Raw genomic sequence first — 230,686 nt, 5'->3', positions numbered from 1 at the left:
TTTAATCCCTCTCTATTAAAGGAGGAGATTCCTCGTGGCTTCGCCACTTCGGAATGACTAATAAAAACAAAAGAACATTCTTTTTCAAGGGGAGTTAGAGGGGGAAATTGTAAGTCTCCCTCTAATTAAATGAGGAGATACCTCGCTTCGCTCGGTATGACTTAAAATCTGATGGAAAAAGACCCCCAATCTCAACTAATGAAACACCAAAATTCGCTCGACATGACTAAGTGTCCGTCATTGAATGTTGGAGGGATTTTTTGCTTTTTAAAAAGTAGTAAGAGGACTTTTATATTTTTCAGGTGTAAGTAAAATATTTTGATGGAAATAATCCCTTCATATGGGTTTTACCAGTATTTAAAATTACTGAGTAATGCTCCCAAAAGGGTTGTCCTTATGAGCCCGAAAGACAACTTAGATGTTCTCTATAAAAAGCACATTGATGAAGCAAAACTTTATTTGCCATATATTGGTGATAGTATGGAAGTTCTTGACTTAGGAAGTGGAGCAGGATTTCCTGGAATTCCACTTGCTATAATGAAGCCGCAAAGTCAATTCTATCTTCTTGATAAAAGAAAAACTCATACGGATTTTTTGAGAAATGTTATCACCATACTTAACCTTACAAACGTAAAAGTAATTAACCTTGATGCAGAACTTCTTAAAAGAAAAAATCTTACTTTTGAGGTGGTTGTTGCAAGGGCAGTTAATAGGATTGATGTAATTCTTTCGTGGATCAAAGACAACCTTAAATCAAACGGCACTGTTGTACTTGGGAAGAAAAAGGATATAGAGAACGAATTAAAAACAATAAAGTCGCCTTTTCATTTAAAAGAACTTATAGAAACTTCTTTTGGTTATCTTGTCGTAATAAAAAAGCTATAGATATGTTTCAATAAACTCCTTTACATAATTATTAATAAGGTCTTTGTCGTAGTCCATTGTTGCAACGTGGTATGAGTTTTCAAGATAGATAACTTTTACATCCTTAGAGGAAACATTGTTAAGCGTATAATCTACATTTTCAAGTGGCACAACGTGGTCCTCTCTTGACTTCAAAATAAGTAGTGGTTGTGTTATTTTTTTAAGGTCTTTTTGCACAATATTTAGAAGTTTTACCATTTCATATGCTCCACGTGTTGGTGTCCTGTCGTATGCAGGTTCTTTAACGGTTGGATCTTTTATATCTGAGCTAATTGCAGGCATTGACTTTACAAAGATACTTAAAATTGGGAGAAGCTTTACCTTTGGGTCATTTAGAACAACAATATGGTTAATAAGGGCACCTCCCTTTATTTCAGGGTGACGCTCAAGCATGTAAAGAGTTAGCGCACCACCCATTGAAAGTCCAGCAACAAAAATGTTCTTAGTTCTTTCTTGAAGTTTTTTGTAGGCAATTTCAACATCGTTAAGCCAATCACTGTATTTTACTTTGTTGAGGTCTTCCCATTTGGTTGCATGTCCGCTTAAACGTGGTGCCTCAACGTGGTAACCCTGCACTGCAAGAAACTTAGCAAGATAAATTATGCTTCCAACAGTCCCCGTGAATCCCTGCAAAACGAGCACGCCAATATCTTTATTTCCAATACTACTAAAAGGCTTTCCTTCCTCCCAAATTTCACTCATGTTTCCTCCAAGGAATTAAGATAAATAAACCTCCTACGATTAGGAGAATTGGTATAATGTATCTTCGAACGTTTAACCAAAAGATATCTTCAATTGCAAGTGCTTTTGGAAGAAACATTAGGAGTGCGATTGCAACAAATATAATACCTGTCCAAATTGATCGCATTGAGTTTCTTATAATGCTTCCATAGATAAGGTAGGCAAGTCCTATTGAAAGAGCAATAAGGAAAATTACATTGAATGTGGTAAAGGGTAGAAGATAAAATTCCAGGGCAAGTAGAGCTAACCCAAAGAAAAGAATTACAAGATAGGAGATGGTCTCATTTTTGTGGGTATGACCTCTAAGTGCAAGGAAAGCGATACTAAGGAGGGTAAAGAATAGTGCAACAAATAGTCCAAAGGAATCGTGAATTGTTGCAAATTCTTTCAAAAGAAGTGTTAAACCCAGAGAAATCACAAGGATTCCAGAGAAAGCCTTACTTTCGGTAAGTCCCATAATTTACCTCCTAAATCCTTTCTGTGTAGAAATGTATTGAAAGGACTTGAGGACCAGTATGGGTTCCTATAACTGGTCCAAGTTGTGTAAGTGAAACGGATTTATTAAATTCTCTTTCAAGAAAATCTTTGTATTGTTCAGCCTCTTCAAGATTTTCTCCGTATGCAACAGTAATGTATTTAAGTCCAAATTTTGTAACTTTCTCTTTTGTAAGTTCGATCATTCTTTCTTTCCCTCTTTCAAGAGTTCGAGGTTGTTCGAGGACATTTACTATACCTTCATCAAAGAATAGGATTGGCTTAATTTTTACAACTGTTCCAAGAAGTGCTTTTGCTTTTCCGATTCTTCCAAGACGAGCAAGCCAAAACAAATCTGGGACAAGAAAATATATATTCATGTGCTTGTATAGAGTGGGGATAATATTCAAGACATCGCTTAAGGGCATATTATCTTCGAAGAGCATCTTAGCAATTTCAAGAATTTGATATCCCAGTCCCATCGATGTAAACTTTGAATCAAAGATATGGATTTTGTCGCTTTGAAGTGCTTCCTTTGCTGCATTTGCAGAGTTTATAGTGCCCGATAATCCTGCTGAAATATGAATAGAAATTATTTCGTATCCATCTTTAAGAAGGTCCCGATAGACACTCTCAAAATCTTCAGGTGCAGGTTGTGTTGTTTCTGGAAGGATGTTTGTCTCATGCAATTTTCTATAGAACTCATCGTGAGACATGTCCACGCCTTCACGGTAAACTTCATCACCAAATCTTACATAAAGAGGGACAACTTTTATATCATACTTTTCTAAGTATGCCTTTGGCATGTAACAGGTTGAGTCAGTTACAATTTTTACTTTTTGCATTATTTCACCTCCTTATTTTTGCAAACTACTCCTATTCCCAAAAACTCAGGACCAAGGTGAGCACCTAAAACAGGCCCGATTCTATATTTTGTTACCTTTTGGCCAAAAGTATCTTCAACTCTTTGTCTAAATTCCTCTCCTTCTTCCACATTTTCCCCATATATTGTATCAATATATTCAAATTCTCTGAACTTATTTTTTAATCCTTTTATAATATTAATAAGTTCTTCTGTTGAGCCTTTTCTTGTTCTTCCAAATTTGTAAAAGTCAATACGACCCTCATTCAGATGAACGATAAAGTATAGTTTTAAAGCAGTGGATATTTTGCTTTGAAAATGGCTTATGCGTCCGCCTCTTTCAAGGTATTGAATATCCATAGGTAGGAAAAACCCAAAGATTCTTGAATAAGACTTTTCTATTTCTTCTGCAATTTGTTCTCTTGTGTAGCCTTTGTTTGCAAGGTCATATGCAAGAAGTACCTTTCTTAAAAGGTTTGCAGAAGATGATTTTGAATCAATTACAGTAATTTTATCAGTTTGAAGGAGTGTTTTTGCTGCATTTGCAGAATTCACAGTTCCAGAAAGTCCCGTCGAGATATGTATCGAAACAATTTCGTGTCCTTCTTCGAGTAATGGCTTATAAACGTCTACAAAATCCTGCGGAGAAGGTTGAGAAGTCTCAAATTTTTCGCCGCTTTTAAGTCTCTTATAAAATTCATCGTCTGTAATCTCAAATCTCTCTTTCCACTGCCCCTTTTCGTTTTTTACATAAAGTGGAACAATTTTTATGTCGTATTTACTCAATTCATCTTCATTAAAATACGCAGTCGTATCTGTTACTATTTTTATCATCCAATCCCTCCTACAATATAATATGCAAACAATGTCGAAATCACAGCAATAAATACTCCGGTAATAAATTGCATTAAAGTATGGTCTTTAAGTGTAATTTTTAAATATGCTGCAGGCAAAAGAAAAAGATAAAGTAAACCTCCTTTTGGTCCAAAGATTAGAGTTAAAGTTGTTGAAGGTCCTGCAATTGATGATGCATGTCCAGAAGCTTTATATCCTTTAAGGTTTATAGCGCTGAGTACTATTCCTGTAATATTATAGGCAAGTGCAATGAAAATGGCTGTTCGTGTTGCTTTAATGAGCAAAATAACAATTAATCCTAAAAAGAAACTTACTGTGTTAATTATGAAAGAAACGTGTCTTTCTTTCTTAAAATCCCAGGGGTATTTAATGAATGTGAAAAATGAAAAACTCGGAATTACGGAAAAGAAAAGAAGCAATATAAAATACTCTAAAATACTAATGAGATTTGAAAGCCTTATAAGTGTTATCGTAAATAGCGCAATCGGTTGCTCAGAAATAAGAAATGTTAAAATCCTTTTCAATTTATTATTATCCATCTTTATTTACCTTTGGGAGAATTATTCCCTGTTGATTTTGATATTTTCCATGCCTATCTTCATATGAAACTTCGCATGGTTCATCGCCTTCAAAGAAAAGTACCTGCGCAATACCTTCATTTGCGTAAACCTTTACAGGAAGTGGTGTAGCATTAGAAATTTCGATTGTTACAAAGCCGCACCATCCTGATTCAAGTGGAGTAATGTTAACGATGATTCCGCTTCGAGCGTATGTGCTTTTCCCAAGAACAATGCAATGAACATTTCTTGGGATTCTAAAATATTCAACACTTCTTCCAAGTACATATGAATTTGGGGGTATAATAACAAAATCACCAGTGTAGTCCTGCAAAAGGTCTTTATCGAACTTTTTTGGATCAACAATTGCAACTTCTTTTCCGATTGCACCCGTAAAAACCTTGAATTCATTTGCAATACGCATATCATAGCCATATGAAGAAAGGCCGTAAGAAATTACACCATTGGAGACAAGATGGTCCACGAATGGTTCAATCATTTTTTCTTTTAAAGCCTTTTCTTTAATCCACTTGTCGCTTTTTAATCCCATGTTTTCTCCTTTATGTTTGCCATATTATAGTAAAAGTAATTTTTTATTCAAAATTTCCAAAAAACTGGACAATTTAAAACTTGTTTTTCTTTTATATTTTTGTATAAAATTTAACATGCTTGAATTATATTAAATTTATAAGTGCTATTAATGCATGAGTGATACACAAGGTTAAGAGACTTAATTAACATTATCGAAGATTACCGTCTTGATCGTGAAGATGTTAAATTTGAAGCTTCTGGTAAACCCTTGAGGAATTTGTACCGATTTTGTATACTTGATTAGATGTTAGAGTGCAAAGTCGATGGTTTTTATTTTAGAAAGGAAATACCATAGGGTTATATGAAATTTATTAATATAGCAGAAGAACAGTTAAGTAATGGCATAGAAAAAGCGTTTAAAAACCATGAGGATTTTTTTAAAGAGTACTTTTCTACACTTGAAGACAAAAAACAATTCCACGAAAATATAGAAGTCATTCTTAGAGACACTAATATAGATTTAACAAAGATTAATATAGGTTTATTAACAAAAAGGCTGTCATCACTTATGCGTTTACTTAAAAGATCAGTGAAAAAAATAGTAATTCCTGATGTTATTTTCTTTGTAGGATTAAATAATTTTGACGGCCACGGTCTTATTTTAAATGGAAAGCCATACATATTTTTAAATATGACAAGGATGAATGAGATGTTAGAGAATAAGTCATTTATTATTGACTTACATTTGCTTCACGAGACTTTCCATGCTATTCATTATTACCATTCACCGTCTTTTTATTTAAGAAACTATAAATCTACAGAGCATCATTATCTGAAAAGGATGCTTGCAGAAGGAGTTGCGACATATCTTTCGAAAGATTTCAAAAAAGCCAGTTTTGATAGCGCTTTATGGCTTGGACTTATTGATAGAGAACACTTTACGGAATGGGTTAAAAATTGCACAGTAATGAAGCGCAGCATGTGGGAATTAATAAAAAATGCAATAGCAAGTAATAATTTTGATGTGTCATTAATTAATACTTTGTTTGCTGTACCTGGTGCAAGACAAGAGGATTTAGTAAAAGGTCGTTTTGGATACTACTATGGAACTGAAATAGTTAGGAAAGTTGCTGAAAAGGAAGGATTGAGAATTCTATTTTTGGAGTACGAGGAATTCAGAAACTATGTAGAACCATACTTTAAAGAATAGCATGACAGAAATAAGATGTAATATATTAAAACCTTTAAGAATTACCAAAGATTAAAAATAAAGGAGAAATAGTCAAAAACTTGCTTAAATTAAAAGAAGTACGATTTTTTGTTCGTTCTTCTTATTTTTACAGAATTGATTAAAATTATAATTTGGAAAATTTAAGGAATTCTTTTACAATATAAAGGTGAATTTTTTGTATAAGTGGGTAATTTGTGCCCACTTTTTATTTTAAAAAATTATGGAACGAATAGAAAGTATTGTAAGAAAAAATGCAGAAAGGTTTAACATGATGGTGATAGAGTTATCTATCACCGCTGATACAATTGAAGCAATAGTATACAGGCGGACAAAAGGTATTACCGTTGGTGATCTTGAAGAACTTACAAGGGAGATACAGCGTGATTTGAAGGCAATTGGTGTTGAAGGTGTTTACGACATTAACCTTTCAACCCCAGGACTTGATAGGGTTTTGAAGGATAGAGCCGAACTTGATATTTTTGAAGGAAGAGAAGTGCGTTTTACTTATGAGGATGAGAAAGGACAGACTGTAACCAAAGAAGGCATTCTGAGAGGTAATGCAGGAGATGAGGTAAATTTTGAAGTTGATGGTGTAATGCTTTCAGTTCCCTTTTCAAAAATTGTAAGGGTTGCATTGTTTGAAAGAATGTTTGAAAAAAGAAAAGGGGGTAAAAAGTGATAGACATTGAAACCTTAAGAAACATTGAAAAAGAAGAAGGCATTCCCAAGGAAGAGATTATTGAGATAATAATTGAATCTATAAAGGAAGCCTATAAAAAGCATTTTGGTGAAGAGAATTCTATAGTTAAGGTGAATCTTGCAAAGGGTGAGATAAGACTCTACGCAGAGAAGATTATTGTTGAACGTGTAATGAATCCCATAACGGAAATTTCTCCAAAGGAAGCGCTTAACTTTACCGATAATCCAAAAATTGGCGAGAAGGTGCTTATAGAGATTCCCATAAGAACGCTTTCATCATCTGCAGTTATGGCTGCAAGGCAAGTTTTCATGCAAAGAATTGCAGAAAGAAAGAAGGAACATCTTGTAAATCTCTTTGCAAATAAGCAAGGAACCATTGTAAAAGGTAGAGTTACAAGAATAAAGGGAAGAGGCTCAATTGGTATAAGCCTTGAAGAGGGAATGCAAACAGTTGAAGGAATTCTTCCTTTCGAAGAGCAGATCCCCAATGAGCATCTTATAAGAGGAAAAGAGTATGACGTTTATGTTAAAGAAGTGAGAATCGGTGACAGAAATCCTTTAATAATCCTTTCGAGAGCAGAGCCAAATTTTCTTGCAAAACTTCTTGAAAGAGAAGTACCTGAGGTTGCACAAAAGATTGTTGAGATAAAGGGAATAGTACGTGCACCCGGTGATAGGGCAAAAGTTGCAGTTTTGAGTAAGGACTTACATGTTGACCCCGTCGGTGCATGTATTGGGCCAAAGGGCACGAGGATAAATGCTGTTTCCAAAGCGATTAACTTTGAGAAAATTGATATTATAAGATATAGTCCAAATCCAGAAGTGTTTATTGCAAACTCTCTAAGTCCTGCTGAAGTTAAGAGAGTAGAAATCATTCCAAACACAAAAGAAGCAAATGTTTATGTTGAGAAGAAGGAAGCCCCCATTGCGATGGGGAAGGATGGGATAAATGTTGCTCTGGCTTCAAAATTAACTGGATACAACATTCATCTTGTCGAGTTGGAAGAAGGTGAAGTAAATGAAGAAAGAAAGTAAGCAAGGAAAAAGGGTTTATGAACTCGCAAAAGAATTGGGATTAAAATCCCAAAATCTCATGGATATCATGCAGGAATTAGGAATTCCTGCAAAAAGCACCCTTTCTGTAGTTGATGCTGAATCGGCGTCTTTGATTTCTGACTATGTAAATGAATTGAAGCACAAGGCAAAGGAACAGAAGGAGGAACTCGAGAGCATTCCGGATAATATAACTCTTGTTGAATTTTGTGCTCACTTTGGTGTGCCAATTGAGGAAGTTAGAGAAAAAATAATGAAGTTTGGGCTTCCATATAAACCGTCTTACAGATATTCAAGGCAGGAAGTCCATTACCTTGCACAGGAATTAGGGCTTAAAGTTCCACCATTTCTTGATGAAGAATTTAAAAAACGTTTTGTAAAGCGTGCACCAGTTGTAACAGTTATGGGTCATGTTGACCATGGAAAGACAACACTTCTTGACACCATTCGTAAAACAAATGTTGCAGCAAGAGAAAAGGGACAGATCACTCAAGCGATTGGTGCTTCAACTGTAAGGATCCATGGAGAAGACATTATTTTCATTGATACACCTGGGCACGAAGCATTCACCGAGATGAGGCTTAGGGGTTCGCTTGTAACGGATATAGTTATTTTGGTTGTTGCGGCAGACGAAGGAGTGAAAGAACAAACAATCGAATCTCTAAACCACGCAAAGGCTGCAAGAGTGCCAATCATAGTTGCAGTTAATAAAGTAGATAAACCAGGCGCAGATCCAGAAATGGTTAAGCACCAACTTGCAGATAGAGGACTTTTACCAGAAGAGTGGGGTGGACAAACTGTTTATGTGCTTGTATCAGCAAAAACTGGGCAAGGCATTCAGGATCTTCTTGAAATAATAAGACTTCAAGCAGATTTACTTGATCTAAAAACTAATCCAAATACAATCGCATCTGGAACAGTTATTGAATCGAAGATTGATAAAAACGTTGGACCACTTGCAACAGTTATTGTTCAAACTGGAACCTTGAAAGTTGGCACATATTTAAGAGCAGGAAATACGGTTGGAAAAATTAGATTTTTGAAAGATACCTTTGGTAAAAATGTGAGTTTAAGCCCAGCTGTTTCTGCGGTTGAGATTGCAGGATTGGAAGAAATCCCTGAAGCAGGAGAGATATTCTATGAACTTTCTGGTATTGAGGAGATGCGTGAAGAGAAAGAAAAAATAGAAGAGGCAAAAAAGAAAGCAAAAGAGGAAGGGCGTGTCCCAAAAACTCTTGAAGATCTTTTGAAGGAAATGGAAGAGCGTGAAGAAAAAAGGCTTTATGTTATCCTCAAGGCAGACACTCAAGGTTCACTTGAAGCAGTTAAAAGAGCAATAAGTGAGATTAAGTCGCCTATTCCTATTGAGATTGTGCATGAAGGCGTGGGAGGTATTGTAAAAAGCGATGTTCTTCTTGCATCTGCCTCTAAGGGATTTATTCTTGGCTTTAATGTAAGGCCAGTTCAAGAAGCCGTAAATGAAGCAAAATCAAGAGGAATCGAGATAAGAACTTACGATATAATATTTGAACTTATTGATGAGATTGAAAGACTTTTGAAAGGTGCACAGACCAAAGAAACAAAGGAAGTTGTCATTGGAAGAGTTACTGTTAAGCAAACATTTAAGGTGCCAAATGTTGGAACTGTTGCAGGGTGTCTTGTTGCCGATGGTAAAATTTACAGAGGCGCAAAGGTTAAGGTTATTAGAAATAATGCCGTTATTTACACAACGGAGGTTTCATCACTAAAGAGATTCAAAGAAGATGTAAGAGAGGTTGTTAAGGGATATGAATGTGGCGTTGGATTAAAAAACTTCAATGACATAAAAGTTGGAGATGAGTTTGAAGTAGTTGAGGTGCAAGAAGTTTAGTAAATGCCACTGTTTATTTGTCCAACACCAATCGGAAATCTCAAAGATATAACGCTAAGAGTGCTCGAAACACTTAAAAGCGTTGACTATATAGTTGCAGAAGATACAAGAGTTACAAAAAATCTACTTAATAAATACGAAATAAAAACACCTTTAAAGAGTTTTCATTCTTACTCAAACAGGCATGTTTTGGATAGTATTATTGAAGATCTTAAAAAAGGTCTTTCAATTGCGCTTGTTTCCGATGCAGGTACTCCATGTATTTCAGACCCAGGCTATGAACTTGTTAAAAGATGTGTTGAAGAAGGTATTCATTTTGAGGTTTTACCAGGACCGAATGCAGTGCTTCCTGCACTGATTCTATCTGGTTTTCCACCTGATAGATTTTTTTTCTATGGATTTTTGAAGAGAACCGGAGGCAAAATAAAAAAGACATTTGAATACTTTAAAGATTTTGAATATCCTGTTATTTTTTACGAATCTCCTTATAGACTTTTAAAAGTGCTTTCAATAATGAATGAAGTTTTTGATGCAAACCGTCATGTTGCAGTTGTAAGAGAAATCTCAAAAATACATGAAAGTGTAGTAAGGGGAACCGTCCAAGAAGTTTTAGATTACTTTACAAAGAATCCTCCAAAAGGCGAGATTGTAATCGTCCTTGGTGGGAATGAAATGAAAATATAAAAAGGGGGAATATTTCCCCCTTTTAAAAATTTATCAATCCTAATATACTATGGTTTCCAATTTATTGCACCGTATGCATTCACAAGTCCATATCCGTAATACTTATCCCAGCCCTTTGTGCCAAGGTCTTTTGCAGTTGATTGAAGCGCTGTTCTTACCTGCACGTTTGTAAACTCAGGATGTAAAGACAGAACTAATGCTGCAACAGCCGCAACATGCGGGGTTGCCATAGAAGTTCCCTGGAAGAAGTAGTATCCAAAGTTTGTTGGGCTTCCTGAAAATGTCTGTTGTAAAATTCCATCTCCATAGCCGTCCTTGTTTTGATCAACTGAAGTATCTCCGCCTGGTGCAACGATATCAAGTGCACTTCCGTAGTTTGAATATTTTGCTCTTCTTCCATCGAAACGAGTTGCACCAACGGCAATACACTCTGTGTAGGCTGCTGGGTAACTCACTAAAGGTCTTCCATCATTTCCTGCAGCACAAACGATAACAACGCCTTTGTTATAAGCATATTTAATTGCATTATATAGAGTTGTTGAGCCTTGGCTTCCTCCTAAGCTCATATTAATGACTCTTGCACCGTGATCTGCAGCCCAAATAATTCCATTTGCAATCGCATCATAGGTGCCGGAGCCAGAACTATCAAGTACCTTTATAGGAAGAATTGTTGCTTCGTATGCAATACCTGCACAACCAATACTGTTATTTGTGGATTGTGCAATTGTACCACACACATGAGTTCCATGTCCGTTATCGTCATTTGCGTGGGTGTCATTATTAACGAAGTCGTAGGCATTTGCTGTATCAAATTTAGTATTTGCAAGGTCTGGTGCAAGGGCATATTGGGTGCCTGTAACAGGATCGGTGTAATTTTCATATGCAACGCCTGTGTCAATTATTGCAACTTTTACACCTGCTCCTCTTGTGATATTCCATGCAGAAACTGCTTGGACTCCAAAATTAGATGCATAACCATTTGAGAGCATTCCGTAATCGTAGAGATCCCACTGATATGGAGAAAAATATGGGTCGTTTGGGAGTGAAAATGCATGAGCGACATAGTTTGGTTCAACATACGCGATATCGGGATCGCTAAGCAAAAGTCCCTTTACGGCATCAAGAGTTTTTGATTGAGGAAGTGTGAACACTGCAAAATTCTTAAGCCCAACCTTTTTCACCTTTATTGAATTTGCATTTTCAAGAGCCTTTGCCTTAAGAGTAACATTAACACCGTCCCTGAATCCAACGATAAATTCGTTAGGAACCTCATAAGATCCATGAGGATTGGTAGTGCTTCCTACAAAAAGTGGTTCTGCGCTCTTTACACCTGCAAAGACAGAAAGCAAGAGTGCAACTAAAACTACACTTACTAATACTTTCTTCATACTCTCCTCCTCTAAAGTATTTTCCGTTATTATATAAAGATTTTTCTTTAAGTCAAGAATCCAAATTACCTCGTCAAAATATACGGAATCGAATAATTGCCTCAGATAAAAATCTTAATATTCCGTAACCTGTGATCCTTTAGACTATATTATTTAAACTAAATTATCCCAAAATTTGCAACAAGTGATAAAGTTGGGAATTATTTTCTAATACCGTAATTATTTCTTTTTAGGTAAATGGCTATGTCTGTGATGTATATCAGGCACATGTGGGTGTTCGTGTTCTATTGGCTCGTGAATATGGAAGTGGGAGTGATAACCACTTTTTGGCACCTCTTGTGGCATATGAGGATGGTTATGATGATCATCTGTATGAGAATGCCTGTGCTCATGAGCAATGTATTCATGAAAATGTTTATGGCTATGTTCTTCCCTGAATAACAAAATGGTTCCAACGATCATTACAGGTAGAGAGATAATAAACATAATGTTCGGAACACTTTTAAACAGTATTAAAGATAATGTTGCTCCAATAAAAGGTGCAGTCCCAAAAAAGGCACTTGCCCTAGCACTGCCCAAATTTCTCAAAGCAACTACAAACAGTACAAGACTGAAGCCGTAACTAAAACAACCAAGTAACATTGCGAATAAAATTATTTTTAAGCTCGGGATAGGGTTTTTCAACAAGAATGCCAGAAATAAAGAAAAGAGCCCTGCAGAAAATCCTTTAATAACAACAATAGAAAAAGGATTTTTTAATGAGATATTTCTTGTAAAATTATTATCAAGGCCCCAAAAAAAACAGGCACAAAGAATTTCTATTGCTCCAATAGAGAATCCCCATTGGTTGGTAAAATCCCACGACAGAAAAATACTTGCCAAAGTAATCAATACTAAAGCTACCCAAACTCTTTTGCCTATATGCTCGCTAAAAAATAATGCTGCAACCAATGCTGTAGCTACTCCTTCAAAGTTCAGCAGTAAAGATGCAGTAGAGGCGGGGGTTATTCGTAAACCCGACATTAGTAAAATAGGAGCTATAATGCCTCCAGAGAATATCGCGCCAATAAGCCAAGGCGTGTCTTTTTTCTCCAGAGATGCCTCGGCTTTACTCTGTCTTCTTATAAGATGGTCTATTTGTTGAAAAACCAGTAAACCTATACTGCTACCTATATATAAGAAGGCAGCAAGTGGAATTGGGGCTATCTGCCCCAAAAGAATTTTTGAAAGAGGAGTACTTACTCCAAATAATATGGCAGATAGTATTGCTACCATTTGATATCGCATAAATTTGTCCATAAACATTAATTCTCCTACATATATAATATAAGCTTTTTGTTCAAACGTCAAAAATCCGAATTACCTCGTCAAAGATATATGCGAAATTAAATCATTACCTCATATACAAATCTATTCAAAAATGAAAATGGAATAAAATGATGGAAAAGTTAGAAGAAGTTCTTAAGAAAATGGAAGGAGACTTTATGTGTAAATTCAGCAAGAAACAAAGGCAGTAATAGGAGTAGAGGTATAGCGATATACAATAACCAAACAAAGAAAGAGAAAAATAAGATGTTAGATGAATTTGTGAAACTCACAGGATATTCAAGATGTTGTGCATCATATCTGCTACGAACATATGGAAAGAAAGTTGTTGTTGATTTTGGAGATAATCTAAAAGGAGGATTTCTCTATTCCCTTTATGCGACTTGCATACATACTGGATGGATAGAAACAAAAGCAATAACCTGTTAAAAAGAGCACAGGTTACAAAAGATTAAAAAACAAAGCACAGATATAGACATTCTATTACATTTACAAGGGCAAGACCTTATAGAAAGAAGGATAATTGCTTTAGGGAAAGAATGAAACTAATTGAAAAACAAACATTTGGAGCAAGGTATTAAAGAAGTGCGACAAACTTAAACATCAAACAGAAGAATAATTAAATCAAATGGTGTGTCTGAAGAAGTAAAAGAGCAACTTAGAAAAACATAAGAGGAATTGAATCCTCTTTTAGTTGAAAGGCAAATTGATAGAATCACTCAAGGGCTTTGAAAGGCATATGATAAAGAGATGAAAAAAGTGAAGAAAACAAAACAAGGAGCTAAAAACATCACTCAAAGACTTTCCTTTGACTCCGAATAAGTTAGTATACAATTTAGATAAGATAACTAGATAACATTTCGTAAAATCTGCTGAACGAATTACAGATTACAAAGGATTAAGAAAATTATATGAGGCAACGCGGAATTTTTAATTCAATATAGATTGGTTAAAATAGAAGTTTCTTATAAAATATCCTTGAAGGTTGAAAATGGGATTTAAAAAGTGGTTTATTTCGTTTGCACTACAAGGTGCGTCAATTTCTCTTTTTAACATAGTTATAAGTTTGTATGTTGTGCTTGCTCTACATGGCAACGTGCAGAATGCATCAATTGCGGTTGCATTGTTTTCGTTTGGAAACCTTTTGGGGTCAATTTCTGCAAGCATCGTATTGGATAGAGTTAAACGAGTGTCAATTTTAATTTACACAAGTTTCTTTGTTGCATCTTTCATAATGGTACTTATGGTGTTTGTTAAATCTATCTATATTTATTATCTTCTTTCAGTCCTTCTTGGAAACGTTATCTCTTTTACCGGTCCTGCGATGACTTTGCACCTTTCTAAAATTGAAGACGAAGGCTTTGTAAGAAGACAGATTAACAATTTAAATCTTTTTAATAGCATTGGTTCAACCTTAGGAATGCTTTTTGGGAGTTTTATACTTACTCTCATTAAAAATTTAAATGATATTTTCAAACTCAAGATGATATTTTTTATTTCTTCCATCCTTTTACTTACTAGTTCTGTTTTGACAATAGAGCGGGGAACACTGAAAGTTAGTGTTTCTCCACATCTTCGTGCTACAAAAATTCTTTTCCTTAAAGTTGTAAATTTTGCAAACGAATTTTTTAAAGTTGTTGACATAAGAAATCTCCCTAAGAATATGCGCCTTATAACAGCCTCTGTTTTTATGGCGTTTTTTGGTGCAAATCTTGTGTTTTCGGTATTTACGGTTTTTTTAAAGGAAGCGTTTAGAGTTTCTTCGCAATTTATATTCTTGCTTTATTCTGCAAATAGTTTTGCTGGAAATATTGCGTTTTTTCTTACAGGGAGATTGCTCATGACAAAATATGATCGGCTATTTATACGAGTTGTTTTATTTTTAAGAGGTATTCTTTTTATTTTGATTGGAGTTTTTGTTGTGTTTAAATTAGACTTTATGAGAGCATTTATATATGCAAGTTTTGTCTTCTTTGGTTTTACCTGGCCTTTCTTTTATATTCCCCTTACACTTGAAATTACAAATCTTGCACCTCACAAAGAACGTGGCAAGGCGTTAGGTATCTTTAACATGTCTATTAATTTTGCTGTAATACTTGCTTCGTTTGTTGCTGGTTTTATTGCACTTCACCTTGGATACTTTGCAACATTTATTATAGGAGGCACTCTCCTTATTTTGGGAGAGCGCCTCTTCACAAAAACTTTCTCTTAACTTAGAAAGGCATTAAGCACATTCCCTTTATTAACCTTTACACCTAATTCTTCAAATGTTTCTGCAATTTTTGAAACAGCAACAATCAATTCGTCTTTTGTAACGCTTCCCATATGTCCTATTCTAAACCCTTTTCCGTAAAGTTCTGCAAGCGTATTTGCAACAATAACACCTTTTTCTTTCAGTTTGCCTCTGAATGTTTTATCTTCAACTCCATCAGGGTAAAGGAATACGGACAGTGTTGGGGCAGGTCTTTTTGCAACGAGGGTTAATCCTATTTCGCTCATTGCATTTCTTACCCTTCTTGCAAGGTCTTCATGCTTTTTGAAATAGTTTTCAAGTCCAATATCAAAGATACCTTTGAGTGATTGATGGAGCGCAAAGAAGAGGTTTACCGATGGAGTTGCAAAGTATTTTGTTCCATCTTCCATAACTACCATCCACTTGAGGATATCTCCATAGTAAGTTCTTGGCTTTATTGACTTTCTTTTTTCAATCGCCCTTTCTGAGAATGCAAGAAGTGTCAATCCCGGTGGTGTTGCAAGTGCCTTTTGAGAGCCTGTTAGAATTACATCAATTTTCCAGTTATCAAACTCTTCTTTTACCCCTCCTGTTGCACACACGCCATCAACAACAAAAAGAGTTTCAGGACTTACTTCTTGAATTATTTTTGAGATGCTTTCAACGTCTGCAAGTACCCCTGTTGATGTATCAACATGTGTCAGAGTAACTGCAGTATAGTGTTTTTCTTTGAGTGTTTTTCTAAATAGCTCTAAATCTACATGTTCGCCTGGGTTTGGCTTTATTTTATTTACTTCTATTCCAAGGTGTTTTGCAAGTTCTTCAAAGCGATCGCCAAAATATCCATGAGACAATACAAGAAGATTATCATTATCTTTAAGGATGTTCGTTAATGCTATTTCCATGCCCAAAGTTCCGGATCCTGTTATTACAAAAGGGAAACCGTTTTTTACACCAAAGAGTTCTTTTACGTAAACCAAAATCTCTTTAAGCAAATTTGCAAATTCAACACTTGTATGCGAGATTACAGGTTGTGATAGTGCATAGAGTACATCGTCGCTTACAGGTGTTGGTCCTGGAATTAAAAGTAATTCTTTCATCATGACTTTCGCCTCCCTTTTATTTTCTATCAAAGAATGGATTTTTACCTGAAATACTTAAAGGTATGCCATAGGCAATAATTACATCATCACCGAGGATTTTTAAATTGATACAAGCTCTACCGATGGAATACATAACTCTATTATCAACGCAAAGATCTTTTGCAATTGACACTGCACTTCCGATTGCAATCCCTAAGTCTATTGCTGTGCTTTCTTTTAACACTGTTTCTTCGGATTCGCCATCTTCAAAGCCATGGGCCCTCTCTTTTGGTTTAGAGCCAATGATGACAACGACTTTTCCTTCAATATTCCTTGCATCCCTTATGAAGTATTGAAGATTTCGTTCCGTTCCAAATCTTATCATTTCTTCCCTAATCTTATTGAGTTCTTCACCGTACACTATTGCTGTTACAATTGAGTCAAGGCCGTTTGCTTTTGGTGCCGTGCGTGCCGCAACGCACATCTTTGTTGCAATGTCTAATACGACTTCGAATTCTTTTTCTGGATTTATCTTTAGCATTCTTATACCCCCTTTATGAATCCACCGTCGATTGGTAAAACAACGCCTGTAATGTATGAAGCCTTGTCGGAGGCAAGGAATGCAACGGTTGATGCAAATTCCTCAACAGTTCCGATGCGTTTCATCGGGATACTTGCAACCATTGCCGTTTGTGCTTCTTCAAAGGTTATTCCTTCTTTTTCAACTCGTGCTTTAAGAAGATTTTCTACTCTTTCTGTCATTGTATATCCAGGTGCAACCACATTTGCTGTAATTCTATACGGAGCAAGAGCGTTTGAAACAGATTTTATAAAAGCAACGACACCTGTTCTTGAAACATTCGAGAGGATAAGATTGTCAAGAGGTTGTTTGACTGAGATAGAAGTTGATGCAATAATTCTTCCCCAATTTTGTTTTATCATAAGATCTTTTACGCCATACACTGCATAGATTGTACTCATAAGATTGAGTTGAACTGCTTTAAGGTAATCTTCTGGTTTTACATCAAAAAATCCACCTGATGGTGGCCCACCTGCATTTGCGAAGAGAATGTGAATTGTACCGAATGCTTTTGTGGTCTCATCGATTGCTTTTATTACATCTTCTTCTTTTGTTGCGTCTCCTACACAAATGAGAGGTTCAACACCAGTCTTTTCTTTAATTTCTTCCTGTGCTTTTTTGAGATTTTCCAAGGATCGTGACATTATTGATACAAGAGCACCTTCTTCTGCAAGCTTCATGGCTACGCCTTTTCCAAGCCCTTTACTTCCTGCCATGACAAATGCAACTTTCCCTTTGAGACCTAAATCCATATAATCGACCTCCTTGAATGATATTTACAGAAATATTATATATCAAAATTGGGATTTATCTATGAATCTGTAATAAAAATGGTGCCGGGGGTGGGAGTCGAACCCACACGGAGCTCTGAACCCCTGCGGATTTTGAGTCCGCCGCGTCTGCCAGTTCCGCCACTCCGGCACTTAATGAATTATACATTTATTACAGGATTTTTTCAACTATTCAAGAAAGCCCTTGATTTCGTAAGAGCCATTTCCGAGGATTTCCTCAACTTTTGAGATAAAAGCCTTTGTTGGAATAACCGAAAATTTTGGTGAAGGATGAATTCTAACAATCATTCCATCGGTTCTCACATGCAGGATAATCGGTAAATCCCCTTTAAAATTAGTTGCAAGTTCTCTTAATTTTGCAAGTTTCTCTAATATTAATTTTGGGTCTTCATCGTCCATTGAAATTTTTATGTGGAGTGCATTGTTTGTTTCGTTTTTCTTGATGTCCTTTTCTGTAAAAAACCTCACAACATCCATTGCAAAAAATGTAATCGAATCTTCCTCTTGCCTTATTTCTCCCTCAACAACTGCAACGCCATCTCTATCGAGATATTCGGTGAATTTTTCGAGATTTTGAGGCATAACAAGACACCCAACTTTATTTGCACCATCTTCAAGGTCGAACCTTAATATGAAATTACCATTTTTTGTTTTAGATTTCTTTGCGTTGTTTATAACACCAGCAATTTTTACCTTATTTATTGTGGTTTCTTCGATTTGTAAAATGTCATCCTGCTCTTCGTTTTCAATTTCGTTTTCTTTTTTGAATTTTGAAATAACTTGAGATACAGTTTCAAAACCTTCGTCTTCAAGGATTCCAAGATATGCATTTATCGGGTTATCTGAAAGATAAAACCCAAAAGCCTCTTTTTCATATTTCAGGATATCTGCTCTTGTTGCATGAATTTTTGGTTTTGTTGATTGTGGCAATCCCCCGAACAGAGAAACGGTTGGCTCTGAAACAGTTTCTCCTTCAAGGAGTGCCTTCCTATCTTCACCCAAAGAATCAAAACAACCCGCTTTGATAAGGCTTTCCACGACTTTTTTATTTACTTTAAAGGATGTTGTCCTTCTTTCGAAATCTTTAAATGAAGAGAAAGGACCATTTGATATTCGCTCTTTTATGATTTCGTTAATCGAAGCCTCGCCAACATTCTTTATACCAAGAAAACCAAATCTGATACCATCATTTTCTACTTTAAAAAGCGCATCTGACTTATTTATATCAGGAAGATGTATATGTATACCTTTGCTTATTGCCTCGAGTAGAGTCTCTCTTGTTTTGTCTTCGTTCCCAATGTATGAATTGAGTATAGCGGTGAAATATTCCTTTGGATAGTGAGCCTTTAAATAGGCGGTTCTATAGGCAAGAGTTGCATAACTTACTGCATGCGATTTGTTAAAGCCATATCCAGCAAAAAATTCGATGAGGTCAAAGATTTTCTCCGCAACGTTTTTTTCAACACCATTTGCAACTGCTCTTTGTACAAAAACATCTCTTTGAGCCTTCATTATTTCTGGAATTTTTTTACCGATTGCCTTTCTCAAGGTGTCAGCTTCTGCCATGGTATATCCTGCAAGGGTATTTGCAATTTGCATGACCTGTTCCTGGTAAACGATAATTCCATAGGTATTTTTTAGAATTGGTTCAAGTTTTGGATGTGGGTATGTTACCTTTGTTTTTCCGGATTTTCTGTTAATGTACTCTTCAATTCCGCCTGCCTTTATTGTGCCAGGTCTGTAAAGCGCAACAACTGCAGTTAAATCTTCAATGCTATCAGGTTGAACACCCTTCAAAACTCTTCTCATGCCTGCACTTTCTAATTGGAAAACTCCAACTGAATCTCCGCGTTTAAGCATATTAAAAGTTTCATTATCGTCCTCAGGGATTTTATTTATGTCAATATCAATTCCTCTGGATTTGAGCATATCAATTGTGTCCTGAATTATTGTGAGATTCTTAATTCCAAGGAAGTCCATCTTAAGAAGGCCGATGTGCTCAACTACGTCCTTATCATATTGAGTTATAATGGAGTTATCCTTATCAACTTGAAGTGGTAGATATTCAGTTAATGGGGCATCACCAATGACTACTCCTGCTGCATGTGTGCCAAAGTTTCTTACAACACCTTCAAGTTTCAGTGCAACATCAAAGAGCTCTCTATAGCGGGGGTCTTCGTAGAGTTTTCTTAAATCTGGGAGTGAATCAAGTGCCTCTTTAAGTTTAAGTCCAGGAGGTATGAGTTTAGAGATTTTATCAGTTTCTTGATATGTGAATTTTAGTGCTCGACCAACATCACGGATCACTTGGCGTGCTTCCATTTTACCGAATGTCGCAATCTGAGCAACATGAGATTCTCCGTATTTCTTTCTTACATATTCTATAACTGCATCTCTTCCGCGATCGCCAAAGTCAACATCAATATCAGGCATGCTTATTCTTTCTGGATTTAGGAATCGCTCAAAGAAGAGGTTGTATTTGATCGGGTCAATTTCTGTTATCCCTAATGCATATGAAACAACTGATCCAGCGGCAGAACCACGTCCTGGACCCACAGGAATATCGTTAGACCTTGCATAGTTTATGAAGTCCTGCACAATGAGGAAGTAATCGGTAAATCCCATTTTTTCAATTACATCAAGTTCGTAACGTGCACGTTCCATAACTTCGTCTGCTTTGTCTCCGTATTTTTCCCGGATGCCTTTGAATGTCAGCTCTTCGAGGTACTCTTTATTTTTTGATGGATCCCAATTTTCGTCTTTCTTATAGACAGGCAGGTGATACGATGAGAAATCGAATTCGACATTGCACATTTCTTTAATAAGTTCTGTATTATAAACTGCATCTTCAAGACCATTAAATGCTTTAAGCATTTCAGATTCACTCTTTATGTAGAACTCGTCATTTGGAAAACGCATTCTTTCAGGGTCATCAACTGGCCTTAAAGTTTGAACGCAGAGAAGTATATCGTGTGCGTGTGCATCCTCTTTTCGTAAGTAATGTGCATCATTTGTTGCTACAAGTTTTACGCCTTCAGTATCACGAAGAGTTTTTGCTACTTCTATAACTGCCTTTTCCTCGTCAAGCCCATGGTTTTGGACTTCAATAAAGAAATTTTCTTTACCAAATATATCAAGATATTTATAGAGGGCTTTTCTAACTTCCTTTATATCTCCTTTTAGAGCCTTTGAAGAAATTTCTCCCTGAAGGCATGCAGTCATTGCGATAATATCTTCATTATATTTTTTGAGAATTTCAAAATCAATCCTTGGTTTATAATAAAAACCTCTTACATAACTTTCAGTAACAATTTTTGTAAGATTTTTGTATCCTTTGAGGCTTTTTGCAAGGAGTATGAGGTGATAACGCTCTTCATCTTTTTCCTTCTTTTCAACTCCGTTTGGAGCAATATAAACTTCAACACCTATAATTGGCTTTATACCTGCCTTTTTCATTTCCTCATAAAACTCTATAACTCCGTACATATTTCCGTGATCAGTAATGGAAACTGCATCCATTCCAAGTTCTTTAACTCGGGAGGAAAGCTCTGAAATCTTGTTCATGCCATCAAGAAGGCTATATTCAGTGTGAAGATGTAGGTGTGTAAATCCCATAATTATTCAACCTCCACTTCTATCCTTAAATTCGTGTTTATTTGCTCTTGCACAATGTTTAAAACGATGCTTGTTATTTTCGAATTATCAACCTTGAAAGACAATGATTCTGTAATTTCTCTCCCTTCAAAGGCTCCTGTCTTTGAGAGTAAAAATTCGTTGTCTTTAGCTTCCTTTAATTCCATTGATTTTAAAACATTTTTTAAATTTAAAAACTCTTCAATTACAGACTTTGCATAGGAAAGAATTGCTTTTTCCTCTTCAGTTGGTGTGCGTCCTTCAATTTCAAAGGTGCCATTTTTAAAGGAGTAAGTTAAATTACCATCAATTATAGCAAGCGTATCGCTCGATTTTTCAATCTTAAACTCTTTACTTATAGGGTTTTTATTAGCAATACCATTTATCTTTACTATAATCTTTTTGTTTGAAGTGCCTTGAAGCGGAAATTCAAGAGTATCAAGAAATTGTGAAAATGCACCTTTATCTACTGTAAGATTGATTACTATATGGTTTTCTCCATATTTAAACTCTACTTCTTTTGAAAATGGAACGAAAAATTTACTTTCAACAATTATGGTGTGTGTTCCTATCTCAACTGGAGATACGGTGAAAACTTCGTGTCCATTTGTAATTATGCTTGTTGGTTTGTAGTACTTATCGTCAATTTTTATTGAATTAACTTTTGCATTCGCTTCAAGCACAAGGTAAGCACTTGGCTTTAGGAAAAAATTAGTATTATCCTTATTTACCGAAATTGATTTTTCCTCGTAATTATTTGCGGAAACTTTATAAGTATTTGGAGGTAGTTTAATTTCTCCCTGGGCAATTTTTCCATTAATAATAACAGGGTTTATAGGCTTGCCTGTAATTTCATCAAAGAAATTTACCTTGTAAGAAGCACTGCAACCAACAAAATAAATCAAAGAGAATATCGTTAAAAATAAAATTATCTTTTTCATAGCGTTTAATTTTACACCAAAGGGGAAATCTTTCAAAATTTTTATCGGGACTTCGTTACTCCTATTTTTGGACAGAGAGGCTCAATGGGGCATTTTGAACAAAGCGGGCTTATAGGCTTACAGATATTTTGACCGAAGGTTACAAGGATTGGGTTAATGGTCTTCCAATATTTCTTTGGAAGGATTTTTCGCAATTCCATTTCTGTTTGCTCAGGGTTTTTAGTTTTTACCCAGCCAAGTCTGTTTGAAATGCGGTGGACGTGGGTATCAACGCAAATGCCGTAGTCATCAAATGCCTCAGTTATAACAAGATTTGCAGTTTTTCTTCCAACCCCTTTCAGTTTTAAAAGTTCTTCAAGGTCATTTGGGACACGACCATCGTATTTTTCAATAAGCGTTTTTGCAACTTCCTTAATTTGCTTTGCTTTTCTTTTGTAGAAGCCTACAGGATAGATGAGTTTTTCTATATCTTTTTCACTTAATTTAATAAGATCCTCAGGTGTTTTTACTACCTCAAATAACCTGTTTGCAGCTTCTTCTGTTGTCTCATCTTTAGTGCGCAAACTGAGAATTGTTCCTATGAGAATTTTAAAAGGGTCAAAGTCTCTATCTTTAATGCGAGTAACAACAGGAACACCTAAATTTTGCACAAATTTTTCGAGTTTTGGAAGTATTTTATCAAAATTGTAATTTTTCATATTAGTTATTTTGCTTTAAAAGTTCTTCCCTTCGTTTTCTATATTCAATTATTGGTAAGTCTCCTTGGACAAGGTTTTCATCCATTTGAAGTGCGCTTTTCTTTGGAATTTGCGTTTCGACGACCCTTCTATCCTGGTGAAGCACAATTCTATCGAATGGAATAGAAAGAGTTGCGATGAGTTTGTCAATAAATTTAATACCTGTAATTTTCACATACTGTCTTACATAAACAAGCGAATGCTCTTCATCAACTGGAACAAATGCCGCAACTATAAAGAATTTATCACTTATATGGTTTTGCCAAAAGTTTGGGAAGATAAATTCAAGATAAACTTTGCTTTTCTGTCCTTTCAATTCTTCTGGTTTTTTGGGTGGAGTTCCATCATCTTTTCTATTAAACACATAAAAACGCATTTTTTCTGAATCAAACCATTCAACAACAGGTCCATCTGCAACTGTTCTTCCGCCAATGCCAATCGTATTATGGTGCACGAAGGGAAGGTGTATCGGGTCAAGTTGATTTTCTATGCACCTTGAATAGTGTGTATTCCAAGGTTCATTTAGTTCATCGTATGTGAAACTGCCGTCAATCCAATCAAAAAACGGTATTTCGCCTGGTGCTTTACTTTCGTCACCATAAAACAAAAATATGAAGCCATTTTTTTCTTTCACTTTGTAACTCTTTACTTTGAAATTGTCAGGTACTTTTGAGGCTTTTCCGTTTGCAGGTATGAGGACAACTCTTCCACTTGAATCGTATTCAAATCCGTGAAATGGACACTGAATATGGTTATTTACAATTTTTCCCTTTGAAAGACTTGCGCCTCTGTGAGCACACTTATCAGCGATACATGCAATGCCATCTTTTGTTCTCCACATGACGAGTTTTTCACCAAATCTTTTAAGTCCAATGGGCTTGTCCTTCAGTTCTTTAGAAGATAACACGATGTACCACTGATTTTTAATCATAATCGCCTCCTTAGTATTATTGTATAGATAATCCCCAAAAATCCTATTAAGTAAAGAGTAATTTTATGGCCCATTACAAATAAAACAATTCTATAAGAAAAACGCAAATATCGAAATTTCATGGGAATTGTCTTATAATGTAATTGAGATGGACTACGATAAAATTTTAGAAAAATTGAAGAATACTGAGAATTTGCCTACCTATGATTTGCTTTTTGCTCTTGAGAAGTCAATCTTGAAAGAAGATGTCGAGATTCTCATTCATGAACTTGCAGTTTTTTCTGGACTTTCTCTAAGATTTATATATAGTTACGAAAATCCATTAATTTATGAGGACTTGCCTTATTTTGCATTCAATTTAAAGAAGTACCTCAATTTTGAATTAAATTTTTTTGATATTGGCACAATCGAAGATGTTGAACCTCCTTTTATTTTAATTCCACAAAATTGCCTTGCAATTGAGCGTATGAATGGTACTTTATTATGTGAGCATGTATTTGATAGATATGAATTTCCTCTTCACGAATTACAAAGCGAAAATAGAATTGCAAAACTCAACCCTTTTAGGATAGAGAGATTTATTTTGTACGAGCGATCTAAATTTAAAGATATCGTTTATGAAATTCATAAGAACTACTACGAAAGACCACAGAAACTTACCAACTACTACCTTGGAAAAAACGCATTCCAAATGTTTATTTCAGACCTTGAAGATGAGTCAAAGAGTTTCGTTTTGGAAAACAATCACATTTTAACAAGGACAATCCCCGACCAATTGACTGCTCTTTATGGACTTAAGGTGTATTTGCTAGGTGTTTATCACTTCCTTAAAAAAGACGAACAGAAAGTTTTATTTGAAGGAATTGATGCACTTAGCGATGCAATAATGTTTTTTAGAGAATTTGAGCGAGTTTCAAAAGATGCACTACTCCGAAATTCTTTTTTGTCTGAGACAAGGCGAAGATGCATAAATAGTTTTAAGAGATTTGTTGCAAGTTATGATCATTTTGTGTATATTTTAGAAAAATTTATTTAGGAGGCAGATATGAGTGATTATGAAATTTCAAGAAATGCAATACTTATGAAGATTGATAGGATTGCAAAAAACTTTGATATACCGCTGGATGCTTTAAAATTTTGTGGTGATTACATTGCAAAAATTGACCATAGGTTACTAAAATCAATTGATAGAGGTGATGGTAAACTTGTCCTTATAACGGGAATGACTCCAACTCCTCATGGTGAAGGGAAGACTACAACAACCATAGGTTTGACAGATGCAGTAAATCTTTTGGGATACAAGGCAATAGGCGTAATAAGGCAGCCATCATTGGGACCAATTTTTGGTGTTAAGGGCGGTGCAACAGGCGGAGGACGCGCACAAGTTGTGCCAATGGAAGAAATTAACTTTCTTTTTACAGGTGATTTTCCTGCAGTAGAATATGCAAATAATCTTTTATCTGCAATGATTGATAATTCCATCTACCAAGGTAATCCTCTTAATCTTGACCCGAGAAGAATACGATTTAAAAGGGTTATGGATATGAACGACAGAGCCTTAAGACATATCCTAATTGGACTTGGGGGTATTGACGGTGGAATACCCCGTGAAGAAGGTTTTAATATAACGGTTGCATCAGAGGTTATGGCGATTTTAGGCATTTCAAAGGATTTAAATGACCTTAAAGAACGCCTTTCAAATATCTATGTTGGCCTTACTTACGATAGGACACCGGTGTATGCAAAAGACCTCAAGGCAGAAGGTGCAATGGCCGTGATCTTGCGAAACGCAATCAACCCGAATTTGGTGCAAACACTTGAAAATAATCCTGTTTTTATCCATACAGGACCTTTTGCAAATATTGCGCATGGAAGTCCATCTATAATTTCAATCAAACTCGCGCTTCAATTTGCCGATTATGTTTTTGCTGAGGGAGGTTTTGCAACAGACCTTGGTGGCGAAAAGTTCGTAGATATTGTTTCAAGGCTTGGCAACTTTAAGATTTCTGCTTCTGTTATTGTTGCATCTATAAGAGCCATGAAGTATCACGGAGGACAAAAGGATGAGAACATTGAGGATATTGAAGCACTTAAAAAAGGTTTCGCAAATCTTCAAAAGCACATTGAAAATATGAGAACCTTTGGAATTCCTGTAATTGTTGCGTTGAATAAATTTTCAACTGATACAGAAAAAGAAATAGAAGCAGTTTCAAAACTTCTTGAAAGTGTCAATGTTCCTTTTGCACTCTCAGAAGTATATGAGAATGGTGGTATTGGAGGCGAAAACCTTGCTAAGGTAGTTGTAGAAAATGCTTTAGAAACAAACCCTAAATTCCTCTATGACTTGGATGAGCCTATCAAGGATAAGATCAGAAAAATTGCAACGAGTATGTATGGTGCAGGAGACGTTGTCTATACAGATGAAGCAGAGGCAAATCTCAAAGAGATTTCAAAACTTGGGATGGATAATGCCTTTGTGTGCATGGCAAAAACACAAGCATCCCTATCTGATAATCCAAAACTAATTGGCCGCCCAGAAAATTTTGTTGTTACAGTCAAAGAAGTCCACGCCCTTAGAGGTGCAAACTTCATTGTTCCTATACTTGGAAAAATTAATACGATGCCGGGACTTCCAAAGGAGCCTCTTGCAACAAAACTTGATATAGATGAAAACGGATTTATAAAAGGATTGTAATGTATATAGAAAGCATTGAAATCTATGGTTTCAAAACTTTTGTAAACAATACGAAATTTATCCTCTCCAAAGGGATAACATGTATTGTAGGTCCTAATGGCTCAGGAAAGAGTAATATCGTTGACGCAATTAGATTCCTTTTTGGGGAAAATAGGCTATCACTTTTAAGGGCGGGCGAATCCTCTGACCTCATCTTTGCAGGTTCCACAAGTAAGGAGCCTATGAATGTTGCCTCTGTAAAAATTGTTATTAATAATGAAGATAAAATCCTTCCAATAAAAACACCGAGAGTTATTATTGAAAGGCGTATTATAAGGGGAAAGGAAACAAAATATATCGTTAATGGAAATGACTCAAGCCTTCAAAGCGTGCAAGAAATTTTCAAATCTTCAAATATTTTTGGGCTTACGCATGCAATAGTTGGGCAAGGTCGAATTGAAGAAATTCTCATTGCAAAACCAGAGGAAAAGAAAAACATCATTGATAGAGTTGCAGGCATTACAGATCTGAGAAAACGGAAAGAGGAAGCAAAAAAGAAACTTGAAGAAACTGAAGAAAACTTAGCAAAGGCATCAGTTGCACTTTCCTCTGTAAAAAGTGAATATGATAGAGTCCTAAGAGAAGCAAAAAAGGTCCATATTTATTATGCTCTTACATCTGAATTAAAATCTTTCGAAGAAAAGTTCTATGGTCTTAAACTTGCAAAATTAAGAAACGAACTATCTACTTTAAAAATTGGGTTAGCAGAAAAGAAAAAAGAAGAAAGTGATATTCAAAAGAATATGCTTGAAGTAAAGGGTAAGTACGAAGAGTTAAGCAAAAAACTTGAAGAAACACAAACTCTTTTTGAGATTCAAAATCAAAAAAGAGAAGAACTCACCATAAAAAAGAACAAGTTATCAAACAATATCGATTCAATTAAAAATCTCATTGAAATAAAAGAAAAAGAACTTACAGAACTAAATTTGAGAAAAGAGCGTCTTGAAAAGACAAAGTCGTATATTTTATTTGATATCGAAAAGAATAAGCAAAATATAGAGAAACTTAAACAGGAACAACTTAATATTGAAAATGAGGAAAATGTCTTAAAAGCGCAATTTACTATGAAAAAAAACGAAAGAGATGCACTCGAAGAGGAATACAACAAATTTAACAGAGTCCTTGAGCAAAGGGAATCAGAACGAGTCCAAATAGAAAGAAAAATTAGCGCATTTGAAAAAGAATTAGAGTTCCTCAAAAGAAAATCTGATGAACTTGAGCATAAAATTATTCCATTAAGAGATTTAAAGCCCATCGATTTAAGTTTGATTGATTCAGAACTCGAAAAAGTAAATATTTCTATTGATGAAAAGAAGAAGATAATTGAAGATAAGGAAAAGGAGATTGCAGTCCTTGAGTTTAGGATTAAAACACTGAAAAATATTCTCGATAGCGCAACAATTCCATCATTTAAGGATGGAACACTTGGGAAACTCCTTAACATTAATAAAAATCTCTTTGGTTTGAAGGATTATTTTGAAGGTGTGGTGGTAAGGTCTGTTAATGAAATTAAAAAGGGAAATGCAAAAAAGTATTTCTTGGATTTGCCACTTGCAAACAATAATGAGGACAATCATGGTCTTGAGCCTATTAGTGAAGTGATTGGTGTAAATAGCAAATTCCTTACGGGGATCTTTTATACAGAAACACTTGATGAAGCAATTGAGAAATTTAAAGAACTTCAAGGAAAAACTTTTATAAGGAAAATTGTAACGGGCGATGGATATGTTGTTCTTTCACCTTTTGAGGTTGAAAGAAGTTCTGGTATAAATGTCGAAGAGGAACACCAGTATAATGCAATGCTTTTGGAATTACAGACTCTTAAAGCGCTTGTTCAAGATGAGAGAGTTGCCTTGAATGTTCTTGAAAACAGAAGAAGGAATTTATTAAACGAACAAACAAACGCAAAAGATATCGAAAGAAAAATCCTTGAAAGAGAAAGACTTGAAGATGAACTTGAAAAAAATAAATCGGAAATTGAAAGGCTAAAGAACTTATTAACGGAATTGAAGAATGAGCGTGGAGAAAAATTGAAACTTAATGCATCTTTTGATTTTTCGAAACTTACAAACATAAGAGACCAAACCGATAAATTGAAAGATGAAATATCAAAGATTTTGATGAGAAAAAGAGAAATTGAACTAAAAATTCAAAACATTGAAAAAGAAAACTCTGAACTACAAAGAAGAATCGAAAGCATTGAAAGGGATCTTATAGAATTGGAAGAGAAGAAAGAAAACATTTTAAAGGAAATTGATGAGAATGAACATACTCTTAATAGCCAAATTGCGCTTTTAAACGAAACAGAGTTAGAACTTAAAGCTATTTCAAGTGAAATCGAAAAAGTGAAAAGTGAGTTGAATGCACTGAAAGGTCAAGAAGGAAATTTGAGGATAATGCTTGAAAAGTTAAATGACGAGAAGGAATCAGTCCGTGGAGCAATAGAAAGGATTGAATTAAGTATTGCAAAAATTGAAGTAAACATTTCAAACTTATTGAGTGAATTGGAAGAAAAGGGCTTGAAAGAAGTGCTTGTTTCCGAAGGGCTTTTAGAAGAAAATTTAAAAAAAGAAATTGAAAGGCTTAAAAGTGAAATTGGAAGCCTCCAACCACTTGATTTTACTTCAATTGATAAAGAAGGCGAATTAAAAGCAAATTACGAAGAAAAGAAAATTGTCTTTGATGATATAGTAAGTGCAAAGAAGGAACTCGAAAAATACATAGAAGACCTTGAGCGTACGATAAAGACAAAATTTGAAAGTACTTTTGATTCTTTAAACAAACATTTTGAACGCATTTTCCTTGAAATTTTTGGAGATGGAGAAGCAAAGATAGAGAAAATCATTGATGAGTTTTCAGAAGTAAAAGGAGTTGAAATAAGTGTTAGACTTCCATTTAAGAAGAAACAACCTTTGAGCGTCTTATCTGGTGGAGAAAAATCACTTGTTGCACTTGCATTTCTTTTTGCGATATTTGAAGTAAATCCATCGCCATTCTATGTTCTTGATGAAGTGGATGCTGCCCTTGATGATGAAAATGTGTATAAGTTTGGGAAACTTCTTGAAAATATGTCGAAAAAGTCTCAACTCATAGTTATCACTCATAATAAACAAACGATGGAAAAAGCAAATGTCCTTTACGGTATAACAATGGAAGAAGCAGGTGTTTCAAAGGTAGTTTCCCTTAAATTTGCATAAGTAGTATAATTTTTTTGAAGGAGATGAAAAATGGAAAGTTACGACGAATTGATGAATTCACTTTTGTCTTTAAAAGAAGAGTTAAAGAATGCGAAGTCTTCTTACGAAAAACTGCGCATCTATATGAATTTGGGACTGATATATTTGCTTCTTTCTGATATGGGAGATGAACGTGAAAACATAATTAGTGCCTTACTTAATTTTGACGAAGCTGAAAAAATTGTAAAAACTGTTGAGAATAAAGAAGATCTTGCAGAGATTGAATCGAACAAAGGATTCGTTTTTTATAAACTTGCTCACATTGAAGACCCTCTGTACAATCTTGAAACTGCAGCAAAGCATTACCTTAATGCTGTTAATCTCTTAAAAGAAACGAATCATAAATCAAAACTTGTAAGGGTTTATTACAACCTTGCAAATACATACCTTATGGGAAAGGAAATTGATTCCATAAAAGAGGCTTTAAAATACTTTGAAGAAGCGCTGAAGTTGAAAGACGATGCAGAAGACAGCAAAATTATAGGACTCATTTATCACGGCATTGGTGTATCGAATTTTCTTTTAGGTAAGTTTGAGGGCAATCCCGAAAAAAAGGTGGAACATCTTGAGAAGGCAATTGATGCCTTTAAGGAAAGTTTGAATTACTTTGAAAGTGACGATGTGCTTGATATTGCATCAAGCCGTTCTAATCTTGCATCGTCTCTTCTTGAACTTGCGCTTTTAAAAGAGGATAAGGTGCTTTTTGAAGAAGCCTTGGAACATTATAGGTTTGTGCTTGATGTATATAAAGATAAAAATCCAGAAGATTATGCAACGACACTTTTTAATATTGGGACCCTTTATCTTAATGAGTCAAGACTCAAAGATCTTGATGAAAAAACAAAGATTGAACTTCTCGAAAACGCATTAAATTATTTTGAAGAGGCACTTAACTATTTCCCAAAAGATACAAATATCGAGAGCTTTATAAGGATAAATTATGAGATTGCAGTATGTCTCCGAGAGCTTTTCTTCCTTACGGACGACAGAAGTCTTATTGAGGGCGTTAAAGAGCATGTAGAGGAAATTATCGATGATATTAACGAAACAAAAAATCCTTACACTTACCTTACCTCTCAATTCTTCCTTGGGGAAGCGTATTTCTATCTTGGAGATAAAGATAAAGCACTTGCGCATTATGAACAGTCGCTTCGCGTTTCAGAAAACTTTGATAAAGAGTTAGCACAAAATATAGCAAGTGTCGTAGAAAAAATCAAAAGTCTATGATTGAAACTGTTATACAGGTTTTAAAAAATGCAAAAAGTATTTCAGTTTTGACAGGCGCAGGTATATCAGTTAATGCAGGCATTCCTGACTTTAGAGGAGAGACAGGTATTTATACAAGAGGACTTTACAGCGAAAATGTATTTGATATAGATTACTTTTTTGAGAATCCCAAACCTTTTTATGATTTTGTGAGAGTTATGTATCCGGTTTTTGAAAAAGCAAAGCCAACACTTGCTCATAAATTCCTTGCAGATCTTGACCATAACCATTCTGTTTGTATTGTAACTCAAAATATTGATCTTTTACACGAGAAAGCGGGATCTAAAAATGTAATCCATTTGCACGGTAGTGTAGAACGCTCTCATTGTCTAAAATGCGGGAAAGAATATTCTTTTGAGCGATTAAAGGAATTGGTTATTAAAAGTGCCGTTCCTTATTGTGAATCATGTGGAGGATTAATCAAGCCGGACATTGTGTTCTTTTCCGAGCCTGTAATTGATTTTGACAAGGCAATTGAATGTGTATCTGCTTCAGATATTTTCTTTGCACTTGGCACGTCATTGGAAGTATATCCTGCAAACAGTCTTGTCCAATTTGCAAGGGGTAATAAAATTCTTATAAACAAGAAAGAAACTGAGATGGATTATCTTTTTGATATTGTAGTTCACGAAGACCTCGACAATTTCTTTAAAGAATTGCAAAGTAAAGGAGGGATTGTATGAGCAAAATTCTTTATTTGGGGCATGCAACAGTTGTGATCATCAATGATTTTGGAAACATTGTTATTGACCCGTTTTTTACAGGTAATCCCCTGAATCCAATGAAAGTTGAAGAATGCAAGGCAAAATACATTCTTATTACGCATGGACACTCAGATCATCTTGGTAATGCTGCGCAAATTGCAAAAAATAACGACGCAACTGTTGTTGCAGTTTACGAAATTGCACATTATCTTGAAAGTTTTGGTGTAAAAAATCTTGTTCAAATGAATATTGGTGGAACAGTCTCTTTTGATAAATTTTCTGTAAAGATGGTACCGGCAGTTCACAGTTCTTCGATTGCTGTTAACGGATCCCTTATATATGGTGGAGTGCCTGCAGGGTTTGTCATAAAACTTGAAGATCTAACGATTTATCATGCAGGTGATACGGCACTATTCTCAGATATGAGTATTATAGGTTCGCAATTTTCAATTGATGTTGCGTTCTTACCCGTTGGTGGTTATTTTACGATGGATATAAACGATGCACTTATGGCAGTGAAGATGATACACCCGAAATATGTTGTTCCGATGCACTATAATACATGGGATATAATTTCTGTTGACATTGAAAAATTCAAAGAAATGGTAGATAAGGAAACGCGTTCAACTTGCCTTATTTTAAAACCGGGAGAGGCATTTTAATGGAACAAAATGCAAGAAATTTGTATCTAAATAATGGAGGTGAGAGAAATGAAAAAGATATTGGTAGTTTTTTTGGTGATGTTTATGCTTTTCACGAGTATGTTTGAAGGAAAGAGTGCTAATCTTCCTCTTGTAGGGAAAGTTGTAACTGATAGAAATGAATACGCTCTTAATGAAACGGTAAGATTTCTTTACACTATTACAAACACATCTGATTCTCCTATTACTTTGAAGTTCAACACTTCTCAAATTTATGATTTTGTTGTTATGAAGGGAAATACAATCATCTTTAAGTGGGGCATTGATAGAATGTTTGCTCAGGTAATTACCGAGGTTACAGTGCCAGCACACGGAACAAGGGCATTCTCAGTTTCTTGGGATATGGTTGACACAAAAGGGAATAAAGTTGGTGTGGGGACTTATACTGTAAAATTTTACCTTGTGAATAATTACGGGGTTGAAGCAACAACGAATTTTACAATCGGAACTCCAAGTTTTACGCCAGTATTCCCTGATGTAAATGATTACTATGTTTCTAAATATCTAAAGATTCTTGTTGATAAGGGTATTGTAAAGGGATATCCTGATAACACATTCAGAAGTGACAGCAACCTTACAAGAGCAGAAGCAACAGTTCTTATTTTAAGGACACTTGAAATTACACCTAAGAACTATCCAACTTCGTCATTTTCAGATGTAAGTATTACATATTGGGCTCATAATTACATAGAGGAGGGCGTAAAAAGAGGAATTGTTAAAGGAATTTCCTCTGACCAATTTGCTCCAACACGAGTTATTTCAAGAGGAGAATTTGTTACACTTCTTATGAGAGCACTTTCTTTAACAAAACCTGATGCAGTATCGCCATTTTCCGATGTTTCCTATACATATTTTGGCTATAAAGAAATTGGAACTGCCTTTGATTTGAATATAATACAAGGGACAGTCTCCAATATGCAACTTATGTTTTATCCGAATGATCCAATAAAAAGAAAGGATGCAGTGCTTATTCTTGCAAGGGCAGTGGATGTGAAAAAATAGGTTTGTAAGGAGGCTTGGAGTGTTTATTGCAAATGAGAAAGAAATAAAAGATGGTTTGACAACCGATGTTTATTTTACTCGCACAGAAGAAATTTTAAAAAAAAGGGGCATTAATAACAATGTTGTTGCTGATTTTACTGTTCAGGGGCTTAAGTATCCTTGGGGTGTGTTTGTAGGACTTCCCGAGGTAATAGAGGTTCTTGAAGGGAAAAATGTTAATTTGTATGCACTTCCTGAGGGAAGTGTTTTCACTGCAAGAGATGTAAGAGGTTATCCTGTTCCTGTAATGGTAATTGAGGGGCCTTACCTTGAGTTTGCCCGTTTTGAGACGCCAATCCTTGGGTTTATTTGTGAAGCATCAGGCATTGCAACGAAGGCCGCAAGGCTTCGAAAGATTGCAAAAAACAAATCTCTTCTTTCTTTTGGTATAAGGAGAATGCATCCTGCAATTGCACCAATGATTGACAGATCTGCATATATAGGCGGTTGTGATGCTGTTTCAAGTTTAATTGGCGCAAAGACAATTGGAAAACCTCCGACAGGAACAATACCGCATGCACTAATTATAAATATGGGTGGCATTGTTGAGGCTGTAAAGGCATTTGATGAGATAATTGACCCTTCAGTTCCAAGACTTGCACTCGTTGATACATTCCAAGATGAAAAATTTGAATCTCTACTTGCGGCACAGGCAATAGGAAAACACCTCTATGGTGTGAGGCTTGATACACCAGGATCAAGGCGTGGAAATATTGTTGATATTGCAAGGGAGGTCCGCTGGGAACTTGACCTTCGTGGATTTAACCATGTAAAGATTCTTGTCTCTGGTGGACTTGACGAGGAAACAGTTCAAAAACTAACCGAATCCCATGTGGTTGATGGTTTCGGTGTTGGAACGTCTATCTCGAATGCCGACACAATAGATTTTGCAATGGATATTGTTGAGGTGAATGGCACACCAATTGCAAAGAGAGGTAAATACTCTGGAAGGAAAAAGGTTTATAAGAGATTTGAGAATGGTAAAGTCATTTACGAGGTGAAAAAAGAAGGTGAAATAGGAAACGGAGAAGAAGCGCTTGTTCCTGTAATCCTTAACGGTAAAGTTGTCTACGATAATAAAACACCCGAGGAAATTAGGAATTTTGTATTAGAGCAACTTGCTCAAATTGAAGAGTTGTAGATGGAATTAGAGCCACTTGCAATAAGAGTAAGACCCAAAACACTTGATGAGTTTGTTGGGCAGGAGCACCTTGTAGGAGAGGGTGCTCCTCTTTTTAATATGTATAAAAGTGGAAAACTCTCTTCTTTTATAATCTGGGGGCCTCCAGGCTCTGGGAAGACAACTATTGCACAGATTTTAACGCAAGGAAGAAAAACCATAACGATTTCAGCAACAACAGAGCATATAAAAGACGTAAAAAAACTCATGCAGGAATTAACAAAAGAAAATCTATTCTCAAAGGAAACGCCGATTGTGATTGTTGATGAGATTCAGCATTTTAATCGTAAGGAACAAGATGCATTTCTTACATTTATTGAACAGGGAAAAATTATACTTATTGCACTCACAACTGAAAATCCATCTTTCTATGTAAACAATGCTCTTCTTTCAAGGCTTTCCGTATTTGTGTTTAACAAACTCACTCTTGAAGAAATTAAAAAGATCATTCTTAATGCAATTAAAAAAGACGAAATTCTAAAAGAGTTGAAGTTTGAAGATGGTGTTGTTGACTTTATTGCAGAAATTTCCGATGGAGATGCACGCATTGCGCTAAACAACCTTGAAAATATTTCAAAGAATGCAAAAGATGGTGTTGTCACCCTTGACATTGCAAAAAAGTTTTCTAATGTAACGCTTTCTTATGGCAAGGAGGCACATTACGACCTTATATCTGCATTTATTAAAAGTATGCGAGGAAGCGATCCAGATGCTGCACTCTATTACATGTATCGTATGATTGAAGCAGGAGAAGACCCCCTCTATATTGCAAGGAGGATGATTCGATTTGCTTCTGAAGATATTGGCTTAAAAGACCCAATGGCACTTGTTGTTGCAGTCTCTGCGTTTCAGGGATTTAATGTAGTTGGACCACCTGAGGGCTATTTGATTTTGGCGGAAGCATGCGTATATCTCTCGAAAGCACCAAAGGATAATAGCCTCTACCTTGCAGAAGGTGAAGTAAAAGAAACAATCAAAAAAACTGGATCTCTTGAGGTTCCATTGAAACTCCGGAATCCTGTAACAAAACTCATGGAAAACCTTGGATATGGCAAAGACTATAAATATCCACACGATTACCCAGGGAGTATCGTTAAAGGTGAAAACTATTTACCCAAGGAACTCAAGGGAAAGAAATTTTTGAAGGGTAGTTAGTTTTTTTATTGCAATTTTTTTGAATCGTATTATAATTTTTTAACCGCAAAGAATTGCGGAATTTTTTACGGAGGTATTTTAGAAGTGGAAAAACAAACAGGAAGAGTTAAGTGGTTTAACTCACAGAAGGGTTTTGGGTTTATTGTCCCAGACAATGGTGGTAAGGATCTTTTTGTGCATTTCTCAGCAATTCAAACGAGTGGTTACAAGACGTTAAAGGAAGGTCAAAAGGTAGAATTTGAGATTGAACAAACAGATAAAGGTGACAAAGCAGTAAACGTTAAAGTTATTGGCTAAGAAAACAATCTAAACACTTTTAAAGCCCCGCATCAAGCGGGGCTAATATTTTTTGATAAATTTTGTAAAATTACTTTAATCAATATAATTTAAATCGTGAAAACGCTTATAATTGCAGAAAAGCCAACTGTTGCAAGGGATATCGCAAAAGCGCTTGGAAAATTCAAAGATGAAAAAGAATATTTGGAAAACGAGGAATACGTAATTTCGTGGTCGTTGGGTCATATTTGCGAACTCTTTGAGCCAGAAGACTACAATAAAAAATTGAGTTTCTGGACTTTACAAGATCTTCCAATTATCCCTGAGGAATTCAAATTTAAGCCAAAAGAGGATACAAAAAGTCGCTTCAACGTCCTTAAAAAACTCATCTTAAGAAAAGATATTGATACCATTGTAAATGCATGCGATGCCGGAAGAGAAGGTGAACTCATCTTTAGAGAAATTTTGCTTTTAGTAAATCCAAAAGGGAAAAGTCTCAAAAGATTGTGGCTCTCCTCAATGACAAAAGAGGAAATTGTAAGAGAGTTTAAAAACCTGAGAGATGCAAGTGAATTTGATAATCTTGGAAAGGCATCTTTTGCAAGAGAAGAGGCAGACTGGCTTGTGGGGATAAATGCAACAAGAGCATTTACAAGAAGATGGGGAGATTTGCTATCTTTGGGAAGGGTACAAACCCCAACGCTAAATATACTTGTATCACGAGAGAAAGAAATAAAAAGTTTTGTAAGCGAGAAATACTTTGAGTTAGAAGGAGAATTTGGCAAGAAAACTTTTGTTTATAGTGGCACTTTCATAAAAGATAACGAGACTAAATTTAAGAAAAGAGAACTTCTTGAAAATATTGCAAATAGTATTAAAGGGAAAAACGGAATTGTTGAAAGCGTTGAAGAAAACATTGTAAAAACTCCTCCACCACTTCTATATGATCTAACAGAACTTCAAAGAGATGCAAATAAGACATTTGGATTTTCTGCGCAGAGAACCCTTGATATTGCACAGAGCCTTTACGAAAAGAGAAAACTCATCACCTACCCAAGAACAGATTCACGGTATTTACCAAGCTCATTAAAGTCTTATATCCCACAAATAATAAAGTCAATCAAGTTTGAACCATATTCTTACTTTGCAAAAGAGATTCAGCAAATGGGAATAAATTTTACAGGGAGAATCATAAACGATAAAGGTGTAACTGACCACTATGCAATTATTCCTACGGGAGATTTCTCCAATTTGAAAGATCTTACAAAAGATGAAGAGAAGATTTTTGACCTCATCATGCGAAGATTTCTTTCTGTGTTCTATCCTTATTCTGAAACTAAAAAAATAAATCTTATAACAAAGGTTGAGGAAAACCGGTTTGTCTCGTCGATTAGTTTCCTTATCGAGCCTGGATTTCAAAAGGTATATGGCAAAGAAAAAGAAGATGCAATATCATTCAAAAGAGGTGATTTGGTTCTCGTAAAAGATCTAAGAATTCTTGAGAAGGAGACGCAGCCACCTTCAAGATTTACGGATGCAACCCTTTTATCTGCTATGGAAAATGCAGGGCGTCTAGTCGAAGAAGACGAATTAAAGGAAGCGTTAAAAGAAAAAGGCATTGGCACACCTGCAACAAGAGCACAAATCATTGAAAGATTGGTTGAAGTTGGCTATGTTGAAAGAATGGGAAAGTCGCTTGTTCCAACCGAAAAAGGCATGAGACTTATTGAACTTGTTTCGCAGGTTAAAGTTGAGGAACTCCTTTCTCCTGCTCTAACTGGAGAATGGGAGTACAAGTTGTTAAAGATAGAGAAAGGTAAATATGATGTAGATAAGTTTATTGAAGGAATAAAAGAACTAACGATTAATATTGTAAATAAAGTAAAGACATATAGTGGCGATTATCATATTAAAACAGGTTCTCCTGATCCAGTTGGTATCTGTCCGAAATGCGGTGGATCTGTTTACGAAACGGTAAAAGGCTTTACTTGTGAAAATGTTGAAAAGGGAACATGTGATTTTGTGATCTGGAAAAAACTAAAAAACAAAACGATTACAAGAGATATGGCAGAAGAACTTCTAAAAGGGAACCGTGTTAAATTAAAAAGAGTGCTATCAAAGGGTAAAAAATATTTTGATGCCGAAATTCAACTTGTCGATAATAAGGTTTCCTTCATATTTGAAAAACCAAAAGAAGAAAATATTACAAATGAAGAACCTCTTGGTCTTTGTCCGAAGTGTGGCGGATCCGTTTATGAAAAAGAGACGGTATATGCATGTGAAAATTATCCAGATAAATGCACTTTTAGGATTAAGAAGTTTATGGGCGGAAGAGAAATTACAAGAGACGAATTAAAAAAACTTCTACAAGACCATAAAACAGACCTTATAACAGATTTTGTTTCATCACAAGGAAGGAATTTTAAAGCGTACCTTGTTTTAGAAAATGGAAGCGTAAAATTTGAATTTGATAATAAAAATGCAAAAAATCGTTCTTATAGGCGGAAGCAAAAGTAATGTCGGTAAGACGACACTATCAAGGATAATTCTCAAATTATTTCCCAAAATTTTTATTGCGCTAAAAATTACAAACAATCTATTACACGGGTTTGGAATTACTGAAGAAACTTATAAGACTGCGCCGTTTGGCAAAGATACATACTTTCTTTTTGAGAATGCAAAGAAGGTATTTTGGGCAAAAGGTGATTTTGATTATCTTAATGAACACTTAAGAGATTTTGTTAAAAGTATAGAAGGTCCGTTACTTGTAGAGGGCAACATTTTTTACACAATCACAAAACCAGACTTGTTTATTTTTGTCGAAAAGGAAAATGAACCTATAAAGGAAGATGCAAAAAAACTTCTCTTAGTTTCAGATTTTATAATTGTTAATGGAGATTTCCAATTTAAGGTTGAAGGAAATAGCGTTTTTGTGAATTTACAAAGGAATTTGGAGTCAATCGAAGAAGAATTTAAAGAATTCTTAAAAAATCTCATTTTGCCACTTCTATCTTAACAATCTTGACAAAATCTCAATTTGTGTTATTATTTTAAACCATGGATAACCTAAGTTTTTTAGTTTTTTTAATTGTAGCAGGAGTTTTTCAAATATTAATGGGAGCAAACGACGGAGGCGTGTTGCTTGGATCTATTATTTCTTCAAATGTAATACATCCCCTCTTTGGAGTTATTTTGCTATTTTTATCTTTAACTGTTGCGCCTCTTGTCTTTGGAACAGAAGTTGTTAAAACTTTAGGTACTAAAATTGTCCCAATTCAATATATTACCTTACCTATGTTGTATGGGGCAATCATTGGCACGATGATTTGGGTGATTATTGCGCAGAGGATTAAATACCCTGTAAGTATTTCTTACACCTTTGTTGGAGCACTCGTTGGAAGTGCAATTGCAAGAAAAGTCCACACGCAAATTAATACAGTTGAAATTTTAAAAGTTTTTGGTGGACTTATTGCATCTATCTTTATAGGTTTAATAGTTTCTTACTTATTAACCAAGATTTTTAACCTTATTTTGCGGTTGTTAACCCCAAAGGCTTCTCCGTTTTTTAAGATTTTTCAGGTAATTTCATCAATTTTTCTTGTTATGGGTTATGGTGCAAACGATGCAGAGAAAACTTTGAGTTTGGTATATACAGCAAGCATGATCTCAGGGGTTAACTTTGCTGTCAATCCTAAAAATATTTTTGTTATTTCGCTTCTCTCGTTTCTGTTTATTGTTGGGACACTTTTCTTTGGTGCAAATTCACTTTTAACAGCAGGATTTCGTCTTATGAAAAGTAATCCAAAAGAGACATTTCTTGCACAAACAATAACATCTGCAACGGTTTTAACGTTTGCACAATTTGGTTTGCCCGTAAGTTCAACAGAAACTTTAAATATGTCAGTTGTAGGTATTGGGGTTGCAGAAAAACCATATGCGGTAAAGTTTAACGTTGTTAGAAATCTTGTCCTTACTTGGCTTGTAACAGTACCAATGTCAATTCTTATTTCTTATGGAGTATCGACAATTTTTATTACAATATTAAAATAATGTGAGGTGATAAAAATGAAAGTTTGGGATTCAATGTTTAAAAGGCCTGATGTGTTCCAGAACCTGCTAAAGGAGCAGGCAAAAAAGACTGTAGAGGGTGTTAATACTTTAAATGAATTTATGGGAATTAGTGAAGATGTTGTCAATAAAGATGTGCTAAGACATAATCTTAAGATGCAAATAAAAAGAATAGAATCCGAAGGCGACAATATAAGAAGAGATCTATTAAATGAGCTCAACAAGAGCCTTATTACTCCTATCGACAGGCAGGATATCTATACACTTTCAAATACAATAGACAATATCCTTGACTACGCTTACAACACAATTGAAGAAATGATAATATATCAACTGTATCCAAACTTCTACTTGAAGAAAATGATTGAAAAAATTTCTCGTGGTGTGAATCACATAAGCTATGCGGTGGATAACATGTTTACTGATAAAAATCTTGCAAATAGCAATGTTGTTTCTGCAAAGGTTGTGGAGAATGAAATTGAAGAAACCTATCATGAAGCACTTGCCGAACTATTCTCAAACGATAATTTCCACTACATCTTTAAAATGAGAGAAGTTTATAGGCACATAAGCAATTCAGCAGACAGGATTTCAGAGGCTGCGGATCTCATTGCTAATATCCTTATAAAAGAGGTCTAAACTCTTGACAAAAAGATGAATTTTGATATAAATAGTTATGCGGAGTGGGCGGTTAGTTCAGAGGTAGAACGCTTCGTTGACACCGAAGAGGTCAGTGGTTCGATTCCACTATCGCCCACCATTTTTTATTTAAGGAGGCGGGCGTGAAAATACAGATATCAAATGAAATTTATCAATTTGAAGATGGACTTACAATAAAAGAAATTCTTAAGAGACTTAATTTTGATCTTTCAAAAATTGTGGCAGCAAAAGTTCAAGGTGTTCAAAAGGATCTGTTAACAAAAGTAAATGGCGATGTTGAAATTGAGCCAATATTCATCGATACAGAAGAGGGAGAAGAAATTTTACGACACAGCACATCTCACATTCTTGCACAGGCAGTAATGCATCTATTTCCAAATGCAAAGTATACTATTGGACCTGCAATTGAAAAGGGTTTTTACTATGATTTTGATCTTGAAAATCCACTAACAGAAGAGGGCCTAACAAAAATTGAAGAAGAGATGAGGAGGATCGTTAATGAACATTTACCTTTTGAGCGTATTGACCTTCCAAAGGATAATGCAATCGAACTTTTCAAAGAATTGAATCAACCATATAAGATTGAAATTATAGAAGAAGTTGAAGGAGACACTGTTTCAATATATAAACAGGGTGATTTTACAGATCTCTGTAGGGGTCCGCATATTCCAGACACTTCCTATGCAAAATACTTTAAATTGTTAAGTGTTGCAGGGGCATATTGGCGAGGCGATGAAAAGAATAAAATGCTTCAGCGTGTATATGGCACTGCCTTTGCAACAGAAGAGCGCTTGAAAGAATATTTAAATTTCCTTGAGGAAGCAAAAAAGCGAGATCACAGAAAACTTGGAAAGGAGCTTGACCTCTTTAGTATTCAAGAAGAAATTGGGCCAGGATTAATACTGTGGCACCCGAAAGGTGCAATGATTCGAAAAATCATTGAGGATTTTTGGCGTGATGAACATATAAAGCGTGGATATTACTTTGTTTATACCCCTCATATTGCTCGGGTTGAGTTGTGGAAGACCTCAGGGCATTGGGATTTTTACAGAGAAAATATGTTTTCCCCAATGGAAGTAGATAAAGGATCATACATGGTAAAGCCAATGAACTGTCCATTCCATATTGCAATTTATAAATCAAGAACTCGAAGTTATAGGGATTTGCCTTTGAGGCTTGCAGAACTTGGCACAGTTTATAGGTATGAAAGAGCAGGAGTCCTTCATGGTCTTTTGAGGGTAAGAGGATTTACTCAAGATGATGCACACCTCTTTGTGCAACCAGAAAAGCTAGAAGAGGAAATCATAGGTGTTGTTGAGTTTGCAAAATATATGATTGAGACGTTTGGATTCAAAAACTACAACGTTTATCTTTCTACACGTCCTGAGAAATATGTAGGAAGTCTTGAAAATTGGGAATTGGCAACCAATGCACTTAAAGTTGCTCTTGATGAGCTTAAGATCCCTTATAAAATCGATCCAGGAGAAGGGGTTTTCTATGGACCAAAGATCGATATAAAACTTGTTGATGCAATTGGACGTGAGTGGCAAGGGCCAACGATTCAGGTTGATTTTAACCTCCCAGAAAGATTTGACGTTACATATATTGGTGAAGATGGAAAAGAGCACAGACCTATTATGATTCATAGAGTTGTGCTTGGCTCAATGGAGCGATTCTTTGGCACACTCATCGAGCAATATGCAGGTGCTTTCCCTACATGGATTGCGCCAGTGCAAGTTCGCATTGTTCCAATAGCAGATAGACATCTTGAATATGCTAAGAGTGTTAAAGAAAAACTCTTCTTGAACGGTTTGCGTGTAGAGGTTGATGAAAGATCAGAGAAAATGAATGCAAAAATTAGAGATGCTGAAACCGAAAAAATCCCTTATATTCTCATAATAGGAGATAAAGAGGTCTCATCAAATAGTGTTTCCGTAAGAAAAAGACGTGTAGGCGACCTTGGTGCTATGGATGTTGATGCTTTCAAGGAACGCATTTTAAATGAGGTTAGAAACAGAGTTATAGACTAACTAAAATGTGGGCTTGATTTATTTTGAAGATTTTGTATAATTACATTTGGACAATTGAAGAGAAAGGGCAAAGCCCTACCTTAAGCGGCCGAGAGCTTGCGAAAAGGTTTTATGGTTTTTATGAGTAATTTGTTTTATTGTTTACGGTAGCCTCTCGGCTACCTATATTTATTTTATGGAGGTGAGGTATTAACAGTAAAGACGTAATTGCAAACGAAAACATCCGCCTGAAGGAAGTGCGCCTTATTGATGAAAATGGCGCTCAGGTTGGAATCATGAGTTCAAGGGATGCCTTGAACATTGCAAGAGAAAAGGGACTTGATCTGGTGTTAATAGCACCTAATGCAAATCCGCCAGTGTGTAGGATTGTAGATTTAGGCAAGTATCTCTACGAGCAGACGAAGAAAGAAAAAGAGGCAAAAAAGAAACAAACAAAAATTGAAGTTAAGCAGATGCGCTACAGGTTGAAGATTGACACGAATGACCTTGCAATAAAAAACAAGAAAGTAAGAGAGTTTATTGAGGATGGTAATAGAGTAAATATTGAAATATGGTTCAGGGGAAGAGAGATGGCTTTTACTGACCAAGGATTTGAACTTGCAAACAAAATAATTGATGCACTTTCCGATGTTGCAATTGTTGCAAGCCCCCCCAAAATGGCTGGCAAAAACTTGGTCTTTTCTCTTGAACCGAATAAAGAAGTTTTAAAGAAATTAAGGGAAAGGAGAGAAGCACATGAAAAACAAAATCAGGTCAAGCAGATCAGCAATGAAGAGGTTTAGAGTTACAGGATCAGGTAAACTTGTTGCTTATGGTGCAAACCACAGCCACCATCTTGAAAAGAAATCTTCAAGAAGAAAGAAAAGATTAAACAGTTTGCATGTAATCTCCAAAACTGATGTAAAGAACATTTTAGGTGTTGCACCTTATTTGAAGTAACAAAAATTTTTGAAAGGAAGTGATATCATGAGAGTTAAGGCAGGCATTGTAACAAGAAGAAAACATAAAAAGATTTTGAAGTTAGCAGAAGGTTATAGGGGTGCTGCTTCGCGTAGATTTAAGGTTGCAAATGAAGCAGTAATGCATGCGCTCAAGTATTCATACATTCACAGAAGAGAAAAGAAGAGAGAATTTAGGAAACTCTGGATTGCAAGAATTAACGCACTTGCAAGAGAATATGGGTTAACTTACAGCAGATTTATTAACGGACTGAAGCTTGCAAATGTTGAAATTGACAGAAAAATACTTGCAGATCTTGCAGTAAATGATGTAAAGGCTTTTGAAGAACTTGTTAATAAGGCAAAAGAAGCACTCGAAAAAAACGGAGTAAAGGCATAAGGCTAAAAGTGAAATCTAATTTTAAAGGGGAGCATGTGTGCTCCCCAATTTTCTTTTTTTCGCTTACGAAGTCTGTGAGAAAATTCTTCGACTTTGTAGCGGTTTTACAACTAAGAACGTTACTACTGTGTCAAGCAGCCCTTTTAAAAGATTAAACGGAATATTTATTGTATAGATGTAATTGAGTATTTGCTCCTTTGTCCATGACGGCAAAAATTTAGGTATTGCCCAAAGGTTTGCAGGAATCATCATGAGAGTGAACGTTATCGTCCCAAGGATTAGCCCTAAAAGGAGTGTTAGATTATTTTTCTTTTTAAGGCTTACAATTCCTACAACAAGTGCAAAGGTTCCTGTTGCAATAAAATTTAAGAGCACTCCAATTGGACCACCTTGTCCTGCCCCACTTACAAAGAATAATAAATCTTTTATAAATGCAATGGCAATACCTGTAATAGGGCCAAAGAAGTAAGCGCCGACAAGTAACGGAATGTCTCCTAAATCTGTTTTAAGGAAACTTGCCTGAGGAAGCAAAGGAAACTCAGTAAAACGCATTAAAACAAAACTAAGGGCTGCAAGAATACCAGTAAAGATAATACTTCTTAAATTTTTCCAGGACATTTCAAACCTCCTTCCATCCAGACTTTACTGTCGGCTTGGGATTTTCACCCAATCAACAACCTTTTGGGTTGCTCGTGGGCTTAAGGGGAATACCCTATCACCACCGATCAGGAATTGTTACCTATTTTAGGTAACTCACCTTGCCCTGGAGGCTCTTTATTTTAACATATTTTGTAAAAATCTCAAAATTCATTATATTGTTTTGGTATGGATTTGTTAAAAGTCGTTGCTTTAAACTATCTTAGGTTTAATAAGCCGAAACAAGCAAAAATTTACTTGAAAGAGTTTACTGAAAATAATTCCTTTGAATTCGAGATCGAGAAACAATATGTTGAGTTTGCAGAAAAAGAAATCAAAAAGGCAGAAAAACTAAATGTAAAAATTATTCCTTTCTACGATGAAAAATATCCCGAAGCCTTGTCAGTTTTAAAGGATAAACCTCTCCTATTGTATGTAAAGGGGGACTTTATTAGTTTTCCCAATGAAGCAATTGCAGTTGTTGGCTCAAGGAAATGCTCAAATTACGGGAAAAGTGTTGCTTATAAAATTGCATATGACCTTGGAGGTGCAGGAGTTACAGTAGTTAGTGGGCTTGCATATGGCATCGATAGTGCAGCACATAATGGAGCACTTGATGCAAACGGAAGAACGATTGCAGTCTTGGGAAGCGGTGTTGATATAATATATCCAAAGGACCACATAAATTTAGCAAAAAAAATTGAAAATAATGGCTTTCTTGTTTCTGAGTTTCCTTTTGGAGCAACGCCTTTAAAGTACAATTTTCCGTTTAGAAATAGAATAATAAGTGCTTTAAGTCTTGGCGTGGTTGTGGTTGAGGCAGAGTTAAAAAGTGGCTCTTTAATTACTGCAACACATGCAATAGAACAAGGAAAAGAGGTTTTTGCAGTGCCAGGAAATATTACAAACCCAACAAGTGCAGGGTCAAATGCCCTTATAAGAGATGGAGCAATTCCTTTGCTTGATGTGAATGATATTTTTGAGAATATAAAAGAGTTGAGCCATTTAAAATCAAATAAAGATATTAAACAATTTTCAGAAATTGAGCAATTTATCCTTAATGCACTTGAAGATGGGGATACTTTTGATACTTTGAAAGAGAAAATTTCCATTGGGAATAAATTGGTATTGGATTCTGAACTCTTAGTTGTGCTAACCAGTCTTGAAGTAAAACGATATATAAAGAAGTCCGCTGGGAGGTATTACAAGATATGAAAGTTGTTGTAATTGGTGGTGGTCTTGCAGGAAGCGAAGCAGCACTACAAATTGCAGAGCATAGTATAGATGTAATTCTATATGAAATGAGGCCTGGAAAACTGACCGAAGCACACCGAACTGGAAATTTTGCAGAACTTGTATGCAGTAATTCCTTGGGATCGATTGAACTAACTGATGCAAGAGGACTCTTAAAAGAGGAAGGTTTAAAGTTGGGGTCAATCTTACTTCAGATTGCTTACAAAAACAGAGTGCCTGCTGGAAAAGCGCTTGCTGTTGATAGAGTAAAGTTTTCAGAGGAAATTACAAATATTATTTTAAATCATCCAAAGATTCATGTTGAGCGAGCGGAAGTTACCAAAATAGATTTTGAAAACGATATTGTAGTTATTGCCTCAGGTCCTTTAACAAGTGATGCACTATTAAACGAATTACAAAAACTTTTTGGAGAGAACCTTTTCTTTTACGATGCAATTTCTCCTGTTGTAACAAGAGAATCACTTGACCTAACGAAGATGTTTTTTGGCGGACGTTATAACCAATCCCCTGACTACTTGAATATCCCGCTTACATATGAAGAGTATACAAGATTTCATAAAGAACTTATTGAAGCAAAGACTCATACACCTCACGATTTCGATAAAGTGTTTTTTGAATCCTGTCTTCCTATTGAAGAAATTGCCCGGCGTGGCTTTGATGCGTTGCGATTTGGTCCACTTACGCCGAAAGGTTTTTCCGACAATTACTTTGCAGTTGTACAGTTAAGGAGAGAAGATGTTCACGGAAATCTTTTTGAACTTGTTGGCTTTCAAACATCTTTAACATATCCAGAGCAAAAAAGAGTGTTTGGTCTTCTTCCCGGCCTTGAAAATGCTGAATTTGTAAGATATGGAAGTATTCATAAAAACGCCTATTTCAAAGCAAATAGGATACTTCTAAAAACTCTTCAAACAAGAAAATATCCAAATATTTTCCTTGCAGGGCAAATTACAGGATCCGAAGGGTATAGCGAAGCAATTTTAACTGGACTTGTTGCAGGTTTGAATGTAGTAAGGTTGTTTAATGGCAAGGAACTTCTTGAAATTGGAGAAGAAACAATGATAGGAAGTCTTATTCGCTTTCTTGTGGAAAATGACCTTAATAATCCACAACCAATGCGAGCTAATTTCGGACTTATCCCTAAAAAGTACTTTGAAATTCCTAAAAGTAAAAGAAAAGAGATTTTCATCAATGATTCTCTAAACGCAATAGAAAAATTGCGGAGAAGCTTATGAAAAATTATAAATCTCTCGAAGAGTTGTATAAGTTGCTTTCTCCATGTAATCTTTGCCCGCTTAGGTGTGAGGTGGATAGGTTAAAAGGTGAAATAGGTATATGCAATTCTAATGCTATTATTAAAATTTCTTCTGCCGTTTTATACAAAGGAGAAGAGCCACCTTTGTCTGGACCTTTTGGGTCTGGCACAATTTTTTTCAGCAATTGTAATCTTAAATGCGTTTATTGTCAAAATTACAATTTTAGTCAGTTAGGTGCAGGGAAATTTGTTTCAGTGAAAGAACTTTCAAATATAATGCTTTGGCTTGAGAAAAAGGGTGCTTCTAACATTAACTTTGTAACGGCAACACACTATGCACCACAAGCGATGGCTTCACTTACACTTGCAAGAGAAAGAGGCTTAAAAATACCAGCCGTTTGGAATACCATAGGCTACGAAACTGTTGAACTTGTAAAACTTCTCAATAACTTTATCGATATATACCTTCCGGACCTTCGATACATAAATGATGAAGATGCTTTGAAATATTCAAATGCACCTAATTACTTCGAGATTACAATGGAAGCGTTGAGAGAAATGGTAAAAAATAAAAGTATAAAATTTGGGAACGACGGTCTTCTTAAAGAGGGTGTTGTTGTGAGGTATCTTGTATTTCCGGGAAGGTTAAATGATCTTCGTAGAGCACTCAAAGTTCTCAAGCGTGAATTTGGTGATTCTATTTTCATTTCTGTGATGACTCAGTATGTCCCAGTATATCGAGCACATGAATTTAAGGAACTTTCAAGAAAACTTACAAAAGAAGAAATAAATGAGGTAAAGAAAATCGTAAAAGAAGAGGGCATAAAAAACGGTTGGGTGCAATACGATTAATACTTGACAAACACCCTATTATGTGTATAATATGTGCTCTAAATAATTGAGAAAAGGGAGTGATACTATGAGAATAGGATTTTATGGTGGTGTAAGAGAAATTGGCGGAAATATAATTCTTATGGAGTCAAACGGTGTTGGTATTGTTTTTGATTTTGGAAGAAGGTTTCCTACATCGCAAGTCTTCTTTAACGATACAATTAAAGGGCGTCCTGAAAAAGGTTTTGAAGACTATGTAGATTTAGGCGAACTTCCGCCTTTTATAGGTTTTTACAAAAGCGAATTGCCCGAAGAAAAAAGTCTTCCAATAGAAATTGGCGGATTATTTTTCTCACACGCACATCTTGACCACATTGGGCAAATTTGTTATTTGAGCGATTCCTTAAAGAAATTTATGACCAAGGGAAGTTTTGCAACACTTAGTTATTTTGTTGAAAAGGGCATCGTTGAGTGTATGCCTTCAAATATTGAAATTATTGACGGAAAAACTATTCAAATTGGCGATTTTAAAATAATGCCCTACTTTATAGACCATGATATTCCTGGTGCGGTTGCCTATTTTGTTGAGACACCCAAGGGATTAGTAATTTATACGGGGGATATCTACTTTAAAGGTGTTAAAAGCGAACTTTCTTATAGATTTGTTGAATATGCAAAATCTCTTAAACCTTACATCCTCATCACTGAAGGAACCCGTATAGGCTGGAATGGAATTGTTAGCAACACTGAGGTTGAACTTAAGGAGCAGATTAAGGAAGTTGCAAATGTATTTAAAGGACTTATTATAGGAAATGTTTATGAAATCCACCTTGCAAGAATTGAAACCTTCTATAACGCAGCAGTTGAGCTTGATAAAAAATTTATTATTCATGAAGATTATGCAAATACGCTTCTTAAATATGGTGAATTTGATCGAGGCGCACTTCAAATATTAAATGCGCCTAACACTTTTATCTATGCACCATTCGGAAGTAAACTTAACTTACCAAAGGAAAAGTTTATTACAAAAGAGGAATTTCTTGCAAATCAGAATAAAGAAATTTTATTATTAAATTTTAACCACATTACCGAACTTCTTGATATTAAGCCAGTTGTAGGTTCTGCCTATATTATGTCAGGTGGAGAGCCACTTTCATCCGTTGATCCTGCAAATACAAAAATATTAGAAAATTGGCTTTCAAAATTTAATCTTCCTTTATTTAGGATCCACTCACCAGGGCATGCTTCAGAGACAGAAATCCTTTGGATGGCAAAAGAAATAAATCCGGAGATACTTCTTCCTATTCATACACAGATACCAGAGCGGTTTAATGTGGTGCACAAGAATGTTCAAATCCTTGAAAAAGGTGTATTGACTGAGTTTTAGTAAGTAGTATAATTTAATACAATGGGTAAAACCCAAATTTTGAAAGGAGGTAGAGTATGAAGAAACTGATTGCAGTACTTGCAATCTTAGTTATGGTCTTTACCTTTGTAAAGGTAGTTCCATCAGTTCAGGCACAGAATGTGAAGACCATTGTAGTTTATGTAGGAAAAACCACTGGCACAATCGATGGAAAATCTACGACTCTTGATCAGGCACCTGTTATCGTAAATGGAAGAACTCTTGTTCCAATTAGATTTATCTCAGAGGCATTTGGCGCAACAGTTGATTGGAATGGATCCACTCGTGAAGCAACAATTAAACTTCTTGGAAACACAATTGTCCTCAAGATTGATTCATCAACTGCAACTGTCAATGGTTATACAGTCTATCTTGATTCACCTGCAACAATCATTAAACAAACAGGAAGAACTGTTGTCCCTCTAAGATTTGTATCTGATTCACTTGGTGCAGATATTACGTGGAATGCAACTGAAAAATCTGTTACCGTTAAATTCTCTGAAGATTGGATAAAGAATCCAACTGAAATTACCTTCTGGCATGCAATGCAAGCAGCACTTGGGAAGGCACTTACAAAACTCATTGATGAATTTAATGCAACTCACCCAAGATATAAGATTGTTCAAACCGCTGTTGCAAACTACTCTTCTCTGCAACAAAAGACAACAGCAGCAGTTGCATCAGGTCAACCACCGGTTTTAACTCAGGCTTATGAAAACTGGGTTGCAAACTATATGCTTGGTAACCTTCTCACACCGATGGAGAAATTTGTAAAAGATCCTTCAATGGGGCTTTCACAAGCAGATATTAATGACTTCTTCCCAATCATGTGGAAAGATGGCTATATGCCAGATGGTAAGATGTGGATGCTGCCTTTCAATAAGAGTGTCGAGGTAATGTACTACAATGTAGATATGCTTAAAGAAGCAGGTTTTGATCACCCTCCAAAAACATGGGATGAGTTTGCAACTATGGTTAAGGCTCTTACAAAAACAGATGGCTCTCAGTGGGGTGCATCCTTAGGTGCTGACGTTGACCTTTGGTATTCAATGGTGTATGCATGGGGTGGAAGAGTTTTAACAGATGATTATAGAAACGTATTATTTGATAAGGATACAAATGTCTTGAAGGCAGTTGAATTCATGAACGATCTTTATAAGAATGGTTATATTCACTTTACAACAGGATATAACTACCAAACAGACTTTGGTAATAAGAAATGCGCATTTGTATTTGCTTCAGTTGCATCGTATACATATATAGATCAAGCGGTTGCGGGTAAATTCAAGTGGTCGCAAGCACCAATTCCAGCAGGACCAAAAGGTCAATACACTTCAATGTATGGTACGAACGTAGTTATTTTTGGTCAAAAATATAGTGCAGATGTCCAGCGTGGGGCTTGGGAGTTTGTAAAATGGTTTGATGCACCCTATCAAACAGCAAGATGGTCAATTGATACAGGATACCTCCCTGTTAGAAAATCTGCACTTGATCTTCCAGTGTTTAAACAATTCCTATCAGAGCATCCAGAAAGAAAAGCAGGACTTGATTCACTTAATTTTGCTATTGTTCAGCCACCAACAAAAGAGTGGAACCAGGCACGTTCCGACATTGGTGCAGAACTTCAAAAGATATATCTCCAAAAGATTTCTCCTGCAGATGGAATTAAAGAACTTGGCCAGAAGTTAAGATCATATATTAGATAGTAAGGAAAAAAATAACTAATTATATATCCCCGAAGGGCTCCCTTCGGGGATTTTTTATTTCAATATCGCGAAATTTTTAAGTATACTTTAATTTCTCCTAAAGGAAACATAAAGGTTATTTTTATAAAGGTTTTGGAAAGCACTTTAGGTAAACTAATTTAACTTTGAAAAATAACGAAGGATTCTTACCAAATGAAATATTCAAAATTGAAGTTTTGTATTTTTGATCGAATTTCATTTTGTTAGAAAATCTTATGGTGTTTTAGGTTAAATTGGAAATAAGATGTTTTTCGTTTTTAAGTATCATTTGTAAGTATTTAGGTTGTGCATTTAATAAAAAAGCGTGTGCTTTAGCACACGCTTTAAAAGTTAAGACCTACTGTAAAATTATCCTTTGATTGCTCCTCTTGAAATTCCCTCGATGAATTGCGTTTGGAATATGAGAAATAGAATCAAAACTGGTGTTGTAGCCATTGTTGCCGCTGCTGCAAGCAATTGCCAGTTTGTACTTTCTGCTCCAATAAACGAGTAAAGTGCAACTTCAAGTGGCATGAATCTTGGATCTGTATTTACGATTAAAGGCCACAAAAATGCGTTCCATGCACCAAGGAATACAAAAAGTGCAAGAGCAAAAAGAGTTGGCTTAATAATTGGTAGCGCAATATTAAAATAAAATCTTCCGATAGAGCATCCATCAATTTGTGCTGCCTCCCATAACTCGTTTGGTATTTGCTTAAATGCCTGTCTTGTTAGGAATGTTCCAAATACGCTTGCGCCAAATGGTATTATTAGCGCCTGATATGAGTTGAGCCAATTAAGTCTATAAAGTGTCAAATAGTTCGGGATAAGCATAAGTTCTCCCGGGATCATCATAATGCCAAGGATTAACATGAAGATCTGATTCTTAAGAGGAAATTTGAGCCTTGCAAATGCGAAACCTGCAAGAGATGAGTTGAAGAGGGAAAGTAAAGTTGTAGTGGTTGCAACAAAAATGGTATTAAGAATATAACGGGTCCAAGGAACGCCTTGGGGATTTGATTTCCACATGTCTATGTAGTTTTTCCACTGAAAATCCGGCCAAAGTTTTGGAGGATATCTAAAAAGGTTCTCAGGTTTGCTTAGAGATGTTACAATCATCCAATAAAATGGGAACACCATAACAATTGTTACAAATGCAAGAATTAGGTATGAAAAAAAATACGACTTCTTGAAATTTATTTTCATTATTCTTCACCCTCCGTTCCCTCTGAATAGAAAACTCTTCTTCCTGTTACTCTAAATTGGATAAGAGTGATACTAAATATGATGCCAAAGAGAACTACAGCAATGGAACTTGCAAAACCTGACTTCCAGTATTGGAATGCCTCACGGTAGAGCATATAGCCTATAGTTGTCGTTGAATTGTACGGCCCTCCTTGAGTTAAAACAAGGACTGGCGTAAACATTCTGAATGCTCCTATTAAGGAGATTATGAAGATATAGAAGGTTGTCGGTGAAAGTAAAGGCCACGTTACATGCCAAAATACTCCCCATGCATTTGCACCATCAATTTGTGCTGCTTCCTGTAATTCCTTTGAAACAGCAGTAAGGCCTGCCATAAATAAAATCGTTGAATATCCCAGGTCATGCCAAACCGTGTAAATGACAATTGCAAAAAGTGCCGAAGGAAAGCCAATTAACCATGGCGAAGGTGGAAGATTGAGTAATTTTAAAATTGAGTTTAGGATTCCATAGTCTGGGTGAAAAATCCATTCCCAAACAATTGAAGTTGCAACAAGTGGTGTAACATATGCAACAAAAATTCCAAGCCTAAAGAAACTCCTAAATTTTATGGGCTTCATCAAAAGTGTTGCAAGGAAAAGAGATAATGCCATAGTAATTGGAACTTGTAGTGCAACATACTCTACTGTAACCAATGCTGCGTGCCAAAAATCCTGGGAATAAGGAGGTTTAATTAAAAGGTTTAAATAGTTTTGCAAACCAATGAATGTTTTTCCTCCTATCATCGACCAATCAAAAAGAGAAAGATAAAATACATAGAATGTTGGAAAAATTGCAAAAACTCCCAAGATGATTAGGGCAGGCGTAATAAATCCATAACTAGTAATGTATTCAAGGATTTTTTTCCTCCTTTTAAGACCAGCAAGTACTTGTGCTTCTTCCATTTCCATACTCCTTTCTCAAATTATTTTACCAAATTTTCCTGAGAAGTCAATTTATGGAACTATTGCATGAGATAAGTCCCAATTCCAAATAAGTTCAAGTTCATTAATAGTATCTTTATTGTAAGTGAAAAGCGCTGTTTCTCTTTCATTTTCAAGTGAAGGCTGAGTGAAGTTATTAGAGCCGATATAGGCATATGTATCATCAATGATGAATGTCTTTGCATGGATATACGGATTTGGCAAAGCGAGGACAGAGTCCCCAAGTTCTTTTTTAGCATCTGCTGCATAGGATGTTGGCATAAGAATTTTTACATCAACACCTTTTGCTTTTTGCTCTTTGAGGATATTTATTATTGATTGGTCAGAAATACTTTGTTCCCAAATTTTAATACTACTTTTTGCACTTTTTAATGCATTTTCAATTTTTTCTCTTGAATCAATGGGGCTTACAATAACATTTGGATTTGTGTTTGTAAAGTTAGTTCTATTCCAGTCAGCATTGAAAAGGTTTTTTAAGGTTTCCACATCTTCCCTATTATATGTTACAAGACCAAATTCTCTATTCTTAGCAAAACTTGAATAAGTAAAATTCCCGGTGAGGACAATTGCTTCGGTATCATCAATTACAACATATTTTGCATGTGTTAAGAAGAATTCAGGTCTTGCCCATCTTACTTCTATTCCATATTTTTTGAGCATTTCTCTTATATCGAAATTTTGGGTTTCCGATTGATATGGTGCTTCTTCGAGAATGACCCTAACCTCTACTCCTTGTTTTGCAAGATTTATTATAGGAGGAATAAAATCAAAGTCTGTAAAGCCATAGATATTAATGAAAAGCTCATTTTTTGCTTTCATCAATTCATTCAGAATTGCTTGCTTTCCGCCAAATGTTTCTGAAATAAGAATTTCATTTGTATTTTCTGATTTAACAGTCTTAAAAGTTCCAAGAAATACAACAGATAAAATTATTAAGGAGATGAACAAAAGTTTTAGTTTCTTCATGTTAGCCTCCTAAAGTTATTCTTACTTGTCTTGTTATGTTATCCCATTCAACCTTTGCCCCGAATGTTTCTGAAATAAATCTTATAGGCACAAACGTCCTTCCACTTGTAATTTCTGGAACCACTTTAGGGTCAATATCTATTGGGGTTTGTTTTCCGTTTACAATTGCATATGAGCTTCCAATTTTTAAAATAATTGTTTTATTTTGATATTTGATTGTAACCTCTTTAGTTGTATTGTTCCACTCAACAGTTGCGCCAAATGCTTCTGAGATAAATCTTATTGGGACAAGAGTTCTTCCGTTTTTGATGTAAGGTGCCGCATCAATTGTTTTTTTATCACTATTTATAATGATTTCGTTTTTTCCAACTGTAAGGATTATTTCAACAGGAGTAGTTTCAAATGAATATCTGAATAAGCCACCTGATGAGGTTAGAACAAAAAGGCTTCCACTTTTGCCGTAATAAAAGTCAGGCGATAAAAATACATTTATAACATATCTATTAGTTAGGCTAAAACCAATATTTTCATAACTTAAACCTCTATTTTTAGTTATGTATATATTGCCGTATGTGGTACCAGATGATCCCCATGCACCTACAACCATAAATCCGTCGCTTGCATAGTTTGGAGATATTTGAACGCCATCTGCCCATGTTGTTCCAAGATCGTAAATTTGCATAAAAGTGTTTCCTCTATCGTTTGATATAAATTCACCTGCTGCAGTCCCGACAAGAACAAGCCCGTCACTTAAAAATGTTTTTGAAATATCAAGCCCCGTAATACTCATTCCCCAGAATTTATTGTTTGCAATTTCTTTAAACGTTTTACCTGAGTCTTCTGACCTATAGAGGTTTCCACCATTCGTTGCAATAAAAATATAATTGCCTATCCCTTTGACAAAGTTTATATTTAAGTCATATGGATAAAGATCCTTTATTTTTTCTAAATTTGAAAGATTGAGATCCGATTTATAGAGGCCATCATCCTCTGTCCCTATGAATAATGTTTTGTTATATTCATAAATAACAGAAACTGAGTGATCTTTTAAAATGTCGAGTTGTTTGAAAGTTTTTCCTGCGTCGGTTGAAGCAAATATTCCCTCCCCAAGTGTTCCAATAAGAATTGTCCCATTTGAAATCTCTTTTACCTCAAGAATTTCGTGTGTATCAAGATTGCCAATGCTTTCGAATGATTTACCTCCATCTCTTGAAACGTATAACCCATTATTTGCAGTCCCAAGATAGACGGTTTTGTTTGTTGAATAATTAGGTGAGAAGCTCAAAGTTGTCGTATTTATATTAGTTATTCCTGTATTTGAAAGTGAAAAAGTTTTGCTTGCCTTGTCAAATTTAATGATACCATATTCATATGAAGCGATAAAAATAGCATCAGCACAAACATCAAAGGAGATATTGGTTGAAGGTACTGGAATTTCGTAAGTTGTATAACTTCCATTAACTTTGACAAACATTTTTTTAGTTCGTGAAAGTGCGTAAAGATTGTTCAAGTCATCTATCTTTATACCAATAATTTTGTTCCCATTTAATTCCTGATTGAATGTTTTCAGATCATTTGAAAGATAAATCCCACTTCCGAGTGTTGAAAATGCATAAGCGTTATTTTTAATGGATATTGATGTTATTGGCGAGTTTACAGTATAAAGAAGAGTTTTATTTGTTCCGTCAATTTTGTAAAACTTTCCAAATTCTGTTCCGATAAAATAGTTGTCGTTGTATGTTGCAATTGCGGTGACATATTCTGATGTAAATTTTGCAACTGTTTTCCATGAAGATCCATTATTTACCATAATCAAGTTTGTGTTTAAAACTTTTCCATCGCTTCGTTTTTCGAAACTCACTGAAACGGCCATAAGGGTATTCGTTATTGGGTCGCTTGTTAATTGAGTAATGTAGGTTGCTTCAATGCCCATTTGGTAGGGTTTGAAAGATTTTCCAAAATCGCTTGTCATATAAATGCCGTTTTTTGTTCCTATATAGACCGTGTTGTCCTTTGAAAAATCTTTTGAAAGTGCAAAATCATTTATACCTTCAAACGTTAAGTTATATCCAACGGAAAGGTTTATAGAGTTAAAAGTTTTTGCACCATCTTTCGAGACATAAAATCCTTCAGGACCACCTGCAAAGATTATTCCATCATTTGAAAAGTTTGTTGAAACGACAACTTTGTCAATTTCGCCACCGTAAAGACCAATAGGTTTAGTGAATATAGGTTCCTTAGCGTTAGTGTAAGATGCACCTGTTAGGAGAAAGATAAGAGTTAATAAAATAATAATTATTTTTTTCATCCTACCTCCTTAATGTTATTTTGGGTATATATTTTACGACAAAAATTAAGAAAAAAGAAATTTATTATTGATTTAAAATTGATTTAATCTTTGCAAGAATTATGTCCATTGCAATTTCGTTTTTGCCGCCACGAGGAATAATAATATCTGCAAACTGTTTAGTTGGTTCTACAAATTGGATATGCATTGGTCTTACTGTTTCAAGATACTGGTTTATAACTGATTTTAAGGTTCTTCCTCTTTCAAGAACATCTCTTTCAATTCTTCTTATAATTCTTACATCAGGGTCGGTATCGACAAAGATCTTGATTGAAAAGAAATCTCTTATTTCGTCATAATAAAAAAGAAGAATACCTTCAACGATAATAATTGGCTTGGGATAGATATCCTCAAATTCCCCCGTTCTTGCGTATTTTTCAAAAGAGTAAATAGGCACTTTTATTGGGATTCCATGCTTTAAATCTTCAAGATGCTTTTTTAAAAGTTCAATGTCAAAAATTGATGGATGGTCATAATTAAGTTTCTTTCTTTCTTCGATTGTTAACTCTGGAAAGTCCTTGTAATATGAATCCATCGAAATGATTGCAGTTTTATCTTTTCCCAAAGATTTTTGGATTATCTTTGCAACAGTTGTTTTGCCTGAGCCTGTGCCACCTGCAATACCAATAAATGTCGGTTTCATTATGCCTTTTGGACTACAAGTTTTGTGATTGCCTTTAAAGTTTCTACTACATTTATGCCTTCTTGCGCAATTGCTTCAAAATATTGGTATTTGTTATCTTTGTTTAAATCCTGTTGCAGTTCTTCTATTGAAAGGATATTTGGTAAATCCCTTTTATTGTATTGAAGGATAATTGGCATCGTTTCAACATTTTCCCCAAATTCTATGAGGTTTTCAATCATATCTTGAAAACTATCAATGTTTTCTTGTCGCTTTTCAATTTGAGAATCAGCAACAAAAACAATCCCATCAGTTGCTCTTAAAACCGATTTTCTCGTAAGTTTATAGATGTATTGTCCAGGCACAGTATAAAGGCTTAGTCTTATTGTGAAACCCTTGATGCTTCCAAGTTCAAGGGGTAAAAAATCAAAGAAAAGCGTTCTTTCTGTTTCGGTTGCGATACTTGTAAAATCGCCTTTTACTTTGTCCGGCAGGGTTGTATAAATGTGCCTGAGATTTGTTGTTTTTCCACTCATTGCAGGTCCATAATATACTATCTTAAAAGAGATTTCTCTCTTTGCAAAATTGATTGTACTCATCTTTTCTCCTTAGAATAGGTCTTCAATATCCTTTTCTACGTCCTCGTTTATAACCTTTTGAGTTTGGTTCTCTGCTCTTTTTTCTGCACCTTCGATTATTGGCTTTATTTCATTACCTGTTTTCTTTGCCCAAAATCTTATTGCGCCAATCGGTAATTTATTGTCGAAAATCATAGCAAGGAGTGCGTTTTGAGTAATAAGGGATATGTGAATGTTTGTTTCCTGTCCTTGGTGGAATGTAATTGTAAATTCCTTCTCACCCAAAAGCCTTGCAAGTTCATTTGTTGCAGAGAATACTCCTGCTGCAAGTGCAGATATGTTTTGTGCAACATCAGAAGTTATATCTCCACTTTTTGCAAGGAGTTCGCCGCTTTTGTTAAGAAGAACGATGTCCCTTGCTTCAGATTCGACAAGATACTCACCAAATAATTCTTCTATTTTTTTGAGTTCTTCTTCATTTAAAACAATTTGTACTTTTGAAAGTCTTCCTTCCATTTTATCCTGGTTTCAAAAACTATCCGAAATTGGATAGCTTTTGGTAGGCTTATTTTTAATCCGCCAATTCAAGTTAGCCATATAGCCTACAGGCGGAATTTGGCTAACCATAGTCCCTGCACCAAGCACAGGGACTAACCTATTTGGTAACCTTGCCCAATCCGTTAAGAGTGTTTTTAACGGAGAGAAGTCCCTAATAAATGACCTCCCAAAGATAGGGATACCAAAGGCTACCTTAATAACTTTCCTAAGTTTTAAAGAGTGTTTTAACTCTTCCCTAATCTTTTCCTTTCTTAGATCTATAAGTTCTTGGAGCTTTAGAGTGCTTGAGAATTTTCTAATTATTCCATAAATCTTGTTTAAGTTTTGCACGTTTAACAACTCTCTATTCCTCATATTTAATATCCTTAATTAAAACAGTTTTATTAACTGTTTTTAGCCTCCCAAAGTAACAATTTCTTTCCTTAATAATCCTTTTAATACCTCTAAGAACTTAACATAACTCATGGACATCTCTTCCATTATAATAGAAATTGGTGTGCCATCCAAGATATATTTAAGTAATTTTATTTCATCTTTAGATAATTCAACGCCATTTTTATCATTTTTCGTGTTTGGAAGCATTTTTGTAGTTTTTGTAATCTTTTTTATGATTTCAAAGTTTTCTTCTCTAAGATTTATACCGGTCGCTATAATATCAAATAAATCTTTCTTAATTGTCCTTGGCGGAAGAACGATATTTGTGATAAATGAGAATACTCCGTTAATTTCAAGAAATACATCAAGAATTGCCTCCTCTCCAATCGAAAATGGTCCATTTGCATGCACAATTTCTCCGTTTGAAAAGTAAATACCATACATCCCCATAACCCCATCAACTTCAAGTTTGCCAGATTTTTTGCTTGTTGAGATACTCTGTATTACTTCTTCCAATTTAAAATCGTTTAAATTTCCCTGTAAAGCCATCTCCTTTTCTCCTTTACATATAGTATGAAAATTTTTTAAAAATGCAAATCAAGTTATAATAAAGGGTAAAAAATTTTTAAGGAGGCAAACGTGGAACTTAAGTATTCAACAAAAAATGCATGGGAAGTATTAAAACATGATGAGGTAATTAATTTTTCTGAGTCTTACAAGGACTTCATAAGTAACGCAAAAACTGAAAGAGAAGCAGTAAAGTATTTGAAGAATGTTGCAGAGCAAAACGGTTTTGTTGACCTGTTTAAAGGAGATACGCACTCGGGAAAGTATTATGCAATAAATGATAACAAAAACATTTTTCTATTGAAAGACGGAATCCTCGGAGTGGAAAATGGTTTGAATTTTGTATTTGCGCATATTGATTCCCCAAGAATTGATATTAAACAAAACCCACTTTACGAGGGAGCGGATGTTGTAATGTTTAAAACACACTACTATGGTGGTATTAAAAAGTATCAGTGGGTGACAATTCCTCTTGCACTTCATGGCGTTATAATACTAAAAGATGGCACCAAATTGGAAGTTAGCATAGGAGAGAGCGAAACTGACCCAGTTTTTGTTATTTCGGATTTACTGCCACATCTTGCAAAGAAGCAGATGGAACAAAATGCAAGAGAAGTTATTCAGGGAGAAGCACTTGATCCAATTGTAGGAAGTATCCCTGACAAAGAGTCTGACAAGGAGAAATTCAAGACCGCAATACTTAAACTCTTGAACGAAAAATATGGAATAGTTGAAGAGGATTTTATAAGTTCTGAATTAACGCTTGTGCCTGCAGGTAAAGCCCGTGATGTGGGTTTTGATAGAGGTGCAATTGCATCTTACGGGCATGATGATAGAATTTGTGGCTTTACAGGGGCAATGGCGCTTATAGATGCAACAAATCCAAAAAGAACTATTGGTGTAATGCTATTTGATAAGGAAGAAATTGGAAGCGATGGTATTACTGGTGCTCAATCAGATTTTCTTGACTATGCAATTGAAAAGTATCTTGCCTTAAAAGGTATAAAGAATGTCTCTGTAAGGGAAGTTTTACATAAATCATACGGACTATCTGCTGATGTAAATGCAGCGATTGATCCTCTTTATAGGGATGTTTTTGATGATCAAAATTCTCCAATATTTGGACATGGAGTTGTTGTCACCAAATTTACAGGTTCTGGTGGAAAATATTCTGCATCTGACGCTTCTGCTGAATTGGTATTCAAGGTAAGGAAACTTTTTAATGAAAATGGGGTACCTTGGCAAATTGGCGAACTTGGTAAAGTGGATGTAGGTGGTGGGGGAACTGTTGCTAAATTTATGGCAAATAGAGGCATTCAGGTGCTTGATGTTGGGCCTGCACTTCTCTCGATGCATGCACCATTTGAACTTGCATCAAAAGTAGATTTGTATTCTTCCTACCTTGGATATAAAGCATTTTTAGAGAAATTTGAATAAGACTTTGAATTTGAGGGGGCAAAAGCTCCCTCTATTTTTATAATCCTCTTTTTTTCTTTAATTCTAAGAGATTTTCAAGTTTATCTTGAGGAATTGGCTTTGCTCCACCAAGAAGGTTTGCAACAGTTAGCATCTTGCACAGATTTTCGAGTTCTTCCATTCTCCCGACTTTATCAGTTGACCTTGAACCAACCCGCATAAATCCTAAGAATTAATTTTTAAAAACCTTCATTTTGCTACTACAAACTTCTGTTTGATCTTTTTGTTCTGATTAGATTCTTAACTCTTCAAAGGGAGTAATGTTTTTTGGAGGTTTAATATGAAGTATTTTAAGAATCTTGTTACCAAGCTCATCCCACTTTGTTTTAAGATAGAATGAATGTCCTTCTGCACTAAATTCTGTAAGATTCATTAAGTTGAGTGCTTCTTTGATTCTTTCAGGTGATGCTTTGATATTATTCTCTTTAAGTGTTAGTTCAAGCGTTCTTTCAAGAAGGAAAGAGAGGAAACAAACAACAAAGTGGCCTTTGATTCTTTTTTCGGTCCAGTGGAAGATTGGCCTAACCTCCAACGTACTCTTCATTATCCTGAATGATTCTTCTATCTTCCATAGAGCATGGTGTGCATCAAGAATGTCATTTACATTCATATCAGTCTTGCTTACCTCTATTGCATAGTATCCATCAAACATCTCATCCCTTGACATTGCATTTTTATCCAATTCCCAGTTCAGCTTGTTTGTCTCCTTGAGGTATTTTCTTCCTCCACGCTTCAAGCTTCCACTGATAGCAGAAGGGTTATCAAGAAATTTTACTCCTTTATCAATCAACCTCTGCCTATCCTCTCTATCCTTTTGAGCTCTCAAGGGAGAATAAGTTACAAGGAGCTTCTCTTTGAGGTCATACAGTTTGTTATCTGTATCTCTTACAGTATTTACATAATCAAGCAGCTTGTATCTGAAGGTTTCTTCATCTTGGCTTGAATCGGCTGAATTGAGGTTAAGGGTATCTTTCCCTTTTATTGTGACGTACCCCTCTTCATTCAGGATACTTTCCTGCACATCCTTCTTCATGCTCTTTATGCGTGATGAAACAATGTAATCATACCCTTTATCTTTGATTTTCTTTAAGTTGAGCTTTGAATTTAGCCCTCTGTCTGCAACGATGATTACCCTGCGTATGCCAAACCTTCCACTGAGTTTATCAAGGGACGACTCAAGTGTCTTACCTTCAAAGGTATTGCCAGGAAAGAGTTCATATCCTATTGGCCGACCAACCATATCAATGAGCAGTCCTAAGACAACCTGCACTTCATTAACCCTATTTTCTTTGCTGAATCCAAAGTCTCTTAATGTATCCTTCTTTACGCTTTCAAACCTGAATGTTGTTGCATCATAGAAGACAACATCAACATTCATATTGAATAGGCTCTTCTGTTTGTTAAAAAGGTAATCTTCAATTGTTTCTTTATGCTCTGATAGTATGTCAAGGGAACGATAGAGGTGGTTTAATCCTACAGAAGGAAGATTAGCATAGTGCAGTTGATTGTTGTATGTTCCAAGCTTACTCTTTGGATTCATAAGGTGTTCTGCTGCCATTAAGAAGATAGAAGTGTTTAAGTCAAACTGGATATTTGTTTTCTCTCTCATATCATTAAGCAGTTTATTTAATCCATAGTTATCCCAGAGTTTCTTGTAGACAGCATAGCCAGTATTAACGACATTTCCACCTTTTACCGTATTCAGGTCAATCATATCCTTAAACTTTGATAGTTCTGCAAGGCGAAGGCCTAATCTTCCAAACATTGGGTTGTTCTCAATCATATCTAATCTACCAAGGTTAAGGATCACCTTGTGCTTTATGATACTTTTTTCTTTGTCTCTGTATGCCGAGACTATGGAGACATACTTATGCTTTCCAGACTTAGTAACTTTTACAAACATATCCTATTGTATCATAAATATTAAAAAATGCAAGCAAAAACAAGAAATAAATGATAAAATATTGCTACTACAATTTTAAAAAACAAAAAATTACAGCTACATAAATACTACATTCTTTAGATAAAAATACTCAAAAATGAAGAGTAAGTGATAAAGTCAGGAGATTTTCAAGTTTATCTTGAGGAATTGGCTTTGCTCCACCAAGAAGGTTTGCAACAGTTAGCATCTTGCACAGATTTTCGAGTTCTTCCATTCTTCTAAATGCTCTTTCCAGTGTGTCCCCAACGGTAAGTGCACCGTGGTTTGCAAGAAGGAGAGCGTTATGGTCTTGTATTGCCTTACCAATATTTTCTGCAAGTTCTTTTGAGGAAGTTATCTCATAAGGAATTACAGGCACATCTCCCAATATTAGAGTAGATTCTTCGTGGACATTGTTTGGAATTGAAGAGTTTGCAATAGCAAAACCTGTTGCATATGGTGGGTGGGCATGTATTATTGCGTTTACGTCAGGACGAACTTTATAAATTTTTATGTGAAAAAGAATTTCCGAAGAAGGTTTCCCTTCACCTTCAACGACGTTTCCACTGAAATCAATTACAAGAATATCTGAGTAGTCTAATTCGTCTTTGGGAACACCTGAAGGAGTTATGTATATAAATTCCTCTTCTCTTACTGAAAAATTTCCACCGTAACTTCCGTTAAGTTGATGCTCATACAGTCTTCTTCCAATCGCTGCTATATCTTCTTTTATTTGTCTCTTCATTTTAACCACCTTTCGCCAAATTATTATACCAAAATACCTGTTTTTTGTGTAAAATAGAAAGTTAGGAGGTAAAAATGGTTATAACGGTAGATATTGGAAACACAAATATTGTGTTTGGATTCTTTGAAAAGGGAATGCTTCTAAATACTTTAAGAATTGTAACAGATAGCGGAAGGACATCTGATGAATATAGGTTGTTACTTCTGCAATTTATTAGAGAAGAGAAACTTCACGGAAACGTTGAGGATGTTGTAATCTCTTCTGTTGTCCCATCTCTTACACCTGTCTTTAGAGCAGTTGCACGAAAAATGGCTGGGAGAGATGCAATTCTTATTAACTCTGAGTTACCGATTGGAATAAAATTTGATGTTGACGAACCAAGGTTTGTAGGTGCAGATAGAATTTGCGACATTTTTGAGGCACATAAATTATTTCCGAATGAAAATGCCGTAACAGTTGATTTCGGAACGGCAACAACATTCTCTGTAATTACAAAAGATGGAAGATTCGTTGGAGGTCCTATAACAATTGGCGTGCTTCCTGCTTCAACAGAACTTTTTAGAAAAACTGCACAACTACCAAGAATTGAACTTGTGAAACCAAAAAGTGCGATAGGAAGAAATACCGTTGAAGAAATGCAGTCAGGTGTTATAAATGGTTTTGGTGGCCTTGTTGATAGACTTATAGAACTCATTGAAGAAGAACTTGGAGAAAAAGTACGTGTCATTGGCACTGGTGGTATATCCCATATTATGGAAGGTGTTTCAAAGAGAATAGAAATATTTGACAAACTTCTTACAATAAAAGGGCTTTATAGCATTTACGAATATGTTAAAGGAAAATGACACCTTGAATAGGCTTAATCCCGAAATTCCTATATTTCTTGCACCTCTTGCAGGATACACTGACTCCCCTTTTAGGAGGGTTGTTCGATCTTTTGGTGCGGGAATTGTTTTTACTGAAATGGTTTCTGTGATGGGAATAAAATTCAAGGATAAAAATACACTTGGGCTTCTTAAGTTTTATCCCGAAGAGCACCCGATTTTCGTGCAACTTTTTGGCTCGGATATCGATGCGTTTGCACATGCTTCAAAATTCGTGACTAATCTTAAATTTGATGGAATTGACATAAACGCAGGTTGCCCAGTCCCAAAAATTGTGAAAGATGGATCTGGATCATATCTTTTGAAAGATCTTACGAGACTTGCAAAGATTGTTCATGCTGTTAAAAGTTCTTCGGACTTACCTGTATCTCTTAAAGTAAGGAAAGGTTTTAATAAAGGCGAAAATGTGCTATCTGGAGTTTTAAAAATTGCAGAGAATGAGGGCGTGTCATTTTTAACGATCCATGCAATAACGACGGAAGAAGGTTTTAAAAAGGAAAGCGAAGATTGGGATGCGATTGCTGAAATTGTGGCAAAGGCAAAAATTCCTATTGTAGCAAATGGAGGTGTTGAAGAGGAGGAAGACGTAAAGGCGCTTTTTGAGAAGACAAATGCACCTTATGTTATGATTGGACGTGCAACAATAGGGCGTCCGTGGTTTTTGAAATCTTCCTATAAATTTTTAAAAGAAAACATCAAATTAGATATTCCAAATAAAGAAAAAATAGATATAATAGTAAGACATATAGAAAGTGCCGTTGAATTTTATGGAGAGGAAAAAGGAATAGTTGAGATGAGAAAACACTTTATTAAGTATGCAAGAGGAATAAGAAGAGCAGCAGAGTTTAGAAGATATGCAAATAGTATAAAAACTAAGGAAGAAGCAATAGCTCTTGTCAGGGCTTTTTTTGATGAAACGGAGGTTAAAGATGGAAGAACAAGTTGAAGGGAAAATCCAAATTTCTCGTAAAGGTTATGAGGAACTTAAAAAAGAATTAGAAGAAAGAAAAACAGTCATTCGTCAGGAGATTTCTGAAAGAATCAAGCAGGCGATAACTTTTGGAGATCTTTCTGAAAATTCTGAATATGATGCGGCAAAGCAGGAACAGGCCTTTAACGAAAGTAGAATTGCAGAATTGGAAGCAATCCTTTCAAAGGCAGAGATAATAGATGAAGATGCAGTTGATACAGATAAGGTAAATATCGGTTGTAAAGTCGAATTGAAGAACCTTTCAACGGGAAAAGTTGTAAGTTATTACATCGTAGGTCCAGCTGAATCCGACCCTGACGATGGAAAAATTTCATCAACTTCTCCTGTTGGACGAGGTCTTATTGGGCACAAAGTAAACGAGATAGTTGAAATACAAATTCCAAAAGGAACAGTTAGATACAAGATTTTAAAGATAGTAAAGGGTGATTAGGATGGAACTTCCAAACCTAAACGAAGTAGAGAGAAAGAGGGCAGAATTAGTCCAAATTTTAAAGGCTTCAGGCGTAGATCCGTATGGGCGAAGATTTATAACGTCTTTTAATAATAAATATCTTAAAGATCATTTTGATGAACTTATAGACAAAGTTATTGAAGCACGTGGCAGAATAATGGCTATAAGAGGTCATGGAAAAGCAAGTTTTGTAGTTCTGAGAGATTTTTCATCTGATATTCAACTATACTTCAGGCTCGATAACCTTGGGGAAGAAAAGTATAATTTCTTTAAGAAAGCAATAGACATAGGCGACTTTATTGGAGTTAAAGGAAAACTTTTTAAAACTCATACGGGCGAAATAACAATTGAGGTAACAGATTTCGAACTTCTTACAAAGGCAATAAAAGTACTTCCAGAGAAATATCATGGTCTTAAGGACACCGAACTTAGATATAGAAGGCGATACCTTGATTTAATTGCAAATAGAGACGTCCTTGAAACATTCGTCAAAAGAAGCAAAATTATCCAAAAGATAAGGGAAGTTTTCGATAAGAGCGGTTTTATTGAAGTTGAAACACCCATGTTGCAGCCAATTGCTGGTGGTGCATCGGCAAGGCCATTCAAGACTTACTACAACGCACTTGACCAAGAGATGTATTTGAGAATTGCACCAGAACTTTATTTAAAGCGTTTGATTGTTGGAGGATTTGAGAAAGTTTATGAAATAAATAGGAACTTTAGAAACGAAGGTATTTCAACAAAGCACAATCCTGAATTTACCATGCTCGAAGCCTATTGGGCTTATGCAGATTACACAGACGTGATGAATTTTGTAGAAAATCTTCTTTACGAAGTTGCACTTTCTGTAAATGGGACACCAAAGGTGACATTTTTAGGGCATGAAATTGACTTTACTCCACCCTTCAGAAGGATAAAGTTTGAAGAGGCACTTAATGAATATGCAGGAGTGACTCTTGAAGAGTTAAGAGATTTAAGTAATGCACAGAGTATTTTAAATAGGCTCGATATCAAGATGGACAAGCCACTTACTGTTGGGAACCTCATCAACGAAGTCTTTGATAAGAAGGTTGAAGAACATCTCATACAGCCAACTTTTGTTTATGAATTCCCAATCGAAATATCTCCACTTGCAAAAAGAACTTCATACGATCCTCATATGGTTGACAGATTTGAGCTCTTTATAGGCGGTCTTGAACTTGCAAATGCATTCTCTGAGTTAAACGATCCACAGGACCAATATGAGCGATTCTATGAGCAGATGGAAGCAAAGAAAAAGGGTGATGTTGAAGCGCAGGAAATGGATATGGACTATATCGAGGCAATGGAGTATGGTTTGCCACCAACTGGTGGGCTTGGAATAGGGATCGATAGGCTTGTAATGATTTTAACAGGCAAAGATTCAATAAGAGAAGTAATTCTTTTCCCACAACTTAAGAAAAAAGAGGTTAATGAAAAAGAAGAAGAGTAGTGGATATGTTTGCACTGTTTGTGGGTATAAATCGCCAGTTAAATTAGGTAAATGTCCTCAGTGTGGAAGTTGGAATTCGTTTGTTGAGGAAGAAGAATCCGAAAAAGAGGACGTAAATATAGTAACACTTGAAACTGGTAAGAGCGAGAAATTTGAGCGTATAAAAACAGGTATTAACGAATTTGACAGAGTCCTTGGTGGTGGTATCGTCAGGGGCTCTATAATTTTAATAGGTGGAGAACCAGGTATAGGAAAATCAACTCTTATCCTTGAAGTGCTTGATAGGGTTGCAAAATTTGGACGTGTGCTTTATGTCTCTGGTGAAGAATCAAAAGAACAGATAATGATGCGTGCAGAAAGGCTAAATATCCACAACAAGAACATAGAACTTCTCACAGAGCAAGACATAGACCTAATAAGAGATTTAACATTGTCAAGAAAACCAATATTACTTGTTATTGATTCCATTCAAACGGTGTTTTCTAAAGATGTTGAAGGTGCACAAGGAAACATAAACCAAGTAAAAGAGTGCACTAGAATCCTCATTGAAATTGCAAAAAAACACGGAGTTTCCGTTATTCTCATTGGACATGTAACGAAAGAAGGAACAATTGCAGGACCAAAAACTATTGAACACATGGTTGACGGCGTTTTTTATATCGACGGAACGAGAAATGATATCTTAAGGCTTTTTAGGGGAGTTAAAAATCGTTTTGGCACAACAAATGAGGTTGGATTTTTTGAAATGGGGGAACAAGGGCTTATCGAAGTTAAAAATCCGTCGCTTGAGTTTCTTTCAGGTGGGGTTTTGAAGGAAGGGTCTGTTATAACATCGGCATTAGAGGGAAGCCTTCCCATATTCTTTGAGGTGCAATCTCTTGTTACGCCTACGATATTCCCAATCCCAAGGCGAGTTGCAAGCGGCATTGACTATAATAGACTTTTGCTTTTGATTGCAATTATTGAGAAAAGATTACGAATAAAATTGGGTGGTTTTGATATTTATGTGAATGTTGTAGGTGGATTTAAACCAGATGATAGAACAAACGATCTTGCATTTGCATTATCAATAGTTTCTTCCTATTACGAGAAGCCATTGATTAACAAATCAGTTGTTTTGGGTGAATTGGGACTTTCGGGAGAAGTTCGCCCAACTGTTGGTATTGAGAGAATGGTAAAACAAGGGAAAAGCCTCGGCTTTGAAAACTTTGTTATCCCAAAGTTTTTTGAAGGGAAATTAAAAATTAATGACATAAATTTATTTTTTGTTTCTACAGTTGAAGAAGCAAAGGAGATAGTTTTCTAATGGATGTTTCTGCTATCATTGTTGCAGCAGGTAAGTCTACACGCGCAAATGGTGTTGACAAGAATTTTGTAAAGATTAACGGGAAATTTGTTGTAGAATTCTCAATCGGGGTTTTTTTAAAAGTTGACGAAATAAAAGAGATAATTCTTGTTCTTAATGATGACAACTTTGAAAAAGGAAAAAACCTTGCAAATAAATATAAAAATCTTTCACTTATTAAAGGCGGAGAAACTCGTGCAGTTTCTGTTAAAAATGGGGTTGAGATTGCAAAAGGCGAGAGAGTGCTTGTGCATGACGGTGCAAGACCTTTTATAAATAGAGAACTTGTTGTAAGAATTTTAGAAAATCTCAAAAATTTTGATTGTGTAATACCTGCAGTTCCCGTAAGGCACACAATAAAAGAAGTAGAAAATGGTTTTGTCAAAAAAACTTTTGACAGGACAAAACTCTTTGAAGTACAAACACCCGAGGGTTTCAGAAAAGATCTCCTTATTCAATTATACAAAAATTCTATATTAGATGACTCGATATTCGACGAATCCATTCTTTTTGAAAGGGCAAATATTCCTGTGAAAGTCGTGGATGGGCTTTACGAAAATTTTAAAATAACGACCCCACTTGATATATTTTTAGCAGAAATATTTTCACGGACATGGAAACAAGAATAGGTATTGGCTACGATTCCCACAGATTTGTAGAAGGCAAGACTCTCTATCTTGGAGGAGTTGAGATTCCGTTTGATAAAGGCCTGTATGGACATTCCGATGGTGATGCTCTAATTCATGCAATTATTGATGCAATCTTAGGTGCATTGAGTTGGGGTGATATTGGCAAGTGGTTTCCTGACAACGACCCGAACCTAAAGAATATAAGAAGCACAGTCCTTCTATCCAGAGTAAAAGAGAAACTTGATCAGAATCATGTAAGTATTATTAACATCGATAGCGTAGTGATTCTTGAAGAGCCGAGAATTGCTCCTTTTACTGATTCAATGCGTGAGGTAATCGCAAAAATTCTTGGAATTGAAAAAGATAGGATAAGTATAAAAGGAAAAACAAACGAAGGCATGGGGTTTGTTGGTAGAAAAGAGGGCGTTCAGACACTTGCAATTGTAGTTTTAGAAATTTAATAGATAATTTATAATACAGTAGAATAGAAAATAAAGGAGGGAAAAATGAAAAACAAAGTTGATATTGTAAGAAGTATCTATCTTTTTTACGTTAGCCTTACAGGTGTAATCTTTCTTATTGTCGGTCTCATAAAGACTACGAATGCTTTAACTTCGATTTATTACCCAGGAACGGAAATATGGTATAATAAGTATTTTTATTTTAAAGATTTATATGAGGGCATCGTAATGACTTTTTTGGGTCTTATAATTTTCCTTTTTCACTGGTATTTTATTGTTAAAGAAAAACGGCTTGGGAAAATTTCGGATATACAATATGAATCCTCAATGAATTTTTTTGAGGCGATTTTCTTTTATCTTCTTTGCTATGTTGGTATAACGATTTTTATTATTTCTTCTATAAACCTTGTGAGTGGTTTTTACAATATAAATTATCCGCCACCAGTTATAGACGAAAGCGGTAAGATAATAAAGGAATCCACTCCATATGTTACGAAAGACATTGGTAAAATTATTAGAAGTATAATTTCAATGATAATAGGCTTTATAACTTTTCTTATTGGCTTTATAAGAGTGCAACTTTCAATGAAAAAGATTGAGAAGCAAGAAATTAATACTTGAAAAGTAATAATTTAGTGGTATAATTAATAAGAAGGAGGTCGAAAATGAGTGTTAGAAAAATTAAAGATGGCGTCTATGCAGTAGGCGTAAATCACTGGGATAGAAAATTATTTGATGAAATTATTCCACTTCCAAACGGCACAAGTTATAATTCATACTTAATAATAGGTTCACAGTATACGGCACTTATTGATACTGTTGATCCTGCACTTCAAGATGGTCTTATAAACAATTTAAAGGAATTTAAGGATTTGAAAGTTGATTATATAATTTCTCAACATGCAGAACAAGATCATTCGGGTAGTATCCCAAAAATTCTTGAGATGTATCCAGATGCAAAAGTTGTTACAAATGAAAAGTGTAAAGAACTTTTGATTGAGCATCTTGGAATTCCTGATGAAAAATTTATTGTAATAAAAGACTACGACAAGCTTTCCTTGGGTAATAAAACCCTCACTTTTATTTTTACTCCTTGGGTTCACTGGCCAGAAACGATGAGTACATATCTTCAAGAAGATAAAATACTTTTTACATGTGATTTCTTTGGATCCCATTATGCAACTTCTGAATTGTACGCAAAGAATAGCGAAATTGTTCTCGAAGGGGCAAAAAGATACTACGCTGAGATAATGATGCCATTTAGGAATTTTATAAAGAGTAATATAAACAAAATTGAAAAATTTGACTTTGAAATTATTGCTCCAAGTCATGGTCCTATGTGGAATGACCCTAAGTTTATAATAAATGCTTACCTTGACTGGATTTCTCCTGTCGTTAAAAATGAAGTTGTGGTTCTTTACACATCGATGCATGGGAGCACAAAAGTAATTGTAGATGAACTCTATAATAGATTGGTTGAAAATGGAATAAAAGTTACACCATTTAACCTTGTCTCTGCGGATCTTGGGGAAATTGCAATTTCTCTTGTTGATGCTGCAACGATTATTTTTGCCTTTCCAACAGTTTTAACAGGGCCGCATCCACTTGGGGCAAGCATTACTTATTTTGTGAATGCCATTAAACCGAAAACAAAATTTGCATCTTTCATTACCTCTTATGGCTGGGGTGGAATGACTATTAAATGGGTAAAAGAACACATAGGAAACCTAAAGGTAGAAATGCTTGGTGAACTTGAATTTAAGGGCCTTCCAAAAAAGGAAGATATCGAAAAAGTTAATGAAATTGTAATGCGTATTGTAGAGGCACATAAGTCTATTGGAATTTTATGAAATTTATGGTATAATTAAGTGATTTAAAATAATTATAAATAAGGAGGTAGGAAATGGCACTAAAAGATTTAATTCAAACGGCAGATTTTACAAAAGAGAAGCACACCCCAGTTATTGAAGTTCTTGAAAAAGGAGATAAGACAAAGATTAGGGTTTCTGTTGGTAAAGAAATTCCGCATCCTAATACAACTGAACATCACATTGAGTGGATCGAGGTTTACTTTAAACCAGCAGATGGAAAATTCCCGTATTTGCTTGCGAGATTTACATTTGACTCTCACGGTGCATCTACAAATGGTCCAAACACATCACAGGTTTATACTGAGCCAGATGTAACATTTGTTGCAAAGATTGGCACTGATGGAGAACTTTTTGCACTTTCTTATTGTAATATTCATGGGCTTTGGGAAAGTGAAGTAGTAAAAATTTAAGGGAGGTATTTAATGACTCAGAAATTCCAAATTTATAAGTGCGAAATTTGTGGAAACATTGTTGAAGTCGTTCACGAAGGGCAGGGAACTCTTGTTTGCTGTGGACAACCAATGACGCTTATTGGAGAAAAAATTAGCGAGTCTGAAGCAGGACAAGAAAAACATATTCCAGTTCTCGAAAAAATGGAACATGGCACTCTCATTAAAGTCGGATCTGTTCCTCACCCAATGGAAGAGGAGCACTATATTGAGTGGATTGAAGCATTTAATAAGGATGGGAAAGTTGTCAAAGTTCCATTAAAGCCAGGAGATAAGGCAGAAGCCCATATTGGTTGGTCAATTGAAAATATTGTTGAGGTAAGGGCATACTGCAACAAGCATGGTCTTTGGGCAAAAAGGATTTAAAGGGGGCTAAAATGATTAGCACAAGACTTCAAGATGCAATAAATGAGCAAATTAATAAAGAGTTTTTCTCAGCGTATCTGTATCTTTCAATGGGTCAGTACTTTGAGAGTAAATTTTTGAGAGGCATTGCGCACTGGTTTTATGTGCAATACAAAGAAGAACTCAAACATGCAGAGAAGTTCATTAGTTTCTTAAACGAGAAGGGCGGGAGAGTAATTCTCAATGGTATTCCTGCACCAAAAGTTGAATGGAACGGCGCACTTGATGCGTTTAATGAAGCATATAACCACGAAAAATTCATCACTTCTTCAATTGAAGACATAATGAAGATTGCAGTTGAGGAGAATGACTTTTCCACACAAAATCTTCTCAATTGGTTCTTAGACGAGCAGGTTGAGGAAGAAGCGCAAACGCTTGAAATTGTAAAGAAATTGGAACTTGTAGGAGAACACGGGCAAGCACTCTACATGCTTGATAGAGAACTTGCTCAAAGACAGGGTTAGTTATAAACATTTTTTGTCTTTTGCCCCCTAATTTATTAGGGGGCTTTTAATTTTGTGCTAAAATACAAAAGAGGTGAAAATATGGAAATTTTTACTGTGCGCACTTCAAAAAGAGAAGAAATGATTGAAATAACTTCCAGGGTTCAAGAAATCGTAAGAAATTCAAAAGTCCAAAGTGGTATATGTGTTGTTTATATTCCTCATACGACTGCCTCGATTACAATTAACGAGAATGCTGACCCAAGTGTAAAGAAAGATATCATTAATTACCTATCTAAACTCATTCCAGAAAATGCTAATTATTCTCATCTTGAAGGAAATGCAGATGCACATATAAAGGCATCTATTATGGGTCAATCGAGAGCTATCATTATTAGAGACGGAAGACTTGTCTTAGGAACATGGCAGGGAATTTTCTTTGTTGAATTTGATGGACCTCGAACACGGGAAGTATTTGTGGAAATTGTCCCTAAGATTCCTCAAGGTGCTTAAGGAGTTTTAGCATTGCTTCAACCGAAGCATTGAAAAGTTTTTCTCCCAATTCATAAGAGCCTTCTTGACTGTCGTTAATAATTCCTGTTTCAGTTATGTATTTTTGTGCTAAATCGTTTGTAACATAATATTTGGGGATTTCTCTTTTTTCTTCTGTTAGAAATGCTGTTTTCACAAGGGACTTATCAATATACATGATCATTGAAACTTCTCCTCTTCCTGCATGCCCTGCGTTATTGTACAACTCTTTCAGCTCTTCCATAAGCCACCAGGATGTAACCAAAAATTTAGAGTTTGTAAGTGTGTTTGCAAGTTCATCAAAAGCACATCTCAAAGGTGCAATGTTTCCACCGTGTCCATTTACAAAAAAGAAATTCCTAAAGCCATGTTTATGAAGCGATGTTATGTAGTCCTTTAGGTAATTTATAAGTGTTGTTGGGCTTATTGAAATCGTCCCATGAAAACTATATGTTATAGAATGGCAATTGCCTACATTGATCGTTGGTCCTACAATTCTTAAACTTACTTCACCCAACTTTCTTGCAAGTGCCTCTGCTGTAAGTGTATCGGTTCCTAAGGGAAGTGCGTTAGAATGTTCTTCTGTTGCACCGATTGGAATAATAATAGTTTGATTTGTTTTAAGATACTCTTTTACTTCATGCATTGTCATCTTCATGAGCTCCATCGCTATCCCCCGATTCAAATGCTTGCATTAATTCTTTTGCTTCCTTCAAATCGACTCTCATAACAAATACATTAAACTGTCCTGTTGCTCCAAGAAGCGGATTTGCTCCAATATTATCAATTACAATTCCGCCTTGTCTCATAGGTCCTGGGCGCTTCATCATCGTTTTTATGCCATTTATTTCCAATAAATTCGATAGCACTTCTGCTTCAAATTGATTTTCGCATGTTTTAAGCAAAACCCACTCAAAATTCTTTTCAACTGGGTCAAAATAATATCCGCAGTTTACACAAATTTTTGCATCATCTTCATTTTCAAAGCCGCACTTTGGGCATTTTTTCATTTGTATCCTCCTACTTTCACATTATAGTATGCATTTTAAAATATGGAAATTTCTGATAAAATTTGTTAGTTTCTTTTTCGGAGGTACACGTGGTAAGAGTTCGTTATGCACCCTCTCCAACAGGAGAGATACACATAGGTAATGCAAGAACTGCATTATTCAATTATCTATTTGCTCGTCACAATAAAGGGACATTCATTTTAAGGCTTGATGATACAGATGAAAAACGTTCAACCAAAGAAGCCATTGATAGCATGATAAGGGACATAACATGGCTTGGCCTTGATTGGGATGAAGGATACCTAAAAGGGGGAGATTTTGGTCCCTATAGGCAAAAAGAACGCCTTGATATATACAACCACTACATCGATATCCTCCTTCAAAATGGTTTTGCTTATGAACTCTACTACACAGACGAAGAAGTAGATTCAATCCGTGAAGAGTACGAAAAAACACTTAAAACCTTCTCCTATAGAAAATTAAAAGAAAATGAAACAGAAGAAAGAAGAAAATCCTTCAAAGAAAAAGGACTCACCCCTGCCATAGTCTTCAAGGTAGAAGAAAACAAAGAAATTGTAGTCCATGACCTTGTAAGAGGAGATGTTGTCTTTAACTCAAACGAATTCAAAGACTTTGTAATAAGAAGATCCAATGGCCTTCCCGTATATAACTATGCAACAGTAATTGATGATGCCCTCATGAAAATAACCCATGTGATACGAGCAGAAGAACACCTCTCAAATACTCCAAAACAGATTCTCATCTTTGAAGCACTCAACTTCTCTCTTCCTACATTTGCACATATATCCCTTATCCTTGCACCAGATAGAACAAAACTCTCCAAAAGACATGGTGCAACATCCTTAGGACAGTTTAGGGAGATGGGTATTCTTCCTGAAGCAATGTTTAACTTCCTTGCTCTCCTTGGTTGGTCTCCCAAAGACAATAGAGAATTCTTTACAAAAGAAGAACTCATTGAACTCTTTGACCTATCAAATGTCAATAAAGCACCTGCTATCTTTGACTTTGAAAAACTAAAATGGATGAATCATAAGTATATACTCGATAAAGATTTAAAAAGTCTTTGTAGCGAAACACTTCCTTATTTGAAAGATGCGTATAATGTTTTAGATTGCTCCGAGAGAACTCTTTTGATTCTTGATGCAGTCCGTGGAAACATGAATTTTACAAAAGATGTTGTTCCTCTTTCAAAGCCATTTTTTGAAAGGACTCTTAATTCAATTTCAGAAACTGATTTAAAAGCACTTCAAGACCCTCACGCCTTGAAGGCTCTCAAGTACGTGTTAAATAACCTTGATAGTGTAGAATTCACTCAAGATGATATTGAAAAGTTTCTCAATAGCCTCAAGGATGTGCTTCAGATTTCTGGAAAAAAGATATACCATCCATTGAGAATTTCTCTTTTCTACTCTCGAAATGGGCCAGAATTATGGAAGATTTTCCTTATCCTTGGAAAGGATGAAATAAAAGAGAGATTAAAAGAAGCAATTAGTTTAATAAGTAAGTCAATTCAAGAAGAGTAAGCACTGCTATGGCACCTGCAAATTGAGAACGAAATACACCACTTTTTAGAGTAATGCTTGGGATTTCATTTTGATTGAATATTTCAATTTCTTTTTCGCTAAATCCACCTTCAGGACCAACAAAAAGTGTTATTGGTTTTGATAGATTGGCAATTTTTACAGTATCTTTTAAGGATAAATTTGAACCAAAATGAAGCACAAATGCGTTTTCTTTAAACATTGAAATTGCCTTATTGAGATTTTCAAAGTATTGCAGTTCCGGTATGAAACAAATTTCGCTTTGCTCGGAGGTATTCAAGATGATTTCTTTGAGTCTTTTCAGTTGTGCTTCTTTAAGCGAATTTGTGCTTCTCTCAGTTTTTACAAGTATAATTTGTAAAACTTTTGTAGTTACAAGAAACCTTATTGCATCTTCAAGTTCGCTTTTATCAATTATGCTTTGGACAATTTGTAATTGCACTTTTGGTGAAGTTTTTTTAGATTTTTCAATAATTCTAAAGGTAAGAAAATCTTTTTCTATTTCTGTGCATTCGGCCTTATAAATGAAATCTTCGTCAAAAAATTTAATGACTTCTCCTCTTTTTATACGAAGCACATTTCGAAGGTGGTGGAGAAGGTCGTTCTCTACAAAGATTAAATCCCTTTTGATTTTACTTTCTCTTAAATAGTAAATGGCCATTTTTTCTTTTTAAAACTCCCAATGTATATTATAATATCTCGGTATGGAAAGAAAACAAATTGTGGAACTTGTGAAAAGTAAACTTGACCAAAATCTCTACAAGCATTCACTTGCAGTTGAAGCGGTAATGAAAGAAATTGCAAAGCGCTTTAATGAGGATGAAGAGAAATTTGGCATTGCAGGGCTTGTGCATGATATAGATCTTGATACAACAAAGGATAAACCACACCTCCATAGTATTGTTGGAAGCGAATATCTAAAATCGCTTGGTTTTAGCGAAGAAATTGTTCTTGCAGTTAAAAAGCACAACCCCTTACACAAATTAGAGCGTGAAACTTTACTGGAGAAGACTCTTTATGCAGCAGATCCCTTAACGGGACTTATCACAGCCTGTGCTCTTGTTAAAGGAAGAAAACTTTCAAATGTGGACAAAGAATTCGTTTTAAAGAGATTTAAGGAAAAGCGCTTTGCAGAAGGTGCGAATAGAGAACAAATTGCAAGTTGTAAGGATTTTGGAATGTCTTTAGAAGATTTCGTTGATCTTGGCCTAACGGCAATGAAAAGAATAAGCGATGAACTTGGGTTATGAGATTTATAGATAGAATTAGAAAATTAGACTTGGATGAGAGGATTCGTATTTTAGAATCATATCTCAAGAAGCATCCCGAAGATGGAATTGGGGCTTACAGGTATTTGAGTCATCTTTATGTTTTGAAAGGTGATTTAAGTTCCGCCGGAAAGACACTCAAATACGGTATCGAAAAAAATCCAAATAATTTATGGCTTCAACTTGAATTGGGTGACTTTTACTTTTTCACCCTTGAGGATGTTGAAAGAGCAGAAGAAATATATAGAAATATATTCACAAAATTTTCTAAGCCTGAAAGAAGCACCCTTTCTCCATATCGATATGTTTTAAAAAGACTTACAACAATTACCTACAACAAAGGTAAGCTTGACGAAGCAAGAAGATTTTATGAACTATTCTATGCAATTGAACCATCTGACTTTTATGCAACGGATTTTGTAAGATTCGGAGAATTACTTTTTAAGGAAGGGAAAATTGATGAAGCAAGGAAAGTGATTGAAACAGGGATAAAAACACATCCAAAGAAAAAAGAACTAAAAGAGTTTGCAAATAAATACTTGGGCGGTAACTATGTTTTTGAAAATAATACACTTGAAACTTTTATTGAGAAAATTCCTGTAAGAACTCCTCTTGTGAAGGAAGACGATGATCTTATTGAAATAATAAAAAAATATGCATTACCATACCTTAAAGTTGGTGATATAGTTACAATATCTTCATGTGTTGCAGCCATAGCAGAAGGGCGATTATTCCCCGTTGATTCGATTAAGGTAAGCAAACTTGCAAGGTTTGTCTCCCACTTTGTGAATCAAGAAAGTATACCTTTTGGTGGCGCCGCTCCTCTTGCAAATCCATATGCAATGCAAGTTGCAATTGAGGAAGTTGGTCCTATTAGAATAATTTTAGGATTCTTGGCAGGTGCGATAGGAAAAGTTTTTGGGCTTGATGGAGTTTTTTACAGAGTTGCAGGAGAACAATCAGCCCTGATCGACGATCCACCTGGTGCAATTCCTCCTTATGACTATTACATTATCCCTGGTCCTATTGATTCTAATGGACTTGTAAGGAAAATTAAGAAGGAAATTAACTCTGAAGTTGCAATAGTTGATGCAAACGAACTTGGAAGAGCATGGGTTGTAGGCGCAACGGAAGGGATTAATAAAAAGGAATTAGAAAAAGTTTTAAGTGATAACCCTGCAGGGAATGAAGACGAAGGAACCCCAATAGTTATCGTAAGATTTTCGAAATAAAATTACCCCGGCTTTGCCCGGGGTAAGTAAATATATATATGAATGAGTATATTTATGGTTTTTTACTATTTTTTGAGTTTTCGTTAGGTTTGTTTGTCTTTGAGTTTTCTGAATTATCTTTAGATTCGGGTCTTGTTTGAATTATTATTTGTGTTGCCTTATAGTTTGTTCCGTCAAATCTTATGTGAATTTGAACCTTTTGTCCCTCTTCTAATGCGCTTATATCGACCCTGCCTTTTCCGTTTTGTTCTATCTTGGTTGAATCATCTATGTAAACGGGATTTGCGAAGTCTTCCAAAGTAATCATATTGTTTGAAATATTTACAATCTTTGTATTTATTTCGTATTCTTTTTGAGAATTTTGTTGTTGATTTTTCTCTTCATTTTGCGTAGTTTGAGATTCGTTCTGTTCCTGATTTTGTTCCTGGCTCTGTTCTTGAGTGTTTTTATTTTGAGAGGCTTCTTTTTCAGTTCCTTTTGTATCCTTGTAGAGAATTATATCTCGTGCAAAAAGTGTATCTCCATCTTTCACTGCATGCACCAAAACGGTATCACCTACTTTAAGGTCAGTTAACGCTATTACCTTTCCAAGATATTTTGCACTTGTGTTTTCGTTAAGAGTTATCGCTGTGTTATCTATAGTGAGAGTATTTTCACTTACTTCTTTGATAGTTCCTTTTACAACTATAATAAGGTCGTTCTCATTTCGTTCGGTCTCAGTTTCTTTTTCCTTATTTTGAGGGGAAGTTGTGCTACCCTGATTCTTATTTTGATTTTTGTTTGTGTTCTGTTCTATTTCATTTTGCGAAACACTTAAATTATTTGTAGTATTTGTCGCTTTACTTACACCCGAAGACGCACTTTCACCCGTTAGGTCTTTTTCGCTTAAAGTGGTATTTAGGGTATCAAGAATTTTACCCCAACCAAAACCTTCTTTTCGTAACTCAATAACTTTATCAATATCGATATTTTTATCCTTTGAAAGTGCAGAAATTACAACGGCATCTGCAAATGGAAGATTTGCTTCGGTAATCTTCTCAGAAACGCTTGAATCGATTTCAATTATTCCTTCGAAACTCTTTGCTTGCGTTTCTATTTTGATACTTTTAATAAGTTGCGGAAGTGTTCCAGATTTTCCGAAAACAGGTACAACAAAAGATAGAAGGAATGTAAAGGCAATTGCAATCGCTAATCCCAGAAAAACATTATGCCTTATATGTTCCATCCTTTTTGCGTTTTTAATCTTATTCATAACTTTGCCTTTTAGTTCAGAATCGGGTATATTGTCTTCTAAGTAATTTGAAACAATTTTTTCAAACTTTTCCATTCTCTATCACCTCCCTTAATTTGTTTCTTGCTCTATGCAATCTTACTCTTATATTTTCCTCTGATTCATTTAATAGAAATGCAATCTCTTTTGTAGTCATGTTATCGATGTAAAAAAGAGTAACTATGCTTCTATCCTTTGCATCAAGTTGTTTCAACGCATCTTCAACTATTTCCTTTATATCATCTGAATTATTCTTTGATTCTTTTTCAATGAATTTCAAAGGTTGCTTTTTACCGTTTTTTAATGCATAGTTTATTGTAATGCGCTTAATGTAACCTAAAACTGTGTCTCCATTATCAAGCATCTTTCGTTTTTCGTAAATTTTAAGATACGTATTTTGTACAATATCTTCTGCATCCTCTTTTGAGAGGGTTATTGCATAAGCAATTTTATAAACATACTTATAAGTTAAATTGTAAAGCATTTCAAAAGCCTCTAAATCACCCTGTTTTACTTTTGGAACAATTTCCTTTAACTTATCTTCCACATCCATAATATGCTCCACCTTCTAAAAATGTTACACCTAAATGTACAAGTTCACAAACATTATGAACACTTACCTTTGTTAAAATTTTCTATAAACTTAGCAAAGGAGGTAGGTACCGTAAAGGGAAGGATAGGTACCCAGACTGTCTTATTTGCCCTCTATCCTTTAAGTTTAGTTAAAAAGTTAAAGTATGTCAATGATGTAAAGCTTACAAAAAAGGCAAAGATAAAACTTATCTGGATAGAGTACTATAAAAAGGTAAACAATATTTCTAAAACTTGTAGACATTTTGGTATATCAAGGACTACATTTTACAAATGGCTAAAAAGATATGAAAAATACGGCTTGCAAGTTTTGTTGGACAGACCTAAAACTCCTTTGAGAAAAAGAGCTCCTACTGTAAGGAAACAATATGAATTAGATGTAATAAGAATAAGAAACGAAAATCCTACTTAAAGCAAAGAGAAAATAGCGAGATATCTTGAAAAGGAAAAGGATATAAAGGTATCCCCTCTACAGTATATAGGGTATTGAAAGCCTTTGGCCTTATAGAGAGAACAAAAAGTCTTAAACAAAAGAGAAAACAAAGTCAAAGCAGAAAAAGAACAAAGACAGGTCTAAAAGATAGAGCCCCGGAAGAAGTAGTTCAGATAGACCTAAAGCAGTGGGTGTTACTTATTACCAATTCACAGCTATAGACAAACACAGCGGACTTGTCTTTGCAAAGGTCTATGAGAATAAAACATCAAGAAATACAAAACTTTTTATTAAAGAGGATATCAAATACTTTGGGTTTAGTGTTGCTAAAGTCCAGACAGATAATGGTACTGAATTCATGGGAGAGTTTGATAAGTATTTGAATGAACTTGGCATAGGGTATTACTATAACTATCTAAGAAAACCAAAAACAAATGATAATGTAGAAAGAGTCATAAGAACCATAGGAGAAGAATTATGGTTTATAGAAGGAATAAATTATACTATAGACCATCTTAACAACAGTACAATTTTGTAAGGCCTCATTGTGCTTTAGACTACAGAACTTCTGGAGAGGTAGCTTATGGGGATAGAAGAGTTAACAACTCTGGAGGAGTGTTATAAAAGCTTGTATAATTTTTTAGGTGTAAATGTTCACGATGTACTGAACTCATACAATAAATAAAAGCCCTCCTTTATGGAGGGCATAACTACTTAATTTCTGGATTAGTATTCAGGATATTGAGGTGCTGGCGCTTGTTTCTCCTCTTTCGGAATAGTTGTTACAATTGCCTCAGTAGAAAGCAACAGTCCTGCAATGCTTGCTGCGTTCTGAAGCGCTGTTCTTACTACCTTAAATGGATCAATAACACCAGCCTTAAACATATCCTCAAATTTACCTGTTTCCGCGTTGAAACCAACGTTATCTTTTGTTTCCATTACTTTGTTAAGAGCGATAATTCCGTTGTATCCTGCATTTTCTGCAATAAGTTTGAGGGGCTCTTGAAGTGCCTTCTTGACAATCATAATGCCAGTCTTTTCATCGCCTTCTGCTTCTAATTTATCAAGAACAGGAATTGCCTTAACAAATGCAACTCCACCACCTGCAACAATACCTTCTGCAAGCGCTGCTTTTGTTGCTGCAACTGCGTCTTCAACTCTGTGTTTCATTTCTTTCATTGCAGTCTCAGTTGCACCGCCAACTTTGATGATTGCAACTCCACCTGAGAGTTTTGCAAGACGCTCCTGAAGTTTTTCCTTATCGTAACTTGAAGTTGTTCTCTGAATTTCTTCTTTAATTTGTTTAATTCTTGCTTGGATTTTTTCTTTGTCTCCCTTACCGCCAATGATTGTTGTATTATCTTTATCAACCTTTACTGAATCTGCTCTTCCGAGCATATCAAGGGTGACACTTTCAAATTTGATACCGAGGTCTTCAGAGATAACCTGTCCGCCTGTAAGAATTGCAATATCTTCAAGCATTGCTTTTCTTCTATCGCCAAAGCCAGGTGCCTTAACTGCTACACATGAGAATGTTCCTTTGATCTTATTAAGAACCAATGTTGCAAGTGCTTCACCTGTTACATCATCTGCGATGAGAAGGAATGGCCTTCCTGTTTGGACAATTCTTTCAAGAAGAGGCAAGAATTCTTGAATAGATGAAACCTTTTTATCAGTAATTACGATGAATGGATCTTTAAGTTCTGCCTCCATTCTTTCAGTGTCGGTTACAAAGTAAGGTGAGATATATCCTCTATCAAACTGCATTCCTTCGACAGTCTTTACTTCCAAACCGATACCTTGGGATTCTTCAACGGTAATAACACCCTCTCTTCCAACTTTATCAACTGCATCTGCGATTGCTTCTCCGACCTCTTTAATCTTTGAAGAGACGGTTCCAACTTGTGCAATTTCTTCTTTTGTGGTTATATCTTTTTTGAACTTCTTCATTTCTTCGATTACTGCTTCAACTGCTCTATCGATGCCTTTCTTTAGAAGTAATGGATCTGCGCCAGCGGTAACATTCTTAATCCCTTCATCAACGAGAACCTGTGCTAAGACTGTTGCTGTTGTGGTGCCATCACCTGCTGCATCCTCTGTTTTGGATGCAACTTCTTTTACTAACTGAGCGCCAATATTTTCATTTGGATCTGGTAAATCAATTTCCTTTGCAATTGAAACACCGTCGTCAGAAAGAATAGGTGATCCAAATTTCCTTTCAAGTGCAACGTGTCTTCCTTTTGGACCTAATGTTACTTTAACAGTGTTTGCTAATTTATCAACGCCTGCCTGTATTGCTTTTCTTGCATCCATTCCAAAAATTATTTGCTTTGCGTCCATAGTTTCACCTCCTTATTTAAGGATTGCAAGTACTTCTTTTTCTGAAAGGATGAGATACTTCTCATCGTCAAGTTTAATCTCAGTGCCTGCATACTTTGAGAAAATAACAGTGTCACCAACTTTTACTTCAAGGGGGACTTTGGTTCCGTTGTCAAGGATTCTTCCTGAACCTACTGCAACAACTTTACCTTTTTGAGGTTTTTCCTTTGCTGTGTCAGGCAACACAATGCCTGTTTTTGTTTTTTCTTCTTCCTCTTCGATTTTTACTACAATGTGGTCGTGAATGGGTATAATTTCTGCCATACAACCAACCTCCCTTCTTGTTTTATTGTGAATTTTTAGCAAATTTGTATTAAGTTTGCTAATTTATTATATAGGGTTTAGAATTTATGTCAAGAGGGAGAATTAATCTTTTTTGTGTTGAAAAATTTTTAAAAATGGCTATTTATTGCTCTTTTGTTTCTTAAAATATGCGTCTTCCTCTTCTAATTCTTTCAGCCAATCTTTTACTTTCCACTCCTTTACTGTTTCAGTTAGTGTTGCAAAAATTACATCTTCGATATTAATGACTTCTTTTACTTTTTGCATGATTTTTACAATCTCTTCATTTGTAAAATTGCCTAACAAAAGAAATTTTTTTGCCATTTAAGTCTCCTATTATAAGTTCAGCATATTATATCAGAACTTTTAAAAAATACGTTTTTTTGATATATTTATTTACGTGAGAGAGGTAAATTTTTCGCTTAAAAGTGTTGAGGACACACTAATTTTTGGGAGAAAACTTGGTGAGATACTTTTAAAAGAAACAGAGAATTGTGTTATTGGGCTTGTTGGTCCTCTTGGTGCAGGGAAGACAACCCTTGTAAAAGGTATTTCAGAAGGTCTCTCTGCTAATGATTACGTTGAAAGTCCAACGTTTGTGTTTTTAAATATTTATAAAGGTAAACTCCCTCTATACCACTACGATTTGTACAGAGTAAACAGCCCTAAAGATTTTGATGATCTTGGGATTTTTGAGTTGGTTTTAAAAAAGGGTATACATGTTATTGAGTGGGGGGACAAAATCGAAGGGTTGCTTGACTTTGATATTGAGATATATTTTACAATTGTAAGTGAATTTGAGCGTTTAGTATCAATTAAAACCTTTAATTTGGAGAGTGTTTTAGATGAATTATCTATTTCTTAATCAGGCGTTTTACCCCACGATAAGTTTGCTTGGGAGTAATGAAAAAGTTGTATATTCAGTTATTCAGTATCCAAGTGATGAAAATCCGAATACTCTCTTACACATTACAAAGAATATGTTTGATATTTTGAAATTTGATAAGCACAATTTAAACTACATTCTTGTTGTTAACGGTCCAGGAAGTTTTACGGGAACCCGTATTGGTGTTGTTGATGCAAAAATTCTTGCGTTTGCACTTAGCATACCTCTTATCCCAGTTAACTCACTGGAACTCCTTGCAAGACATGTTGAAAATGGAAAAGTAAAGGCAGTGCTCTCCGCCGGAAGAAATGAATTTTTTGTTTCGGAATTTGAAAAGGGCATTAGAAAGACGGAAGATGAGTTAAAAACGCTTTCCGAACTGAAGAACTTTGATGATCTTATTATCTCTTTTGAGGATTTGTCGAGTTTGAATTTGAAGAATTTCAGGAAGGTTTTTGTAAGTCCCGAGGTTATCCAAAAAGTTTCCCTTGAGAAGATTTCAAAAAAAGAAACTATTTCTGATCCTCTGTCTCTTAAGCCAATATACTTGCGGGCTGAAGATAAACTCTTCAAGAAGATGCGATGATAAGTGAAATTGAAATAGTAAAAGCAAAAATAAATGACGTAAAAAAAATAATTGAAATCGAGGAGCTATCTTATAATGACCCTTGGCCACGTGAAATTTTTATGGTTGATTATCTTTTTAATGCATCGTCAGATTACTTTGTTGCAAAACTTCACGGAAAAGTTATTGGATTTATTGGCGTTTGGTATGAAGGTAAGAAGCTTCACATTATTAATGTTGCAGTGCATCCAAACGAGCGTGGAAAAGGAATTGGCACATCGCTACTTTTGTTTGCCATATCTCTTGCAAAAGAACTTGGTTATGAAGTTGTTTACCTTGAAGCAAGAAAGTCTAATATTTCTGCACAAAAACTTTATAAGAAGTTGGGTTTTATCGAGGTGGAGGAGCTCAAAGGATATTACCAAGATGGCGAAGATGGTATAAGGATGGAACTAAAAATCACTAAGGAGGAAGGAAATTAATGATAACGCTTGGTATTGAAACATCTTGTGATGATACCGCTGTTTCAGTCATTGAAAACGATGGGAAAATTTTAAGTAACGTTTTAACTTCACAAGAGGTGTTTCACAGGGATTTTGGTGGTATAGTTCCTGAGATTGCGTCAAGAAAACATGCAGAACTTATAGGATACACGATTGTTGAAGCACTCAAACTTGCTAACATTTCTTTACGCGATATAGATTTGATCTCTGTTACAAAAGGTCCTGGTCTTGTTGGATCCCTTCTTGTTGGGCTTGAAGCAGCGAAGTCATTGAGTTTTGCACTTGATAAACCATTAATTGGAGTAAATCACTTGGAAGGGCATATATATTCACTTTTTCTTGAAGGTGCACCACTCTACAAGCAAAAGGATATCTTTCCATTGTTAATTCTTATAGTTTCAGGCGGGCACACTGAACTTATTTTGATGGAAAATTTTTTGATATACAAAGTTTTGGGACGAACTCGCGATGATGCAGCAGGTGAAGCAATTGACAAATTTGCAAGGTTTTTGGGATATGGTTATCCAGGTGGACCAATAGTTGAAAAATTGGGGCTTGAAGGCGATCCAAATAAGTATGAATTTCCAAATTTAACTTTTAAGGGAAGTCCATATGAATTTAGTTTTAGTGGCCTTAAAACGGCAGGTGTTTATTTTATTCAAAATCACCCTGATGTTGTGCAAAATGATTTATCAAACCTTGCGGCAAGTTTCGAAAACGCTCTTGTAAGGATTCTTGTTGAACGCACGGTTCGTGCCGCAACAGATTTTAATGTAAAAGGGATTGGGGTTGTAGGTGGTGTTTCTGCAAATAAAAGGCTTAGAGAAACTTTTGCAAATGTTTCGCCTATTAATGTGTATTTTCCGCAAAAAGCACTTTCCACGGATAACGCAGCAATGATTGCTCTTACTGGGTATTTACACTACACAATAAAGGGAGAAACTTCAGACCTTACCCTTGATGCAATATCGAGATTAGAACTATGAAAATGAAAGCAATGTTTATTGAAAAAATTGGAAGATTAGAGGAAACATCTCTTGTTTTAAGAGAGGTTGAAGTCCCTACACCTAAGGATAATGAAGTCTTGTTAAAAGTTTCTTATTGTGGTGTGTGCCATACTGAGATTGACGAAATTGAAGGGCGAAGGATGCCTAAAATTCCTGTTATCCCAGGGCACGAAGTTGTAGGTTATGTTGTTGAAAAAGGGAAAAATGTTACAAATCTTGAAATTGGCGATAGAGTTGGTGTTGCCTGGATAAAGCATGCCTGCGGTAAGTGTGAATATTGTAAGAGTGGCAGGGAAAATCTTTGTAACGAATTTGTTGCAACTGGAGCAGATGAAGACGGTGGCTATGCAGAGTATATGGTTGTTGAAAGTAGTTTTGCTTATAAATTGAAAGAAAACTTGCAAGACGAAACAACTGCCCCAATTTTATGTGCAGGTGCAGTTGGCTTTAGGGCGTATAAACTTGCAGAAATTAAAGATGGAGAAACAGTTGCACTTTTTGGTTTTGGCGCATCAAATCATATCGTTTATAGATATATTAGGTATCTTAATCCGTCTTCAAAAATTATAGTTTTTGTGCGAAAACTTGGTGATAACGCAACAAAGTTAGCAGAGGAGTTAAAAGCAGATTATATTTTCGAAACCTTTAGTGATATTCCCATAAGATACGATAAAGCAATTGATACAACACCTTCGGGAAGTGTGATTCCTTATGCCCTGAAATACCTTAATAAAGGGGGCCTTGTTGTTGTAAATGCAATAAGAAAAGAGACCCCAATTGATGCGTTTGACTTTACCCTTATTTGGGGAGAAAGGTCCGTTAAGAGTGTTGCAAATGTTACAAGAGAAGATGTAGAAAATGCTCTAAAACTTGCTTCAGTTATTCCTATTGTTCCAAAGGTTACAGTTTTTCCCTTAGAGAAAGCACAGGAAGCGCTTCTCTCGGTTAAGCACGGAAAAATTCAAGGTGCGGCGGTATTGAAAATTTCTTAAATATCTACTTCGTAAACCTCAGGGTTTTCAATGTCTAAAAAAAGTGATAGTTTCTCTTTGAAAGAGTCTTTATCGTATGTAGTATAGAAAACTGTTTTTTGGCTATCCTTGTTTTCGCCAATTTCCTTTAAATATTCTACTGTTCTTATTGCAATGTATTCTGCGGGATCAATTACTTCAACTTTTTCACCTACAACATTTTTAACAACCTTATAGAGAAACGGGAAATGAGTGCACCCCAACACAAGTGTATCGATGCCATTACTTAACGGCTCTTCCAATTTTTCTCTTGCAAGTGCGCAGGCATAATCGTTAAAACTTACGCCGTCTTCAACGAGGTTTACAAGTTCCTGAGAGCCAACCTCAAATACTTCAATAGAACTATCAAGTTTTTTAATTTCGTTTTTATATGCGTGTTTTCTTGCGGTAAGTGGTGTTGAAATAACACCAACCTTTTTAATCTTTGTAGTTTTTACGGCATATTCTGCACCTGATTGAATCATACCAATTACTTCAATAGGTTTTGCTAAAACTCTTAAATCGTCCATTGCAATTGACGAAACTGTATTGCATGCAACAATTATGAGTTTGACGCCTTGTGAAATGAGAAATTTAGTTATGTTCTTTGCAAAAGTTTTAACCTCTTCTTCTGTCTTTGTGCCATATGGAAAATGCTTTAAGTCACCAACGTATATGATATTCTCGTTGGGAAGAACTTTTCTTATACTTCTTACTACACTTAACCCGCCAACTCCTGAGTCAAAAATACCGATTGGTTTTGGATTAGCCATTGAGATACCTCACAATGCCGTCGAAGAGTGCTTTTGCAACCTTATCAAGGAAGTTTGAATCTTTTAGAAGTGCTTCTTCTTTTGGATTTGAAATAAACCCAATTTCTGTAAGAATTGCAGGCATTGTTGTCACTCCTCTCAATACATATAGATAATCCTTTTTTATTCCTCTATCATAAGTGCCTAAAGTCTTTACAAGTGATGATTGTATTGTATCTGCAAGACGTTTTGAAGAGTCATACCAGTAGTATGTTTCTGTGCCAGAAGCGTCACTATTTATACTTGAATTTAGGTGTATTGAAATAAATAGATCTCCACCAGATGAGTTTGCAATATCTACTCTTCCTTTTAGTGTTGGATTGTTTGGATTATCTACAGTGTTATGAGTTATTATGACTTTGGCACCTGCATCCTCCAATAATTTTTTAAGGCGTAGTGCAATATCAAGCACTATGTAAGCTTCTTTTGTTCCAGAGAAACCAATTGCACCTACATCAAGGTATTGACCAGAATAGCTTCCATGTCCTGGATCAATAACTATAATTCTGTTTGAAAGTAAATTTGAATTTCCGGTTTTTATTTGAGCCAAGGTTAGCGTATTGTCTTTTGCACTATACGAAATATTTCCAAGTTCAATAATAATTTGAGGAGCAGTTGTTGTTTCTCTTTTTGTACTTTTGTAAGGTATATTTAGCGGATTTTCTGCAAAAATCACAAGAAAATCTTTGTTATTTTCATTAATCTTTTTCGCTTTGAATGGAAAACTGAAGGTAAGTATTGTTGACGAGCCATCCTTCTTAAAATCAAGAAGAAGCGGATCTATATATATTTCGTTGCTTGTTTGTATAATTGAAACATTAAAATACTTTGCCAAATTCTCTAAAGAGATAAAGTTTTCACCTTTAGAATTAATTATGTCCTCATTGTTTATTTTAATGGTTTTGCCAAAGAAGTTTAAAGCATAGTTATCCATATTTAGGTTGAAAAAGTTCAAGAAGTCATCGAGGCTTATATATGTAATATTATTAGTCTTCTCAATATTTATGAATGTTACGCTCCCTCCTATTTCCACAATTTCTTGATTAACCTTAGGAAGTTTGAAATGAATTAAATGTTGATTATCCTTTACCTCAAATTGGTATGGAATTTCCGAAAGTAAATAAATCGTAACAACTGTATTGTTGTTGTCAGCGTGAAGAGTATATCTTGTAAAAGGATAGATGTTGAGGTCTGCTTGTTTTGGTGTATCAAGTAAATTGGTGTTATTGTATGTAAGAACCAATCTTATTGGATCGCTCAATGTATTAATATTTGGCTTTGGCAAGTTTTTACCGCCAATTTGGATGTCAATGCCGTCTTCTGTTATTTTCCACAAGGCGCTTTCAAGAATACCCTTTTCTTTTTTAGCAAATGTAATTGTATCGCTTCTAACCCAATAATTTGTTCCATCTAAATTTACCTCAAACCACATCTCTTTATCTTTATTTAGACAAACACCAACTATGTTAAATGTGGTATTTGTAGGTACTACTTTGAGGACATTGTATGATGTAGAAGGACCTTCCCTTAGATTTGTAGAGTCGTTTGTCTTTGCATCACTTCCTATTGTCGAAATATCCAGAGCAATTTTATTTGCATCAAACTTGAAATAGTCGCTTATAACAAATCCTATTTTGTCGTTGTATCTGCACTGGAGCCACAATTCCCCGTTGTGGTTTTTTGCAAAACCTATTATTGTAATTTGGTCACCTTTATTTATAAGAGTAATTTTTCCGTAATCAGTTGATGGCCCTTCTCTTAAATTCACAAAATCCGTTGAAGTTGCAGGAATTGTAAGATTATCTTTTGGTTGTGTATTATTTTGTGTTCCACTATTATTTTGATTTGAGTTATTATTGGAAGAGTTATTGTCCTGATTGTTAGGTTTTGTTTCCTCCACCTTCACGGTGAACCAACTTGCAACAAAATAAAAGTTATTTCCATCTTTATACTTATACCAAATCTGAGAGTCGCTTCTTGTTATTAAACGTGTGACGCTTATTTTCGTTCCGTAATTAAGCCTTTTAACAAGGTTAAATTCTGTGCCAGGGCCAGCTCTTACGTTTAGGTAATCTGTATTAACCTTTGCTGTAAAGGTTTTATCTTCTCCAGTAACTAAAATTCCCGTTTTGTTGCAAAGATAATTTGCAACAAATCCAATTTTTCCAGAATTGAAATCGTAAATCTTATACCACAAGCCACCATTTTTGTCCTTTCCTGTTCCTAAATTAAGGACATAAGTACCTTTGTTTAACTTAAAAAGGACAGGATTGTATGTGCCAGGAGCACTTCTTACATTTGTACCATCAGCATTAATTGACAAAAACTCTTGCCTTGTTTCCGAGTAAACTGCTTGTGCTACAAAAACCACTACAAGCGAATAAATTATAAGCATCGAAATTATAATTATTTTTTTCATTAGTACTTCCTCATTTCCCTTTTTGCAATTTTCTCTTCTAATTTCTTTTTGTTTCCGTGAAGCACCTTTTTTCTAACAAGCGCAATCGTTAATTTTATTCTGTTATTCGCTGTATGAACATCAATTGGAAGTATTGTAAGACCTCTTTCTTTTACTCTTGTGCTCCATCTTATGATTTCATTTTTATGCATGAGTAGTTTTCTTTTCCTTTTTTCGCTTATATTTGTATGAATCGATGGCGGAATTTGAACAAACATTTTGTATATATAGAATTCGCCGTTTGATTCCTTTACATATGCTCCATCAAGGCTAACTTTTCCTTCCCTTATGGACTTTACTTCAAATCCTTTTAATTCAATACCTACCTCAAGTTTGTCGAGTATCTCGAAGTCTCTTAAAACCTTTTTGTTTACCGATATTACTTTTTCTTCCATTTTTCTCTTAACTCCCAAAGCACTTTCTTTAAATCACATGGTAATTCTGAAACAAGTCTCAACTCCTTATCAATTATAGGATGTTTAAACGAAATTTCATAAGAATGCAGAAATTGTCTTTCAAGATTTATATTTTTATCCCTTTTACCATATATGGTATCACCAACAAGAGGATGTCCGATATGTGCCATATGAACTCTAATTTGGTGAGTTCGTCCTGTTTCAAGTTCTACTTGAAGAAGTGTATATGGACCAATCGATTCAAGCACTTTAAAATGGGTTATTGCCTCTTTTCCCATGACTGACACACGCATTCTTGTTGTTCCCTGCTCTCTTTTTAGAGGCAAGTTAATTATGCCAACTTTTTCTTTAAAATTGCCCTTCACAAGGCAAATATATTTTCTCTTAATTTCGTGCCTTTTTAACATTTCACTTAATGCTCTGTGTGCCGTATCATTTTTTGCAACAACCATAAGGCCAGATGTATCTCTATCAAGCCTGTGTACTATGCCTGGTCTAATGATTCCACCAATTTGCGAAAGATCCTCAATATGGTATAGAAGCCTGTTTACAAGCGTGTTAGTTGTTTTACTGCCAACCGGATGCACAGTTAATCCTGCTTCTTTATCAATTATTAAAAGGTATTCATCTTCGTAAACTATTTTTATTGGTTTATCTTCTTTTTCAACCTGAAGTACTTCTGCCTCCTTTTCCTTAACTTCAACAATATCGTTTACTTTTACCTTGTGTGATGGCTTTTCAACTATACTACCATTTACAAGCACATAACCTTCCTTTATCAATTTCTGTATATAGCTCCTACTGAGATTAGGAAGTTTATCTTCAATAACTTTGTCAAGCCTGTCAGTTCTTTCAACAACAAATTTATTTTCCATGTTTTAAATACGATATTATAAATATTGCTATACCAATATCAATTGAAGCATCAGCAATATTAAAAACTGGCCAATGTTTTAAAAACAAAAAATCAGTTACCTGCCTAAAAATAATTCTGTCAATAAGGTTTCCTAAAATTCCCCCCATAATTAGCCCAAACGCAACTTCCTTATAAGGAAGATTTATTTTTCTTTCGATATATATTATGAGGAAGGTGACGAAAAAACTTGAAACAATTAGAATTGATGTTGCGTTTTGAAACATTCCAAAGAGTGATCCCGAATTTGTAATGTGAGTGAGAGAAAAAATCCCTTTAATTAGTGGAATTTCTTTTCCTGTGGGGATTGTTTTTCTCACAATAATTTTAGAGAGTTGGTCAATAATTAGCACGGAAAGTGCGATAATATAAAAATACCTATCATTTTTCATACCTCAATTTTACACAAATTGTTCTCTTTTTGAAATATTAATTTTGTTTTTACTATCGCTATATAGTATAATATACCTTGTATAACAGAGGAGGTAAGATATGACGATAAAAGAAGGAAATAGCACAATTGCAATAAGAATGTACGATGGAGAGGACTTTATGGAGTCTCTGAAAACTGCCTGTAAGAACTATAAGATTGAAAGCGCAGTTTTTTCAGGCATCGGTATGTTTAGAAGTGTTGAGATAGGGTACTGGAATGGTCATGAGTATGTTAAAAGAGTTTTTGATGGCCTTTCAGAAATCGTATCCCTGCAAGGTAATATAAGTGTAACCGAGAAAGAAGGAGACATTGTAATACACGTGCATACTGCAATTGCACTGCATGATTACTCGGTAGTAGGTGGGCATCTTGTAAATGCTGTTATGTATAACGGAGAAATTTTCATTGAGAGGCTCCACAATATATCCCTTCTTCGAAAAGACGAATCTACAGGACTAAAAGGTCTAAATCCTGCATAAGGAGATTTAAATATGGAACTTGCAAAGGAATATAACCACAAGGACGTAGAAGACAAAATATATAAGATGTGGGAGGAGGGCAATTATTTCGACTCGGAAATTCGACCCGAAAAGGAGAATTTTGTTATTGTTATGCCTCCACCAAATGTAACTGGAAAACTTCACATAGGGCATGCACTAAACTTTACCCTCCAGGATATCTTTGTAAGATTCAATAGAATGTTTGGAAAAGAGACATTATGGCTCCCTGGTATTGACCATGCAGGTATTGCAACACAGTCTGTCGTTGAAAGGGAATTACTCTCAAAAGGGATAAAGAAGGACGATCTTGGAAGAGAAAAGTTCCTCGAAGAAGTTTGGAAGTGGAAGGAAAAATATGGTAATACCATTATTGAGCAATCAAAAAAGCTTGGCGTTTCAGCAGACTGGAGAAGACTCCGATTTACCCTTGATGAAAAGTATGTAAACTCAGTGTTAGAGGCATTTATTAGATATTACAATGAGGGATTGCTCTACCGAGGTGAAAGAATAATAAACTGGTGTCCCCGATGTCATACTGCACTTTCGGACATAGAGGTTGAATACGAGGAAGAAAAGGGCAAGCTTTATTACATTAAATATCCTCTCGAAGGAAGCGAAGAATTTATTACTGTCGCAACAACGCGTCCCGAAACGATGCTTGGAGATACGGCAGTTGCAGTGCATCCCAGAGACGAAAGATACAAAAATCTTATTGGAAAATATGTAATTCTTCCTCTTGTTGGAAGAAGAATTCCAATAATTGCAGATGATGCAGTTGATCCTCAGTTTGGAACAGGTGCAGTAAAAGTAACACCATCGCACTCTCCAGATGATTTTGAGATTGCAAAAAGACATAATCTTGAATTTTTGGATGTTATTAACGATGTTGCACGAATGATAAATGTGCCTGAACAATACCTTGGGCTTACAACAGCTGAGGCAAGAGACCGTGTTGTGGAAGATTTAAAAAATCAAGGATACCTTGTTAAAGTTGAGGATTATATTCATTCGGTAGGGCACTGTCAAAGGTGCCACACTGTGGTTGAACCTCTTATTTCAAAGCAGTGGTTTCTGTCCATGAAATCACTTGCAGAAGAAGCAAAAGAGGCGGTGAAAGTAGGCAAAGTTAAAATTACACCAGAAAAATGGGTAAAGGTCTATTATGATTGGTTGAATAATATTAGAGATTGGTGTGTTTCAAGACAACTTTGGTGGGGACATAGGATTCCTGCATATTATTGTGAAGATTGTGGCGAAATTATTGTCTCAAAAGAGCCTGTCGTAAAATGTCCCAAGTGCGGAAGCACTCATATAAAACAAGATGATGATGTCCTCGACACATGGTTTTCATCAGCACTATGGCCATTTGCAACACTCGGTTGGCCAGAGGACACTGCCGAGTTAAACTACTACTATCCAACAACACTTCTTATAACAGGTTACGATATACTTTTCTTCTGGGTTGCAAGAATGATTTGGAGCGGTATGCATTTCATGAAAAAGGAGCCGTTCTATACAGTAATGCTTCATGGACTTGTAAGAGATGAAAAAGGCAGAAAGATGAGCAAGTCCCTTAAGAATATCGTTGATCCTTTGGATCTTATTGAAGAGTATGGGGCAGATGCATTACGCTTTACTCTTGCTTCCCTTACCACAGTTGGAGGGCAGGATATAAATCTTTCAAAGGAGAAACTTAAAGCATCAAGAAATTTTGTTAATAAAATCTGGAATGCTTCTCGTTTTGTGCTTATGAACCTTGAAGGATTTAACCCAGAGGAGATTGATGAAACAAACTTAGAGTTGGAACTTGAAGATAAATGGTTTTTAAGCAGGCTTAACAAACACTTGAAGATGGAGATTGAGTATCTTAAAAATTACGATCTTGGTGAAGCAGCAAGGAAGATCTACGAATTTGTTTGGGGAGAATTTTGCGATTGGTATATAGAACTTTCAAAGGTAAGGTTATATGGCGATGATGATAAAAAGAAAAAGACCGCGCAATACCTCTTGTGGAAATCTCTTGTATCGATTCTTAAGATGCTACATCCATACATGCCTTTTGCAACAGAAGAAATATATTCTCATATCCCATTTGTCGAAAAGCCTTTAATTAAGTCAGATTTTCCCAATGTAAATGAGGCGTTTATAAACGATAAAATAGAAAAAGATGCTGAATTTGTTTTCGGAATTATAAGGGGTATAAGAAGCCTTAAAGCAGAATTGGGGATACCTGTCGGAACTCCACTTAATGCTTATTTTAATTCAATTGACGAAAATGAAGTTAGTCTTGTAAAAGAAGAAAACGATAAAATTTTAAAACTTGCCCATTTAACAAGCCTTGAGTATGTGGAAAAGAAACCGGAAAGAGTTTTAAAAACAGTCGTTCAAGGTTCTACGGTCTATATGGAACTTCCCTTCGATGTTGATTTGCAAAAAGAAAAAGAGCGTTTCCTTAAGAAGTTAAAAGAAATCGATGCAGAACTTAAATCTATAAACTCGAGACTTATGAACCCTGTATTTCTCGAAAAAGCAACTGCTGAAGTCATAAATAAGGACAGAGAAAGACAAAAAGAATTGGAGAAGACAAAGGCTGCACTTTTAAGCCATATCGAAGATCTTGAGGGTTAGTGAAACTTTCAGAGTGTCTGGACGACATTTTTACATTAGGTGGAAGAATAAATCAGCCCGACAAATATGGGCTAACAAATATTAAAAGGGTGCTTTCCATTCTTCAAAACCCAGAAAGGAAAGTGCCCTATTTTCATATTACAGGAACAAAGGGGAAAGGTTCAACTTCAAATTATATTACATCAATTTTGAGGGAACATAAGTATAAGACCGGCCTTTATATATCTCCCTCTCTTATATCAACTCTTGAAAGAATAAGTATTGACGGAAATTTAATAAGTCCTAAAGAATTTGTACGGTATTGGAAAATGTTAAAAACCCTTTATGAGGATCTAAAAGAAAACGAACTTCCTTCTACTTTTGAAACTTTTACTATAATGGCTTTCCAGTATTTTTTTGATGAGAATGTTGATTATGGAGTATTGGAAGTTGGTTTAGGTGGAAGGCTTGATGCAACAAACGTAATTGAAAAACCAGTTGTTTCTGTTATTACAGACATAAGTTTTGACCATCAAAAATACCTTGGAAGTACCCTAAAGGATATCGCCTTTGAGAAATCTAAAATAATAAAAAGCGGTTCCCCAGTTGTTTTTAATGTAAGGAGTGGTGAAGCATATAAAGTTATCGTAGAAGAAGCAAAAAGTAATAACTCACCTTTTTACGAATTTGGTAAAGACTTTTATGTATCTAACGTAAGGAAATTTGGAAGTTTTAGCGAATTTGATTTTATATCCAAAAACCCGAAAGCAATTTTTGAGGGGATAAAAATAAGAGGTATAGGAGATTACCAAATTATTGATGCAGCATTATCAATTCAGGCTCTTCTTGTAAGTGGGATTAATTACAATGTAAATGCAATTAAAGATGGTGTTTTAAAGGCATTTTGGCCAGGGCGCTTAGAGGTTATTTTAAAATCTCCACTTGTTATACTTGATGGAGCGCATAATGATGCTTCTTCAAAGGTTTTGAAGGAATCGCTTCAGGGAAGTTTTGATACAAAATTTGTAGTTCTTTTCTCAATGCTTTCTGATAAGGATGTAAGGACTTTTCTTTCAAACATTAGGGAAATTACTTCATACTTGTTTATTACAACTACGCCTAATTCATACTCACGCGCGATGAATGTTGAGATGCTCTATGCTTTTGCAAGGGAGTTTTTTTCAAAAGATCAAATTTTCATAGAGAAAGATCCAAGAAGGGCATATTTTAGAGCAAAGGAATTTTCTTTAAATAAGTTTCCACTTTTAGTAACGGGATCACTTTACCTTGTTGGCTTTGTAAGAACTCTTGAAAATATTTTTACTTTTTCAAGAAATTAATATAATTATTAGGAATGGGAAAAATTATTGATTTTATTAAAACAATTTTGCCAAGTCTTTCAACAACTGATATTTTAGTCATATTTGCTTCACTTGTCGCACTTATATTAATCATAGCAATCTATGTATATAACGACAGTAAATTAAGAGGTGGAAATGCTTTAGGCTGGTTAATTGCAACAATCGTATTTGGCGGTATTCTTCCCTTTGTTTTCTACCTTATGATAAGAAGTCCTTATACCCTCGAAGAAATTAAGGAAGAGAAAGAGCGAAAGGAGGTGTTAGAACTACAGAGAAGATACTATGAATTACAGATAAAAAAAGAGATTCACCAGTGTCCTGTTTGTGGTGAAGAAGTTAAAAATGAATATCTTTTTTGTCCTCACTGCTTTACACAACTTAAAAAGAAATGTCCAAACTGTGGTAGCGTAATTGAGAAAGATGCAAAAATTTGTCCTTATTGTGGATTTATTTTTGAAGAACGAAAGGAGTGAAATATGAAGGTCTTTACTTACTCACCTGGTGGCATTCATCCAGATGAAAGCAAGTTAACAAAAAACTTGCCCTTTGAAGTGTTTAAGTCTCCTCCAATTGCAGTTATTCCTCTCCAGCAACATACAGGCGCTCCAAATACACCCTTGGTACAAGTTGGCGACTATGTAAAGGTTGGACAGAAAATTGGTGATTCCACGCAGACTGTTTCTGCACCAGTTCATGCAACTGTTTCTGGAAAAGTAATTGCAATTGAAGAGAGATTGTGTCCAACAGGCGCAAAAATTCAAAGTGTAGTTATTGAAAACGATTACAATGATGAGTGGGTGGAACTCTCTCCAAGAAAGTCTTTTGAAGATCTAACACCTGAGGAACTTGTGAAAATTATAAGAGAGCATGGTATTGTAGGTTTAGGTGGAGCGGCATTTCCAACAGCGGTAAAATTAACTCCACCAAAAGGCAAAGTTATAGACACAATTATTGGAAATGGAGCAGAATGTGAACCATATCTTACTGTAGACCATAGAAATATGCTTGAGTATCCCGAGAAGATTATTACAGGCATTCTTATTGAAATGAAGATAACCGGTGCAAAGAGGGGAATAATTGCAGTAGAAGAAAACAAGATTGATGCAGCAAATCTCCTTGAACAAAAAATAAAAGATATGGGTGTAGATAATGTTGAGGTTGTATTGGTAAAAACAAAATACCCTCAAGGTGGAGAAAAGCAACTTATAAAAGCTGTTCTTAAAAGAGAAGTTCCATCAGGTGGATTACCACTTGATGTTGGTGTTGTAGTACAGAATGTTGGCACCTTAAAAGCGATTACCGAGGCAATCCTTGAAGATAAACCATTAATTGAGAGAGGAGTCACAGTTTCTGGGAATGCTATCTCTAAACCAGGAAATTACATTATAAGAATTGGAACTCCAGCATCATTTATTATTGATACACTTGGACTCAATCGTAAATTAAGAAAACTTATTTTTGGCGGACCTATGACTGGTATTGCACAGTCCACAATTGAAGTTCCAGTAATAAAAGGCACTTCTGGGATACTTATGTTTGGTGAAGAAGCATTGGAAATGGCACCTCAGGATGAGTCTCCTTGCATAAGATGTGCAAGTTGTGTTGATTCGTGCCCAATGGGGCTTATGCCGGTTTTAATTGACCATGCATCAAGAAAGAACGACCTTAAAACGGCAGAGACCCTCCGTGCGCTTGACTGCATTGAGTGTGGTGTATGTTCCTATGTGTGTCCAGCAAAAAGACACTTAACTGAGAATATAAAGAAAGTTAAACAGGCAATTATAAAACAAAAGAAGATAGAAGCAGCAAAACAAGCAGCGTTTGAAAAACTAAAAGCACAGCGAGCAAAAGAAAAGGAAAACTCCCAAAAGGAGGCGAAAAATGGCTAACTACGACATTGATCTTGTGGTTACTTCTGCACCACATATAAGAGATAAAGTTACTACCGCTTTTATTATGCGTGATGTTATAATTGCGATTACTCCTGCACTTATTGGAAGCATTTTTATATTTGGTTTAAAATCTCTTTTGGTAATAGTGGTATCTGTTATCTCATCAATTTTAGCAGAGATGTTAGGTAATGTTCTTTTCCATAAAAAACCTTCTTTAAATGATCTTTCTGCTTCCGTTACAGGATTGCTTCTTGCAATGACTTTGCCTCCATCATCTCCTTGGTGGATGGTTGTAGTTGGAGCATTTTCGGGTATCCTCTTAGGAAAGATGATTTTCGGTGGAATCGGTTCAAACCCATTTAACCCTGCTCTTGTGGGGAGAGCAGTGTTGATGGTTTCGTGGCCTACATATATGACAACGTGGATAAAGCCACAGATAATGATTGGATTACAAAATATTTCTCAAGCAAGTCCAGTTGATTCAATTACAACTGCAACACCATTAAACATAGTTAAATTACAAAGTTATTCTCAACTTATTTCTGATTTTGGATCAAAAGCGAATTTATACAAAGCACTTTTCCTTGGCACGGTAGGGGGTAGTTTAGGTGAAACTTCTGCATTACTTCTTTTAATTGGTGGCTTGTATCTTATGGCAAGAAAGGTTATCGACTGGAAAATACCTGTTATTTACATTGCAACAGTTTTTGTTCTTTCACCTCTTTTTGGAAGAGATCCAATTTTTTCAATACTTGCAGGTGGGCTATTTTTAGGTGCGTTTTTTATGGCAACTGATTATAGTTCATCGCCTATTACGCCGATGGGAAAGGTTTATTATGCGCTTTTTATTGGTTTTCTCACGGTTCTTATACGTCAATTTGGATCCTACCCCGAAGGTGTTATGTTTTCGATTCTTTTAGGAAATGCCTTCGTCCCATATTTTGATAAAATTATGCCAAAAGTCTATGGCGTTTTGCCTAAAAAAGAGGTGGCAAAATGAAAAGTATTGTTAAATTTGCAATTACTTTGGGTCTTATTGCCGCAATAACTGGATTTGCACTTGCAATTGTTTACAAGATCACTAAGCCAATCATCGCAGCACAAGATGCAAAAGCATTGGAACAGGGTTTATCAGAAATATTTCCAGGAGACTATGAGTTTTTGAAATTAGATAAACCAATCACAGCCCAGGATCCATCTGTTCAAATTACAGAGTGCTATCTTGTTAAAGATAAGGCAAGTGGCAAGCCAGTTGGAATGGTTTCAAGGGTAACTGTACCTGGATCTCAAGCGCCGATTGAAATGCTTGTAGGAGTTAAAAGTGACGGATCAGTTTCCGGGGTAAAAATTCTTAAATTAAATGAAACCGCAGGACTCGGTGCGAATGCGGACAATCCTAAATATTATGTTGATAAGAAAAATAAAATCACTTTTCTGGGACAGTTTATTGATAAAAATGTTATAAAAGATAAATTGATACCTAAACAAGACGTTATTGCAATGACGGGTGCAACAATTACATCTTCGGCGGTTTCAAAGGGAGTGAAAGTTGCAGGAGAGGCAATGGTTGCTTATCTTAAGGAGGCAGGGCAATGAACAAATTGAAAATAATCTGGAATGCAATAATACCAAATAACCCTGTACTTATAATTTCAATCGGTTTGTGTTCTGTAATTGCAGTTTCAAATTCTGTGCAGAGTGCATTACTTATGACTTTTGCCTTTGCAATGGTTCAGATACCATCAAATATTATAGTTTCTGCAATGAGAAAAATAATTCCTCATGAGATAAGAGTTCCTATATTTGTATCTGTTATCGCGGCATTTACCACAATTGCAGCACTTCTTTCACAGGCATATTTTAACTCAGTATATCAAATCATTAAGCTTTACATTCTTCTTGTAGTTGTAAATTGTATTATTATAGGAAGGGCTGAGGCATTTGCTTATCAAAATGGTGTTTTTGATTCGTTCCTTGATGGAATTGGTAATACTATTGGTTATGGTATTGTGCTTGTAGCAATCGCAATTATAAGGGAATTGATTGGTAAAGGGACACTTGCGGGAATCCAGATAATGCCTGAAAGTTATCAACCAATGCTTTTAATGATACTACCCCCTGCTGGTTTTATTATGATTGGGATACTTGTTGGGGCGCTTGAAACTTACCTGAAGCGTAAGGAGGGTAAAAAATGAATTACTTAGAAAATCTTCTTAAAATTTTTGTATCGTCGTCTGTAATAAATAATATTATCCTTATTCAGTTTTTGGGGCTTTGTTCATATATAGGGCTTACTGATAGTCTCTCTTCATCAATAGGTATGAGTTTTGCTGTAATTTTTGTAACAGTTTCCTCTTCAATTCTTGCGTGGATGATTGATAACTGGATTCTTATTCCAGCGGGTTTACAGCCTGCACTTCAAATCACATCATTTATCCTTGTTATAGGTTCTTTTGTAGGACTTGTTGAAATTTACATTAAAAAGGCATCGCCAAATCTATATAAGGCGATGGGCATTTACCTTCCTTTGATTGCAACAAACTGTCTTATTCTCGGAGCAACATTTATAAACTCAATGAACAAGTATGATTTTGTTGAGTCAATTGTTTCTGGATTTGGTATTGCCTTTGGATATGCAATAGCGATGCTTCTTCTTGCAGGCATTAGGGAAAGATTGAGAAATTCCGATGTGCCTGCTTTCTTTAAAGGAAAGGCGATTGCTTTCATGATTTCAGGTATTTTGTCTTTAGCGTTTCTTGGATTTAGTGGTATGATCAAATAATTAGAGGTGTGATATGAAGGATATTTTAATATCGGTTTCTACTTTGGGAGTATTGGGAGTTCTTTTTGGTGTATTACTTGGTGTATTTAATGAGAAATTTAAGGTGGAAGAAGATCCTTTAGTTCAAGCAATATATGAGGTTTTACCGCATGGGGAATGTGGTGCGTGTGGTTTTCCAGGATGTCATCCATGTGCTGAGGCCATTGCAGAGGGTAGAGCAGGATACGATGCATGCCCTGTTGGTGGAAAGGAAGTTGAACAAAAGGTAAGAGAGATAATGGAGAAGGCAAAGAGTGCATAAGTTGAAAAAATAGCAATATGTAGTATTATATAGGAAGGGGAAGAAGTGAAAAAGTTTTTGACTTTGGTGGTTGTTCTAACTTTGGTGCTTACTTTGAGCTCTCCCTTAAAGGGGGAAGAAGGTATTAGTGTTTCTTTTGAAAATACTTTAAATATTCCAATTTTCAGAGTGATAACGTTTAAAGTAAAAAAAGACGTTCTCCCTAATGCACAAAGCTTTTCGCTTTTAAATAATGGGGTTCCCCTTCCTCTCTATTTTAGTGAAGATAATAATGAAGTTACTTTTAAGACTGCCTTATCATTAGGAGCAAAAGAAAAAAAGGTTTTAAAGTTAGTTCCAGAAGGCAGTAACTTTTCAAAGAAAGATTTCTATATACCTAATTTCATTGGCACGCACTTTGTTATTCCACAAAAAGGTAAAATTTTTATCGTCTCTTATGAGGATGGTAACCAAATTTCAATTGTAGATACCAGGTCAAATAAGGTTATTTTCGAAAAGGATCTTGATGCCCTTAACTTTACATCTGTTGACTTAACATATGATTCAATATTTGCACTTAATTCAACAAAACAATGTTTTGCGGAATTTTCTACCCTTACCCCACCTTTTGATAAGAATTCTTCCGATGATGTAAGTGCAGTTTTTGGAACATTTTTCAAATTGTATATTCCGAAAGTTTTGTTTGTAACATCAATAACAGATACCAACCTAAAAATTACTGATAGCAATGGAAATACTGTATTTGATACTTTACTAAAGGCTAATTCTTTTTACGCTAATACTAAATTAGCTGAAGGTGTCTACACGATTACAGCAGATCACCCTGTTTTAGTCGAGTATGGTTATGCAGATGATAATGTGTTTTCTACGCTTTATGGTATATACTCTACAAATGTTATCTTATTTGGTGGTCTTGGGATTTCATCTATTTTTGATAACACGACAGTTTCTGTCAAACTTGACGATAAGACAAGCACGTTTACTCTTGAAAAGGCAAATGATTTTAAATACTTGGATGTTTTAAGTCCCAGCGAATTCAAACCAAATACTACTGAATATAAAGAAGTTTCTCTTAGTTTTTCAAAGCCTGTACTAATATATACGTATTCTCAATATGGAAATGTTGACGGTGAACAGATACCTTCATTTAATGACGGAACTATTTTTAAATTCCATACAGGTATTGTAACAAAAATATATGGAGAAAGACAAAGGCGCGTTGTTATTGTTGGTAGCGAAGAGAACACCAACATAAACCTCAACGGAAATAACTTTTCGTTAAATAGTTATAAATCAAAGACTTTTCTTTTTAAGGATAGTTTTTCTTCAGTAAATATTACCTCAAGTAAACCTATTGCCGTTTTTGATCTCGGAATCGAAGGAAATAAAGAGATTTTTACGACCCTTTTACCTCTTGACTCGCCGAACACTGTAAATGTAACTCTTATTACTAACGGTGGAACCCAAACAAATGGAACTGGACAAACGACTCCAAATGTGAACACTAACCAAGGAACAACAAACAAAGATAACTTTTTTGACGAAGTTAAGAATTATCTTTCAGGCATTTTAAAGAATGTTTCAGTTTTTTTTACAGGAATTTTCACACAAAGTAATGTAAATAATATTCTTGATGTTATAAAAACTTTCTTTAAAGGAGTTGCAACTAATATTTTGGGTTTCTTGAGACCGATCTCTGAAAAAATTTACCAATATATTTCTAACTATATTCCGGGATTAACAGTTGATATAATTTCATCTGCCATATTTGCTCTTTTTATCTTACTAATTATAATTCTCCTTGTACCGAAAGGCAAAAAAGAAAGAATCCCCGTTGTAAATGTAGAAGAAGTTAAGAAAAAGCCAATTGCATTTAATGTTAAGGATCTTGAAGTTAAAGAAGGTACGCAAGTTGAGGAGATTAAGGCAACGCCCGGGGAGATTCATGAAGAAATTCCAAAAGTTAAAACAATTCCTATTAGACCACCCGAGGATGTCATAAAAGAAACTCCAAAAGAAGAAATTGAACTAACTCATAGAGTCTTTAGACCAGCTCCTCCAAGAAGAACTGAAAAATTAACAATTGAAAAACAAAAGATAGAAACACCCCAAGAAAAAGTTCCTCAGGAACAAAAACCTGAAATTGAGGTAGAAGAAAAGCTGGTAAAGGAAGAAGAGGTAACGAAACCCGAAGAAAAAATTCCAGAAACTGAGAAAAAAGAGTTTGAGAGAAAAACTATAAGTAGCAAAATAACAGAGGAAATTATTGAAGGAAAACCTGAGGAAGTTTTGAAACCGCCCGAAGAGAAAACTTTATATGAACAGACTGTTCCCAAGGAAGAAATTGAAAAAGTCGAAAACAAAGAAATTGTCCATAAGCCACCAGTTGAGGTTAGTAAGGAAGTAAAGGAAGAGGAGCATGAGGTTTCCTTTGCGGATTTTGCACAGCCAAATCTCGAAGAAATTCAAGAAATTGAAGAAAAAAGTGAAAAGGAAAAAGTAGCTCCATATAGAGAAAAAGTTGTAAGCGAAGAACATATTGAAGAAAAGAGTAAAAAGGAAGAATTTAAATCGACTTTTGAAGAACTTCTAAGAAAACTTGAAGAGGAAAATCGGAAAAAGCGAGAAGAAAAAGTTGAAAAAGTCCCAACAAATGAAGAGAATGTCGAACTTGAATCTAAGCCTGCAATTCCTGAAACAAAACATTTCACAAAAATTGAACTTAAGACAAAGTATGTTTCTGATGCGTCTTCTTTAAGAAAAATTTATGAAAGTTCAGGCCTTCCCCAGGAAATCAGAAATGACTTACTTTCGAAAGCATGTATTTCGGCTTCTCAAAAAAGTGAAGTTATAGACATCGTTGAAGGGCGGTTCCGTATAACCGTTATTGGTCTTACAACAATTGAGGAAAGGCTTGCAGAGGATATAGCAAGGAGAGTATCAGGAAAATATACCACAGGCGAAGCAATTCTCATTGCAAAAAAGTTAAGACTTACAGATATAGTAGTAGATGATAAGCCAAAACTCAAAAACTATCAAGGAATTAACATCTATTCTTTAGACGAAATTATTTAGTTTCAGGTTCGAGAAGTGTGTATAACTTGCCTGACAATTCAAATGTTGTATGTGTAGTTCTTGCTATTATTATTGAATTTTCTTCTGCTTTTTTTATTGTTTCTTCAGGAACAAATTCTCCTTCTGTTATAATTATGATTGGTACCCTCTTTATTACTGCAACGCCTACGACATTTACATTTGTTTGAATCGTAATCCAAGCACTATCTTCGTTTGCTTTTGCAAGAACTCTACTCAAAAGATCGCATGCATAGGCATCTTTGATTATTTTCTCAAGGATTTCTTCGTTATATTTGGTAAGGACTTCTAATTGCAGTTCTTTTATAAGGTGTTTTATTTTCATTTTTGTTCCCTCCTTGTTTATTTCTTCATTCCATATCTCGAATGTTAGGTATGTTCCTTTTCCAAATTTTGAAGTTATAACAAAAAAATCTGAAATCTTTTGGATATTTTTTAAACCCATTCCTGCACCAAACCCTAATTTTCTTGCTTTATCGGATGCGGTAGAAAATCCTGGGGTTAGTGCAAGAAGTAATTTCGGGATCCCTGGTCCTATATCTTTTGCTATGGTCTTTATTTTGTTCTCATTTGCGTAAGTTTTTATAATACCGAATTTTGCGTGTATTACTATGTTTGATTCTGCTTCATATGAGCAAACACCAAGCTTCCTCAGATTTTCTTTTTTAAGAGATTGATGCCTTTTAAAAAATTCGAATCCATCAAGCGCTTTTTCAAGTGTTTCCCTTGTCTTCAGAGTGCCATCTCCTAAGTGTTCAAAATCGTCTCCAAATACAAAAAATTCAGAAATTAATATTGTAGTTTCCAAGGTGCTCCTTCAAGACCTTCTTTATAGAGAAGCCCACATGTAACAAACATTATATGTTTCGTTTTTAAAAGTATTATTTTTTCTTTTCTTGCAAGGTCAATAGTTACCTGTTCTACAGGCTTTCCTCTAACAATAAGAACTACAGGAATGTCCAGTATTTTCGCAGTTTTAATAACCGATGGATTAGTAACGCCAGTAATTAGAAGAATTGCTTCCTCTTCTCTACTTATTACGAATAGTGTGTCTGATAGTAGATCTGCGGCAAAGCCATACTTTATATTTGCGTCCCAATTTCCAACATCTTGCAGGACTTCAGCATTTGCTATTTTAATAATTTCTTCAACTTTCATCACAATATTTTATCACATTCTAAAATTTATGCAAAGTTTAATAGTTAAGATGTTCACATTATATAATTCATATGATAAACACATTAAATAAAGATAAATAGAACTATAGATATGGTATTATGTTGTGAAATAATATAACAAACTATTGCAATATTTTCATTTTTGTATAAAATAATAGGTGATGGAAGAAAAAAAGGAAATTACTTTGCGACAGTTATAGTAAATGCATAAAGGCATCCGAATTTCTTTCAGCAATTGGGAATCCTATAAGAGTTGCGATTGTGTGTTATTTAACAACAGGCGAAAAAACCGTAAAGGAAATTGTAGAAAAGTTAAATATGAAAGAGCCAACTGTATCACTTAACTTATATAGGCTTTATAGAGCAGGATGGGTTACACGCAGGAAAGTTAGAAGAAATGTATATTATAGACTCAAAAGTGAAAAATATAAAGAAATAATAGAACAGATAAGTGACCTTTATGTATCAAAAGAAAAGAAAGTGAGTATATAATTTCCGAAAGGAGGAAAAATGGAGAATAAAAATTTTCCTGCAGTAGACATGGAGATTAGAAAATGGGGAGCAAATCCTGAATCTCTCATTCAAGTTTTGCATGGCACCCAAGAAGCATTGGGTTATTTACCGAAAGAAGTGCTTGCATACATTTCAGAAAAGTTAAAAGTACCGCTTTCAAAAGTTTATGGTGTTGTAACTTTTTATAACTTCTTTAAACTTTCAAAGGATGCTGAACATGTTATTATGACTTGTATGGGGACTGCTTGCTATGTAAAAGGAGGGGAAGCAGTATTGAACGCCTTATGCGAAAAGTTGGGAGTTAAGCCGAATCAAATAACCTCTGACGGAAAATTTGCAGTTAGAATTGTACGCTGTTTAGGTTGTTGTGGTCTTGCCCCTGCCATAGCAATTGATGGAAAAGATATCTATGGGAAATTAACCCCGGAAAAGGCTCTTGAAATACTCGAGAGGTATAGTTAGTGGAAGAACTTTCCCTAAATATTCTTGATATTATTGAAAATTCGTTGAAAGCCAACGCGAAAAATATTGAAGTTAATATTATTGAAGATGATAATAAAGATTTGCTATTAATCGAAATAAAGGACGATGGCGTTGGAATGGATGAAGATTTGTTAAAGAGGGTGTTTGATCCTTTTACAACTACTTCTGCAAATAAGAAAGTTGGATTAGGTTTGCCACTCCTAAAACTTGAAGCAGAATCGTGCGATGGTGGAATTTTTATTGAAAGCGAAAAGGGGAAGGGCACAACGGTTAAGATTTGTTTTAGAAAGTCTCATGTGGATACACCTCCCCTTGGTGATATCGCAAGTACAATTGTTTCAGTTCTTGCAACGCATCCAGAGGTTAACCTCCACTACAGGCACGAAGTCAACCAAAAGGTATTTGAAATCTCAACTGAAGATTTGAGAAAAATTTGCAGTGAAACAATTTGTACACCTTTAGTGTTAAATGGAATTAGAGGGTTTTTAAATGAACAAATAAAAGATCTGCATGGAGGTGCTTAGATGGACAAAATCAAGTCAATCGAAGAGTTGCGAAAGCTAAGAGAAACTGCACAATCATTCCTTAAAGCAAGACAAGGAGAAGCAAAAGTAAAGATCTACATCAGTATGGGAACAGTTGGCATAGCAGCAGGTGCAAGAGATGTTCTCCTTGCAATTCTTGATGAACTTCAAAAGAGAAATTTCACAGATGTGCAAATTATTGAGAGAGGCTCAATGGGGCTTGATATTGAAGAGCCAGTTGTTGCAGTTGAAAGAGACGGTGTGAAAGTGTATTATGGGCACGTTACCCCCGAAATGGCAAGAGAAATAGTTGCTTCACACGTTATTAATGGGCAAATCGTTAGCGACTGGGTTATCGCAAAGGAGTAGTGTATGAAAATTTACAGAATTCATGCACTTATTTGCGCTGGAGCACAGTGTCTTGCTGCGGGTGGTAACGGTTTTGAGGATGCACTTAAAGAAGAACTTAAAAAACACGACCTAACTGAGGAGGTAAATATTGTTGAAACAGGTTGTATGGGCTCTTGCCAATTGGGTCCTCTGATGGTTGTGTATCCGGAAGGAGTAATTTATACAAAAGTAAAACCAGAAGATGCAAAGGAAATTGTTGAAGAACACTTCCTCAAAGGTCGTCCTGTTAAAAGGCTTCTTTGGAGACAAGAAGAGAAACAATTTCCAACATTAAGCGAAGTGCCGTTTTTTGCAAAACAAACAAAAATTGTCTTGAGAAATTGCGGGATTATTAATCCAGAAGATATTACCGAATATATTGCTCAAGGCGGATATGAAGCCCTTGCAAAAGCGATAACAGAAATGACAAGAGAAGAGGTTATTAAGGTAGTTAAGGATTCTGGACTGCGAGGACGTGGCGGAGCAGGATTTCCCACGGGACTCAAATGGGAACTTGCTTATAAGCAAAAATCCGACACTAAATACATAATATGTAATGCAGACGAAGGAGATCCTGGCGCCTATATGGACAGGTCAATTTTGGAAGGAGACCCGCACTCTGTTCTTGAGGGAATGGCTATTGCAGGATATGCAGTTCAGGCTCAAAAGGGTTATATTTACATTAGGGCCGAGTATCCTCTTGCAATAAAAAGACTTGAAATAGCAATTAAACAGGCAAGAGCATCAGGTTTACTTGGAAAAAATATTCTAGGCACGAACTTTTCCTTTGATATTGAATTAAGAATGGGTGCAGGGGCATTTGTTTGTGGAGAGGAAACAGCCTTGATAAACTCTATTGAAGGAAAACGTGGTGAACCGAGGAAGAAGCCTCCCTTCCCGGTTGAAAGAGGTGTTTTTGGAAAACCAACAGTTATTAATAATGTGGAGACACTTGCAAACATTCCGGTTATTGTTGGAAAAGGAGCATCTTTCTTCCGAAAATTTGGTACTGAAAAAAGCCCTGGTACAAAAGTATTTGCACTTGCAGGAAAGGTGAACATTACAGGTTTGGTTGAAGTGCCCCTTGGGACTCCTCTTAGGACCATAGTCTTTGATATTGGTGGTGGTATTCCTGAAGGTCATACATTTAAGGCCGCGCAAACTGGAGGTCCTTCGGGTGGGGTAATCCCTGCAGAGCATCTTGATGTTCCAATGGACTATGAAAATCTTCCGCAACTTGGAACAATAATGGGTTCTGGTGGGCTTATTATTATGGATGAAACAAGTTGTATGGTTGATGTTGCAAAATTCTTTTTGAAATTTACCGTTGATGAATCATGCGGGAAATGCACTCCATGTAGAGAGGGAACACGCCAAATGCTTAATATTTTGGAAAAAATTACTTCAGGGAATGGCACAATGGAGGACCTTGATAGACTTGAAAGGCTTGGCAATGTAATAAAACTAACTTCACTATGCGGACTGGGACAAACAGCACCAAATCCTGTTTTATCAACGCTTAGATATTTCAAAGATGAGTATATAGCGCATATAAAGGGCAAGAAATGTCCTGCAAATGTTTGCACAATGAAGGGGGAGAGACATGAAAGGAAAGTCCTTAATAGACGTCCTGCATGATGTTCAGGAGACTAATCCTGAGAATTACATTCCAGAAAATTTGGCAATTAAAGTTTCACAGACTTTTAAAACAACACCTGCAAAGGTCTATGGAGTGCTTACCTTTTATACGATGTTCTCTTCAATACCAAGAGGTAAACACATCATAAGAGTTTGCAGGAGTTTGTCGTGCCATCTTGCAGATGGAGAAAAGATTATAAAGAAATTGAAAGAAGAGTTGGGTATAGATTTTGGAGAAACAACCGAAGATAAAGAATTTACACTCGAAGAGTCAAGTTGCCTTGGAATGTGCTCAGTTGCGCCTTCAATGATGATTGATGACGTGCCTTTTGGAAACTTAAAGGAAGAAGACATACCGCTTATCCTTAAAAAAGTCAGGGAGGGTGCTCTATGAAACTCTATAGAAGCCATATACTGGTTGCAGAGGATTCAAAGAGTCTTTCAAAAGGTGCAAAGGAAATAGAAGAACTATTGACAAAGGAGATAAGAAACTTGGGTTTGGAAAATGAAGTACTCGTTGCCCCAACCGGAAGCCTTGGCTTTGAAGACTTAGGCGTTGCAATTGCAGTATATCCTGATGGTGTGATATATGCACCCGTTAAACCAAGCGATATTCCTTATATTGTAAAAGAGCACCTATTAAAAGGGCGAGTTGTTAAAGAACTTGCACATGAAATTGGAAAAAGAGACGTAACTCTTAAAGAGACTCGCGCAGAGCGTGTCCTTTCGATTCAAGAAAGGGTTTTACTTAAAAGAGTTGGTGTTATAAATCCTGAATCGATTGAAGAATATATTGCAGAAGATGGCTATATGGCTCTTGAAAAAGCAATAGAAAATGGACCAGAGTGGGTTTTGGAAGAAGTTAAAGCATCTGAGTTAAGAGGAAGGGGTGGTGCAGGATTCCCTACAGGTAAGAAATGGGAATTTACTGCAAGAGCAAAAAGTGACTTAAAATACGTAATTTGTAATGCAGATGAAGGAGAACCTGGAACATTTAAAGACAGGGTAATAATGGAAGGAGACCCTAATCTTCTTATCGAGGGAATGGTCCTTGCAGGGTATGCAACAGGTGCAAATTATGGTTATATATACATTCGAGGAGAATATGATCTTTCAATCAAGCGACTTCAAAAGGCTATAGAACAAGCAAGATCATATGGATTCCTTGGAGAAAATATTTTAGGGTCAGGTTTTAATTTTGATATAGAAATAAAAAAAGGTGCAGGTGCTTATATTTGTGGCGAGGAAACTGCCCTCATCGAATCAATAGAGGGAAAGCGTGGCGAACCAAGGAAGAAACCACCATATCCACCCACTTATGGCCTTTGGGGGAAACCCACTGTTATTAACAACGTTGAAACGCTTGCAAATATTCCGCCAATTGTTGTTAACGGTGCTGAGTGGTTTAAGAAATTTGGCGTTCCTGGTTCGTACGGGACGAAACTTTTCAGTTTGATGGGAGATGTAAATTACAAAGGTGTAATTGAAATTCCCTTTGGGGAAAAACTTTCGTCAATAATAAATGATGTTGGTTTTGGTGTAAAAGGTGGCAAGAAACTTAAGGGGGTAATCCTTGGTGGAGTTTCAGGAAGCCTTATAACGCCTGCTGAGTTAGATACTCCTGTTGATTTTAACTCGCTTGCTAAAATTGAAGCAGGACCCGGATCAGGCTCAATTGTTGTTCTCAGTGAGGATCGATGTATTGTTGATATTGCAAAAAATATAGCCTATTTCTTTAGACACGAATCCTGTGGAAAGTGCACACCTTGTAGAGTTGGTACAGAAGAGATGTACAAGATAATTGATTATATTTCACGAGGTCTTGGTGAAGAAAGCGACCTTACAAGGCTTGAAAAACTTTCTACATCGATGAAACTAACTTCTTTTTGTGGTTTAGGACAAACTGCTCCTAATATCATTGCTCAATCGCTTGTGAAATACAGGGACGAGTGGCTTGAACATATAAAAGAAAGAAAATGTAAGGCAAATGTTTGTGAATTTGAAGAAATAACGGAGGAGGTATCAAATGAGTGAGTTAGTGAATGTGAAAATCGATGGTAAGCCTTATCAATTTGAAAAAGGCACCACGATTTTAAAGGCATGTAAGTCGATTGGTATAGAAATTCCAACTCTTTGCTATCTTGAAGGTATTGCAGAGGAAGGTTCATGTGGTATGTGTGTCGTTGAGGTAAAAGGCTCACGCACGCTTCAAAGAGCATGTATCACGGAAGTTACAGAGGGAATGGAAATAACAACAAATTCGGAATTAGTAAATGAAGCAAGAAAAACAAATCTTGAACTTGCACTTGCACACCACCCTCTCGACTGTATGACATGTGATAAAGATGGAGATTGCGTTCTTCAGGATCTTGCGTATCAATTTGGGATTAAGAAAAGTCAATTCCTCGATGAGAGTGATGTATTTGTTTATCCGAAGGAAACTCCTTGGGATACAAATCCGTTCATTCAGTTTGACCCGCAAAAATGTATTCTCTGCAGGCGTTGTGTTGATGCCTGCGAAAACCAAGCAATAGTTGAAGCAATTGGTATTGCAATGCGAGGTTATAAGTCGGTTGTATCAACGCCGTTTAATTTGCCTTTGGAACAAACTAATTGCCAATTTTGTGCTGAATGTGTTCAGGCGTGCCCAACAGGTGCGCTGATTGAAAAGCCTCGTATAGGCAAAGGAAAAATTTTCAACTTTGAAAGCACTGATACTATATGTGCTTATTGTGGTGTTGGGTGTAATGTGGAGTTATATAAAGATAAAAATAATAACCTTGTTATGGCAAGGGGTATAGATAAAGAACCAAATAATGGAAGGCTCTGTGTAAAAGGAAGATACGGATATGAATATGTAAATTCTAATGAAAGACTTACCACACCTCTTATAAAGGAAAATGGCGTTTTTAGAGAGGCAACGTGGGAAGAGGCTATCGATTATACTGCAAAAAGATTACTTGAAATTAAGGAAAAGTACGGGCCTGATGCAATTGGTGTTCTTGGGTCTGCACGTTGTACCAACGAAGATAATTATATTGTTCAAAAATTTGCTCGTGCCGTAATTGGGACAAACAACATAGACCACTGTGCAAGGTTATGCCATGCTTCAACTGTTGCAGGACTGGGTAAGGCGCTTGGAGCAGGTGCGGCAACAAATCCAATAGATGACATAAAGAACGCAGATGTAATGTTTGTTATTGGTTCAAATACAACTGAAACTCACCCAGTTATTGCGCAGTTCATAAAAGAAAACAAAAAGAAAAGAGGAGCGAAACTTATTGTTTGTGATCCAAGAAACATTGATCTTGCACAATACGCAGACATCTTTATTCAACACTATCCAGGAACTGATGTTGCCCTCCTAAACGGCATGATGAAGGTTATTGTTGATAACGGTCTTATCGATAAGGAATTTATTGAAAATCATACAGAAGGTTTTGAGGATCTTTTGAAAGTTCTCAAAAACTACGATCTTGATAAGGTTTCAAAAATAACAGGTGTTGACAAGAAGCTCATTGAAAGTGCTGCAATTACCTATGCAAAAGGCCCGAATTCGATGATTTTCTACACAATGGGAATTACACAACACCACGTTGGAGTTGATAACGTTTTGAGCATTGCAAATCTTGCTTTAATTACAGGACACATAGGAAAAGTTGGTAATGGTATTGATCCTTTAAGAGGTCAAGCAAATGTACAAGGTGCATGCGATGTGGGAGCACTGCCTGATGTTTACACGGGATACCAAAAGGTAACTGACGAAACAGTTAGAAAGAAATTCGAAGAATTCTGGAAGGTTAAACTCCCAGACAAGGTTGGTTATGCGGTTTCTCAGTTTGGCGACCTTGCTCTCGATGGAAAACTGAAGGCTGTTTATGCAATGGGCGAAAATCCTCTTGTAACTGAAGCAGATGTAAGACATGTTAAAGAGGGTTTTGAAAAATTAGAGTTCCTTGCAGTACAGGATATTTTCCTTTCAGAAACAGCACAAATTGCAGATGTTGTATTTCCAGCAAAGGCAGCCTACGAAAAATTTGGAACATTTACAAACACTGAAAGAAGAGTGCAACTTTTAAAACCTGCAAGAACGCCTCACCCAAACGTTAAAGATGATTGGGAAATTGTTTGTGAAGTAGCAACTAAAATGGGCTATCCGATGCATTATAAAGATGCGGAAGAAATATGGGAAGAAATAAGAGAAGTTACCCCATCTTTCAAGGGTATTACATACAAGAGGTTAAAAGAAAATTCTTTGCAATGGCCATGCCCAGATATAACTCACCCTGGAACAAAGATCCTTCACTACGGCGGAAACTTTAAGCGTCCAAACTCTAAGGCTCTAATTACAGGTGTTGAGTTTGAGCCACCTGTTGAAATACCCGATAATGAGTATCCATTTGTCCTTACAACAGGGAGAATTCTTTTCCATTATCATTCAAGAAATGAAACAAGAAGGGTTAAAGTGCTTGAAAGTTTTGTTCCTGAAAACTTTGTTGAGATAAATCCAGAAGATGCTGAGGCCCTCAATATTAAGGATGGAGACAATGTGAAAGTTAAAACGAGAAGGGGAGAGATTGTTGTTAAGGCAAAAATTTCACAAAAGCCTAAGAAAGGTGTAGTTTTTGTGAGTTTCCACTTCTCAGAGGCAAATGCAAATATTTTAACGATTAATGCACTTGATCCAGTTGCAAGAATTCCAGAATACAAGGCATGTGCGTGTGCAATAGAAAAAATTTAAGATAAAAGGAGGCATTTATGAACGACGTAAACTTCTTTCCACCGAAAGATGTTGCTGCCAAGATGTGTGAGGCAGGGGTTGGGAAATGCAAACTTCCACTCCTCAAGATGTTTTTACTTGCAATTCTTGCAGGTGTTTACATTGCTTTTGGTGCTCAACTATTTTTATTAGTAGGTTCTGATTCTACTCTCGGTTTTGGTTTTGCAAGGTTTCTTTCTGCTTCTGTCTTTACCGTTGGTCTCATGATGGTTGTGGTGGGTGGTGCGGAACTTTTTACAGGGAATAACCTTGTGCTTATCGCAGCCCTTGACAAAAAGGTTGCTTGGGTAGAACTTCTCAAAAACTGGGTTGTCGTGTACATTGGGAATTTTGTTGGTTCAATTCTCATTGCTGCATTCCTTTTGTGGGGTGGAACTTGGTCTTTCAATAACACTCTTGTTGGAGCAAATGCCTTGAAAGTTGCCTTATCTAAGACTTCACTTACATTTGCGCAAGCATTCTTCAGGGGCATTCTTTGTAACTGGCTTGTTTGCATGGCAGTTTGGATGGCTATGGCGTCAAAGGATGTAATTGGAAAGTTATTTGCAATCTATTTTCCGATTATGGCATTTGTGGCATCTGGTTTTGAACACTCAGTTGCAAACATGTTCTTTATTCCATATGGAATCTTTTTGAAGAGCAATCCCAAAGTCCTTGAAGCAGCAGGGAAAACAATTGCAGATGTTGCAAATCTTAATTGGGGAACACTTTTCACTGTTAACCTCATACCTGTTACTCTTGGAAACCTTGTTGGTGGTGCATTCTTTGTTGGATTTATCTATTGGGTTGTTTATTTAATGAATACTAAGAAATAAATAATGAATACTAAACCTGTAATCCTTGTTGGCGGTAAAAGTAGACGTTTTGGAAGCGATAAGTTCTTTCTAACCATAAATGGTAACTTAATTTTCGAAAGAACATATAGAATCCTTAAAGATGTTTTTCAAAAGGAGCCTGTCTTCGTTGGGAGGCAGGCTCCCATAAAAAATTACGAATTTATAGAAGATTTGATTCCTAATTTAGGCCCTATTGGTGGTCTATATACTGCCTTTAATTATTTCAACACCGATTTTGTCTTTCTAACAGCGTGCGATATGCCTTTTATAAATAGAGAAGTCCTGAAATTCATGATGGAAAATTTAGACAGAAATACTTATGCATGTGTCCCTAAACTTGAAAATGGCTATATAGAGCCACTTTTTGCTTTTTATAGTAAGAAACTTCTACCAAAGATTGAAAGAAATATTGAAGTTAACAATTTAAAGTTGAGAAGTCTTTTAGATGAAAATGTTCAATATGTTTACTCAGACGAAATAAAAAGTATTGACCCAGAACTCCTAACATTTCTCAACATAAATACAAAGAATGATTTTGATAAAATCTGTAAAATATTGGAGAATGAAAAAGTTACCGATTTTGCGTTTTGAAAACGGGAAAGTTCATAAAGTAGATGATCTTGTTGTTGAAGAAAGGATTCTCAATGTGTATGCAAATAACCATTTTGTTCAATCTATTTTTTATTCTAATGGAAACGAATTTTATCTTGGCATAGGTGTGCTTTTTTATAATGACGTTATTTCCTCAAAAAGCGAAATCATTAATTATTCAAAAAAGGAAAACGATTTTTCTACAAATTTATATTTCGAAATTGATTCAAAAAGGAAAGAAACATTAAACGGTAGTGAATATGGAAAAATTTCTCCAGTTAAAGGTGACGTATTTTTTAAATTAATGAAAGAAATGCTAACACACTCAGATACATTTCAAGTAACTGGGGGCACTCATATTGTAGCAGTTGCAACCGTAGAGCGTCTTCTTACTTATTTTGAGGACATATCAAGGCTCTCAGCCGTTTTGAAAATTGTAGGTTTTTTAGTTGAGAATGAAATTTATAAAGAAACGATACTTTTTACATCAGGAAGAATTAATTACAACATTGTTCAAATCGCTTCCAAAGTTAATTCAAAAATAATTGTATCACAATCGGCAGTTTCAAGTCTTGCGATTAAAAGTGCTGATTCTCTCGGTATAACTCTTGTAGGATTTTTAAGGGGCAACCGTTTCAATATCTATACTCATCCTGAAAGAATCTTGCAATAATCAAAAAAAGTAAAATTCAAATATAATATCAATTGATGGAAATACATCATATACCAGTATTATTAAATGAGACAATTGAACTGTTGAATTTAAAAGAAAACTCTATAGTAGTTGATGCAACCCTTGGGGAAGGCGGGCATTCAGTTGAGATTCTCAAAAGGATTCCTAAGGGTCTTCTTATTGGAATTGACATGGACTATGAAACTATTGAGAGAGCTCGACAAAGACTCCTTCAAGTGAGAGATAACTTTGTTATAGTTCCTGGAAACTTTAAGGAAATTAATTCACTTATTCTTCCTTTTGCAAAGAGTGTGACCCATATTCTTGCAGATTTAGGAGTATCAAGTTTACAACTTGAAGATGAATCTCGTGGTTTTTCATTTATGAAGGAAGGCCCCCTTGATATGCGAATGTGTAGACCATGCACGAGATACACTGCATACGACATCATTAATAATTTTGAGGAAAGTGAACTTAGAGATATTATCCTATATTATGGTGAAGATCCATTTGCTTCTAAAATCGCAAAACGTATCACTGAAGAAAGAAAAAAACACCCAATTGAGACAACAACCCAACTTGCAGAGATTGTAAAGAGCGTTTATCCTAAAGGATACTACAGAATCCATCCTGCAACAAGGACATTTCAAGCACTCCGTATTTACATAAATAGAGAATTGGATAACCTAAAAGGTTTTTTAGAAAATGCACCAACAGTATTGGAATCTATGGGACGCATTGCAATTATTACATATCATTCACTTGAAGATAGGTTAGTGAAGCAATCGTTTAAGAATAATCCAACCTTGAAGTTGGTTAATAAACATGTAATTAAACCAAAAGAAGAAGAGATTGCAACTAACAGGCGTGCTCGGAGTGCAAAGTTAAGAGTTGCGGAGAAGGTTGGATGAAAGTAAAAACATTAACTTTATTAATTATCCTCTTAATTCTTATTGCAGTTTATAGTGTATTATTCTTTTCGACCGTTCGTATAAAAAAGAATATTGCAGATTTGGATGTAAAAATCGAAATTCTTCAAACCGAAAATCAAAACCTTGAGTCTCAATATCTTGATTTACAAGATCCAGCATACATTGAAAGTATTGCAAGAAAAAAACTTTACATGACTGAGGTTAAAGATTTCTATGTCGTGGAAATCAGAGCAAAGTAGCGAAGATATTTTTAAAAAAAGACTTTTAGTCACTTTTTTACTTTTCGTGTTTGTCTTTGCTACATTTATAGGCAGAGTTATAGATTTAAGCGTTTTTAATAGAGGTAAACTTCTTGCAGAATTTGCTCCTCAGGTCGTACCAAGTTATGATATCCTGAGGGCTGAGCGAGGCGAAATTCTTGACAGATCCGGCGTAAAACTTGCAACAAACGAACTAACATTTGAACTTGATATTAATCCAAATATTATCGATAGTGCGAATCTCTCAAAAATAAGAAGCATTTTAAAAAGAGACCTTAAGTTTTCTAATGAAGAACTTAATAAACTTTTGAGCGCAAAATCATATGTCCTTGTTTCAACATCGGTTTCTAAAGATACAAAAGAAAAGATTGATGCACTTAATTTAAAAGATGGAGTTGTTTTTACAAAGACATACAAAAGAGTATATCCATATGGAGAAATAATTTCACCTCTTATTGGAATTGTTGGTGCAGAAGGAACAGGCCTTACAGGACTTGAATTATCTCTGGACGATTATCTTAAGGGGAGAAATGGGAGATCTTTCAGAACATATAATTTTGCAGAACCCGATGTGTTAGGTGCACCAACATATGTGCTCAATCCCGTCAAAGGAAATAACATAACACTTACTATCGATATTAATATTCAAGCAAAAGTTTATGAACTTGTTAAAAAATATGTTGAAGAATTTCATGCAAAAAATGGTTTTGCGATAGTAACGGATCCAGAATCTAACGAGGTTCTTGCAATGGTAACCTATCCTTCGTTTGACCCAACAAACTTTAATAAAATTATGCAAAATCTTCCAACAACATTTAATTATGAGCCTGGTTCAATAATGAAACCAATTGTTGCACTTGCTGCACTTGAAGAGGGAAAGTTAAAGATAGATGACAACTTTTACTGTAGTGGCTCAATAAAAGTTAAGGATACGGTTATTTCTTGTTGGAAAAAGCATGGAGAGGAACATGGGCTTTCCGATATTCTTGTTAACTCTTGCGATGTTGCATTTGCTCAAATTGCACTAAGACTTCAAAAGGATTCACTTCTAAAATATTTTAAACTTTTTGGTTTTGGCGATAAAACTCAAATTGAACTTTACGGCGAGGAAAGGGGAATTGTTCCATCACCTAAAAATATCGGAGATGTAGAAGTTGCAAATATGGGCTTTGGACAGGGTGTCGCTGTAACGCAAATCCAGATGGTGTCGGCACTAAATGCAATTGTAAATGGCGGGAAACTTTATACACCGCGTCTCGTTAAAGAGATTAAAAGTCCAGATGGAAATGTCGTTTATTCTTCAGAGCCAATTCTTCGAAGAACAATAGGAAGTAAAACAAATCTTGGTCTTATTAAAAGTGCAATGGTAGAAGTTGTAGAAATTGGTGCTCCAAAGGCAAAAATAGAAGGCTACAAGGTTATGGGCAAGACTGGTACTGCTCAAAAGCCAAACCCTGGTGGGGGATATTCGCATACTAAACTAATATACAGTTTCTTTGGTGCTATTCCCTATCCAGATCCAAGGGTCTCCGTTATAGTTTCCATAAATGAAACTTCTATCCCGCAATATTCTACGACTGTATCTGCACCGCTATTTTCTGAAATAGGGACATTTCTTGTAAAATACCTAAGGATTGAAAAATGAATGGACGAATTTTAAAAGAAAAATTTAAAGATTTTGAAATTTACGGAAATCTGGAAAGAGTTTTTTTTGGAATAAAAACTGATTCAAGAGTTATAGAGAATGGAGATTTGTTTGTTGCATTAAAGGGGGAAAATTTTGACGGACATGATTTTGTATTTGATGCAGTAAAAAGAGGTGCAGTTGGAGTAATTATCGAAAAGGATTTAGAAATTAACGAAGATATTCTTGTTATTAAGACTCACAACTCAAGAGAAGCATTTGCAAAAATTTCTTCCTTCTTTTTTGGAGATCCATCAGACAGGTTAACTTTAATAGGCGTTACGGGTACAATGGGAAAAACAACTATAACTTATCTTCTTTATAGGCTTTTCAACTACTTAGGGGTGCCATCGGGATTTATCGGTACCATTGGTATTGGCATTAAAGACAACTTCTCTTTGGTTGACCTTGAGCCTCCAACAACACCATTTCCTTTCGATCTTCACAGATACCTAAAAACAATGTTGGACGATGGTGTAAAGTACGTTTTCATGGAGGTTTCTTCCCACGGAATTAAGGACAAAAGAATATATGGTATAAATTTTAAAAGAAAGATCCTTGGAACTATGGGAACAGATCACATAGAATACCACAAATCGCTTGAAGATTACATTAAAACGAAAGTTTCATTTTTTGATGGATTCACTTCTCCTATACTCAATGGAAATTCGCTTTATATAGATAGGTTTATTGAGGTATCAAAGGACCCAATTTTTTATGGTGGTGATGAAATATTTGACTATTCCTTTCAAAACCTAAAAACTCATGGGACTTCAATTTATTTTGATGTGTATCAAAAAGGGACTGCCCTTGGGGCTATAGATTTACCTATTCTTGGTAGATACAACGCCTATAACTTTTTGGCAGTTTTATCGTGCGCAATGTTAGAGGGTGCTAACTTTTCAGACATAAAGGATTTTGCAAAAAATGCTTTAGTTCCAGGAAGAATGGAAATTTACACATTTAAAGGAATAAAGGTTGTTATCGACTATGCTCACAATCCTGATGAGATTGAAAGTGTGCTTGAAAGTATCAAGAACATAGGCAACCGACTGATTGTTGTTTTTGGTGCTGTTGGAACATCAGAAAAAGAAAAAAGAGTTTCAATGGGAGCATCAGTGAGTAAGTTTGCTGATTTTTGCGTTGTTACTTCTGATGATCCACGTGGACACGATATTGAATCAATAATTAAGGATGTTGCGTCTTCTGTTTCAATTAAGCACAAGGTTATACCCGATAGAATTGAAGCGATAAAATATGCACTGAATGAAGCGAAAGAAAACGATGTTATAGCAATCTTGGGAAGAGGGGTTGAATCTAAAATGCATATGCCTAATGGTGAAATTTTGCGCTTTAGGGATATAGACATTGTAAAAGAGGTGTTTCATGAAGATTGACTTGCAAGAATTGTTTAAAGATATTTATCATGAAAAAACTTTTTCCTTACCACATGACTACAATAGATTCGTAATTGACTCTCGTGAAGTTGTAAAAGGCGATATTTTCATTGCATTAAAGGGGAATACAACTGACGGACATAATTTTGTATCCGATGCACTTGAAAGAGGTGCTATTTTTGCAGTTGTTGAGAATGACTTGAAAGTAGATGGGCGTGTTGTTAAAGTTAATTCAACTTTCGAATTTTTGAAATATTTGGGGAATTTTGCACGAAAAAAAGTAAATAGTGCAATTTTTGGAATAACTGGAAGTGCAGGAAAGACAACTACAAAAGAGGGTTTATATCTTGCTTTATCAAAACGCTTTAATGTGATCAAAACTGAAGGAAATATTAATACTGATGTTTCTCTTCCTCTATTTTTTGCAAATGAAATTACGAATCTTGAAGACTTTGTTGTCGTTGAGATGGGCGTTCAAAAACCAAACGATATGAATATTTTACTTGATATTGTAAGGCCACATTATGGCATTATAACAAATGTTGGAGATTCTCATCTTGAATATTTGAAAGATAGAAAAGGTGTCTTGAACGAAAAATTTAAACTCGTAAGATTTGTTTTAGATTTAGGCGGTGTGTGTTTTATAAATGGAGATGATGAACTTTTGTATTCTGCATCAAACGGATTAAAAGGTGTATTTAAGGTAGGGTTTAATAAGGAAAACGATTTTAGGCTTACGATTCTTGAAGAAAGTTTTGATTCAATGAAATTAAAAATTAATGTTCAAGATAGGATTTTTGAATTTACCGTTCCCTATAATGGATTTGCCTACAATGTGGGATTAATTTTTGCTTCATCAGTCTATGTTGGAGTTGATCCCGATTATGTGGTTTCAGCACTGAGAGAATTCAAACCATACAAAGGAAGGGGAGAGAAAATAAAACTGGGAAGCATGACTATCATTGACGATACATATAACTCAAATCCCATCTCAATGAACCTTGCACTCGAAAGGTTAAAGGGAGTAAAAGGCCCTGTTGTTTTAATCCTTGGAGATATGCTTGAACTTGGCGAATATTCAAAAACACTCCATGAAAAAGTTGGAGAAAGTATTTCCAAAGTTAATCCTTACGCTCTTATTACCTATGGAAATTTCTCAAAGTTTATAAACGAAAAAGGATCTGCAACAATTAAATATCATTTTGAAGATAGCAATCTCCTTTCTCAATTTTTGAAGACTTATAATTTTAAAGAAGGCACATATTTTTTGGTAAAGGGCTCCCGTGGTATGAAAATGGAACAATTTGTCCAAGTTTTGAAAGAGAGGTATGGAGATGAAAGCTGAAATTGTTTTGCCTATCTATTTGTTTGTAGAATTTTTTATTTTGCTATTTTTTGAGAAGTTTCTCATATATTTTCTTAAGGAAAAAAATCTTGTCCAACATGTGCGAGAGGAGTTAATTGAGTCGCATAAAAAGAAAGAGGGAACTCCTCGTGGTGGTGGTATCGTATTTTTAATCTCGACTATTTTTATACTTCCTCTTATTTTTACTTTAAAGATTCCTTACCATGTTTTGAGGCAACTTTTTTTTGTGTTCTTTTCAACAGTTTTATTTGGACTTATTGGTCTTATTGATGATGTTCTAACATCGAGAAAATCTTCTTCTGAAGGTCTCTCAATAAGAAGTAAACTCATTCTTTTCTCACTTGCAACTATTGTTCTCTTTGCTACTTTCAAAGATATCATGACTTTTAATGTAATGTTTCTTGGATCAAATTTTAACGTCGGGCCGTTCCTTTACTTCATACTTTTTTTTGTGATCATGGTTGGTTCTGTTAATGCCTTTAACCTAACAGACGGAGTTGATGGGCTACTTGGAAGTGTTGGAAGTATCATACTTATAACTTTTATAGTGCTTTCGTATCTCACAAAAAATTTGCCTCTTCTTTTCTTTACTTTGTCTTTGCTTATTTCTATTCTTGTGTTTTTGTGGTTTAACAGTCCAAAGGCATCGATATTTATGGGTGATTTAGGCGCATCAGCTCTCGGTGGTGCAATTGCCTCTTTATCGATAGTTTTTAAGACAGAGTTATATCTTCCCTTTATCGCAATTATTCCAGTAATTGAAGCGATTTCAATTTTCATACAGATTGCTTATTTTAAAGCAACTCATGGGAAGAGGGTTTTTAAAATGACCCCAATTCATCATCATTTTGAAATTTTAGGTTGGTCAGAAGCAAAGATTGATTTTAGATTTAGCATTATTACGGCATTTATGGTTATACTAATAATTGTTTTGAAAATTATAGGTTTGTAGCGGAGGTATATAATGAAAATTCTTGTTGTTGGTGCAAGAAGGTCTGGAGTATTTGCAAGCATCCTCGGAAAGTTGCATGGCTTTGAAGTATTTTTAACGGAGAAGGCCGAAAATAGTGAGGTTAGGTCTTTTGAGCCACTTCTTAAAAAGTACAACATTCCTTACGAGATTGGAAAACACTCCTTTGAAAAATTTTCAAATTTTGATCTTGCAGTACTTTCTCCCGGTATTCCAATGAGTGCTCCTATTGTAAAAGATCTTGAATCAAAAGGGATAAAAATTATCGGTGAACTTGAATTTGCAAACATGTTTTCGCCAAACACAAAAATTATTGCAATTACAGGGACAAACGGTAAGAGCACGACAACCGCTCTTACAGGACATATTTTCAAATTATTTAATCAAAATACAGTTGTTGGTGGTAATTTAGGGACGCCATATTCAGAATTACTACTTGAAAATCCTAACCCTGAATATGCAGTTCTTGAAACAAGTTGTTTCCAACTTGAGACAATTGAGCAATACCATCCAGAGGTATCTGTTTTTCTCAATTTTACTGAAGACCATCTCGACAGGTACACTTCAATGGAAGATTACCTTAAAGCAAAGAAACGAATCTTCATTAATCAGACAGAATCTGATTTTGCAATTCTTAATTATGATGATGAGGTTGTAAAAAATCTTTCTAAGGAAATTAAGCCACAAGTTTATTACTTTTCTTTAAAGGAAAGTATTGAAAGCGGTGCTTTTTTGAAAGATAATAAGATTTACTTTAGGGAGGACAAATTTAGTAAACCTAAGGAAATTATTGAAAAAGAAGAGATACCACTTTTGGGACTTCACAATGTTCAAAATACTCTTGCAAGTATTTTGTGTTCTATCGTAATGGGGGTGCCAGTAGAAGTTATAAGGGATGGAATTAGGACCTTTAAAGGTTTACCGCATAGACTTGAATTTGTTCGAGAAGTTAATGGTGTAATTTTCATAAACGATTCAAAATCTACCACACCTGACTCGACAATAAAAGCACTTGAATCCTTCAACCAAAAGGTCATTCTCATTGCAGGCGGTAGCAGTAAAAATAACGATTTTACGCAACTTGCGAAGATGTTTAGAGATAAGGTGAAATTTTTGATCCTTTTGGGGCAAACTGCACATCAATTGAAGGAGGCATCAACAAAAGCAGACTTTCATGACTTTGCAATTGTGGGAAGTCTCAAAGAGGCGATAACTTTTGCACGAAATATTGCGAAAGCAGGCGATATAGTGCTTCTTTCTCCTGCATGTGCAAGTTTTGATATGTTCAGAGACTTTGAAGACAGGGGAGAGCAATTTAAGGAAATAGTAAGTGAACTATGAAAAAATTAATAAATCCGTATTCTATTTCGCTTCTCTTTGTTTCACTTTCGCTCAGTTTATTTGGAATACTTGTAAGCGGTAGTTTAAGCATTGTTTATCCGAATCTCATTGTGAAGCAGGTAATCTCATTTATTTTAGGAATTTTGCTTTTGTTATTTTTTGCGTTTTTCAATCATAGTAAACTTGCTTCCCTTTCAAAGATTGGTTATATTTTTTTATTTTCTTTACTTTTGTATCTGCTTGTTAATAGAAGTGTTTCACGTTTTGTACACTTCGGACACTTTTCTTTTCAGCCATCTCAGTTTGCATATATAGTAGTTTCATTGCTTATCGCACGTATATTTAGGGACAAAATAAATGAAGAGTATATTCCAAAAGTTTATGCATTGGCATTTGCTCTTGTCGGCATTATTGCGATACTCATTGCTTTTGAACCCGATATGGGAAGTGCAGCACAGGTGTTTTTGACAGGATTTACTTTGCTTGGAATTATTGGAATGCCTTTAATTGAGTTTGTCGGATTTGGTGTTTTAAGTTTTCTTGGAGTTATCCTAATGATACCTTTAAATAGTGAATGGCACAGACGAGTTGTTGCATTTTTAAATCCATATGCACATGCAAGCGATGAAGCACTTCAAACACTTCAGTCCCTTAGAGCCTTTGCTAGAGGGGGGATAACGGGCGTGGGATTTATGAAAGGTATTTTTAAATATCCTTCCGTTTTACCTGTATCGATATCCGATTTTATACTTCCTGTAATTGGTGAAGAATTTGGTGCAGTTTTTGTGATTCTTCTTATGCTTGCATACCTGTTATTAATCTATACGGGCTTTAAGATTGCAAATGATGCAAGATCGACTTTTTCAAGAATTCTTGCGCTTGGTCTTACGCTTGGCATTGCATATTTTGCAATTATCAACATTGCAGTGAATTTAGGTTTGATGCCAACAACAGGAGTTCCACTTCCCTTTGTTAGTTTTGGTGGTAATAACATGCTTGCAAACTTTATATCAATTGGAATTTTAATAAACATTTCAAGAACAGAGGAAAACTTATGAAAATACTTATTGCAGGCGGTGGCACAGGGGGGCATATTTACCCTTTAATACCCGTAGGAGAAGAATTAAGAAAGCACGGACATGAAGTTATATTTATTGGAAGACGCGAAAGTATCGAAGAAAGAGTTGCAAAAAAATACGGCTTTACCGTTCAATATGTTAGAGCATCACTTTTTGATCTTAACATTCTAAAGTTTGTAAAGTTTGCAATTTTTTCTATAAATGGTTTTTTTGATGCTTTAAAAATTGTGGGAAAGACAAAGCCTGATAAAATCCTTGGTGGGGGAGGATATGTGTCACTTCCGATTTTACTTGCAGGTATACTAAAAGGTGTGCCTGTATATCTATATGAACAAAATACAATACCTGGTAGGACAAATCTTATATTCTCAAGATTTGCAAGGTTGGTTTTTTTGGGTTTTGAGGATATAAAAAACCATTTTGGTTCAAAAGGAGTTTTCGTTGGGAACCCTGTGCGTAAAGAAGTTATAAATCAAGATAAAAAAACAGCACTTGAATTCTTTAAATTTGAGGATAAGTTTACACTTCTTGCATTTGGCGGGAGTGGTGGCGCATACAAGTTAAATAAAATAATAGCCGAAGCAATACCAGAGCTCATTGAGAATGAGATTCAGATAATTTTCATAACTGGTGTCAAATTTTTTGATGAATTTAAAAGTTTAAGCAATCATAAAAATCTACGAATTTATCCGTATCTTGATGAAATGGGATATGCATATGCAGTTTCTACCGTTGCAGTAACAAGAGGTGGTGCAATGACTTTATCTGAATTGATTCTCAATAATGTTTATTCAATTGTTGTGCCTTTCCCTTACGCAAGGGATAATCATCAATTTTATAATGCAAAATATTTTGAAAATTACGGATGTGTAAGTGTTATAAAAGAAGAAGACCTGACCAAAGACATATTAGTTAAAAAAATAGTGGATTTTAAAAACGATTTTCATATAATAAATTTGGAATGCGCAAAATTTTATCCAAGAGATGCTGAAAAAAGAATTGTAGAATTATTAGAGGAAGATAAATGAAAAAAGTGCTTTTACTTGGAGTAGCAGGAGTTGGGATGAAGCGACTTGCAGAAATTTATATGGCGCTTGGGTATAAAGTATTGGGAATTGACATGAAAGAAAACGAAACAACACATTACCTTAAAGGGATTGGTGTTGATGTAAACCCAAAGGAATTTGAGGTAGATAAATCAATTGATAAGGTTATTTTCTCTTCAGCAATACGAAAAGACGATTTCTATTTATTAAAAGCAAAGGAACTTGGTATTCCGATTGAAAGGCGTGGTGAGGCGCTTGCTAATATTGCAAAAGATTACAAAAGTATAGTTGTTGCTGGCACCCATGGGAAAACTACAACTACATCACTTATTTCAGAAATTTTGAGCAAAAGAATACCTGTAAATGCCTATATCGGTGGTGACCATAAGCAAAACGGCCGTTTTTTACCATCTGCAGAATATTTTGTTATTGAGTCTGATGAAAGCGATAAAACATTTTTGCTTTTTAAACCGCATATAGGTGTAGTTACAAATATAGACAAAGATCATTTAAATGCTTATGATTGGGATTTTGAAAATCTAAAAAATGCATTCTTCGAGTTTATGGAACACTCAGAAATGGTTGTAGTAAATAAAGATGATAAGCCCTCTTTTGAAGTTTCAGAGCGTCTTTCAAAAACGCCTTTTTATTATAGCATAAAGGACACGAAAGCACATGCAACCATAATCGATTATTCGTTTGATAAGGACGGAATATCGTTTAGAGCAAAAGTTTTAGAAAAGAATTCGCCTCTTCTTAAGTTAAATGTTTTTGGAGTGCAGAACCTTTCGAATGCGCTTGCATCTATACTTGTGGGACGAATGCTAAACATTTCATTTGATGAAATAGAGGCATCTTTAATGAGTTTTTCTCTACCTAAACGAAGGCTTGAGTATAAAGGAAATGTTAAAGGTATTCATATTTTTGATGACCATGCTGACCATCCGACCGAAGTTGAAGCAACTCTAAATGCGTTAAGAACTCATTTCCCCAGATCTTCGATTATTGCTATCTTTCAACCTCATAGATACACACGTGTGTTTTCTCTTAAAGAAACCATTGCAAAGCCTTTTTATCTTGCTGACTTTGTTATTGTACTACCTATATATTCTGCGTTTGAAAATCCCATCGAGGGGATTACAAATGAAAAAGTTTTTGATTGGATTAAAACTTTAAATCCTAATAAAAACGTATTTTTCGCTTCAAAGTTTGAGACTGCCGCAGATCTTGTTTCAAGAATTGCAAAACCAGGAGATATTGTTATAACTCTTGGGCCAGGTGATGTATATTTGGCAATTGACACAATAATGCTAAAATTAAGAGGAGAAAAATGAAAATACAAGAAAATATTAAGGAACTTATAAAAGGGCGTGTTTATTTTAATGAACCAATGACAAAACATACCTCATTTAAAATAGGAGGACCCGCAGAAATTTTAGCAATTCCATTAGATGTCGATGATTTGAAAAAACTTCTTGAATTTGCAAGAAGAGAAAAATTACCCATAACTGTTATTGGAAATGGAACAAATATACTTGTTTCCGACGACGGCATAGAAGGACTTGTTATTAAAATGGCTGAAGGATTTTCAAGATTAGAATTTGATAACAATCTTGCTTTGGCAGAAGCAGGGGTACACCTACAAAGACTCATAGAAGAGGCCTCTAAAAAAAATCTTGGTGGATTTGAATTTGCCTTTGGAATACCTGGTGCCTTGGGTGGTGCAATAGCGATGAACGCTGGCACAAATTCTCATTATATAAGTACAAGAATTGAATATGCCGAGGTGATTGATTATAATGGCAAAATTTACCGGTTTAAGCACGATGATTTCTATTTTGATTACAGATATTCCATTTTACAGGAAGAACCACTTATACTCCTTAACGCAGTCCTTAATTTTGAGCGGAAACCTTTTGATGAAATTTTAAAAGAAAAGGAAAAAAGTATAAAAGGAAGATTAGAAAAGCAGCCTTATGACCTTCCGTGTGCAGGCAGTGTTTTCAAAAATCCACCTACAACATATGCAGGGAAAGTGCTTGAGGAATCTGGATGTAAAGGCCTACGTTTTGGTGATGCTTTGATTTCGGAAAAGCACGCAAATTTTATTGTTAATCTTGGCAATGCCACTGCTCAGGATGTTGTAAATCTTATAAGAGAGGCGCAGTTAAGGGTTTATAAGCATAAGGACCTCATACTTGAACTTGAAATAAAACTTGTTGGAAAATTTAGAAATTTGAATTTGCTTGAGAGGAAAAAATGAGTACTAAGGTTCTTGTTCTATATGGTGGAAAATCCACAGAGAGAGAAATTTCAATTAAAAGTGGTAAGGCAGTTTCGGATGCTTTGAGAAAAAAGGGGTATAACGTTATAGAACATGATTTTCAAAACCATATTGAAGATGTAGTAAAAGAAACAAATCCAGATGTTGTGTTTATTGCACTTCATGGAAAATTCGGTGAAGATGGAACAGTGCAAGGTGCATTGGAACTTTTGAATATTCCCTACACAGGCTCATCTGTTTTTGCAAGTGCTCTTTGTATGAATAAGTTGTTTTCTAAATTTATGTTTAGAGAGATTGATGTAAAAACACCTTCTTTTGCGTATTTTGGAAGAGATAATACTCTCCCGTATTCTTATGTCTCGGAACTTTTAGGCAATAGCACTCTTGTTATCAAACCAGTTGACCAAGGATCTACGATTGGTGTCACAATTGCAAGAAATGAGGAAGCGTATAATGATGGGCTTGCAAAAGCATTCGAATTAAGCGATTTAGTGATTGTTGAAGATTACATCAAGGGAACAGAAATAACAGTTGCAATTATTGGGAACTATCCTGACATACATGTTCTTCCTATAATTGAAATTGTTCCAGCACACGAATTCTACGACTTTGAATCAAAATATTTGCCTTCAATGTCTAAGCATATAATCCCTGCAAGAATAAGCACCTATGAAAAGGCTCTTGCTGAGGAATATGCAAAAAGAATTTATAAAGAGTTTGGATTAAGAGATTTTGCTCGAATTGATATGATTGCAAATTCTTCTGATGTGTATGTCCTTGAAGTTAATACAATCCCAGGATTTACGGAAACAAGCCTTGTGCCAGATGCAGCAAAAGCAGAAAATATTTCCTTTGAAGATTTGGTTGATTTTATAGTGCAAGAGGCACTTCAAAGGAAAAGGTGAAAAAATTAATTATATTTTTAATTATAGCAGGTTCAATTTTTTTCTTGTTTCTTTATCCTATTTTTGCATTTTCAGAAAATATTAAAATTGTATCAAATGTGCCTGTAAAAGTAGACGACCTTTTAAGAAAAGTCGGCCCCTTTTATCTTGGTGTTGCGCCTCTAAGAGAGATTCAAATTACAAGGAAACTATTTAGACTTGAAATAACTTATTATGAAGAGCCAGTTATAAATATTCAATTTAAGGATGGAATTTTTGCTTTAACGAAAACTGGGTTTCTGATTGAAAAAGGGAACTTAAATTTACCTCTCACTTTTGCAAATTTTTCTTCCTCCTCTTACAATAAATTAATGGGTAGTTTAATTATATATTGCAAGGATAACAATTTACTAAATATAATAAAAAGTTTAGAAATTTTTGGTGGAGATGTTGCATTCGTAGATAAAAATGGTATTTTAGTTATAATAGGTAAAGGGGACTATGAGCTAAAAATGAATGAATACATTAAGGCATTAGAGATTTTATCAAAAAGGGTAAAGCATATAAAATCCATTGATTTGCGATTTAATTTGCAAGCAGTAATAGCTTGGAGGGAAAATGGATAGAATAATTTCAGCGCTCGACTTAGGTAGCCAAACGATAAAGTTTCTCATTGGAGAAATAAGTGATGGTAATGCTTCTATCATTGGCGTCGGTACTGTTCCGTCCAAGAGTGTAAGTAAAGGAGTTGTAATTGACTTAAACAAGGCCTCTGAAGCAGTAATTCAAGCAAAAAAAGTTGCAGAAACAATGGCCGGGAAAAAAGCACAGAACGTTTATGTTTCAGTTTCGGGAACTCATATATTTTCTCTAAATAACAAAGGAAGTATTATCGTTTCAAAAGAGGGAAGAGAAATATCAAGAGACGATATAAAAAGAGTTGAAGAATCAGCAAGAGTGCTATTACTTCAGCCAAACCAAAAAGTAATTCACTCCATTCCAAGGCAATACATAATCGATGGACAAGGTGGAATAAGGAATCCTATTGGAATGTCGGGCATTAAACTTGAAGAAGAAGTTCATATTGTTACGGGCTCTTCTACTGTTTTATACAATATTGAAAAGGTGATTTCGATGGTTGATCTTAAAAAAGAGGCCTTTGTTCTTCAGTCACTTGCCTCATCTTTATCAGCTTTAAAAGAGCAGGAAAAGGAACTTGGCGTTGCACTTGTTGACATAGGTGCAGGAACTGGCGACATTGCAATCTTTGTAAATGGAAGTATTGCGCACACATCAGTTCTCCCAATAGGGGGAGAGTATATAACAAAAGATATTGCATACGCTTTAAGAATTTCCATTGAAGAGGCAGAAAGAATTAAGAAGGATTTTGGATTCGCACAGAGTGATAGCGTGCCTACAGGTGAAACCATCGAAGTTTCACGAATTGGATCTGATGAAAAAATAACAATAGATACTTCGTATCTATCTGATGTTATAACGGCACGGGTTGATGAAATTCTACAATCTATAAAACTTGAATTAATAAAGTCTGGCTACTGGGGTGCATTACATTCAGGTGTTGTTTTTACGGGTGGTTGTGCTAAACTTAAGAATTTTATAAGGAGAGCAAGTGATATCTTAGAAATACCTGCAAGATTGGGTATTCCACGAGGGGAATATACATTCTCTGATATCTTAAGCGATCCTGAATATGCAACCTCAATAGGTTTAATTCTTTATGCTATTTCGGAAGGAAGCGAACACGCAAAGTCAAGAAACCCATTTTCGGGATTATCTTGGCTTAAGGATATATTCGAATAGGAGGTATGTATGTTTGATATGGATCCGTGGAAGGTAGCACAGGCAAGAATAAAAGTGTTAGGAGTTGGAGGGGGCGGAGGAAATGCCATCAATAGAATGATAGATGAAGGTATTGATGGCGTTGAATTTATTGCTATAAACACTGATGTTCAAGTGCTTTCTCTCAACAAAGCAGAAAAGAAGGTTCAAATTGGCCCCAGAACAACAGGTGGGCTTGGCGCCGGAAGCTATCCAGAAATTGGGCGGAAGTCTGCTGAAGAAAGTAAGGACGAATTAAGAAAAGTTATGGAAGGTGCGGATTTAGTTTTTATTACCGCAGGTATGGGTGGTGGAACTGGGACGGGTGCATCTCCTGTGATTGCTTCAATTGCAAAAGAACTAAATATCCTTACAGTTGCGGTAGTGACGCGTCCTTTTACCTTTGAGGGAAGGCAAAGGATGCAGCAGGCAGAGGAAGGAATAAAAGCATTACTTCAATTTGTTGATACCCTTATTATTATCTCGAATGATAAACTCCTTAGAATAATTGATAAGAAGACGCCAATAAGTGAAGCATTTAGAATTGCTGATAACGTTCTTTTTTATGCAGTAAAAGGAATATCAGAAATTATAACAAAACCTGGACTTATTAACGTTGATTTTGCTGATGTAAGAACAACATTAACTGGTGCAGGCAATGCATGGTTTGGAATTGGAGCAGGCCGTGGTGAAAATCGTGCAGTTGATGCTGCGAAACAAGCAATTTCAAGTCCACTACTTGAATATTCAATAACTGGAGCAACGAGAGTTCTATTAAATATTACAGGTGGTAAAAATTTAACGCTTTATGAGGTTAATGAAGCTTCAACGTTTGTAAGAGATACTGTTGGTGAAAATGCAAATCTTATATTTGGAACAGTTTTGGAAGAAACCCTCGAAGATGAGGTAAGGGTTTCACTTATAGCAGCAGGATTTGACAAAATAAGCGAGGAAAAACCTAAAGAAAAAGTAATAAAATTTGATGAAAATTTCGATACCGGGGATTTTGAAATACCTGCATTCCTAAGGAAAAGAAAACAATAGTGAATGCAAAAGAAAATTATTGTAGTTATTTCTATAGTCATTATTATTGTTCTTATTTTGGGACTTATTAATGATATAAGGGCATTTATTAGGAAAAGCCTTGCTAAATTCTATACTGCAAATTTTGGATACTATGAAATATACAAGGATATAAAAGGAAAAACCCTGTTCTGCGCTAAAAATATCACCGCTGAAGATGAGGGTAACATTCAATTTCTTAAAGATGATTTTGATTTTGTTCGTAAGGGCGAAACCATAGGTTTGCTTTCTACAAAGGATGGAATTAAAAATGTCTTTGCACCAGCAAACGGGTACTTCATTAAGGGATTTGTAAACAATGAATGCGAGAGTATTTCTCAACTTTTAAAAAGCCAAAAGGACTTTGAATTTTCGTGGATAAAGAGTACAAAAGTTTCAAAGAATATCCCATTTGCCTCAATTATTTTATCTAATTTAATAATTTCCGTCCCTCTTTGTGGAGAAAGCGAAAACACCATTAGCATTTATATTAATGAATTTGTTAAGACAGAGGCAAATCTAATTTATTACAATGAGGATTATGGATTCTATGAGGTTTCTGAATTTTTTCCAGAAATTCTTTCAACAAAGAGCTCGTTTAAAATATTGGAAAAAATTGTTTATGGTCTCAGAATTCCAAAAGATGCTTTAGTGAAAAAGTCGGATGGAACTTTTGTTTATATTGTTAATGGAAATTCGATTAAAGAAATAAAAGTAACAGTTTTTGATTCTGACTCTAAATTTGCAGTGGTAAAGGTTGAAGAACCTGATTTTAACAACTTCTCTTCTCTTATTGTTGTGCTTACTCCAAAAATTTTTAAGATTGGGGAAATCGTTGGAAATTTTTAGTGTAACTTTTTTAGAATTTTTGCGTATATAGGAGAAAGGTTTGGACGAAAGGAAGGTAATAGAAAGACTTAAAAGTGGTGATGAAATTGTATTCAAAGAATTCTTTGAGTTTTATTACGATAGGATTTTTAATTATGCTTATAGAAGAATAAAGATGAAGGAAATAGCAGAAGATATTACTTCGGAAACATTTTACAAGTTCATAAAATCACTTCCTAACTTTGAACTAAAGGAAGGTTACCACATTGATACATGGCTTTATGCAATTGAGCGAAACCTGATAAGAGATTGGTTCAGAAGGAATCTTCACAAAGATACATTGGATCTTGAAGAGAAGTTTGATAGAGCATATGAACCCCTTCTTAGGGACCCATACGAATCATTTGCAAATGAATTCATAAGTAAAACTATAATTGAGGCTCTTGAGAAATTGCCTGAGCAATATAAAGAAATAATAAAAATGAGATTTTATGAAAACAAGGGAATAAAAGAAATTGCAGATATCTTAGGGAAAACAGAAGTTGCAACGAAAGTTTTGCAATTCAGGGCTTTAAAGAGGCTTAAAGAAATTATCGAGGAGATGATTAATGGATAACATAGAAGAAAGATTTGATAGTATACTTGAAAAATTTCTAAAAGAAGAAAAGTTCGTTAACGGATTATCAGAGGAAGAGGCCGAACTTTTTGAAGTTGCACTTCTTTTGAAAGAAAAACGTGAAAATCCAAATTTATCCAAGGAAAAGATATTCGAAAAATCTTTGAATCTTTTTAGGGAGACGGTTGCTTCCTCTTCTCAAAACCAGAGTTTATTTTCGTTTATGTTTGATATTTTTGGACTACTTTTTGATGTATCTCCTGTTAATAACAACGAACATTTGACTCTTAGGGAGGTTTACAAAAGTAGCGATAAGATATTCTATAAAATTAAGTTTTATTCATATTTGCAATCTCGACAATTTCTGTATAATTATATATGGAGTTTGCAAGCACCGTTAGGATTGGAAACCTTACATTAAAGGAGGTGAAAGTTGGCAAAAAACTTTCGAAAAGTTTCGTTTAAAAAACTAAAAGAAGGAGGTAAGAGCATGAAGAAAGTATTAGTAGTGGTAGTAGCATTGGCAATGGTCTTAACGCTTTTTGCAGTAAGACCATTGAGCGTTAATGCTGCAGGGTTTAAAGATGTTTCTGCAGACTACTGGGCGAAAGACCAGATTGATTACCTCGTTTCAAAGGGTGTTATCGCAGGTTTTTCAGATGGCACATTCAAGCCTGAGAATCCAGTTACAAGAGAGCAATTTGCAAAGATGATTTGCATTGCAAAAGGCTTGAAGGAGTACAAACCTGCAACGCCAACATTCAAGGATGTGCCAGCAGATCGTTGGTCTTATGGTTACGTTGAAGCAGCAGTAAAAGCAGGTTATATCAAGGGGTATGCTGATGGTACATTTAAGCCTGCAAACTCCATTTCAAGGCAAGAACTTGCAGTTCTTGGCGTAAGAGTTGTTGGGAAAGAAGCAGAGGCAAATGCTTGGAAAGGCGAGCCAATTGTTTGGGCAAATGACTGGAAAAAGATCGCATCTTGGGCAGTTGGAGCAGTAACGCTTGCATACAGGCCTGATATTCAAATTCTCACATACCACACAAAAGAAGGCACCGTTGATCCGACAATGGCAGCAACAAGGGCAGAATGCGCATATGCAATTTATAAGATCATGGTTCCTCCACAAGTAGGTGGACAAGTTGTCGTTGCACAAACACAGGAGCCAGATGCATTGATGTCGTTTGCAACATCAATGATGGCACAGCGTAATATTGCAATGCAGTATGAAGATGGTCTTATTATGGAATTCCCCAATGGAACAGTAGTACCTCGTATGGCACTTAATGTCCCCAACTTTAAGGACGGCACTTGGACAACTTACAAAGGACCAGATGGAAAAACTTGGATGAAAACTACATACTACCTTAGGAAAGGTGTAAAGTGGTCCGATGGCACTCCTGTAAACTACAAAGATGACATTAATTTTGCTGTTTTTGATATTTATCTTTCAGGAAAGATTGAACAAATTCCAACAACTGATCCATATGATAAGATTGAAAAAATTGAATTCCCTGACCCATATACGATGGTTGTCACATGGAAAGACACAACTCCTTATGCAAACCTTGGGCTTCCAATTTATCCAAAGCACTTCTATAGTAAGGTGCCACTTGAACAGATCACTTCTTCAGATTTAGCAAAAAAGCCAATTCATGCTGGCCCTTACAAGATTGATCAATGGGTTGAAGGATCCTATATATCATTGGTTCCCAATCCGTACTGGTTTGGTTGGGCAGGAGCAAAACCACTTATTCAGAAATTTGTATATCAGTGGATTCCTGATACAAACACCATGCTTATGAACGTTCTTGCAGGTAAAGTTGATTTGACACTTATTGGTCTTGGTTCCAAAGAAGCACAACAGGCAGAAAAGATTCCAACAATCAAAGTCCAAAAGATTCCATCAACATTCTGGGAACACTTTGAGATTAATGTTACTGATCCAATTCTATCAGATGTAAGAGTTCGTAAAGCACTTGCATATGGAATTGATTATGATGACCTTAACATGCGTGTTCACCTTGGTGTTAGGAAGAACCTCTACTATCCATACATCGCACTCTTTAACGAATTTTACAGAAATCCAAAGGCTGTAATGCCAAAATATGATCCAGCAATGGCTAATAAGCTCCTTGATGAAGCAGGTTGGAAGATGGGTTCAGATGGTTACAGGTATAAAGATGGAAAGAAATTAACACTTGAACTTTCAACAACAACACGTCAGGATAGAAAGGATGAAGCAGTTGTTTTGCAAGCACAACTCAAGAAAATTGGAATTGATATCCAGACAAAGTTCTTAGCAGCAAGTTATTTCTTTGGCACCTATACAACTCACAGGATGTTCCAACTTGCAATGTTTGCTTGGGGCGGTGACCCACTTGATCCAGGTGGATTTACACTCTACCACTCCTCACAAATCCCAACCGAGGAAAATGGTTGGCAGGGTCAGAACTACACTGGTATTTCAGATCCAACGCTTGACGATGCAATTTATAAGGCAACTCACGAAGTTGACCCAGCGGTTCGTCAGAAGAACTACTATATTGCAGAACAGCGTATTGTAGATCTTGTCCCTCAAGTTGGGTTGAACCTCTGGACTGATGTTTATACTCCAAAGAAGAACCTTGCAATGGCAGGATTTGATTATGTAATGTCATCTTCAATTGGATATACTTATAACTCCGAACTCTGGTATTGGGAGAAGAAATAGATAAAAATTTAATTTGACTTTGCGGGGGCCTCCGCAAAGAGGCCCCCTATTTTTAAGGTAAGGAGGCTTAGGAAAAAGTGAGAAACTACTTAATTAGGAGAATTTTGCAGATGATCCCGCTTTTCTTAGGGGTAGCTCTTGTAACATTTGGAGTCTTGAGTTTGGTAGGCGATCCATTTGCACAAATGGCAATAAACCCAAGAATTAGACCAGAAGACATTGCAAGATTAAAACACGCATGGGGTTTTGACCTTCCATGGTACTTGAGGTTCTTTAAGTGGTTCTGGTCTATGATAACAGGAAATTGGGGTGTTTCCATTTTTGCAGGTGGAAAACCTGTAACAGAACTTGTAGGACGAGCGATAACTTACACTTTGAGATTTTCTATTGCATCTCTTGTTCTTGCATTTATCATTGGTGTTCCTATTGGAATTTACTCTGCATTACACCAGTATACATTTTTTGACTATTTCTTCACATTCTTTGCATTTTTTGGAATGTCAATGCCAACGTTCTGGTTTGGTTTTATTTTGATGATGATTTTTGGCCTTAGGCTTGGTTGGCTTCCAATTGGTGGCGTAATGACACCGGGAATAGAAACCGCGCCATTTGTGGTTAGATTCTTCGACCAGGCAAAATACATGATTTTGCCAGTTATAGTTCTTTCTTTGTTCAGTATGGCTTCGTGGATGCGTTATGCAAGAAGTTCAATGCTTGAAGTAATAAGAATGGACTACGTTAGAACTGCAAGAGCAAAAGGACTTCCCGAAAGAACAGTTATATTTAAACATGCTTTGAGAAACGCCCTTATCCCTATAGTCACATTATTGGGTCTTTCTCTTCCTGGCATAATTTCTGGCGCAACAATTACCGAAACTGTATTTAGTATTCCCGGCATGGGAAGACTAACAGTTGATGCAATGCTTTCAAATGATTATCCTGTTGCAATGGTGTGTCTTCTTTTGGAATCGAGTCTTCTTATTATTGGGAATTTAATCGCAGATTTACTATACGCTGTTGTTGACCCTCGTATAAGGTATAGTTAGGAGGTAACCTATGGCGGTTGAAGTTACAAAAATAGAAGAGATAGTTACAGGTAGAGTGGAAACTTATTGGTATCTTGTCGGAAAAAGACTAAGAAAGCATAAACTTGCAATGCTTTCTCTTGTCGTTCTAATATTAATAATTCTTGCGTGTATCGTAGGACCTTATCTTTCTCCATACAAGGTTGCTGAACTTGGCTCGACTGAAGAAGTCTTACAGGCACCAAATTTAAGGCACTTACTTGGGACAGATGAACTTGGAAGAGACGTTTTGACGCGTTTATTCTACGGAGGAAGAATTTCGCTTTTGGTTGGTTTTGCATCGGTTGTTTCCGCTTTGGCTGTTGGCATTATAGTGGGTGCATACGCGGGATATTATGGTGGAGTGCTTGATACAATTCTTATGAGATTTACTGACATTATGTTTTCAATACCAGTCCTTCCTCTTTTAATAGTGTTAGCATCAGTTATTCCAGGTGCAGGTGTCTGGAAAATCATTTTAGTAATTGCAATCTTTGGTTGGATGACCGACGCAAGAATTGTAAGAGGTATGTTCCTCTCCTTGAGAGAAAATGAATATGTCGAAGCTGCAAGAGCAATTGGTGTTTCAAACAATAGAATCATATGGCGACATATACTTCCAAATTCTCTTGCTCCAATTATCGTATCTGCTACATTAGGAGTTGGTGGAAATATCATATACGAAGCGGCGTTGAGTTATCTTGGATTTGGGGTTATGCCACCAACACCATCTTGGGGAAACATGCTCCAAAATGCACAGTATGCAATGGCAATTGCACCATGGCTTGTTTGGTCTCCAGGTTTGGCTATGTTTATAACTGTTCTTGCATTTAATTACCTTGGTGATGGATTGCGTGATGCAATGGATCCTAAACTTTATAGGTAGGTGAGAAATGGAAAGGGAAGAAGTACTACTTGATGTAAGAGATTTAAAAACGTATTTTTTCACTGATGACGGTGTTGTTAAAGCAGTTGACGGGATGAATTTCACAATTCATAAAGGAGAAGTACTTGGACTTGTTGGGGAAAGTGGATGCGGAAAGTCAGTTGCATCTCTTTCAATAATGCAACTCATTGATGCCCCTGGAAAAATTGTTGGTGGGGAAATTATTTTTAAAGGAGAAGATCTTGTTAAAAAGACGCCTGAACAAATGAGGAAAATTAGAGGTGCAGAGATTGCAATGATCTTCCAAGAGCCAATGACATCCTTAAACCCGGTTTATACTGTTGGCGACCAAATAATGGAAGCAATCCTTATACATCAGGATGTAAGTGAAGAAGAAGCAAAGAAGAGGACAATAGAACTTCTAAGGCTTGTCGGAATTCCAGAGCCTGAAAGAAGGTTTAACCAATATCCACATGAGTTGAGTGGTGGAATGAGACAAAGAGTCATGATTGCAATGGCAATGTCATGCAACCCTGATCTTCTTATTTCGGATGAGGCAACCACTGCATTAGATGTAACGATTCAAGCGCAGATTCTTGAACTTATGAAGGATCTACAAAAGAGGACTGGTATGGCGATTTTATTCATAACTCACGATCTTGCACTCGTTGCTGAAATGGCTAATTCAGTTGCGGTTGCCTACACTGGAAAGATTGTGGAATACGGAGATGTATATCAAATCTTCAAGAGACCAAGACATCCTTACACTTACGGTCTATTGAGTTCTGTGCCAAGTTTGAAGACGGAAAAAACTAAAACTCCTCTTCCTGCAATTGAAGGAATGGTGCCAAATCCATATAGAATGCCTAACGGATGTCACTTTAACCCAAGATGTCCTTTCGCAACTGAACGTTGTAGAAAAGAAATGCCAGAACTTGCAGAGATTGAGTCAGGTCATCTTGTGAGGTGTTTCCACCCAGTTGCTGTTGAGAAGGAGGCTGTATCATGAAAAAACTTGTTGAGGTTCAAAATTTAGTAAAATACTTTCCTGTTCTTGGTGGTGTTTTTTCGCGACCAGTAGGATGGGTAAAGGCAGTTGATGATGTGAGTTTCCACATCTTCGAAGGTGAGACTTTTGGGCTTGTAGGTGAAAGTGGAAGCGGTAAAACAACTGCTGGCAAAACAATTATAAGGTTAATCGAGCCAACGAAAGGCAAAATTATTTTTGATGGGAAAGATATAACTAAGTTGCCCGAAAACCAATTGAGACCAATAAGAAGGGAAATGCAAATTATTTTCCAGGATCCGTATGGATCGCTTAACCCAAGAATGCCAATTGGAGAAATAATCCGTGAGCCACTTTTAGTGCATGGCATTGGGGATAGAAAAGAGCAAGAAGAAAGAGTGGTTGAAATAATGAAACTCGTAGGCTTGCGTCCTGAATACCTTAGAAGATATCCTCACGAATTCTCAGGTGGACAGAGACAGAGAATTGGGATTGCACGTGCGATAGTTTTGAATCCAAAATTTGTTGTGGCGGACGAGCCTGTTTCTGCTCTTGATGCTTCAATTCAAGCACAGGTTTTAAATCTTCTTCTTGAGTTACAGCAAAAATTAGCACTTACATACTTGCTTGTTGCACATAACCTCGCTGTTGTTAGACACGTTTCAGATAGAATTGGTGTAATGTATCTTGGTAAACTCGTTGAAGTTGCCGAAACAAAAGAGTTATTTACAACGCCTCTTCATCCCTATACACAGGCGCTCCTTTCTGCAATACCAATTCCAGATCCAGAAATTAAAAAAGAAAGAATTCTTCTTCAGGGAGATATTCCTTCACCGATTAATCCACCATCAGGATGTAGATTTAGAACTCGTTGCAGGTTTGCAAAGGACATCTGCGCAGAGAAAGAGCCGCCGCTAATTGATGTAGGTTCAGGTCATTATGTTGCATGCCATTTTGTAAAAGAAGGTAAAGTAGTTGAATATTCAAAGTAAATTTTTCTGTGAATTTATATAACCGAGGGGATACTTTTCCCCTCGGTTTGCTCTTGACTAAAAATTGCTTTTGTGTAAAATAGTTATGCACCTGAATTTGGGCCCGTAGCTCAACGGCAGAGCGGTTGGCTCATAACCAATTGGTTCTTGGTTCGAATCCAAGCGGGCCCACCATGGAGGAATATTATGTCATACCTTGAGAAACTTTATGAAATAGAAACCAAATTGACATTAACCCGCGAAAAAGAAAAACGTGTCAAAGAAATCGAAGAAGAACTAAAGATAGAAGATCAAATAAAAACTTTAAGTGGTGAAATAGATGAAATAACTCTTTCTAAATCTGGATTTGTTAAAAGAAAAAATGAAATAGAACGTGAGATCGAAGAAACCGAAAGAGAACTAAGAAGTATTCAAAACGCAATTGATTCAAACCAATTTAAGACTCAGAAAGAACTTAAAGCAGCAAAAAAAAGTGAGGAAAACTTAACTTCAAGGTTAGAAGAACTTAAAAAGAGTTTATCTTTTGTGGAATCTGAAATATCAGACAAAGACAAAAAGATAAAGGAAATAAGTGATAATATTATAAAACTTAAAAACAGATATGAGAGCATCCAAGAGGAATACAAGAAACTTGAAAAAGAAATTAAAGAAGAAAAAGGAACGTTAGATAAGGAGTTTGAGAATGTCCTATCAACATTGCCTTTAGAATTTACAAGAGAGTATTTGTCAATAAGGGAAGATTTTCCAGATGGTGCAATAACTGAAGTTGATCATGGCCATTGTGGTAATTGTGGCGTAAAACTTCCTATAGAATTCGTTGAATTTCTTAAGGAAACAAAAGGTAATAAAATTTTACGTTGCGAAATTTGTGGAAAAATACTATACTTAAAGATAGAGTAGTTTTAGGCCTTAAGTAAGGAAGGTAGTCGCAGAAGGGCAACACCCTTCTGAGGAAAGTCCGGACTCCTGGGAGCAGGGTGCTTGGGAAATCCAAGCGGGGGTGACCCCAGGGAAAGTGCCACAGAAAATAGACCGCTAACTTTTGAGTTAGCAAGGGTGAAAAGGTGGTGTAAGAGACCACCGGTAGTCCTGGTGACAGGGCTACGCATGGCAAACCCCACCCGGAGCAAGGCCAAATAGGGTAGCTTAAGAGTGCTCCCCTCATGCTACCGGGTTGGCCGCTTAGATAAATGACTACCATCTCGGCTTCGAGATACAGAATCCGGCTTATTCCTTACTTAAGGCCTTTAAAGTGTTGCAAATTTAGAAAGTTTTCATATAATTTATCGGGTCAATTAAGTATATTGTCGGGGCGTGGCGCAGTTTGGTAAGCGCACCTGCATGGGGTGCAGGGGGTCGGAAGTTCGAATCTTCTCGCCCCGACCACTACGGGATGTGGCCCAGTTTGGTTAGAGCGCTTGGTTCGGGACCAAGAGGTCGTGGGTTCGAATCCCACCATCCCGACCATTTGAGGATAAGAATGGAGGTATAGGTGGAACAAGAACGGGCACCTTTGTATGAGGCAGTCTCGAAATATATAAAGCGTAAAATGATCCCCTTTCATATGCCAGGACATTCACAAGGGAAAGGGGCTCCAAAAATTTTAAAAAGGCTTTTCGGCGATAAATTTTTCGATTTTGACTTAACCGAAGTTTCAGGCCTTGATTATCTGCACTATGCTCAAGGCGTTATAAGAGAAGCAGAGAATCTTGCAAGTAGTCTCTATGGAACCGAGGCAACAATATTCCTCGTGAACGGCACAACTGCAGGCGTTCATGCAATGATCCTCGATTCTGTAAGAGAAAATGAGAAGATAATCATAGGAAGAAATTCTCACAGGTCTGTTATTGGTGGTATTTTACTTGCAAAGGCTAAACCTGTTTTTGTCCAACCAGAATTTAATGAAGAGTTTGGAATCATTACAAACGTGACTCCCGAATCAATAAAGAAGGCAATAACAGAAAATCCTGATGCAAAGGCAGTTCTTGTAACAACTCCAAACTATTACGGACTTCAGGGAAGAATTAAAGATATAATTGATATTGTCCATGAAAATGGAATGCGTGCTCTTGTTGATGAAGCGCATGGCGCACATTTCCCATTTAACTCCAAATTTCCAAAGTCTGCTATCTATTTAGGTGCAGATCTCGTGACGCAAAGTGCTCATAAGACATTACCTACCTTAACGCAAACTTCATTTTTGCATATACCGTCTAAGGATGTGAATGTTGATCGAATTGAGCAAATTTTAAGTATCATTGAAAGTTCAAGCCCTTCTTATATTTTTATGACTGCTCTTGATGTTGCAAGGCGTGAAATGGCTCTCCATGGAAAAGAAATGTGGGATAAGGCGATAGAAGTTGCAGAATACGCGAGAGAAAGAATTTCTGCACTTGATGGATTCAAGGTTATTACGGATAAGACAATAAACGGAAAAGATGTCTATGCATTTGACCCTATTAAACTTACAATAAATGTCCAAGAGTTAGGATATTCAGGATTTGAATTTGAACACATATTAAATAAAAATGGAATTGAGATTGAACTTGCAGATCTTCAAAATGTGCTTTTGTTTATAACAATTGGTACATCAAAAAGGGATATTGACACCCTTGTATCTGTCCTTAAAAGAATTGAGCCAAGAAAGGAAAAAAGTACTGTTAGAATGCCTAAACTTCCCGAAGCACCTTCTTTTGCAATGCTGCCATTTGAGGCATTCCAAAGAGAATTTGAGGTTGTTCCACTAAGAGAGACAAAAGGAAGAGTTTCTTGGGGAATCGTTGCCCCATACCCACCAGGAATTCCTGTTCTTGCACCTGGTATGATTATAGACGAAGAGTGCATTGAATTTACGCAGGAAGTTTTTGAAAAAGGCGGTCTTGTTCAAGGATCAATAAGATATGGAAGTGAAATTGCAATAAGGGTAGTGAAAGGAGAGTAATATGCTTGAAAGAGACCTTTTAAACACGGTTAGAGAGTTTGAAGAAGAGGGAGAAAAGATTTTAAAGGATGCTCAAGAAAAGATAAGGGAAATGAAAGAACAGTATAGAAAAGAAATGGTTGCTCTTCAAGATGAAATTGAGAAGAAATTAGAAAGAGAACTCGAAAGTTTCAAGGAAGAGCAGTTCAATACTCTAAAGAAGGATATTGGGACGTTTAAAGCAAATTTTGAGAATGAACTAAAAAATCTTGAAAAAACTTCCAAAGAAAACTTAGACAAATTGCTTCCTAAATACGTTAAAGAGGTTTTGAACTATGGCAATAGAGAAAGTTAAGAAAATTGCAATAGTAGGATCCAGTGATCGTAAAAAGGAACTTTTAGATACGCTTTTTGACCTCAATACTTTTCATCTTGAAAGCGTTTCGGAAGAGATTATTTCAAATTACAACAATTTTAAGACAGCAATACCAGAACATACTTTTGATGACGAACTTTACAAAATTTCTGTAATATTCTCAATTTTTAAGGAATTTAATCTTGAAAAGCAGGGCTTTATTCAAGGTTTCTTACCCCAGGACTTTGATGTAGATATTGAAGAGTTTAGTGATGTAGTTAACAATTATAATCTTGATAAACTTTACAAAGAAATAACATTTTTAAGGAATAGATATCACGAACTTGAAGGCGAAATATCAAAACTCCTTGAAGAAAAAAAGAATTTGGCATTATTTTCTAACTTTCCGTTTCAGTTTTCAATTCTAAAAGGGACAAAACAGACATCGTCTTTCATTGGTTTGGTAAATACAAAAAACCTAACAAAGTTTCAAAGCGATGTAAGGACACAAGATCTATTTGTGCATGTGTTTGAAAGTGACAAAAATAAAAGCAAAGTATTTGTGCTTTTTGTAAAAGATGAGAAAGATTTTGTAGATCAAATTATTAAAGATTACTCGATAGAAATTCTTATGCCTTTGGAGAGTTTTTCGGGATATTTTGAAGAAGAAGCACAGAGAATCGAAAAAAAACTTCAGGAACTTTCTGGAGAGCAGAATGTAATTGTATCTAAACTAACTGAATTTTACAGCGAGAAAAGAAAACTTTTAATTCTTGAGGATTACTTTAGATCTCTTAACTTGAAAGAAAGTTCCATGCTTCATTTTCTTGAGGGGAAAACAGTTCTTGTTGTAAGAGGTTATGTAAAAGAAGAACAATATACACGTTTTGTATCAGTTATAAGTAAACTAAACTTCATTTCTTTTGAGCTTGAAACAGATTCAAACGATTTAGTTCCGGTAAGTCTGAGGAACTCTCCTATATTTAGACCATTTGAATTTCTCATCAGGCTATTTGGCCTTCCTTCTTATTCAAATATTGACCCAACAATGGTTGTTGCAATTCTATTTACAACGTTCTTTGGGTTTGCACTTGGCGATGCGGGATACGGATTAATTGTTGCCCTATTCGGAATTTTATTTGCAATGAAATACAAGAGAAATATTGGTGCATGGAAATTCTTTATGATTCTCTTTTATGGTGGAGTTTCGTCTATTATTATTGGGCTGTTGACAAACTCGTTTTTTGGGAATCTCTTTGCTACATATTTCCCAAATTTTATTCTTTCAAAGTTAATGTCTAAGATACAGGTTATTGATCCAACCTCTCCAAATGGATCTGTTCAATTTATGGTATTGTCTCTAATCATTGGTTTTACATCGCAAATGGTTGGTGTTCTTATAAGTATTATTGTGAAAATTAAAAATAGAAGTTATCTCGATGCAATCTTCAATGGATTGGGTTGGCTTTTATTTTTGCCTGGCCTTGTTCTCCTTGTAATTGTTGGTTTAAATCCGGCACTTAAATTGCTTGATAATATCCTTCTTTCGGTAGGTCTTATGCTCATATTAATTGGAGGTTGGATGTCAATAAGAACGCCTCTATTTAAGCCTATCGCTGCTCTTGTAAACCTCTATGGTATTAGAAGTTCTTATGGTATTTCTGGCTTCCTTGGAGATACACTTTCATATCTCAGATTGTTTGCTTTGGGATTAAGTTCTGGAATTCTTGCTTCTTCCTTTAACCTTATGGCCAAAGTCATCGGCGAAATGCTTGGACCCGTTGGAATACTTGTAACTTTGTTAGTACTTTTTGCACTCCATGCGCTTGCATTATTTATGAATGTGTTAGGTGCATTTATTCACTCAATGCGTTTGAATTTCCTCGAATTCTTTGGAAGATTTTATGATTTAGGTGGTTATGAATTCAAGCCCTTAGGGTTTGAATTTAAAAATATTAGATTAAACAAAAAACATTAAGGAGGTTAGGTAAGATGAATGTAATTAATGGTGCAATGTTCGTTGCAATTGGTGCTGCTTTTGTTGCTGCTATGGGAGCAATTGGCTCAGGTATCGGAATTGGAAGAACGACCGCACATGCAGGTGGAATACTTTCTGAAAAACCAGAACTCTTTGGTAAGATGCTTGTCCTTATGGCGCTACCTGGAACACAAGGTTTTTATGCGCTTGTCGTCATGTTTTTAATGCTTCAATTCTTCGGTTTTATTGCAGGAACTCCTAAGGCAAGCCTTCCACAGGGTATTGCAATGCTTCTTGTAGGAATTCTCATTGGTTTTGTAGAATTTAAAACGGCACTTGACCAAGCACACTCTGCATTGGGTGCATTAGACCTCACCGCGAAAAGACCAGAAGAAAGTGGGCGTGCAATTCTTCTTCCAGCACTTGTTGAAACATACGCTATTCTTGGATTACTTTCTGGTGTTTTACTTTCACTTTGGGTTTCAAAGGCAGTGTTCTAATTGATTATGGGACTTGAAAAAGTTAAAGACCTCATTATCGATTCTGCAAAGAAAAAGGCAGATGAGATGATTGAGGCAGAGAAAAATGAATTAGAAAAAGAGTTCGAGAATTTTAAAAAGAAACTCGAAGAGGAATATATTTTAAAGATTGAAAAGTTCAAAAAAGAAATTGAGGAGGAAATAGCACGTACAAAAGCAATTGAAGTTGCGAAAATAGAAAAAGAAAAACTTTTACTTAAGAAAAAAATTCTTGATGAATTTTTTAGACAATTGAAAGCCACAATTTTAAGTGATGAGAATACTTACAAGAATTTGTTGTTTTCGCTTGAAAGGAAGGATGCAGTTAACGGATCTACAATTTTCTTGAATGAAAACGATCTTAAAAAATTCAAGAAGGATGTAGAAAAAATAATAACTCATGAACTAAAATTGAAGGATGTTAAAGTATCTGATGTCCCTATTTCGATTAGCGGTGGTTTAGTTATCAAAACCGAAAATTTTGAAATTGATGATTCGCTTGATTCTTTGATTGAGAGTTTTAGGGAAGAAAAAGAAATAGAGATTGCAAAGGAGATTTTTGGATAAATGGTTAACTTTTCATTTAAAATAGAGCCAAAAAGTTTTTATGATTTCCTTTGCGGTAGAGTAAAGGTTCTTGAAACAAACCTCATAAGCGAAAGTTTATTTAAAGAACTTGTAAGGAAGGATTTTAAGGGTTTTATTGAGGTGCTACAAAATTATCCTTACAAAAATTTTCTAACTTCAGATGATTTTGAATCTGTTAGAAATGCAATCGATAAAAGGAAGGAAACAGAATTTGAAGAATTTTCCAAATTTGGTCTTGAAAGTTTCATAAATGTTTTCTTTAAAACGCAAGAATACTTCTTACTATTAAAGAAAATATCATTGGGTAATGTAATTGAAAATGATTTTACCCATTTACTTTTTGAATCACCTCAAAGTCTCCCTACGGAATTTACAGAATGTTTTGAAGAACTTAAGAGAGACTATCCTTCTTATTTAAAACCTTTGGTAGTCGATGTATATTACCTCAATTTTCTTCTGAGAAACGCCGAGCAAACCAAAAGTGAGTTTTTATTAAACTTTTATAAGTCATATACAAAAAATGTTATTCTCTCTACGCTTATGAGAAATTACAACTTCGTAAAAAACAATTTCATATCGGAGATGAATTTTAATAAAATATTAGCCTACATAAAAGAACGTTTGAAATACCCAGAAATTGTTTCAAAATTTAAAGACTTTTTGGAATTTGAATTGTTTCTTAATGAATCGAAAGGGTTGTATTCAGAGGAATATCTTGTAGAATCATATGAAACACTTGTATTAGATACTTTGAGAGAGACATTTTCTAAAGGAAAATATTTAAATGAGGGAATTGAGCCGATTTTCGTTTACCTTCTAAAGTTGAGCAATGAAGCAAGCCTTCTTCAGAAACTTGCTTATGCTCTTTACTATGGAGTAGATCCTAAAGAAATTCCAGAGTTGGAGTTTGCATATGAATAAAATTGCTTTTGTAGGAAGAAAGAGACTTGGAATACTTTTGAAGAGTTTTGGAATCGATATGTACTATGCCGAAAATAGCACTGAACTTGCAAGCAAGCTAAAAGAAATTTTAAAAAGTGGCGATTATGCTATTATCCTGACAGAAGAGATATATGTAGACGTGGTTAAAGACATTGTGAGTAAAAAGACTGCACCACTTCCTACAATCATGATGCTACCAACAATTGAAAAAAGTGGAGAAACTGTAAAAATGATAGGCGAAGTGGTTGAGAAAGCAGTTGGCATTAATATTTTGGGAAAAACTGTTGGAGGAAAATAGATATGGAGGAAAGAATTGGTAAGATTGTAAAAGTCGCTGGGCCTCTTGTAGTTGCAAGTGATATACCCAACGCAAAAATGTATGAAATGGTGTATGTTGGGGAAAAGAGGCTCTTTGGTGAAATAATTGAAGTAAGGGGTAATTTGTCTTCAATTCAGGTCTATGAAGATACATCAGGTATCGGGCCAGGGGAGCCTGTATATTCAACAGGTATGCCTCTTAGTGTTGAACTTGGACCTGGACTTATCGGCTCAATATATGACGGTGTTCAAAGACCACTTGATGAACTAATGGCAAAGTATGGTGAGTTTGTCCAAAGAGGAATTTTCGCAACACCACTTAATCGGGAAAAACTCTTTCACTTTGTTCCTGTTGCAAAGGTTGGTGAAGAAGTTTCCTCAAACGATGTTTTAGGTGAAGTTCAGGAAACTCCAATTATAAAGCATAAAATCCTTGTACCACCAAACACAAAAGGCACTGTTATAAAAATTATAGGCGAGGGTGATTACAATATTGAAACAGTTGTTGCAGTCCTTAAAGATGGCGATAAGGAAATTGAATTAAAAATGTATCATAAATGGCCTGTAAGATTTGCAAGACCTGTTAAAACTCGTATTCCACCAGATGAACCACTTGTAACTGGTCAAAGAACAATCGATATGTTCTTTCCCATTGCAAAAGGCGGAACTGCTTGTGTCCCTGGGCCTTTTGGAAGCGGAAAAACCGTAGTTCAGCATCAGTTATCTAAATGGGCTGACGCAGACGTTATTGTGTTTATTGGATGCGGAGAAAGAGGAAATGAAATGACAGATGTTCTCATTGAATTCCCCGAACTCAAAGACCCAAAATCTGGTAGACCTCTTATGGAAAGGACTGTCCTTGTTGCAAATACCTCAAATATGCCAGTTGCAGCAAGAGAAGCGTCAGTATTCACTGGTATTACTATTGCTGAGTATTATAGAGATATGGGTTATAATGTTGCTCTAATGGCGGATTCAACATCTCGTTGGGCAGAGGCGATGAGAGAAATGTCTGGAAGACTTGAGGAAATGCCTGGTGAAGAAGGATATCCAGCGTATCTTGCATCACGTATTTCTTCTTTCTATGAAAGAGCAGGAAAGGTTTATATCCTTGGTAAAAATGAGGCAGTTTCAAGCTTGAGTGTTATTGGTGCCGTATCACCACCAGGTGGAGATTTGTCGGATCCAGTAGTTCAAGCGACGCTTCGAACTGTAAGGGTTTTCTGGTCTCTTGACGCATCTTTAGCGTATGCAAGACACTTCCCTGCAATCCATTGGCTTAGAAGTTATTCATTGTATGCAGATCAGTTAAAGGAATTTTATGATAAGAACGCGGGAGTTGGATGGACTAATTACAGGGCAAGAGCACTTTCCATCTTAAGAAAAGAGGCAGAATTACAAGAGATGGTAAGGCTTGTTGGTATTGATGCACTCTCCCCGCATGATAGACTTACACTTGAAATTGCCCGCTCCATAAGAGAGGACTTCCTACAGCAAGATGCATTTGACCCAGAAGATACATACACTTCTTTAAAGAAGCAATATAGGATGATAAGGTTAATTTTTGCCTTTGCGGAACTTGCAGAAGATGCATTAAAGAAAAGTGTTGAACTTGAACAAATTATAACCCTCCCCGTACGAGTTGAAATATCAAGGGCGAAATTTATCCCCGAAAAGAATCTTGAAAAATTTGACGAACTTGAGGAAAAAATTAAGCAATCCTTTGAGTCTCTTTTAAGTGAGGTGGAACATGCCTAAGGAATATACAACTGCTAAAGAAATTGCAGGTCCATTACTTTTAGTTGATAATGTAGAAAAGGCAACTTACAATGAAATTGTTGAAATAAAGACCGCTGACGGAACAATAAAAAGAGGGCAAGTCCTTGAAGTTAATGGAAATATGGCTCTCATTCAGGTTTTTGAAGGAACTTCGGGCTTGAGCCTTGGAGAAGTTAAAGTAAAATTTTTGGGACACGGTGTTGAATTGGGTGTTTCGCCTGATATTTTAGGAAGAATTTTTGATGGTTCTGGAAAGCCTATTGATGGAGCACCACCTTTAATTCCAGACAAGAAATTTGACATTAATGGAAGTCCTATCAATCCATATGCAAGAGACTATCCATCTGAATTCATACAAACAGGTATTTCTGCAATTGATGGATTAAATACTCTTGTGCGAGGTCAGAAACTTCCAATATTTTCTGGATCTGGGTTGCCACATGCTCAACTTGCCGCACAAATAGCAAGGCAAGCAAAGGTTTTAGGTAAAGAGGAAAAATTTGCTGTAGTTTTTGTGGCAATGGGTATTACCTTTGAAGAGGCAAACTTTTTCATAAAGAGTTTTAGGGAATCTGGTGCATTGGAAAGAGCAGTCATGTTTATCAATTTAGGAAATGATCCTGTAATTGAAAGAATTGCAACTCCAAGGTTTGGATTAACTGCTGCAGAGTACCTTGCATTTGAACTTGGAATGCATGTCCTTGTAATAATGACTGACATGACTAACTATTGTGAAGCGCTCCGTGAGATTTCTGCTGCAAGAAAGGAAGTGCCTGGGCGTAGAGGATATCCTGGATATATGTATACCGATCTTGCAACAATTTATGAAAGAGCAGGAAGAATTAAAGGTAAAAAAGGATCAATTACTCAAATACCAGTTTTAACAATGCCAGAAGATGATAAAACCCACCCAATTCCAGACTTAACCGGTTATATTACCGAAGGGCAGATTTTCTTGAGTAGAAGTTTGTATCAGCAAGGCATTTATCCACCAATAGATGTTTTGCCAAGTTTGTCGAGGCTAAAAGATAAAGGAATTGGTCCTGGGAAAACAAGAGAAGATCACGCAAGTATTATGAACCAGCTCTTTGCAAGTTATGCAAGAGGAAGAGAAGCACGTGAACTCCTAACAGTATTGGGTGAAAGCGCATTAACTCCCGTTGACTTAATGCACGTAAAATTCGCAGATGAGTTTGAAAGAAACTTCGTAAAACAAGGCGAATATGAAAATAGGTCTATAGAGGAAACTCTTGAAATTGGTTGGAAACTCCTTTCAATGCTTCCTGTTGAAGAACTTAAGAGAGTTAAACCTCAATTCATTGAAAAGTATCTTTCGAAGTACCTTAAAAAAGAGGTAGAGAGCAATGCTTCTTAATGTAAATCCAACAAGAATGGAGCTTCTCCGTTTAAAGGAGAGGCTTGTTCTTGCTAAAAGAGGACATAAACTTTTAAAAGACAAACTTGAAGGTTTGATGAAAAATTTCCTCGATGTGTCCAAAAGATATGTTGAATTGAGGAAAGATTTCGACGAAAAATTTGTTCTTGCATTAAAAAAGTTTGAAATTTCTACCCAGGATATAAACGAAGAAGTCCTCGACTCCCTTTTAGAAGGGAGTAATTTTAAGATTGATTTATCCTATAAACTTGTGAATGTAATGAATGTTAAATATCCAACATTTTTAGAAAAAACAAGTGGTTCGCCTATTGCGTATCCTTATTCTTTAACACCAGTGATGCTTGATTATACGTTTCTTGAAATTCTCAAACTCATAGAAAGAATTATTGAACTTGCTTCTATTGAACAGGAACTATATTCCATTGCACTTGAGGTTGCAAAGGTAAGAAGAAGAGTAAATGCCCTTGAGTACGTAATGATCCCAAATCTTGAGGAAACAATAAAGTTTATTGAGGGCAAATTGGAGGAGATGGATCGGGAGAACATTTCAAGGCTTCTGAAGATTAAAGATATCATCCGAGGACATTAACCGAATAATGAAGGTTTTAAGGAGAAAAACTGTATTTAAGGGAAAATTGCTTTCTATTGTCGAGAAAGAAGTTGAAAATACAGATGGAAGCACGTGGGTAAGAGAAGTCGTAACTTATGGAGGAAATGCTTCTGTCGTTGTCCCTTTTTATGAAGGTAATTTTATATTTGTTAAACAGTTTAGACCAACATTAGAAGATTTTATTCTTGAGTTTCCTGCAGGAAGGATTGAAGATAAGGAATCACCTATTGAGTGTGCAAGAAGAGAACTTGAAGAAGAAACTGGATTTATTCCAAAAAATCTTACATTTGTTTACGAATTTTATCCTTCTCCCGGATTTGTTGATGAAAAACTGTATCTTTTTTATGCCGATAGTTTTGAAATTGGACTTATAAATTTAGATGAAGGAGAGGAAGTTAATTATTTGCTGGTTCCCAAAAGTGAAACGTTTAATTTGCTTGATAAAGGAAAAATAATTGACGGCAAAACAATCGTAGGGTTGCTTTGGTTTAGAAATAAGTTTGGGGAATAAAGTTATGCTTTCATTCTGGTATAAGCTTGGGAAATATTATGTTAAAATTATGCCTTTACCATGCGTTTATTTTACCGCACGACTTTTAGGCTTTTTTTCATCTTGGTTTGATAAAAAGAGAACCTATGTCTTAAATAATCTTAGGATAATAACGAATAAAAGCGGTTTTGCATTATACTCACTCGGTATTGGCTTTTATGTGAACTTTGCACTTAACATTGCAGATTATTTTGTCGTGGTTGTGAAGGGCTTTGATAAAATAAAAATACTCACACCAGAGGAAAGTGTTTATAACAAATTGAAAGAACTCAAAGGTAGTAATGGACTTGTAATCCCTACAGCACATCTCGGAAATTGGGAAGTTGCAGGGGTTCTTGTAGGTTCTCTTGGTTTTAAAGCTCATGGTATTGGCCTTCCGCAGCAAGAAAGTGATGTTGAAAAATTTTACGAAGAATTGCGCAAGAGGTTTAACGTAATAGTGCATCCTTTTCAGGGTGGATTTTTAGGTGCATATAAGGGAGTAAAATCAGGAGACATTGCAACAATTGTAAGTGATAGAGATATTAATAAGGACGGAATCTGTATGGAGTTTTTTGGGAGGCATGTAACGTTTCCCAAAGGTGCTTCGGTTCTTGCATATAGAACAAAAGCTAAAAGTGTTTTCGCTACTCTTATTCGTGAAAAAGGTGGTTATAGAGTATATTTTTCCAAAGAATTTGATATTCCTTTTGACATTTCCGAGACTGAATTTTCAAAACAGTATGTTTCAAAGTTTGCAAGTACACTTGAAGAATTTGTAAAAAAATTTCCTACTCAGTGGTTTCATTTCTTTGACTACTTTAAGGAGTATTCATGTTAATTGCAATAATTCCAGCAAAAGATGAAGCACATAATATAAAGGATGTAATAATCAAAACAAAACAATACGTTGATTTTGTTCTGGTTATTGACGATGGATCAGTTGATGATACAAAATCTGTTGCAGAAAGCGCAGGGGCATTTGTTATAAGAAATGAGGTGAATCTTGGGAAGGCAGATGCCTTAAAAATAGGGTTTAAATACGCGATCGATAACGGTTTTGACACGATTGCTCTTCTTGATGCAGATGGTCAGCATGACCCTAACGAACTTCCGAAACTCATGAATAAGCTTAGCGAGGGATACGATATTGTTGTTGGTGCAAGAAAATTTTCTCCTTTAGTTATGCCTCCTTTAAGAATTTTTGCAAATAGTTTTTCTTCGTTTCTTGTAAGTCTTATTTGCCATACTAAAATTCTTGATAGCCAGTCAGGTTATAGAGTTCTTAGGACAGACGTCGTTAAAAAGATTACCTTCGAGACTAAGAGATACCAACTTGACACAGAAATGCTAATAAAGGCAGCGAAGTGCGGGTTTAAAATTGGCTTTGTTGAAATTAATACAATATATACGGAAAGAGCAAAAAGTAAGATTAATCAGATTATTGACCCTTTAAAATTTTTATTTGTTACCTTAAGGCTTGTTTTTTATAGATGCAAGAAATAGATATTTTGGATTACCATTTGCATTCTTTTTTTAGTATTCCTTCAAGCCGTTTTATGGATATTCCGCATATGGTTGAGTATGCAAAAGTTAAGGGGGTTACAATTTTAGGGACGGGAGATATTTTTCTTCCAAAATGGAAGGAACAAATTAGTAAGAATCTTTCCTTTGAAAATGGTTTCTATTATTTTGGAGATTTTCCTTTTATTCTTACAGGAGAAGTAAATCTTACTTTTGAAAGAGATAGAAAGAAGAGTTTTCATGTTGTACTTGCCTTTCCTACAATAAAGGACGTTGAAGAATTTGAAAAAGCATTTAAAAAATTTTCGAACTTTGAAATTATTGCACGTCCCAACATAAAAGTTACACCAAAAGAATTTGTAAGGATCCTTAAGAACATAAATCCATCTGTTCCAATTATTTTGGCACATATTTTTACACCTCATTATGGTGCTTTGGGCTCTTCTAACAATTTCGAAAGTTTAAAGGAAATTTTCGAGACAGATTTTATAGATAACTTATTTATTGAAACAGGATTAAGTGCTGATCCAAAGATGGTTTATTCTGTTTCCGAACTCAGGATGTATCCTATCTTATCAAGTTCAGATTCACATTCGCCTACACATATTGGAAGAGAGGCAACTGCGACAAAAAAGGCAAGCGGATTTTACGAATTATTTGAAAATTTGAAAGATGTTTCGAATAATTTTACCATAGAAAATTTTCCTCAACTTGGGAAATATTATCTCGATGGGCACAGAAAGTGCAAATACAAGACAAATGACTTTTCGGTTTCGATTTGTCCTGTATGCGGCAAATACCTTACAAAAGGTGTTCTTCATAGGGTTGAAGAATTAGGAAAAACTCCCCAAAACAATGTATCCACTTTGAAGTATTTTTATTTTATTCCGCTTGAGGAAATCTTAAACAGGACGTATAAGAAAAGCGAACAGGGAAAAATTTATCTTACACTTATATCCGAATTTGGGAATGAGTTAAATGTTGTACTTTTTTCAGATCTTAATGATGTTGCACTCTTCGTTAATGATAAGACCTTGCGATATTTAGAGCACATTAGAAATGGTTTATTAAATTTTGAATATGGCTATGATGGTGTATATGGTGATTGGGAGGTGAAGGTTGCTTAGGGATAGGTTTGGAAGGGAGATTACTTATCTTAGATTTTCCGTAACTGAGAGGTGTAATTTTAGGTGTGCCTATTGCACTTCCTATAAAGATGATGAAATTGCAAAGGAGCCCAGTCTTTCAGATATTGAATTTATTTTGAAGGGTGTATATTCCTTAGGTTTCAGAAAAGTGAGAATTACAGGTGGCGAACCGCTATTACGTAATGATATTGTTGATATAGTAAGAACTTCAAAACTGATAGGCTTTGATGAGGTGGTTCTCACAACTAATGCATATAGACTCAAAGATATTGCGTATGATTTAAAGAAAGCAAATTTGACAAGAGTAAATATAAGTCTTGATTCATTAAGAAATGATGTATTTTTAAAAATTACCACCGTTAACAAACTTGACGACGTTATTCTTGGCATTAAGGAAGCAATAAATGTTGGTTTAACGCCTCTAAAAATTAATACGGTACTCTTAAAGGGAATTAACGAGGAAGATCTAATACCAATTTCCAACCTTGCAAAGGATAACGATATTATTGTAAGATTTATTGAACTTATGCCAGTGAAAGGGAATTCATTTTTCGAAAGGCATTTTATGGGCTACAAAGAAGCACTCAAAATTCTTGAGAAGGAATACACCCTTACAAAGATTGAAGATGTAAGTCACGAGGTTGCTTTCTACTACCGAATTGATGGATTCAAAGGAAGGATTGGCTTTATTACGTCGGTAAGCCAACACTTTTGCACGTCTTGCAACAGATTGAGATTAACTTCAACATATAAAATTTATCCGTGCCTTTTTTCAGGTATAAATGTTGATATAAAAGATGCAGTTAAAGAGAGGGATTTTGAACTTTTGAAGAGGAGATTTGAAGAGGCTGTTTTTGTTAAACCTGAGGCTCATGGCGAAATTAGGCTTGGGTCCAAGGAGTTTATTGAAAATATGAGAGAATTGGGAGGATAAATATGAGTCAATTTGATGAAAATGGCAAGGCATACATGGTAGATGTAACAGATAAAGAGGACACTCTAAGAACTGCGAGGGCCTTCGCAAAGGTTGTGCTTTCAAAAGAAACGCTTGAAAAAATAAAACAAGGAGAAATTCACAAGGGAGAGGTCTTAACTGTTGCGAAAATTGCAGGTATTATGTCTTCTAAGAAGACTTCAGAGTTAATTCCTTTGTGCCATCCTCTCAATTTAACTTTTTCCGATTTGACTTTTAGATTAATTGATGAACCTCCATCGATTGAAATTGAAAGTTTTGTTGAATTAAAAGGAAAAACAGGAGCCGAGATGGAGGCACTTACAAGTGTTTCTATTGCTGCACTTACAATTTACGATATGTGCAAATCGATTGACAAGAATATCGAAATACGAGAAATCTATCTTTTAGAAAAGACAGGGGGGAAATCTGGAAATTTTAGAAGAGAAAAGAAACTTGACTAAACTCAAAAATTTTGTATAATATCAAATTGCGTATTTGCTTAAGGAGGTATGATGGATAAAATTTTAGACCTTAGGAAAACAAAGTTAAGTATACCTTTACCTAATTTACTGAGTGTTCAAATCTCATCCTATGAAAAGTTTTTAAATGAGGGGATAGGGGAAATTCTGAAAAGGGTCTTCCCTATAGATACAAAGAATATACGTGTTGAATTTGTTTCATATTCAGTAGGAGAACCGCTTCGTACTCCCGAAGATTGCATTAGGGTTGGAACTACTTACGAAGTTTCAATAAAGGGTAAGTTCAGATTGATTTATAAAAATACGGGAGAAATAAAAGAGCAGGAAGCACTTCTTGCAGACGTTCCAAGGATGCTACCTGATGGTACATTTATCATTAATGGAAAGAAGAGAGTTGTTGTCCAGCAGTTAATAAGATCGCCTGGAATTTATTTCCAAACTGAAAAAGATGTCGAAAGTGGTTTTACTAATTATATTGTTACTATTATACCCGACAGAGGAAACTGGATGGAAATGGAAGTCGGTAAAGATAACGTAATGTACATCAGGCTTAAAAAAGGGATGAAAAAACTTCCTGTTACGGTAGTTTTAAAGGCAATTGGGTTTAAGAATAACGAAGAAATCCTTGAGAAGTTTTATCAAACTATGACTGTTGATGTATTGACAACATCACCTTTCTCGTATGATGTTGTCATTGGTAAGAAACTCGTTGAAGATATTAAAAGTTCTGAAGGTAAAGTCATTCTCAAAAAAGGGACAATATTAAGTGAGGAGTCATTTGAGAAACTCCGTGAAGCAAATATTCTGCGAACGAATATAAAAGTGGAAGGTTATGACTATTGGGTAGAACAAACTTTGAAAAAGGACAAAACCAATAATTCTGATGAGGCAAAAGTCGAGATTTATAAAATTTTCCATCCAAAGGAAAGAGTCACATTGGAAGCGGCAGATGAACTTGTCCACAATATTCTAATGGATCCTCGGAGAAATGAGTATTATCCTGTTTCAAGATATAAGATTAATAAGAAATTTAATGTCCAAAGAGATGATCACATCCTTACAAAGGATGATTTTGTAGATATTATTGAACATCTAATAAAAGTAAGAGAAGGTATCGAAAAAGAGGACGACATTGATAGCCTTGCAAATAGACGTGTAAGGACAGTAGGTGAACTTATTTCCGAAGAGTTTGAGAAAGGTGCATTAAAAGTTCAGAGGAGTGCAAAAGAGGCGATTGCAATCAAAAAACCAGAAGAAATTACGATTCCTTCCATTTTCAGTAATAAGGCAATCACGGGTCAACTGAGACAATTTTTTGGTGTAAGCCAGTTGTCGCAATTTATGGAAGAGATTAACCCACTTGCATCGTTGACTCATAAAAGAAGGTTAACCTCATTGGGTGCTGGTGGTTTGCATAGGAAGAGAGCAGGAATTGAAGTAAGAGATGTTCACTCATCACATTACGGAAGAATCTGTCCTATTGAAACACCAGAAGGTCAGAATATTGGACTCATTAATTCACCTACAATGTTTGCAAGTGTAAATGAATACGGTTTTATTACAACTCCTTATAGAATCGTAAAGGACGGCATTGTTACAGACGAAATTGTATATTTAACAGCAGATGAAGAAGAAAAATATATTATTGCACAGGCAAATACACCAGTTGATGAGAAAGGCAAAATTACCGAAGAAATGGTCATTGCAAGAAAGAGGACTGAATCAGGAGAAATTCTTCCTCAACTTGTTTCAAGAGAGTTAGTTCAACTTATGGACGTCTCTCCTCAGCAAGTCATAAGTCCATCTGCATCTCTTATTCCATTCCTTGAACACGATGATGCAAACCGAGCATTAATGGGTTGCAACATGCAACGACAGGCGGTTCCACTATTAGATCCAGACCTTCCAAGGGTTTCAACGGGTTACGAACCAAAAGTTGCTATTGATGACCTTAATTTACCTCTTTCAAAACATGACGGAATCGTTTCATATGTAGATGGAAGCGAAATCCACATTGTGCCAGATGACGCAAAAACCATTGATGTTTCCGTGTATAGGGAAGCTTCTGATCTTAAGCAGAGTTTATTAAATAGAGCAAAGCAAAAAGAAATAGTTCTTCTTGATATTAAGCCAGAAATAGAAGACTATTATAAACTTGTTGGCGAGAAGATAACTCCTCAAATTGTGGATAAGCTCATAACACACGGAATTGAACAAATTTCTATTATTGATGCAGATAAAATCCAAAAATTTTCAATTACAAATTGCTTTGAAAAAGAGCGTAACGACGAAATCATTGGTCTTATTGCAAGGGAAACCATTGTAAACAAAAAAGGGAAGCCATTAATTGAGGAAGGACAAAAGATTTCAGATACAAAATTGAACAGACTCTATGAGCAGAGTGGAGTTAAGGAAATTAAAGTTGAAGAGAATGGAGAGATTGTTACAAAACCTGTATTTGTTTTGTCTTTAACTGCTTTGGGGAAAAATATCACTGGAAAGAGTCTTTTTGGAACTTTAACAAACACTAAAAGAACTCTTAGATTTGAGAAGGAAATTACAGAAGAACTTCTCAATGACCTTTACGGAAAAGGTATAACCGACCTTCTTGTGTATTCTCCTCAGGAAGTTGAAACCTTTAATCTTGGAAAAATTAACGAGGACATTGTTGATAGAGTTGTAGCAAAAGATTATACAAATGACAAGGGCGAAGTTGTTATAAAAGCAGGCGAACTTATAACTCTTGATAAACTTAGAAAACTTGCTGAAGCAGGTATAAATAAAGTCAAAGTAAGAGAAGAAGTTGTCTATAAATTAAGGAAATTTGAGAGAACAAACCAGGATACCTGTAGAAACGAAAGGCCTATCGTTAAAAAAGGTGATATCGTCAAAAAAGGTATGCCTCTTGCTGATGGATACGCAACCAAAAATGGTGAAATGGCACTTGGTATAAATGTTCTTATAGCATATCTTTCATGGTATGGCTACAACTATCAGGATGCTATTGTCATTAGTAGAAAACTTGTAAGCGAAGATAGGTTAACTTCCATTCACATTAAGGAATATACAGTAGAGGTGCACGAGACAGAGCAGGGACCTGAGGAACTTACACCTGATATAAGAGATGTTCGAAAAGAGGCTTTGCGTTTCCTTGATGAGAGAGGAATAGTTAAAGTTGGTTCGAAGGTTAAACCTGGAGACGTCCTCGTTGGTAAGGTTACCCCGTTCCCAGAAGAAGAGGAATCAAACGAGGCAAAAATTTGGAGAAGTCTATGGAGTAATAGGAATAGCAATCTAAAAAATAGTTCATTTGTTGTTCCACCAGGAGAGGGTGGTGTTGTTATCGATGTTCAGGTGTTCTCAAGAGAAGAGGGATATGAACTTACAAAGAATGCTTTGAAGCTAATAAAGATTTTTGTAGCTAAGAAGAGGAAAATTATCGTTGGTGATAAACTTGCAGGAAGGCATGGAAACAAAGGTGTTGTAAGTAAAATTGTACCCGAGGAAGATTTACCATACCTTGAAGATGGCACAACTATTGATGTTATTGTGAGCCCTCTCGGTGTTCCTTCGAGAATGAATATAGGTCAGATTCTCGAAGCAAATCTTGGAATTGCTGCAAGAAACTTAAATGTTAGGGTTGTAACACCATCATTCATTGGTGCGTCTGAAAAAGATGTTAGATCTCTTCTTAAGAAAGCAAACCTTGATGAATCTGGACAGATGACAGTCTATGATGGAAGAACTGGGAAACCGTTTGAATATAAAGTTACAGTTGGTGAAGCGTATTTCCTCAAACTTAATCACCTTGCAGAGGACAAAATCCACGCAAGAGCGGTTGGTAAATATACGCTTATAACTCAACAACCAGTAGGCGGTAAGGCACAATTCGGCGGCCAGAGATTGGGAGAAATGGAAGTTTGGGCATTGGAAGCTTATGGTGCAGCAAACCTTCTTCATGAAATGCTTACAATTAAATCAGATGACCTTGAAGGTAGAAAACGTGCCTATGAAGCAATTTCAAAGGGTGTAACGATATTTGAGACCGGTATTCCTGAGTCATTTAATGTATTGCAGAGAACCTTAAGAGGTCTTGCGATAGATTTGAAAGTATTACCTACTAAGAAAGAGGAAAAGAAGGTTAAAGAACCTTTCTTACCAAAAATAACAACAAAAATAAATCTTGGAAAAATTGTTAAGGAGGAGTTAGATGAAGGCTCAAGCAACTAACAAAATTAGAAATGTAGTTCTTGTTTCCCATGGAAACGCAGGAAAAACAACTTTGTTAGAGGCAATTCTATTTAAGAAAAAAATTATTTCAAGAATGGGAAGAGTGGAAGACGGAAATACCGTCTCCGATTACCAGCCAGAAGAGAAGAATAGAAAATTTAGTGTAAGTTTATCTATTATTCCTGTTGAGCATAATGGAGTTAAAATAAATTTCTTAGATACACCGGGTTATGCCGATTTTGTTGGTGAAGTGCTTAGTGGCATTAGGGCTGCCGAGAACGCAATTATGCTTATTAATGCGACAAGCGGTATTGAAATTCAAACAAAAAAGTATTGGAAATTTTTGGAAAATGAAAATAAGCCACGAGTGATTTTCGTAAACAAAGTTGATATAGAAGGAGTTGATATAGATCATATTGTAAACGTTTTAAGAGAATACTTTGGACCAAAAGCAATTCCAATAAATTATCCTATTTTTGAAGGAGGTAAATTTGTAAAGGTTGATTCCGTTTTTAGTAATGCAAAACTCGAAAACTTTAAACACGAATTAATGGAAATTGCAGCAGAGTCAGATGATGTACTCCTTGAAAAATATCTTGGAGGAGAAGAACTAACTCAAGAAGAAATAAATAATGGATTAAAAAGCGCTTATACTAAGGGCACTTTATTCCCTATTCTTTTTGGTTCTGCAACAACACTTATAGGTCTTGACGAACTTCTCAATTTTGTAACAGATGTGATGATGAATCCAGAAGAGTTAGGAGAAGTAACAGGCATAAATCCAAATACAAAAGAACAAGAAACAAGAAAAATTTCGGTAAACGAATCCCTTTCAGCATTTGTGTTTAAAACATTATCGGATCCGTATGTTGGTAAATTGTCCTTTGCAAAAGTCTATTCAGGCATTTTAAAATCAAATTCGACTGTATATAACTCATCGAAAGGTATTTTAGAAAAAACAGGACAAATTGTCTTTATGATGGGTGCAACACAAGAACCTGTTGATGAAGTTATTGCAGGCGATATTGCGGTTATTACTAAACTTACTGCAACTCAGACAAACGATACTCTTTGTGATAAAGATAGTCCTATTGAATTTCCGAAAATTGAGTTCCCAGAACCGATGCTCACAAGGGCAATGAGGCCAAAAACAAAAACGGACGAAGATAGAATGAGTATTGGACTTTCAAAGATAACCGAAGAAGACCCAACTGTAAAAATTTCAAAGAATTTGGAAACAAAAGAGCAACTTATTTCAGGTATTGGCGAAACTCACCTTTCCGTTATTATGGAAAAATTGAGCGGGCGATATGGCGTCAATATTGAATTAACTGTACCAAAAGTTCCATACCGTGAAACAATTACAACAAAGGTTAAAGTCGAAGGTAAATACAAGAAACAAACAGGCGGACATGGTCAATATGGGCATTGCTTCCTTGAAGTTGAACCTCTTGAAAGAGGTAAGGAGTATAGTTTTGAAAGTAGAATTTTTGGTGGCGCTATTCCAAAACAGTATATTCCTGCAGTTGAAAAAGGCGTAAAAGAAGCAATGGAAGAAGGGATTCTTGCAGGTTATCCTGTAACAGACATCGGTGTTGCAGTTGTTGATGGATCTTATCACCCAGTTGACTCTTCTGAACTTGCGTTTAAAATTGCAGGTTCAATGGCTCTTAAAAAGGCACTTGAACAGGGTAATTCAATTCTTCTTGAACCCATTGAAAAAGTCGTTGTTATAGTTGATGAACAGTACATGGGTGATGTCATTGGAGACCTCAACGCTAAGAGAGGAAGAGTTTTAGGAATGAAAAGCGAAGGAGGAAAACAAATCATTGAAGCATATGTGCCACTTGCAGAAATGTTAAACTATGCAAATGACCTTAATTCTATTACCCAAGGAACGGGCGAGTTTAAAATGGAGCACTCTCACTATGAGCCTGTTCCTCCAAAGATTGCCGAAAAGATAATACAAGAAGCACAGCACAATAAGAAAGAAACAGAAGAGTAAAACAGGGGGTGAACCTTTTGAATAAAACAGATATAAAAGCGTTAAAAATTTTACTTGCCTCAACCGAAGAGATCCTCTCCTGGTCTCATGGTGAAGTCAAAAGAGGCGATACTTACAGCTATAGAAATTACATGCCGGAGCCTGATGGGCTTTTTTGCGAAAAGATATTTGGACCGGTGCACTCATATCAGTGCCATTGTGGAAAATTAAAAGGGAAGCAGTATGAAGGTCTGAAATGTCCAAATTGTGGTGTTGAGATACTTCCCTCGAGTGTAAGAAGAGAACGTTTTGGACACATTCAACTTGCTACACCTGTTGCTCATATCTGGTATTTTAAAAATAATATAAACTACATTGCACTCCTTCTTGATATGAAATCTCAGGATGTAGAAAAGATAATCTACTTTGTTGCGTATGTTGTAATAGATCCAAAGAAAACAAAACTGAGATATAAACAAGTCCTTTCGGAAGAAGAGTACTACATGTATAGATTCGAAGAAAACCTCGATTTCGTGGCTAAGAAGGGTGGAGAGGCAATAAAAGAGTTACTTGAAAAAGTTGATTTAAATAAATTGAGGGAAGAAGCATTAACAAAACTAAAGAGTGGCTCTTCGCAGGAAAAAAGCAACGCAGTAAGGCTTTTGAGTGTTGTTGAAGGATTATTAAACAACAATAGAAAGCCAGAAGATATGGTTTTAACTGTTATACCTGTCATTCCTCCTGATTTAAGGCCTTTAGTTCCTCTTGAAGGAGGTAAATACGCATCGGACGATCTTAATGAACTTTATCGAAGAGTGATAAATAGGAACAATCGTTTAAAGAAACTATACGAAGTAAACGCTCCTGACATAATGCTTGAAAATGAAAAAAGAATGCTTCAAGAAGCGGTTGACGCTCTATTTGATAATGGAAGGAAGCCATATCCTGTAGTAAATGCAAACAAACGACCTTTAAGGTCATTAACTGATATCCTCAAAGGAAAAGAAGGAAGATTCAGAGAAAATCTACTTGGAAAAAGAGTTGACTATTCAGGAAGAGCAGTTATCGTTGTAGGGCCCGAATTAAAAATTGATGAATGCGGTGTGCCAAAGGAAATGGCACTTGAGCTCTTTAAACCTTTTGTCACGTTTGAACTCTCAAAACTTGGTTACAACAAGAAGAAGGCGAAGGAACTCATAGAAAATCCAACACCAGAAGTTTGGAAAGCTGTTGAGGATCTTTCTAAGAACTATGTAGTGCTACTGAACCGTGCCCCAACGCTTCATAGACTTAGTATTCAAGCATTCAAACCAGTATTGATTGAAGGTAAGGCAATTCAAATTTCACCTCTTGTATGCACTCCATTCAATGCAGACTTCGATGGTGACCAAATGGCGATACATTTGCCACTTTCTTTGCAGTCGCAGATGGAAGCAAAGATGCTCATGCTTTCTTCTCACAATATCCTTTCTCCTGCTCACGGCGGTCCGCTTGATACACCTGTTCAGGATATGGTTATTGGAATTTACTACCTTACTCTATCAAGAGATTCAGAGCCGAAAAATAAACGTATTTACGATGATTCGTATTTGGTAGAACTCCTTTACGAAAAAGGGCTTTTAAAACTACATGATAGCATAAGATTTAACTTTAGAGGAGCAACCTTCACTACCACAGTTGGTAGGGTTATTTTTAATATGAAGATTCGTGAAGGCATTTTTGACGGTGAAGACGATTATCCTTTCATTAACGAAGTGGTTGGTAAGAAACAGTTGGAAAGAATTATTTCAGAATTTTACGACAGATATGGGCTTGTAAAAACTGATATACTTCTTGACAATCTCAAGGAAATAGGCTTTAAATTTGCAACCTTCAGTGGAATTAGTATCGGTCTTGATGATATAAAAATGCCTAAGGAGAGAGAAAAGATTATAAAAGAAGCACAGAAAAGAGTTGAACACATAGAAGAACAATATAATGAGGGACTATTATCGGAGCCGCAGAGGTATGAAGCGGTTGTAGAAATTTGGAGAAAGGCATCTGAAGAAATACAGAAACTTGTTTTCAACAATTTCGATAATTTTGATCCTGTTTACATGATGGCAATATCAGGTGCAAGAGGAAGCCCTACGCAGATAACACAGATGGCAGGAATCCGTGGACTTATGGCGGGTCCAACTGGTAAGATTATTGAGTTCCCAATTCTTTCAAACTTAAGGGAAGGACTTACTGTTCTTGAATACTTCCTCTCTACGCACGGTGCAAGAAAGGGACAAGCAGATACTGCATTGAGAACTGCTGATTCAGGATACCTTACAAGAAGGCTTGTTGATGTTGCTCATGGTATTATCGTTAAGGAAGATGATTGTGCAATAAGAAGAGTTAAGGCCACGATGGTTGGAGATGAACTTATTGAACCACTATCTTCAAAGGTTATCTTGAAAGTTGCAGCCGAAGATGTTGTTGATCCCAATACAGGAATGGCGTTTATTAGAAAAGGGGATACAATCTCTTCAGAACAGGCAGCTCTTCTCGATAAACTTGGAATAACTTCTATTCTTATAGAGGATTTTGTAAACGGTGTTGATGTTCAACCAGTCGTCGAAGGCGATAATTACGATAAACCAGTAATAACTCTTGCCGAACAAATTTGGGGAAGATACGCTGCTGAAACAATTTATCCGCCAATTACTCTTAAGAAAATCAAAGTTAACAAGAAAGCAATTGGATATGTTCTTGCAGATTCAGTTTTTGACAACGGAGAATTGCTGCTTGAAAAAGGAAGAAAGATTACTGAAGGTGTTATTGAGATACTTGAAAAAGCGAAAATTAAGGAAATAGAAGTGTTTGATGAAAATATAGAGCCAATAATTAGAAAGAATGAACTTATAACAAAAGAAAAGGCAAAACTCATTGAAAGTCTTGGTATAAGAAAGGTAAAAGTTCGATCACCAATTACTTGTAATGTAGAACACGGTGTTTGTGCAAAATGTTATGGAGTCGATCTTTCTAATAGAGATATTGTAAAAGTTGGTGAAGCAGTCGGAGTTGTTGCAGCAGAATCAATTGGAGAACCAGGAACACAGTTAACCTTGAGAACATTCCATACTGGTGGTGTTGCAAGCCAAGATATTACTCAGGGTCTCCCAAGAGTTGAAGAACTCTTCTCTGCAAGAAGCCCCAAGGGAAAGGCAATTGTTTCTCCCGCAAAGGGTAAAGTTGAAGTAACTTCTGATAAATTGAGACAACTCATTACGATAACTGGAGAAAAGGGAGAAAAGATAAAGATTCCTGCCCCTCGTGATAAGAAATTGAATGTGAAGACTGGAGACTATGTTAATGTTGGTGATATTCTAAGCGATGGCCCTCTTGATCCAAGAGAGATTCTTGACATTAAGGGTATGAATTTTACTTCCAGGTATCTTTTGCATGAGATTGAGAAGGTTTACAAATCTCAAGGCGTTGATATTAACATAAAACATATTGAAATAATATTGAAGAGAATGTTTGATAAGGTTGAGATTGTTGATTCTGGAGATACCAACTTTTACGAAGGTGAAGTTGTAAATAAAGACGATGTACTTAAAGAAAATAGAAAAATGAAAGCGGAAGGTAAGAAGATTGCTAAATTTAGACTTCTTGTCCAGGGTATAACAAAATCAGCCCTTTCTTCTGATAGTTTCTTGTCTGCTGCATCCTTCCAGGAGACGCCAAGAGTTCTTGCAGAGGCAGCGATAAAAGGAAAGATTGATTTGTTGCGTGGAATGAAAGAATCTATCATCGTGGGTAAAAAGATCCCGGCAGGTACAAATATGGATTTTGAAGAATAAATGATGTTATTGACATTTAAAATAATTTTGCTATAATTTTAAACTGTGTGAAAGAATTTAATTAGGAGGAAATTGATATGCCGACTTTTAACCAATTAGTAAGAAGTCCGAGAGAAAGGACAAAGGAAAAGAGTAAAACACCTGCATTGCAAGGGTGTCCACAGAAGAGGGGTGTTTGCATTCAAGTAAGAACAATGACCCCTAAAAAGCCAAACTCTGCTTTGCGTAAAATTGCAAAGGTGAGACTTACCAATGGGGAGGAAGTCATTGCCTATATTCCTGGAATTGGACATAATCTCCAGGAGCACTCCATGGTTTTAGTGCGTGGTGGAAGGGTAAAAGACCTTCCAGGTGTAAGATATCACATCATTCGTGGTGCATTAGATGCAGCAGGTGTTGAAGGAAGAATGCGTGGAAGATCTAAGTATGGTGCAAAGAAACCCAAAAAGGGAGGTGCATAATGCCCCGTAGAGGACCTGCTCCGAAAAGAGAAATTGAAGGTGATCCAGTTTATAATGATGTAATGGTTGCAAAACTTATAAACAATGTTATGAAAGACGGAAAGAAAAGCCTTGCAGAAAAAATTGTTTATGCTGCATTCGATATTTTGCGAGAGAAAACAGGAAAAGACCCACTCGAGGTCTTTGAACTTGCTTTAGAGAAGGTTAGACCACTTGTAGAGGTTAAGCCCAGAAGAGTTGGTGGTGCAACCTATCAAATTCCCATTGAAATTGAAAAGGAAAGAGGACAAAAACTTGCTATTAAGTGGATTATACAGGCTGCGCGAAGTGTTAAAGGCAAGAGAATGGAAGAAAAGTTGGCAGATGAAATTATCAATGCATCTAATGAAACTGGTGCAGCATACAAGAAGAAGATTGATTTGCATAAGATGGCAGAAGCAAACAGATCTTATGCACATTTACGTTGGTAGGTGAATATTTATGCCGTATATTGATACCCCTCTCGAAAAAATACGAAATATTGGAATCATTGCCCATATTGATGCGGGTAAAACAACAACAACTGAAAGAATTTTGTATTATACCGGCACAACTTACAAGATGGGTAATGTTGACGATGGAAATACTGTTATGGATTGGATGGTACAAGAAAGAGAGAGGGGTATTACTATCACATCTGCTGTTACGACCTGTTTCTGGAAAGGACACCAGATTAACATTATTGATACGCCCGGCCATGTTGACTTTACGGCTGAAGTTGAAAGGTCACTTCGAGTGCTTGACGGAGCCGTTGTGATATTCTCCGCCGTGGAGGGCGTTGAAGCTCAATCAGAAGCGGTTTGGAGACAGGCAACGATGCACAAAGTGCCAAGGATTATTTACATTAATAAAATGGACAGACTTGGTGCATCTTTTGAAGATACGCTTAAAAGTATTGACGAAAGACTTAATGTAAAAATAATACCTACCCAGATTCCATTGGGTGAAGAGGATGAGTTTGTTGGTGTAATTGATCTCATAGAGGGAAAAGCCTATGTATATACCTCTGAAACAGGCGAAGAGTTTAAAGAAACCGGAGTCCCAGAAGAATATAAGGATAAATTCGAAAAGTATAGAGAAATTATGCTTGAGAACGTTGCAGATGTTGATGAAGATGCACTTGAACTTTACCTTGAAACAGGCACAATACCAAAGGATGTTTTAAAGCAAGCGATAAGACGGGCAACAGTAAGTGGAGTTGCTTTTCCTGTTTTTGTTGGCTCATCGTTTAGAAATAAAGGTATTCAAATGCTCCTTGATGGTATTTGCGAATATTTACCATCTCCTATTGATAGAGGTGAAATTGTTGCAACAACTAAGGATGGAAATGTCATTAAATTACAACCAGATCCATCTGGACCACTTGCGGCACTTGTGTTTAAGGTTATGGCAGATCCTTATTCCGGAATTTTAAGTTTTGTGAGAGTTTATTCTGGCACCCTTGAGAAAGGAAGTTATGTTTTAAATGCAACCACAAATGAAAAGCAAAGAGTCGCAAGATTATTAAGACTTCATGCAAATAAGCGTGAGGATGTTGATTATCTCAAAGCAGGTGATTTAGGAGCAATTGTTGGCGTGAAAAATGCCATAACGGGACACACAATATCAGATGTAAGTATGCCTTTGGTACTTGAAGATATTAAATTCCCCGAGCCAGTTGTTTCCGTTGCAATTGAACCCAAGACAAGAGCAGACCAGGAAAAGCTTTCACAGGCACTTGCAAAGTTTGCAATTGAGGATCCTACTTTCAAAATTAAATACGACGAAGATACATCTGAAACAATTATTTCTGGTATGGGTGAGTTACATCTTGAGATTATTGTCGATAGGTTGTTTAGGGAATACAACATTGAAGCACGTGTTGGTAAACCACAGGTTGCTTATAAAGAGGCAATTTCAAGTTCTGCAAAAGCAGAAGGGAAATACATAAGGCAAACTGGTGGGCATGGTCAATATGGACACGTTATAATTCAAGTATCTCCAATTGAGACCGATAAGGGTGTTGTATTTGAAGATAAAACAAAAGGTGGAATAATACCGAAAGATTTTATTCCTGCAATTGAAGAGGGTGTTAAAATTGCCTCTGAAAACGGGCCTCTTCTTGGCTTTCCCGTTTATGGAGTGCATGTAGAGCTTATTGATGGCTCATATCATCCAGTAGACTCATCTGAACTTGCATTTAAAATAGCTGCATCTAAGGCATTTAAGGATGCTGTGTCAATGGCAAACCCTTATCTTCTTGAGCCGATTATGAGTGTTGAGATAATTGTTCCGATGACATTCTTAGGTGAAGTAATAAATAGTGTTAATGCAAGACGTGGAAGTGTAAAGGGGATGATTGAAAGAGGTAATACGGTTATTGTTCATGCACTTATTCCTCTTGAAAGTATGTTTGGTTATACAACGGTTTTAAGAACACTTACACAAGGTAGAGGATCTTTCTCAATGGTTTTCCATAAATATGAGAGAGTACCTGCCGCTGTACAGGAAGAAATTTTGAAGAAAGCAAAAGGAGAAATTTAGGAGGTACAACATGGCAACGAAAGAAAAATTTGAAAGGGTAAAGCCGCACGTAAACATCGGTACCATTGGTCATATTGATCATGGTAAGACTACCCTTACAGCAGCAATTACAAAAGTATTAGCAACTCTTGGTAAAACTCAACCCAAGAGGTACGATGAAATTGACAACGCACCTGAGGAAAAGGCAAGAGGCGTTACCATCAACGTCCACCACACTGAGTATGAAACCGAGAAGAGGCACTATGCTCACATTGACTGCCCCGGTCATGTTGACTACATCAAGAACATGATCACCGGTGCAGCACAGATGGATGGTGCAATTCTCGTTGTTGCAGCAACAGATGGACCAATGCCTCAAACAAGAGAGCACATCCTTCTTGCTCGTCAGGTCAACGTACCAAGAATTGTTGTTTTCATCAACAAAGTAGACATGGTTGATGATCCAGAACTCATTGACCTTGTTGAAATGGAAACAAGAGAACTTCTCTCCAAGTATGGATTCCCAGGAGATGAAGTACCAGTAGTTAGAGGTTCAGCCCTCAAAGCACTTGAGGCAGAGGGTGATATCTCCCGTGGAAAGAATCCATGGACAGATAAAATCTGGGAACTTATGGATGCAGTAGATGAATACATCCCAACCCCAGAAAGAGCAATTGATAAGCCCTTCCTTATGCCCATTGAAGATGTCTTCACCATCACTGGAAGAGGTACAGTTGTAACAGGAAGAGTTGAAAGAGGAATCATTAGAACTGGTGATCCAGTAGAAATCGTTGGTCTTTCCTTTGAGACAAAGAAGACTGTTGCAACAAGCATCGAGATGTTCAGAAAAATCCTCGATGAAGGACAAGCAGGTGATAACATCGGAGTCCTCCTTAGAGGTATTGACCACGAAGAAGTTGAAAAAGGTATGGTACTTGCAGCACCTGGTTCCATTAAACCCTACAGAAAATTCCAGGCACGTGTCTATATCTTGAGTAAAGAAGAAGGTGGAAGACACAAACCCTTCCTTACAGGTTACAAACCTCAGTTCTTCTTAAGAACTGCAGACGTAACAGGTACAATTGCCCTTCCTGAAGGCGTTCAGATGGCAATGCCAGGTGATAACGTTGATATGACTGTTGAACTCATCTATCCTGTTGCTCTTGAAGAAACTCAGAGATTTGCTATCCGTGAAGGTGGTAAAACTGTAGGTGCTGGAGTTATTACAAAGGTTATTGAGTAAAGGAGTGTGATGAAATGAAAAAAGATCGTTTAAGAATTAGACTAAAGGCTTTTGACAACAAGATTCTTGACCTCTGGGCTGCAAAAATTGTTGAGGTTGCAAAATCAAGCGGAGCAACAGTTTCAGGCCCTATACCGCTTCCAACAAAAAGAACAGTGTTTAACGTTTTGAGGGCACCTAATATCGACAAGGATTCTCAGGAAGCATTCGAAATTTGTGTGCATAAAAGATTGATTGAAATTATTGATGCTACACCCGAAATTACACAAAAATTGGCGAACATGGATATACCTCAGGGTGTGGAAGTTGAGATTAAGATTTAGTGGAGGTTGTTATGGCAAAGGGAATTTTAGGACTTAAAATTGGGATGACTTCCGTTTACCTTGGGGATACTCTTGTTCCTGTGACAGTAATACAGGCAGGTCCTTGCACAATTGTTGACAAGAAAACAAAGGATACTCATGGTTATGATGCGGTAGCGCTCGGTTTTTTGGAAGTAAAAGCGGAGAAATTAAACAAACCTATGAGAGGTGTTTTTGAAAAGAAAGGACTTAAGCCTTTCAGATTCTTGAGAGAAGTAAGAGACATGGAAGGAGAAGTTGGTGATACAATAACTGTTGAAGCATTTAAAGATGTCAAATATGTGAAAGTCACAGGGACATCAATGGGTAAAGGCTTCCAAGGTGTAGTTAAACGTTGGGGATTTGGTGGATGGCCAAGGACCCACGGTCATGAAGCAGAAAGACGTCCAGGTTCTATTGGTCAGCGTGCAACACCTGGTAGAGTTTTCAAAGGAATGAAGATGGCAGGTCATCTTGGAAACGAGACGGTAACAATAAGGAATCTCGAGATTGTTAAAGTAATCCCTGAGAAAAATCTTATTCTTGTTAAAGGAAGCGTTCCTGGACCTGACAAAGGTTTGCTCCTTATCAGAGCATAGGAGGATTGAAATGAAGAGCAATGTTATTGATGTAAAAAATAATACAGTTGAATCACTCGAACTTCCCGATGATTACTTTGCAAGAGAGGTAAAAAAACACCTTATTTACCAAGCAGTTCAAAGATATCTTGCAAATAGAAGAAGAGGTACTGCGGACACCAAGGAAAGAGGAGACGTAAGTTATAGTACTAAAAAAGTAAGACCCCAAAAAGGCCTCGGTCGTTCAAGGCAAGGTGCAAGAACTTCCAATATTTGGAAAGGTGGCGCAGTTGTATTTGGGCCTCATCCAAGAGATTTTTCTAAGAAGATGAACAAAAAAGAAATCGATGCTGCAATATTTTCTGCCTTAACTGCTCGTTTTAATGATGGCGACGTGCATATAGTGAGCAATGTAAAACTCTCAGGGAAGACAAAAGAAGGTGTTGAAGTTTTAAAGAAAATCGAAGAAACTATTAAAAAGAATCTTGGTGATGTTTTATTTGTTTACTCTGAAGAGAATGGAGAAGTTGAGAGAGCATTGAGAAATGTCCCGACTGTAAAACCATTAAATTACAAGTTCCTTAATGCTTACGACCTTATGGTTTTCGATTCAATTGTATTGAGCAAAGAAGCAGTTGAAGGTATTGAAGGGTGGTGGAAATAATGGAAACATATGAAATTTTGATTAGACCTTTAATTACAGAAAAAACAACAAAGCAGATGGCTCAAGGAAAGTACACCTTTATTGTCCACGAAGATGCAAACGTGCAGATGATTAAAAAAGCGGTGGAAGAGGCATTTAATGTAAAAGTAAAAGACGTAAACATTGGAAAAGTTTTTGGCAAAAAGAAGAGAGTTCGTTATGCATTTGTTAGAACTCCTACCTATAAAAAAGCAATTGTAACACTCTATCCTGGTTATAAGATAGATGTTATCCAGAACGTTTAATGGAGGTAAGATATGGGTTTAAAAGTTTATAAACCAGTGACTCCAGGCCTTCGTGGAAGAACAGTTTTGAACCACAAAGAGGTTATTACCAAAACTGAACCTGAAAAATCTCTTGTGGAAGGTTTAAGGAAAGAAGGCGGAAGGAACAATACTGGAAAAATTACCGTAAGACATAGAGGTGGTGGAAATAAACGTCTCTATAGAATTATTGATTTCAAAAGAGATAAGGATGGAATTCCGGCCAAAGTTACTGCTATTGAATATGATCCAAACCGTTCCGCATACATTGCTCTTCTTACATATGCAGATGGCGAGAAAAGATACATTATTGCACCACTTGGTCTAAAAGTAGGTGATACAGTTATGTCTGGGCCAGATGCAGAAATAAAAGTTGGTAATGCATTACCTCTGAAAAATATCCCCCTTGGAACGTTTATCCATAACATTGAACTTATTCCTGGTAAAGGTGGGCAGATTGCAAGATCTGCTGGAGCAGCAGCCCAGTTGATTGCAAAGGAGAGTGAGTATGCTCAGGTGAGAATGCCCTCCGGTGAAATTAGAAGGATAAGACTTGAGTGTAAGGCTACGATAGGGCAAGTCGGGAATTTGGATCACGAGAATGTTAACCTTGGTAAGGCCGGTCACAAGAGACATCTTGGCATAAGGCCAACTGTAAGAGGTTCGGCTATGAACCCTGTTGATCACCCGCATGGTGGTGGAGAAGGTAAGGCACCTATTGGCCACCCTGGTCCTCTTACACCTTGGGGCAAACCAACACTTGGCTATAAGACAAGAAAGAAGAAAAATCCTTCCGACAAATACATCATTAAGAGGAGGAAATAATTATGGGAAGAACTGGTAAATGGGTTGATCCTAAACTTCTTGAAAAAATTAGGAAGATGAACGAAAAAGGCGAAAAGAAAGTTATTAAAGTATGGTGCAGGCGTTCAACCATCACCGAAGAGATGGTTGGGCACACAATAGCAGTCCATAATGGAAAAACGCACATTCCGGTTTATATTGTTCCTGATATGGTTGGGCATAAGTTGGGTGAATTTGCGCCTACCCGAACATTCCACGGACATAGAGCACCTACTGCACGTGTGATCACGAAGACATAAGGAGGCACTAAATGGAAGCATATGCTATTGAGAGACACCTCAGATTATCTGCAAGTAAAGCAAGACTCGTTGCAGAACTTATAAAGGGTAAATCTGTAACCGAAGCAAGGGCAATACTTAGAGCCCTTCCACATAAGGCTGCACGTTATCTTGAGAAGGCGCTAAATTCTGCAATTGCAAATGGAGTTAACAATTTTAAGATGGACGAAGACCTTATGTATGTTTCTGATATTTTTATTGATGCAGAGGGACCCCTTAAGAGAGTTCTTCCAAGAGGATTTGGTAGAGCAGACATAATAAGAAGGCCAATAAGCCAAATCAAGATAATTGTTAAGGAGAAAGAGGAGGTTTAATGTGGGACAGAAAACTCATCCTTATGGTTTTAGATTAGGAATAACAAAAGATTGGTGGAGTAAGTGGTACTCTCCGAAAAAGGATTATTCCTCATATCTTCTTGAAGACTTTAGAATTAGAAAAGAATTTAAATCTCTTGGGTTCAATGCGGCAATTTCAAAAATTGAGATTATAAGAAAAGGCGCTTCAGAGTTGAGAGTTGTAGTTCATACAGCTCGCCCGGGAATGCTTCTTGGTAAGAAGGGTTCTGAAGTAAGTAAACTCGAGGATATGGTGAAAAAGGTAATCGACCATAAATACGACAATTTGAAGGTTGATATTAGAGAAGTAAAGCATCCTGAAATTGATGCAGAACTCATTGCACAAAACGTTGCTCAGAGAATAGAACAAAAAACACCTCACAAAAGAGCAATAAAACAAGCGATAACACGAGCAATGAGATCAGGAGCACAGGGTATAAAGATTCAAGTTTCCGGTAGACTTGAAGGCGCAGAGATTGCGAGAACTGAGTGGTTTAGAGAAGGAAGAGTCCCATTACAGACGCTCGATGCAGATATCGATTATTCCGAGCAAATTGCAAAAACAAAGTTTGGGGTAATCGGAGTAAAGGTGTGGGTATATAAGGGAGAGGCAAAAGAACCTTTGTTCTTTGCTTCATAATTGGAGGTGAAACTATGTTAATGCCAGAAAGAGTTAAATATAGAAAGATGCACAGAGGAAGAACTAAAGGTAGATCAAAAGGTGCTACATCTGTGCATTTCGGGGAATATGGAATCCAGGCACTTGAGCCAGGATGGGTTTCCTCAAGACAGATTGAAGCATGCAGGTTGATATTAATCTCTGCTGTAAGAAAAAGCGGAAAACTTTGGATAAGAATTTTCCCAGATAAGTCAGTTACCAAGAAACCAGCAGAAACAAGAATGGGCGGTGGAAAAGGTGATGTTGATCACTGGGTTGCAGTTGTAAAACCTGGAAGAGTTATGTTTGAGTTTTCGGGAGTAAATAAAGAAACTGCAGAAGAACTTACAAAACAAGTCGGACATAAACTTCCAGTTAAGGTAAGAATGCTTACCTTAGAGGAGGAATAATTATGAAGATTCAGCAAATTCGAGATATGACTGATCAAGAAATCGAAAATACTTTGAAAACCCTAAGGAAAGAACTTTTTAATTTGAGATTCCAACTTGCTACGCACCAACTTCACAATCCTGCACGAATTAGAATAGTGAAGAAGGACATAGCAAGACTTCTTACCGTTAAAAGGGAACGTGAGTTAAAGAAGGAAGAGGTGTAAAATGGGAAAGAAAGAACTTGTCGGTGTAGTTGTAAGTACCTATATGAAAACTGCCGTTGTTAAAGTTGAACGTATTACCCATCATCCCCTCTATTTAAAGCAGATGAAGACCTTTACTAAATACTATGCACATGATGAAAATAATCAGGCAAAAGTGGGAGATGTAGTAAAGATAAGACAAACTCGACCATTGAGTAAACTTAAAAGATGGAGAATTGTTGAGATTTTGGGTGGAGGTGAATAATGGTTAGACAGTATTCACGTTTGGTTTGTGCAGATAATACAGGAGTTAAGGAAGTTTCCATCATAACAGTTCTTGATGTTGGACATAGACCTACAGGCACTGTTGGCGATAGAATTGTTGCAACAGTTAAAAAGGCTGTTCCGAATAGTCCTATTCCAAAGGGAACTGTTGTGAAAGCAGTTATTGTGAGGACAAAATATCCTATCAAAAGAGAAGATGGAAGCATTATAAGGTTTGATGATAATGCATGTGTTATTCTTGATAACGAAGGAAATCCAAAAGGAACACGTGTATTTGGACCAGTTGCAAGGGAAATAAGAAAGAAAGGTTATGTAAAAATTGCGTCCCTTGCTCCTGAAGTGCTGTAGGAGGAGAAATTATGAATAAGGTTAAATATCTTGATATAAAGAAAGGTGACCTTGTGGTTGTTATCGCAGGAAAGGATAAGGGAAAACAGGGGAAAGTTTTAAAGACAATACCTGAGGAAGGTAAAGTAATTGTTGAAGGCATTAATATGCAAACGCACTTTCTCCGTCCAACCCAGGATATGCCACAAGGTAAGATTACAAAAAGAGAAGGGCCAATTTATGCCCATAAAGTCATGGTAATATGCCCTCATTGCCACACCAAAACAAGAGTTTCTCACAAGATTCTCGAAGATGGCACATCAGTTAGGGTTTGTAAAAATTGCCATGAAGTTATCGATAAGATTTAAGAGGTGCATGCATGGGAAAGAAAGTTACATTTAAATTGGATAATAAACTTGAAAACTTATTGTCAGAAAAATTACCTCAGTCTCCTTTAAAGTTGAAATACGAAACTGAGGTAAAGAAAAAAATGATGGAAAAGTTTGGTTATAAGAATGTAATGCAGGTTCCAAAAATTGTTGCAATCGCTGTAAATAGAGGAATAGGTGAGGCAAACGAAAACCCCGCTGCACTTGAAAAGAGTATTCAGGAGTTTATCCTAATCACAAGGCAGAAACCTGCAATAGCAAGAGCAAAAAAATCCATTGCTTCATTTAGGGTAAGGGAAGGTGCACCGATTGGTGTGAGAGTAACCCTTAGAGGAAATAGGATGTATACATTCTTTGAGAAACTCATAAACACTGCTCTTCCAAGAATTAGAGATTTCAAAGGTCTCTCACCAAACTCTTTTGATGGAAGAGGAAATTACACATTTGGGATAAAAGAACAGTTGATTTTCCCTGAGATCGAATACGACATGGTTGATAAGGTAAGAGGCTTTGATGTAACCATAATTACAACTGCAAAAACAGATGAGGAAGCAAAGGCCTTGTTAGAGTTTATGGGCTTCCCATTTAGAAAGAATTAGAGGTGAGATATGGCAAGAAAGGCAATGATTGAGAAAGCAAAGAAACCTCCAAAATTCAAAGTAAGGCAGCATAATAGATGTAAGATTTGCGGAAGACCTCGTGCATATTACAGCAAATTCGGCATATGCAGATTGTGTCTGAGAAAACTTGCTCTTAAAGGCGAACTTCCTGGTGTCAAGAAAGCAAGTTGGTAAGGAGGAAGAATATGATTAATGACTTAGTTTCTGATGTCCTTGTAAGAATAAAAAACGGAAGTGATGCACGACACAAATTTGTTGTTGCACCTTCTTCCAAGGTAGTTCTTGAAATATTGAGGGTCCTTAAAGAAGAAGGCTTTATAAAGGATTTCGACTCGATTCAAATTGATGGGAAACCTTTCGTAAAAATTCATCTTAAGTATGGACCAAATAAAGAACCATCTATTGTTGGTATAAGAAGAATAAGCAAACCTGGTAGAAGAATTTATGTCAAGAAAGATGAACTTCCAAAAGTGTTTGATGGGTTTGGAATTGCTATCATCTCTACGCCTCAAGGTATTATGAGCGACAAAATGGCTCGTAAACTTGGGCATGGTGGTGAAGTTGTCTGTTTTGTTTGGTAGGAGGTGCGTATGTCAAGAATTGGAAAAATGCCAATACCAATTCCGCAGGGAGTTACAGTTAATATCCTTGATGGAAATGTTGTTGAAGTTAAAGGTCCCAAAGGAGCTTTGAAAAAAGAATTTCACCCTGAAATGAAAATTGAAATAGTGGATAATGCAATTGTTGTAAAAAGGAATTCAGATAAGCCTTTCTATAAGGCTCTTCACGGAACGACCAGGGCACTTCTCAACAATATGGTTGTTGGAGTTACAAAAGGTTTTTCGAAGAGACTTATTATTAACGAAAAGACATATAAAGGCGAAGTAAAGGGAAGAAAAGTTCAATTTGAGTTAGGGTATAGTCACCCAATTTTAATGGATATACCAGAAGGTCTTAATGTAACAATTGAAGGACAGGTCATCACTGTATCAGGTATTGATAAAGAGGCTGTTGGAGCTTTTGCTCAGAAAATACGTCATCTTAGAAAAGTTGATCCTTATAAGGTGAAAGGTATTATCTATGAGGGCGAGAAGATCAGGCGTAAAGCCGGTAAGACCGTTGCTTCTGGAAAGTAAGGAGAGTGGACTATGATTAAGATAACACCGAGAAACGAATTAAGAAAGATAAGACACAAAAGAATAAGAAAAAAAGTTTTTGGTACTGAATCAAAGCCAAGACTTTCTTTATTCATCAGTTTAAAGCACGTTTATGCCCAGCTTATTGATGATGAACATGGAAGGACGCTTGTTTCCGCTTCAACTCTTGATAAAGATTTGAAAGAAACAGTAAAAGATATGAGTCTTACAGAAAAAGCAAAAGCGGTTGGAAAATTGATTGCAGAACGTGCACTTGCCAAAGGTATTGAGACAGTTGTGTTTGACAGAAGCGGATACAAGTATCATGGTAGAGTTAAAGCCCTTGCGGATGAAGCAAGGAATGCAGGACTCAAATTTTAGTAGGAGGGTCATGTGGCTACGATGGATAGAAGAACAGAAGTAAAAGAATTTGAAGAATCTATCTTGCAAATTGATAGAGTTTCAAAAGTTGTTAAAGGTGGAAAGATTTTGCGTTTTAGAGTTGCTGTTGTAATTGGAGATAAAAAGGGCAGAGTTGGTGTAGGTGTTGGAAAAGCGAGAGAAATTCCATCCGCAATTCAAAAGGCAATAAACGACGCAAAGAGAAATCTTGTTACTGTACCCTTGAAAAACAATACAATTCCTATGAGAATAACTGCAAGAAAGGATACGGCACACGTATTTCTTGCACCAGCAGTTCAGGGAACAGGTCTTGTAGCAGGACGTGTCGTTAGAATGATTGCAGAAAAAGCGGGTGTTCAGGATCTACTTTCTAAATCTCTTGGCTCTTCAAATCCTCTAAATGTTGCTCAAGCAACGTTGAAGGCTTTTAGGGACATGGAAAAAATCTTGAGAATTAGCGAACTGCGAAAGGTAAAAGAGGGAGGCAAAGATGAAAGTAAGTGATCTTAAACCAAAAGCCCATTCTAAGAAAGAAAAAACGAGAGTTGGTCGCGGTAATGGCTCTGGTAAAGGTACGTATTCTACCTATGGTTGCAAAGGACAGAGATCTCGTTCAGGTGGAGTAAAAGCAAAGGGATTTGAAGGTGGTCAAACCCCAATTTACAGGAGACTGCCAAAGTATAAAGGATTTAAACCTTTGGAGAAGGAAGAATATATTGAAGTTAATGTAGAAAACCTCGAAAAAATTGCAGGAACCGAAAAAGAAATTAATCTAAACGAACTTTTTGGGGGTAAAGTGAAAGTATTAGGAAGAGGTGAAATTAGCATTCCTCTTGTCGTGAAAGCTTCCAAATTCTCAAAACAAGCAAAAGAGAAAATAGAAAAAGCGCAAGGGAAAGTCGAGGTAATCTAATATGTGGGAAACAATTAGAAGAGCGTTTAAGTTAAAAGAACTAAGACAAAGAATTTACTTTACTCTCTTCTTGTTTATCCTTTTTAGGCTCGGAACATATATTCCTGTTGTTGGTATTGATAGGGCTCAAATTTCAAATCTCCTTTCACAGGGCGGTTTCCTTGCTTTAATGGACTTGTTCTCTGGTGGTGGTTATACGAATTTTTCGATTTTTGCACTTTCTGTTTTCCCATATATTAACGCATCGATTATCCTTCAACTTCTTTCTTATGTAATTCCTTCTCTTGAGGCACTTGTAAGAGAAGGCGGAGAAGAAGGGCAAAGGAAAATGGCACAATACACACGATATTTAACAGTTGCGCTTGCAGCACTTCAAGCATTTTCTGTTATTGTAATTTTTAGAAACTATCTTGTTAACCAAAGCATACTCCTCAAATTGGTGATTATGGCAAGCCTTATTGCAGGATCTTACCTTGTGCTTTGGCTTGGTGAAATTATGACCGATAGGGGAATTGGAAATGGTGTTTCTCTTATAATTTTTGCTGGCATTATAAGTAGAATTCCTGTAAGTTTTGTAGAAATTGGTCAGAAACTTTCTGCACAAGCAGTTAGTTTTGCAAGTGTTATTGGTGAATTCCTTGCATTCGTTGTTCTTCTTGTTCTTGTAATTTTTGCATATCAATCTGAAAGGCGTATACCTGTGCAATATGCAAAGAGAATTGTGGGTCGAAAAGTGTATGGTGGTCAAACCACATATATACCTCTAAGGCTTGTCCAAGCAGGAGTTTTGCCAATAATTTTTGCGGTTTCTTTTATGGCATTCCCTGCAACAATTGGACAGTTCTTCCCAAATTCATGGTTTACTAAACACATAGCACAGCCAATTTTTGGAACTCCAACAAGCATCTCATATAACCTTATTTATTTCTTCCTCATTGTTGGATTTACATTCTTCTATACAGAAATGACCTACGATCCAATTAAGTTAGCAGATGATCTTAAGAAATATGGAGGATTTATTCCAGGAATAAGACCAGGTGAACCTACTGCTCAATATATTGCATCGGTTTTAAGAAAAATAACTCTTCCAACATCTATCTTCCTTGGACTTGTTGCTGTTATTCCAAATCTTGTATTTAGGAAGATGACAATTACTTCTTTTGTGTTTGGAGGAACGTCCCTCCTCATCATTATTGGCGTTGCGCTCGAAACGATGAGGGAAGTGGAAGCATATCTCCTCATGAGGCAATACGAGGGCTTCTTGAAATGAAAAAACGCCTTGTAATTCTTGGCCCTCCTGGGGCAGGAAAAGATACACAAGGTAAAATGCTTGGGAAAGCCCTTAATATTCCAGTCATTTCCTCTGGTGATTTAGTTAGAAAAGAAATAAATGAAAAAACTGATTTTGGTTTGCGGTTTAAGGAATTAACAGAAAGTGGAAATCTTGTCCCTGATGATTTTATGAATGACTTCTTTGCACATGCACTTTCCAATTATAACCTTAAGGACGGCTATATTTTGAATGGATTTCCGCGCACAATAAATCAAGCAGAATTTCTTGATAGGTACTTAAAAGAAAGAGATGCGATAATCGACCTTGTCCTGTTTCTTGATGTTGACTTCGATACACTCGTTAAAAGGCTTTCAGGAAGAAGAATATGTAAAAACTGTGGTTCTGTCTATAATATCTATTTTTCTCCCCCGAAGGTAGATAATATTTGCGATATTTGTGGTAGCGAATTGATCCAAAGAGAAGACGATAAAGTTGATGCAGTTAAAAATAGAATCGAAGTTTATCTAAAAAGCACGAAACCCCTTCTTGATTTTTATGAGAAAAAAGGTATACTTAAAAGTTGCGATGCAAACAACTCCCCTGAAAAAGTTAACAAGGACCTAATAGAGGTCGTGAATGATTGTAATTAAAACAAAAGAAGAAATTGAAAAAATGAGAAATTCTGGTAAAATACTAAGATTGGTGTTGGATATGATTAAAGAAAAAATCGAACCTGGAGTAAGGACAATTGAACTTGACAGATTAGCCGAGAGAAGAATTTATGAACTCGGTGGGGTTCCCGCTTTTAAGGGATACAGGGGTTATCCTAATGCTCTTTGTATTTCTATAAATGATGAGGTAATCCATGGAATTCCCTCGGATAGAGTAATTCAAGAAGGCGATGTAGTTAAAATTGACGGAGGAGTAATACTCAACGGATATTACTCTGACGCAGCATTTACAAAAATTGCAGGTACCCCAAAAAGCGATACAGATGTAAAACTGGTTGAAGTTGTTGAAAAGGCCTTTTTTGAAGGTATTGCTGCAATACATGTTGGTGCTCACTTATACGACATTGGATATAACATTCAGAAATTTGTGGAAAGTAATGGTTTCTCAGTGTTGAGAGATTATACAGGACATGGAATCGGAAGAAACCTCCATGAAGATCCTTCTGTTCCAAATTATGGAAAACCTGGGACAGGTATTTCCTTAAAAGCAGGTATGACACTTGCGATTGAACCGATGATTACCGCAGGAAATTATAGAGTGTATGTTGATAAAAATGGTTGGACTGTTAAAACGGTAGATGGTTCAAATAGCGCTCACTTTGAACATACTGTTGCAATTTTTGAAGACCATGTGGAACTTCTAACGGAGTGAGGAGGGTTTTCATGGGTAAGGATCAAGTAATTGAAGCAGAAGGTGTTGTTGTGGAAACTCTTCCAGGCACGATGTTTAAGGTAAAACTTGCAAACGGAAAAATCGTTCTTGCAACGATAAGTGGTAAAATGCGTTTAAATTTTATAAAAATTTTACCGGGAGACCGAGTAAAATTAGAATTTAGTCCTTATGACCTTACTAAGGCACGAATTGTTTATAGACTTTAGAAAGGAGAGGTACAATGAAAGTAAGAACTTCTGTTAAAAAAATGTGTCCAAAATGCAAAATAGTAAGAAGAAGGGGAAAACTCATGGTGATCTGTGAGAACCCTAAACATAAACAAAGACAAAAGTAGGAGGTGAACTTTGGCACGTATAGCAGGCGTTGATTTGCCGAGAGAAAAAAGGATAGATGTTGCACTTACCTATATTTACGGAATAGGTAAGCATAATTGCTACGATGTTTTGAAGGAAGCGAATGTCTCTCTTAAGAAGGTAAAAGATTTAACTCCTGAAGAAATTAAAGCAATTGATGATGTAATAAGAGAGAAGTATGTTGTTGAAGGTGATTTAAGAAAAATTGTTGCTAACAACATAAAAAAGCTTATCGAAATTAACTGCTACAGGGGTATTAGACATAAGAGGAATTTACCTGTGAGAGGTCAGAGGACAAGAACGAATGCAAGAACAAGAAAAGGTCCAAAGAAGACTGTTGGATCTGTTAGAAAGAGTGCGTAAGGAGGTAAGATGAAAAAAGGTAAGACAAGCTCAAAGAAAAAGGTACAGAAAATAGCAGGTACTGCTAAGGTATATATAAATTCTACTTTCAATAATACAATTGTTACTGTAACCGATGAACAAGGCAACGTTGTTTGCTGGTCTTCTGCTGGAAGTAATGGTTTCAAAGGCACAAAGAAGGGTACCCCTTTTGCAGCACAAGTTGCAGCTCAAAAGGCGGCAGAAGAAGCAATTAACCTTGGAGCAAAAAGAGTTTCTGTCCTTGTAAAAGGCGGCGGACCAGGTAGAGAAGTTGCAATTAGAGCATTACAATCTGCAGGTTTACAAATTGATGAGATAAAGGACATTACACCTATTCCTCATAACGGCTGCAGACCGAGAAAACTTAGAAGGGTATAAGGAGGATAGCGATGGCAGTTTATAATGGACCTCTTTGCAGAATTTGTAGAGCACAACAAAAGAAACTCTTCCTCAAGGGAGATAAATGCTATACGAAAAATTGTCCTCTTGAGAAAGGACGTGGTATTCCTGGACAAAAACAGATTGTCCTACACATGAATAAGCCTACCGATTATAAATTCCACTTAATGGAAAAGCAAAAGGTTAAGGCTATGTACGGAGTTTTGGAAAGACAGTTTAGAAGATACTTTGATATCGCAATAAGGCAAAAGGAAATACCAACAGGCGATAAACTACTTGAACTTCTCGAAAGAAGACTTGATAATGTTGTGTATAGAATGGGTTTTGCGCCGAATAGAAGAACAGCAAGACAACTTGTTTCACATGGTCACATCCTTGTAAACGGCAAGAAGGTAAATGTTTCTTCTATAATCCTTAACAAGGGTGATGTTGTGGAGATAAAAGAATCCTCAAGACAAATTCCAATTATTAAAACAACTCTTGAAGAAAGAAACACTTTCCCCAACTGGGTTGAGGTTAATAAGGACTCATTTAGAGGAGTTGTGAAAGAACTTCCTAACGTTAAAGAACTTGCGCTTGATATCAATCCTACTTTAATAGTCGAGTTGTACTCCAAGTAATAAGGAAGTGAGAACATGTGGAAATTAGAGGAAGTTTCTCTTGAAGTTTTGAAAGAAGAAGGAAATTACGGAGAATTTAAATTTGCACCACTCGAAAGTGGGTTTGGTTTAACTTTGGGAACTGCTATTAGGCGAATACTTTTGAGTTCTATTGTTGGCGTTGCTCCTGTTGGTATTTATATAGATGGGGTTATACACGAATTTTCTACTATTGAAGGCGTTGTTGAGGACGTTGAGCAAATAATCCTAAATGTTAAGAAACTCATTCTTTCAATGGAAGCAATTGATAAGACAATTTTACGCTTTGAAAAAACTGGGGAAGGAGAATTAAAAGCTTCGGATCTTATCCATACAAGTGAAGTTACCATTCATAACCCCGATCTTCATATTGCAACAATCTCTTCTTCAAAAGGCAGACTTTCTGGTGAAATTTACATAAGAAGAGGAAAAGGTTATCTGCTTGAAGATGCGGTAGAAAAACTTGAAGATTTTCCTCAAACGGTAATTCCGATTGATGCAAACTTTTCACCAGTGGTAAAAGCAACTTTCAGGGTTGAGCCAACTCGATTTGAGGAATCTGTTGATTTCGATGCGCTTATCGTTGGGGTGCAAACGAAGGGCAATAAATCACCAAGGCAGTGTTTAATTGAGACAATAAATGTACTTCTTGATTATTCGAACGCATTTAATAAACTTCTAAACGGAAGTAAAGTAGGCGATATTTCTGACGATGTTAAGAACATGAAGATAGAAGAACTTAACCTTCCAGAAAGAGCATACAACGTTCTTGTTAAGAATAACATAAATACAGTTGGAGATTTGATAAAATATTCCGCAAAGGATCTTTTGGACCTCGATAAATTTGGTACTGCTTCTCTTAAGAGTGTTGAAGAAGCGTTAAGTAAATTGGGGTTAAAACTTAAAGAGTAGGAGGTGCTATATGAACCATGGAATTTCGTTGAGGAAATTGGGATTTTATCCAAGTTATAGGAAGAGCGTCCTTAGGAACCTTGCAACTTCATTAATCCTGAATGGGAGAATTGAAACTACTGAAGCAAGGGCAAAGGAAGTTAGAAGGATTGTTGATAAATTGATAACAAAAGCAAAGGAAGATAACCTAAATACGAGAAGATATGCACATTCTGTTTTATTTGATAAAGAAGCAGTTTACAAACTTTTTGAACTTGCAAAAGAGTATAAAGATAGACCCGGTGGGTACACAAGAATTCTAAAACTTGCAAAGTATAGACGTGGAGACGGAACTCCTCTTGTCCTCATTGAACTTGTTAAAGAATAATTACTCATGCTCGAGTTTCGAAACGTCTCTTTTTCGTATAATGGAGACTCTTGGGTTCTTAGAGATATTAATTTTAGTGTTGAGAAAGGTGAGTTTGTTTCAATAATTGGGTCAAACGGTTCAGGAAAATCTACGATAGCCCGTCTTTCAAACGGGCTTTTATTATCTCAAAAAGGCGAAGTCTTCTTAGACGGAAACTCTCTTAAAGATATAGATATAAATCGTATGGCAAAATTTAAAGTTGGAGTAGTTTTTCAAAATCCTGACAACCAATTCGTTGGCATAACTGTTGAAGATGATCTTGCATTTGGTCTTGAGAATATGGGACTTGAAAGAAACCAAATCCAAATGAAAATTCTTGAAATTTCTGAAAAACTTGGTATAAAGAGTTTTTTGCATTTTCCACCCTCTCTTCTTTCAGGTGGAGAAAAACAAAAAGTTGCCATCGCTTCAGTCCTTATACTTGAGCCAGATTACATCATTTTTGATGAGGTAACATCTCTTCTTGATCCAATAAATAGAAAAATGATCTTAAAAACGATTCGTGAAATAAGCGTTGGTAAAGGTGTGTTGTATATAACGCATCATCCAGAGGAAACAGTTTTTTCAGATAGAATAATTGTTTTAAATGAAGGCTATATTGTTAAAACTGGAACACCCTACGAGGTATTTGGAGATGTTGATTTTCTTGCAAGCGTAAATGTTTCAAATTTGAATGAAGCAATATTCTCAAAAAAACTCCTTGAGAGTGGACTTATTGAAAGATTCTCACTTAATTTGGAAGAGATAGTGAGTGAATTATGCTTGAACTGAAAGAAGTTTCTGTTACTTATGATCCACATACACGATTTAAAAAAGAAGCCTTGGTTGATGTAAATCTGCAAATAGGGGAAAATGAGCGCGTTGCAATTGTAGGAAGAATTGGATCTGGAAAATCAACGCTTATAGAGGTTCTAAATGGCCTACTTATACCCACAAAGGGTGAAGTAATTATTGACGAATTCAATATAACGAAAGAAAAAATTAAAAGAAGAGAGATAGTTAAAAAAATAAGCGTTGTATTTCAGCATCCTGAAATGCAGTTCTTCGCCGAAACTGTCTTTGAGGAAGTTGCATATGGTGCAAGAAATATTGGTATTGGGGAAGACAAAATAAAAGACGCTGTGGTAAAGGCCCTATTTGATGTTGGGCTTGATGATAGTTACTTACAAAAATCACCTTTTGAGTTGTCAGGTGGTGAAAAGCGAAGAGTTGCAATTGCAAGTATTATTGTTATGAATCCAAAGTATCTTATTTTGGACGAGCCAACCTCAAATCTTGATTTTAGTGGTAAATCAAGTATTATTTCATATCTTAAAGAAAGAATTTCAAAAGATAGAACGCTTATTTTTGTAACCCACGATATGGATGAAGCATTTTTGCTTTCCAAAAGGGTCATTGCAATAAATGAAGGGCGAATTTTTTTTGACGGTGCTACATCTCAATTTTTTAACAATACTGAACTTGTAGAAAGTATTGGCCTTGAACTCCCATTTTTAGTTAAGGTGAAAAAATACCTATCAAGATGTTTTCCGGATTGTGAAGATTTTGAAGATTTTGATTCTATTGTCCAATATTTATTAAGGAAAAGAAGCGTGTACAATGGCTAAATTTTATTTTGGACAATTCCAATATACGCAAACTTTTTTTCACAAATTAAATCCAACACTCAAGATAATCCTTATTTTTTATCTTGTAATCTTCCTCTTTTTTCTTAAAACAATCCAGGCTTATCTTCTCTTCCTTTCTTTTGCAGTTTTTCTTGTTTTGCTTTCTCGATTATCTTTTCAATCAGTCATTGCCTCTTTTAAACCGGTCATATTTTTGCTGCTGTTTACGCTTTTTTTTCAACTATTTTTTACCCCTGGAATGGTTATCATAAACTTTAAGATACTGAAAATAACTAGAGAAGGACTAAATCTTTCCATATATATTGCAATTAGAATTGTCATTCTCACAATTCTCACTTTTTTACTTACATCAACTACAACAACAACTGACCTTGCACTTGGGTTTAGAAATGTCATTTTGCCCTTGAAGATGTTTAAGTTTCCCGTTGAAGAATTGTCTTTGATGATTTCAATTTCTCTTCAATTCGTGCCAATACTTTTTGAGGAAGCCGATAGAATTATGAAAGCCCAGATGGCAAGGGGTGCTGACTTTGAAAGTGGAAATTTGTTTGTGCGTGCAAAGAGTTTTCTTCCCGTCATTTTACCCTTAATTCTTAATGCCTTTAATAGAGCAGATCAACTTGCTATAGCAATGGAGTCAAGGGGCTTTATTTTGGGTATGAAAAGAACTTCGTATAGAGTAAGTAGGTTTGGTAAAAATGAAATTTTGGCGATTATTTTTGTGGTCGTTTTTACAGTTATTCTTTTTGTGATGGAGGGTGTTTATGCATAACTATCTAATGAGGGTTCAGTACATAGGAAAAAATTTTGCAGGATTTCAGAAACAGTCAAACCATCCACAAGATGAAAAAACGGTACAAGGAGAAATTGAGAAGGTTTTAAAAACTGTTTTAAGAGCTCCAGTTAATACTTATGGTGCGGCAAGAACTGATGCAGGTGTAAATGCTTTAAATCAATACCTCAACTTTTATTATGACGACTTGATCGATTACTATTGGCTTAAAAATAAAATGAATCACCTTCTTTTTGATGAGGGAATCTTTGTAAAAGAAGTAAGGGAAGTACCTATTACATTCCATGCAAGAAAAAGTGCAAAAAGCAAAATATATGCATATCTTGTTTCATCTGATCTTGAAAATTCTATGTTTCTTATGCCATATGTGTATATTTATAAGGAACCTCTTGATATGAATATGCTTAAAATTGCACTTGATGGACTTAAAGGAAAACATGACTTTTCAATTTTTGCTAATGTCGATAAATCACAGAAGGATAGGAATAATATTTGTGAACTTTTTGATACAGGTTATATAGAAAGAGGATCGCTAACAATCCTCTATTTTCACGGTGATCGATTTCTGTATCATATGGTTAGGAGAATGGTTTATTACGTACTTAAAGGTGCGCAAGGTTATATAGATACGCGAATTCTCCTTGACCCCTTTTCTTTTGGGAAAAAGGTACCTTTTACAAGACAAGTTCTACCACCAGAACCGCTTTTTCTTGTTAACGTGATCTACTAATAAGAATTTTGAAAATGCATAATTTTATTCTTGACTAAATTGAAAATTTTGATATTATTATACGGATATGTTAATTTAGGAGGATGTGAGATATGATGAAAATAACAAAATTTCTGAAGCCTTACGAAGTAAATAAAAAATGGGTACTTATAGATGCAGAAGGTGAATCAATTGGTAGGGTTGCCGTGCTTGCTGCCTCTATTTTAAGAGGTAAACACAAAGCAACGTTTACTCCTAATGTGAATATGGGAGATAATGTTATCGTAATAAATGCATCGAAAGTAAAAGTTACAGGTAGAAAACTTACAGACAAAATTTACTACAAACATACAGGGTATGTTGGCAATATGCAATCATACATTTTAAGGGATATTCTTCAAAGAAAACCAGAATTCCTTATTACTCACGCAGTTAAACTTATGCTTCCAAAGAACAGACTTGGAAGAAAAATGATTAAGGGACTTAAGGTTTATAGTGATGCAAATTATCCCAAAGAGTTTAAAATTGAACGTGTGATTACACTTTCTAAGGAGGAATAATGGATAAGGTAATTTTAGCGGTTGGAAGAAGAAAGACTTCTACTGCTCGGGTTATATTAACTCCTGGGACCGGTAAATTTAGAATTAACGGAAGGGATGTTAATGAGTACTTTAATGTTAAATCCCTTTTACCTGAAGTTTTCAAGCCTCTTGAAATTACAAATTTAAAAGACAAGTTTGATATTAGAGCAAATGTTGAAGGCGGAGGGTTCAGGGGGCAGGCTGACGCAATAAAACTTGGTATTGCTCGTGCTCTACTCAAAGTTGACGAATCTTTAAAACCTGTTCTAAAGAGCGTTCACCTACTTTCAAGAGACCCGAGGGAAAAGGAAAGAAAGAAGTACGGACTTCACTCTGCAAGAAAAGACCGTCAGTACAGAAAGAGATAATTCAAATTACTACTCTAAAGAGAAGGGGCTTGTGCCCCTTTTTTATTTTTGTGGTTTTCATTATTATAATGTATTGAATTAAATCTTTTTTTCGGAGGTACACGTGGTAAGAGTTCGTTATGCACCCTCTCCAACAGGAGAGATACACATAGGTAATGCAAGAACTGCATTATTCAATTATCTATTTGCTCGTCACAATAAAGGGACATTCATTTTAAGGCTTGATGATACAGATGAAAAACGTTCAACCAAAGAAGCCATTGATAGCATGATAAGGGACATAACATGGCTTGGCCTTGATTGGGATGAAGGATACCTAAAAGGGGGAGATTTTGGTCCCTATAGGCAAAAAGAACGCCTTGATATATACAACCACTACATCGATATCCTCCTTCAAAATGGTTTTGCTTATGAACTCTACTACACAGACGAAGAAGTAGATTCAATCCGTGAAGAGTACGAAAAAACACTTAAAACCTTCTCCTATAGAAAATTAAAAGAAAATGAAACAGAAGAAAGAAGAAAATCCTTCAAAGAAAAAGGACTCACCCCTGCCATAGTCTTCAAGGTAGAAGAAAACAAAGAAATTGTAGTCCATGACCTTGTAAGAGGAGATGTTGTCTTTAACTCAAACGAATTCAAAGACTTTGTAATAAGAAGATCCAATGGCCTTCCCGTATATAACTATGCAACAGTAATTGATGATGCCCTCATGAAAATAACCCATGTGATACGAGCAGAAGAACACCTCTCAAATACTCCAAAACAGATTCTCATCTTTGAAGCACTCAACTTCTCTCTTCCTACATTTGCACATATATCCCTTATCCTTGCACCAGATAGAACAAAACTCTCCAAAAGACATGGTGCAACATCCTTAGGACAGTTTAGGGAGATGGGTATTCTTCCTGAAGCAATGTTTAACTTCCTTGCTCTCCTTGGTTGGTCTCCCAAAGACAATAGAGAATTCTTTACAAAAGAAGAACTCATTGAACTCTTTGACCTATCAAATGTCAATAAAGCACCTGCTATCTTTGACTTTGAAAAACTAAAATGGATGAATCATAAGTATCTTACTCAGACTTCTTCTGAAAGAATTTACGATGTTGGCACACAAATTAGTCTTGATTTTAGCAAAAAGCCCAAGGACTGGTGGCTTTCTTTTATTGACGCAATGAAAGAGCATTTTGATACTATAAGGGATGTTGAGAGAATATCTTTGCAACTTTTTGAGAAGTATGAAATAAGAAAAGAAATCATCGAAAAACTCAAAGAATACAATGCAAAAGAACTTCTTGAACAGTTTATGATTAGGCTAAAAACTCTTGAACCATTTACGATAGATTCAGTTTTAGCACTCATTCGTGAACTCGGCAAAGGGCTTAAAATCAAAGGAAGGAATCTTTATTTCCCGTTACGCCTTGCTATTACGATGAAAGAAGAAGGAATGGAAGTGCATGAGTTTATATATTTTATTGGAAAGGACGAGACTGTTAGAAGATTAGAAAGTGTTCTGGAGGTTCTGAATGCTTAGGATCTATAATGATCTTTCAAGAAGACTTGAAGAATTTACAACAAGGGAACCAAACAAAGTTTACATGTATGTTTGCGGGCTTACTCCTTATGATTATGCACACGCAGGGCATGGGCGTTCTGCTGTTGTCTACGATGTGATTCACAGATATCTTACTTATCTTGGATACGAGGTAATTCATATATCTAACTTTACTGATATTGATGATAAAATTATTGAAAGATCAAATGAACTTAAAGTTAATTTTAAAGAGCTTGCAGAGAAGTTTGCTTCAATCTACCTTGAGGATCTCAAAAGACTGAATGTTCTTCCACTATATGCATATCCAAGAGCAACTGAATTTATTCCCGAAATAATAGAAATGGTGAAAGTACTTGAAAATAAAGGCTATGCATATGAGATTTCCGATGGAGTTTATTTTGATGTGAGTAAGTTTAGTGATTATGGAAAACTTTCTCACAGAAATATTGAAGAACTACAAGCAGGTGCGCGCATAGAAGTTAATCCAGAAAAAAGAAATCCACTTGATTTTGCCCTCTGGAAAAAGGCAAAGGAAGGAGAGCCTTCATGGGATAGTCCATGGGGAAAGGGACGCCCAGGGTGGCACATTGAGTGCTCTGCGATGACTCTAAAAATTCTTGGAAACTCATTTGATATTCACGGCGGCGGAGATGACCTAATATTCCCTCATCATGAAAATGAAATTGCTCAATCCGAGGCATACACTGGTGTTGAACCTTTTGTAAGGTTTTGGGTACATAATGGAATGCTCAATGTAAACAAGGAAAAAATGAGCAAATCACTTCGCAACTTTTTCAATCTTCACACACTATTGGAAGATTATGATGGAGAAGTTTTGAGGCTATTCTATATATCAGTTTCATATAGAAAACCATTGAATTTTGATCTTGAGGGCCTTGAAGTTGCACGCAAAAACTACGAATACTTACATAATAGTTATCTCGAGTTGAAGAAATATTTGACAAAAGAAACTTCAGGGACAGCATCAATAAAAGAGCAAATACTTAAATGGAAAGAGCAATTCTTAAATGCAATGGATGATGATTTTAATACTCCTGTTGCAATTTCTGTACTTTTTGAAGTCTTCAAATTTTTCAATGCTAATAAAGACAGCGTATCTAAGGATGATTTGATTTTGCTTGATTCTATCCTTGGGGATATGTTCTATATCCTTGGTTTTGATAGAATAGGAGTTGAAAGAAATATTGATTTTTCATTTAAAGAGAAAATCGAGCAAATTCTTGAAGAGTTTCTTGAAGTTGAGGATATCAAAAAAGAGCTTGAAGACAAAGATTTGGCTGATCCTGTTTCTGTCCTTAACACTCTGATTGAGATAAGGAACAAATTTAGGCGTGAGAAGAATTTTGCACTTTCAGATAGAATAAGGGACGGACTTAAATCAATCGGAATAATTTTGGAAGATACAAAAGAGGGAACAAAATACAGATTAGAGGCGACAAATGGATAAAATAAAAAATGAATATTTTATTATAGGAAGAAACCCTGTGCTTGAGGCATTGAGAGCACATTACCCCATAAGGCTTGTTATAATCCAAGAGGGTATTGATCTCAAAGAAAATATTCTGAATGCAATTCTCACCCATACTCGCAAAAATGAAATTCAGGTGCTTTTTAGGGAAAAAAATTGGTTTGATAGGAGATTTAAAATAATGAATCACCAAGGTGTAATTGCGGTTGGTGCTCCATACGAGTATAAGGATATTTCTGAACTGAAAATTAAGAAAAATAGTCTAATCCTAATACTGGATCGTATCCAAGATCCTCAAAATTTGGGGGCAATCGTAAGGGCGGCAGAATGTGCAGGCGTTAAAGACATCATAATTCAAGAGCGTGAATCGTGCGAGGTTACAGAAACTGTTATGTCTATTTCATCAGGTGCTGTATTTCATGTAAATATATATAAGGTTTCGAATTTAGCTCAGGCTATTTCTGAGTTAAAAGAAAATCGTGTTTGGATTGTTGGAACTGATCTCAACGCAAAAGACCTGTACTTTGAAATTGATTACAAAAATCATCCCTTTGCATTCATTATGGGGAATGAAGGAGATGGAGTTCGAAAAGGTTTGCTTAAGGAGTGTGATTATGTTGTAAAAATTCCCATGAGAGGCAGAGTTAATTCCTTGAATGTTTCCGTTGCAACTGGAATAATTCTTTTTAAGGCATTCGAAGAAAAATTAAAAAATGGAGAGTATAAATAACCTAAGCGAACTTCTTAAGTTGGCAAAAGCGCACGACAGAAATGCTCAAGAAGAAATTCTTGAGATTTACACCCCATTTATTAAGAAGATTGTTCGTTATTATGGGCTTTTTCTTTCAAAAGAAGACAAAGACGACCTTTACCTTGAGGCGCTTTTAGCAGCACTTAAAAGTATCGATGCTTACAATGAAAATCACGGCAGTTTTGAAAATTTTTTATTCATAAATGTTAGAAATAGAATTCTTGATTTTTTAAGGAAAAGGAAATTTGAGGTTCCACTTGAAGAGGCAATTTCAAAAATATACGACTTTGAGAACGAAGTTGAAGTTAAAGAAGAGATAGACGAGTTTAAAAAAACTCTTACACCGAGGGAACTTAAAGTATTTGAACTTTATCTTGATGGTTTAAAGATCGGGGAAATTGCTAACGTTCTTTCAGAAGATTATAAATCTATAGATAACGCAATACAGAGAATCAAAAAAAAGGCAAAGCAATTCATAAACACTCCTAAATAGCCAATTTTAAATTTAGGGAATTCACGTTATAATAGGATATGGAGGGTACGGAAATCTTTCTAATTTTTGTAATATCTTATTTTCTTGGTGCTATTCCCAATGGACACTTGATTTCTAAGTTTATTTACAACTTTGATGTTGAAAGTTATGGTAGTGGAAATATTGGTGCAACAAATATTCTTGCAAATTTAGGAATTGTTCCTGCACTTTTAACTCTTATTATTGATGCTTCTTTTGGGTTTTTGGCGGTTTGTATTGCAAAAGCACTCAATCATTCAATTTATATTTCTGCAGTTGCAGGCATTTTGTGTGTTGCAGGTCATATTTTTCCAATTTTTCGGAAGGGTTTCAATGGCGGGAAAGGTGTAGCAACATCATTTGGAGTTGGATTAGCAGTTGTACCACTTGATACAATGTTGTGCTTTTTGGTGTTTATTTTTGTTTTATTAATTACAAGATATGTTGCAATAGGCTCAATTGTAGGAAGTAGTTTTTCTCCATTCTTTGCATTTATTTTATATAAGGATCCAATTTTTTTACTTATACTTTTGCTTTTTCCAATTTTAATTGTCATTTCACATAGAAGAAATATTAAAAATATAATTGAAGGCAAGGAAATAATGGCAAATAGATCTTATTTAAGGTTATTTAAACTTGATTTTAAAAATAAAAAAAGGGGGACTTAAATGAAAAAGTTAATTAAAGTCTTAGTCTGGTTAGTTGCAATTTTAGTTATAATCGGCGGATTTCTTTCTCTAAACGTTAAAGGTAAACCACGTGATCTTGGCGTAAGATACGCCGAAAAAGATTATCAGAATGTCATTAAAAAATCACAATTAACAAAGGATAAAGCACCACAATCTGGTTCGGTTAAGGACTATAAATATGTGTGGTCAGGTAAGGTAAATGTGGGTACAACATATACTCAAGAAGAGATAACTGCATGGCTTAATGAAAATAGACCGTCTTATTTTGCCTTTAAAAACGTTCAAGTTAAAATTAACAATGATGGCACCATAGAGGCAGGTGCTAATGTTGATTTTAAGGCCCTTTCAAATTACGCTTTAACTGAAGACGAGAAAAAATATGTTCCTTCCTTTATTCCAGATTCTGCGCCAGTATATGCAAAGGGAGTTATATACGTTCAAAATAATCAAGTCCATATTGAGCCTCAAAGTGTTGTTGTTGGCTTCATACCTGTCCCATCAAATCTTCTTAAAAGAGAAAATATTTCTTATGTAGAAAATAAGATTGAATCCTTAATACCTACAATTCCAAATTTATATATTGAAACTCTAAAAGTTGAAAATGGAAAGCTCATCTACAAAGGCACAGGACCAAAAAGTTTAACGAGAATAAAAAACCCGTAAGCAATGCCTCTAAAAGAAGAATTACCTCTTGACAAACAGCGTAATATTCGTATAATAAAATTCGGAATGCCGACGTAGCTCAACGGGTAGAGCAACTGACTTGTAATCAGTAGGTTAGCCGTTCAAGTCGGCTCGTCGGCTCCAGTGGGTAGGTAGCCAAGTGGTTAAAGGCGACAGACTGTAAATCTGTTGGCCGTGCGCCTTCGGGGGTTCGAATCCCTCCCTGCCCACCATGTGCGGGAGTGGCTCAGTGGTAGAGCATCAGCCTTCCAAGCTGATCGTCGCGGGTTCGATTCCCGTCTCCCGCTCCAGGTTGCGGGGTGGAGCAGTCAGGTAGCTCGTCGGGCTCATAACCCGGAGGTCGCTGGTTCAAATCCAGCCCCCGCGACCATTAATTTATTTTCAGTGTTCTCTTGAGCCCATGTAGCTCAGTCGGTAGAGCGCGTCCTTGGTAAGGACGAGGTCACCAGTTCAATCCTGGTCGTGGGCTCCATTTTTGTGATTGATGAAAATTATATATAATAGAGATTGCGAAGGAGGTACAACATGGCAACGAAAGAAAAATTTGAAAGGGTAAAGCCGCACGTAAACATCGGTACCATTGGTCATATTGATCATGGTAAGACTACCCTTACAGCAGCAATTACAAAAGTATTAGCAACTCTTGGTAAAACTCAACCCAAGAGGTACGATGAAATTGACAACGCACCTGAGGAAAAGGCAAGAGGCGTTACCATCAACGTCCACCACACTGAGTATGAAACCGAGAAGAGGCACTATGCTCACATTGACTGCCCCGGTCATGTTGACTACATCAAGAACATGATCACCGGTGCAGCACAGATGGATGGTGCAATTCTCGTTGTTGCAGCAACAGATGGACCAATGCCTCAAACAAGAGAGCACATCCTTCTTGCTCGTCAGGTCAACGTACCAAGAATTGTTGTTTTCATCAACAAAGTAGACATGGTTGATGATCCAGAACTCATTGACCTTGTTGAAATGGAAACAAGAGAACTTCTCTCCAAGTATGGATTCCCAGGAGATGAAGTACCAGTAGTTAGAGGTTCAGCCCTCAAAGCACTTGAGGCAGAGGGTGATATCTCCCGTGGAAAGAATCCATGGACAGATAAAATCTGGGAACTTATGGATGCAGTAGATGAATACATCCCAACCCCAGAAAGAGCAATTGATAAGCCCTTCCTTATGCCCATTGAAGATGTCTTCACCATCACTGGAAGAGGTACAGTTGTAACAGGAAGAGTTGAAAGAGGAATCATTAGAACTGGTGATCCAGTAGAAATCGTTGGTCTTTCCTTTGAGACAAAGAAGACTGTTGCAACAAGCATCGAGATGTTCAGAAAAATCCTCGATGAAGGACAAGCAGGTGATAACATCGGAGTCCTCCTTAGAGGTATTGACCACGAAGAAGTTGAAAAAGGTATGGTACTTGCAGCACCTGGTTCCATTAAACCCTACAGAAAATTCCAGGCACGTGTCTATATCTTGAGTAAAGAAGAAGGTGGAAGACACAAACCCTTCCTTACAGGTTACAAACCTCAGTTCTTCTTAAGAACTGCAGACGTAACAGGTACAATTGCCCTTCCTGAAGGCGTTCAGATGGCAATGCCAGGTGATAACGTTGATATGACTGTTGAACTCATCTATCCTGTTGCTCTTGAAGAAACTCAGAGATTTGCTATCCGTGAAGGTGGTAAAACTGTAGGTGCTGGAGTTATTACAAAGGTTATTGAGTAAGAGGAAATAGGACATGAGGGATATAATTCTACTCGAATGCACTGAGTGTAAAAGAAGAAATTACTCTACCACTATTAACAGGAAAAATAATAAGGATAAATTACAGATTAAGAAATATTGTAAGTTTTGTAAGAAACACACTGTGCACAAGGAGGTAAAGGCATAGGCTCGTAGCTCAATTGGTAGAGCAACGGTCTCCAAAACCGTAGGTTGGGGGTTCGATTCCCTCCGGGCCTGCCAGTAAATTATGAAAGACAAAGAACAAGCAGTAAAAAATAAAACGACATCTACACAAACCGTAACCTTGCCAAAGACCTCTTTTAAGGATTTTGTAAGAGGCGTTTGGGTTGAATTGAGACATAAAGTTAAATGGCCTACAAGGAAAGAACTATTACAAGATTCGTCAGTTGTTGTTGGATTTCTTGTATTCTGGGCTTTGTATATAGGTTTGTGGGACTTCTTGTTCGCACAACTTTTAAAACTGGTATTGAGTAAATAATATGAGAGAAGACGAAACTAAGGTTCCTCGCTGGTATCTTGTACATACATACTCGGGGAAGGAACAGAAAGTTCTTAATGAACTTAAGGATAGAATAAAAGGATACGGTTTAGAAGACCGTATCCTTGAGGTTCTTTTGCCAGTAGATTACTACAGTGTAGTCGATAAAAAAGGCAAAAGGAAAATAAAACCTGTAAAGGTTTTCCCCGGGTATATTCTTGTGAAGATGATTATGGATGATGAGTCTTGGTACGTTGTAAGAAATACACCTGGTGTTTTAGGTTTTGTTGGCCCCACAGGAAAACCTACGCCTATTTCCGAAGAGGAAATTAGGAAGATAGTTGAAGAGCGAGTAACCGAAGAAAAGGCAAAAGAAAAATTGCATTTCGATATTAATGATAGAGTGCGTATCCTTGTGGGACCTTTTAAAAATATGGAAGGTGTGGTTGAAGCAATAGATGAAGAAAAAGGAACCGCAAGAGTTGTGCTAAAAATGTTTGGAAGAGAAATGCCTGTTGAAATACAGAGCGAATACATTCAGAAAGTTTGAGGTGATTTTATATGGCCAAGAAAAAGAAATTAGTTGGACTTGTAAAACTCCAATTAGAAGCAGGTAAGGCCACTCCTGCGCCTCCTGTTGGTACTGCACTTGGACCTAAAGGTATTAATATAATGGACTTCTGCAAGAGGTTCAATGCGGCAACTCAGGGACAGGAAGGCTATATAGTACCTGTTTTGATTAGAGTTTATGAGGATAGGAGTTTTGATTTCATTTTAAAAACTCCACCTGCTTCTTCTTTAATTAAAAAGGCATTAAAGATTGAGAAAGGTTCTCCTGAGCCAAACAAGAAGAAAGTTGGGACGATAAAAAGGTCTCAACTTATGGAAATTGCTAAGATTAAAATGAAAGACCTTAACACCACAGACCTTGAGGCTGCAACCCGTATAATTGAGGGTACTGCAAGGAACATGGGTGTTACGGTCATTGAAGGTTAAGTAAATTTGTGGGAGACTGAAGGTCTTTTACCACAAGGAGGTTAGAGTGAAAAGAGGAAAAAGGTATTTAGAACTTTTGAAGAAGATTGATAGGCAAAAAGCCTACTCAATTGATGAAGCAATTGAAACGGTAAGAAATCTCAAAAGCGCAAAGTTTGATGAAACAGTTGAAGCAACTTATGTGTTGAATGTTGACCCAAAACAAGCAGACCAAAATGTGCGTGGCGTTATTACACTTCCACATGGAACTGGTAAAAGTGTAAAAGTCCTTGTTTTTGCAACGGCAGATAAGGCACAAGAAGCAAAAGATGCCGGTGCTGATTATGTTGGTGGTGAGGATCTAATCCAGAAAATCGAAAAAGAAGGTTTTCTTGATTTTGATGTTGCTATTGCAACCCCTGACATGATGAAATCTCTTGGGCGTATTGCAAAGATCCTCGGGCCAAGAAAACTCATGCCAAGTCCAAAGTCTGGTACTGTAACGATGGACATCTACGACACCGTTAAGGAATTTAAAGCAGGAAAAATTGAGTTTAGGGTTGATAAGACTGGCGTTATCCATACTGTTATTGGAAAGTCATCATTTACACCTGAACAACTTAAAGAGAACTTACTTGCTTTAAATTCTGCAATTATTAAGTCAAGACCTGCCTCTGTAAGAGGACAGTATGTGAAGAAAGTTTACCTATCACTTACGATGTCGCCTGCGGTGAAGGTAAACGTTAATGAACTTTTAAGAGCATAAAATTGAAGTAACTTTAAAACCGAAGACAGTTGGTGGGGATGTTCCCCTTAAAGTTTGCCAACCGAGGTTGAAAGAATAGAGTTGCATGTTTACCTCTTTCGCCCGGTTGGCAACAACCGGGGTTTTTATTTAAGGAGGCTCTATGAAGAGAGAAGAAAAACGAAAGATTATCGATGAGATTGAGGAAAAACTGAAGAAGATAAGCGAGCAGAGTGTATTCTTTGTAGACTTTAAAAGTATAAAGGCAAACGATATTACAAACCTCAGAAAAGATTTTAAACTTTCAGGCATTTATTACAGAGTTGTTAAAAATGACCTTTTGAGAATTGCCTGTAAAGAACTTTCTGTGGATGTCCCACAGAACATTTTTATTGGTAATGTTGCACTCGTTGTATCTTCAATGGATCCTACTGAACTTGCAAAGAAGTTTGTTGAAGCGAAAGATGCAGATGAAAAGCCTTTCTTCGAAATGAAGGGTGGATTTGTAGATGGCAAATATTTAACTGGCCCAGAACTTGTTGAACTTTCAAAACTTCCTCCAAAGCCAGTTATTATTGGAAAACTCTTATACCTCATGAATTCACCAATTCAGAGGCTTGTTACTGTTCTCTCAAAACCGGAGAGAGATTTGGTTACTGTCTTAAACCAAATTAAAGATAAAAAAGAAAGCATAGCAGCATAAATTAAAATTTTTAAGGAGGCTAACATGACAAAAGAAGAAATTATCGAAGCAATTGAAAAAATGAGCGTTTTAGAACTCTCAGAACTTGTTAAGGCACTTGAGGAGAAATTTGGAGTAACAGCAGCAGTTCCTATGGCAGCAATGCCAGTTGGTGGGGCAGCGCCACAGGCAGCACCACAAGAAGAAAAGACTGAGTTTGATGTTGTCCTTGCTGGATTTGATCCTGCTAAGAAGATTAACGTTATTAAGGTTGTAAGAGAGACACTTAATCTTGGTCTTAAAGAATCCAAGGATGTAGTCGAAGCAGCCGAAAAAGAACCACAGAAGATAAAGGAAGCACTTCCCAAAAAGGACGCCGAAGAATTAAAGAAGAAGTTAGAAGAAGCAGGAGCAAAAGTAGAGTTAAAGTAATTGATTTTAAGGCTATTTTAAGGCAGGGAGTATTCCCTGCCTTTTTAAATTAGGTAAAAGGGTGATTTCTCAGAGTTTGATAATTTGATTGTCGAAGGATCTATATAGTTTTTAAGTCTCTCGAATAGTGCTTGTTTAAAAAATTTTTCTGTTTCAAAATGCTCTACATCAAGAACATTTAATTTCCTTTCTTTCATTGCAAGAGCGGTGTGATATCCAATGTCTCCGGTTATGAAAAGTTGAACATTATTTGTTAAGTTCTCATAAACAGAACCACATGCACCCGTACAAATTGCGACTTTTGATATTTTTGCATTAATATCCCCGATGTATCTTGCATAAGAAGTGTTTGTTTTTTCTTTAAAAGTTTTAATGAACGATAAGATATCTTCTTCATTCTCAAGAGTTCCAATTGCTCCGATTCCCTCATTTTTATCAAAAAGTATTTCAAAAACGTCAATTGCAGGCTCTTCATACGGGTGCGATTGTTTGAGCTTTGACAAAACTTTTAAAAGTTCTCTTTCTCTAACAACAACCTCAATTCTTACCTCAGAAACAGACTCTCTTTTGTTCCTTTCGCCAATAAACGGATTTGCATTTTCGAGTGGTCTAAAAGTTCCAATTCCTTCAATATTGAAAGAACATTCATCGTAGTTTCCAATGTGTCCTGCGCCACTTTCAAACATAGCAATTCTTACTTTTTCTTCAAAATCCTTAGGAACATACGTTACGACCTTGTAAACTTTCTCTTTACTTTGAATAATTGGCTTTTCTTTTTTAATGCCCAGCAAATTTAAAAAATAATCGTTTAGACCATTTTCTGCAATGTCGAAATTTGTATGAAAACTTATTATGTTGATTCCATTTGTTATTGCCTCGTAAAATGCTTCATTTTTACTTCTTTCGATATTCTTGATTGCCTTGAAAATTACAGGATGGTGGGTTATTATTGTCCTTATACCAAGTGTTTTTGCTTCTTCAACAATACTTTTTTGCAGATCGAGAGCAATAAGGATATTGGAAACATCAGCCTCTAAATCGCCAAATTGGAGGCCAGAATTATCGTAATCTTCCTGTAAGAAAAAAGGAGCAATTTCGTTAAGAATACCTAAGAGTTCTCTTACCTTCATTTTCAAAGCCCAAGTTGGTCTGCAATTCCAATGAGCGCTTGTAATGATAACTCAAGAAAGTCATCTAAGGGAATTCCAAGTTCTACTTCGCAGGATTTTATCTGTTCTCTGTCTGCACCTGCTGCAAAACTTTTTTCCTTGAATTTTTTCTTCATCGATTTTAGTTCAACGGAAGCAAGTTTTTTGTCCGGTCTTACAAGAGCGACTGCAATAATGAAACCTGTTACAGGATCTGTCGCCCAGAGTGCCTTATCGAGAAGAGAAGTTCTTTCGACGCCATGTCTTTCATTGTGCGCTAAAACTGCATGCACTACATCATCCCCAAAACCAAGCTCTTTAAGCCATTGTGCGCCAATTTTACTATGGATTTCTGGATTTTCTTTTGTCTCCTCATAGTCAATATCGTGTAATAAGCCAGTGAGTCCCCACTTTTCCTCATCTTCACCAAATTTTCTTGCAAGAGCCCTCATAACTGCTTCTGTTGCAAGCATGTGTTTAATAAGATTTTCATCGTGAACTTTCTCTTGTAAAAGTTTTAATGCTTCATCTCTATTAAGCATTTTTTCACCCCTTTTCTTTAAAAATTCTATAATCTAAAAATGGGAATATGCTATCTTTTTCCTCAAGATATGATAGAAATTTTTCATCAATATTATCATCAATAATCTCTTTATAGAGTTTATTAAAGGCGTTTATATGAAATCTTTGCATTTCTGTTGCATAGTTGACTGCACTTCCCACTGTAATTAAAAACGCCCAGTCGGAACTTTCTGATAATAGTAACTCTTTTGAACACATATTTAATGCTCTTTCTTGTAATTTGTTTTTTGGTTTATCATATTGTGTTGCAAGGTTTATCATACGTTTCCCAATTACGCTTAAATGAGGATAGATCCAATCTGTGTTGTCGTTAAGCCACACTCTAAAATAACCGCCATCTCCCCACGATGAAATTGCAGGTTCTGAAACCTGCATTACAGGGTGCTTATCAATGTATTCCGAAAGTGTTATTGTCTCTATAACCTCGGAATACTTATCGATTTTTCTTAAAAGGGTTGCAAGAAATTCTGGTCCTTCAAACCACCAGTGGCCAAATAGTTCTGTATCAAATGGTGCAACGACAATTGGTGGTCTGTCCATGACGCTTGATAGGTAATCTATCTGTCTTTCACGGTTGAACATGTAGTTTCCTGCGTGTATATCAACCATTTCGAGTGCCTTTTTCCTATCGTATAATTCCTTTTTTTCAAGCCCAACATTACCCGTTATCTTATGAATTTTTATTCCAGATTCTACCTTAAAGCCTGCTGGGTGAATATATTTTTTAATTCTTGTCTCATTAATTTCATAAACAATGTCTTTATAAAACTCTCTGTAATTGAAATCTCCAGGATATCCCTCTTTTGCTGACCACACCTGTTTTGATGCTTCTGGATCTCTTCCAAAGAATGCTACACCATCTTTACTTACTATTGGTGCAGAAATTCCGTAAAAGGCTGTTGGTTTTGCGTTTATTAAACCATGAGCGTCGAGTATTGTGTATTCAATCCCGTATTTTGCAAGAATTTCTGAAACAGGTGGTGCATAGGCACACTCTCCAAGCCAAATTCCCCGAGGTTTTTTCCCGAAGATTCTTTTGTAGTTTTCGACTCCGAGTTCAACCTGCACTTCTTGGATTTTTCTGTGCGTTTCAAGGGGAAGGATTTCATGTGTTGCGGTGCAAGTGATGACATCTATGAATCCCTCGTTTTGGAGTTCCTTAAAACCGTTTATTACATTTCCTCTTAAAGTGTTTTTAAAAAATTCGTAAAGAGTTTTGAACCTTTCGAAATAAAACTGATAGTTCTCTTTTTTCTTTGTATCTTTCTCTTTTTTAAGCAAATCTTGAAGTAAAGCAATTCTCAAATTAATATACCGCTTAAATCGATTTATAAGAAGATCATCTAAAAGCATATTTGATAAGGGTGGAGTAAGAGACATTGTGATTTTGAATTTAATACCTTCATCTCTCAATTTATAGAAATTGTACAAAAGCGGCAGATAACTTTCTGTAATTGCCTCGTACAGCCAGTTTTCCTCAATGAAAAATTCTTCTTCTGGATGTTTTATGAATGGAAGGTGGGTGTGTAAAACTATTGCAAGATATCCTTTTTTCATTACCCTTCCCTTTTATATCGCAAATATTTCATTTCTTTTGCAGTCTTTAATTCCTCATCAACAATTTCCTTCATTAATTCATTCGCCACTTTTTGAGATTTTTCTTTCTTTAAAGTTTTCATATCTATAAACTCATATTTTCCTTCAGTTTTCTTTGTCGTTGGTATAAGAATTTCATTTGATTCGACTATTTTGGTGAATTTACCTTTTTCTTCCTTTCCAAGTATTACCTTTACCTTTTTGTCTTCCTCAACCTTTATGTAACTTTTGCCATGTTCGAGATTCACTGGAATTGAAAATTTTTCGCGTCTATCTTCAAATACTTTTAGAATACCTGTTCCACTTTCTTCTTTTGCTTCCCAATTTATAAATGCATATCCAGGTTCCTTTGGTATTGCGATTAGATGTGTTTCGCCTGTTTTTTCTTGTAATTCTCTCCTTAACCTTTCTTCTATTGCTTTTAGTTCCTCAAGAGGTTTTTTTGCTTTTTTGATTGCCTTTATTAACTCTTCTTTTTTCATCTTATTTCTATTTTTTACTCCGTGAATTTTTGCAAGTCTTAAAAGTTCTATTCTTTTTAGTTTATTGAGATCTTCCATATTGTTCCTCCATTAGTTTCTTTGTAAATTTGAAGCCTCTCTCAAGGACTACGATGTTAGAAGGTGTAACATAGAAATATTTCTTATCAATTTCAGGATTAAACCCGATTTCTACACCATCTGGAATTTCTACATGCTTGTCAATAATCACCTTTCTTATTTTTACATTACGTCCAATCTTTACCTCTCCAAAAACAATCGAGTCTTCTATAAGACTGCCAGCCTTAACCTTTACATCATAAAAAATAATTGAATTTTTTATGGTTGCTCCACTTATAATCGAACCCTCTCCTATAATTGAGTTTTCAACTTTGCTTTCGATAAGTGTTCCATTAATTTCGCCTTCGGTAATTTTACAGGGAGGATATTGCCTTGAATGGGTATATATTGGCCAAGATCTATCGAAAATATCGATCTTAGGGTGTGGTGAAAGTAGATCCATGTTTGCACAGTAATACGCATCGATTGTCCCAACATCTTGGAAGTATCCAAAACCTCCCTCTTTATTTCTAAACTGATGTGAGAATACTCTGTAACCATGATGGATTGCGTATGGAATAACATCTTTTCCAAAATCATGAGATGATGTTGAAACTTCCGCATCATGAGTCAAAAGATCGATAAGGACTTCTGGTTTAAATAAATATACGCCCATAGATGCAAGACATTTTGTAGGATCATCTTTGAGTGTTGGAGGGTCTTTTGGCTTTTCTTTGAAGTTTATTATCCTTCCCTCATCGTTTGTCTCCATTATTCCAAACGCGCTTGCACGTTCCTTATCTATTACTATGGTTGCAATGGTAAGATCTGCATCATTATTAAGATGAGTTTCAATCATATCTTTGTAATTCATCTTGTATATGTGGTCTCCTGAAAGGATGAGAACAAGTTTTGGCTTCTCTTGTTCGACGAAGTATAGATTTTGATAAACTGCATCTGCTGTGCCTAAGTACCATCTCTCTCCAAATATCTGTTGCGGTGGAACATCGACAACATATTCGTTGAATCTAACATTGAGAAAATTCCACGCAAGTGCAAGGTGTCTTCTTAAAGAGGCTGACTTATATTGGGTTGCAACTGCAATCCTTCTTATTCCAGAATTTACACAATTGCTCAAAGTGAAATCAATGATTCTAAATTTTCCCCCAAATGGTACTGCAGGTTTCGCTCTTTCTTTTGTAAGAGGATAAAGCCTCTCTCCTTTTCCGCCTGCAAGTAAATATGCAAAAACATCTTTCTCGATGTCTATCATAATGACCCCTTTTTATTTATTATAACACCAAATGTTAAAAACTAGAATAGAGAATCCTTGGATTTAAACCCGAGATATTCTTTTGCAGTCGATGTTATAATTCTTCCCTTTTGAGTTCTTATAATAAAATTTATCTTTATTAGGTATGGTTCTACTATCTCTTCGATTGTGCCTCGATCCTCTCCCATAGCCGTTGCAATTGCTTCGATACCTGCAGGACCTCCGTTGAAATTGCTCTGAAGAATTTTCAAGTATTTTCTATCAATTTCATTGAGACCGTAATCATCTATATTCAGATTTTTAAATGCATTAAGAGCAACTTCTTTTGTAATCACATCAAATCCATTTACACTCGAGAAATCTCTTACTCTTTTTAAAAGTTGAATACCTATTCGTGGAGTTCCTCTTGCCCTTTTACCAATTTCATAGGCTCCTTCTTCTGTAATTTCAACTCCAAGGATACGTGCGTCCCTCAAAACGATCTTCATAATTTCTTCTGGTGTATATAGTTCAAGATGAAAAACCATTCCGAATCTATCCCTAAGTGGCGGCGAGATAAGTCCAAAACGTGTTGTTGCGCCGATAAGAGTGAAAGGTTGTAAATTTAAAGTAATGGTATGTGCACTTCTTTTTGCACCAGTTACAATAGGTAGTTTGAAGTCCTCCATTGCTGAGTATAAGACTTCTTCAACTGGTTTAGGTAACCTGTGTATTTCATCAATAAAGAGAATATCATTTACTGAAAGATTTATGAGAATTCCTGCAAGGTCTGAAACCTTTTCAATGGAGGGACCAGTTGCATATTTCAGATTTACTTTAAGTTCTTCTGCAATTATTTTTGCAAGTGTTGTTTTCCCTAAGCCTGGTGGACCGTAGAAGAGTATGTGATCGAGGTGGTCATTTCTTGACTTTGAAGATTGAATTGCGATTTTTATGCTTTGAACAACTTTTTCTTGTCCAATGAATTCGTCTATACTTTGTGGTCTAATGCTTTTCATTGCTCAACTTCTTTATACCTTCTTTCATCATTTCTTCGATTGGTTTTGTTTTATCAAGATTTTTCACAACTTCTTTAACTCTATTCTTTTCAAAACCTAAAGATATAAGAGACTCAGTTATAATTTCAAGATTTTCATCTTTTGTCTCTTCAAGTTTCTTAAGTTCTCCACCAATTTCAAGGACGATTCTTTTAGCGGTTTTTTCGCCAAGTCCTTTGACTTTCAAGAATGGCGTATGATCCCCCTTTTTAATGGCATTAGTTATCTCATCAAGTGAAAGTGATGATAATATATCCAGTGCCTTTTTGGGGCCGACACCAGATATTTTGTTGATTATAAGTTTAAAAAAGTTAAGTTCTTCTTTCGTTAAAAATCCAAATAAATTTATTTCGTTTTCCTTTATATCTTCAAAAATGTAAACCTCATAATCTTTTCCCTTTTCGAAAGTTTCTGCATGTGCTACAAAGACTTCAAAACCGATACCTTTTACGTCAAGTATAACCGAGTCTTCATCTTTTTCTACAATTACGCCTCTGAGTTTTTTAATCATCTTGCGCCTTCAAGTAGAAATTGTATGAATAAATGTGACACAATGCAAGCGCTATTGCATCTGCTGCATCGTCTGGTTTTGGAGGTTCATTAAGGTTTAAAATTGCTTTCAATGTATCTTGAATTTCACTTTTAGATGCCCTTCCAAATCCCACCACAGTTTTTTTTGCTTCCAAGGGTGTGTATTCGAAAACCTTTTTATTGTGAATGAATGAAGAAAGAAGAACTACCCCCCTTGCTTCGCTTACGCTTACTACTGTTTTTAGGTTTGTATTGAAGAATATTTTTTCTACTGCGACAAAATCAATGTTATAATTTGAAAATATTTCGGACAAATTTTTATAAAGAACGCCGAGCCTTTCCCCTAACTCGGCATTCTTATTTGTTTTTATAACTCCGTACTTTATAAGATTTATTTGGTCTTTTTCTTTTTCAACTATTGCAAAGCCTGTTGTTGCTACTCCCGGATCAACGCCAAGAACAGTGAATTTATCAATTTTACGATCCAATTCTTTCAGCAATTGCCTTTAACTCTTCTTCGTCAATATCGTAGTTCGTGTAGTAATCTTGAACATCATCGTGGTTTTCGAGTTCATCCGAAAGTTTAACAACTCTTACCGCATCTTCACCCGTTACTTTTACAAGAGTCTTTGGTATCATTACTAATTCTGCCTCTTTAATTTTGAACCCTTTTGATTCAAGAGCGGTTTTTACTTTATCAAGATCTTGAGGTGCTGTGTAAATTGTGAAAACTCCTTCCTCTTCTTTCAAGTCTTCTGCGCCAGCATCGGCAATTTCCATAAATAGTTCGTCAAAAGACAAACCATTTGAATCTTCAAGTTCAATTTGTCCTTTTGTCTCAAAGTTCCAGGAAACTGCACCAGATTCTGCAAGACTTCCACCATAGTTTGAGAAAATTTTTCTCAGTTCTGCAATAGTTCTGTTCTTGTTATCTGTTGATATTTTGATGATGAATGCAGTACCTGCTGGTCCATATGCTTCATAGGTGTATTCTTCATATGTAACACCTGGAAGTTCTCCTGTTCCTCTCATTATTGCCTTTTTTATGTTATCCATTGGCATCCCGAGTCTTTTTGCTTTATCAATTGCATTTCTTAGCCTTGCGTTAGTTTCGGGATTACCGCCACCTGCACGGGCTGCGATAATTAACTCCTTTGTTAATTTTGTAAACAACTTTCCTCTTTTTGCATCCTGTGCAGACTTTCTTGCCTGTATATTGTGCCATTTAGAATGTCCTGACATGTCTTAACCTCCCTATCTATTTAAAAATTTTTCAACACTTTCTATAAACATTTTATGGATTCTTGGATCGTTTCCAAGTTCAGGATGAAAGGCTGATGCATAAACATTCCCTTGTCTTAAAAAGACTACCCCTTCTTCAAGAGATGCAAGGGCCTCTACATCTGTTCCAAGATCGACTGCAATAGGTGCTCTTATAAATATTGCGTGAAATGAATCATCTAACCCTTTTACATGGAGATCAACTTCCATGCTGTCTATTTGCCTTCCAAAGGCATTCCTTATAACTGTTATATCAAGAATACCAAGTGTAAACTGCGAGTAATTCTTAATCCTCTTCGAAAGAAGTATCATACCTGCACAAGTTCCATAGACAGGCATACCTTCGTTAATTCTCTCTTTTATAACATTTTCAAGTTCAAATTTTGTAATGAGCCTTCCCATTGTTGTGCTTTCGCCACCTGGCATAATAAGTCCATCGATTGCTTTAATTTCTTCAGCTGTCTTTACAGGAATCGCTTCAACTCCAAGACTTTTAAGCATGTTTAAGTGCTCTGAAACTGCACCTTGTAAAGCCAAAACACCTATTTTCATCTTATTCGCTCCTTACTTGCATTAATTCATCTTCTGTTAGTTTCCTTATATCAATGCCCCTCATCTCTTCGCCAAGTTCTTCCGAGACCTTTGCAATGATCTTCGGATCATCAAAATAAGTTGTAGCAGCAACAATTGCTTCTGCTCTCTTCCTTGGGTTGGATGACTTAAATATGCCTGATCCAACAAATACACCATCAGCGCCAAGTTGCATCATGAGAGCCGCATCTGCAGGTGTTGCAATACCGCCCGCTGCAAAGTTAACAACAGGAAGCCTTCCAAGTTCCTTTACTTCTTTAACAAGTTCTATAGGGGCTCCAAGTTCTTTTGCTTCGACATAAAGTTCTTCTTCACTCATATTTTGAATTTTTCTTATTTCATCCATAACCATACGCATATGTCTTACTGCTTCAACGATATTTCCTGTTCCAGGCTCACCTTTTGTTCTAATCATTGAAGCACCTTCTGCAATTCTTCTCAAAGCTTCCCCAAGATTTCGTGCTCCACAAACAAAAGGAACCTTGAATTTCCATTTATCGATGTGATGTGTTTCATCGGCTGGCGTTAGAACTTCACTTTCGTCTATAAAGTCAATTCCAATTGCTTCAAGAACTTGTGCTTCAACGAAGTGTCCAATACGAACTTTTGCCATTACAGGAATTGAAACTGCATTCATTATTGCTTTCACGAGTGCTGGGTCTGCCATTCTTGCTACTCCACCCTGGGCCCTGATATCTGCAGGAATTTTTTCCAATGCCATTACAGCAACTGCGCCTGCTTCTTCTGCAATTTTTGCTTGCTCTACGGAGGTAACATCCATTATTACTCCACCTTTTAACATTTGAGCAAGGCCTCTTTTCACTTTTACGCTTCCGAAGATTTCTTCCATACTTTTTACCTCCTAACCTTTATATTTTACATTTTTTTCCTAAAAAATCAACATCAAATTTATATTTTCTTTACTGTATTTTAGAGTTATAATAGAGAAAGGAGGTTTGCCAATGATAGACGTTGAAAAATTAGTGCAAAATACCGATAAGGAAGAACTGAAGAATTATAGAATGCATGTTTTAAATGCACTTAATGCAGCTCTTCAAAGTGTTGACCCTTACAATAGTGTTAAAAATTTCGTAAAAAAACTTGATGATACGCTCGAAATTAGTAGTGAAGTCTATGATTTGACTGATTTTTCTCGTATTTATGTTATCGCTTTCGGTAAGGCAAGTATAAAGATGTTTAATGCAATTTCTGAAATTGTTAATATCGATAAGGGAATTGTGGTAAGTAATGTTTATAAGGAAATAGACATGCCCAATGTAAAATTTATACAAGGAGGACATCCAATACCAGATCAAAAAAGTATTGAGGCAGGAAATGAGATTTTAAACTTGGCAGGAGAAACAGATGCTTCAACTTTAACTTTTGTTCTTATATCAGGCGGTGGGTCTGCTCTTGTTGAAAATCCCTTAATTGATTTAACAAGGCTCCAGGATTTAACAAAGGCACTTATGAAGAAAGGAGCTGATATAAACGAATTAAATGCTGTAAGGAAACATCTTTCAAAGATTAAAGGAGGGAAACTTCTTAAGAATCTTAAAGGAACAGTTGTCTCACTTATCATTTCTGACGTAATCTTTGATCCTCTTGATGTGATTGCATCAGGCCCCACATATTTCGATTCAACAACTTTTTCCGATGCTTTATCCGTTCTTAAAAAGTATGGACTTGATTTAGAATTTGACGATACTGTCAAAATTTTTGAAAAAGGTTTAAATGGGCAAATACAGGAAACTCTTAAACGTGATGAGAAATTAAATTGCACTTTTCAAAATCATATTATCGCTTCAAACTACATTGCAAATAGAGCAATGCTTGAATATTTTGGCAAAATTGGTTTGAATATCCTTTACCTTGGGCCTGCGGTACAGGGAATTACTTCATCTGTTGCAAAGATGATTGCAGGCATTGGCCGGTCGATTGATTTAGGCTATATGGATATTAAAAAGCCAGTTGCGGTTGTATTCGGTGGCGAAACAACAGTTGAAGTAAAAGGAAATGGTGTTGGCGGAAGAAACTCTGAGTTTACGCTATATATGGTAAAATACCTTCAAGAAACAAACTTTGTGTTTGCTTCAATTGGCACTGATGGAATTGATGGAGTTAGTCCTGCAGCTGGTGCAATAGCAGATTCAAGGACATTTGAAAAAGCAAAAAGTCTAAATTTGGATTTAAATAAATTTCTTGAAAATAATGATTCTTTTACTTTCTTTGATCGTCTTGGTGATGCGATTATAACAGGACCAACTGGCACTAACGTTGCAGACGTTGCACTTCTTTTGATCTTTTAGTTTAAAAAGGCCCCAATACGGGGGCCTTTTTAGAATTTATCCAAAAATAAGCGAAAGCAAGAGAACACCCAAAAGTGCTCCAATCCCTGTTACAAGGGAGCCAACTGTTTGAAGTTTGTAGGCTTCTCCTACGTCCATATCTGAAAACTTTGACACAACCCAGAAATATGAATCATTTGCATGAGATACAACCATTGAGCCTGCTCCAATTGCAAGAACGACAAGTGCTTTCTGAGGTGTTGTAGTGTAACCAAGTGAAGGAAGCATAGGAGCAAGGATTGAAGATGTGGTGATTAGAGAAACTGTTGAAGATCCCTGCGCTGTTTTAATTGCCGCAGCAATTACAAATGGAAGTAAAAGTCCCATATGGAACTTTGCAAGTTGTGTTCCTAAGAAGTTTCCTACTCCACTTGCTCTCAAAACGCTTCCCAAGGATCCTCCTGCTGCAGTAATTACAAGGATAATAGCAGAGGTTTTTATTGCTTCACCTACCCAACCATCAAATACTTCCTTTTCCCACTTTGTAATAGTGGATGCAATAAACACACCTATTAGTAGTGCAATGTTTGGGTTACCAATGAAGACAAAAAGTTGCTTCCAAAATCCTGTTCCAAAGGGATTTGTTGGGAATGATGCAATGGAATTTAAGGCGATAAGAATCAAAGGAAGTACTATAGGCAAAAATGACATAAATGGGCTTGGAAGTTTTCCAAAACTCTTTTTGAGTTCTTCAAAAGTTTTTCCGTGCCCTGGATCAATCCAAATATTTTTTCCAACTCTAACTGCATAAAACCATCCAAAAAGCATTGCAGGAATTGCTGCTAAAAGTCCAAGAATTATTACAATTCCAAGATCTGCGCCTATGTTTCCTGCTGCTGCAATTGGCCCAGGTGTAGGTGGAACAAGACAGTGTGTTGAATATAACCCCATACTAAGTGCAGTACCCATTACTGCAAGCGAAATTCCTGATGCCTCTGCAAGGCTTCTATTGAGTGCTTGCAAGATTACAAATCCTGAATCGCAAAATACTGGAATTGAAACGATGTAACCTGCGATAGCCATGGCAAGTGGAGCGTTATAGCTTCCCACAATTTTAAGAATTGTTTCTGCCATAACAATTGCAGCTCCAGTTTTTTCTAAGAAATATCCAAGAATTGTTCCAAGTACAATTACGATACCGATACTTGTAAGAGTGCTACCAAATCCTCCAGTAATTAAATTTATAAGCCCTGTAATTGTTTGATTGTCTTTCTTTACATCAAGAAGTGGTGGAGTTCCAGTAAATGCAAATGAAAAGATTCCATAGAGAAGTGCTGCAAGCAAAAGTACCAAGAATGCGTTTACTCTCAATTTTGCAGTCATGTAAACGATAAAAACAATTACTAAAACTAACAAAATTGTTTGAATAATTCCTGCAACCATGTGGTACCTCCTTTGTGAATTTTTGTTTTTTTATTTTCGAAGGATTTTTTCTTCTTTCTCACCTCCTTTTTTAGTTACTTTATTCTATACAATTTTTTTTGTTTGCAAATATTCTATAAAATATTGTTGAAAGACTTTATGGGAAATTATATTGGAACTTCAGGATACTATTACCCCGGTTGGATAGGAGAATTTTATCCTGAAGGGATAAGTTCAAAAGATTTCCTTGAATACTATGAACGCTTTTTCGATACCGTTGAACTTAACTCAACTTTTTATCACATGCCTCGAAAATCCACGATGAGAAGTCTTAAAAGAAAACTCAGAGACGATTTTCTTGTAAGCGTTAAACTTAATAGAGCGATTACGCATATAAGAAGGCTTAAGGAAGTGAAAGATTTACTCGATATGTTCTTTGAAAGCGTCTTTGAGCTTGAAAAAAATTTGGGAGTTGTTTTAGTCCAACTTCCACCCTCTCTTAAAAGAAACGATGAACTTTTGGTGTCATTTATTGAAACACTTCCGAAAGACATAAAATTTGCAATTGAATTTCGACACAAAACTTGGCTTGACAAACAAATATACAAAATATTAAGGGAAAACAATATAGCATTTGTTGCAACACACGGTGATAACTACCCCTTTCTTAAAATTGAAACCGCTCACTTTACCTATATAAGACTTCACGGGCCGAAGGAACTCTATGCATCTTCATATTCAAATAGCGAACTCAAAGACTGGGCAAACTATATAAAATCTTTGAACCAAAAGGGTTTAAATACATTTCTTTATTTTAATAATGACTTTTATTGCTATGCAGTGAAGAATGCTCTTACCTTGAAAAAATTGCTTTCCTGAATTATAATTTTCCATTATGAAAAGAAGAAAGATATTCTCAATACTTTTGCTTATATTTGCTACGCTTATTTGGGGCTCAACTTTTACGCTTGTTAAGTCTACACTTCGATTTATAAATGAGTTTCAATTGCTTTTCCTTCGTTTTGGTTTTGCAAGTGTAGTTGCATTATTTGTTGTATTAAGGCATAGAAAATTCTTAAAGAATCCCAAATTATTGTTACTTCTTATCATATTAGGCATTTCTCTTTTTGTTGCCTATGCTTTTCAAACTATAGGTTTAAAATACACAACGCCAACCAAAAGTGCTTTTATAACAGGTCTTTATATAGTGTTTACTCCCATTTTTTCCACAATATATCTAAAAGAAAAACCGAGAAACTTCGAAATTGTTGCTTTAGTTTTATCTTTTGTAGGGCTTTTGTTTTTATCACAAATCGATTTAAGAAGTCTAAATTCTGTTAATTTTGGTGATATCCTTACCTTGTTGTGTGCGATCTCTTTTGCTTTTCAAATCGTTCTTACCGAAAAACTTGTCAAGGATTTACCCAGCTTACTTGTAACTTCAATTCAAATGATTGTTTCATTTGCGCTATCTTTTCCGTTTGCTTTTTTAAATCAACATTTTAATTTGAATCGTTTTGTGATGTTTTCAACCTTGTTTTTGGGTGTTGTCGCAAGTTTTTTTGCAATTCAAACGGAATCTTTTGCATTAAAATATATTGACTCAACAGAAGCGTCTTTAATTTTTATCCTTGAGCCAGTATTTGCGTATTTATTTTCATTCTTTATTCTGGGAGAAAGACTAAACTTTGGTGGAATTGTTGGTGCAACTTTAATTTTAACTTCAATGGTTATAATTGCTATTTATAATAAAGAATAAGTGGGACAACCATTTCATCTTCTGTTAGATTTCCATGCTTTCCTAAAAGATTCAATTCACTTTCCTCTGAAATAAAATCTACGTACGAATTATCTTTGAAGAGGATTATATAGTCTCCAATGCGTTCTTCGAAGCTTATGGTGTTACCAAAAAGTCCAAGGTTAAGTGCATCTTCTTTCGTTAAAGCGGTAATATTATCAAATTTTTCGAAAAAGGCCTTTTGCAATTTTCCATTTGTATAAATGTAAGGCGCTCTTACATCGGAAACTGGCAAAAGAATATTTTCGGAATCTTTCTCTTCTTTCAGTTTTATCACTTTGCCATTCGAAGTATCTATCTGCCCATGATCTGCGGAAATTATGAGGAGTGTATCATTATCAATTTTTTCAAGAAGCAGTCTTAAGAAATAATCGAGGAATTTTATTTCGGAAATTACCACCTGAGAATATGGTCCATAGTGATGTGAGAGCGCATCAATGCTCCACCAGTAAGCATTTATGAAGATGGTATCAAGTTTAAGCAATTCTACAATTTTATTGTAGAGGTCTGAAAGTGTTAAATACCCAAGTTCTTTTGTCCCTCTATATACTGCCTTGTCGAATGTGCTTGTTAGATAATCAGATCTTACAATAGAATAATTCGGAATGTTGTTTTCATTTAAGATTTCAAAGATCGTTTTAATAGGGATAAGCCAATCCTCGTCGTATTTTATAGGGCAGTTTTTATTCACAGAAAGTTTTTGAAAAAGTGGATTAATGAGATTTCCGAATTCTCTTGTATAGAATCTATATCCTAAAACCCCATGTGTCCCTGGCTCACTTATTGTGTATATGGAAGGTAATGCAGTTGCAGTTGTCGATGGGAAAGTTGATGTCAATACTGTAAATATGCCATTCTTGATTATTTCTTCAAAAGATTCTAACAAAACCTTCTCTCTTGCAAAACTAAGAAGATTAAATCCAAATGCATCAATTAAGAAAAATATCACCTTTTTCTTTTTTGGAACTTTTAGAATTTGAGTTATTGTAAGCTTCTCAAAATTATTTTGAATTTCAAAGTTTTCAAGTATTAGGCTTCCGATATTTGATATGTTAAGGCCGTTATAGACTGGAGTAATAAAACCATTTATCTTCGACTCACTTTTTATTTGTTTAAGCGTATCAATAAACATGATTCATCAAGATGGCGGAGGGGATAGGATTCGAACCTACGAGGCTCATCGCCTGCCGCATTTCAAGTGCGGTGCCATCGACCACTCGGCCACCCCTCCACTTTTATTTCCTTGTTATTTTATCAATTCCCATGTATTTTTGCAATACCTTGGGGATAGATACACTTCCGTCTTCGTTCTGATAATTCTCAAGGATTGCAGCCATTGTTCGCCCAACTGCAAGTCCAGAACCATTCAGTGTGTGTACAAACTTCAATTCGCCATCATTAGTTCTGTATTTTATATTTGCTCTTCTTGCCTGGAAATCTTCAAAATTGCTTACCGAGGAAATTTCGACATATTTTTCTTGCGCAGGCATATAAACTTCTGGGTCGAATTTCATTGCCGCAGTAAATCCAAGGTCGCCTGTACACATCATCTTGATTTGGTAAGGAAGTTCTAATGCTCTTAAAATGTCTTCTGCATTGTCGAGAAGTTCGTATAAATTCTTGTAAGATTCTTCAGGTTTTGTGAATCTAACCATTTCAACCTTATTGAATTGGTGCACTCTTATTATTCCTCTAGTATCTTTACCTGCTGCACCTGCCTCTTTTCTAAAACATGCCGTATATGCAACATACTTTATTGGAAGATCGCTTTCATTTAAAATTTCATCTCTGTGTAAATTTGTAACGGGAACCTCTGCGGTTGGATCAAGATACAATTCTTCTCCTTCGATTTTGTACATATCCTCTGCAAATTTTGGAAGTTGCCCTGTTCCTATCATAGAGTCTCTGTTAATAAGAAATGGTGGAAATATTTCTTTATATCCATGATGTTCAATATGATAGTCAATCATAAACGATATTAACGCTCTTTCTAACTTTGCGCCAAGTCCCGTTAAAACGTAAAATCTTGAGCCAGAAATTTTTACTGCTCTTTTAAAATCAATCAAACCTAATGCCTCTGCGATTTCCCAATGTGGTTTAGGTGGGAAATTAAATTCTCTAATTTTACCTTCTTTTCTTAAAACAACATTCTCTGTTTCATCTTTACCAACAGGAACTGATGGATGTGGAAGGTTTGGTATGCTTAAAAGTATTTCTTTGTAAATTTTTTCGACATTTTCAAGCTCTTTTTCTTTTTGATTTATCTCTTCGCCTAATTTTCGGACTTCTGCACGAACACCGTCAACTTGTTCTCCTTGCTTTAATTTTCTTCCAATACTTTCAGAGAGTTCCTTTCTTGTATGTCTCAAATTATCAATATCTTTTACAAGTTCCCTTCTTTTTTTATCAACTTCAAGAAACTTATCGACTAAGGTTGGATCTCCACCCTTATTTTTTATTCCTTCTTTTACAATCTCTGGTTTTTCTCTTATAAGATTTGGATCAAGCATTCTATACCTCCTATGGATTTATTGTAATTATTTTTTCTCCATATGCAACAACATTTCCGTTTGAGTCCTTTAAGTAGGCTTCAATTTTCATATCGCCAGTTCGTAATGCAAGTATAGAATAATTATAAAACCCGTTTTGCTCGTTTGTAAGATTTGCAACTGGTAAGTTATCGATTATAAGATTTAAGGTTTTGTTACTTAAATCAAATTGAGATGCATCGACTGAAATATTAATAGGTTCTCCAACCTTATAGGTATCTTTATCGGTTGAAATAGACAAAGTTTGAGTTACAGTTTCATATCTTGGGTCATACTGTGTCGGTTCTGTGCCTTTAATAAATACCCTTTCTTCAGTTAGATCCAAAGGGCATGTGGGAGGTGCAAGAAGACCAGAATCTTTTACCACTCTTACAACTACAAACCCAAGATCTCTTATATCTGTTCCTGGTAAAAACCCGTTGTGATATGCATACTTTATTATTGTCTTACCGTCGGATGGCTTATCTGTTAAGTATCCTGTGTCATCATATGCATTTTTAAATGTAATATTTTGAGGCTTAGCAAAATCGTTCTTTGGAAAATAGTTCATTGCAACGAGCATAAATTTTCTCCAGATCATTGCAGGAAATCTTGCGCCTGCATTCATTACATCGGGAAATGTAATTTCATCTGAGTCAGGACCAACCCACACACTTACAGAAATATTTGGTGTGTAACCGTCGAACCATGCGTCTCGCCAGTTATCAGTACTTCCTGTCTTACCTGCTGACGGAAGTCCGCTTATTTTTGCGTTGGATTTATGTGCCATGACATAACTAAATAAATTATTCATTATATAAGCTACATCTTCTGGGATTGCCCTATATGATTGATCCTGATGTTCGTAAAGAACTCTTCCGTCTGATGAAAGTATCTTTGTTACGATGTAAGGCTCGTGGTATATACCTCCATTTCCTAATGTTGCATAGGCATTTGCCATTTCAAGTTGTTTTATTTCAAAACTTCCTATTGCAATAGATGGGTAAGGATTTAATGGAGTTGTGATACCAAATTTTCTTGCAGTAAATATCACACGTTCAAGTCCGACACTCAAAGCTGTTTTTACTGCGCAAACATTTGAAGATTGATTAAGGGCTTCTCTTACACTCAGGTACCCAAAGTATTTTCCTTCCCACTCATGTGGGGTCCAGTTGTCAATAGTGTAGTTTTCAGAGAGGATTATCGAAGATGGTGTAATAGAACCATATAAGATTGCAGAAGTATAGTCGAAGATCTTAAAGGAAGACCCAGGTTGTTTTAGTGCAACGGTTCTATTATACTTTGTGTTGTCGTAATCTCTTCCCCCAACCATCGCAAGGATTGCACCAGTATTAGCATTGATTGCAGTAAGTGCTGCCTGTGGTTGAATTACACCCTTTGAATCTTTTTTACCCTTCGGGAATATATTATCATTCTCCGCTTTATTTAATACTTCGTCTATTGCTTGTGTTGCTGCCTTTTGTAGTTCTGGAATTACCGTCGTGTATATTTTTAAGCCACCTGCATACAACATCGTGGACCCAAATTTCGATGCAACAAAGTCTTTGACGTAGTCAATCACATACCCCATATTGTCCTTTTCAACTGGTTTATTAGTTAATTTTATTTCCTCATTAATTGCCTTGTTATATTCATCTTGACTTATCATCTTGTATGAAAGCATCTTATCAAGGACTTCTTTTTGTGCAGTCTTTGCATAATCAAAATTTGCGTAAGGATTGTATTCCGAAGGTGCCTGGATTATTCCAGCAAGCATTGCACCTTCGGCAAGGTCAAGGTCTTTTGCGTGTTTTCCAAAGTAAGTCAAAGACGCCTGCTCTATACCGTATGCTCCAGAACCAAAATACACTTGGTTTAAGTACATTTCCAAAATTTGATCCTTTGTAAATCTTTTTTCAAGTTCTGTTGCAAGTAATGCTTCCTTTATTTTTCTATCTATAGTTCTTTCCTGTGTTAAAAACATCGTTCTTGCAAGTTGTTGTGTGATAGTACTTGCACCTTCAATTGTTCTACCCCTGCTTATTATTGCAACGTAAATTGCTCTTAGAATACCTTTGTAATCAAGTGCTCCGTGCTCATAGAAACGTTTATCTTCCTGTGCAAGCACAGCCTTTATTGCAATAGGTGAAATTTCGCTCAGTTTTACGTAAATTCTATTTTCTGTTGCATAAACATTAGTAATAAGATTGCCTTTGTAGTCGAAAATTTGAGAGGCTTGATCAGGAGAAAATGTATATATATCAATATTCGGAAGTCCTTGTTTTGCTTTATTTATATAAATTGCAAAGACTGTCCCACCGATTAAGCCGATAATTAACACAAAAACAATAAGTGTAACTATAATTGCCTTAAGTATAGATCTTTTCTTTTTCTTATTTTTGTTCATCTCTTCCATTTTTAATCACCTGCCCCTTTGAACATTAAATAAAACAAAAGACCAATTAATCCTTCAAGGAAAAGTAAAACTCTATAAAGTGGTGGTAATTTTTCTTTTTTTAAAAGTATATTAGTAAGGATGCCTGAAACAATCCATAAAATAATTATGACTATAAGAGCTGTCGCCATTATTTATACACCCCCTTAATGAAATACTTGCCAAATCCTGTTGCTTTTATTTCACCACTTTCATCCTTTATTTCACCGTATGCATAAAAGATATTGTGTTTTATATCCTTTTGGTATCCATATGCAAAGAGTCTTTGGTCGACAAGGCAGTGTTTCAAATATCTTATATCAAGCTCAACGGTGTAAAGAATATAACCTTCAAGAAATTTTACATTTGCCATTATGTCGTCAAGAATTGCTGCAATAATACCGCCATGTATAATACCAGGATATCCTTCATAATCTTTATCCAACGAAAACTCAGCATAGGTAAAGCCATCTTTTAACTGTATGTTCAATTTTAATCCTTTTGGGTTTTCTCTTCCACAAACAAAACAATTGAAGCTCATCTTACTTTTTCAAGCGGCGCATAACGAAGATCGAGATTCTTAACTCCAATTTTCAAAAAATCAATAGTTGCAAATGGAATGTCACCATCGTAAACAACATCCAAAACTTTTCCCAAACCCCAAACTTTATGTAGCACCGTATCACCCTTCTTTATTGCAAATACATGTTGTTCTTCTTTCTCTTTATTGTATTCGAAAACTTCTATTTCTTGTAGAAATCTTGAAGTCTTTGTTGGATTAAGGCTTCCAAACTTTGATCTTCTTAGCGCATATGTTAGGAATAGTTTTTCCTTTGCTCTTGTTATGCCAACGTAACATAATCTTCTCTCTTCTTCGATATCTTTTGTTGTTTCGAGAGATCTAAAGTGAGGGAGTAGACCTTCTTCAAGTCCAACAAGGAATACCACAGGAAATTCAAGACCTTTTGCTGCGTGGAGTGTCATTAATGATACTCTGTCCTCATTTTTCGCTTCATCTATACTCGTTATTAGGGAAATTTGTGTAAGAAGTGATGAAAGATTTGCATCTTCTGTTTCTCTTGTAAAATTAATAACCATGTTTTCAAATTCTTTAACGTTGCCTATTCTTTCTTCGCTATCTTCTTTAAACTTCTCCTGAAGATACTTGATATATTTTACTTTCGAGACCACTTCTTCTACGAAACGTGGGAGTGGTTGAGTTTGCGAAAGTTCTTGCAACTCTTTTATTAGTTCATAAAATTCCTTTAAAGGTTTTGATTCTTTTATTAAAAGGAATTCTTGAATGCTTTCAAAAAGTGACTTTCCTTTTTCTTCTGCAACTTTTTCTAACTCTTCTATTGTCTTTTCTCCAATTTTTCTTGGAGGGATATTAACTATTCTTTTAAAACTTATATTATCATTCGGGTTATTTATAAGTGTGAGATATGCAATGATATCCTTAATTTCTGCTCTTCCATAGAACTTTTGGCCTCCAATTACTTGATATGGAATTCCTTCCTGAATGAGGTATTCTTCAAAGGCTCTTGACTGGAAATTTGTTCTATAGAGTATTGCAAAGTCTTTGTTTTTATAGCCTTTCTCTTCTTTTAAACTTTCAATTTTGTTTACCACAAATCTTGCTTCATCTAATTCATCAAGTGCTTCGTAAAAACTGATTGCATTTTCAATATGGATGTCTGAGAAAAGTTCTTTCTCAGTTCTTCTTTTATTATGCTTAATGAGCTTGTTTGCAATGTCAAGTATTTCTTGTGGGGACCTATAATTTCTTTCAAGTTTTACAACTTTTAAGTCTGGAAAATCTTCATAAATTCTGTCAATAAATTCTGAACTCGCACCTCTAAATGAGTATATACTCTGGTCATCATCACCAACAAGGGTAAATCTCCTTGTCTTTTCAGTGAGTATTTTTATGAGTTCATATTGCATTCTATTTACATCCTGATATTCGTCTACAAGTACGTGTCTGAATTTTGTTTGATAGTAGTGCAAAACATACTCGTTTTCCTGAAAGAGTTTAATTGTAAGCATTATAAGATCATCAAAATCAAGTGCGTTATTTTCTCTTAGAATCTTTTCGTATCTTTTGTAGATTTTTGAAACAACTTGTTCAAAATAGTCACTGTAAGTAAACTTGCTTGCATCAATTAGGTTCATTTTTGCTTTTGAAATGTAATCCTTTATCTCGTTTGGGTTGATATATTTTGGATCCAAGTTTAGATCCTTCATGATATCTTTTATTACATTTGTTGAATCATCTTCATCGAGAATGGTAAAATTTTCTTTGTATCCCAGAAATTTAATTTCTCTTCTTAAAATTTTTGCACATATGGAGTGAAACGTCCCTATAAAAAGATCTTTTATTTCTTCACCTATTATGTGTTCAGTTCTTTCTTTCATCTCCTGTGCTGCTTTGTTTGTGAATGTTACCGCAAGAATTTGTGAAGGTCTTATGGAGATTGCGTCAATGAGATATGCAATCTTGTATGTGATTACCTTTGTTTTGCCAGAGCCTGCCCCTGCATATACCAAAAGTGGTCCTTCAATATATGTTACCGCCTCAATTTGGGCAGAGTTTAAGTCATTAAGATAATTTTCTTTCATAGGCTATATTATAGCAGGAATTAGTATAAGGAGTATTATAATAAAAGGAGCAAAGAAAAGAAGGTTCGCTTTCGATGTTTCTATTTCATATGCTTTACTTATCGCTAAAATAGAAAGTATTACTTCCCAAATTATAAAAAGAATGTTAATTCCCTGGGAATAACCTACATTAAAAAATGAAAATATAACATATAAGAGTCTTGAAATTAACATTGGTGTAGATGCAAATGCAAGATTTTTCATAAGTTTTATGCCGTTGCTTTTTTTGAACATAATTTGTGCAAGTAGTTCATAAATTGATGAGGAAACAATTGTAGCGATGAAGGGGAAAATAAGCGTAATGTAGAGAAATTTATAAGATGTTACAGTGCTTTGCAAAGCTTGTATCAATTCATTTGTTAGTTCAGGAAGGAAATTGGTAGCTCTTTTTAGTCCGAATTTTACAAATGCAACTGAATACAAATATATAATTGCACCACTGAGAAGTAGAAACAGGATAAAAGCAGAGGTTTGTGTTTCTTCTTCAAATGCCCTGTGAGGTGATTTTATGACCTTAATTATTTTTTCAATAAGCATAAAGTCTCCTCATTCGCTTAATTTATATTCAAAAATTATTTGAGAAGGATTTTTAATTTGTTGTATAATGTTAGATGTGGTTGAAAGTATACCTTCCAGAAACGATTTTTGAATTTTGTATTCTTTTATGTTTATAGTCTTTAAGTTCAGATCTTTTTTGAGTTCGCTAATTGCATCATCTAATGTTCCAATTTTATCAACGAGGCCAATTTTATCAACGAGGCCAAGTTTATATGCTTTACTCCCGAGATAAATTTGTCCTTGTGCTAAATTTCTAATAGTGCTTTCACTCAAATTAATCCTATTTTCTTTTACCACGCCTATAAATTTTTCGTACATTTCAAAAATTATTTCCTCAAACATAGTTTTCTCTTCAGGTGTTAATTTTCTGTAGGGTGAACCAATGTCCTTGTATTTTCCACTTTTAATAGTAATAATATTGATTCCGACTTTGTTTAGGAGTTCTTCATAATTTACAAGACTCATTATTACTCCAATGCTTCCAGTTTCCGTTAGAGGTTCAGCAAAAATACTATCCGATGCCATTGCTATGTAGTATCCACCAGATGCACATACTTCTCCCATAGAAACATAAACTTTAATATTATTTTTGATTTTGAACTGCTTTATCAAATTGTAAATTTTGTCAGTCTCATAAACAGTTCCACCGGGACTTGAAATTCTCAAAACTATTCCTTTTGGTTTAGCTTGTTCAAGTTCGTTAAATATCTTTTTCACGTCGTTTGAATTAAAGGAGTTTTTACCAACTTCGCCAATAATACCTTCAAGATAAACAACCGCAATAAGATTATCAGTTTTTATGTTAATATTGTTTTTAAAGACGGCAAAATATATAAAGAGGACTATAAGTGAGAATACAATTATGTCAAGAGCAATTTTTTTCTTCATCTTTTATTGCTTTGCGGACAATGTTTAAAATTTCTTCTTTGCTTAAAGTTGTTTTAAATCCTGCCGCTTCCTTGTGTCCTCCACCACCAAATATTTCTGCAATTTTTCTTACATCAATATGATTTTTGCTTCGCAAACTTCCCTTATATCCGCCATCTTGAAGTTCTCTTACAAAAAGAACAACTTCAATATCCTTTTCCTTTCTGAGATAGTCAACTATCCCTTCTGTGTCATTTTCGTTAGCATTGTAACTCTTAAAATCCTCCTGAGTAATATATGAAAAGCCAATTTTGTCCACAATTTCAAGACGGAGTAATGCAAGGCCAAGAAGTTTCAAGTGAGTTAAGGTTTCCATCTCATAAACCATCCTTGAAATGTAATATGGTCTTGCACCACTTAAAACAAGTTTTCTTGCAATATCAAAAGCAACTTCGGAAGTGTTATTAAAACGGAAAGAACCAGTGTCGGTGAGGAGTCCTGTGTAAAGAGCGTCTGCTATATCCTTATCTATCGGAAGATCAAGTTCTTTAATCAATTCAAAAACAAGGCAAGAGGTAGATGGGTATCCAACTTTTACATACTTAACATGAGAGAAATTTTCATTGCTTAAGTGATGGTCGATTCTTATTATTTTCTTAAAAGCGCTTAAGTCAAATGTAAATCCTTCAACTCTGTCAATATTAGGAGCATCGATTAAAATAAAAATTTCTGCAAATTTTCCTTCATCGAGGTTCTTGTTAATGCTTTTAAAATTTTTCAGAAATGCAAAATGAATTGGTGCCTCTCCTGGGACAAAATAAAATACTTTTTTGCCTAAATGTTCTAACGACATTCCAAGTCCAAGCATTGAGCCCATGCCATCTCCATCTGCATTTATGTGAGTTGTAAGAAAAATCGAATTACTATTTGAAATGATATTTTTTATTTCTTTAAGACTCTCCACTCTCTTCCCCTTTTTCTTTTAGTTCTTTTTCTACTTTATCTAAGATTTCAAGAACTCTATTTCCCTTTTGTATTGATAAGTCAAAATGAAAGTTTAAAAGTGGCACGAACTTCATATTCTTAAGCCTTTGTGCAACATCTCTTTGAATTCTTCTTGTTGCTTTTATTAGTCTTTGTTTAATTTCTTCCTCTTCATTTTCGTGCCCGATAATGGTGTAAAAAACTTTTGCATATCTTAAATCCTCTGACATTTCTACATGCGTAATAGTAACACTTTTGAGTAACGGATCATCAAGGGAGTGCATGTAGGTTGAAATCTCCCTCAAAATTGCTGACTCAATTTTATGCTTTCTTAATTCACTCATTTTGCCTACCTACCTTATACATTGAAATTATACCAGCAAATAAGAGAAGAACAAACGGAACCAAATTTAAATTGATTTTCCCTGTGTCTATAAATTTTACTTGTAGAGCAAGGTATGTTGCACCTAATATAGTTAATATTCCGATTGCATCTCTTAAACTTACTTTACTAATTGACAAAATTGCAAAACCAATCGAAACGATAATCGTTGCAACTATGTAATCTGAATGTAGCCCCAGTCCAAAAACAAGTGCAAGACCAATTCCTATAATGAGCAATCCTGCAAACATCTCAACCTGTCCAAAATACCTCTTGATAGCCTTAAATGCATCAAAAAATTTGTTAATTGCAAGTGCAGTAATAACAAAAGGAATTCCCAAACCCAAAGAATAGAACGTTAAAAGAATTATTCCTTGTAATACCTGAGAATGCGTTCCTGCCATAATGAGAATTGTGCCAAGAATTGGTCCAACGCATGGAGTCCACCCAAAACTAAAAGCAAATCCCATAAGAAATGCCTTAAGTAATGATGGAGTTGAAGTTCTTACGTTCATCTTCTTTTCGTAACCGAGAAAATTAAACCTTACAATCTGTGCCGTATGAAGTCCAAAAATGATTACGATTATTCCTGCAATAAATTCGAATAATTTTTTGTTTCTTGAAAGAAATTTTCCCACGAATGTTGCAGTTGCCCCTAATAGAATAAATACAACAGAAAAACCTAAAACAAACGCAACCGAGTTTATTAAAAGTTTTTTGGTGCTCGTCTCTCCACTTTTAAGTTCCGAAAGGGTTTCTCCTGTTATATATGAAATGTATGCAGGAATTAAAGGTAGTACGCATGGTGAAATAAATGAAACAAATCCTGCAATTGTTGCTTGAATGATTTCAGCAAGTGATATACCCATAGAAACCCCCTATACAAGAAGAGTTGAAAGAATTCCTGTTAAAAATATTCCGTCAAATGTACCTGCTCCACCAATACTTACAACAGGTGCGCCTAACTCGGATACATTATTTAAATTAAGAATGTCTGCTCCAATGAGTGTTCCCAATGTGCCGCTAACATAGGCAATAATAGGCGCATATTGTCTTGAAAGAATTAATGCAACGATTGCAGTTATTATTGGTGGTATAAAAAATGGCACTGCAATTCCAACACCTTTCACCGGCTTTGCAAATGAATGCACTACTATCGAGATGATTACAATGCCAATAATTGTAAGAAGAGCAATGTCAAGACGGCCCGCTGAAAGAATTCTAAGAAATTCGTATATTGAGATAAATATAGGAATAATTGCACCGCCAAAATTTATTGCTACAACTGTTGTTTGTTCTGTTACAAAAGGAATTTTGTATGGGATACCATAAAAGTAAACAACTCTTTCCTGAACGATTGGGTTTTGAGTAGTTATTTTTGTTATTGGAATATTAATTGCACTTCCAAAAAGAGACAAAAGAAAAACAAGTGTCCCTGTTATGGGACTAAATCCTAACCTTGAGAATGCTTCAACGATTCCGCCTGCAAATAAGAAAAAGAAAACTGGATAAATAAGTAAGAATAATACGAACAAGACAATTAGCATAGTAAATTCAAATGGAAAATAAATATAATTTTTGTTGTTCATTTTTCACCTCTCAATTAAAAATTCACTATATTATAGCATTTTTTAAAATTTGTTTTTTTGTATAATTTGATTATGGAAAATATTATACTTTTGTTTGATCATTTAAAAGTATTTTTTGCAGTTTTATTTTTTGTTTTAGGTGCTATTATAGGATCATTCTTAAATGTTGTGATTTATAGACTTCCCCGTCATGAATCACTTGTCTTTCCTCAGTCGCACTGTCCAATATGTGGGCACAGACTATCGACATTAGATTTAATTCCTATATTTAGTTATGTTGCTCTAAGAGGAAAATGCAGGTACTGCGGAGCAAAGATTCCCCCTATTTATCCAATTGTTGAATCTCTTACTGCGATACTATTTTCTTTAACATATTTAAAGTTTGGACTTACTCTACTTTCCTTAAAGTATTTAATTTTTATTTCAGTACTTATAGTTGTTTCCTTTATAGATTTATTTGAGGGTGTTGTTTTTGACATAGTAGTTATACCTGCTGCTATTATTGGTTTGATATTTGGTGTTTTTGGAAACCTTAAAGACACGATTTTGGGAATCATTTTTTATGCAATAATTTTCTTTCTTATAATCACACTATCAAAATTGTTCTATAAGGAAGGAGGTATGGGCGAAGGAGATTTAACGACAGGCACTATGATAGGTGCATTCCTTGGATTTAAGTTTGGCATTGTTGCTTTTATCCTTTCTTTTGTGATTGGTGCAATTGCAGGAATTCTTATAATGCTCATAAGCAAAAAAGGTGGAAAGACTGAAATACCATTTGTTCCATATATGTCTATTGCATCAGTCCTTGCAATATTTTTTGGAAATTATATTTTTGCTTTTTATTTAAATTTGTTTTAGAATTAATTTAAGGAGGTGAATATGGGTCTTTTTTCAAAGAGTAAAACGCCAATTATTGGGATAGACTTAGGATCAGGTTATATCAAAATAGCACAATTTGAGAAGAAGGGAAACGATCTTAAATTAGTAAATTTTGGTGTCCTTGATACGCCAGAAGGTGCAATTGTTGAAGGAAGAATTGAGAAACCAGAAGAAGTTAGGGAGGTGATAAAGCAACTTTTGTCTATCTATTCCTTTATTGGTAATAGGGTTGCAACAAATGTTTCAGGAAAACTTGTAACAGTTAAAGAGCTCATAATGGACGATCTCCCTCCGCAGGAATTACATGAGGCAATAAAATGGGAGGTCGAAAAAATTCTTCCGGCACCAATCGATAAAATGGCTTTTGATTATCAGGTTTTAAGTAAGGTTAAAGAAGGAAACACTGAGAAACTTTACATTCTTTTTGCTGCAGCACCAATTGAAGTCGTAGAGACAACTGTTCAACTTTTTAAGAGTCTCAACCTTGACCTTGTATCGATCGAAGTTGAAGCATTTTCTGTTTTAAGACTTTTAAGATTTCTTGGTGAGTTTGCGAAGAATTCCGAAAGGGTTATTGCTGCAATTAATATTGGGCATAACTTTACCTCAATAAACATGGTTGATAAGGGGCTTGTGCGATTTTCAAGGATTATTCCATGGGGTGGAAAGAGGTTAACGGATAAGATTGCATATTACTTTGGCATTGATTCTAAAGATGCAGAAAATAAGAAACGAGAGGAATTAGACCTATCACAAAAAGATGCACAGGTCTTTAAAGCGGTTGAAGAAGATCTAAATGAGTTATCGCTCGAAATAAGAAGATCCATTAGCTACTACTTTGCAAAGTATAATGAAGGTAAGGTTTCTGAAGTCACGATAATTTTGGAGGGTGGAACTGCTAATACAAAAAATATAGACCAATATTTAGAGGAAACAACAGGATTTCCATCTGTCGTTAACAGGCTTTTTTCGGATATTGCAAAGTATGATCCAAATCTCTTTACCAAGGAATACCTTTATGAAATGGCTCCTATGTTTGCAGTTGCAACCGGACTTGCGTTGAAAGAGCATCAGGTTGTAAGAAAAAAAGAAAAAGCAAAGAAAAAGTGAGGTGAGTTATGGAGGTTAAGGACTTTTACGAGATTGACATAAATCTTCTTCCACACAGAAAGAAGATTAAGCGAACTATCGACAGAGAAACAAAAACCATTATCAACATAGGTATTGCTCTTCTTGTAATTCTTGCAATTATCTATGCGGGACTCTATTATCAACTCTACACAAAGAATCAATATCTTAGTGATCTCAATACTCGCATTGCTTCTCTTAAGAAGGTTGAAGATACTTTGAATTTGAGAAACAAACTCGGCGATGATGTTTTTTATTATGAGACAACTATTGAGAAACTTGTGAATTCACAAATCGATTTTAATAATCTTCTTCTTGATATTGCAACCTCTATTCCGAAGGAAACCGTTATAGAAAATTTAAGTGTTGATATGGATAAAAAGATTGTCCAAATTACAGGGCATACGACTGACTTGCAACATCTTGCCTGGACTGCAAATGGGCTGTCACAAAATCCAAATATTAGTAATCTAACTGTTGATCAATACACTGTGCCTTATGTGAAAGTTCCAAACTCACCTAACTATACAACCTTTACAATTTCATTCCAATGGAAGGGGATGGGAAAATGAAAGAAGATGCGTTAAATAAACCTATGAGTATTAATGTAAGCGCTAAATTAGTTGCTGCAGTGATACTTTTTGTTGTAATTGCGGTGCTTTTCTATATGTATATTGTAATACCCAAGGTGAATGAAATTAATGCTATAAATGACCAGATTGCAAAGGCTGAGGAACGACTTAACTTGCTCCTACTTGCACAGGAAAGATTGAGCCTTATTGAAAGGGAAATAAATCTTTACAATGACAGACTTGTTGTCTTAAAACAGATTCTTCCACCACAAAGTGATGAATTTCTGTTTGCAGAGGAGTTTGTTGCGATTGCAAACAAAAGCGGTGGTAAGATTACAAGTTTGAACTTTGAAAAAAATGCAAATACACAAAATGCAATGCCTACATTTACTCTTTCATATGAAGCTCCAAAATACGACAATATCGTAGCGTTTAATAATCTTCTGAAGGATAACTACCCCCAAATTATAACGATCACGCAACTTACTATTTCGAAACTTGTTGACCAAACAGGTGCAGTAAAGTATATTTCAAACATTAAAGGGGTTATAAACCTCTCGCAAAGGAAGTGATAGATATGACAACAAAAGAGACTAAAACAAAAAAACCTTTTAAAATCTCTAAGGAAACGATAATCATAATAATAATCATTCTTGTTGTTTTTGCTGGATGGAATTTGCTTCTTCCACGTTTGTTTAAGGTTTCGGAAGTTAAAAATATAGCCTTACCTCAAGTAAAAAGAGGTAATATTGAATTTATAGACAAGCAAATAGAAAATAGAACCCTGCAAGTTCCATCGCTTGTTCCTTCGAATACTCAACTTGGGAAACAGAATCCGTTTGAATAGGAGAGTATTATGCAAAAACTATTTGAAAAAATTGAAAATACAAATGTTGATGCATTATTTGTTAGTAAAATTCAGAATGTAAGATATATTACTCATTTTACAGGGGAAGAGGGATTTGCAATTATAATTCCTCCAAAAATTTATTTACTGGTGGATTCTCGTTTTACAGAGCAAGCCCATCTTGAGGTCAAAGAAAGTGTTGAAGTAGTAGAGTGGTCTGATTTGAAAGAAGCAATTTCT

Annotated in this window: 250 protein-coding genes, 12 tRNA genes, 1 other RNA gene, 1 riboswitch and 1 other annotated feature (1 of these 265 only partly in view); of the genes, 194 read left to right on the top strand and 69 right to left on the bottom strand. The window is 35.7% G+C overall.

The features are described from left to right. Nucleotides 1-321: 321 nt before the first annotated feature. The gene (gene rsmG / locus CSE_RS06435; protein WP_014453831.1) at nt 322-885 is read left to right on the top strand and encodes a 16S rRNA (guanine(527)-N(7))-methyltransferase RsmG; all 564 of its coding nucleotides are present in this window, start codon (nt 322-324) and stop codon (nt 883-885) included. On the opposite strand, the gene CSE_RS06430 is transcribed toward rsmG, so the two are convergent. Genes CSE_RS06430 through dcd form a run of 6 tightly spaced genes read right to left on the bottom strand, consistent with a single transcriptional unit; the run spans nt 880 to nt 4,963 of the window. Beyond that, nucleotides 880-1,626 (bottom strand): alpha/beta hydrolase, encoded by a 747-nt coding sequence (locus CSE_RS06430; protein ID WP_014453830.1) that lies wholly within the window; start codon nt 1,624-1,626, stop codon nt 880-882. The two genes, rsmG and CSE_RS06430, sit on opposite strands and share 6 nt — an antisense overlap. After that, on the bottom strand, nt 1,619-2,122 hold the full coding sequence (locus CSE_RS06425) for a hypothetical protein (RefSeq protein ID WP_014453829.1): 504 nt from the start codon (nt 2,120-2,122) through the stop codon (nt 1,619-1,621). The genes CSE_RS06430 and CSE_RS06425 overlap by 8 nt, the downstream gene beginning before the upstream one ends. Before the next feature lie 10 nt (nt 2,123-2,132). Further along, entirely contained in the window at nt 2,133-2,984 is an 852-nt protein-coding gene (locus tag CSE_RS06420; protein ID WP_014453828.1) for a DegV family protein, read from the bottom strand. Then, entirely contained in the window at nt 2,984-3,835 is an 852-nt protein-coding gene (locus CSE_RS06415) for a DegV family protein (RefSeq protein WP_014453827.1), read from the bottom strand. The genes CSE_RS06420 and CSE_RS06415 overlap by 1 nt, the downstream gene beginning before the upstream one ends. Continuing rightward, nucleotides 3,832-4,395 (bottom strand): hypothetical protein, encoded by a 564-nt coding sequence (locus CSE_RS06410; RefSeq protein WP_014453826.1) that lies wholly within the window; start codon nt 4,393-4,395, stop codon nt 3,832-3,834. The genes CSE_RS06415 and CSE_RS06410 overlap by 4 nt, the downstream gene beginning before the upstream one ends. After that, nucleotides 4,388-4,963, bottom strand: a complete 576-nt coding sequence (gene dcd / locus CSE_RS06405) for a dCTP deaminase (protein WP_014453825.1) — start codon at nt 4,961-4,963, stop codon at nt 4,388-4,390. Before dcd ends, CSE_RS06410 begins: the two co-directional genes overlap by 8 nt. Before the next feature lie 342 nt (nt 4,964-5,305). Between dcd and CSE_RS06400 the strand changes: the two genes are divergently transcribed. From CSE_RS06400 to rsmI, 5 genes are all read left to right on the top strand, one after another. Next, the gene (locus tag CSE_RS06400) at nt 5,306-6,154 is read left to right on the top strand and encodes a hypothetical protein (protein ID WP_014453824.1); all 849 of its coding nucleotides are present in this window, start codon (nt 5,306-5,308) and stop codon (nt 6,152-6,154) included. 241 nt (nt 6,155-6,395) lie between these two features. Beyond that, the gene (locus tag CSE_RS06395; RefSeq protein WP_014453823.1) at nt 6,396-6,854 is read left to right on the top strand and encodes a ribosome maturation factor RimP; all 459 of its coding nucleotides are present in this window, start codon (nt 6,396-6,398) and stop codon (nt 6,852-6,854) included. After that, nucleotides 6,851-7,909 carry a transcription termination factor NusA gene (gene nusA / locus CSE_RS06390; RefSeq protein WP_014453822.1) on the top strand — a complete coding sequence of 353 codons (1,059 nt, stop codon included), beginning with the start codon at nt 6,851-6,853 and terminating at the stop codon, nt 7,907-7,909. Before CSE_RS06395 ends, nusA begins: the two co-directional genes overlap by 4 nt. After that, entirely contained in the window at nt 7,893-9,797 is a 1,905-nt protein-coding gene (infB, locus tag CSE_RS06385) for a translation initiation factor IF-2 (RefSeq protein WP_014453821.1), read from the top strand. The genes nusA and infB overlap by 17 nt, the downstream gene beginning before the upstream one ends. Before the next feature lie 3 nt (nt 9,798-9,800). Continuing rightward, nucleotides 9,801-10,481: a 16S rRNA (cytidine(1402)-2'-O)-methyltransferase gene (rsmI, locus tag CSE_RS06380; RefSeq protein ID WP_014453820.1), complete on the top strand. Its 681-nt coding sequence runs from the start codon at nt 9,801-9,803 to the stop codon at nt 10,479-10,481. A gap of 47 nt (nt 10,482-10,528) precedes the next feature. Here rsmI and CSE_RS06375 read toward each other — a convergent pair whose 3' ends face one another. Together CSE_RS06375 and CSE_RS06370 are read right to left on the bottom strand one after the other, a co-directional pair. Then, the gene (locus CSE_RS06375) at nt 10,529-11,869 is read right to left on the bottom strand and encodes a S8 family peptidase (protein ID WP_014453819.1); all 1,341 of its coding nucleotides are present in this window, start codon (nt 11,867-11,869) and stop codon (nt 10,529-10,531) included. Between the two features lie 219 nt (nt 11,870-12,088). Continuing rightward, nucleotides 12,089-13,174 (bottom strand): DMT family transporter, encoded by a 1,086-nt coding sequence (locus CSE_RS06370; protein ID WP_014453818.1) that lies wholly within the window; start codon nt 13,172-13,174, stop codon nt 12,089-12,091. Between the two features lie 267 nt (nt 13,175-13,441). On the opposite strand from CSE_RS06370, the gene CSE_RS06365 reads away from it, so the two are divergent. Together CSE_RS06365 and CSE_RS06360 are read left to right on the top strand one after the other, a co-directional pair. After that, nucleotides 13,442-13,624 (top strand): hypothetical protein, encoded by a 183-nt coding sequence (locus CSE_RS06365; RefSeq protein WP_014453817.1) that lies wholly within the window; start codon nt 13,442-13,444, stop codon nt 13,622-13,624. Nucleotides 13,625-14,186: 562 nt separating this feature from the next. Beyond that, a complete protein-coding gene (locus CSE_RS06360; protein WP_014453816.1) occupies nt 14,187-15,407 on the top strand; it encodes an MFS transporter in 1,221 nt (406 codons plus the stop codon). On the opposite strand, the gene CSE_RS06355 is transcribed toward CSE_RS06360, so the two are convergent. The 8 genes from CSE_RS06355 to CSE_RS06320 all read right to left on the bottom strand — a co-directional run bounded on the left by CSE_RS06355 (nt 15,404) and on the right by CSE_RS06320 (nt 24,123). Continuing rightward, on the bottom strand, nt 15,404-16,531 hold the full coding sequence (locus tag CSE_RS06355) for a pyridoxal-phosphate-dependent aminotransferase family protein (protein WP_014453815.1): 1,128 nt from the start codon (nt 16,529-16,531) through the stop codon (nt 15,404-15,406). The genes CSE_RS06360 and CSE_RS06355 overlap by 4 nt on opposite strands. 16 nt (nt 16,532-16,547) lie before the next feature. Beyond that, the gene (locus CSE_RS06350) at nt 16,548-17,051 is read right to left on the bottom strand and encodes a ferredoxin domain-containing protein (protein WP_014453814.1); all 504 of its coding nucleotides are present in this window, start codon (nt 17,049-17,051) and stop codon (nt 16,548-16,550) included. Nucleotides 17,052-17,053: 2 nt separating this feature from the next. Then, nucleotides 17,054-17,842, bottom strand: a complete 789-nt coding sequence (locus CSE_RS06345) for an SDR family oxidoreductase (RefSeq protein ID WP_014453813.1) — start codon at nt 17,840-17,842, stop codon at nt 17,054-17,056. 79 nt (nt 17,843-17,921) lie between these two features. After that, nucleotides 17,922-18,011: transfer RNA gene (locus tag CSE_RS06340), tRNA-Leu, on the bottom strand. Nucleotides 18,012-18,049: 38 nt separating this feature from the next. Continuing rightward, entirely contained in the window at nt 18,050-21,496 is a 3,447-nt protein-coding gene (locus tag CSE_RS06335; RefSeq protein WP_014453812.1) for a DNA polymerase III subunit alpha, read from the bottom strand. A gap of 2 nt (nt 21,497-21,498) precedes the next feature. Beyond that, entirely contained in the window at nt 21,499-22,455 is a 957-nt protein-coding gene (locus CSE_RS06330; RefSeq protein WP_014453811.1) for a hypothetical protein, read from the bottom strand. A gap of 41 nt (nt 22,456-22,496) precedes the next feature. Next, nucleotides 22,497-23,153, bottom strand: a complete 657-nt coding sequence (locus CSE_RS06325) for an endonuclease III domain-containing protein (RefSeq protein WP_014453810.1) — start codon at nt 23,151-23,153, stop codon at nt 22,497-22,499. A gap of 1 nt (nt 23,154) precedes the next feature. Continuing rightward, nucleotides 23,155-24,123, bottom strand: coding sequence for an aromatic ring-hydroxylating oxygenase subunit alpha (locus tag CSE_RS06320; RefSeq protein WP_014453809.1), 969 nt, complete (start codon nt 24,121-24,123; stop codon nt 23,155-23,157). Between the two features lie 148 nt (nt 24,124-24,271). Between CSE_RS06320 and CSE_RS06315 the strand changes: the two genes are divergently transcribed. From CSE_RS06315 to rplT, 19 genes are all read left to right on the top strand, one after another. Further along, on the top strand, nt 24,272-25,159 hold the full coding sequence (locus tag CSE_RS06315) for a hypothetical protein (protein ID WP_014453808.1): 888 nt from the start codon (nt 24,272-24,274) through the stop codon (nt 25,157-25,159). 9 nt (nt 25,160-25,168) lie between these two features. Continuing rightward, nucleotides 25,169-26,818 (top strand): formate--tetrahydrofolate ligase, encoded by a 1,650-nt coding sequence (locus tag CSE_RS06310; RefSeq protein WP_014453807.1) that lies wholly within the window; start codon nt 25,169-25,171, stop codon nt 26,816-26,818. Continuing rightward, nucleotides 26,818-30,054: an AAA family ATPase gene (locus tag CSE_RS06305; RefSeq protein ID WP_014453806.1), complete on the top strand. Its 3,237-nt coding sequence runs from the start codon at nt 26,818-26,820 to the stop codon at nt 30,052-30,054. The genes CSE_RS06310 and CSE_RS06305 overlap by 1 nt, the downstream gene beginning before the upstream one ends. A 30-nt stretch (nt 30,055-30,084) precedes the next feature. After that, nucleotides 30,085-31,320 (top strand): tetratricopeptide repeat protein, encoded by a 1,236-nt coding sequence (locus tag CSE_RS06300; RefSeq protein ID WP_014453805.1) that lies wholly within the window; start codon nt 30,085-30,087, stop codon nt 31,318-31,320. Then, the gene (locus tag CSE_RS06295; RefSeq protein ID WP_014453804.1) at nt 31,317-32,042 is read left to right on the top strand and encodes an SIR2 family NAD-dependent protein deacylase; all 726 of its coding nucleotides are present in this window, start codon (nt 31,317-31,319) and stop codon (nt 32,040-32,042) included. Before CSE_RS06300 ends, CSE_RS06295 begins: the two co-directional genes overlap by 4 nt. Then, nucleotides 32,039-32,725 carry a metal-dependent hydrolase gene (locus CSE_RS06290; protein ID WP_014453803.1) on the top strand — a complete coding sequence of 229 codons (687 nt, stop codon included), beginning with the start codon at nt 32,039-32,041 and terminating at the stop codon, nt 32,723-32,725. The genes CSE_RS06295 and CSE_RS06290 overlap by 4 nt, the downstream gene beginning before the upstream one ends. Nucleotides 32,726-32,773: 48 nt before the next feature. Next, nucleotides 32,774-33,766, top strand: coding sequence for an S-layer homology domain-containing protein (locus tag CSE_RS06285; RefSeq protein WP_172633866.1), 993 nt, complete (start codon nt 32,774-32,776; stop codon nt 33,764-33,766). A 19-nt stretch (nt 33,767-33,785) separates the two neighbouring features. Then, entirely contained in the window at nt 33,786-34,946 is a 1,161-nt protein-coding gene (locus tag CSE_RS06280) for a nicotinate phosphoribosyltransferase (RefSeq protein WP_014453800.1), read from the top strand. Next, nucleotides 34,947-36,140: a replication-associated recombination protein A gene (locus CSE_RS06275; RefSeq protein WP_014453799.1), complete on the top strand. Its 1,194-nt coding sequence runs from the start codon at nt 34,947-34,949 to the stop codon at nt 36,138-36,140. Between the two features lie 84 nt (nt 36,141-36,224). Continuing rightward, on the top strand, nt 36,225-36,437 hold the full coding sequence (cspE, locus tag CSE_RS06270) for a transcription antiterminator/RNA stability regulator CspE (RefSeq protein ID WP_014453798.1): 213 nt from the start codon (nt 36,225-36,227) through the stop codon (nt 36,435-36,437). A 96-nt stretch (nt 36,438-36,533) separates the two neighbouring features. After that, on the top strand, nt 36,534-38,933 hold the full coding sequence (locus CSE_RS06265; protein WP_014453797.1) for a DNA topoisomerase 3: 2,400 nt from the start codon (nt 36,534-36,536) through the stop codon (nt 38,931-38,933). Further along, nucleotides 38,896-39,432: a hypothetical protein gene (locus CSE_RS06260; protein ID WP_014453796.1), complete on the top strand. Its 537-nt coding sequence runs from the start codon at nt 38,896-38,898 to the stop codon at nt 39,430-39,432. Before CSE_RS06265 ends, CSE_RS06260 begins: the two co-directional genes overlap by 38 nt. A gap of 98 nt (nt 39,433-39,530) precedes the next feature. Beyond that, the gene (locus tag CSE_RS06255; RefSeq protein ID WP_041726127.1) at nt 39,531-40,466 is read left to right on the top strand and encodes an inorganic phosphate transporter; all 936 of its coding nucleotides are present in this window, start codon (nt 39,531-39,533) and stop codon (nt 40,464-40,466) included. 15 nt (nt 40,467-40,481) lie between these two features. Continuing rightward, the gene (locus tag CSE_RS06250) at nt 40,482-41,123 is read left to right on the top strand and encodes a DUF47 domain-containing protein (RefSeq protein ID WP_014453794.1); all 642 of its coding nucleotides are present in this window, start codon (nt 40,482-40,484) and stop codon (nt 41,121-41,123) included. A gap of 46 nt (nt 41,124-41,169) precedes the next feature. Further along, nucleotides 41,170-41,244: transfer RNA gene (locus CSE_RS06245), tRNA-Val, on the top strand. Between the two features lie 22 nt (nt 41,245-41,266). Continuing rightward, nucleotides 41,267-43,174, top strand: a complete 1,908-nt coding sequence (gene thrS / locus CSE_RS06240; RefSeq protein ID WP_014453793.1) for a threonine--tRNA ligase — start codon at nt 41,267-41,269, stop codon at nt 43,172-43,174. 188 nt (nt 43,175-43,362) lie between these two features. Next, entirely contained in the window at nt 43,363-43,956 is a 594-nt protein-coding gene (gene infC / locus CSE_RS06235) for a translation initiation factor IF-3 (RefSeq protein WP_156785903.1), read from the top strand. Then, nucleotides 43,910-44,113 carry a 50S ribosomal protein L35 gene (gene rpmI / locus CSE_RS06230; RefSeq protein WP_014453791.1) on the top strand — a complete coding sequence of 68 codons (204 nt, stop codon included), beginning with the start codon at nt 43,910-43,912 and terminating at the stop codon, nt 44,111-44,113. Before infC ends, rpmI begins: the two co-directional genes overlap by 47 nt. 24 nt (nt 44,114-44,137) lie before the next feature. Beyond that, a complete protein-coding gene (gene rplT, locus CSE_RS06225) occupies nt 44,138-44,512 on the top strand; it encodes a 50S ribosomal protein L20 (protein WP_041726559.1) in 375 nt (124 codons plus the stop codon). A 63-nt stretch (nt 44,513-44,575) separates the two neighbouring features. Here rplT and CSE_RS06220 read toward each other — a convergent pair whose 3' ends face one another. Further along, nucleotides 44,576-45,130, bottom strand: a complete 555-nt coding sequence (locus CSE_RS06220) for an ECF transporter S component (RefSeq protein WP_014453789.1) — start codon at nt 45,128-45,130, stop codon at nt 44,576-44,578. Nucleotide 45,131: 1 nt separating this feature from the next. Beyond that, nucleotides 45,132-45,287, bottom strand: a riboswitch (FMN riboswitch). A 50-nt stretch (nt 45,288-45,337) separates the two neighbouring features. On the opposite strand from CSE_RS06220, the gene dprA reads away from it, so the two are divergent. From dprA to CSE_RS06195, 5 genes are all read left to right on the top strand, one after another. Beyond that, a complete protein-coding gene (dprA, locus tag CSE_RS06215; RefSeq protein ID WP_014453788.1) occupies nt 45,338-46,363 on the top strand; it encodes a DNA-processing protein DprA in 1,026 nt (341 codons plus the stop codon). Continuing rightward, nucleotides 46,360-47,637: a methylenetetrahydrofolate--tRNA-(uracil(54)-C(5))-methyltransferase (FADH(2)-oxidizing) TrmFO gene (gene trmFO, locus CSE_RS06210; protein ID WP_014453787.1), complete on the top strand. Its 1,278-nt coding sequence runs from the start codon at nt 46,360-46,362 to the stop codon at nt 47,635-47,637. Before dprA ends, trmFO begins: the two co-directional genes overlap by 4 nt. Beyond that, entirely contained in the window at nt 47,634-48,509 is an 876-nt protein-coding gene (locus CSE_RS06205) for a radical SAM protein (protein WP_014453786.1), read from the top strand. Before trmFO ends, CSE_RS06205 begins: the two co-directional genes overlap by 4 nt. Nucleotides 48,510-48,576: 67 nt before the next feature. Beyond that, nucleotides 48,577-49,875, top strand: coding sequence for an MBL fold metallo-hydrolase (locus tag CSE_RS06200; protein ID WP_014453785.1), 1,299 nt, complete (start codon nt 48,577-48,579; stop codon nt 49,873-49,875). Nucleotides 49,876-49,931: 56 nt separating this feature from the next. Further along, nucleotides 49,932-51,599: an extracellular solute-binding protein gene (locus CSE_RS06195; RefSeq protein WP_014453784.1), complete on the top strand. Its 1,668-nt coding sequence runs from the start codon at nt 49,932-49,934 to the stop codon at nt 51,597-51,599. 387 nt (nt 51,600-51,986) lie between these two features. Here CSE_RS06195 and CSE_RS06190 read toward each other — a convergent pair whose 3' ends face one another. The 9 genes from CSE_RS06190 to CSE_RS06150 all read right to left on the bottom strand — a co-directional run bounded on the left by CSE_RS06190 (nt 51,987) and on the right by CSE_RS06150 (nt 59,798). Then, a complete protein-coding gene (locus CSE_RS06190) occupies nt 51,987-52,823 on the bottom strand; it encodes a carbohydrate ABC transporter permease (RefSeq protein WP_014453783.1) in 837 nt (278 codons plus the stop codon). Further along, nucleotides 52,823-53,764, bottom strand: a complete 942-nt coding sequence (locus tag CSE_RS06185) for a carbohydrate ABC transporter permease (RefSeq protein ID WP_041726122.1) — start codon at nt 53,762-53,764, stop codon at nt 52,823-52,825. Before CSE_RS06185 ends, CSE_RS06190 begins: the two co-directional genes overlap by 1 nt. A 51-nt stretch (nt 53,765-53,815) precedes the next feature. After that, on the bottom strand, nt 53,816-54,769 hold the full coding sequence (locus CSE_RS06180) for a phospholipase D-like domain-containing protein (protein ID WP_014453781.1): 954 nt from the start codon (nt 54,767-54,769) through the stop codon (nt 53,816-53,818). 1 nt (nt 54,770) lies between these two features. Next, nucleotides 54,771-57,077: a stalk domain-containing protein gene (locus CSE_RS08320; protein WP_014453780.1), complete on the bottom strand. Its 2,307-nt coding sequence runs from the start codon at nt 57,075-57,077 to the stop codon at nt 54,771-54,773. A 64-nt stretch (nt 57,078-57,141) separates the two neighbouring features. Continuing rightward, entirely contained in the window at nt 57,142-57,759 is a 618-nt protein-coding gene (gene udk, locus CSE_RS06170; RefSeq protein WP_014453779.1) for a uridine kinase, read from the bottom strand. After that, on the bottom strand, nt 57,759-58,337 hold the full coding sequence (locus tag CSE_RS06165) for a GTP-binding protein (RefSeq protein WP_014453778.1): 579 nt from the start codon (nt 58,335-58,337) through the stop codon (nt 57,759-57,761). The genes udk and CSE_RS06165 overlap by 1 nt, the downstream gene beginning before the upstream one ends. Nucleotides 58,338-58,346: 9 nt before the next feature. Continuing rightward, nucleotides 58,347-58,832, bottom strand: a complete 486-nt coding sequence (locus CSE_RS06160; RefSeq protein WP_014453777.1) for a roadblock/LC7 domain-containing protein — start codon at nt 58,830-58,832, stop codon at nt 58,347-58,349. Between the two features lie 12 nt (nt 58,833-58,844). After that, nucleotides 58,845-59,228: a hypothetical protein gene (locus CSE_RS06155; RefSeq protein ID WP_014453776.1), complete on the bottom strand. Its 384-nt coding sequence runs from the start codon at nt 59,226-59,228 to the stop codon at nt 58,845-58,847. A 39-nt stretch (nt 59,229-59,267) separates the two neighbouring features. After that, nucleotides 59,268-59,798: a DUF4388 domain-containing protein gene (locus CSE_RS06150; protein ID WP_014453775.1), complete on the bottom strand. Its 531-nt coding sequence runs from the start codon at nt 59,796-59,798 to the stop codon at nt 59,268-59,270. 90 nt (nt 59,799-59,888) lie between these two features. Between CSE_RS06150 and CSE_RS06145 the strand changes: the two genes are divergently transcribed. Continuing rightward, nucleotides 59,889-61,253 (top strand): aminopeptidase, encoded by a 1,365-nt coding sequence (locus tag CSE_RS06145; protein WP_014453774.1) that lies wholly within the window; start codon nt 59,889-59,891, stop codon nt 61,251-61,253. Nucleotides 61,254-61,290: 37 nt separating this feature from the next. Here the strand turns inward: CSE_RS06145 and CSE_RS08435 are convergent, their stop codons facing one another. The 3 genes from CSE_RS08435 to CSE_RS06135 all read right to left on the bottom strand — a co-directional run bounded on the left by CSE_RS08435 (nt 61,291) and on the right by CSE_RS06135 (nt 63,958). Then, complete coding sequence (locus tag CSE_RS08435) at nt 61,291-61,452, bottom strand: hypothetical protein (RefSeq protein ID WP_014453773.1); 162 nt, start codon at nt 61,450-61,452, stop codon at nt 61,291-61,293. Nucleotides 61,453-61,524: 72 nt separating this feature from the next. Beyond that, a complete protein-coding gene (locus CSE_RS06140) occupies nt 61,525-63,195 on the bottom strand; it encodes an IS1634 family transposase (RefSeq protein ID WP_014452655.1) in 1,671 nt (556 codons plus the stop codon). A 130-nt stretch (nt 63,196-63,325) separates the two neighbouring features. Then, nucleotides 63,326-63,958, bottom strand: a complete 633-nt coding sequence (locus tag CSE_RS06135; protein ID WP_014453772.1) for a class II aldolase/adducin family protein — start codon at nt 63,956-63,958, stop codon at nt 63,326-63,328. A gap of 74 nt (nt 63,959-64,032) precedes the next feature. Between CSE_RS06135 and CSE_RS06130 the strand changes: the two genes are divergently transcribed. From CSE_RS06130 to CSE_RS06070, 13 genes are all read left to right on the top strand, one after another. After that, nucleotides 64,033-64,803: a type III pantothenate kinase gene (locus CSE_RS06130; protein WP_014453771.1), complete on the top strand. Its 771-nt coding sequence runs from the start codon at nt 64,033-64,035 to the stop codon at nt 64,801-64,803. Continuing rightward, nucleotides 64,787-65,788, top strand: coding sequence for a tRNA dihydrouridine synthase (locus CSE_RS06125; RefSeq protein WP_050981349.1), 1,002 nt, complete (start codon nt 64,787-64,789; stop codon nt 65,786-65,788). Before CSE_RS06130 ends, CSE_RS06125 begins: the two co-directional genes overlap by 17 nt. Beyond that, nucleotides 65,772-66,263: a transcription elongation factor GreA gene (gene greA / locus CSE_RS06120; protein ID WP_014453769.1), complete on the top strand. Its 492-nt coding sequence runs from the start codon at nt 65,772-65,774 to the stop codon at nt 66,261-66,263. Before CSE_RS06125 ends, greA begins: the two co-directional genes overlap by 17 nt. A 1-nt stretch (nt 66,264) precedes the next feature. Then, the gene (gene lysS / locus CSE_RS06115) at nt 66,265-67,755 is read left to right on the top strand and encodes a lysine--tRNA ligase (protein WP_014453768.1); all 1,491 of its coding nucleotides are present in this window, start codon (nt 66,265-66,267) and stop codon (nt 67,753-67,755) included. Continuing rightward, nucleotides 67,736-69,061, top strand: a complete 1,326-nt coding sequence (gene radA / locus CSE_RS06110) for a DNA repair protein RadA (RefSeq protein WP_014453767.1) — start codon at nt 67,736-67,738, stop codon at nt 69,059-69,061. Before lysS ends, radA begins: the two co-directional genes overlap by 20 nt. Next, complete coding sequence (gene ispD / locus CSE_RS06105; RefSeq protein WP_014453766.1) at nt 69,061-69,729, top strand: 2-C-methyl-D-erythritol 4-phosphate cytidylyltransferase; 669 nt, start codon at nt 69,061-69,063, stop codon at nt 69,727-69,729. Before radA ends, ispD begins: the two co-directional genes overlap by 1 nt. After that, nucleotides 69,714-70,190, top strand: coding sequence for a 2-C-methyl-D-erythritol 2,4-cyclodiphosphate synthase (ispF, locus tag CSE_RS06100; protein ID WP_014453765.1), 477 nt, complete (start codon nt 69,714-69,716; stop codon nt 70,188-70,190). The genes ispD and ispF overlap by 16 nt, the downstream gene beginning before the upstream one ends. 45 nt (nt 70,191-70,235) lie before the next feature. Next, nucleotides 70,236-70,811: a hypothetical protein gene (locus CSE_RS06095; RefSeq protein ID WP_014453764.1), complete on the top strand. Its 576-nt coding sequence runs from the start codon at nt 70,236-70,238 to the stop codon at nt 70,809-70,811. Nucleotides 70,812-70,855: 44 nt separating this feature from the next. After that, a complete protein-coding gene (locus tag CSE_RS06090) occupies nt 70,856-72,040 on the top strand; it encodes an FprA family A-type flavoprotein (protein ID WP_014453763.1) in 1,185 nt (394 codons plus the stop codon). A gap of 53 nt (nt 72,041-72,093) precedes the next feature. Beyond that, a complete protein-coding gene (locus CSE_RS06085) occupies nt 72,094-72,471 on the top strand; it encodes a class II SORL domain-containing protein (RefSeq protein WP_014453762.1) in 378 nt (125 codons plus the stop codon). A gap of 12 nt (nt 72,472-72,483) precedes the next feature. After that, a complete protein-coding gene (locus CSE_RS06080) occupies nt 72,484-72,876 on the top strand; it encodes a desulfoferrodoxin (protein WP_014453761.1) in 393 nt (130 codons plus the stop codon). A gap of 11 nt (nt 72,877-72,887) precedes the next feature. Next, a complete protein-coding gene (locus CSE_RS06075; RefSeq protein WP_014453760.1) occupies nt 72,888-73,379 on the top strand; it encodes a ferritin in 492 nt (163 codons plus the stop codon). 81 nt (nt 73,380-73,460) lie between these two features. After that, on the top strand, nt 73,461-73,871 hold the full coding sequence (locus tag CSE_RS06070) for a secondary thiamine-phosphate synthase enzyme YjbQ (protein ID WP_014453759.1): 411 nt from the start codon (nt 73,461-73,463) through the stop codon (nt 73,869-73,871). Here CSE_RS06070 and CSE_RS06065 read toward each other — a convergent pair. Together CSE_RS06065 and CSE_RS06060 are read right to left on the bottom strand one after the other, a co-directional pair. Further along, entirely contained in the window at nt 73,849-74,556 is a 708-nt protein-coding gene (locus CSE_RS06065) for a creatininase family protein (RefSeq protein WP_014453758.1), read from the bottom strand. The genes CSE_RS06070 and CSE_RS06065 overlap by 23 nt on opposite strands. Then, a complete protein-coding gene (locus CSE_RS06060) occupies nt 74,528-74,899 on the bottom strand; it encodes a zinc-ribbon domain-containing protein (protein ID WP_014453757.1) in 372 nt (123 codons plus the stop codon). Before CSE_RS06060 ends, CSE_RS06065 begins: the two co-directional genes overlap by 29 nt. A gap of 89 nt (nt 74,900-74,988) precedes the next feature. On the opposite strand from CSE_RS06060, the gene gltX (CSE_RS06055) reads away from it, so the two are divergent. Continuing rightward, complete coding sequence (gene gltX / locus CSE_RS06055) at nt 74,989-76,443, top strand: glutamate--tRNA ligase (RefSeq protein ID WP_014453756.1); 1,455 nt, start codon at nt 74,989-74,991, stop codon at nt 76,441-76,443. Here gltX (CSE_RS06055) and CSE_RS06050 read toward each other — a convergent pair. Further along, entirely contained in the window at nt 76,409-77,122 is a 714-nt protein-coding gene (locus tag CSE_RS06050; RefSeq protein WP_014453755.1) for an RsmE family RNA methyltransferase, read from the bottom strand. The two genes, gltX (CSE_RS06055) and CSE_RS06050, sit on opposite strands and share 35 nt — an antisense overlap. Before the next feature lie 43 nt (nt 77,123-77,165). Between CSE_RS06050 and CSE_RS06045 the strand changes: the two genes are divergently transcribed. Then, the gene (locus tag CSE_RS06045) at nt 77,166-77,711 is read left to right on the top strand and encodes an HD domain-containing protein (protein ID WP_014453754.1); all 546 of its coding nucleotides are present in this window, start codon (nt 77,166-77,168) and stop codon (nt 77,709-77,711) included. Then, nucleotides 77,708-78,961: a coenzyme F420-0:L-glutamate ligase gene (locus CSE_RS08315; RefSeq protein WP_014453753.1), complete on the top strand. Its 1,254-nt coding sequence runs from the start codon at nt 77,708-77,710 to the stop codon at nt 78,959-78,961. The genes CSE_RS06045 and CSE_RS08315 overlap by 4 nt, the downstream gene beginning before the upstream one ends. 52 nt (nt 78,962-79,013) lie before the next feature. On the opposite strand, the gene CSE_RS06035 is transcribed toward CSE_RS08315, so the two are convergent. Both CSE_RS06035 and CSE_RS06030 read right to left on the bottom strand, forming a co-directional pair. Further along, the gene (locus CSE_RS06035; protein WP_014453752.1) at nt 79,014-80,288 is read right to left on the bottom strand and encodes a DUF5666 domain-containing protein; all 1,275 of its coding nucleotides are present in this window, start codon (nt 80,286-80,288) and stop codon (nt 79,014-79,016) included. Further along, a complete protein-coding gene (locus CSE_RS06030) occupies nt 80,275-80,784 on the bottom strand; it encodes an RNA polymerase sigma factor (RefSeq protein WP_014453751.1) in 510 nt (169 codons plus the stop codon). The genes CSE_RS06035 and CSE_RS06030 overlap by 14 nt, the downstream gene beginning before the upstream one ends. 69 nt (nt 80,785-80,853) lie before the next feature. Between CSE_RS06030 and CSE_RS08520 the strand changes: the two genes are divergently transcribed. Together CSE_RS08520 and CSE_RS08515 are read left to right on the top strand one after the other, a co-directional pair. Then, the gene (locus CSE_RS08520; RefSeq protein ID WP_197535269.1) at nt 80,854-81,234 is read left to right on the top strand and encodes a helix-turn-helix domain-containing protein; all 381 of its coding nucleotides are present in this window, start codon (nt 80,854-80,856) and stop codon (nt 81,232-81,234) included. A 208-nt stretch (nt 81,235-81,442) separates the two neighbouring features. Beyond that, nucleotides 81,443-81,793: a DDE-type integrase/transposase/recombinase gene (locus CSE_RS08515; RefSeq protein ID WP_014453749.1), complete on the top strand. Its 351-nt coding sequence runs from the start codon at nt 81,443-81,445 to the stop codon at nt 81,791-81,793. A 188-nt stretch (nt 81,794-81,981) separates the two neighbouring features. On the opposite strand, the gene groL is transcribed toward CSE_RS08515, so the two are convergent. From groL to CSE_RS06005, 3 genes are all read right to left on the bottom strand, one after another. Further along, nucleotides 81,982-83,595 carry a chaperonin GroEL gene (gene groL, locus CSE_RS06015; protein ID WP_014453748.1) on the bottom strand — a complete coding sequence of 538 codons (1,614 nt, stop codon included), beginning with the start codon at nt 83,593-83,595 and terminating at the stop codon, nt 81,982-81,984. 12 nt (nt 83,596-83,607) lie between these two features. Next, complete coding sequence (groES, locus tag CSE_RS06010) at nt 83,608-83,898, bottom strand: co-chaperone GroES (protein ID WP_014453747.1); 291 nt, start codon at nt 83,896-83,898, stop codon at nt 83,608-83,610. 138 nt (nt 83,899-84,036) lie between these two features. After that, nucleotides 84,037-84,240: a DUF3783 domain-containing protein gene (locus CSE_RS06005; protein WP_014453746.1), complete on the bottom strand. Its 204-nt coding sequence runs from the start codon at nt 84,238-84,240 to the stop codon at nt 84,037-84,039. A gap of 76 nt (nt 84,241-84,316) precedes the next feature. Between CSE_RS06005 and tsaE the strand changes: the two genes are divergently transcribed. From tsaE to CSE_RS05980, 5 genes are read left to right on the top strand one after another with little or no spacing between them, the layout of a single operon-like run. Then, complete coding sequence (tsaE, locus tag CSE_RS06000; RefSeq protein WP_014453745.1) at nt 84,317-84,781, top strand: tRNA (adenosine(37)-N6)-threonylcarbamoyltransferase complex ATPase subunit type 1 TsaE; 465 nt, start codon at nt 84,317-84,319, stop codon at nt 84,779-84,781. After that, the gene (gene tsaB / locus CSE_RS07980; RefSeq protein WP_014453744.1) at nt 84,762-85,388 is read left to right on the top strand and encodes a tRNA (adenosine(37)-N6)-threonylcarbamoyltransferase complex dimerization subunit type 1 TsaB; all 627 of its coding nucleotides are present in this window, start codon (nt 84,762-84,764) and stop codon (nt 85,386-85,388) included. The genes tsaE and tsaB overlap by 20 nt, the downstream gene beginning before the upstream one ends. Then, the gene (gene rimI / locus CSE_RS05990) at nt 85,385-85,849 is read left to right on the top strand and encodes a ribosomal protein S18-alanine N-acetyltransferase (RefSeq protein ID WP_014453743.1); all 465 of its coding nucleotides are present in this window, start codon (nt 85,385-85,387) and stop codon (nt 85,847-85,849) included. Before tsaB ends, rimI begins: the two co-directional genes overlap by 4 nt. Then, nucleotides 85,849-86,856, top strand: a complete 1,008-nt coding sequence (gene tsaD / locus CSE_RS05985; RefSeq protein WP_014453742.1) for a tRNA (adenosine(37)-N6)-threonylcarbamoyltransferase complex transferase subunit TsaD — start codon at nt 85,849-85,851, stop codon at nt 86,854-86,856. Before rimI ends, tsaD begins: the two co-directional genes overlap by 1 nt. Next, nucleotides 86,853-87,869, top strand: coding sequence for a zinc-dependent alcohol dehydrogenase family protein (locus tag CSE_RS05980; protein ID WP_156785902.1), 1,017 nt, complete (start codon nt 86,853-86,855; stop codon nt 87,867-87,869). The genes tsaD and CSE_RS05980 overlap by 4 nt, the downstream gene beginning before the upstream one ends. Here the strand turns inward: CSE_RS05980 and murI are convergent. The 5 genes from murI to lspA are packed head-to-tail and all read right to left on the bottom strand — an operon-like array spanning nt 87,866 to nt 92,878. Continuing rightward, nucleotides 87,866-88,660 (bottom strand): glutamate racemase, encoded by a 795-nt coding sequence (murI, locus tag CSE_RS05975; RefSeq protein WP_014453740.1) that lies wholly within the window; start codon nt 88,658-88,660, stop codon nt 87,866-87,868. The genes CSE_RS05980 and murI overlap by 4 nt on opposite strands. Beyond that, nucleotides 88,653-91,118: an N-acetylmuramoyl-L-alanine amidase gene (locus tag CSE_RS07975; protein ID WP_014453739.1), complete on the bottom strand. Its 2,466-nt coding sequence runs from the start codon at nt 91,116-91,118 to the stop codon at nt 88,653-88,655. The genes murI and CSE_RS07975 overlap by 8 nt, the downstream gene beginning before the upstream one ends. Then, nucleotides 91,118-91,552, bottom strand: a complete 435-nt coding sequence (gene smpB, locus CSE_RS05965; RefSeq protein WP_014453738.1) for an SsrA-binding protein — start codon at nt 91,550-91,552, stop codon at nt 91,118-91,120. The genes CSE_RS07975 and smpB overlap by 1 nt, the downstream gene beginning before the upstream one ends. Continuing rightward, nucleotides 91,537-92,448 (bottom strand): RluA family pseudouridine synthase, encoded by a 912-nt coding sequence (locus CSE_RS05960; protein WP_014453737.1) that lies wholly within the window; start codon nt 92,446-92,448, stop codon nt 91,537-91,539. The genes smpB and CSE_RS05960 overlap by 16 nt, the downstream gene beginning before the upstream one ends. Continuing rightward, nucleotides 92,438-92,878, bottom strand: a complete 441-nt coding sequence (lspA, locus tag CSE_RS05955; protein WP_014453736.1) for a signal peptidase II — start codon at nt 92,876-92,878, stop codon at nt 92,438-92,440. Before lspA ends, CSE_RS05960 begins: the two co-directional genes overlap by 11 nt. A 100-nt stretch (nt 92,879-92,978) precedes the next feature. Between lspA and CSE_RS05950 the strand changes: the two genes are divergently transcribed. The 11 genes from CSE_RS05950 to CSE_RS05900 are packed head-to-tail and all read left to right on the top strand — an operon-like array spanning nt 92,979 to nt 105,437. Beyond that, the gene (locus tag CSE_RS05950) at nt 92,979-93,398 is read left to right on the top strand and encodes a PPC domain-containing DNA-binding protein (protein WP_014453735.1); all 420 of its coding nucleotides are present in this window, start codon (nt 92,979-92,981) and stop codon (nt 93,396-93,398) included. A gap of 12 nt (nt 93,399-93,410) precedes the next feature. After that, nucleotides 93,411-96,047, top strand: coding sequence for a valine--tRNA ligase (locus CSE_RS05945; RefSeq protein WP_014453734.1), 2,637 nt, complete (start codon nt 93,411-93,413; stop codon nt 96,045-96,047). Then, on the top strand, nt 96,047-97,366 hold the full coding sequence (locus tag CSE_RS05940) for a bifunctional folylpolyglutamate synthase/dihydrofolate synthase (RefSeq protein WP_014453733.1): 1,320 nt from the start codon (nt 96,047-96,049) through the stop codon (nt 97,364-97,366). Before CSE_RS05945 ends, CSE_RS05940 begins: the two co-directional genes overlap by 1 nt. A 14-nt stretch (nt 97,367-97,380) precedes the next feature. Continuing rightward, complete coding sequence (locus CSE_RS05935; RefSeq protein WP_014453732.1) at nt 97,381-97,860, top strand: zinc ribbon domain-containing protein; 480 nt, start codon at nt 97,381-97,383, stop codon at nt 97,858-97,860. 3 nt (nt 97,861-97,863) lie between these two features. Beyond that, the gene (gene rsxC / locus CSE_RS05930; protein WP_014453731.1) at nt 97,864-99,276 is read left to right on the top strand and encodes an electron transport complex subunit RsxC; all 1,413 of its coding nucleotides are present in this window, start codon (nt 97,864-97,866) and stop codon (nt 99,274-99,276) included. Further along, nucleotides 99,269-100,279 (top strand): RnfABCDGE type electron transport complex subunit D, encoded by a 1,011-nt coding sequence (locus tag CSE_RS05925; RefSeq protein ID WP_014453730.1) that lies wholly within the window; start codon nt 99,269-99,271, stop codon nt 100,277-100,279. Before rsxC ends, CSE_RS05925 begins: the two co-directional genes overlap by 8 nt. Further along, a complete protein-coding gene (locus tag CSE_RS05920; protein ID WP_014453729.1) occupies nt 100,276-100,875 on the top strand; it encodes an FMN-binding protein in 600 nt (199 codons plus the stop codon). Before CSE_RS05925 ends, CSE_RS05920 begins: the two co-directional genes overlap by 4 nt. Continuing rightward, nucleotides 100,872-101,474 carry an electron transport complex subunit RsxE gene (gene rsxE, locus CSE_RS05915; RefSeq protein WP_014453728.1) on the top strand — a complete coding sequence of 201 codons (603 nt, stop codon included), beginning with the start codon at nt 100,872-100,874 and terminating at the stop codon, nt 101,472-101,474. Before CSE_RS05920 ends, rsxE begins: the two co-directional genes overlap by 4 nt. Further along, nucleotides 101,471-102,061 carry an electron transport complex protein RnfA gene (locus CSE_RS05910; RefSeq protein WP_014453727.1) on the top strand — a complete coding sequence of 197 codons (591 nt, stop codon included), beginning with the start codon at nt 101,471-101,473 and terminating at the stop codon, nt 102,059-102,061. Before rsxE ends, CSE_RS05910 begins: the two co-directional genes overlap by 4 nt. Before the next feature lie 13 nt (nt 102,062-102,074). Then, entirely contained in the window at nt 102,075-102,362 is a 288-nt protein-coding gene (locus CSE_RS05905; RefSeq protein WP_014453726.1) for an RnfABCDGE type electron transport complex subunit B, read from the top strand. 45 nt (nt 102,363-102,407) lie between these two features. Beyond that, nucleotides 102,408-105,437 carry a hypothetical protein gene (locus CSE_RS05900; protein WP_014453725.1) on the top strand — a complete coding sequence of 1,010 codons (3,030 nt, stop codon included), beginning with the start codon at nt 102,408-102,410 and terminating at the stop codon, nt 105,435-105,437. On the opposite strand, the gene CSE_RS07970 is transcribed toward CSE_RS05900, so the two are convergent. Both CSE_RS07970 and CSE_RS05890 read right to left on the bottom strand, forming a co-directional pair. Continuing rightward, nucleotides 105,430-106,263 (bottom strand): ATP-binding protein, encoded by an 834-nt coding sequence (locus CSE_RS07970; RefSeq protein ID WP_014453724.1) that lies wholly within the window; start codon nt 106,261-106,263, stop codon nt 105,430-105,432. The two genes, CSE_RS05900 and CSE_RS07970, sit on opposite strands and share 8 nt — an antisense overlap. After that, nucleotides 106,245-106,616: a hypothetical protein gene (locus tag CSE_RS05890; RefSeq protein ID WP_050981345.1), complete on the bottom strand. Its 372-nt coding sequence runs from the start codon at nt 106,614-106,616 to the stop codon at nt 106,245-106,247. The genes CSE_RS07970 and CSE_RS05890 overlap by 19 nt, the downstream gene beginning before the upstream one ends. A gap of 224 nt (nt 106,617-106,840) precedes the next feature. Between CSE_RS05890 and CSE_RS05885 the strand changes: the two genes are divergently transcribed. From CSE_RS05885 to rplL, 118 genes are all read left to right on the top strand, one after another. Further along, the gene (locus tag CSE_RS05885) at nt 106,841-107,125 is read left to right on the top strand and encodes an ArsR/SmtB family transcription factor (RefSeq protein WP_070104776.1); all 285 of its coding nucleotides are present in this window, start codon (nt 106,841-106,843) and stop codon (nt 107,123-107,125) included. 18 nt (nt 107,126-107,143) lie between these two features. Continuing rightward, entirely contained in the window at nt 107,144-107,608 is a 465-nt protein-coding gene (locus tag CSE_RS05880) for an NADH-quinone oxidoreductase subunit NuoE family protein (protein WP_014453721.1), read from the top strand. Next, entirely contained in the window at nt 107,608-108,153 is a 546-nt protein-coding gene (locus CSE_RS05875; protein WP_014453720.1) for an ATP-binding protein, read from the top strand. Before CSE_RS05880 ends, CSE_RS05875 begins: the two co-directional genes overlap by 1 nt. Continuing rightward, nucleotides 108,154-108,522, top strand: coding sequence for a (2Fe-2S) ferredoxin domain-containing protein (locus CSE_RS05870; RefSeq protein WP_014453719.1), 369 nt, complete (start codon nt 108,154-108,156; stop codon nt 108,520-108,522). It begins immediately after the preceding gene. Between the two features lie 3 nt (nt 108,523-108,525). After that, complete coding sequence (gene nuoF, locus CSE_RS05865) at nt 108,526-110,181, top strand: NADH-quinone oxidoreductase subunit NuoF (protein ID WP_014453718.1); 1,656 nt, start codon at nt 108,526-108,528, stop codon at nt 110,179-110,181. After that, entirely contained in the window at nt 110,147-110,575 is a 429-nt protein-coding gene (locus CSE_RS05860; protein WP_014453717.1) for an NADH-quinone oxidoreductase subunit NuoE family protein, read from the top strand. Before nuoF (CSE_RS05865) ends, CSE_RS05860 begins: the two co-directional genes overlap by 35 nt. Beyond that, a complete protein-coding gene (gene nuoF / locus CSE_RS05855) occupies nt 110,572-112,215 on the top strand; it encodes an NADH-quinone oxidoreductase subunit NuoF (RefSeq protein ID WP_014453716.1) in 1,644 nt (547 codons plus the stop codon). Before CSE_RS05860 ends, nuoF (CSE_RS05855) begins: the two co-directional genes overlap by 4 nt. Continuing rightward, entirely contained in the window at nt 112,208-114,922 is a 2,715-nt protein-coding gene (gene fdhF / locus CSE_RS05850; RefSeq protein WP_014453715.1) for a formate dehydrogenase subunit alpha, read from the top strand. Before nuoF (CSE_RS05855) ends, fdhF begins: the two co-directional genes overlap by 8 nt. Before the next feature lie 17 nt (nt 114,923-114,939). Then, a complete protein-coding gene (locus tag CSE_RS05845) occupies nt 114,940-115,776 on the top strand; it encodes a formate/nitrite transporter family protein (protein ID WP_014453714.1) in 837 nt (278 codons plus the stop codon). A 3-nt stretch (nt 115,777-115,779) separates the two neighbouring features. Continuing rightward, the gene (locus CSE_RS05840; RefSeq protein WP_014453713.1) at nt 115,780-116,388 is read left to right on the top strand and encodes a molybdenum cofactor guanylyltransferase; all 609 of its coding nucleotides are present in this window, start codon (nt 115,780-115,782) and stop codon (nt 116,386-116,388) included. Next, entirely contained in the window at nt 116,360-117,061 is a 702-nt protein-coding gene (locus CSE_RS07965) for an FdhD/NarQ family protein (protein WP_014453712.1), read from the top strand. Before CSE_RS05840 ends, CSE_RS07965 begins: the two co-directional genes overlap by 29 nt. Before the next feature lie 35 nt (nt 117,062-117,096). Then, the gene (gene rsmH, locus CSE_RS05830) at nt 117,097-117,972 is read left to right on the top strand and encodes a 16S rRNA (cytosine(1402)-N(4))-methyltransferase RsmH (RefSeq protein ID WP_014453711.1); all 876 of its coding nucleotides are present in this window, start codon (nt 117,097-117,099) and stop codon (nt 117,970-117,972) included. Next, on the top strand, nt 117,969-118,232 hold the full coding sequence (locus CSE_RS05825) for a septum formation initiator family protein (RefSeq protein WP_014453710.1): 264 nt from the start codon (nt 117,969-117,971) through the stop codon (nt 118,230-118,232). Before rsmH ends, CSE_RS05825 begins: the two co-directional genes overlap by 4 nt. Then, complete coding sequence (locus tag CSE_RS05820; RefSeq protein WP_014453709.1) at nt 118,207-119,898, top strand: peptidoglycan D,D-transpeptidase FtsI family protein; 1,692 nt, start codon at nt 118,207-118,209, stop codon at nt 119,896-119,898. Before CSE_RS05825 ends, CSE_RS05820 begins: the two co-directional genes overlap by 26 nt. Further along, nucleotides 119,895-121,334, top strand: coding sequence for a UDP-N-acetylmuramoyl-L-alanyl-D-glutamate--2,6-diaminopimelate ligase (locus CSE_RS05815; RefSeq protein ID WP_014453708.1), 1,440 nt, complete (start codon nt 119,895-119,897; stop codon nt 121,332-121,334). The genes CSE_RS05820 and CSE_RS05815 overlap by 4 nt, the downstream gene beginning before the upstream one ends. Then, the gene (locus CSE_RS05810; RefSeq protein ID WP_014453707.1) at nt 121,324-122,679 is read left to right on the top strand and encodes a UDP-N-acetylmuramoyl-tripeptide--D-alanyl-D-alanine ligase; all 1,356 of its coding nucleotides are present in this window, start codon (nt 121,324-121,326) and stop codon (nt 122,677-122,679) included. The genes CSE_RS05815 and CSE_RS05810 overlap by 11 nt, the downstream gene beginning before the upstream one ends. Beyond that, complete coding sequence (mraY, locus tag CSE_RS05805; protein WP_083836380.1) at nt 122,663-123,652, top strand: phospho-N-acetylmuramoyl-pentapeptide-transferase; 990 nt, start codon at nt 122,663-122,665, stop codon at nt 123,650-123,652. Before CSE_RS05810 ends, mraY begins: the two co-directional genes overlap by 17 nt. Nucleotides 123,653-123,664: 12 nt before the next feature. Then, the gene (murD, locus tag CSE_RS05800; protein ID WP_014453705.1) at nt 123,665-125,011 is read left to right on the top strand and encodes a UDP-N-acetylmuramoyl-L-alanine--D-glutamate ligase; all 1,347 of its coding nucleotides are present in this window, start codon (nt 123,665-123,667) and stop codon (nt 125,009-125,011) included. Next, nucleotides 125,008-126,069 carry an FtsW/RodA/SpoVE family cell cycle protein gene (locus tag CSE_RS05795; RefSeq protein WP_014453704.1) on the top strand — a complete coding sequence of 354 codons (1,062 nt, stop codon included), beginning with the start codon at nt 125,008-125,010 and terminating at the stop codon, nt 126,067-126,069. The genes murD and CSE_RS05795 overlap by 4 nt, the downstream gene beginning before the upstream one ends. Further along, nucleotides 126,066-127,118: an undecaprenyldiphospho-muramoylpentapeptide beta-N-acetylglucosaminyltransferase gene (gene murG, locus CSE_RS05790; protein WP_014453703.1), complete on the top strand. Its 1,053-nt coding sequence runs from the start codon at nt 126,066-126,068 to the stop codon at nt 127,116-127,118. The genes CSE_RS05795 and murG overlap by 4 nt, the downstream gene beginning before the upstream one ends. Continuing rightward, nucleotides 127,115-128,470 (top strand): UDP-N-acetylmuramate--L-alanine ligase, encoded by a 1,356-nt coding sequence (gene murC, locus CSE_RS05785; RefSeq protein WP_014453702.1) that lies wholly within the window; start codon nt 127,115-127,117, stop codon nt 128,468-128,470. The genes murG and murC overlap by 4 nt, the downstream gene beginning before the upstream one ends. Further along, entirely contained in the window at nt 128,467-129,399 is a 933-nt protein-coding gene (murB, locus tag CSE_RS05780; protein WP_014453701.1) for a UDP-N-acetylmuramate dehydrogenase, read from the top strand. The genes murC and murB overlap by 4 nt, the downstream gene beginning before the upstream one ends. Continuing rightward, nucleotides 129,396-130,325: a D-alanine--D-alanine ligase family protein gene (locus tag CSE_RS05775; RefSeq protein WP_014453700.1), complete on the top strand. Its 930-nt coding sequence runs from the start codon at nt 129,396-129,398 to the stop codon at nt 130,323-130,325. Before murB ends, CSE_RS05775 begins: the two co-directional genes overlap by 4 nt. Then, nucleotides 130,322-130,930 (top strand): cell division protein FtsQ/DivIB, encoded by a 609-nt coding sequence (locus tag CSE_RS05770; protein ID WP_041726113.1) that lies wholly within the window; start codon nt 130,322-130,324, stop codon nt 130,928-130,930. The genes CSE_RS05775 and CSE_RS05770 overlap by 4 nt, the downstream gene beginning before the upstream one ends. Further along, on the top strand, nt 130,923-132,125 hold the full coding sequence (gene ftsA / locus CSE_RS05765; RefSeq protein WP_014453698.1) for a cell division protein FtsA: 1,203 nt from the start codon (nt 130,923-130,925) through the stop codon (nt 132,123-132,125). The genes CSE_RS05770 and ftsA overlap by 8 nt, the downstream gene beginning before the upstream one ends. A 9-nt stretch (nt 132,126-132,134) precedes the next feature. Next, nucleotides 132,135-133,187 (top strand): cell division protein FtsZ, encoded by a 1,053-nt coding sequence (gene ftsZ, locus CSE_RS05760; RefSeq protein WP_014453697.1) that lies wholly within the window; start codon nt 132,135-132,137, stop codon nt 133,185-133,187. A gap of 3 nt (nt 133,188-133,190) precedes the next feature. Further along, the gene (locus CSE_RS05755) at nt 133,191-134,054 is read left to right on the top strand and encodes a hypothetical protein (protein WP_014453696.1); all 864 of its coding nucleotides are present in this window, start codon (nt 133,191-133,193) and stop codon (nt 134,052-134,054) included. 40 nt (nt 134,055-134,094) lie between these two features. Then, nucleotides 134,095-134,649: an RNA polymerase sigma factor gene (locus CSE_RS05750; protein ID WP_014453695.1), complete on the top strand. Its 555-nt coding sequence runs from the start codon at nt 134,095-134,097 to the stop codon at nt 134,647-134,649. Further along, nucleotides 134,642-135,070 carry a hypothetical protein gene (locus CSE_RS05745; protein ID WP_014453694.1) on the top strand — a complete coding sequence of 143 codons (429 nt, stop codon included), beginning with the start codon at nt 134,642-134,644 and terminating at the stop codon, nt 135,068-135,070. The genes CSE_RS05750 and CSE_RS05745 overlap by 8 nt, the downstream gene beginning before the upstream one ends. A 69-nt stretch (nt 135,071-135,139) precedes the next feature. Continuing rightward, nucleotides 135,140-137,365 carry an ABC transporter substrate-binding protein gene (locus CSE_RS05740; RefSeq protein WP_014453693.1) on the top strand — a complete coding sequence of 742 codons (2,226 nt, stop codon included), beginning with the start codon at nt 135,140-135,142 and terminating at the stop codon, nt 137,363-137,365. Nucleotides 137,366-137,442: 77 nt separating this feature from the next. Continuing rightward, nucleotides 137,443-138,411 carry an ABC transporter permease gene (locus CSE_RS05735; RefSeq protein WP_014453692.1) on the top strand — a complete coding sequence of 323 codons (969 nt, stop codon included), beginning with the start codon at nt 137,443-137,445 and terminating at the stop codon, nt 138,409-138,411. A gap of 10 nt (nt 138,412-138,421) precedes the next feature. Beyond that, nucleotides 138,422-139,315 (top strand): oligopeptide ABC transporter permease, encoded by an 894-nt coding sequence (opp4C, locus tag CSE_RS05730; RefSeq protein ID WP_014453691.1) that lies wholly within the window; start codon nt 138,422-138,424, stop codon nt 139,313-139,315. Between the two features lie 7 nt (nt 139,316-139,322). Then, entirely contained in the window at nt 139,323-140,324 is a 1,002-nt protein-coding gene (locus CSE_RS05725; RefSeq protein WP_014453690.1) for an ABC transporter ATP-binding protein, read from the top strand. Next, nucleotides 140,321-141,313: an ABC transporter ATP-binding protein gene (locus CSE_RS05720; RefSeq protein ID WP_014453689.1), complete on the top strand. Its 993-nt coding sequence runs from the start codon at nt 140,321-140,323 to the stop codon at nt 141,311-141,313. Before CSE_RS05725 ends, CSE_RS05720 begins: the two co-directional genes overlap by 4 nt. 99 nt (nt 141,314-141,412) lie before the next feature. Next, nucleotides 141,413-141,487: transfer RNA gene (locus CSE_RS05715), tRNA-Ile, on the top strand. Nucleotides 141,488-141,499: 12 nt separating this feature from the next. Further along, complete coding sequence (locus CSE_RS05710) at nt 141,500-142,213, top strand: zinc ribbon domain-containing protein (RefSeq protein ID WP_014453688.1); 714 nt, start codon at nt 141,500-141,502, stop codon at nt 142,211-142,213. A gap of 10 nt (nt 142,214-142,223) precedes the next feature. Continuing rightward, nucleotides 142,224-142,558: RNase P RNA component class A (rnpB, locus tag CSE_RS08105), an RNA gene on the top strand. Nucleotides 142,559-142,621: 63 nt separating this feature from the next. Next, a tRNA-Pro gene (locus CSE_RS05700) sits at nt 142,622-142,699 on the top strand. A 3-nt stretch (nt 142,700-142,702) separates the two neighbouring features. Then, a tRNA-Pro gene (locus CSE_RS05695) sits at nt 142,703-142,780 on the top strand. Nucleotides 142,781-142,805: 25 nt separating this feature from the next. Then, nucleotides 142,806-144,254 carry an aminotransferase class I/II-fold pyridoxal phosphate-dependent enzyme gene (locus CSE_RS05690; protein ID WP_014453687.1) on the top strand — a complete coding sequence of 483 codons (1,449 nt, stop codon included), beginning with the start codon at nt 142,806-142,808 and terminating at the stop codon, nt 144,252-144,254. Between the two features lies 1 nt (nt 144,255). Continuing rightward, a complete protein-coding gene (locus CSE_RS05685; RefSeq protein ID WP_014453686.1) occupies nt 144,256-144,588 on the top strand; it encodes a hypothetical protein in 333 nt (110 codons plus the stop codon). Beyond that, the gene (locus CSE_RS05680) at nt 144,569-146,566 is read left to right on the top strand and encodes a V-type ATP synthase subunit I (protein WP_014453685.1); all 1,998 of its coding nucleotides are present in this window, start codon (nt 144,569-144,571) and stop codon (nt 146,564-146,566) included. Before CSE_RS05685 ends, CSE_RS05680 begins: the two co-directional genes overlap by 20 nt. Before the next feature lie 14 nt (nt 146,567-146,580). Continuing rightward, nucleotides 146,581-147,066, top strand: a complete 486-nt coding sequence (locus tag CSE_RS05675) for a V-type ATP synthase subunit K (protein ID WP_014453684.1) — start codon at nt 146,581-146,583, stop codon at nt 147,064-147,066. Between the two features lie 6 nt (nt 147,067-147,072). Continuing rightward, entirely contained in the window at nt 147,073-147,651 is a 579-nt protein-coding gene (locus CSE_RS05670; protein WP_014453683.1) for an ATP synthase subunit B family protein, read from the top strand. Beyond that, nucleotides 147,652-148,593, top strand: a complete 942-nt coding sequence (locus CSE_RS05665; protein ID WP_014453682.1) for a V-type ATPase subunit — start codon at nt 147,652-147,654, stop codon at nt 148,591-148,593. Next, nucleotides 148,586-148,912, top strand: a complete 327-nt coding sequence (locus CSE_RS05660; protein WP_014453681.1) for a V-type ATP synthase subunit F — start codon at nt 148,586-148,588, stop codon at nt 148,910-148,912. Before CSE_RS05665 ends, CSE_RS05660 begins: the two co-directional genes overlap by 8 nt. A 2-nt stretch (nt 148,913-148,914) precedes the next feature. Then, the gene (locus tag CSE_RS05655; RefSeq protein WP_014453680.1) at nt 148,915-150,690 is read left to right on the top strand and encodes a V-type ATP synthase subunit A; all 1,776 of its coding nucleotides are present in this window, start codon (nt 148,915-148,917) and stop codon (nt 150,688-150,690) included. Further along, nucleotides 150,683-152,086 (top strand): V-type ATP synthase subunit B, encoded by a 1,404-nt coding sequence (locus tag CSE_RS05650; RefSeq protein ID WP_014453679.1) that lies wholly within the window; start codon nt 150,683-150,685, stop codon nt 152,084-152,086. The genes CSE_RS05655 and CSE_RS05650 overlap by 8 nt, the downstream gene beginning before the upstream one ends. Beyond that, entirely contained in the window at nt 152,076-152,696 is a 621-nt protein-coding gene (locus tag CSE_RS05645; protein ID WP_014453678.1) for a V-type ATP synthase subunit D, read from the top strand. Before CSE_RS05650 ends, CSE_RS05645 begins: the two co-directional genes overlap by 11 nt. A gap of 7 nt (nt 152,697-152,703) precedes the next feature. Then, a complete protein-coding gene (locus tag CSE_RS05640; protein ID WP_014453677.1) occupies nt 152,704-153,228 on the top strand; it encodes an NUDIX hydrolase in 525 nt (174 codons plus the stop codon). 4 nt (nt 153,229-153,232) lie between these two features. After that, nucleotides 153,233-154,087 (top strand): lysophospholipid acyltransferase family protein, encoded by an 855-nt coding sequence (locus CSE_RS05635; RefSeq protein ID WP_014453676.1) that lies wholly within the window; start codon nt 153,233-153,235, stop codon nt 154,085-154,087. After that, entirely contained in the window at nt 154,081-154,752 is a 672-nt protein-coding gene (locus CSE_RS07960; protein ID WP_014453675.1) for a glycosyltransferase family 2 protein, read from the top strand. The genes CSE_RS05635 and CSE_RS07960 overlap by 7 nt, the downstream gene beginning before the upstream one ends. Then, a complete protein-coding gene (locus CSE_RS05625) occupies nt 154,740-155,897 on the top strand; it encodes an endonuclease Q family protein (protein ID WP_014453674.1) in 1,158 nt (385 codons plus the stop codon). Before CSE_RS07960 ends, CSE_RS05625 begins: the two co-directional genes overlap by 13 nt. Beyond that, the gene (moaA, locus tag CSE_RS05620; protein WP_014453673.1) at nt 155,890-156,852 is read left to right on the top strand and encodes a GTP 3',8-cyclase MoaA; all 963 of its coding nucleotides are present in this window, start codon (nt 155,890-155,892) and stop codon (nt 156,850-156,852) included. The genes CSE_RS05625 and moaA overlap by 8 nt, the downstream gene beginning before the upstream one ends. Nucleotides 156,853-156,854: 2 nt before the next feature. Further along, nucleotides 156,855-157,334, top strand: a complete 480-nt coding sequence (gene moaC / locus CSE_RS05615; RefSeq protein ID WP_014453672.1) for a cyclic pyranopterin monophosphate synthase MoaC — start codon at nt 156,855-156,857, stop codon at nt 157,332-157,334. 51 nt (nt 157,335-157,385) lie between these two features. Further along, complete coding sequence (locus CSE_RS07955) at nt 157,386-161,582, top strand: DNA-directed RNA polymerase subunit beta (RefSeq protein WP_014453671.1); 4,197 nt, start codon at nt 157,386-157,388, stop codon at nt 161,580-161,582. Next, nucleotides 161,563-163,587, top strand: coding sequence for an elongation factor G (fusA, locus tag CSE_RS05600; protein WP_014453670.1), 2,025 nt, complete (start codon nt 161,563-161,565; stop codon nt 163,585-163,587). The genes CSE_RS07955 and fusA (CSE_RS05600) overlap by 20 nt, the downstream gene beginning before the upstream one ends. Nucleotides 163,588-163,595: 8 nt before the next feature. Next, a complete protein-coding gene (gene rpoC, locus CSE_RS05595; RefSeq protein ID WP_041726101.1) occupies nt 163,596-167,396 on the top strand; it encodes a DNA-directed RNA polymerase subunit beta' in 3,801 nt (1,266 codons plus the stop codon). Between the two features lie 77 nt (nt 167,397-167,473). After that, nucleotides 167,474-167,857: a 30S ribosomal protein S12 gene (rpsL, locus tag CSE_RS05590; RefSeq protein WP_014453668.1), complete on the top strand. Its 384-nt coding sequence runs from the start codon at nt 167,474-167,476 to the stop codon at nt 167,855-167,857. After that, complete coding sequence (gene rpsG, locus CSE_RS05585; RefSeq protein ID WP_014453667.1) at nt 167,857-168,327, top strand: 30S ribosomal protein S7; 471 nt, start codon at nt 167,857-167,859, stop codon at nt 168,325-168,327. Before rpsL ends, rpsG begins: the two co-directional genes overlap by 1 nt. Nucleotides 168,328-168,337: 10 nt before the next feature. Then, nucleotides 168,338-170,419, top strand: a complete 2,082-nt coding sequence (gene fusA, locus CSE_RS05580) for an elongation factor G (protein ID WP_014453666.1) — start codon at nt 168,338-168,340, stop codon at nt 170,417-170,419. Between the two features lie 10 nt (nt 170,420-170,429). Next, nucleotides 170,430-171,641 carry an elongation factor Tu gene (tuf, locus tag CSE_RS05575; protein WP_014453623.1) on the top strand — a complete coding sequence of 404 codons (1,212 nt, stop codon included), beginning with the start codon at nt 170,430-170,432 and terminating at the stop codon, nt 171,639-171,641. 14 nt (nt 171,642-171,655) lie between these two features. Next, the gene (rpsJ, locus tag CSE_RS05570) at nt 171,656-171,964 is read left to right on the top strand and encodes a 30S ribosomal protein S10 (RefSeq protein WP_014453665.1); all 309 of its coding nucleotides are present in this window, start codon (nt 171,656-171,658) and stop codon (nt 171,962-171,964) included. Between the two features lie 11 nt (nt 171,965-171,975). Then, entirely contained in the window at nt 171,976-172,581 is a 606-nt protein-coding gene (rplC, locus tag CSE_RS05565; protein WP_014453664.1) for a 50S ribosomal protein L3, read from the top strand. 10 nt (nt 172,582-172,591) lie between these two features. Then, nucleotides 172,592-173,224 (top strand): 50S ribosomal protein L4, encoded by a 633-nt coding sequence (gene rplD / locus CSE_RS05560; RefSeq protein WP_014453663.1) that lies wholly within the window; start codon nt 172,592-172,594, stop codon nt 173,222-173,224. Then, nucleotides 173,221-173,508 (top strand): 50S ribosomal protein L23, encoded by a 288-nt coding sequence (gene rplW / locus CSE_RS05555; protein WP_407919059.1) that lies wholly within the window; start codon nt 173,221-173,223, stop codon nt 173,506-173,508. Before rplD ends, rplW begins: the two co-directional genes overlap by 4 nt. A 12-nt stretch (nt 173,509-173,520) precedes the next feature. Then, nucleotides 173,521-174,351 carry a 50S ribosomal protein L2 gene (gene rplB / locus CSE_RS05550; protein ID WP_014453661.1) on the top strand — a complete coding sequence of 277 codons (831 nt, stop codon included), beginning with the start codon at nt 173,521-173,523 and terminating at the stop codon, nt 174,349-174,351. Between the two features lie 2 nt (nt 174,352-174,353). After that, nucleotides 174,354-174,629, top strand: coding sequence for a 30S ribosomal protein S19 (gene rpsS, locus CSE_RS05545; RefSeq protein WP_014453660.1), 276 nt, complete (start codon nt 174,354-174,356; stop codon nt 174,627-174,629). 11 nt (nt 174,630-174,640) lie between these two features. Beyond that, nucleotides 174,641-174,982: a 50S ribosomal protein L22 gene (gene rplV / locus CSE_RS05540; RefSeq protein WP_014453659.1), complete on the top strand. Its 342-nt coding sequence runs from the start codon at nt 174,641-174,643 to the stop codon at nt 174,980-174,982. A 1-nt stretch (nt 174,983) separates the two neighbouring features. Further along, nucleotides 174,984-175,643: a 30S ribosomal protein S3 gene (gene rpsC / locus CSE_RS05535; protein WP_014453658.1), complete on the top strand. Its 660-nt coding sequence runs from the start codon at nt 174,984-174,986 to the stop codon at nt 175,641-175,643. A gap of 14 nt (nt 175,644-175,657) precedes the next feature. Next, nucleotides 175,658-176,071 (top strand): 50S ribosomal protein L16, encoded by a 414-nt coding sequence (rplP, locus tag CSE_RS05530; RefSeq protein ID WP_014453657.1) that lies wholly within the window; start codon nt 175,658-175,660, stop codon nt 176,069-176,071. Between the two features lie 2 nt (nt 176,072-176,073). Further along, nucleotides 176,074-176,277, top strand: coding sequence for a 50S ribosomal protein L29 (gene rpmC / locus CSE_RS05525; protein ID WP_014453656.1), 204 nt, complete (start codon nt 176,074-176,076; stop codon nt 176,275-176,277). 1 nt (nt 176,278) lies between these two features. Beyond that, a complete protein-coding gene (gene rpsQ / locus CSE_RS05520; protein ID WP_014453655.1) occupies nt 176,279-176,521 on the top strand; it encodes a 30S ribosomal protein S17 in 243 nt (80 codons plus the stop codon). Beyond that, a complete protein-coding gene (gene rplN, locus CSE_RS05515) occupies nt 176,521-176,889 on the top strand; it encodes a 50S ribosomal protein L14 (protein ID WP_014453654.1) in 369 nt (122 codons plus the stop codon). Before rpsQ ends, rplN begins: the two co-directional genes overlap by 1 nt. An 11-nt stretch (nt 176,890-176,900) precedes the next feature. Next, on the top strand, nt 176,901-177,236 hold the full coding sequence (gene rplX, locus CSE_RS05510) for a 50S ribosomal protein L24 (RefSeq protein ID WP_014453653.1): 336 nt from the start codon (nt 176,901-176,903) through the stop codon (nt 177,234-177,236). Nucleotides 177,237-177,247: 11 nt separating this feature from the next. After that, nucleotides 177,248-177,856 (top strand): 50S ribosomal protein L5, encoded by a 609-nt coding sequence (gene rplE, locus CSE_RS05505; RefSeq protein WP_083836378.1) that lies wholly within the window; start codon nt 177,248-177,250, stop codon nt 177,854-177,856. A 9-nt stretch (nt 177,857-177,865) separates the two neighbouring features. Next, nucleotides 177,866-178,051 (top strand): type Z 30S ribosomal protein S14, encoded by a 186-nt coding sequence (locus tag CSE_RS05500; protein ID WP_014453651.1) that lies wholly within the window; start codon nt 177,866-177,868, stop codon nt 178,049-178,051. Nucleotides 178,052-178,062: 11 nt separating this feature from the next. Next, nucleotides 178,063-178,458, top strand: a complete 396-nt coding sequence (gene rpsH, locus CSE_RS05495) for a 30S ribosomal protein S8 (RefSeq protein ID WP_014453650.1) — start codon at nt 178,063-178,065, stop codon at nt 178,456-178,458. A gap of 9 nt (nt 178,459-178,467) precedes the next feature. After that, on the top strand, nt 178,468-179,013 hold the full coding sequence (gene rplF / locus CSE_RS05490; RefSeq protein ID WP_014453649.1) for a 50S ribosomal protein L6: 546 nt from the start codon (nt 178,468-178,470) through the stop codon (nt 179,011-179,013). 12 nt (nt 179,014-179,025) lie between these two features. After that, on the top strand, nt 179,026-179,394 hold the full coding sequence (rplR, locus tag CSE_RS05485; RefSeq protein WP_014453648.1) for a 50S ribosomal protein L18: 369 nt from the start codon (nt 179,026-179,028) through the stop codon (nt 179,392-179,394). 21 nt (nt 179,395-179,415) lie between these two features. Continuing rightward, nucleotides 179,416-179,919, top strand: coding sequence for a 30S ribosomal protein S5 (gene rpsE / locus CSE_RS05480; protein ID WP_014453647.1), 504 nt, complete (start codon nt 179,416-179,418; stop codon nt 179,917-179,919). Then, nucleotides 179,906-180,328, top strand: a complete 423-nt coding sequence (rplO, locus tag CSE_RS05475; RefSeq protein ID WP_014453646.1) for a 50S ribosomal protein L15 — start codon at nt 179,906-179,908, stop codon at nt 180,326-180,328. The genes rpsE and rplO overlap by 14 nt, the downstream gene beginning before the upstream one ends. A 1-nt stretch (nt 180,329) precedes the next feature. After that, on the top strand, nt 180,330-181,598 hold the full coding sequence (secY, locus tag CSE_RS05470) for a preprotein translocase subunit SecY (protein WP_014453645.1): 1,269 nt from the start codon (nt 180,330-180,332) through the stop codon (nt 181,596-181,598). Beyond that, nucleotides 181,595-182,251, top strand: a complete 657-nt coding sequence (locus CSE_RS05465; protein WP_014453644.1) for an adenylate kinase — start codon at nt 181,595-181,597, stop codon at nt 182,249-182,251. Before secY ends, CSE_RS05465 begins: the two co-directional genes overlap by 4 nt. After that, nucleotides 182,238-182,984, top strand: a complete 747-nt coding sequence (gene map, locus CSE_RS05460; RefSeq protein ID WP_014453643.1) for a type I methionyl aminopeptidase — start codon at nt 182,238-182,240, stop codon at nt 182,982-182,984. Before CSE_RS05465 ends, map begins: the two co-directional genes overlap by 14 nt. Before the next feature lie 11 nt (nt 182,985-182,995). After that, on the top strand, nt 182,996-183,211 hold the full coding sequence (gene infA, locus CSE_RS05455) for a translation initiation factor IF-1 (RefSeq protein ID WP_014453642.1): 216 nt from the start codon (nt 182,996-182,998) through the stop codon (nt 183,209-183,211). Between the two features lie 14 nt (nt 183,212-183,225). Beyond that, on the top strand, nt 183,226-183,339 hold the full coding sequence (gene rpmJ, locus CSE_RS05450) for a 50S ribosomal protein L36 (protein ID WP_014453641.1): 114 nt from the start codon (nt 183,226-183,228) through the stop codon (nt 183,337-183,339). A gap of 10 nt (nt 183,340-183,349) precedes the next feature. After that, nucleotides 183,350-183,721 carry a 30S ribosomal protein S13 gene (gene rpsM / locus CSE_RS05445; protein ID WP_014453640.1) on the top strand — a complete coding sequence of 124 codons (372 nt, stop codon included), beginning with the start codon at nt 183,350-183,352 and terminating at the stop codon, nt 183,719-183,721. A gap of 9 nt (nt 183,722-183,730) precedes the next feature. Continuing rightward, a complete protein-coding gene (gene rpsK / locus CSE_RS05440; protein ID WP_014453639.1) occupies nt 183,731-184,120 on the top strand; it encodes a 30S ribosomal protein S11 in 390 nt (129 codons plus the stop codon). A gap of 11 nt (nt 184,121-184,131) precedes the next feature. Beyond that, nucleotides 184,132-184,761, top strand: a complete 630-nt coding sequence (rpsD, locus tag CSE_RS05435; protein ID WP_014453638.1) for a 30S ribosomal protein S4 — start codon at nt 184,132-184,134, stop codon at nt 184,759-184,761. A gap of 15 nt (nt 184,762-184,776) precedes the next feature. Beyond that, complete coding sequence (locus CSE_RS05430; RefSeq protein ID WP_014453637.1) at nt 184,777-185,691, top strand: DNA-directed RNA polymerase subunit alpha; 915 nt, start codon at nt 184,777-184,779, stop codon at nt 185,689-185,691. A 10-nt stretch (nt 185,692-185,701) separates the two neighbouring features. Then, on the top strand, nt 185,702-186,058 hold the full coding sequence (rplQ, locus tag CSE_RS05425) for a 50S ribosomal protein L17 (RefSeq protein WP_014453636.1): 357 nt from the start codon (nt 185,702-185,704) through the stop codon (nt 186,056-186,058). A 6-nt stretch (nt 186,059-186,064) separates the two neighbouring features. Further along, the gene (locus tag CSE_RS05420; RefSeq protein ID WP_014453635.1) at nt 186,065-186,871 is read left to right on the top strand and encodes an ATP-binding cassette domain-containing protein; all 807 of its coding nucleotides are present in this window, start codon (nt 186,065-186,067) and stop codon (nt 186,869-186,871) included. Next, nucleotides 186,859-187,707 (top strand): ATP-binding cassette domain-containing protein, encoded by an 849-nt coding sequence (locus tag CSE_RS05415; protein WP_014453634.1) that lies wholly within the window; start codon nt 186,859-186,861, stop codon nt 187,705-187,707. Before CSE_RS05420 ends, CSE_RS05415 begins: the two co-directional genes overlap by 13 nt. After that, the gene (locus CSE_RS05410; RefSeq protein WP_014453633.1) at nt 187,700-188,500 is read left to right on the top strand and encodes an energy-coupling factor transporter transmembrane component T family protein; all 801 of its coding nucleotides are present in this window, start codon (nt 187,700-187,702) and stop codon (nt 188,498-188,500) included. Before CSE_RS05415 ends, CSE_RS05410 begins: the two co-directional genes overlap by 8 nt. Next, nucleotides 188,493-189,251, top strand: a complete 759-nt coding sequence (locus CSE_RS05405) for a tRNA pseudouridine synthase A (RefSeq protein ID WP_014453632.1) — start codon at nt 188,493-188,495, stop codon at nt 189,249-189,251. Before CSE_RS05410 ends, CSE_RS05405 begins: the two co-directional genes overlap by 8 nt. Before the next feature lie 92 nt (nt 189,252-189,343). Continuing rightward, nucleotides 189,344-189,790, top strand: coding sequence for a 50S ribosomal protein L13 (rplM, locus tag CSE_RS05400; protein ID WP_014453631.1), 447 nt, complete (start codon nt 189,344-189,346; stop codon nt 189,788-189,790). Continuing rightward, nucleotides 189,790-190,179 carry a 30S ribosomal protein S9 gene (gene rpsI, locus CSE_RS05395; protein ID WP_014453630.1) on the top strand — a complete coding sequence of 130 codons (390 nt, stop codon included), beginning with the start codon at nt 189,790-189,792 and terminating at the stop codon, nt 190,177-190,179. The genes rplM and rpsI overlap by 1 nt, the downstream gene beginning before the upstream one ends. A 103-nt stretch (nt 190,180-190,282) precedes the next feature. Next, entirely contained in the window at nt 190,283-191,713 is a 1,431-nt protein-coding gene (gltX, locus tag CSE_RS05390) for a glutamate--tRNA ligase (RefSeq protein WP_014453629.1), read from the top strand. Continuing rightward, a complete protein-coding gene (gene cysS / locus CSE_RS05385; protein WP_014453628.1) occupies nt 191,706-193,202 on the top strand; it encodes a cysteine--tRNA ligase in 1,497 nt (498 codons plus the stop codon). The genes gltX (CSE_RS05390) and cysS overlap by 8 nt, the downstream gene beginning before the upstream one ends. Beyond that, nucleotides 193,195-193,953, top strand: coding sequence for a 23S rRNA (guanosine(2251)-2'-O)-methyltransferase RlmB (gene rlmB / locus CSE_RS05380; RefSeq protein WP_014453627.1), 759 nt, complete (start codon nt 193,195-193,197; stop codon nt 193,951-193,953). Before cysS ends, rlmB begins: the two co-directional genes overlap by 8 nt. Continuing rightward, complete coding sequence (locus CSE_RS07950) at nt 193,937-194,467, top strand: sigma-70 family RNA polymerase sigma factor (RefSeq protein WP_014453626.1); 531 nt, start codon at nt 193,937-193,939, stop codon at nt 194,465-194,467. Before rlmB ends, CSE_RS07950 begins: the two co-directional genes overlap by 17 nt. 38 nt (nt 194,468-194,505) lie before the next feature. Beyond that, entirely contained in the window at nt 194,506-195,153 is a 648-nt protein-coding gene (plsY, locus tag CSE_RS05370; protein WP_014453625.1) for a glycerol-3-phosphate 1-O-acyltransferase PlsY, read from the top strand. After that, nucleotides 195,154-195,837 carry a hypothetical protein gene (locus CSE_RS05365; protein WP_014453624.1) on the top strand — a complete coding sequence of 228 codons (684 nt, stop codon included), beginning with the start codon at nt 195,154-195,156 and terminating at the stop codon, nt 195,835-195,837. 68 nt (nt 195,838-195,905) lie between these two features. Then, nucleotides 195,906-195,981: transfer RNA gene (locus tag CSE_RS05360), tRNA-Thr, on the top strand. 2 nt (nt 195,982-195,983) lie between these two features. After that, nucleotides 195,984-196,070: transfer RNA gene (locus tag CSE_RS05355), tRNA-Tyr, on the top strand. A 3-nt stretch (nt 196,071-196,073) separates the two neighbouring features. Further along, nucleotides 196,074-196,148, top strand: a tRNA-Gly gene (locus tag CSE_RS05350). A gap of 3 nt (nt 196,149-196,151) precedes the next feature. Next, nucleotides 196,152-196,228: transfer RNA gene (locus tag CSE_RS05345), tRNA-Met, on the top strand. Between the two features lie 26 nt (nt 196,229-196,254). Continuing rightward, nucleotides 196,255-196,330 (top strand) — tRNA-Thr (locus CSE_RS05340). Between the two features lie 53 nt (nt 196,331-196,383). Continuing rightward, nucleotides 196,384-197,595, top strand: coding sequence for an elongation factor Tu (gene tuf / locus CSE_RS05335; protein ID WP_014453623.1), 1,212 nt, complete (start codon nt 196,384-196,386; stop codon nt 197,593-197,595). Between the two features lie 13 nt (nt 197,596-197,608). Next, entirely contained in the window at nt 197,609-197,761 is a 153-nt protein-coding gene (gene rpmG, locus CSE_RS05330) for a 50S ribosomal protein L33 (RefSeq protein ID WP_014453622.1), read from the top strand. Next, nucleotides 197,760-197,835 (top strand) — tRNA-Trp (locus CSE_RS05325). Before rpmG ends, CSE_RS05325 begins: the two co-directional genes overlap by 2 nt. Before the next feature lie 7 nt (nt 197,836-197,842). Then, nucleotides 197,843-198,094, top strand: coding sequence for a preprotein translocase subunit SecE (gene secE / locus CSE_RS05320; protein WP_014453621.1), 252 nt, complete (start codon nt 197,843-197,845; stop codon nt 198,092-198,094). A gap of 1 nt (nt 198,095) precedes the next feature. Continuing rightward, entirely contained in the window at nt 198,096-198,644 is a 549-nt protein-coding gene (nusG, locus tag CSE_RS05315; RefSeq protein ID WP_014453620.1) for a transcription termination/antitermination protein NusG, read from the top strand. A gap of 11 nt (nt 198,645-198,655) precedes the next feature. After that, on the top strand, nt 198,656-199,090 hold the full coding sequence (rplK, locus tag CSE_RS05310) for a 50S ribosomal protein L11 (RefSeq protein WP_014453619.1): 435 nt from the start codon (nt 198,656-198,658) through the stop codon (nt 199,088-199,090). 46 nt (nt 199,091-199,136) lie between these two features. Continuing rightward, nucleotides 199,137-199,835, top strand: a complete 699-nt coding sequence (gene rplA, locus CSE_RS05305) for a 50S ribosomal protein L1 (RefSeq protein ID WP_014453618.1) — start codon at nt 199,137-199,139, stop codon at nt 199,833-199,835. 1 nt (nt 199,836) lies between these two features. Further along, nucleotides 199,837-199,972: a sequence feature (ribosomal protein L10 leader region), on the top strand. A gap of 5 nt (nt 199,973-199,977) precedes the next feature. Then, nucleotides 199,978-200,517 (top strand): 50S ribosomal protein L10, encoded by a 540-nt coding sequence (gene rplJ / locus CSE_RS05300; protein ID WP_014453617.1) that lies wholly within the window; start codon nt 199,978-199,980, stop codon nt 200,515-200,517. Between the two features lie 24 nt (nt 200,518-200,541). Beyond that, nucleotides 200,542-200,928: a 50S ribosomal protein L7/L12 gene (gene rplL / locus CSE_RS05295; protein WP_014453616.1), complete on the top strand. Its 387-nt coding sequence runs from the start codon at nt 200,542-200,544 to the stop codon at nt 200,926-200,928. Between the two features lie 44 nt (nt 200,929-200,972). Here the strand turns inward: rplL and CSE_RS05290 are convergent, their stop codons facing one another. From CSE_RS05290 to pdxS, 11 genes are read right to left on the bottom strand one after another with little or no spacing between them, the layout of a single operon-like run. Next, nucleotides 200,973-202,058, bottom strand: a complete 1,086-nt coding sequence (locus CSE_RS05290) for a Nif3-like dinuclear metal center hexameric protein (protein ID WP_014453615.1) — start codon at nt 202,056-202,058, stop codon at nt 200,973-200,975. A gap of 2 nt (nt 202,059-202,060) precedes the next feature. Continuing rightward, complete coding sequence (locus tag CSE_RS05285) at nt 202,061-202,618, bottom strand: HDIG domain-containing metalloprotein (RefSeq protein ID WP_014453614.1); 558 nt, start codon at nt 202,616-202,618, stop codon at nt 202,061-202,063. A gap of 4 nt (nt 202,619-202,622) precedes the next feature. Further along, a complete protein-coding gene (locus tag CSE_RS05280; RefSeq protein ID WP_014453613.1) occupies nt 202,623-204,215 on the bottom strand; it encodes a glycoside hydrolase family 57 protein in 1,593 nt (530 codons plus the stop codon). Further along, the gene (locus CSE_RS05275; protein WP_014453612.1) at nt 204,215-204,814 is read right to left on the bottom strand and encodes a Rho termination factor N-terminal domain-containing protein; all 600 of its coding nucleotides are present in this window, start codon (nt 204,812-204,814) and stop codon (nt 204,215-204,217) included. Before CSE_RS05275 ends, CSE_RS05280 begins: the two co-directional genes overlap by 1 nt. Continuing rightward, nucleotides 204,798-206,066, bottom strand: coding sequence for a glucose-1-phosphate adenylyltransferase (gene glgC, locus CSE_RS05270; protein WP_014453611.1), 1,269 nt, complete (start codon nt 206,064-206,066; stop codon nt 204,798-204,800). Before glgC ends, CSE_RS05275 begins: the two co-directional genes overlap by 17 nt. Nucleotides 206,067-206,107: 41 nt before the next feature. Continuing rightward, nucleotides 206,108-207,064, bottom strand: coding sequence for a Holliday junction branch migration DNA helicase RuvB (gene ruvB, locus CSE_RS05265; protein WP_014453610.1), 957 nt, complete (start codon nt 207,062-207,064; stop codon nt 206,108-206,110). Then, nucleotides 207,051-207,614, bottom strand: coding sequence for a Holliday junction branch migration protein RuvA (gene ruvA, locus CSE_RS05260; RefSeq protein ID WP_014453609.1), 564 nt, complete (start codon nt 207,612-207,614; stop codon nt 207,051-207,053). The genes ruvB and ruvA overlap by 14 nt, the downstream gene beginning before the upstream one ends. Then, complete coding sequence (ruvC, locus tag CSE_RS05255; protein ID WP_014453608.1) at nt 207,607-208,122, bottom strand: crossover junction endodeoxyribonuclease RuvC; 516 nt, start codon at nt 208,120-208,122, stop codon at nt 207,607-207,609. The genes ruvA and ruvC overlap by 8 nt, the downstream gene beginning before the upstream one ends. Beyond that, nucleotides 208,112-208,876, bottom strand: a complete 765-nt coding sequence (locus tag CSE_RS05250; RefSeq protein ID WP_014453607.1) for a YebC/PmpR family DNA-binding transcriptional regulator — start codon at nt 208,874-208,876, stop codon at nt 208,112-208,114. The genes ruvC and CSE_RS05250 overlap by 11 nt, the downstream gene beginning before the upstream one ends. Before the next feature lie 12 nt (nt 208,877-208,888). Continuing rightward, nucleotides 208,889-209,467: a pyridoxal 5'-phosphate synthase glutaminase subunit PdxT gene (gene pdxT, locus CSE_RS05245; RefSeq protein ID WP_014453606.1), complete on the bottom strand. Its 579-nt coding sequence runs from the start codon at nt 209,465-209,467 to the stop codon at nt 208,889-208,891. A gap of 1 nt (nt 209,468) precedes the next feature. Further along, entirely contained in the window at nt 209,469-210,356 is an 888-nt protein-coding gene (gene pdxS, locus CSE_RS05240; protein ID WP_014453605.1) for a pyridoxal 5'-phosphate synthase lyase subunit PdxS, read from the bottom strand. A gap of 112 nt (nt 210,357-210,468) precedes the next feature. Here pdxS and CSE_RS05235 point away from each other — a divergent pair, with 112 nt between their 5' ends. After that, entirely contained in the window at nt 210,469-211,815 is a 1,347-nt protein-coding gene (locus tag CSE_RS05235) for a glycerate kinase type-2 family protein (RefSeq protein WP_014453604.1), read from the top strand. 36 nt (nt 211,816-211,851) lie between these two features. Here CSE_RS05235 and CSE_RS05230 read toward each other — a convergent pair whose 3' ends face one another. Next, a complete protein-coding gene (locus tag CSE_RS05230) occupies nt 211,852-213,237 on the bottom strand; it encodes a GntP family permease (RefSeq protein WP_014453603.1) in 1,386 nt (461 codons plus the stop codon). 138 nt (nt 213,238-213,375) lie between these two features. On the opposite strand from CSE_RS05230, the gene CSE_RS05225 reads away from it, so the two are divergent. Next, nucleotides 213,376-214,095 (top strand): DUF72 domain-containing protein, encoded by a 720-nt coding sequence (locus CSE_RS05225; RefSeq protein WP_014453602.1) that lies wholly within the window; start codon nt 213,376-213,378, stop codon nt 214,093-214,095. 16 nt (nt 214,096-214,111) lie between these two features. Further along, a complete protein-coding gene (locus tag CSE_RS05220; protein WP_014453601.1) occupies nt 214,112-214,975 on the top strand; it encodes a DMT family transporter in 864 nt (287 codons plus the stop codon). Here CSE_RS05220 and CSE_RS05215 read toward each other — a convergent pair. From CSE_RS05215 to CSE_RS05160, 13 genes are all read right to left on the bottom strand, one after another. Beyond that, on the bottom strand, nt 214,956-216,146 hold the full coding sequence (locus CSE_RS05215; protein ID WP_014453600.1) for an alkaline phosphatase family protein: 1,191 nt from the start codon (nt 216,144-216,146) through the stop codon (nt 214,956-214,958). The genes CSE_RS05220 and CSE_RS05215 overlap by 20 nt on opposite strands. Before the next feature lie 12 nt (nt 216,147-216,158). Beyond that, nucleotides 216,159-216,245 (bottom strand) — tRNA-Ser (locus CSE_RS05210). A 4-nt stretch (nt 216,246-216,249) separates the two neighbouring features. Continuing rightward, nucleotides 216,250-217,524 (bottom strand): serine--tRNA ligase, encoded by a 1,275-nt coding sequence (serS, locus tag CSE_RS05205; RefSeq protein ID WP_014453599.1) that lies wholly within the window; start codon nt 217,522-217,524, stop codon nt 216,250-216,252. 10 nt (nt 217,525-217,534) lie between these two features. Beyond that, nucleotides 217,535-219,958 (bottom strand): transglycosylase domain-containing protein, encoded by a 2,424-nt coding sequence (locus tag CSE_RS05200; protein WP_014453598.1) that lies wholly within the window; start codon nt 219,956-219,958, stop codon nt 217,535-217,537. A gap of 2 nt (nt 219,959-219,960) precedes the next feature. Continuing rightward, the gene (locus tag CSE_RS08430; RefSeq protein ID WP_014453597.1) at nt 219,961-220,128 is read right to left on the bottom strand and encodes a hypothetical protein; all 168 of its coding nucleotides are present in this window, start codon (nt 220,126-220,128) and stop codon (nt 219,961-219,963) included. Next, nucleotides 220,128-220,466: a hotdog fold domain-containing protein gene (locus CSE_RS05195; RefSeq protein WP_172633864.1), complete on the bottom strand. Its 339-nt coding sequence runs from the start codon at nt 220,464-220,466 to the stop codon at nt 220,128-220,130. Before CSE_RS05195 ends, CSE_RS08430 begins: the two co-directional genes overlap by 1 nt. 47 nt (nt 220,467-220,513) lie before the next feature. Further along, complete coding sequence (locus tag CSE_RS05190) at nt 220,514-222,598, bottom strand: ATP-dependent helicase (protein WP_014453595.1); 2,085 nt, start codon at nt 222,596-222,598, stop codon at nt 220,514-220,516. Nucleotides 222,599-222,601: 3 nt separating this feature from the next. Then, entirely contained in the window at nt 222,602-223,174 is a 573-nt protein-coding gene (locus CSE_RS05185; RefSeq protein ID WP_014453594.1) for a YIP1 family protein, read from the bottom strand. 9 nt (nt 223,175-223,183) lie between these two features. Next, a complete protein-coding gene (gene sppA, locus CSE_RS05180) occupies nt 223,184-224,083 on the bottom strand; it encodes a signal peptide peptidase SppA (protein ID WP_014453593.1) in 900 nt (299 codons plus the stop codon). Then, complete coding sequence (locus CSE_RS05175; RefSeq protein WP_014453592.1) at nt 224,061-225,026, bottom strand: DHH family phosphoesterase; 966 nt, start codon at nt 225,024-225,026, stop codon at nt 224,061-224,063. The genes sppA and CSE_RS05175 overlap by 23 nt, the downstream gene beginning before the upstream one ends. Next, the gene (rbfA, locus tag CSE_RS05170; RefSeq protein WP_014453591.1) at nt 225,013-225,390 is read right to left on the bottom strand and encodes a 30S ribosome-binding factor RbfA; all 378 of its coding nucleotides are present in this window, start codon (nt 225,388-225,390) and stop codon (nt 225,013-225,015) included. The genes CSE_RS05175 and rbfA overlap by 14 nt, the downstream gene beginning before the upstream one ends. Next, nucleotides 225,383-226,297 carry a cytochrome c biogenesis CcdA family protein gene (locus tag CSE_RS05165; protein WP_014453590.1) on the bottom strand — a complete coding sequence of 305 codons (915 nt, stop codon included), beginning with the start codon at nt 226,295-226,297 and terminating at the stop codon, nt 225,383-225,385. The genes rbfA and CSE_RS05165 overlap by 8 nt, the downstream gene beginning before the upstream one ends. Before the next feature lie 9 nt (nt 226,298-226,306). After that, nucleotides 226,307-227,017 (bottom strand): DUF1614 domain-containing protein, encoded by a 711-nt coding sequence (locus CSE_RS05160; protein WP_014453589.1) that lies wholly within the window; start codon nt 227,015-227,017, stop codon nt 226,307-226,309. Between the two features lie 72 nt (nt 227,018-227,089). On the opposite strand from CSE_RS05160, the gene CSE_RS05155 reads away from it, so the two are divergent. The 6 genes in view from CSE_RS05155 to CSE_RS05130 are tightly spaced (at most 21 nt apart) and all read left to right on the top strand, a layout consistent with a single transcriptional unit that may run on beyond the window. Further along, entirely contained in the window at nt 227,090-227,878 is a 789-nt protein-coding gene (locus CSE_RS05155) for a prepilin peptidase (protein WP_014453588.1), read from the top strand. 21 nt (nt 227,879-227,899) lie between these two features. After that, nucleotides 227,900-229,009, top strand: coding sequence for a type IV pilus assembly protein PilM (gene pilM / locus CSE_RS05150; RefSeq protein WP_014453587.1), 1,110 nt, complete (start codon nt 227,900-227,902; stop codon nt 229,007-229,009). Between the two features lie 8 nt (nt 229,010-229,017). Continuing rightward, nucleotides 229,018-229,599, top strand: coding sequence for a PilN domain-containing protein (locus CSE_RS05145; protein ID WP_014453586.1), 582 nt, complete (start codon nt 229,018-229,020; stop codon nt 229,597-229,599). After that, nucleotides 229,596-230,171, top strand: a complete 576-nt coding sequence (locus CSE_RS05140; protein ID WP_014453585.1) for a hypothetical protein — start codon at nt 229,596-229,598, stop codon at nt 230,169-230,171. The genes CSE_RS05145 and CSE_RS05140 overlap by 4 nt, the downstream gene beginning before the upstream one ends. Before the next feature lie 5 nt (nt 230,172-230,176). Beyond that, nucleotides 230,177-230,446 carry a hypothetical protein gene (locus tag CSE_RS05135; protein WP_014453584.1) on the top strand — a complete coding sequence of 90 codons (270 nt, stop codon included), beginning with the start codon at nt 230,177-230,179 and terminating at the stop codon, nt 230,444-230,446. A gap of 9 nt (nt 230,447-230,455) precedes the next feature. Then, on the top strand, nt 230,456-230,686 hold the beginning of the coding sequence (locus CSE_RS05130) for a M24 family metallopeptidase (RefSeq protein ID WP_014453583.1). 822 nt of this gene lie beyond the right edge of the window; 231 of the gene's 1,053 nt are visible here — the first part of the coding sequence; the start codon lies at nt 230,456-230,458; its stop codon lies beyond the right edge, outside the window.

Source organism: Caldisericum exile AZM16c01 (assembly GCF_000284335.1).
GTDB classification, from domain to species: Bacteria; Caldisericota; Caldisericia; order Caldisericales; family Caldisericaceae; genus Caldisericum; species Caldisericum exile.
The sequence above is the reverse complement of the archived record's forward strand: the minus strand, read 5'-3'. Positions and strand labels throughout refer to the sequence as shown.

Coding starts and splice junctions, on each gene's coding strand:
- CSE_RS05920 (WP_014453729.1), top strand. CDS start 100,276: ATGAAAAGTATTGTTAAATTTGCAATTACTTTGGGTCTTATTGCCGCA.
- CSE_RS06365 (WP_014453817.1), top strand. CDS start 13,442: ATGTTAGATGAATTTGTGAAACTCACAGGATATTCAAGATGTTGTGCA.
- CSE_RS06320 (WP_014453809.1), bottom strand. CDS start 24,123: ATGATTAAAAATCAGTGGTACATCGTGTTATCTTCTAAAGAACTGAAG.
- rpmG (WP_014453622.1), top strand. CDS start 197,609: ATGAGGGATATAATTCTACTCGAATGCACTGAGTGTAAAAGAAGAAAT.
- CSE_RS06180 (WP_014453781.1), bottom strand. CDS start 54,769: ATGAAGAAACTAAAACTTTTGTTCATCTCCTTAATAATTTTATCTGTT.
- CSE_RS06165 (WP_014453778.1), bottom strand. CDS start 58,337: ATGAGTACAATCAATTTTGCAAAGAGAGAAATCTCTTTTAAGATAGTA.
- CSE_RS05430 (WP_014453637.1), top strand. CDS start 184,777: ATGTGGAAATTAGAGGAAGTTTCTCTTGAAGTTTTGAAAGAAGAAGGA.
- CSE_RS06195 (WP_014453784.1), top strand. CDS start 49,932: ATGAAGAAACTGATTGCAGTACTTGCAATCTTAGTTATGGTCTTTACC.
- CSE_RS06035 (WP_014453752.1), bottom strand. CDS start 80,288: ATGGAAAAGTTTGAAAAAATTGTTTCAAATTACTTAGAAGACAATATA.
- CSE_RS07960 (WP_014453675.1), top strand. CDS start 154,081: ATGTTAATTGCAATAATTCCAGCAAAAGATGAAGCACATAATATAAAG.
- CSE_RS06290 (WP_014453803.1), top strand. CDS start 32,039: ATGAGCAAAATTCTTTATTTGGGGCATGCAACAGTTGTGATCATCAAT.
- rplP (WP_014453657.1), top strand. CDS start 175,658: ATGTTAATGCCAGAAAGAGTTAAATATAGAAAGATGCACAGAGGAAGA.
- rpsD (WP_014453638.1), top strand. CDS start 184,132: ATGGCAGTTTATAATGGACCTCTTTGCAGAATTTGTAGAGCACAACAA.
- dprA (WP_014453788.1), top strand. CDS start 45,338: ATGGATTTGTTAAAAGTCGTTGCTTTAAACTATCTTAGGTTTAATAAG.
- CSE_RS05275 (WP_014453612.1), bottom strand. CDS start 204,814: ATGGAAGATCTCAATAAACTAAAAAGAATAGAACTTTTAAGACTTGCA.
- CSE_RS05140 (WP_014453585.1), top strand. CDS start 229,596: ATGAAAGAAGATGCGTTAAATAAACCTATGAGTATTAATGTAAGCGCT.
- CSE_RS06420 (WP_014453828.1), bottom strand. CDS start 2,984: ATGCAAAAAGTAAAAATTGTAACTGACTCAACCTGTTACATGCCAAAG.
- greA (WP_014453769.1), top strand. CDS start 65,772: ATGGAAGAACAAGTTGAAGGGAAAATCCAAATTTCTCGTAAAGGTTAT.
- rplE (WP_083836378.1), top strand. CDS start 177,248: ATGGGAAAGAAAGTTACATTTAAATTGGATAATAAACTTGAAAACTTA.
- CSE_RS06150 (WP_014453775.1), bottom strand. CDS start 59,798: ATGGCTTTACAGGGAAATTTAAACGATTTTAAATTGGAAGAAGTAATA.
- radA (WP_014453767.1), top strand. CDS start 67,736: ATGAAAAAGAAGAAGAGTAGTGGATATGTTTGCACTGTTTGTGGGTAT.
- CSE_RS06345 (WP_014453813.1), bottom strand. CDS start 17,842: ATGGATTTAGGTCTCAAAGGGAAAGTTGCATTTGTCATGGCAGGAAGT.
- pdxS (WP_014453605.1), bottom strand. CDS start 210,356: ATGGAAGAAATCTTCGGAAGCGTAAAAGTGAAAAGAGGCCTTGCTCAA.
- CSE_RS06190 (WP_014453783.1), bottom strand. CDS start 52,823: ATGAAAATAAATTTCAAGAAGTCGTATTTTTTTTCATACCTAATTCTT.
- rpsL (WP_014453668.1), top strand. CDS start 167,474: ATGCCGACTTTTAACCAATTAGTAAGAAGTCCGAGAGAAAGGACAAAG.
- rpsJ (WP_014453665.1), top strand. CDS start 171,656: ATGAAAAAAGATCGTTTAAGAATTAGACTAAAGGCTTTTGACAACAAG.
- CSE_RS05215 (WP_014453600.1), bottom strand. CDS start 216,146: ATGTTTATTGATACGCTTAAACAAATAAAAAGTGAGTCGAAGATAAAT.
- ispF (WP_014453765.1), top strand. CDS start 69,714: ATGGAAACAAGAATAGGTATTGGCTACGATTCCCACAGATTTGTAGAA.
- CSE_RS06095 (WP_014453764.1), top strand. CDS start 70,236: ATGAAAAACAAAGTTGATATTGTAAGAAGTATCTATCTTTTTTACGTT.
- nuoF (WP_014453718.1), top strand. CDS start 108,526: ATGAAAATTTACAGAATTCATGCACTTATTTGCGCTGGAGCACAGTGT.
- rplC (WP_014453664.1), top strand. CDS start 171,976: ATGGCAAAGGGAATTTTAGGACTTAAAATTGGGATGACTTCCGTTTAC.
- CSE_RS05660 (WP_014453681.1), top strand. CDS start 148,586: ATGAATAAAATTGCTTTTGTAGGAAGAAAGAGACTTGGAATACTTTTG.
- tuf (WP_014453623.1), top strand. CDS start 196,384: ATGGCAACGAAAGAAAAATTTGAAAGGGTAAAGCCGCACGTAAACATC.
- CSE_RS05795 (WP_014453704.1), top strand. CDS start 125,008: ATGAAAAAATTAATAAATCCGTATTCTATTTCGCTTCTCTTTGTTTCA.
- sppA (WP_014453593.1), bottom strand. CDS start 224,083: ATGAAGAAAAAAATTGCTCTTGACATAATTGTATTCTCACTTATAGTC.
- CSE_RS05640 (WP_014453677.1), top strand. CDS start 152,704: ATGAAGGTTTTAAGGAGAAAAACTGTATTTAAGGGAAAATTGCTTTCT.
- CSE_RS06370 (WP_014453818.1), bottom strand. CDS start 13,174: ATGTTTATGGACAAATTTATGCGATATCAAATGGTAGCAATACTATCT.
- CSE_RS06395 (WP_014453823.1), top strand. CDS start 6,396: ATGGAACGAATAGAAAGTATTGTAAGAAAAAATGCAGAAAGGTTTAAC.
- CSE_RS05810 (WP_014453707.1), top strand. CDS start 121,324: ATGAAGATTGACTTGCAAGAATTGTTTAAAGATATTTATCATGAAAAA.
- rsmG (WP_014453831.1), top strand. CDS start 322: ATGGAAATAATCCCTTCATATGGGTTTTACCAGTATTTAAAATTACTG.
- CSE_RS05415 (WP_014453634.1), top strand. CDS start 186,859: ATGCTTGAACTGAAAGAAGTTTCTGTTACTTATGATCCACATACACGA.
- rimI (WP_014453743.1), top strand. CDS start 85,385: ATGATAAGTGAAATTGAAATAGTAAAAGCAAAAATAAATGACGTAAAA.
- ftsA (WP_014453698.1), top strand. CDS start 130,923: ATGGATAGAATAATTTCAGCGCTCGACTTAGGTAGCCAAACGATAAAG.
- CSE_RS06410 (WP_014453826.1), bottom strand. CDS start 4,395: ATGGATAATAATAAATTGAAAAGGATTTTAACATTTCTTATTTCTGAG.
- secE (WP_014453621.1), top strand. CDS start 197,843: ATGAAAGACAAAGAACAAGCAGTAAAAAATAAAACGACATCTACACAA.
- rpsQ (WP_014453655.1), top strand. CDS start 176,279: ATGGGAAAGAAAGAACTTGTCGGTGTAGTTGTAAGTACCTATATGAAA.
- CSE_RS05820 (WP_014453709.1), top strand. CDS start 118,207: ATGTCGTGGAAATCAGAGCAAAGTAGCGAAGATATTTTTAAAAAAAGA.
- rbfA (WP_014453591.1), bottom strand. CDS start 225,390: ATGAGTGAATTAAGAAAGCATAAAATTGAGTCAGCAATTTTGAGGGAG.
- CSE_RS06295 (WP_014453804.1), top strand. CDS start 31,317: ATGATTGAAACTGTTATACAGGTTTTAAAAAATGCAAAAAGTATTTCA.
- CSE_RS05165 (WP_014453590.1), bottom strand. CDS start 226,297: ATGGGTATATCACTTGCTGAAATCATTCAAGCAACAATTGCAGGATTT.
- rpmI (WP_014453791.1), top strand. CDS start 43,910: ATGAAAAACAAAATCAGGTCAAGCAGATCAGCAATGAAGAGGTTTAGA.
- CSE_RS06065 (WP_014453758.1), bottom strand. CDS start 74,556: ATGGAGCTCATGAAGATGACAATGCATGAAGTAAAAGAGTATCTTAAA.
- rpsK (WP_014453639.1), top strand. CDS start 183,731: ATGAAAAAAGGTAAGACAAGCTCAAAGAAAAAGGTACAGAAAATAGCA.
- CSE_RS05870 (WP_014453719.1), top strand. CDS start 108,154: ATGGACAAAATCAAGTCAATCGAAGAGTTGCGAAAGCTAAGAGAAACT.
- CSE_RS06155 (WP_014453776.1), bottom strand. CDS start 59,228: ATGAGGAATAGAGAGTTGTTAAACGTGCAAAACTTAAACAAGATTTAT.
- CSE_RS05225 (WP_014453602.1), top strand. CDS start 213,376: ATGGGAAATTATATTGGAACTTCAGGATACTATTACCCCGGTTGGATA.
- CSE_RS05655 (WP_014453680.1), top strand. CDS start 148,915: ATGGAGGAAAGAATTGGTAAGATTGTAAAAGTCGCTGGGCCTCTTGTA.
- glgC (WP_014453611.1), bottom strand. CDS start 206,066: ATGATAGACATCGAGAAAGATGTTTTTGCATATTTACTTGCAGGCGGA.
- CSE_RS05235 (WP_014453604.1), top strand. CDS start 210,469: ATGATAGACGTTGAAAAATTAGTGCAAAATACCGATAAGGAAGAACTG.
- rpsG (WP_014453667.1), top strand. CDS start 167,857: ATGCCCCGTAGAGGACCTGCTCCGAAAAGAGAAATTGAAGGTGATCCA.
- CSE_RS06305 (WP_014453806.1), top strand. CDS start 26,818: ATGTATATAGAAAGCATTGAAATCTATGGTTTCAAAACTTTTGTAAAC.
- CSE_RS06285 (WP_172633866.1), top strand. CDS start 32,774: ATGAAAAAGATATTGGTAGTTTTTTTGGTGATGTTTATGCTTTTCACG.
- CSE_RS05675 (WP_014453684.1), top strand. CDS start 146,581: ATGAATGTAATTAATGGTGCAATGTTCGTTGCAATTGGTGCTGCTTTT.
- plsY (WP_014453625.1), top strand. CDS start 194,506: ATGGAGGGTACGGAAATCTTTCTAATTTTTGTAATATCTTATTTTCTT.
- CSE_RS06430 (WP_014453830.1), bottom strand. CDS start 1,626: ATGAGTGAAATTTGGGAGGAAGGAAAGCCTTTTAGTAGTATTGGAAAT.
- CSE_RS05775 (WP_014453700.1), top strand. CDS start 129,396: ATGAGTACTAAGGTTCTTGTTCTATATGGTGGAAAATCCACAGAGAGA.
- rplK (WP_014453619.1), top strand. CDS start 198,656: ATGGCCAAGAAAAAGAAATTAGTTGGACTTGTAAAACTCCAATTAGAA.
- CSE_RS06375 (WP_014453819.1), bottom strand. CDS start 11,869: ATGAAGAAAGTATTAGTAAGTGTAGTTTTAGTTGCACTCTTGCTTTCT.
- CSE_RS06200 (WP_014453785.1), top strand. CDS start 48,577: ATGAGAATAGGATTTTATGGTGGTGTAAGAGAAATTGGCGGAAATATA.
- tsaD (WP_014453742.1), top strand. CDS start 85,849: ATGATAACGCTTGGTATTGAAACATCTTGTGATGATACCGCTGTTTCA.
- groL (WP_014453748.1), bottom strand. CDS start 83,595: ATGGACGCAAAGCAAATAATTTTTGGAATGGATGCAAGAAAAGCAATA.
- CSE_RS07950 (WP_014453626.1), top strand. CDS start 193,937: ATGGAGAGTATAAATAACCTAAGCGAACTTCTTAAGTTGGCAAAAGCG.
- CSE_RS05420 (WP_014453635.1), top strand. CDS start 186,065: ATGCTCGAGTTTCGAAACGTCTCTTTTTCGTATAATGGAGACTCTTGG.
- CSE_RS06415 (WP_014453827.1), bottom strand. CDS start 3,835: ATGATAAAAATAGTAACAGATACGACTGCGTATTTTAATGAAGATGAA.
- CSE_RS06060 (WP_014453757.1), bottom strand. CDS start 74,899: ATGAAAAAATGCCCAAAGTGCGGCTTTGAAAATGAAGATGATGCAAAA.
- nusG (WP_014453620.1), top strand. CDS start 198,096: ATGAGAGAAGACGAAACTAAGGTTCCTCGCTGGTATCTTGTACATACA.
- CSE_RS05500 (WP_014453651.1), top strand. CDS start 177,866: ATGGCAAGAAAGGCAATGATTGAGAAAGCAAAGAAACCTCCAAAATTC.
- rsmI (WP_014453820.1), top strand. CDS start 9,801: ATGCCACTGTTTATTTGTCCAACACCAATCGGAAATCTCAAAGATATA.
- CSE_RS05250 (WP_014453607.1), bottom strand. CDS start 208,876: ATGTCAGGACATTCTAAATGGCACAATATACAGGCAAGAAAGTCTGCA.
- CSE_RS05365 (WP_014453624.1), top strand. CDS start 195,154: ATGAAAAAGTTAATTAAAGTCTTAGTCTGGTTAGTTGCAATTTTAGTT.
- murD (WP_014453705.1), top strand. CDS start 123,665: ATGAAAATTCTTGTTGTTGGTGCAAGAAGGTCTGGAGTATTTGCAAGC.
- CSE_RS05230 (WP_014453603.1), bottom strand. CDS start 213,237: ATGGTTGCAGGAATTATTCAAACAATTTTGTTAGTTTTAGTAATTGTT.
- CSE_RS05405 (WP_014453632.1), top strand. CDS start 188,493: ATGCATAACTATCTAATGAGGGTTCAGTACATAGGAAAAAATTTTGCA.
- CSE_RS06045 (WP_014453754.1), top strand. CDS start 77,166: ATGGAAAGAAAACAAATTGTGGAACTTGTGAAAAGTAAACTTGACCAA.
- CSE_RS05960 (WP_014453737.1), bottom strand. CDS start 92,448: ATGGAAAATAAATTTGTTGTTGAAAGAACTGACAGGCTTGACAAAGTT.
- CSE_RS05160 (WP_014453589.1), bottom strand. CDS start 227,017: ATGAACAACAAAAATTATATTTATTTTCCATTTGAATTTACTATGCTA.
- CSE_RS05825 (WP_014453710.1), top strand. CDS start 117,969: ATGAAAGTAAAAACATTAACTTTATTAATTATCCTCTTAATTCTTATT.
- CSE_RS05135 (WP_014453584.1), top strand. CDS start 230,177: ATGACAACAAAAGAGACTAAAACAAAAAAACCTTTTAAAATCTCTAAG.
- groES (WP_014453747.1), bottom strand. CDS start 83,898: ATGGCAGAAATTATACCCATTCACGACCACATTGTAGTAAAAATCGAA.
- trmFO (WP_014453787.1), top strand. CDS start 46,360: ATGAAAGTTGTTGTAATTGGTGGTGGTCTTGCAGGAAGCGAAGCAGCA.
- CSE_RS07965 (WP_014453712.1), top strand. CDS start 116,360: ATGAAAAAGTTACCGATTTTGCGTTTTGAAAACGGGAAAGTTCATAAA.
- tuf (WP_014453623.1), top strand. CDS start 170,430: ATGGCAACGAAAGAAAAATTTGAAAGGGTAAAGCCGCACGTAAACATC.
- CSE_RS06135 (WP_014453772.1), bottom strand. CDS start 63,958: ATGAAGAGACAAATAAAAGAAGATATAGCAGCGATTGGAAGAAGACTG.
- CSE_RS05635 (WP_014453676.1), top strand. CDS start 153,233: ATGCTTTCATTCTGGTATAAGCTTGGGAAATATTATGTTAAAATTATG.
- CSE_RS08430 (WP_014453597.1), bottom strand. CDS start 220,128: ATGGCGACAGCTCTTATAGTCATAATTATTTTATGGATTGTTTCAGGC.
- rsxC (WP_014453731.1), top strand. CDS start 97,864: ATGAAGGTCTTTACTTACTCACCTGGTGGCATTCATCCAGATGAAAGC.
- CSE_RS06315 (WP_014453808.1), top strand. CDS start 24,272: ATGGACTACGATAAAATTTTAGAAAAATTGAAGAATACTGAGAATTTG.
- CSE_RS06030 (WP_014453751.1), bottom strand. CDS start 80,784: ATGGATGTGGAAGATAAGTTAAAGGAAATTGTTCCAAAAGTAAAACAG.
- CSE_RS05720 (WP_014453689.1), top strand. CDS start 140,321: ATGAAAAAACTTGTTGAGGTTCAAAATTTAGTAAAATACTTTCCTGTT.
- CSE_RS06125 (WP_050981349.1), top strand. CDS start 64,787: ATGTTAAAGGAAAATGACACCTTGAATAGGCTTAATCCCGAAATTCCT.
- CSE_RS05680 (WP_014453685.1), top strand. CDS start 144,569: ATGGCAATAGAGAAAGTTAAGAAAATTGCAATAGTAGGATCCAGTGAT.
- CSE_RS06310 (WP_014453807.1), top strand. CDS start 25,169: ATGAGTGATTATGAAATTTCAAGAAATGCAATACTTATGAAGATTGAT.
- murB (WP_014453701.1), top strand. CDS start 128,467: ATGAAAATACAAGAAAATATTAAGGAACTTATAAAAGGGCGTGTTTAT.
- rlmB (WP_014453627.1), top strand. CDS start 193,195: ATGGATAAAATAAAAAATGAATATTTTATTATAGGAAGAAACCCTGTG.
- rpmJ (WP_014453641.1), top strand. CDS start 183,226: ATGAAAGTAAGAACTTCTGTTAAAAAAATGTGTCCAAAATGCAAAATA.
- CSE_RS05155 (WP_014453588.1), top strand. CDS start 227,090: ATGGAAAATATTATACTTTTGTTTGATCATTTAAAAGTATTTTTTGCA.
- map (WP_014453643.1), top strand. CDS start 182,238: ATGATTGTAATTAAAACAAAAGAAGAAATTGAAAAAATGAGAAATTCT.
- CSE_RS06185 (WP_041726122.1), bottom strand. CDS start 53,764: ATGGAAGAAGCACAAGTACTTGCTGGTCTTAAAAGGAGGAAAAAAATC.
- rpsI (WP_014453630.1), top strand. CDS start 189,790: ATGGATAAGGTAATTTTAGCGGTTGGAAGAAGAAAGACTTCTACTGCT.
- nuoF (WP_014453716.1), top strand. CDS start 110,572: ATGAAACTCTATAGAAGCCATATACTGGTTGCAGAGGATTCAAAGAGT.
- CSE_RS05945 (WP_014453734.1), top strand. CDS start 93,411: ATGGAACTTGCAAAGGAATATAACCACAAGGACGTAGAAGACAAAATA.
- CSE_RS05625 (WP_014453674.1), top strand. CDS start 154,740: ATGCAAGAAATAGATATTTTGGATTACCATTTGCATTCTTTTTTTAGT.
- CSE_RS05925 (WP_014453730.1), top strand. CDS start 99,269: ATGGCTAACTACGACATTGATCTTGTGGTTACTTCTGCACCACATATA.
- ftsZ (WP_014453697.1), top strand. CDS start 132,135: ATGTTTGATATGGATCCGTGGAAGGTAGCACAGGCAAGAATAAAAGTG.
- ispD (WP_014453766.1), top strand. CDS start 69,061: ATGGATGTTTCTGCTATCATTGTTGCAGCAGGTAAGTCTACACGCGCA.
- CSE_RS06205 (WP_014453786.1), top strand. CDS start 47,634: ATGAAAAATTATAAATCTCTCGAAGAGTTGTATAAGTTGCTTTCTCCA.
- CSE_RS05650 (WP_014453679.1), top strand. CDS start 150,683: ATGCCTAAGGAATATACAACTGCTAAAGAAATTGCAGGTCCATTACTT.
- rplF (WP_014453649.1), top strand. CDS start 178,468: ATGTCAAGAATTGGAAAAATGCCAATACCAATTCCGCAGGGAGTTACA.
- CSE_RS05815 (WP_014453708.1), top strand. CDS start 119,895: ATGAATGGACGAATTTTAAAAGAAAAATTTAAAGATTTTGAAATTTAC.
- CSE_RS05980 (WP_156785902.1), top strand. CDS start 86,853: ATGAAAATGAAAGCAATGTTTATTGAAAAAATTGGAAGATTAGAGGAA.
- CSE_RS06080 (WP_014453761.1), top strand. CDS start 72,484: ATGACTCAGAAATTCCAAATTTATAAGTGCGAAATTTGTGGAAACATT.
- CSE_RS05665 (WP_014453682.1), top strand. CDS start 147,652: ATGGTTAACTTTTCATTTAAAATAGAGCCAAAAAGTTTTTATGATTTC.
- rplQ (WP_014453636.1), top strand. CDS start 185,702: ATGAACCATGGAATTTCGTTGAGGAAATTGGGATTTTATCCAAGTTAT.
- ruvA (WP_014453609.1), bottom strand. CDS start 207,614: ATGATTAAAAAACTCAGAGGCGTAATTGTAGAAAAAGATGAAGACTCG.
- CSE_RS05220 (WP_014453601.1), top strand. CDS start 214,112: ATGAAAAGAAGAAAGATATTCTCAATACTTTTGCTTATATTTGCTACG.
- secY (WP_014453645.1), top strand. CDS start 180,330: ATGTGGGAAACAATTAGAAGAGCGTTTAAGTTAAAAGAACTAAGACAA.
- murC (WP_014453702.1), top strand. CDS start 127,115: ATGAAAAAAGTGCTTTTACTTGGAGTAGCAGGAGTTGGGATGAAGCGA.
- pdxT (WP_014453606.1), bottom strand. CDS start 209,467: ATGAAAATAGGTGTTTTGGCTTTACAAGGTGCAGTTTCAGAGCACTTA.
- CSE_RS05190 (WP_014453595.1), bottom strand. CDS start 222,598: ATGAAAGAAAATTATCTTAATGACTTAAACTCTGCCCAAATTGAGGCG.
- CSE_RS06350 (WP_014453814.1), bottom strand. CDS start 17,051: ATGCTAAAGATAAATCCAGAAAAAGAATTCGAAGTCGTATTAGACATT.
- rplN (WP_014453654.1), top strand. CDS start 176,521: ATGGTTAGACAGTATTCACGTTTGGTTTGTGCAGATAATACAGGAGTT.
- CSE_RS05910 (WP_014453727.1), top strand. CDS start 101,471: ATGAATTACTTAGAAAATCTTCTTAAAATTTTTGTATCGTCGTCTGTA.
- CSE_RS06090 (WP_014453763.1), top strand. CDS start 70,856: ATGAGTGTTAGAAAAATTAAAGATGGCGTCTATGCAGTAGGCGTAAAT.
- CSE_RS08320 (WP_014453780.1), bottom strand. CDS start 57,077: ATGAAAAAAATAATTATTATTTTATTAACTCTTATCTTTCTCCTAACA.
- CSE_RS05840 (WP_014453713.1), top strand. CDS start 115,780: ATGAATACTAAACCTGTAATCCTTGTTGGCGGTAAAAGTAGACGTTTT.
- rplL (WP_014453616.1), top strand. CDS start 200,542: ATGACAAAAGAAGAAATTATCGAAGCAATTGAAAAAATGAGCGTTTTA.
- CSE_RS05740 (WP_014453693.1), top strand. CDS start 135,140: ATGAAGAAAGTATTAGTAGTGGTAGTAGCATTGGCAATGGTCTTAACG.
- CSE_RS06005 (WP_014453746.1), bottom strand. CDS start 84,240: ATGGCAAAAAAATTTCTTTTGTTAGGCAATTTTACAAATGAAGAGATT.
- fusA (WP_014453666.1), top strand. CDS start 168,338: ATGCCGTATATTGATACCCCTCTCGAAAAAATACGAAATATTGGAATC.
- rplR (WP_014453648.1), top strand. CDS start 179,026: ATGATTAAGATAACACCGAGAAACGAATTAAGAAAGATAAGACACAAA.
- CSE_RS08315 (WP_014453753.1), top strand. CDS start 77,708: ATGAGATTTATAGATAGAATTAGAAAATTAGACTTGGATGAGAGGATT.
- infB (WP_014453821.1), top strand. CDS start 7,893: ATGAAGAAAGAAAGTAAGCAAGGAAAAAGGGTTTATGAACTCGCAAAA.
- mraY (WP_083836380.1), top strand. CDS start 122,663: ATGGAGATGAAAGCTGAAATTGTTTTGCCTATCTATTTGTTTGTAGAA.
- rpsS (WP_014453660.1), top strand. CDS start 174,354: ATGGGAAGAACTGGTAAATGGGTTGATCCTAAACTTCTTGAAAAAATT.
- serS (WP_014453599.1), bottom strand. CDS start 217,524: ATGCTTGATCCAAATCTTATAAGAGAAAAACCAGAGATTGTAAAAGAA.
- rplV (WP_014453659.1), top strand. CDS start 174,641: ATGGAAGCATATGCTATTGAGAGACACCTCAGATTATCTGCAAGTAAA.
- CSE_RS06360 (WP_014453816.1), top strand. CDS start 14,187: ATGGGATTTAAAAAGTGGTTTATTTCGTTTGCACTACAAGGTGCGTCA.
- CSE_RS05280 (WP_014453613.1), bottom strand. CDS start 204,215: ATGAAAAAAGGATATCTTGCAATAGTTTTACACACCCACCTTCCATTC.
- CSE_RS05670 (WP_014453683.1), top strand. CDS start 147,073: ATGGGACTTGAAAAAGTTAAAGACCTCATTATCGATTCTGCAAAGAAA.
- udk (WP_014453779.1), bottom strand. CDS start 57,759: ATGAAACCGACATTTATTGGTATTGCAGGTGGCACAGGCTCAGGCAAA.
- CSE_RS05145 (WP_014453586.1), top strand. CDS start 229,018: ATGGAGGTTAAGGACTTTTACGAGATTGACATAAATCTTCTTCCACAC.
- rplD (WP_014453663.1), top strand. CDS start 172,592: ATGAAGAGCAATGTTATTGATGTAAAAAATAATACAGTTGAATCACTC.
- CSE_RS05745 (WP_014453694.1), top strand. CDS start 134,642: ATGGATAACATAGAAGAAAGATTTGATAGTATACTTGAAAAATTTCTA.
- cysS (WP_014453628.1), top strand. CDS start 191,706: ATGCTTAGGATCTATAATGATCTTTCAAGAAGACTTGAAGAATTTACA.
- fdhF (WP_014453715.1), top strand. CDS start 112,208: ATGAGTGAGTTAGTGAATGTGAAAATCGATGGTAAGCCTTATCAATTT.
- tsaB (WP_014453744.1), top strand. CDS start 84,762: ATGAATTATCTATTTCTTAATCAGGCGTTTTACCCCACGATAAGTTTG.
- rpsE (WP_014453647.1), top strand. CDS start 179,416: ATGGATAGAAGAACAGAAGTAAAAGAATTTGAAGAATCTATCTTGCAA.
- CSE_RS06130 (WP_014453771.1), top strand. CDS start 64,033: ATGGTTATAACGGTAGATATTGGAAACACAAATATTGTGTTTGGATTC.
- CSE_RS06050 (WP_014453755.1), bottom strand. CDS start 77,122: ATGGCCATTTACTATTTAAGAGAAAGTAAAATCAAAAGGGATTTAATC.
- CSE_RS06160 (WP_014453777.1), bottom strand. CDS start 58,832: ATGGAAGGAAGACTTTCAAAAGTACAAATTGTTTTAAATGAAGAAGAA.
- CSE_RS06300 (WP_014453805.1), top strand. CDS start 30,085: ATGGAAAGTTACGACGAATTGATGAATTCACTTTTGTCTTTAAAAGAA.
- CSE_RS05410 (WP_014453633.1), top strand. CDS start 187,700: ATGGCTAAATTTTATTTTGGACAATTCCAATATACGCAAACTTTTTTT.
- rpsH (WP_014453650.1), top strand. CDS start 178,063: ATGATTAATGACTTAGTTTCTGATGTCCTTGTAAGAATAAAAAACGGA.
- fusA (WP_014453670.1), top strand. CDS start 161,563: ATGAAGGCTCAAGCAACTAACAAAATTAGAAATGTAGTTCTTGTTTCC.
- CSE_RS05710 (WP_014453688.1), top strand. CDS start 141,500: ATGTCATACCTTGAGAAACTTTATGAAATAGAAACCAAATTGACATTA.
- murG (WP_014453703.1), top strand. CDS start 126,066: ATGAAAATACTTATTGCAGGCGGTGGCACAGGGGGGCATATTTACCCT.
- CSE_RS05880 (WP_014453721.1), top strand. CDS start 107,144: ATGGAGAATAAAAATTTTCCTGCAGTAGACATGGAGATTAGAAAATGG.
- lysS (WP_014453768.1), top strand. CDS start 66,265: ATGGAACTTCCAAACCTAAACGAAGTAGAGAGAAAGAGGGCAGAATTA.
- CSE_RS05465 (WP_014453644.1), top strand. CDS start 181,595: ATGAAAAAACGCCTTGTAATTCTTGGCCCTCCTGGGGCAGGAAAAGAT.
- CSE_RS05685 (WP_014453686.1), top strand. CDS start 144,256: ATGCTTGAAAGAGACCTTTTAAACACGGTTAGAGAGTTTGAAGAAGAG.
- CSE_RS05200 (WP_014453598.1), bottom strand. CDS start 219,958: ATGGAAGAGATGAACAAAAATAAGAAAAAGAAAAGATCTATACTTAAG.
- smpB (WP_014453738.1), bottom strand. CDS start 91,552: ATGGAAGAAAAAGTAATATCGGTAAACAAAAAGGTTTTAAGAGACTTC.
- CSE_RS06355 (WP_014453815.1), bottom strand. CDS start 16,531: ATGATGAAAGAATTACTTTTAATTCCAGGACCAACACCTGTAAGCGAC.
- CSE_RS05755 (WP_014453696.1), top strand. CDS start 133,191: ATGCAAAAGAAAATTATTGTAGTTATTTCTATAGTCATTATTATTGTT.
- CSE_RS06275 (WP_014453799.1), top strand. CDS start 34,947: ATGGAATTAGAGCCACTTGCAATAAGAGTAAGACCCAAAACACTTGAT.
- ruvB (WP_014453610.1), bottom strand. CDS start 207,064: ATGAAAAGCATTAGACCACAAAGTATAGACGAATTCATTGGACAAGAA.
- rplX (WP_014453653.1), top strand. CDS start 176,901: ATGAATAAGGTTAAATATCTTGATATAAAGAAAGGTGACCTTGTGGTT.
- CSE_RS06075 (WP_014453760.1), top strand. CDS start 72,888: ATGATTAGCACAAGACTTCAAGATGCAATAAATGAGCAAATTAATAAA.
- CSE_RS06330 (WP_014453811.1), bottom strand. CDS start 22,455: ATGAAAAAGATAATTTTATTTTTAACGATATTCTCTTTGATTTATTTT.
- CSE_RS06425 (WP_014453829.1), bottom strand. CDS start 2,122: ATGGGACTTACCGAAAGTAAGGCTTTCTCTGGAATCCTTGTGATTTCT.
- CSE_RS06255 (WP_041726127.1), top strand. CDS start 39,531: ATGGGAGCAAACGACGGAGGCGTGTTGCTTGGATCTATTATTTCTTCA.
- rsxE (WP_014453728.1), top strand. CDS start 100,872: ATGAACAAATTGAAAATAATCTGGAATGCAATAATACCAAATAACCCT.
- CSE_RS05935 (WP_014453732.1), top strand. CDS start 97,381: ATGGGAAAAATTATTGATTTTATTAAAACAATTTTGCCAAGTCTTTCA.
- CSE_RS06220 (WP_014453789.1), bottom strand. CDS start 45,130: ATGTCCTGGAAAAATTTAAGAAGTATTATCTTTACTGGTATTCTTGCA.
- CSE_RS06335 (WP_014453812.1), bottom strand. CDS start 21,496: ATGGGATTTACACACCTACATCTTCACACTGAATATAGCCTTCTTGAT.
- CSE_RS05950 (WP_014453735.1), top strand. CDS start 92,979: ATGACGATAAAAGAAGGAAATAGCACAATTGCAATAAGAATGTACGAT.
- CSE_RS06070 (WP_014453759.1), top strand. CDS start 73,461: ATGGAAATTTTTACTGTGCGCACTTCAAAAAGAGAAGAAATGATTGAA.
- rpmC (WP_014453656.1), top strand. CDS start 176,074: ATGAAGATTCAGCAAATTCGAGATATGACTGATCAAGAAATCGAAAAT.
- CSE_RS05860 (WP_014453717.1), top strand. CDS start 110,147: ATGAAAGGAAAGTCCTTAATAGACGTCCTGCATGATGTTCAGGAGACT.
- CSE_RS08435 (WP_014453773.1), bottom strand. CDS start 61,452: ATGCGGGTTGGTTCAAGGTCAACTGATAAAGTCGGGAGAATGGAAGAA.
- lspA (WP_014453736.1), bottom strand. CDS start 92,878: ATGAAAAATGATAGGTATTTTTATATTATCGCACTTTCCGTGCTAATT.
- CSE_RS05290 (WP_014453615.1), bottom strand. CDS start 202,058: ATGAAGGTAAGAGAACTCTTAGGTATTCTTAACGAAATTGCTCCTTTT.
- rplJ (WP_014453617.1), top strand. CDS start 199,978: ATGAAGAGAGAAGAAAAACGAAAGATTATCGATGAGATTGAGGAAAAA.
- CSE_RS06260 (WP_014453796.1), top strand. CDS start 38,896: ATGCAAAAAATCGTTCTTATAGGCGGAAGCAAAAGTAATGTCGGTAAG.
- CSE_RS06250 (WP_014453794.1), top strand. CDS start 40,482: ATGAAAGTTTGGGATTCAATGTTTAAAAGGCCTGATGTGTTCCAGAAC.
- CSE_RS07975 (WP_014453739.1), bottom strand. CDS start 91,118: ATGAAAAAAATAATTATAATTTCGATGCTTATAATTTATTCGCTTGTA.
- moaC (WP_014453672.1), top strand. CDS start 156,855: ATGAGTCAATTTGATGAAAATGGCAAGGCATACATGGTAGATGTAACA.
- CSE_RS05285 (WP_014453614.1), bottom strand. CDS start 202,618: ATGCTTAATAGAGATGAAGCATTAAAACTTTTACAAGAGAAAGTTCAC.
- rplO (WP_014453646.1), top strand. CDS start 179,906: ATGAAAGTAAGTGATCTTAAACCAAAAGCCCATTCTAAGAAAGAAAAA.
- CSE_RS07955 (WP_014453671.1), top strand. CDS start 157,386: ATGGATAAAATTTTAGACCTTAGGAAAACAAAGTTAAGTATACCTTTA.
- rsmH (WP_014453711.1), top strand. CDS start 117,097: ATGGAAATACATCATATACCAGTATTATTAAATGAGACAATTGAACTG.
- CSE_RS05185 (WP_014453594.1), bottom strand. CDS start 223,174: ATGCTTATTGAAAAAATAATTAAGGTCATAAAATCACCTCACAGGGCA.
- CSE_RS05645 (WP_014453678.1), top strand. CDS start 152,076: ATGCTTCTTAATGTAAATCCAACAAGAATGGAGCTTCTCCGTTTAAAG.
- dcd (WP_014453825.1), bottom strand. CDS start 4,963: ATGGGATTAAAAAGCGACAAGTGGATTAAAGAAAAGGCTTTAAAAGAA.
- CSE_RS06400 (WP_014453824.1), top strand. CDS start 5,306: ATGAAATTTATTAATATAGCAGAAGAACAGTTAAGTAATGGCATAGAA.
- opp4C (WP_014453691.1), top strand. CDS start 138,422: ATGGCGGTTGAAGTTACAAAAATAGAAGAGATAGTTACAGGTAGAGTG.
- murI (WP_014453740.1), bottom strand. CDS start 88,660: ATGGCTAATCCAAAACCAATCGGTATTTTTGACTCAGGAGTTGGCGGG.
- CSE_RS05905 (WP_014453726.1), top strand. CDS start 102,075: ATGAAGGATATTTTAATATCGGTTTCTACTTTGGGAGTATTGGGAGTT.
- rplM (WP_014453631.1), top strand. CDS start 189,344: ATGATGAAAATAACAAAATTTCTGAAGCCTTACGAAGTAAATAAAAAA.
- CSE_RS05845 (WP_014453714.1), top strand. CDS start 114,940: ATGAACGACGTAAACTTCTTTCCACCGAAAGATGTTGCTGCCAAGATG.
- CSE_RS06140 (WP_014452655.1), bottom strand. CDS start 63,195: ATGTTTGTAAAAGTTACTAAGTCTGGAAAGCATAAGTATGTCTCCATA.
- CSE_RS05725 (WP_014453690.1), top strand. CDS start 139,323: ATGGAAAGGGAAGAAGTACTACTTGATGTAAGAGATTTAAAAACGTAT.
- CSE_RS06325 (WP_014453810.1), bottom strand. CDS start 23,153: ATGAAAAATTACAATTTTGATAAAATACTTCCAAAACTCGAAAAATTT.
- pilM (WP_014453587.1), top strand. CDS start 227,900: ATGGGTCTTTTTTCAAAGAGTAAAACGCCAATTATTGGGATAGACTTA.
- infA (WP_014453642.1), top strand. CDS start 182,996: ATGGGTAAGGATCAAGTAATTGAAGCAGAAGGTGTTGTTGTGGAAACT.
- rplB (WP_014453661.1), top strand. CDS start 173,521: ATGGGTTTAAAAGTTTATAAACCAGTGACTCCAGGCCTTCGTGGAAGA.
- CSE_RS06085 (WP_014453762.1), top strand. CDS start 72,094: ATGGCACTAAAAGATTTAATTCAAACGGCAGATTTTACAAAAGAGAAG.